The 230,686-nt window shown below is 39.4% G+C and carries 176 protein-coding genes and 34 pseudogenes (1 of these 210 running past the window's edge); 81 read left to right on the plus strand and 129 right to left on the minus strand.

The window, feature by feature from the left end; all coding sequences use genetic code 11:
• Positions 1 to 44, minus strand: the 5' end (the start) of a protein-coding gene (locus ACZ1G6_RS07690; protein WP_472618750.1) for a response regulator transcription factor. 592 nt of this gene lie to the left of the window's left edge; only the first 44 of its 636 coding nucleotides appear in the window; its start codon is at positions 42 to 44; its stop codon lies beyond the left edge, outside the window.
• Between the two features lie 128 nt (positions 45 to 172).
• Between ACZ1G6_RS07690 and ACZ1G6_RS07695 the strand changes: the two genes are divergently transcribed.
• The 7 genes and pseudogenes from ACZ1G6_RS07695 to ACZ1G6_RS07725 all read left to right on the plus strand — a co-directional run bounded on the left by ACZ1G6_RS07695 (position 173) and on the right by ACZ1G6_RS07725 (position 6,887).
• A complete protein-coding gene (locus tag ACZ1G6_RS07695; RefSeq protein ID WP_472618751.1) occupies positions 173 to 679 on the plus strand; it encodes a methyltransferase domain-containing protein in 507 nt (168 codons plus the stop codon).
• A gap of 264 nt (positions 680 to 943) precedes the next feature.
• Positions 944 to 1,916: pseudogene (gene cmoB, locus ACZ1G6_RS07700) on the plus strand (tRNA 5-methoxyuridine(34)/uridine 5-oxyacetic acid(34) synthase CmoB).
• A gap of 180 nt (positions 1,917 to 2,096) precedes the next feature.
• Positions 2,097 to 2,978 (plus strand): kinase, encoded by an 882-nt coding sequence (locus ACZ1G6_RS07705; protein ID WP_472618752.1) that lies wholly within the window; start codon positions 2,097 to 2,099, stop codon positions 2,976 to 2,978.
• The gene (locus tag ACZ1G6_RS07710; protein WP_472618753.1) at positions 2,968 to 3,333 is read left to right on the plus strand and encodes an HAD hydrolase family protein; all 366 of its coding nucleotides are present in this window, start codon (positions 2,968 to 2,970) and stop codon (positions 3,331 to 3,333) included. The genes ACZ1G6_RS07705 and ACZ1G6_RS07710 overlap by 11 nt, the downstream gene beginning before the upstream one ends.
• Positions 3,334 to 3,356: 23 nt before the next feature.
• Positions 3,357 to 3,854, plus strand: coding sequence for an HAD-IIB family hydrolase (locus tag ACZ1G6_RS07715; RefSeq protein ID WP_472618754.1), 498 nt, complete (start codon positions 3,357 to 3,359; stop codon positions 3,852 to 3,854).
• Positions 3,855 to 3,862: 8 nt separating this feature from the next.
• Positions 3,863 to 5,086: a glycosyltransferase family protein gene (locus ACZ1G6_RS07720; protein WP_472618755.1), complete on the plus strand. Its 1,224-nt coding sequence runs from the start codon at positions 3,863 to 3,865 to the stop codon at positions 5,084 to 5,086.
• Positions 5,087 to 5,100: 14 nt separating this feature from the next.
• Positions 5,101 to 6,887, plus strand: a pseudogene (locus ACZ1G6_RS07725) (sugar phosphorylase).
• A gap of 78 nt (positions 6,888 to 6,965) precedes the next feature.
• Here the strand turns inward: ACZ1G6_RS07725 and ACZ1G6_RS07730 are convergent.
• Complete coding sequence (locus ACZ1G6_RS07730; protein ID WP_472618756.1) at positions 6,966 to 7,763, minus strand: DUF2189 domain-containing protein; 798 nt, start codon at positions 7,761 to 7,763, stop codon at positions 6,966 to 6,968.
• A 135-nt stretch (positions 7,764 to 7,898) separates the two neighbouring features.
• Positions 7,899 to 8,420 carry a hypothetical protein gene (locus tag ACZ1G6_RS07735; protein ID WP_472618757.1) on the minus strand — a complete coding sequence of 174 codons (522 nt, stop codon included), beginning with the start codon at positions 8,418 to 8,420 and terminating at the stop codon, positions 7,899 to 7,901.
• 223 nt (positions 8,421 to 8,643) lie between these two features.
• Between ACZ1G6_RS07735 and ACZ1G6_RS07740 the strand changes: the two genes are divergently transcribed.
• The 9 genes and pseudogenes from ACZ1G6_RS07740 to ACZ1G6_RS07780 all read left to right on the plus strand — a co-directional run bounded on the left by ACZ1G6_RS07740 (position 8,644) and on the right by ACZ1G6_RS07780 (position 18,147).
• Positions 8,644 to 9,861 carry a pyridoxal phosphate-dependent aminotransferase gene (locus ACZ1G6_RS07740; protein WP_472618758.1) on the plus strand — a complete coding sequence of 406 codons (1,218 nt, stop codon included), beginning with the start codon at positions 8,644 to 8,646 and terminating at the stop codon, positions 9,859 to 9,861.
• A 147-nt stretch (positions 9,862 to 10,008) separates the two neighbouring features.
• A complete protein-coding gene (locus tag ACZ1G6_RS07745) occupies positions 10,009 to 11,937 on the plus strand; it encodes an ATP-binding response regulator (protein ID WP_472618759.1) in 1,929 nt (642 codons plus the stop codon).
• A gap of 77 nt (positions 11,938 to 12,014) precedes the next feature.
• Entirely contained in the window at positions 12,015 to 13,445 is a 1,431-nt protein-coding gene (locus tag ACZ1G6_RS07750) for a CheR family methyltransferase (protein WP_472618760.1), read from the plus strand.
• A 70-nt stretch (positions 13,446 to 13,515) separates the two neighbouring features.
• Complete coding sequence (locus ACZ1G6_RS07755; protein ID WP_472618761.1) at positions 13,516 to 14,547, plus strand: PAS domain-containing protein; 1,032 nt, start codon at positions 13,516 to 13,518, stop codon at positions 14,545 to 14,547.
• Positions 14,548 to 14,567: 20 nt separating this feature from the next.
• A complete protein-coding gene (locus ACZ1G6_RS07760) occupies positions 14,568 to 15,869 on the plus strand; it encodes an anti-phage deoxyguanosine triphosphatase (RefSeq protein ID WP_472618762.1) in 1,302 nt (433 codons plus the stop codon).
• 89 nt (positions 15,870 to 15,958) lie between these two features.
• Positions 15,959 to 16,961 (plus strand): annotated as a pseudogene (gene msrP / locus ACZ1G6_RS07765) (protein-methionine-sulfoxide reductase catalytic subunit MsrP).
• A gap of 193 nt (positions 16,962 to 17,154) precedes the next feature.
• Complete coding sequence (locus ACZ1G6_RS07770) at positions 17,155 to 17,586, plus strand: protein-methionine-sulfoxide reductase heme-binding subunit MsrQ (protein ID WP_472618951.1); 432 nt, start codon at positions 17,155 to 17,157, stop codon at positions 17,584 to 17,586.
• 97 nt (positions 17,587 to 17,683) lie between these two features.
• Positions 17,684 to 17,845, plus strand: a complete 162-nt coding sequence (locus ACZ1G6_RS07775; RefSeq protein ID WP_472618763.1) for a hypothetical protein — start codon at positions 17,684 to 17,686, stop codon at positions 17,843 to 17,845.
• Between the two features lie 104 nt (positions 17,846 to 17,949).
• The gene (locus ACZ1G6_RS07780; protein ID WP_472618764.1) at positions 17,950 to 18,147 is read left to right on the plus strand and encodes a hypothetical protein; all 198 of its coding nucleotides are present in this window, start codon (positions 17,950 to 17,952) and stop codon (positions 18,145 to 18,147) included.
• A gap of 20 nt (positions 18,148 to 18,167) precedes the next feature.
• On the opposite strand, the gene ACZ1G6_RS07785 is transcribed toward ACZ1G6_RS07780, so the two are convergent.
• The 14 genes and pseudogenes from ACZ1G6_RS07785 to yceD all read right to left on the minus strand — a co-directional run bounded on the left by ACZ1G6_RS07785 (position 18,168) and on the right by yceD (position 29,322).
• A complete protein-coding gene (locus tag ACZ1G6_RS07785) occupies positions 18,168 to 18,719 on the minus strand; it encodes a pyridoxamine 5'-phosphate oxidase (RefSeq protein ID WP_472618765.1) in 552 nt (183 codons plus the stop codon).
• 7 nt (positions 18,720 to 18,726) lie between these two features.
• Entirely contained in the window at positions 18,727 to 19,500 is a 774-nt protein-coding gene (locus ACZ1G6_RS07790; RefSeq protein ID WP_472618766.1) for a TatD family hydrolase, read from the minus strand.
• Between the two features lie 16 nt (positions 19,501 to 19,516).
• Positions 19,517 to 20,422, minus strand: coding sequence for a DNA polymerase III subunit delta' (gene holB / locus ACZ1G6_RS07795; protein ID WP_472618767.1), 906 nt, complete (start codon positions 20,420 to 20,422; stop codon positions 19,517 to 19,519).
• Complete coding sequence (tmk, locus tag ACZ1G6_RS07800; protein WP_472618768.1) at positions 20,410 to 21,069, minus strand: dTMP kinase; 660 nt, start codon at positions 21,067 to 21,069, stop codon at positions 20,410 to 20,412. Before tmk ends, holB begins: the two co-directional genes overlap by 13 nt.
• 14 nt (positions 21,070 to 21,083) lie before the next feature.
• The gene (gene mltG / locus ACZ1G6_RS07805; protein ID WP_472618769.1) at positions 21,084 to 22,118 is read right to left on the minus strand and encodes an endolytic transglycosylase MltG; all 1,035 of its coding nucleotides are present in this window, start codon (positions 22,116 to 22,118) and stop codon (positions 21,084 to 21,086) included.
• A complete protein-coding gene (gene pabC / locus ACZ1G6_RS07810) occupies positions 22,115 to 23,044 on the minus strand; it encodes an aminodeoxychorismate lyase (protein ID WP_472618770.1) in 930 nt (309 codons plus the stop codon). The genes mltG and pabC overlap by 4 nt, the downstream gene beginning before the upstream one ends.
• Positions 23,045 to 23,141: 97 nt before the next feature.
• Positions 23,142 to 24,385, minus strand: a pseudogene (gene fabF, locus ACZ1G6_RS07815) (beta-ketoacyl-ACP synthase II).
• Between the two features lie 85 nt (positions 24,386 to 24,470).
• Positions 24,471 to 24,710, minus strand: coding sequence for an acyl carrier protein (gene acpP / locus ACZ1G6_RS07820; RefSeq protein WP_472618771.1), 240 nt, complete (start codon positions 24,708 to 24,710; stop codon positions 24,471 to 24,473).
• A 210-nt stretch (positions 24,711 to 24,920) separates the two neighbouring features.
• Positions 24,921 to 25,657, minus strand: a pseudogene (fabG, locus tag ACZ1G6_RS07825) (3-oxoacyl-ACP reductase FabG).
• Positions 25,658 to 25,680: 23 nt separating this feature from the next.
• Positions 25,681 to 26,550, minus strand: coding sequence for an ACP S-malonyltransferase (gene fabD, locus ACZ1G6_RS07830; protein WP_472618772.1), 870 nt, complete (start codon positions 26,548 to 26,550; stop codon positions 25,681 to 25,683).
• A gap of 71 nt (positions 26,551 to 26,621) precedes the next feature.
• Positions 26,622 to 27,582, minus strand: a pseudogene (locus ACZ1G6_RS07835) (beta-ketoacyl-ACP synthase III).
• Between the two features lie 5 nt (positions 27,583 to 27,587).
• The gene (plsX, locus tag ACZ1G6_RS07840; RefSeq protein WP_472618773.1) at positions 27,588 to 28,607 is read right to left on the minus strand and encodes a phosphate acyltransferase PlsX; all 1,020 of its coding nucleotides are present in this window, start codon (positions 28,605 to 28,607) and stop codon (positions 27,588 to 27,590) included.
• 13 nt (positions 28,608 to 28,620) lie between these two features.
• Positions 28,621 to 28,791, minus strand: coding sequence for a 50S ribosomal protein L32 (rpmF, locus tag ACZ1G6_RS07845; RefSeq protein ID WP_472618774.1), 171 nt, complete (start codon positions 28,789 to 28,791; stop codon positions 28,621 to 28,623).
• Positions 28,792 to 28,800: 9 nt separating this feature from the next.
• On the minus strand, positions 28,801 to 29,322 hold the full coding sequence (yceD, locus tag ACZ1G6_RS07850; RefSeq protein ID WP_472618775.1) for a 23S rRNA accumulation protein YceD: 522 nt from the start codon (positions 29,320 to 29,322) through the stop codon (positions 28,801 to 28,803).
• Between the two features lie 221 nt (positions 29,323 to 29,543).
• Between yceD and ACZ1G6_RS07855 the strand changes: the two genes are divergently transcribed.
• A complete protein-coding gene (locus tag ACZ1G6_RS07855) occupies positions 29,544 to 30,152 on the plus strand; it encodes a Maf family protein (protein ID WP_472618776.1) in 609 nt (202 codons plus the stop codon).
• Positions 30,153 to 30,190: 38 nt separating this feature from the next.
• Here ACZ1G6_RS07855 and ACZ1G6_RS07860 read toward each other — a convergent pair whose 3' ends face one another.
• From ACZ1G6_RS07860 to ACZ1G6_RS07900, 9 genes and pseudogenes are all read right to left on the minus strand, one after another.
• Positions 30,191 to 31,420: a nucleoside recognition domain-containing protein gene (locus ACZ1G6_RS07860; RefSeq protein ID WP_472618777.1), complete on the minus strand. Its 1,230-nt coding sequence runs from the start codon at positions 31,418 to 31,420 to the stop codon at positions 30,191 to 30,193.
• 118 nt (positions 31,421 to 31,538) lie between these two features.
• Entirely contained in the window at positions 31,539 to 31,910 is a 372-nt protein-coding gene (locus ACZ1G6_RS07865) for a VOC family protein (protein WP_472618778.1), read from the minus strand.
• 108 nt (positions 31,911 to 32,018) lie between these two features.
• Positions 32,019 to 33,152, minus strand: coding sequence for a pyridoxal-phosphate-dependent aminotransferase family protein (locus tag ACZ1G6_RS07870; RefSeq protein ID WP_472618779.1), 1,134 nt, complete (start codon positions 33,150 to 33,152; stop codon positions 32,019 to 32,021).
• Between the two features lie 535 nt (positions 33,153 to 33,687).
• Positions 33,688 to 34,552, minus strand: a pseudogene (locus ACZ1G6_RS07875) (acyl-CoA thioesterase).
• Between the two features lie 59 nt (positions 34,553 to 34,611).
• The gene (locus tag ACZ1G6_RS07880) at positions 34,612 to 36,438 is read right to left on the minus strand and encodes a protein kinase domain-containing protein (RefSeq protein ID WP_472618780.1); all 1,827 of its coding nucleotides are present in this window, start codon (positions 36,436 to 36,438) and stop codon (positions 34,612 to 34,614) included.
• A 23-nt stretch (positions 36,439 to 36,461) separates the two neighbouring features.
• Positions 36,462 to 37,376: a 23S rRNA (adenine(2030)-N(6))-methyltransferase RlmJ gene (gene rlmJ / locus ACZ1G6_RS07885; protein ID WP_472618781.1), complete on the minus strand. Its 915-nt coding sequence runs from the start codon at positions 37,374 to 37,376 to the stop codon at positions 36,462 to 36,464.
• Between the two features lie 82 nt (positions 37,377 to 37,458).
• Positions 37,459 to 39,078, minus strand: a complete 1,620-nt coding sequence (locus ACZ1G6_RS07890; protein WP_472618782.1) for a dihydrolipoyllysine-residue acetyltransferase — start codon at positions 39,076 to 39,078, stop codon at positions 37,459 to 37,461.
• An 11-nt stretch (positions 39,079 to 39,089) separates the two neighbouring features.
• Positions 39,090 to 40,067 (minus strand): alpha-ketoacid dehydrogenase subunit beta, encoded by a 978-nt coding sequence (locus ACZ1G6_RS07895; RefSeq protein WP_472618783.1) that lies wholly within the window; start codon positions 40,065 to 40,067, stop codon positions 39,090 to 39,092.
• 3 nt (positions 40,068 to 40,070) lie between these two features.
• A complete protein-coding gene (locus tag ACZ1G6_RS07900; RefSeq protein WP_472618952.1) occupies positions 40,071 to 41,252 on the minus strand; it encodes a thiamine pyrophosphate-dependent dehydrogenase E1 component subunit alpha in 1,182 nt (393 codons plus the stop codon).
• A 415-nt stretch (positions 41,253 to 41,667) separates the two neighbouring features.
• On the opposite strand from ACZ1G6_RS07900, the gene ACZ1G6_RS07905 reads away from it, so the two are divergent.
• Entirely contained in the window at positions 41,668 to 43,041 is a 1,374-nt protein-coding gene (locus ACZ1G6_RS07905; protein WP_472618784.1) for a S8 family serine peptidase, read from the plus strand.
• Positions 43,011 to 46,028 (plus strand): S8 family serine peptidase, encoded by a 3,018-nt coding sequence (locus ACZ1G6_RS07910; RefSeq protein ID WP_472618785.1) that lies wholly within the window; start codon positions 43,011 to 43,013, stop codon positions 46,026 to 46,028. Before ACZ1G6_RS07905 ends, ACZ1G6_RS07910 begins: the two co-directional genes overlap by 31 nt.
• An 11-nt stretch (positions 46,029 to 46,039) precedes the next feature.
• Here ACZ1G6_RS07910 and ACZ1G6_RS07915 read toward each other — a convergent pair whose 3' ends face one another.
• On the minus strand, positions 46,040 to 47,395 hold the full coding sequence (locus tag ACZ1G6_RS07915; protein WP_472618786.1) for an MATE family efflux transporter: 1,356 nt from the start codon (positions 47,393 to 47,395) through the stop codon (positions 46,040 to 46,042).
• Positions 47,396 to 47,419: 24 nt separating this feature from the next.
• The gene (locus tag ACZ1G6_RS07920; RefSeq protein ID WP_472618953.1) at positions 47,420 to 48,160 is read right to left on the minus strand and encodes a pseudouridine synthase; all 741 of its coding nucleotides are present in this window, start codon (positions 48,158 to 48,160) and stop codon (positions 47,420 to 47,422) included.
• A gap of 84 nt (positions 48,161 to 48,244) precedes the next feature.
• Here ACZ1G6_RS07920 and ACZ1G6_RS07925 point away from each other — a divergent pair, with 84 nt between their 5' ends.
• Complete coding sequence (locus tag ACZ1G6_RS07925) at positions 48,245 to 48,886, plus strand: methyltransferase family protein (protein WP_472618787.1); 642 nt, start codon at positions 48,245 to 48,247, stop codon at positions 48,884 to 48,886.
• A 2-nt stretch (positions 48,887 to 48,888) separates the two neighbouring features.
• Here the strand turns inward: ACZ1G6_RS07925 and ACZ1G6_RS07930 are convergent, their stop codons facing one another.
• Both ACZ1G6_RS07930 and ACZ1G6_RS07935 read right to left on the minus strand, forming a co-directional pair.
• Positions 48,889 to 49,995 carry a vWA domain-containing protein gene (locus tag ACZ1G6_RS07930; RefSeq protein WP_472618954.1) on the minus strand — a complete coding sequence of 369 codons (1,107 nt, stop codon included), beginning with the start codon at positions 49,993 to 49,995 and terminating at the stop codon, positions 48,889 to 48,891.
• A gap of 60 nt (positions 49,996 to 50,055) precedes the next feature.
• A pseudogene (locus tag ACZ1G6_RS07935) lies at positions 50,056 to 50,901 on the minus strand (AAA family ATPase).
• Between the two features lie 201 nt (positions 50,902 to 51,102).
• Here ACZ1G6_RS07935 and cysK point away from each other — a divergent pair.
• The gene (gene cysK / locus ACZ1G6_RS07940) at positions 51,103 to 52,065 is read left to right on the plus strand and encodes a cysteine synthase A (RefSeq protein WP_472618788.1); all 963 of its coding nucleotides are present in this window, start codon (positions 51,103 to 51,105) and stop codon (positions 52,063 to 52,065) included.
• Positions 52,066 to 52,181: 116 nt separating this feature from the next.
• Complete coding sequence (locus ACZ1G6_RS07945; RefSeq protein ID WP_472618789.1) at positions 52,182 to 52,664, plus strand: hypothetical protein; 483 nt, start codon at positions 52,182 to 52,184, stop codon at positions 52,662 to 52,664.
• A gap of 2 nt (positions 52,665 to 52,666) precedes the next feature.
• Here ACZ1G6_RS07945 and ggt read toward each other — a convergent pair.
• Positions 52,667 to 54,457: pseudogene (gene ggt / locus ACZ1G6_RS07950) on the minus strand (gamma-glutamyltransferase).
• A 179-nt stretch (positions 54,458 to 54,636) separates the two neighbouring features.
• Here ggt and rrtA point away from each other — a divergent pair.
• Entirely contained in the window at positions 54,637 to 55,335 is a 699-nt protein-coding gene (rrtA, locus tag ACZ1G6_RS07955; protein WP_472618790.1) for a rhombosortase, read from the plus strand.
• Here the strand turns inward: rrtA and ACZ1G6_RS07960 are convergent.
• Positions 55,260 to 57,740 (minus strand): S9 family peptidase, encoded by a 2,481-nt coding sequence (locus ACZ1G6_RS07960; RefSeq protein WP_472618791.1) that lies wholly within the window; start codon positions 57,738 to 57,740, stop codon positions 55,260 to 55,262. The genes rrtA and ACZ1G6_RS07960 overlap by 76 nt on opposite strands.
• Positions 57,741 to 57,901: 161 nt before the next feature.
• Positions 57,902 to 58,288, minus strand: coding sequence for a hypothetical protein (locus ACZ1G6_RS07965; protein WP_472618792.1), 387 nt, complete (start codon positions 58,286 to 58,288; stop codon positions 57,902 to 57,904).
• 312 nt (positions 58,289 to 58,600) lie between these two features.
• Here ACZ1G6_RS07965 and ACZ1G6_RS07970 point away from each other — a divergent pair, with 312 nt between their 5' ends.
• Entirely contained in the window at positions 58,601 to 59,146 is a 546-nt protein-coding gene (locus ACZ1G6_RS07970) for a glutathione peroxidase (RefSeq protein WP_472618793.1), read from the plus strand.
• A gap of 119 nt (positions 59,147 to 59,265) precedes the next feature.
• Here ACZ1G6_RS07970 and ACZ1G6_RS07975 read toward each other — a convergent pair whose 3' ends face one another.
• Positions 59,266 to 59,850, minus strand: a complete 585-nt coding sequence (locus ACZ1G6_RS07975; protein ID WP_472618794.1) for an FMN-dependent NADH-azoreductase — start codon at positions 59,848 to 59,850, stop codon at positions 59,266 to 59,268.
• A gap of 107 nt (positions 59,851 to 59,957) precedes the next feature.
• Entirely contained in the window at positions 59,958 to 61,196 is a 1,239-nt protein-coding gene (locus tag ACZ1G6_RS07980; protein ID WP_472618795.1) for a cystathionine gamma-synthase family protein, read from the minus strand.
• Positions 61,197 to 61,365: 169 nt separating this feature from the next.
• Between ACZ1G6_RS07980 and ACZ1G6_RS07985 the strand changes: the two genes are divergently transcribed.
• Together ACZ1G6_RS07985 and ACZ1G6_RS07990 are read left to right on the plus strand one after the other, a co-directional pair.
• Positions 61,366 to 62,136, plus strand: coding sequence for an NRDE family protein (locus tag ACZ1G6_RS07985; RefSeq protein ID WP_472618796.1), 771 nt, complete (start codon positions 61,366 to 61,368; stop codon positions 62,134 to 62,136).
• A 100-nt stretch (positions 62,137 to 62,236) separates the two neighbouring features.
• Positions 62,237 to 63,427, plus strand: coding sequence for an amino acid aminotransferase (locus tag ACZ1G6_RS07990; protein WP_472618797.1), 1,191 nt, complete (start codon positions 62,237 to 62,239; stop codon positions 63,425 to 63,427).
• Between the two features lie 116 nt (positions 63,428 to 63,543).
• Here the strand turns inward: ACZ1G6_RS07990 and ACZ1G6_RS07995 are convergent, their stop codons facing one another.
• Genes ACZ1G6_RS07995 through ACZ1G6_RS08010 form a run of 4 tightly spaced genes read right to left on the minus strand, consistent with a single transcriptional unit; the run spans position 63,544 to position 67,934 of the window.
• Positions 63,544 to 64,305, minus strand: coding sequence for an SDR family oxidoreductase (locus tag ACZ1G6_RS07995; protein WP_472618798.1), 762 nt, complete (start codon positions 64,303 to 64,305; stop codon positions 63,544 to 63,546).
• A 33-nt stretch (positions 64,306 to 64,338) separates the two neighbouring features.
• Positions 64,339 to 65,106 carry an SDR family NAD(P)-dependent oxidoreductase gene (locus tag ACZ1G6_RS08000; RefSeq protein ID WP_472618799.1) on the minus strand — a complete coding sequence of 256 codons (768 nt, stop codon included), beginning with the start codon at positions 65,104 to 65,106 and terminating at the stop codon, positions 64,339 to 64,341.
• A gap of 3 nt (positions 65,107 to 65,109) precedes the next feature.
• Complete coding sequence (locus ACZ1G6_RS08005; protein WP_472618800.1) at positions 65,110 to 66,117, minus strand: NADP-dependent oxidoreductase; 1,008 nt, start codon at positions 66,115 to 66,117, stop codon at positions 65,110 to 65,112.
• A gap of 11 nt (positions 66,118 to 66,128) precedes the next feature.
• Complete coding sequence (locus tag ACZ1G6_RS08010) at positions 66,129 to 67,934, minus strand: acyl-CoA dehydrogenase (protein ID WP_472618801.1); 1,806 nt, start codon at positions 67,932 to 67,934, stop codon at positions 66,129 to 66,131.
• 183 nt (positions 67,935 to 68,117) lie between these two features.
• Here ACZ1G6_RS08010 and ACZ1G6_RS08015 point away from each other — a divergent pair, with 183 nt between their 5' ends.
• From ACZ1G6_RS08015 to ACZ1G6_RS08025, 3 genes and pseudogenes are all read left to right on the plus strand, one after another.
• Positions 68,118 to 69,110 (plus strand): GlxA family transcriptional regulator, encoded by a 993-nt coding sequence (locus ACZ1G6_RS08015; RefSeq protein ID WP_472618802.1) that lies wholly within the window; start codon positions 68,118 to 68,120, stop codon positions 69,108 to 69,110.
• A 125-nt stretch (positions 69,111 to 69,235) separates the two neighbouring features.
• Positions 69,236 to 71,497: pseudogene (locus tag ACZ1G6_RS08020) on the plus strand (TonB-dependent receptor).
• A 74-nt stretch (positions 71,498 to 71,571) separates the two neighbouring features.
• The gene (locus tag ACZ1G6_RS08025) at positions 71,572 to 72,489 is read left to right on the plus strand and encodes a DMT family transporter (RefSeq protein WP_472618803.1); all 918 of its coding nucleotides are present in this window, start codon (positions 71,572 to 71,574) and stop codon (positions 72,487 to 72,489) included.
• Between the two features lie 65 nt (positions 72,490 to 72,554).
• Here ACZ1G6_RS08025 and ACZ1G6_RS08030 read toward each other — a convergent pair.
• The 4 genes and pseudogenes from ACZ1G6_RS08030 to ACZ1G6_RS08045 form a co-directional block, all read right to left on the minus strand.
• Positions 72,555 to 75,727 (minus strand): annotated as a pseudogene (locus ACZ1G6_RS08030) (efflux RND transporter permease subunit).
• Entirely contained in the window at positions 75,724 to 76,923 is a 1,200-nt protein-coding gene (locus ACZ1G6_RS08035; RefSeq protein WP_472618804.1) for an efflux RND transporter periplasmic adaptor subunit, read from the minus strand. Before ACZ1G6_RS08035 ends, ACZ1G6_RS08030 begins: the two are co-directional and overlap by 4 nt.
• 133 nt (positions 76,924 to 77,056) lie before the next feature.
• On the minus strand, positions 77,057 to 77,383 hold the full coding sequence (locus ACZ1G6_RS08040) for a type 2 periplasmic-binding domain-containing protein (RefSeq protein WP_472618805.1): 327 nt from the start codon (positions 77,381 to 77,383) through the stop codon (positions 77,057 to 77,059).
• Positions 77,373 to 78,044 (minus strand): LysR family transcriptional regulator, encoded by a 672-nt coding sequence (locus tag ACZ1G6_RS08045; RefSeq protein WP_472618806.1) that lies wholly within the window; start codon positions 78,042 to 78,044, stop codon positions 77,373 to 77,375. The genes ACZ1G6_RS08040 and ACZ1G6_RS08045 overlap by 11 nt, the downstream gene beginning before the upstream one ends.
• A 136-nt stretch (positions 78,045 to 78,180) precedes the next feature.
• On the opposite strand from ACZ1G6_RS08045, the gene ACZ1G6_RS08050 reads away from it, so the two are divergent.
• The 5 genes and pseudogenes from ACZ1G6_RS08050 to ACZ1G6_RS08070 all read left to right on the plus strand — a co-directional run bounded on the left by ACZ1G6_RS08050 (position 78,181) and on the right by ACZ1G6_RS08070 (position 84,665).
• A complete protein-coding gene (locus tag ACZ1G6_RS08050) occupies positions 78,181 to 79,443 on the plus strand; it encodes an efflux RND transporter periplasmic adaptor subunit (protein ID WP_472618807.1) in 1,263 nt (420 codons plus the stop codon).
• A 20-nt stretch (positions 79,444 to 79,463) separates the two neighbouring features.
• Positions 79,464 to 82,596 (plus strand): annotated as a pseudogene (locus ACZ1G6_RS08055) (efflux RND transporter permease subunit).
• Between the two features lie 148 nt (positions 82,597 to 82,744).
• Entirely contained in the window at positions 82,745 to 83,491 is a 747-nt protein-coding gene (locus ACZ1G6_RS08060; protein ID WP_472618808.1) for a tryptophan 2,3-dioxygenase family protein, read from the plus strand.
• 12 nt (positions 83,492 to 83,503) lie between these two features.
• The gene (locus ACZ1G6_RS08065; protein ID WP_472618809.1) at positions 83,504 to 84,277 is read left to right on the plus strand and encodes an aminotransferase class V-fold PLP-dependent enzyme; all 774 of its coding nucleotides are present in this window, start codon (positions 83,504 to 83,506) and stop codon (positions 84,275 to 84,277) included.
• Complete coding sequence (locus ACZ1G6_RS08070) at positions 84,222 to 84,665, plus strand: aminotransferase class V-fold PLP-dependent enzyme (protein WP_472618810.1); 444 nt, start codon at positions 84,222 to 84,224, stop codon at positions 84,663 to 84,665. Before ACZ1G6_RS08065 ends, ACZ1G6_RS08070 begins: the two co-directional genes overlap by 56 nt.
• A gap of 115 nt (positions 84,666 to 84,780) precedes the next feature.
• Here ACZ1G6_RS08070 and ACZ1G6_RS08075 read toward each other — a convergent pair whose 3' ends face one another.
• Positions 84,781 to 85,707 (minus strand): electron transfer flavoprotein subunit alpha/FixB family protein, encoded by a 927-nt coding sequence (locus ACZ1G6_RS08075; protein WP_472618811.1) that lies wholly within the window; start codon positions 85,705 to 85,707, stop codon positions 84,781 to 84,783.
• Positions 85,704 to 86,456, minus strand: a complete 753-nt coding sequence (locus tag ACZ1G6_RS08080) for an electron transfer flavoprotein subunit beta/FixA family protein (protein WP_472618812.1) — start codon at positions 86,454 to 86,456, stop codon at positions 85,704 to 85,706. The genes ACZ1G6_RS08075 and ACZ1G6_RS08080 overlap by 4 nt, the downstream gene beginning before the upstream one ends.
• A gap of 278 nt (positions 86,457 to 86,734) precedes the next feature.
• Here ACZ1G6_RS08080 and ACZ1G6_RS08085 point away from each other — a divergent pair.
• From ACZ1G6_RS08085 to ACZ1G6_RS08110, 6 genes and pseudogenes are all read left to right on the plus strand, one after another.
• Positions 86,735 to 88,382 (plus strand): annotated as a pseudogene (locus ACZ1G6_RS08085) (electron transfer flavoprotein-ubiquinone oxidoreductase).
• Positions 88,383 to 88,440: 58 nt separating this feature from the next.
• A complete protein-coding gene (locus ACZ1G6_RS08090) occupies positions 88,441 to 89,223 on the plus strand; it encodes an alpha/beta fold hydrolase (RefSeq protein WP_472618813.1) in 783 nt (260 codons plus the stop codon).
• Between the two features lie 93 nt (positions 89,224 to 89,316).
• Positions 89,317 to 89,535 (plus strand): DUF2788 domain-containing protein, encoded by a 219-nt coding sequence (locus tag ACZ1G6_RS08095; RefSeq protein ID WP_472618814.1) that lies wholly within the window; start codon positions 89,317 to 89,319, stop codon positions 89,533 to 89,535.
• 38 nt (positions 89,536 to 89,573) lie between these two features.
• Positions 89,574 to 90,095 carry a flavodoxin FldA gene (gene fldA / locus ACZ1G6_RS08100; protein ID WP_472618815.1) on the plus strand — a complete coding sequence of 174 codons (522 nt, stop codon included), beginning with the start codon at positions 89,574 to 89,576 and terminating at the stop codon, positions 90,093 to 90,095.
• A 190-nt stretch (positions 90,096 to 90,285) separates the two neighbouring features.
• Positions 90,286 to 90,495 (plus strand): hypothetical protein, encoded by a 210-nt coding sequence (locus tag ACZ1G6_RS08105; RefSeq protein WP_472618816.1) that lies wholly within the window; start codon positions 90,286 to 90,288, stop codon positions 90,493 to 90,495.
• A 34-nt stretch (positions 90,496 to 90,529) separates the two neighbouring features.
• Positions 90,530 to 93,145 carry a M14 family metallopeptidase gene (locus tag ACZ1G6_RS08110; protein ID WP_472618817.1) on the plus strand — a complete coding sequence of 872 codons (2,616 nt, stop codon included), beginning with the start codon at positions 90,530 to 90,532 and terminating at the stop codon, positions 93,143 to 93,145.
• Positions 93,146 to 93,185: 40 nt separating this feature from the next.
• On the opposite strand, the gene ACZ1G6_RS08115 is transcribed toward ACZ1G6_RS08110, so the two are convergent.
• Together ACZ1G6_RS08115 and ACZ1G6_RS08120 are read right to left on the minus strand one after the other, a co-directional pair.
• The gene (locus tag ACZ1G6_RS08115) at positions 93,186 to 94,823 is read right to left on the minus strand and encodes a methyl-accepting chemotaxis protein (RefSeq protein WP_472618818.1); all 1,638 of its coding nucleotides are present in this window, start codon (positions 94,821 to 94,823) and stop codon (positions 93,186 to 93,188) included.
• A gap of 36 nt (positions 94,824 to 94,859) precedes the next feature.
• Complete coding sequence (locus ACZ1G6_RS08120) at positions 94,860 to 95,222, minus strand: MCP four helix bundle domain-containing protein (protein ID WP_472618819.1); 363 nt, start codon at positions 95,220 to 95,222, stop codon at positions 94,860 to 94,862.
• 133 nt (positions 95,223 to 95,355) lie between these two features.
• Here ACZ1G6_RS08120 and fur point away from each other — a divergent pair, with 133 nt between their 5' ends.
• Positions 95,356 to 95,790 carry a ferric iron uptake transcriptional regulator gene (gene fur, locus ACZ1G6_RS08125; protein ID WP_472618820.1) on the plus strand — a complete coding sequence of 145 codons (435 nt, stop codon included), beginning with the start codon at positions 95,356 to 95,358 and terminating at the stop codon, positions 95,788 to 95,790.
• Positions 95,791 to 95,861: 71 nt separating this feature from the next.
• Here fur and ACZ1G6_RS08130 read toward each other — a convergent pair whose 3' ends face one another.
• From ACZ1G6_RS08130 to ACZ1G6_RS08145, 4 genes are read right to left on the minus strand one after another with little or no spacing between them, the layout of a single operon-like run.
• Entirely contained in the window at positions 95,862 to 96,695 is an 834-nt protein-coding gene (locus ACZ1G6_RS08130; RefSeq protein ID WP_472618821.1) for an aminotransferase class IV, read from the minus strand.
• Between the two features lie 18 nt (positions 96,696 to 96,713).
• Positions 96,714 to 97,715 carry a 5-oxoprolinase subunit C family protein gene (locus ACZ1G6_RS08135; RefSeq protein WP_472618822.1) on the minus strand — a complete coding sequence of 334 codons (1,002 nt, stop codon included), beginning with the start codon at positions 97,713 to 97,715 and terminating at the stop codon, positions 96,714 to 96,716.
• Positions 97,716 to 97,717: 2 nt separating this feature from the next.
• A complete protein-coding gene (locus ACZ1G6_RS08140) occupies positions 97,718 to 98,455 on the minus strand; it encodes a 5-oxoprolinase subunit B family protein (protein ID WP_472618823.1) in 738 nt (245 codons plus the stop codon).
• A complete protein-coding gene (locus ACZ1G6_RS08145; protein ID WP_472618824.1) occupies positions 98,445 to 99,179 on the minus strand; it encodes a 5-oxoprolinase subunit PxpA in 735 nt (244 codons plus the stop codon). The genes ACZ1G6_RS08140 and ACZ1G6_RS08145 overlap by 11 nt, the downstream gene beginning before the upstream one ends.
• Before the next feature lie 65 nt (positions 99,180 to 99,244).
• Here ACZ1G6_RS08145 and ACZ1G6_RS08150 point away from each other — a divergent pair, with 65 nt between their 5' ends.
• Genes ACZ1G6_RS08150 through ACZ1G6_RS08160 form a run of 3 tightly spaced genes read left to right on the plus strand, consistent with a single transcriptional unit; the run spans position 99,245 to position 101,616 of the window.
• Positions 99,245 to 100,081 carry a CvfB family protein gene (locus ACZ1G6_RS08150; protein WP_472618825.1) on the plus strand — a complete coding sequence of 279 codons (837 nt, stop codon included), beginning with the start codon at positions 99,245 to 99,247 and terminating at the stop codon, positions 100,079 to 100,081.
• Positions 100,082 to 100,106: 25 nt separating this feature from the next.
• Complete coding sequence (locus ACZ1G6_RS08155) at positions 100,107 to 100,511, plus strand: OsmC family protein (protein ID WP_472618826.1); 405 nt, start codon at positions 100,107 to 100,109, stop codon at positions 100,509 to 100,511.
• A 28-nt stretch (positions 100,512 to 100,539) separates the two neighbouring features.
• Positions 100,540 to 101,616 (plus strand): hypothetical protein, encoded by a 1,077-nt coding sequence (locus tag ACZ1G6_RS08160; protein WP_472618827.1) that lies wholly within the window; start codon positions 100,540 to 100,542, stop codon positions 101,614 to 101,616.
• 5 nt (positions 101,617 to 101,621) lie between these two features.
• Here ACZ1G6_RS08160 and rmuC read toward each other — a convergent pair whose 3' ends face one another.
• Together rmuC and ACZ1G6_RS08170 are read right to left on the minus strand one after the other, a co-directional pair.
• A complete protein-coding gene (rmuC, locus tag ACZ1G6_RS08165) occupies positions 101,622 to 103,133 on the minus strand; it encodes a DNA recombination protein RmuC (RefSeq protein WP_472618828.1) in 1,512 nt (503 codons plus the stop codon).
• A gap of 156 nt (positions 103,134 to 103,289) precedes the next feature.
• A pseudogene (locus ACZ1G6_RS08170) lies at positions 103,290 to 104,819 on the minus strand (fumarate hydratase).
• Between the two features lie 192 nt (positions 104,820 to 105,011).
• On the opposite strand from ACZ1G6_RS08170, the pseudogene pabB reads away from it, so the two are divergent.
• The 3 genes and pseudogenes from pabB (at position 105,012) to ACZ1G6_RS08185 (ending at position 108,467) form a co-directional block, all read left to right on the plus strand.
• A pseudogene (gene pabB, locus ACZ1G6_RS08175) lies at positions 105,012 to 106,450 on the plus strand (aminodeoxychorismate synthase component I).
• The gene (locus ACZ1G6_RS08180) at positions 106,437 to 107,039 is read left to right on the plus strand and encodes a CoA pyrophosphatase (RefSeq protein ID WP_472618829.1); all 603 of its coding nucleotides are present in this window, start codon (positions 106,437 to 106,439) and stop codon (positions 107,037 to 107,039) included. Before pabB ends, ACZ1G6_RS08180 begins: the two are co-directional and overlap by 14 nt.
• 54 nt (positions 107,040 to 107,093) lie before the next feature.
• A complete protein-coding gene (locus ACZ1G6_RS08185; protein ID WP_472618830.1) occupies positions 107,094 to 108,467 on the plus strand; it encodes an L-serine ammonia-lyase in 1,374 nt (457 codons plus the stop codon).
• Positions 108,468 to 108,527: 60 nt separating this feature from the next.
• On the opposite strand, the pseudogene cysB reads toward ACZ1G6_RS08185, so the two are convergent.
• Positions 108,528 to 109,504, minus strand: a pseudogene (cysB, locus tag ACZ1G6_RS08190) (HTH-type transcriptional regulator CysB).
• A 104-nt stretch (positions 109,505 to 109,608) separates the two neighbouring features.
• On the opposite strand from cysB, the gene ACZ1G6_RS08195 reads away from it, so the two are divergent.
• On the plus strand, positions 109,609 to 110,400 hold the full coding sequence (locus ACZ1G6_RS08195; protein WP_472618831.1) for a sensor histidine kinase: 792 nt from the start codon (positions 109,609 to 109,611) through the stop codon (positions 110,398 to 110,400).
• Between the two features lie 12 nt (positions 110,401 to 110,412).
• Positions 110,413 to 111,177 carry a hypothetical protein gene (locus ACZ1G6_RS08200; protein ID WP_472618832.1) on the plus strand — a complete coding sequence of 255 codons (765 nt, stop codon included), beginning with the start codon at positions 110,413 to 110,415 and terminating at the stop codon, positions 111,175 to 111,177.
• Here ACZ1G6_RS08200 and ACZ1G6_RS08205 read toward each other — a convergent pair.
• Positions 111,161 to 112,057: a LysR family transcriptional regulator gene (locus ACZ1G6_RS08205; protein ID WP_472618833.1), complete on the minus strand. Its 897-nt coding sequence runs from the start codon at positions 112,055 to 112,057 to the stop codon at positions 111,161 to 111,163. The genes ACZ1G6_RS08200 and ACZ1G6_RS08205 overlap by 17 nt on opposite strands.
• A 147-nt stretch (positions 112,058 to 112,204) precedes the next feature.
• Between ACZ1G6_RS08205 and ACZ1G6_RS08210 the strand changes: the two genes are divergently transcribed.
• The 3 genes and pseudogenes from ACZ1G6_RS08210 (at position 112,205) to ACZ1G6_RS08220 (ending at position 114,978) form a co-directional block, all read left to right on the plus strand.
• On the plus strand, positions 112,205 to 112,912 hold the full coding sequence (locus tag ACZ1G6_RS08210; RefSeq protein WP_472618834.1) for a CoA transferase subunit A: 708 nt from the start codon (positions 112,205 to 112,207) through the stop codon (positions 112,910 to 112,912).
• 2 nt (positions 112,913 to 112,914) lie between these two features.
• A pseudogene (locus ACZ1G6_RS08215) lies at positions 112,915 to 113,572 on the plus strand (CoA transferase subunit B).
• 74 nt (positions 113,573 to 113,646) lie between these two features.
• Positions 113,647 to 114,978 carry a DEAD/DEAH box helicase gene (locus ACZ1G6_RS08220; RefSeq protein WP_472618835.1) on the plus strand — a complete coding sequence of 444 codons (1,332 nt, stop codon included), beginning with the start codon at positions 113,647 to 113,649 and terminating at the stop codon, positions 114,976 to 114,978.
• A gap of 58 nt (positions 114,979 to 115,036) precedes the next feature.
• Here ACZ1G6_RS08220 and ACZ1G6_RS08225 read toward each other — a convergent pair whose 3' ends face one another.
• The 6 genes from ACZ1G6_RS08225 to ACZ1G6_RS08250 all read right to left on the minus strand — a co-directional run bounded on the left by ACZ1G6_RS08225 (position 115,037) and on the right by ACZ1G6_RS08250 (position 120,776).
• Positions 115,037 to 116,146 (minus strand): energy transducer TonB, encoded by a 1,110-nt coding sequence (locus ACZ1G6_RS08225; protein WP_472618836.1) that lies wholly within the window; start codon positions 116,144 to 116,146, stop codon positions 115,037 to 115,039.
• Between the two features lie 55 nt (positions 116,147 to 116,201).
• Entirely contained in the window at positions 116,202 to 117,545 is a 1,344-nt protein-coding gene (locus ACZ1G6_RS08230) for an amidohydrolase (protein WP_472618837.1), read from the minus strand.
• A gap of 80 nt (positions 117,546 to 117,625) precedes the next feature.
• Complete coding sequence (locus tag ACZ1G6_RS08235) at positions 117,626 to 118,738, minus strand: cystathionine gamma-lyase (protein WP_472618838.1); 1,113 nt, start codon at positions 118,736 to 118,738, stop codon at positions 117,626 to 117,628.
• Positions 118,739 to 118,778: 40 nt separating this feature from the next.
• Positions 118,779 to 119,039 (minus strand): EF-hand domain-containing protein, encoded by a 261-nt coding sequence (locus tag ACZ1G6_RS08240; RefSeq protein WP_472618839.1) that lies wholly within the window; start codon positions 119,037 to 119,039, stop codon positions 118,779 to 118,781.
• 163 nt (positions 119,040 to 119,202) lie between these two features.
• Positions 119,203 to 120,198: an oxygen-dependent tRNA uridine(34) hydroxylase TrhO gene (gene trhO, locus ACZ1G6_RS08245; protein WP_472618840.1), complete on the minus strand. Its 996-nt coding sequence runs from the start codon at positions 120,196 to 120,198 to the stop codon at positions 119,203 to 119,205.
• A 95-nt stretch (positions 120,199 to 120,293) separates the two neighbouring features.
• Positions 120,294 to 120,776 (minus strand): VC2046/SO_2500 family protein, encoded by a 483-nt coding sequence (locus ACZ1G6_RS08250; protein ID WP_472618841.1) that lies wholly within the window; start codon positions 120,774 to 120,776, stop codon positions 120,294 to 120,296.
• 151 nt (positions 120,777 to 120,927) lie between these two features.
• Between ACZ1G6_RS08250 and ACZ1G6_RS08255 the strand changes: the two genes are divergently transcribed.
• The 3 genes from ACZ1G6_RS08255 to ACZ1G6_RS08265 all read left to right on the plus strand — a co-directional run bounded on the left by ACZ1G6_RS08255 (position 120,928) and on the right by ACZ1G6_RS08265 (position 124,731).
• Entirely contained in the window at positions 120,928 to 122,574 is a 1,647-nt protein-coding gene (locus ACZ1G6_RS08255) for a response regulator (RefSeq protein WP_472618842.1), read from the plus strand.
• Positions 122,575 to 123,001: 427 nt separating this feature from the next.
• Positions 123,002 to 123,364 (plus strand): hypothetical protein, encoded by a 363-nt coding sequence (locus ACZ1G6_RS08260; protein WP_472618843.1) that lies wholly within the window; start codon positions 123,002 to 123,004, stop codon positions 123,362 to 123,364.
• A gap of 101 nt (positions 123,365 to 123,465) precedes the next feature.
• Positions 123,466 to 124,731 (plus strand): S8 family serine peptidase, encoded by a 1,266-nt coding sequence (locus ACZ1G6_RS08265; RefSeq protein ID WP_472618844.1) that lies wholly within the window; start codon positions 123,466 to 123,468, stop codon positions 124,729 to 124,731.
• Positions 124,732 to 124,782: 51 nt separating this feature from the next.
• On the opposite strand, the gene ACZ1G6_RS08270 is transcribed toward ACZ1G6_RS08265, so the two are convergent.
• Positions 124,783 to 125,625 carry a DUF6279 family lipoprotein gene (locus ACZ1G6_RS08270; RefSeq protein WP_472618845.1) on the minus strand — a complete coding sequence of 281 codons (843 nt, stop codon included), beginning with the start codon at positions 125,623 to 125,625 and terminating at the stop codon, positions 124,783 to 124,785.
• A 64-nt stretch (positions 125,626 to 125,689) separates the two neighbouring features.
• Here ACZ1G6_RS08270 and ACZ1G6_RS08275 point away from each other — a divergent pair, with 64 nt between their 5' ends.
• Positions 125,690 to 126,685, plus strand: a complete 996-nt coding sequence (locus ACZ1G6_RS08275) for an ATP-dependent 6-phosphofructokinase (protein ID WP_472618846.1) — start codon at positions 125,690 to 125,692, stop codon at positions 126,683 to 126,685.
• A 55-nt stretch (positions 126,686 to 126,740) separates the two neighbouring features.
• Here the strand turns inward: ACZ1G6_RS08275 and ACZ1G6_RS08280 are convergent.
• Positions 126,741 to 127,210: pseudogene (locus ACZ1G6_RS08280) on the minus strand (Mpo1 family 2-hydroxy fatty acid dioxygenase).
• A 161-nt stretch (positions 127,211 to 127,371) separates the two neighbouring features.
• Between ACZ1G6_RS08280 and ACZ1G6_RS08285 the strand changes: the two are divergent.
• The gene (locus ACZ1G6_RS08285) at positions 127,372 to 129,180 is read left to right on the plus strand and encodes a M61 family metallopeptidase (protein ID WP_472618847.1); all 1,809 of its coding nucleotides are present in this window, start codon (positions 127,372 to 127,374) and stop codon (positions 129,178 to 129,180) included.
• A gap of 21 nt (positions 129,181 to 129,201) precedes the next feature.
• On the opposite strand, the gene ACZ1G6_RS08290 is transcribed toward ACZ1G6_RS08285, so the two are convergent.
• Positions 129,202 to 130,083 carry a 6-carboxytetrahydropterin synthase gene (locus ACZ1G6_RS08290; RefSeq protein ID WP_472618848.1) on the minus strand — a complete coding sequence of 294 codons (882 nt, stop codon included), beginning with the start codon at positions 130,081 to 130,083 and terminating at the stop codon, positions 129,202 to 129,204.
• Complete coding sequence (gene yejK, locus ACZ1G6_RS08295) at positions 130,080 to 131,108, minus strand: nucleoid-associated protein YejK (protein ID WP_472618849.1); 1,029 nt, start codon at positions 131,106 to 131,108, stop codon at positions 130,080 to 130,082. The genes ACZ1G6_RS08290 and yejK overlap by 4 nt, the downstream gene beginning before the upstream one ends.
• A gap of 183 nt (positions 131,109 to 131,291) precedes the next feature.
• On the opposite strand from yejK, the gene ACZ1G6_RS08300 reads away from it, so the two are divergent.
• The gene (locus tag ACZ1G6_RS08300) at positions 131,292 to 131,507 is read left to right on the plus strand and encodes a YejL family protein (RefSeq protein ID WP_472618850.1); all 216 of its coding nucleotides are present in this window, start codon (positions 131,292 to 131,294) and stop codon (positions 131,505 to 131,507) included.
• Positions 131,508 to 131,511: 4 nt separating this feature from the next.
• On the plus strand, positions 131,512 to 133,029 hold the full coding sequence (locus tag ACZ1G6_RS08305) for a DUF3413 domain-containing protein (protein ID WP_472618851.1): 1,518 nt from the start codon (positions 131,512 to 131,514) through the stop codon (positions 133,027 to 133,029).
• Positions 133,030 to 133,044: 15 nt separating this feature from the next.
• On the opposite strand, the gene ACZ1G6_RS08310 is transcribed toward ACZ1G6_RS08305, so the two are convergent.
• From ACZ1G6_RS08310 to ACZ1G6_RS08330, 5 genes and pseudogenes are all read right to left on the minus strand, one after another.
• Positions 133,045 to 134,079 carry a LacI family DNA-binding transcriptional regulator gene (locus tag ACZ1G6_RS08310; protein WP_472618852.1) on the minus strand — a complete coding sequence of 345 codons (1,035 nt, stop codon included), beginning with the start codon at positions 134,077 to 134,079 and terminating at the stop codon, positions 133,045 to 133,047.
• 54 nt (positions 134,080 to 134,133) lie between these two features.
• A complete protein-coding gene (mmsB, locus tag ACZ1G6_RS08315) occupies positions 134,134 to 135,015 on the minus strand; it encodes a 3-hydroxyisobutyrate dehydrogenase (RefSeq protein ID WP_472618853.1) in 882 nt (293 codons plus the stop codon).
• Positions 135,008 to 136,156, minus strand: coding sequence for an enoyl-CoA hydratase/isomerase family protein (locus tag ACZ1G6_RS08320; RefSeq protein WP_472618854.1), 1,149 nt, complete (start codon positions 136,154 to 136,156; stop codon positions 135,008 to 135,010). The genes mmsB and ACZ1G6_RS08320 overlap by 8 nt, the downstream gene beginning before the upstream one ends.
• A complete protein-coding gene (locus ACZ1G6_RS08325) occupies positions 136,156 to 137,310 on the minus strand; it encodes an acyl-CoA dehydrogenase family protein (RefSeq protein WP_472618855.1) in 1,155 nt (384 codons plus the stop codon). Before ACZ1G6_RS08325 ends, ACZ1G6_RS08320 begins: the two co-directional genes overlap by 1 nt.
• A gap of 57 nt (positions 137,311 to 137,367) precedes the next feature.
• Positions 137,368 to 138,876 (minus strand): annotated as a pseudogene (locus ACZ1G6_RS08330) (CoA-acylating methylmalonate-semialdehyde dehydrogenase).
• A 263-nt stretch (positions 138,877 to 139,139) separates the two neighbouring features.
• Between ACZ1G6_RS08330 and ACZ1G6_RS08335 the strand changes: the two are divergent.
• Positions 139,140 to 140,798, plus strand: coding sequence for a tetratricopeptide repeat protein (locus ACZ1G6_RS08335; RefSeq protein ID WP_472618856.1), 1,659 nt, complete (start codon positions 139,140 to 139,142; stop codon positions 140,796 to 140,798).
• A gap of 98 nt (positions 140,799 to 140,896) precedes the next feature.
• A pseudogene (locus ACZ1G6_RS08340) lies at positions 140,897 to 141,387 on the plus strand (glutathione peroxidase).
• Here ACZ1G6_RS08340 and ACZ1G6_RS08345 read toward each other — a convergent pair.
• Both ACZ1G6_RS08345 and ACZ1G6_RS08350 read right to left on the minus strand, forming a co-directional pair.
• Positions 141,384 to 142,136, minus strand: coding sequence for a methyltransferase (locus tag ACZ1G6_RS08345; protein WP_472618857.1), 753 nt, complete (start codon positions 142,134 to 142,136; stop codon positions 141,384 to 141,386). The pseudogene ACZ1G6_RS08340 and the gene ACZ1G6_RS08345 overlap by 4 nt on opposite strands.
• Positions 142,133 to 142,900, minus strand: a complete 768-nt coding sequence (locus ACZ1G6_RS08350; protein WP_472618858.1) for a Nif3-like dinuclear metal center hexameric protein — start codon at positions 142,898 to 142,900, stop codon at positions 142,133 to 142,135. The genes ACZ1G6_RS08345 and ACZ1G6_RS08350 overlap by 4 nt, the downstream gene beginning before the upstream one ends.
• Positions 142,901 to 142,999: 99 nt before the next feature.
• Between ACZ1G6_RS08350 and ACZ1G6_RS08355 the strand changes: the two genes are divergently transcribed.
• Positions 143,000 to 143,398 carry a hypothetical protein gene (locus ACZ1G6_RS08355; RefSeq protein WP_472618859.1) on the plus strand — a complete coding sequence of 133 codons (399 nt, stop codon included), beginning with the start codon at positions 143,000 to 143,002 and terminating at the stop codon, positions 143,396 to 143,398.
• A 39-nt stretch (positions 143,399 to 143,437) separates the two neighbouring features.
• Here the strand turns inward: ACZ1G6_RS08355 and sohB are convergent.
• A pseudogene (sohB, locus tag ACZ1G6_RS08360) lies at positions 143,438 to 144,464 on the minus strand (protease SohB).
• 123 nt (positions 144,465 to 144,587) lie between these two features.
• Complete coding sequence (locus ACZ1G6_RS08365; protein ID WP_472618860.1) at positions 144,588 to 147,221, minus strand: VolA/Pla-1 family phospholipase; 2,634 nt, start codon at positions 147,219 to 147,221, stop codon at positions 144,588 to 144,590.
• A gap of 275 nt (positions 147,222 to 147,496) precedes the next feature.
• Here ACZ1G6_RS08365 and ACZ1G6_RS08370 point away from each other — a divergent pair, with 275 nt between their 5' ends.
• Positions 147,497 to 148,258: a YciK family oxidoreductase gene (locus ACZ1G6_RS08370; protein ID WP_472618861.1), complete on the plus strand. Its 762-nt coding sequence runs from the start codon at positions 147,497 to 147,499 to the stop codon at positions 148,256 to 148,258.
• A 33-nt stretch (positions 148,259 to 148,291) separates the two neighbouring features.
• On the opposite strand, the gene glnS is transcribed toward ACZ1G6_RS08370, so the two are convergent.
• On the minus strand, positions 148,292 to 149,956 hold the full coding sequence (gene glnS, locus ACZ1G6_RS08375; RefSeq protein ID WP_472618862.1) for a glutamine--tRNA ligase: 1,665 nt from the start codon (positions 149,954 to 149,956) through the stop codon (positions 148,292 to 148,294).
• Positions 149,957 to 150,121: 165 nt separating this feature from the next.
• On the opposite strand from glnS, the gene ACZ1G6_RS08380 reads away from it, so the two are divergent.
• Together ACZ1G6_RS08380 and ACZ1G6_RS08385 are read left to right on the plus strand one after the other, a co-directional pair.
• On the plus strand, positions 150,122 to 151,180 hold the full coding sequence (locus ACZ1G6_RS08380; RefSeq protein ID WP_472618863.1) for a LacI family DNA-binding transcriptional regulator: 1,059 nt from the start codon (positions 150,122 to 150,124) through the stop codon (positions 151,178 to 151,180).
• A pseudogene (locus ACZ1G6_RS08385) lies at positions 151,177 to 152,681 on the plus strand (tryptophan halogenase family protein). The gene ACZ1G6_RS08380 and the pseudogene ACZ1G6_RS08385 overlap by 4 nt, the downstream one beginning before the upstream one ends.
• Positions 152,682 to 152,694: 13 nt before the next feature.
• Here the strand turns inward: ACZ1G6_RS08385 and ACZ1G6_RS08390 are convergent.
• The 7 genes from ACZ1G6_RS08390 to ACZ1G6_RS08420 all read right to left on the minus strand — a co-directional run bounded on the left by ACZ1G6_RS08390 (position 152,695) and on the right by ACZ1G6_RS08420 (position 162,435).
• Positions 152,695 to 155,139 (minus strand): glycoside hydrolase family 31 protein, encoded by a 2,445-nt coding sequence (locus ACZ1G6_RS08390; protein ID WP_472618864.1) that lies wholly within the window; start codon positions 155,137 to 155,139, stop codon positions 152,695 to 152,697.
• A gap of 73 nt (positions 155,140 to 155,212) precedes the next feature.
• Positions 155,213 to 157,177, minus strand: a complete 1,965-nt coding sequence (locus ACZ1G6_RS08395; protein WP_472618865.1) for an alpha-amylase family protein — start codon at positions 157,175 to 157,177, stop codon at positions 155,213 to 155,215.
• Between the two features lie 134 nt (positions 157,178 to 157,311).
• Positions 157,312 to 159,318 carry an ATP-dependent helicase C-terminal domain-containing protein gene (locus ACZ1G6_RS08400; protein ID WP_472618955.1) on the minus strand — a complete coding sequence of 669 codons (2,007 nt, stop codon included), beginning with the start codon at positions 159,316 to 159,318 and terminating at the stop codon, positions 157,312 to 157,314.
• Positions 159,293 to 159,904 (minus strand): DEAD/DEAH box helicase, encoded by a 612-nt coding sequence (locus ACZ1G6_RS08405; RefSeq protein WP_472618866.1) that lies wholly within the window; start codon positions 159,902 to 159,904, stop codon positions 159,293 to 159,295. The genes ACZ1G6_RS08400 and ACZ1G6_RS08405 overlap by 26 nt, the downstream gene beginning before the upstream one ends.
• Before the next feature lie 15 nt (positions 159,905 to 159,919).
• Complete coding sequence (locus ACZ1G6_RS08410) at positions 159,920 to 160,072, minus strand: DUF5989 family protein (RefSeq protein ID WP_472618867.1); 153 nt, start codon at positions 160,070 to 160,072, stop codon at positions 159,920 to 159,922.
• Positions 160,072 to 160,515, minus strand: coding sequence for an SxtJ family membrane protein (locus ACZ1G6_RS08415; RefSeq protein ID WP_472618868.1), 444 nt, complete (start codon positions 160,513 to 160,515; stop codon positions 160,072 to 160,074). The genes ACZ1G6_RS08410 and ACZ1G6_RS08415 overlap by 1 nt, the downstream gene beginning before the upstream one ends.
• 6 nt (positions 160,516 to 160,521) lie before the next feature.
• A complete protein-coding gene (locus tag ACZ1G6_RS08420) occupies positions 160,522 to 162,435 on the minus strand; it encodes a carbamoyltransferase family protein (RefSeq protein ID WP_472618869.1) in 1,914 nt (637 codons plus the stop codon).
• Between the two features lie 199 nt (positions 162,436 to 162,634).
• Between ACZ1G6_RS08420 and ACZ1G6_RS08425 the strand changes: the two genes are divergently transcribed.
• From ACZ1G6_RS08425 to ACZ1G6_RS08435, 3 genes are read left to right on the plus strand one after another with little or no spacing between them, the layout of a single operon-like run.
• Positions 162,635 to 164,482: an SGNH/GDSL hydrolase family protein gene (locus tag ACZ1G6_RS08425; RefSeq protein ID WP_472618870.1), complete on the plus strand. Its 1,848-nt coding sequence runs from the start codon at positions 162,635 to 162,637 to the stop codon at positions 164,480 to 164,482.
• 6 nt (positions 164,483 to 164,488) lie between these two features.
• Positions 164,489 to 165,652, plus strand: coding sequence for an SGNH/GDSL hydrolase family protein (locus ACZ1G6_RS08430; RefSeq protein ID WP_472618871.1), 1,164 nt, complete (start codon positions 164,489 to 164,491; stop codon positions 165,650 to 165,652).
• Complete coding sequence (locus ACZ1G6_RS08435) at positions 165,639 to 166,223, plus strand: hypothetical protein (protein WP_472618872.1); 585 nt, start codon at positions 165,639 to 165,641, stop codon at positions 166,221 to 166,223. Before ACZ1G6_RS08430 ends, ACZ1G6_RS08435 begins: the two co-directional genes overlap by 14 nt.
• 156 nt (positions 166,224 to 166,379) lie before the next feature.
• Here ACZ1G6_RS08435 and ACZ1G6_RS08440 read toward each other — a convergent pair.
• From ACZ1G6_RS08440 to sdhC, 10 genes and pseudogenes are all read right to left on the minus strand, one after another.
• Positions 166,380 to 170,751 (minus strand): annotated as a pseudogene (locus ACZ1G6_RS08440) (alpha-1,6-glucosidase domain-containing protein).
• Positions 170,752 to 170,822: 71 nt separating this feature from the next.
• Complete coding sequence (locus tag ACZ1G6_RS08445) at positions 170,823 to 173,837, minus strand: TonB-dependent receptor (protein ID WP_472618873.1); 3,015 nt, start codon at positions 173,835 to 173,837, stop codon at positions 170,823 to 170,825.
• 337 nt (positions 173,838 to 174,174) lie between these two features.
• Positions 174,175 to 175,049 (minus strand): annotated as a pseudogene (gene sucD, locus ACZ1G6_RS08450) (succinate--CoA ligase subunit alpha).
• Positions 175,046 to 176,215, minus strand: coding sequence for an ADP-forming succinate--CoA ligase subunit beta (gene sucC, locus ACZ1G6_RS08455; RefSeq protein ID WP_472618874.1), 1,170 nt, complete (start codon positions 176,213 to 176,215; stop codon positions 175,046 to 175,048). The pseudogene sucD and the gene sucC overlap by 4 nt, the downstream one beginning before the upstream one ends.
• Before the next feature lie 159 nt (positions 176,216 to 176,374).
• Positions 176,375 to 177,856 (minus strand): 2-oxoglutarate dehydrogenase complex dihydrolipoyllysine-residue succinyltransferase, encoded by a 1,482-nt coding sequence (odhB, locus tag ACZ1G6_RS08460; protein WP_472618875.1) that lies wholly within the window; start codon positions 177,854 to 177,856, stop codon positions 176,375 to 176,377.
• Between the two features lie 11 nt (positions 177,857 to 177,867).
• Positions 177,868 to 180,694 (minus strand): annotated as a pseudogene (locus ACZ1G6_RS08465) (2-oxoglutarate dehydrogenase E1 component).
• 176 nt (positions 180,695 to 180,870) lie between these two features.
• Positions 180,871 to 181,582 (minus strand): annotated as a pseudogene (locus ACZ1G6_RS08470) (succinate dehydrogenase iron-sulfur subunit).
• Positions 181,583 to 181,596: 14 nt separating this feature from the next.
• Positions 181,597 to 183,370 (minus strand): annotated as a pseudogene (sdhA, locus tag ACZ1G6_RS08475) (succinate dehydrogenase flavoprotein subunit).
• Between the two features lies 1 nt (position 183,371).
• A complete protein-coding gene (sdhD, locus tag ACZ1G6_RS08480) occupies positions 183,372 to 183,719 on the minus strand; it encodes a succinate dehydrogenase, hydrophobic membrane anchor protein (protein WP_472618876.1) in 348 nt (115 codons plus the stop codon).
• Positions 183,713 to 184,087, minus strand: a complete 375-nt coding sequence (gene sdhC, locus ACZ1G6_RS08485) for a succinate dehydrogenase, cytochrome b556 subunit (protein WP_472618877.1) — start codon at positions 184,085 to 184,087, stop codon at positions 183,713 to 183,715. The genes sdhD and sdhC overlap by 7 nt, the downstream gene beginning before the upstream one ends.
• Positions 184,088 to 184,583: 496 nt before the next feature.
• Here sdhC and ACZ1G6_RS08490 point away from each other — a divergent pair.
• A pseudogene (locus tag ACZ1G6_RS08490) lies at positions 184,584 to 185,865 on the plus strand (citrate synthase).
• Positions 185,866 to 185,966: 101 nt separating this feature from the next.
• Entirely contained in the window at positions 185,967 to 186,383 is a 417-nt protein-coding gene (locus ACZ1G6_RS08495) for a DUF3429 domain-containing protein (RefSeq protein WP_472618878.1), read from the plus strand.
• Positions 186,384 to 186,402: 19 nt separating this feature from the next.
• On the opposite strand, the gene ACZ1G6_RS08500 is transcribed toward ACZ1G6_RS08495, so the two are convergent.
• The 3 genes from ACZ1G6_RS08500 to ACZ1G6_RS08510 all read right to left on the minus strand — a co-directional run bounded on the left by ACZ1G6_RS08500 (position 186,403) and on the right by ACZ1G6_RS08510 (position 189,797).
• Entirely contained in the window at positions 186,403 to 187,869 is a 1,467-nt protein-coding gene (locus ACZ1G6_RS08500) for a phosphohexomutase domain-containing protein (RefSeq protein ID WP_472618879.1), read from the minus strand.
• Positions 187,870 to 187,986: 117 nt separating this feature from the next.
• A complete protein-coding gene (locus tag ACZ1G6_RS08505) occupies positions 187,987 to 188,820 on the minus strand; it encodes a pirin family protein (RefSeq protein ID WP_472618880.1) in 834 nt (277 codons plus the stop codon).
• A gap of 14 nt (positions 188,821 to 188,834) precedes the next feature.
• Positions 188,835 to 189,797 (minus strand): glutathione S-transferase family protein, encoded by a 963-nt coding sequence (locus tag ACZ1G6_RS08510; RefSeq protein WP_472618881.1) that lies wholly within the window; start codon positions 189,795 to 189,797, stop codon positions 188,835 to 188,837.
• 121 nt (positions 189,798 to 189,918) lie between these two features.
• On the opposite strand from ACZ1G6_RS08510, the gene tcdA reads away from it, so the two are divergent.
• Positions 189,919 to 190,689, plus strand: a complete 771-nt coding sequence (gene tcdA / locus ACZ1G6_RS08515) for a tRNA cyclic N6-threonylcarbamoyladenosine(37) synthase TcdA (protein ID WP_472618882.1) — start codon at positions 189,919 to 189,921, stop codon at positions 190,687 to 190,689.
• Here the strand turns inward: tcdA and ACZ1G6_RS08520 are convergent, their stop codons facing one another.
• Both ACZ1G6_RS08520 and ACZ1G6_RS08525 read right to left on the minus strand, forming a co-directional pair.
• Positions 190,690 to 191,169 (minus strand): hypothetical protein, encoded by a 480-nt coding sequence (locus ACZ1G6_RS08520; protein WP_472618883.1) that lies wholly within the window; start codon positions 191,167 to 191,169, stop codon positions 190,690 to 190,692.
• Positions 191,147 to 191,347 (minus strand): hypothetical protein, encoded by a 201-nt coding sequence (locus ACZ1G6_RS08525; RefSeq protein ID WP_472618884.1) that lies wholly within the window; start codon positions 191,345 to 191,347, stop codon positions 191,147 to 191,149. The genes ACZ1G6_RS08520 and ACZ1G6_RS08525 overlap by 23 nt, the downstream gene beginning before the upstream one ends.
• A 121-nt stretch (positions 191,348 to 191,468) precedes the next feature.
• On the opposite strand from ACZ1G6_RS08525, the gene ACZ1G6_RS08530 reads away from it, so the two are divergent.
• Together ACZ1G6_RS08530 and ACZ1G6_RS08535 are read left to right on the plus strand one after the other, a co-directional pair.
• On the plus strand, positions 191,469 to 192,401 hold the full coding sequence (locus tag ACZ1G6_RS08530; protein ID WP_472618885.1) for a LysR family transcriptional regulator: 933 nt from the start codon (positions 191,469 to 191,471) through the stop codon (positions 192,399 to 192,401).
• A complete protein-coding gene (locus ACZ1G6_RS08535; protein ID WP_472618886.1) occupies positions 192,394 to 192,801 on the plus strand; it encodes a hypothetical protein in 408 nt (135 codons plus the stop codon). The genes ACZ1G6_RS08530 and ACZ1G6_RS08535 overlap by 8 nt, the downstream gene beginning before the upstream one ends.
• Positions 192,802 to 192,814: 13 nt before the next feature.
• On the opposite strand, the gene ACZ1G6_RS08540 is transcribed toward ACZ1G6_RS08535, so the two are convergent.
• The 6 genes from ACZ1G6_RS08540 to proB all read right to left on the minus strand — a co-directional run bounded on the left by ACZ1G6_RS08540 (position 192,815) and on the right by proB (position 196,677).
• On the minus strand, positions 192,815 to 193,279 hold the full coding sequence (locus ACZ1G6_RS08540; protein ID WP_472618887.1) for a DUF2919 family protein: 465 nt from the start codon (positions 193,277 to 193,279) through the stop codon (positions 192,815 to 192,817).
• A 32-nt stretch (positions 193,280 to 193,311) separates the two neighbouring features.
• A complete protein-coding gene (locus tag ACZ1G6_RS08545; protein ID WP_472618888.1) occupies positions 193,312 to 193,485 on the minus strand; it encodes a hypothetical protein in 174 nt (57 codons plus the stop codon).
• A complete protein-coding gene (locus ACZ1G6_RS08550; protein ID WP_472618889.1) occupies positions 193,460 to 194,014 on the minus strand; it encodes a hypothetical protein in 555 nt (184 codons plus the stop codon). Before ACZ1G6_RS08550 ends, ACZ1G6_RS08545 begins: the two co-directional genes overlap by 26 nt.
• Positions 194,011 to 194,220, minus strand: a complete 210-nt coding sequence (locus tag ACZ1G6_RS08555) for a hypothetical protein (protein WP_472618890.1) — start codon at positions 194,218 to 194,220, stop codon at positions 194,011 to 194,013. Before ACZ1G6_RS08555 ends, ACZ1G6_RS08550 begins: the two co-directional genes overlap by 4 nt.
• A gap of 103 nt (positions 194,221 to 194,323) precedes the next feature.
• Positions 194,324 to 195,565 (minus strand): glutamate-5-semialdehyde dehydrogenase, encoded by a 1,242-nt coding sequence (locus ACZ1G6_RS08560; protein ID WP_472618956.1) that lies wholly within the window; start codon positions 195,563 to 195,565, stop codon positions 194,324 to 194,326.
• 8 nt (positions 195,566 to 195,573) lie between these two features.
• Positions 195,574 to 196,677 (minus strand): glutamate 5-kinase, encoded by a 1,104-nt coding sequence (gene proB / locus ACZ1G6_RS08565; protein WP_472618891.1) that lies wholly within the window; start codon positions 196,675 to 196,677, stop codon positions 195,574 to 195,576.
• 528 nt (positions 196,678 to 197,205) lie between these two features.
• On the opposite strand from proB, the gene ACZ1G6_RS08570 reads away from it, so the two are divergent.
• From ACZ1G6_RS08570 to ACZ1G6_RS08580, 3 genes are read left to right on the plus strand one after another with little or no spacing between them, the layout of a single operon-like run.
• The gene (locus tag ACZ1G6_RS08570; protein ID WP_472618892.1) at positions 197,206 to 197,931 is read left to right on the plus strand and encodes an NYN domain-containing protein; all 726 of its coding nucleotides are present in this window, start codon (positions 197,206 to 197,208) and stop codon (positions 197,929 to 197,931) included.
• A 31-nt stretch (positions 197,932 to 197,962) separates the two neighbouring features.
• Positions 197,963 to 198,730, plus strand: a complete 768-nt coding sequence (locus tag ACZ1G6_RS08575) for a hypothetical protein (protein WP_472618893.1) — start codon at positions 197,963 to 197,965, stop codon at positions 198,728 to 198,730.
• Positions 198,731 to 198,732: 2 nt separating this feature from the next.
• A complete protein-coding gene (locus tag ACZ1G6_RS08580) occupies positions 198,733 to 199,437 on the plus strand; it encodes a hypothetical protein (protein WP_472618894.1) in 705 nt (234 codons plus the stop codon).
• A gap of 14 nt (positions 199,438 to 199,451) precedes the next feature.
• Here ACZ1G6_RS08580 and ACZ1G6_RS08585 read toward each other — a convergent pair.
• Positions 199,452 to 199,622: pseudogene (locus ACZ1G6_RS08585) on the minus strand (JAB domain-containing protein); the annotation flags it as partial.
• 29 nt (positions 199,623 to 199,651) lie between these two features.
• Positions 199,652 to 200,809 (minus strand): annotated as a pseudogene (locus ACZ1G6_RS08590) (IS3 family transposase).
• A 457-nt stretch (positions 200,810 to 201,266) separates the two neighbouring features.
• On the opposite strand from ACZ1G6_RS08590, the pseudogene rimO reads away from it, so the two are divergent.
• Positions 201,267 to 202,719, plus strand: a pseudogene (gene rimO / locus ACZ1G6_RS08595) (30S ribosomal protein S12 methylthiotransferase RimO).
• A 13-nt stretch (positions 202,720 to 202,732) separates the two neighbouring features.
• Here the strand turns inward: rimO and kdsB are convergent.
• The 6 genes and pseudogenes from kdsB to ACZ1G6_RS08625 all read right to left on the minus strand — a co-directional run bounded on the left by kdsB (position 202,733) and on the right by ACZ1G6_RS08625 (position 208,969).
• A pseudogene (kdsB, locus tag ACZ1G6_RS08600) lies at positions 202,733 to 203,477 on the minus strand (3-deoxy-manno-octulosonate cytidylyltransferase).
• Positions 203,478 to 203,491: 14 nt separating this feature from the next.
• Positions 203,492 to 203,698: a Trm112 family protein gene (locus ACZ1G6_RS08605; protein ID WP_472618895.1), complete on the minus strand. Its 207-nt coding sequence runs from the start codon at positions 203,696 to 203,698 to the stop codon at positions 203,492 to 203,494.
• Positions 203,688 to 204,764, minus strand: a complete 1,077-nt coding sequence (gene lpxK, locus ACZ1G6_RS08610) for a tetraacyldisaccharide 4'-kinase (RefSeq protein ID WP_472618896.1) — start codon at positions 204,762 to 204,764, stop codon at positions 203,688 to 203,690. The genes ACZ1G6_RS08605 and lpxK overlap by 11 nt, the downstream gene beginning before the upstream one ends.
• A gap of 6 nt (positions 204,765 to 204,770) precedes the next feature.
• Positions 204,771 to 206,530, minus strand: a pseudogene (gene msbA, locus ACZ1G6_RS08615) (lipid A export permease/ATP-binding protein MsbA).
• Positions 206,531 to 206,604: 74 nt separating this feature from the next.
• Entirely contained in the window at positions 206,605 to 206,967 is a 363-nt protein-coding gene (locus ACZ1G6_RS08620) for a ComEC/Rec2 family competence protein (RefSeq protein ID WP_472618897.1), read from the minus strand.
• A complete protein-coding gene (locus tag ACZ1G6_RS08625) occupies positions 206,948 to 208,969 on the minus strand; it encodes a DNA internalization-related competence protein ComEC/Rec2 (protein ID WP_472618898.1) in 2,022 nt (673 codons plus the stop codon). Before ACZ1G6_RS08625 ends, ACZ1G6_RS08620 begins: the two co-directional genes overlap by 20 nt.
• Before the next feature lie 22 nt (positions 208,970 to 208,991).
• On the opposite strand from ACZ1G6_RS08625, the gene ACZ1G6_RS08630 reads away from it, so the two are divergent.
• Complete coding sequence (locus ACZ1G6_RS08630; protein ID WP_472618899.1) at positions 208,992 to 209,513, plus strand: DUF2062 domain-containing protein; 522 nt, start codon at positions 208,992 to 208,994, stop codon at positions 209,511 to 209,513.
• Positions 209,514 to 209,518: 5 nt separating this feature from the next.
• On the opposite strand, the gene ligA is transcribed toward ACZ1G6_RS08630, so the two are convergent.
• The 6 genes from ligA to smc all read right to left on the minus strand — a co-directional run bounded on the left by ligA (position 209,519) and on the right by smc (position 216,696).
• Entirely contained in the window at positions 209,519 to 211,543 is a 2,025-nt protein-coding gene (gene ligA, locus ACZ1G6_RS08635; protein WP_472618900.1) for an NAD-dependent DNA ligase LigA, read from the minus strand.
• Between the two features lie 28 nt (positions 211,544 to 211,571).
• Positions 211,572 to 211,757, minus strand: a complete 186-nt coding sequence (locus ACZ1G6_RS08640) for a cell division protein ZipA C-terminal FtsZ-binding domain-containing protein (protein WP_472618901.1) — start codon at positions 211,755 to 211,757, stop codon at positions 211,572 to 211,574.
• A gap of 46 nt (positions 211,758 to 211,803) precedes the next feature.
• Complete coding sequence (locus tag ACZ1G6_RS08645; protein ID WP_472618902.1) at positions 211,804 to 212,340, minus strand: cell division protein ZipA C-terminal FtsZ-binding domain-containing protein; 537 nt, start codon at positions 212,338 to 212,340, stop codon at positions 211,804 to 211,806.
• Positions 212,341 to 212,441: 101 nt separating this feature from the next.
• On the minus strand, positions 212,442 to 213,140 hold the full coding sequence (locus tag ACZ1G6_RS08650) for a hypothetical protein (protein WP_472618903.1): 699 nt from the start codon (positions 213,138 to 213,140) through the stop codon (positions 212,442 to 212,444).
• Between the two features lie 24 nt (positions 213,141 to 213,164).
• Entirely contained in the window at positions 213,165 to 213,470 is a 306-nt protein-coding gene (locus ACZ1G6_RS08655) for a hypothetical protein (RefSeq protein ID WP_472618957.1), read from the minus strand.
• Between the two features lie 16 nt (positions 213,471 to 213,486).
• Positions 213,487 to 216,696 carry a chromosome segregation protein SMC gene (gene smc / locus ACZ1G6_RS08660; RefSeq protein ID WP_472618904.1) on the minus strand — a complete coding sequence of 1,070 codons (3,210 nt, stop codon included), beginning with the start codon at positions 216,694 to 216,696 and terminating at the stop codon, positions 213,487 to 213,489.
• A 219-nt stretch (positions 216,697 to 216,915) separates the two neighbouring features.
• On the opposite strand from smc, the gene cysZ reads away from it, so the two are divergent.
• Positions 216,916 to 217,692: a sulfate transporter CysZ gene (gene cysZ / locus ACZ1G6_RS08665; RefSeq protein ID WP_472618905.1), complete on the plus strand. Its 777-nt coding sequence runs from the start codon at positions 216,916 to 216,918 to the stop codon at positions 217,690 to 217,692.
• Positions 217,693 to 217,709: 17 nt separating this feature from the next.
• Here the strand turns inward: cysZ and ACZ1G6_RS08670 are convergent, their stop codons facing one another.
• The 6 genes and pseudogenes from ACZ1G6_RS08670 to nhaR form a co-directional block, all read right to left on the minus strand.
• Complete coding sequence (locus ACZ1G6_RS08670; protein ID WP_472618906.1) at positions 217,710 to 219,176, minus strand: hypothetical protein; 1,467 nt, start codon at positions 219,174 to 219,176, stop codon at positions 217,710 to 217,712.
• Between the two features lie 7 nt (positions 219,177 to 219,183).
• Positions 219,184 to 219,396, minus strand: coding sequence for a hypothetical protein (locus tag ACZ1G6_RS08675; protein ID WP_472618907.1), 213 nt, complete (start codon positions 219,394 to 219,396; stop codon positions 219,184 to 219,186).
• A 213-nt stretch (positions 219,397 to 219,609) separates the two neighbouring features.
• On the minus strand, positions 219,610 to 220,080 hold the full coding sequence (locus tag ACZ1G6_RS08680; RefSeq protein WP_472618908.1) for a hypothetical protein: 471 nt from the start codon (positions 220,078 to 220,080) through the stop codon (positions 219,610 to 219,612).
• Between the two features lie 96 nt (positions 220,081 to 220,176).
• Positions 220,177 to 220,476: a DUF1244 domain-containing protein gene (locus tag ACZ1G6_RS08685; RefSeq protein ID WP_472618909.1), complete on the minus strand. Its 300-nt coding sequence runs from the start codon at positions 220,474 to 220,476 to the stop codon at positions 220,177 to 220,179.
• 90 nt (positions 220,477 to 220,566) lie between these two features.
• Positions 220,567 to 222,679: pseudogene (pnp, locus tag ACZ1G6_RS08690) on the minus strand (polyribonucleotide nucleotidyltransferase).
• A gap of 113 nt (positions 222,680 to 222,792) precedes the next feature.
• The gene (gene nhaR / locus ACZ1G6_RS08695; RefSeq protein ID WP_472618910.1) at positions 222,793 to 223,695 is read right to left on the minus strand and encodes a transcriptional activator NhaR; all 903 of its coding nucleotides are present in this window, start codon (positions 223,693 to 223,695) and stop codon (positions 222,793 to 222,795) included.
• A gap of 118 nt (positions 223,696 to 223,813) precedes the next feature.
• Here nhaR and ACZ1G6_RS08700 point away from each other — a divergent pair, with 118 nt between their 5' ends.
• Positions 223,814 to 224,161 carry a hypothetical protein gene (locus ACZ1G6_RS08700; protein WP_472618911.1) on the plus strand — a complete coding sequence of 116 codons (348 nt, stop codon included), beginning with the start codon at positions 223,814 to 223,816 and terminating at the stop codon, positions 224,159 to 224,161.
• A gap of 78 nt (positions 224,162 to 224,239) precedes the next feature.
• Here the strand turns inward: ACZ1G6_RS08700 and ACZ1G6_RS08705 are convergent, their stop codons facing one another.
• The 6 genes from ACZ1G6_RS08705 to ACZ1G6_RS08730 form a co-directional block, all read right to left on the minus strand.
• The gene (locus tag ACZ1G6_RS08705; protein ID WP_472615959.1) at positions 224,240 to 225,721 is read right to left on the minus strand and encodes an EAL domain-containing protein; all 1,482 of its coding nucleotides are present in this window, start codon (positions 225,719 to 225,721) and stop codon (positions 224,240 to 224,242) included.
• A gap of 138 nt (positions 225,722 to 225,859) precedes the next feature.
• Positions 225,860 to 227,059 carry a diguanylate cyclase domain-containing protein gene (locus ACZ1G6_RS08710; protein ID WP_472615960.1) on the minus strand — a complete coding sequence of 400 codons (1,200 nt, stop codon included), beginning with the start codon at positions 227,057 to 227,059 and terminating at the stop codon, positions 225,860 to 225,862.
• 5 nt (positions 227,060 to 227,064) lie between these two features.
• The gene (locus ACZ1G6_RS08715) at positions 227,065 to 227,928 is read right to left on the minus strand and encodes a hypothetical protein (RefSeq protein ID WP_472615961.1); all 864 of its coding nucleotides are present in this window, start codon (positions 227,926 to 227,928) and stop codon (positions 227,065 to 227,067) included.
• A 322-nt stretch (positions 227,929 to 228,250) separates the two neighbouring features.
• A complete protein-coding gene (locus ACZ1G6_RS08720) occupies positions 228,251 to 228,700 on the minus strand; it encodes a fatty acid desaturase (RefSeq protein ID WP_472615962.1) in 450 nt (149 codons plus the stop codon).
• On the minus strand, positions 228,658 to 229,086 hold the full coding sequence (locus tag ACZ1G6_RS08725) for a hypothetical protein (RefSeq protein ID WP_472615963.1): 429 nt from the start codon (positions 229,084 to 229,086) through the stop codon (positions 228,658 to 228,660). The genes ACZ1G6_RS08720 and ACZ1G6_RS08725 overlap by 43 nt, the downstream gene beginning before the upstream one ends.
• Positions 229,073 to 230,056: a hypothetical protein gene (locus tag ACZ1G6_RS08730; protein WP_472615964.1), complete on the minus strand. Its 984-nt coding sequence runs from the start codon at positions 230,054 to 230,056 to the stop codon at positions 229,073 to 229,075. The genes ACZ1G6_RS08725 and ACZ1G6_RS08730 overlap by 14 nt, the downstream gene beginning before the upstream one ends.
• Positions 230,057 to 230,134: 78 nt before the next feature.
• On the opposite strand from ACZ1G6_RS08730, the gene ACZ1G6_RS08735 reads away from it, so the two are divergent.
• Positions 230,135 to 230,452 (plus strand): metalloregulator ArsR/SmtB family transcription factor, encoded by a 318-nt coding sequence (locus ACZ1G6_RS08735; RefSeq protein WP_472615965.1) that lies wholly within the window; start codon positions 230,135 to 230,137, stop codon positions 230,450 to 230,452.
• Positions 230,453 to 230,686: the final 234 nt, after the last annotated feature.

Below are 230,686 nucleotides of genomic sequence, written 5' to 3' on the forward strand. Positions count from 1 at the left end.
TCTCTAAATAGAGGGTGATCATCGGCCAACAAAAATTTAATCACAGGTTTCTTCCCTAAGTAAACGACCTGAACCACTAAATGCTAATATGATACCTTAATTAACATACACAATGCCACTAACTTACTGTAAACTTTACCCTTTAAAGGTGCAATTAAAATCGTTCATTGTCATGACATCTAGTAATAAAAACGCGGAAGATAAAATTTACGCTCAGCCCTTGGAACAACTACAAGATTTTTCATTTAATCAGCAAGTAGTTGATGTATTCCCTGATATGATAAATCGTTCAGTGCCCGGCTACATGGAGATCATTAAAGGTATCGGTTTAATTGCAGGGCAAATAACATCTCACGCGCCTTGTATTTATGACATTGGGTGTTCATTGGGAAGTGCTAGTTTATCGATGGCTAAAGCCCTCGAAGGAAAAATGCCTAAAATTCACGCTTTAGATTATTCACCAGCAATGGTCAAACGATGCAAAGAACAAATAAGTGCGTTTGGCGTGGGCAAGTATATTGATGTGCATTACGCTGACGCAGTTACCTTTAGTCTTGAACCAGCTCAGATGATCGTTATGAACTTTACTTTGCAATTTATTGAGCCCTCATTTCGTCAAGCATTAGTTCAAAAGTTATATAGCGCATTAACGCCTTGGCGGTATTCTGATACTAAGTGAAAAAATAAAACATGACAGCAAGCCATTAGATGAAACACTTGTCACGCTTCATCATCAGTTTAAACGAGATAATGGCTATTCAGACCTTGAAATAAGCCAAAAACGCAGCGCATTAGAAGACGTTATGAAATTAGATACAGTGAATACGCATTACCGTAGACTTGAGGAAGCTGGCTTTTCACACTACAGTACTTGGTACCAACACTATAACTTTTTGTCATTTATTGCAGTCAAATAAATCATTTGAGAACAGGCATAACATCATTGAATAAGCTTACTTGGGATTCACTCTTATACCACGACTTAATTGGCACATCCTTGCAGCCTTTTATTGCTGATTTTATCCCCTTAATTGAACGGTGGCGCGCACAGCTTCCAGCAAAAGATGCTAAACGTTGGCAAAAGCAAAGCGACAACATGCCTGCAATAATTGACTCTGGAATATAGTTTTGGGGACATTGTCAGTTTGTCGAGTAAATCCAGTTTAAGCGAGGGTGAAAAAGCAAAACTTAGCGCAATATTGAAACAGTTTATGCCTTGGCGCAAAGGCCCTTATTCAATATTTGGTGTAGACATAGATACAGAGTGGCGCTCTGATTTAAAGTGGTCTAGAGTCTTACCTCATATAGCTAGCCTAAAGGGGAAGCGAGTACTTGATGTAGGATGTGGCAGTGGTTATCACCTTTTTAGAATGCACGAACAAGATGCTTGTCAAGTAATTGGTATCGACCCTACTACGCTTTTTTTCTATCAATTTCAGTGCATCAAACAATACTTACCCAAGTTAAATATCCATTTTATGCCCATTGGCATAGAACAAATGCCTAATACTCATTCATTTGACACTGTGTTTTCCATGGGTGTGTTGTATCATCGCCAAGACCCTATTTCATTTTTAAAAGAATTGAGAAATCAACTTAAACCTGGCGGTCAATTAGTACTTGAAACCCTTATTGTAGATGGTGACGAGAATACTGTTTTAATGCCTGAAGACCGTTATGCACAAATGCGTAATGTTTGGTTCTTACCCAGTGTTAAGGCGTTATGCCTATGGTTAAAACGAGTGGGCTTCAAGTCAGTTAAGTGTGTTGACATTGATATCACTAGCAATATTGAACAACGTAAAACACAATGGATAGAGTCTCATTCTCTAGAGGATTTCTTAGACCCATCAGATAATCGAAAGACCATTGAAGGCTACCCTGCCCCAACTCGTGCGGTGTTCTTAGCGCACTAGTCTCTTTTTGGCATTAAAATTGTAACGCTATTGAAAATAGTGTTTGATTTTATAACAACATTGCCTATCTATAGGCGATACAAATATTCGAAACAACAATAAATAACAAACACTATATTACTTAATGTGACGCTTAGCATAGGCTAGCGTATTTATAAAAGGTACTAATAGCATAACGTTATGGACTTTGAACAGTTTCTCAGTAAGCATTCACTTGATTCTTCATACCAAACTATTGCCCAAAAATGGTTCATACCACTAGCGCAAAGAATTATATTGCACCAAACCAGTGCTTCACGTTCAATTATAGTTGGCATTAATGGCTGCCAAGGCTCAGGAAAAAGTACTTTGAGTGACTTTTTAGTCAATTATATTGAACAAAATACATCATTGACGACATTAGCTATGTCAATAGACGATTTTTATCTATCTAAACGACATCGAAATATAATTGCCAAAGGTATTCACCCCTTACTAGAAACTAGAGGCGTACCCGGCACACATGACGTAACTCTGTTATCTCATTGTATCGATTCATTGCTTGCAGGTAGCCCTGTGCTTATCCCGCGATTTGATAAAAGCATGGATGATTTATATCCTAAACGTCTTTGGCATAGTATTGAAAAGCCGGTTGATATCATAATTCTTGAAGGATGGTGCGTTGGCAGTAAACCTCAAGATAAAGAGGTACTTGGCACACCCATTAATGCCTTAGAAAGCGAGTATGACCAACATGGCATTTGGCGTAACTATGTCAATAAAAGTCTAGCCGAAGAATACCAGCGTATTTTCAAACTATTTGATCAACTTATCATGTTAAAGCCACCAAGTTTTGATGCTGTATTTAAATGGCGCTGTGAACAAGAACATAAATTATTAAAGGCAAACCAACACAAACAAAGGCAACACACTAAGATCATGAGTGACGCTCAAATACGCCGTTTCATACAATATTTCGAGCGTATAACTCGTGAGGCATTAAATACGCTTCCTCAAATCGCTGATACAGTTTTTGTTTTGGATGAGCGTAGACAAATAAAAGAGAGTATTTATGCAAAGTAATGCCCCCCTAAGCAATCAGACGTCTAAGCATCATTCTCATACAGACCTTGTTCATCACAAATATATGATTTTTACCGATCTTGATGGGACATTACTTGATCATTTCACTTACAGCAGCAAAGCAGCAACAAATACGATTGCCGCTTTACAAGCATTAACAATTCCTATCATTGCCAATACAAGTAAAACTAAAAGTGAACTTGTCAGCCTTTACCAAACACTCAAGTTAAGTGGGCCATTTATAGTAGAAAATGGCGCGGCGGTTTACATACCAGAGGATTATTTCCCTGCTCCCCCTCAGATTGCTTTTATCAGGATACTTTTTATATCAAGCGCTTTTCTAAGCCAAAGATAGAGTATCAAGCACTTGTCGCCAGCTTGGCGCCCGATTTCCAACATGAGTTTGAAGCATTTTCAAAGATGTCAATAAACCGAATTATGGAAGTCACAGGGTTAGATGAAGCAAGCGCACAGTTAGCATCGCAAAGAGAGTATGCAGAGCCACTTTTATGGTTATCTTCGGATGAGCGCCGAGATGAATTTATGGCCATGGCTGCTAATCTAGGAGTCACTCCAGTTTTAGGTGGGCGCTTTTTGCATATCGGTGGAACAACAGATAAAGGCAAAGCCATGGTTTGGCTAAAGCAAGAATATACAAAACAGTATAGCTTACGCAACATCAGCAGCATTGCGTTAGGTGATGGCAATAATGATGTTGCTATGTTAAATCTTGCAGATATACCGGTATGTATTAAATCACCTGTTCACCCCTATCCAAGCGTATCTAGCACAAAACAGATTTATTATAGTGATGAATTTGGGCCTGCAGGTTGGGCTGAATCACTTAGAAATATTATTCCTGAACTTAATCAATAGGACCCTTTATGGCTGATTTTTATCAAAATGGTATCGTGACTACGCTTCATAATCTTGATGAGCGTCCAATAGAAGACTTAGAAAACGAATTGATTGGGTTTTCAAAACATCGCCCAATGGGTCTTATTTTACCCAGTTTATTCTCAGAGCTAGAAGGTAAAGCATTACCTGATACCATTGCGCATATCAAACAAGTTCCTTATCTTAGCGAAATAGTGATTGGCTTAGATAGAGCTGATCAGGCTCAATTTGAACATGCACTCTCTTTTTTCTCGGACCTTCCTCAACACCATAGAGTTCTATGGAATGATGGGCCTAGACTAAAAGCACTTGATGATGAATTACAACAACTCGGACTTGCACCAAAAGAAATGGGAAAGGGCCGAAATGTCTGGTACTGCATGGGATACATATTAGCAACCAACAAAGTGGAAAGTGTCGCACTGCATGATTGTGATATTCTGACATATGAACGTTCTTTGTTGGCTCGATTGATCTACCCTGTCGCCAATCCGATGTTTAATTATGAATTCTGCAAAGGCTTTTATGCGCGTGTGGCCGATGGAAAAATAAATGGTCGCGTTTCTCGGCTGCTAGTTACGCCTTTGTTACGTGCGTTAAAACAAACACTTGGGCATAACGAGTACCTTGAGTTTATGGATAGCTTTCGATACCCATTAGCGGGAGAGTTTTCGTTTAGGCGAGATGTCTTAAACGACATCAGAATACCTAGTGATTGGGGCCTAGAAGTTGGCGTTTTATCTGAGATGCATCGCAATTACTCGCATAATCGACTATGCCAAGCCGATATCGCGCGTGTCTATGACCATAAGCATCAAGATTTATCACTTAACAATGATCAAGGCGGGCTATCAAAAATGTCGATTGATATCACCAAGGCATTGTTCAGGAAATTGGCAACTCAAGGCGAAGTGTTTAACACCGAGACATTCAGAACAATCAAAGCAACGTATTTCCGGATAGCCTTGGACTTTGTCGAAACTTATCATAATGATGCTGTGATGAACGGCCTAAGTTTAGACATACATGCTGAAGAGAAAGCGATTGAATTATTTGCACAAAATATCATGAAAGCAGGTAAAAGCTTTTTAGATAACCCAATGGAAACGCCTTTTATACCAACCTGGAACCGGGTTGTCAGCGCAAAACCAGATGTATTAGAAAGACTTAAGAATGCAGTAGAAGAAGACTTTTTAGAATTTTCAAAATAAGCGAGAGTGTGAGAATGACACAAGTTGAATCACCAGCAGTTGCTTTACGACAAAGAATTGTTAGCCATCTGAGTAAGATTTATGACACGGTTAATACCGTTGATAATTACGACGAATTGGCGCAAGAGTTAATGGCGCGTATGCGATTAACGCAAGATACCATTCAAGAGGTACATGCTCACCAAAATCATTGGTCTGAACAAGACATCATGTTGATAACCTACGGTGACTCAATAGTAGAAACAACAGAAGATAACCATTTAGAAACGACAGAATACCCCCTGAAAACCCTTCATGCTTTTTTAAATCAATATTGCGCTGACACTATAAATAAAGTGCACATTTTACCTTTTTTCCTTACAGCTCGGATGATGGGTTTGCCGTTATTGATTATTCTACGGTGAATCAAGGATTAGGAAATTGGGAAAATATCACCGCTATATCACAAGACTTTGGACTGATGTCGGATATTGTTATCAATCATTGCAGCGCTAGAAGTATTTGGTTTGACAACTTCATAAAACAGCAAGAGCCTGGAAAGGACTTTTTCTTCACCGCCTCTCCTGATAGTAATTTAAGTGATGTGGTAAGGCCTAGAACGAGTCCTTTATTGCGCCCGACGCAAACAGAAAATGGCGTTGAGCATGTTTGGTGTACCTTCAGCCATGACCAAGTGGACTTTGACTTTACCAACCCTAAAGTCTTAAATGCCTTTGTAGATATTATACGCTTATATTTAGATAAAGGCGTTAGCATGTTTAGGCTCGATGCAATTGCTTTTCTTTGGAAGAAGATTGGGTCGCCTTGTATCAATCTTGAACAAACTCATGAAGTCGTTAGGTTGATTCGTACCTTAATTGAACACGCAGAATCTCAAGCAATCATCATCACTGAAACCAATATTCCTAACCGTGAAAACCTAACATATTTTGGCAACGCAAACGAAGCACATGCGATTTATAATTTCTCCTTGCCTCCTCTTCTAATCAATACACTTGTTAGTGGCGATTGCACTTATCTTAAGTCTTGGTTAACCAGTATGCCACCCGCTCAAAATGGCACATTTTATTTTAACTTTATCGCCTCTCATGATGGCATTGGTTTGCGCCCTGCTGAAGGTTTATTGAGTCAACAAGAACTCGGGGATTTAACAAGCCTTATGGAATCATTTGGTGGTCAAATCTCATACCGTAGCCAAGAAGATGGTTCATTGAAACCATATGAAATGAATATTGCACTAATTGATGCCTGTAAAGGTAATTTAAAAGGCGAGGATATATATCAAAAACAACGGTTTTTGTGTGCTCATGCAATAATGCTATCCTTAGAAGGCGTTCCCGGTTTGTATATACATTCACTTTTAGGCACCCAGAATGATTATGCTAAACTAGAAAATACTGGCCAAAAACGTGCCATAAATAGGCATCGTTGGGAATTATCTGCGCTAAATGAGGCGCTTAAAGATAGCACAAGTATGCAAGCATGGGCTTACCAGAACATATCTCGTTTATTAGCAATTAGGATAAAACAAAAAGCGTTTCATCCCAATGCGACACAATATACTTTGCAACTTGGCACTAGTTTATTTGGGTTTTGGAGGCAAAGCATGGATAGGAGCCAAAGTATTTTTTGTGTATCAAATGTGACTGACGAAGCGCAAATACTTAACCTGACGGATATCAACATGATAGATTTGGATGATTGGTATGACTTGTTAAAGCCGATCAATGTTTTACAACGAAACGATTCGCTGACACTAGCACCCTATCAAACATTATGGATAACGAACCGCGCTTATTAAGCAATAAATGAAGCATCACACACAAAAAAGGCGGTTAAATATCACCGCCTTTTTTAGCTAACTTTTCACTTGATATTACTAGACATATCCACGTTCGCGTTTTGTCTCGATTGTCTCAATGTAGCCATGCCACGTTGCGTAACCAAGGATTGGCATAATAACAACAAACGCCGCAAAGAAGGTCAAAAACCCTAATAATACACAAAGTACAATAACGCATGCCCATACAAACATCGGAAGTTTGTTTCGCCACACCGCATTCATGCTTGTTAACACCGCTGTTGCAAGATCAACTTTACGCTCTAAGAGAATGGGCTGAGTAAATGCACTGATAAAAAACACAAGCGCCGAAAATCCAGCACCAACAATCGTACCAAAAATTAAGAACGGCCACATTTCAGAAAACACAAACTCCCCAAAATAAGGTGGTGCCAAAGCATGAATTAAACTCGCTACCCTTAGCCAAAATATCATAAGAACCATTAACATTAGGCCGAATCCCCACTCGTTAACAGCGTTTCTGGACATTGCGCTTAGTGAATGTCTTAACGATGGCTTCTTTTTCTTTTCAAACTGCCAAGATACATCGTATAAGCCCGCCGCTAAATAAGGACCTAATAGCATAAAACACATCATGGCTGGGAAAATAACTAAATACCAACCACTAGCTTGCACTAAATAAGTAATACCTAGCGGCACAAGTGCAAATATAATCCCATAAAATAAGCTGATAGCTTTTGCGTTTTTAAAATCGTTTATACCTAACGCAATCCATTTGAAGCAATCAAATTTTTCGAGTTCTCTGGATGGAATGACGCGGGCAATGCCGCTGGAAGTAATGGCATTTTCTTCAGCGTTTTCAATTTTTTGAGACATGGAAATCTCCTTAGATGTGTGTTCATGAAAAATTATATGGGCCAGTTACAAAACCAAGCCCATACATCAATACTATGAAACTTAACAACTTAGGTCAAAACTTATACAGATCTAAATCAATTAATTAGCAAAAACTTACCATTTTGCAAAATTCCATCGAATGGACTTACCGAAAAATTCGTGTAGAAAGGTATTTAGGTCACTGAAACTTGTTACATCAACACTATGATTTGCTAATGTTTCAGCGACAAAGCGATGACAGTTTTGATCGAGTAAATGATAATCAAGCATAGAAAATAGCTGTTCTTTTGCTCTATCAGCGGTGTCGGTTCTATATAAGGCTTTATTACTATCATCACATGCAACAAAAATTTGGTCACCCGTGCGATCATCGATAAAACGTTCAGGACTGACACAGCGCACTAAGCCCTTCCCCGATAACTCATAGATATTTCCATCAACCCAAATGCCAGTATGGTCAAGTACGCCATATATACCACACGTGACCACAGAGCCATTGCGAGGAATACTCATATAAGCTGTTTCTCCGGGCATCGCATCAATGATTTCTTTGCGTTTTAAATATGCCGTATTTGCTTTATTTGTTGCATAAACACCTAGTGCGGCTGCGCCTAGCCATAATAGCGGTGCTGGCATAAATTACTCCTAGTACCAATAACATAGTGGTTTATTTCATTCATGTTAAGAACGAACATTTAAAATAAGATTTAATGTATAAAATACATAATTAATATATTAGACTTTGTGGAATAAGGCTACGATTGAAATGTTTCAAAACATTTTTTATGTGTAGATTTTTCTTTCAATTATACAAAAACTATTTGTAAGTATTAACCTGAATAGAGTAAGCACGAGGCCAATGGAATCAATTAAACAATCGCTCAAACTTGCCAATGTGTGTTATGACATTCGTGGCCCCATATTGGTAGAAGCCAATAAAATGGAAGAAGCTGGTGAGCGGATTTTGAAATTAAATATTGGTAACCCAGCTCCTTTTGGCTTTGAAACACCTGAAGATATTCTAAAGGATGTAATTAGACAATTGCCCACAGCACAAGGTTATTCGGAAGCTCAAGGGATATATAGTGCTCGTGTTGCAATTATGCAGTATTACCAACAAAAAGGGATTACAGACATTGAAGTTAGCGATGTCTTTATTGGAAACGGCGTGAGCGAGATGATAACCATGTCGATGCAAGCCTTACTTAATAATTCTGACGAAGTGCTAATTCCAGCGCCGGATTATCCTCTGTGGACAGCAGCTGTCAATTTGTCGTCAGGTAACGCCGTTCATTATCGATGTGATGAAGCATCAAACTGGTTCCCTGACATCAATGATATCGAGAGTAAAATAAACTCACACACACGCGCAATAGTGTTGATTAACCCTAACAATCCGACAGGTGCAGTTTATAGTGAAGCATTGCTACTTGATATTGTTAAATTGGCTAGAAAATACAATTTGATAATTTTTAGTGATGAAATTTACGACAAAGTGTTGTTTGATGGCGCTAAGCATCATTGCATCGCATCACTTGCACCCGATTTATTTTGTGTCACTTTTAGCGGCTTATCAAAAAATTACCGTGTCGCCGGTTTTCGTTCTGGTTGGCTATTAGTGAGCGGTAATAAAAAGTCGGCAAGTAGTTACATTGAAGGACTCAATATATTGTCGAGCATGCGCATGTGCGCCAATGTTCCTTGCCAATATGCCATACAAACTGCGCTTGGCGGCTATCAAAGCATTAATGATTTAATCACTGATGAAGGCCGTCTTATCCAACAGCGTAACATTGCCTATGAGCAACTCAATGCCATTGATGGTATTTCTTGCGTAAAACCAATGGGTGCAATGTATTGTTTTGCCAAAGTAGATAGTCGAAAAATCAAGGTGGCAAATGACGTTGAATTGATTTTAGATATTTTGCGGACCAAAAAGATACTACTCGTGCATGGTAGTGCGTTTAATTTACATGATGGTCTTTATTTTCGTTTAGTATTTTTACCACACAAAGACGTATTGCAACCAGCCCTTGCTCAGTTAAATGAGTACTTTTTGAGTCGCAGCACGATCTAATAAATATACCCTCACAAATTTATTATCTGCCCTGCGTTTAAGCACAATCAACATAAATAAATCTTAATGGTGGCTTCTGAATTTTAGACTACACTTTAATAACTGTAGTTTTATCCTCAAGCAAAATACCTAAAGGATTCGTTATGTATGCCTAATCAATATTTGGCCACGAATAGACAAAATGTTTTAATCGAAAAAGTCACAAATACTGGAACAATTCGATATGCGTATGCAAATAATACCATGACATGGTCTCCTAACTTGTATCAGCTTTTAAAACTTCCTCTAAATTGTGACATCCCAGCCAATGAATGGGATATTCCTTGCTTTTCAGAACATACTAGTAAGCTTATCGAAACTCACATTATTAAACATGAGCAAAGTGCAAAGAATTTTGAGATACAAGTGCCTGTCACCAACAGTTTCAGTACTGAACGTTGGGTTAGGATTCATGTTGAATTTATCGTTCTTCATGGTGAATTGAATGAAAGAATCACCGTAATTCAAGACGTTACCAATGCATTTGAAATTGCACAAAAATCACATTATTACAATGATCGAATGGCACTTGCCTTACAAGCTTCTAGTACAGGTACGTGGGACTATACAGTCAAAGATAATATTTTGTATTGGGATGAAGCCATGTACTTTTTATTTGAAAATGAAGGTACTAAAAAAGGAATGCGCTTTGAAGACTGGATAAAAATTGTACATCCAAACGATAAAGAAAAATTTATCAACACCTTTGATAACATTCGACGTGATGTCTCAATTGAAAAGCTGCTTGATTTTTCATTTAGAATATTAAGCCCTTTGGGCAATACAAAGCATATTAAACTTCAAGCAAAGTGCTACATTAATAAATATGGTAAGTTGTCTCGTATTGTAGGAACTTGCATCGACATTACCGAATTTGAATTAAGCAATCATGCATTGTTGGAACAAGCTACCATTGCACAAAAACATGCGCTTTATGCAAATGAAGTTGATGCGACTCGAAAGACTATCATTGCTAATTTGGGGCACGAGCTAAAAACACCAATGAACGCACTTATGGGGGCCTTGCAGATACTTAGTAATACTTGTTTTGACGAGCAGACTAATCGGCTTATTGCCATCGCAAATGAATCATCAAATGATTTGTTGGCCGTCGTTAATAACGTCCTTGATATGTCAAGATTAAATAACAATGTATCGACATTAGAATCGATAAATATCGATCTAGTACAACTGCTAAATAAGTCAATTGCCAAATATGAGAAAGAGCTATCAAAAGGGGTAAGACTTCATTGTGTTTTTGATGACTCACTAAATACCAAGCGCGTTGGTGACGCCAATAAACTTGCTCAAATTCTTGACAACTTAATATCTAATGCTGTCAAATTCACTCAACATGGTGAAATAAAAATATCTCTCAATGGTACAGTGGATGCTATCACTATTGGTGTTTATGATACGGGTATCGGCATTCCCAATAATCAAGTATCAGGTATATTTGAAGCGTTTAAACAAATCGATGATTCAAATACCCGCGCATACCGAGGAGCTGGACTTGGCTTAGCTATTACTCGACATTTAGTCGACCTACTTGGGGGCGCCCTCAGTGTTAATTCAATTTTAGGTAAGGGATCAATATTTACAGTTGAGCTACCCATGCCAAGCATACAACTATCACAGCACATTGCCACGCACCAGCTTGTCCCTGAATTAAATGGAAAACGCATTCTACTAGGCGAAGCAATTCGCTCATCTTGCGCCGTGATAAAACAACTACTGATGCCCAGTAATGCAGAATTAATTACTATGCAAGATGAAGCACAAGCACTGACTTATTATCGTAAAAATTCTGATATAGACCTACTTATATTAGATCTTGTATCATCTCCACTTGCCGCACAGGAAGTTTGCCGTAAAATAAGGCAAGAAAATACCCACTTGCCTATTATTGCTCTTAGCGCTAATGTAGGTGTTGAAGCAAAGAAGCATTTGCTGAATTTAGGATTTAATCATGTAATTGAAACTCCTATACAATATGACGTGCTGTACCAATTATTAACCCGTTTGTTAAGCAAATAGACGGTTCGAATCAATTTATGCAATTTATCGTGTTGATTTATAATGGACACGCAAGCTCTAAGGTGCTGGAAAAGTAAATGAGTAGTGAAAATAAAAATAATATTTCTTCCGTTGAAAATAACTCCGATAAACCAACACATGCTGTTGCCATAGGTGTCTCAGCGGGCGGGCTAGAGGCGCTAGAAAGCTTTTTTAACGCCGTTGATGATGAGTTAGGTTGTGCGTATATCGTAATACAGCATCTATCACCTGATTTCAAAAGTATGATGGATCAGCTTTTGTCTAAATACACCAATATGCCAGTGCTTCAAGCACAAGACAGTCAACAACTTGTTGCTAACACGGTGTATCTAGTGCCTGCTGGTACCTTACTTAGGATTGTTGACAACAAAGTCCAACTTTCTGACTTACCCAAAGAAAATCGAATCAATTTGCCCATTAACGCTATTTTCACCAACCTTGCGCATGATCTCGAAATAGGCATCGTAGGCATTATTTTGTCAGGCACTGGTTCAGATGGGTGTCGCGGAATAGTTGCACTTAAAGAAATGGGTGCATTAGTGATAGCTCAAGACCCGAATGAAGCGCAATTTAATGGTATGCCGCAAAATGCAATAGGCACAGGTGCAGTGGACTTTGTATTGAACACCGCTGAAATGCCTGAATATATTAAGAACTACATATCTCATCCTTTAGCTAGTGCAGAAAGTGAAACGTTTAAATATCATTTGTCACAAAATACTGATGTTTTGCGAAAGATTTTAATTCTTATTCAAGATTTGACCGGTTTAGACTTTAAGGCATATAAAGAGTCTACGGTATCAAGGCGCATTAAACACCGTATTAGCATTAATAATATGGTGTCGTTAAGCGAATATTGGGAATATCTGCAAAACAATAAAGAAGAAATTGAATTAGTAAAACAAGACTTATTAATCGGCGTGACTCGGTTTTTTCGCGATCGCGAAATGTGGGCAACACTAAAAACAGATGTCATTATTCCCTTAATTAATAAAGTGCCGCCCGGCCAAGCGATACGCATTTGGTGTGCAGGCTGTTCTACGGGTGAAGAGCCCTATTCCATTGCAATGCTATTTGACGCCGTTTGTAGAGAACTTGACGTTGAACGCACCATCAAAGTATTTGCAAGTGATATTGATGAAGTCGCCATTGGCTATGCAGGTAATGGTATATATCCCTCTAGTATTAGTGATGAATTACCACCAGAGTATTTGTCCCGTTACTTTAATCAGCTTAGCGATAGCGAATATCAAGTTAGTAAAGAGCTACGAAAAAATGTAGTGTTTGCGATACATAACATGATAGAAGATCCCCCTTTTTCAAATATGGATTTGGTAAGTTGCCGTAATTCACTTATTTATTTTCAGCAACCTGCTCAGCAAAAAGCCATGGCATTTTTCCACTTTTCTCTAGTTAAAGATGGATTTTTAGTGTTAGGTAGTTCTGAATCGCTAAGGCAAATTTGCGAGTTATTTTCCAACTATTGACCCATCAAATAGGATTTATCAAAAGAAAAGTGAAGCGCGTATTCCTATTGCTCAGATCTCATCAAATGGATTGAAACGCAGTGGCTATGAGCTAAAAAGTATTCCTCAATTTGTTGATCGAATTAATAAACAGCGCGCAAAAACAAAAACAAGATCAGTTGGTTTGGAACAATTACAAGACCAATATATTCCACCAACTTTTGTACTTAACCCTAAGCTACAAGTTGTTTATACCTACGGTGATACATCTACGTTTACCGAGAAACTCCGCCCTGGCGAAGTAACAAATGATATTTCAGAAATTGTTCGCTCGGATATTGTAAGTAGCGTGCTATCGGCCGCTCATGAAGTGCTCAGAGAAGGTCATAAAGTTATTATGAGCAATGTCGTAGAGCATGACGATATCAAATACTCGATATCATCATTTAGTTTTTTAGACGAATATGCGGCTGAACGCTACATTGCCTTGAGTTTTGTTAAAGATATCCAAGGTGATGATAAGGATACAGATATTGCAATCTATTCGCCCGATGAACAAACTCAACAACGAATTATTGAGCTAGAAACGGCGTATGTTGAATGCCAGCGGATGTATCGAGAAGCACTAGAGGACCTAGATTCAACTAGTGAAGAGCTACAAACGTCCAACGAAGAGTTAATGGCCGCCAATGAAGAGTTACAATCGACCAATGAAGAGTTGCAGTCGGTTAATGAAGAACTTTATACGGTTAACTCGGAGTACCAACAAAAAATAATTGAATTGACCGATACCAATAATGACTTAGAAAACCTATTAAATGCCACTGACCTAGCGGTACTCTTCTTAGACGGTGATTTAAATATTAGACGTTACACTAGGCCGATTCGCAATTACATCAACATTATGGACTTCGATTTGGATCGCCCATTTCACGACCTCTCTTTGAAATTTAAAATGGATGACGTTCATGAGATAGTCGATAGAGTGAATACCGATGGTAAGTCGTATTATACAACTGTTGAGTTTGAGGATACCAAAGGCATTGAAATGTCTATTAGCCCTTACTCAATCGGGAAAGATAATCAAGGCGTCGTTATATCTATGCGTGAGAAAATGTCTTAGTGTCGGTCTGGACGGCACGCTTGACACAACGAACTAGTCGAGATGACGGTGACCAAAGAAATGCATATCAGCGAGATAAAGCTCGTATTATGCATAGTCCGTCGTTTAGGCGCTTACAAGCGAAAACACAAATAGTTGGGGTGGGCGTTAGTGATTTTTTTAGGACACGCTTAACCCATAGCCTAGAAGCGGCCCAAATTGGCACGGGTATTGCCGCTCAACTTTGGCATACTCAGCGCGAATTATGCAGCAAACTAAGTATTGACCAACAGTTGATTGAAGCAATTTGCCTAGCACATGATATTGGTCACCCACCTTTTGGGCATGGTGGTGAAATTGCACTTCATTATATGATGCAAGATTATGGAGGATTTGAAGGCAATGGACAGACCTTCCGTATTTTGAGCCGACTTGAGGCATATTCAAAAGACCATGGGATGAACCTTGCTAGAAGGTCTTTATTGGGTGTTGTAAAATACCCTAATTATATGCCCATATTAAACAACCCCCTATGCACGCCTGAAAAAAGCGAACGTTTTTCACAAGTAAAATCGGATTTATGGCACCCACCAAAAGCATTGTTTGAGTCAGAAAGAGACGTATTTGATTGGGTGCTAGCACCATTAAGTGTTGACGACAAAACAAATTTCATGGTCTATGAAAGCCATGAAGATAAGCACGCCAAGACCATGCATAAGTCCATTGATTGCTCAATTATGGAGCTGGCGGATGATATCGCTTATGCGGTGCATGACCTAGAAGACGCTATTGTAATGAATCTAGTTACTGAATCAGCTTTTGAGCAAGAAGTGACTCATGTTATCAGGGAACTTCACATTAAAGGCCTTAGTGACCAAATAGATAACTTACAGTCGCAGCTATTTAACCAAACAGCCTACATTCGCAAAAATGCTATTGGTGCAATGGTCAATGCCTTTATTACAGCCATATTTATTGACAAAAAAGACATATTTGAAGAGCCTATTATAGATTATTATGCAAGGCTTCCCATTGAAGTGGAAACTGCTCTCAACACTTGCAAACTTTTTGTCTTCAAATACGTGATCAAAAAACCTGATATACAACTAATAAGGTATAAAGGTCAACAAATTGTGATGTCTCTATTTGATGCCTTTTCAAGTGAGCCTATTCGTTTATTGCCTATTAATACTGCTAGTCGGTGGCAACAAGCACAAAGCGAAGCACAACAGTTTAGAGTGATAAGCGACTATATATCGGGTATGACTGATGAATACGCAAATCGCATGTATGCAAATCTTTTCCTGCCCAAGACTCAACCGTTTAATAGTTTAGGGGTATAGTGCAAGATTTAGGCTCTTGTAACGGTCTAGTATCAATAGACTAGAAATAACGTTTTTCATGCGGTATTTCATCATTATCAGGACGCCTTATGATCATTAAAACGCCTAATAAACATCACGCCACCGAAAGTCAGGTTACTGACGAGAACGTATATAAAAATAGAAGGCAGTTACTCAAAAACATGGGGTTTGTTGGAGCCGCAGGCTTAATAGCAAGCTCACAAGCAAATGCTAACCCTTTTTCTTGGTTTTCCAATGACGACGAAGCGGTGTTTAAAACAAGAGATTTGGAATTTACCAAAGACACACTTAACGCTAAACAAACACCTGAGGCCATCGCCACTAGTTACAATAACTTTTATGAATTTGGCACTAGCAAATCTGATCCAAAAGAAAATTCTCAAGACTTTAAAGTGAACCCTTGGACTTTCACCATAGATGGCTTAGTCGAGAATCCAATTACGCTGTCGTATGACGATTTATTTAGTCAATTTAACCTTCAAGAACGAATTTATCGACTTCGGTGTGTAGAAGCTTGGTCGATGGTTATTCCTTGGATTGGATTTGAACTAGGTCAAATCATTGCCAAAGCTAGACCTCTAAGCAAAGCTAAATATGTTGCATTTTCCACGATTTATGACCCTCAGCAAATGCTAAGGTCAACGCAGTCGATTTGTAGGTGGAGGTGTTGATTATCCATATGTCGAAGGCTTGCGTCTAGACGAAGCAATGCATCCACTTAGTTTCTTAAGCGTCGGTATGTACGGTAAAACATTACCTCCTCAAAATGGCGCACCTATCAGGTTAGTTAGTCCATGGAAATACGGCTTTAAAAGTATCAAGTCTCTAGTCAACATTAAGTTAGTTGAGAAGCAGCCTCCCACCTCTTGGAATATCCTAATCCCAAGTGAATATGGCTTTTACGCAAATGTTAATCCGACGGTCGATCATCCAAGATGGTCACAGGCTCGTGAGCGACGTATTATGGGCAGTAGTGTATTTGACCAAGACCGAATCGCGACCCAAATGTTTAACGGTTACCCTGAGGTGGCTGATTTGTATAAAGGTATGAACCTAAAAGTCAATTACTAATGATAAGCCTTCGGCCAAAGCGCGTAATTAGAACGCCTACAAGCGTTATCACAAGCTTACGATACAGTATCCACGGCATCGCTTTAATGTATTTAATTTACGTTTTTTATGCCAGTGTTTATGGCTCATTATCATAGGTGATCCGGTTCAATATTTAATAGATTTCACCGGGATTGGTTCCTTTAATCTTTTGTTGCTGTGTCTAATAATAGCCCCACTAAGTCGCTGGTTTAAATTTGTGCAACTTATAGCACTACGCAAAACACTAGGTGTTTACTCAGCGATTTATGCCCTTTCACATTTAATGGTTTATATTGCTTTTGAATTGCAGTTTGAATGGTCTTTAATTGCAAGTGAAATAATCAAACGCCCCTATATTACTGTAGGCTTTGTAGCCTTAGTAATACTCTCAAGTTTGCTAATGACATCGTCACAAAGCGCAAAACGTAGAATGGGAAGCAATTGGCAAAATTTGCATAACTGGATATTTATAGCGCTAATATTAGCTTGTCTGCATTTTTTATGGTCAATAAAATCCAGTGAAATCGAACCATATATTTATATTGGCTTAAGTGCCCTATTACTAATGAGTAGAAAAGCTTTTATCAAAAAAATTTTTAAATAAGCCTTGCAAAACTTTATACACAGTATTACTGTATATCCATACACTGTATAAAATACTGTATAACTTATTTAAAATACGATTGAATAAAGAGCTAAATATGAATGTTAATGCAATTACATCGCTATTCCCGCAAACTACATCGGACAGTTTTACTAACAACAAGATATCAATGAAAGGGACATCCTTACATTTTGGTTTTTCTCAATCAAATGTCTTACCATTTAGTAAAGGGAAAAAAAGGGCTGGATATGTAACCTAAGTAGGAATTACCATTTTAGCACCACCAATTATCGCCATATAAAGATTGATTGTAAAAAATTAATAAATCCAAGCGCTCGTGATTCGCTAGACACACATGAAAAAATGTATGCTGATGCTCAGCTGAAAGTTATTCAAGCTTTATTAATAGCGGGGAACTGTGAATACATTTACTTTGATGCGCATTTTAGTGATGAACAAATGTCTCTAATTCGATTGCTACAAGCAAGAACAGATACAGAGTTATTAAATGCTAAGCAAGCATATATGTTTAATAACGAGCGATTAGCAGGGCAACTTTAAACACTACAATACTTCCTTCCTTAAGGATTAACTGAATGTTCAGACCAGATATTATTCTTAAGTTGACTAATTATTCGTGTTTGTGGGTTTGTTTTAAGGTGAAGGTAATCAACTTTTTTAGGGATAAATATAACTAAGCTAAAATATTCACTGATGCCGTTGGAGTTTATGGGTTCAGCTTGCGCTGTTTTATTTGCTTTTGGGGTGGGCCAGTAAAATTGAGCTTTTGCGCTATCTGAAAGTTTATTCCATGCGCTTTTAGCCTCTACTGTTTCGTACGAATGAACAACAATGTCACAATCAATTCTATATTGCTCTCTTGTTTTTACAAAGTACCAACAAATTTGCGCCTTAGCTTGAGAAGCCCAGTCACTGATTTTATCGCTTCTAACATCCGTAATCGCCGTTAAATTTAGTGAGTCTTCACAAAACCCTCGAAAAACCATCGTTCTATTTTGTGGCAAGCCGGTTAAAGATACACTAGCAACTTGGAAAAATTTTGACTCTGGCTTACTACGAGACAAGTGCAAACTTTTAACTAGAGCTTGACGCCACTGAGGAAAAGAAGTCACGTGTTCGTTATGCCTTATTCACTTGAGTAAACAATCGATAAAAATTTTCTCGAGTAGTTGACGCTATTTCTTCGATAGAAGTCCCTTTAAGTTCAGCAATAAACCTAGCAACATCTACCACATGTTTGGGTTGATTAATTTGCCCTCGATATGGAACAGGCGCTAACCATGGTGAATCAGTTTCTATCAGTAGTTTATCAAGTGGTATTTGCTTCACAGTCTCTTGAAGTTCTGATGCCGATTTAAATGTGACAATGCCTGAAATAGATATATAGATCCCCATTTCCATAGCAGCTTTTGCCATGTCAAGACTCTCTGTAAAGCAATGAAGTACAGCGCCAGTGCTCGGTTCATAATGTCGTTTAAGTAAGTCTAAAGTATCTGTTTGTGCCTGCCTAGTATGAATAATTAGTGGCTTGTTTACCTGATTGGCCGCTTTAATGTGATCAACAAACGATTGCAACTGTGTTTCTTTTGTCTGTGAGCTGTAATGATAATCAAGACCTGTTTCGCCAACCGCCACCACATCACGTTGAGAAACACATGCCATTAAACTTTCAAAGTCACAAGCATCTTCTTGATGCAAAGGATGCACACCACAAGACATAGACACATTTGGATATTTCGCTACTCGGCTTTTCATTTGTTCAAATTCACGCACTGAAACCGATACACACAACATATGCTCCACTTTATTGTCGTTTGCATTCTTGACTATTTCATCAAGGCTTAAGCCATCTATTTCAATTCTATCTAAGTGACAGTGTGAATCTATAAACACTGATATTCCTCTTAATCTATAATATCTTACTGTTATTGACTTTGTTTAAGGTAGTTTGTATTAACAATTGTTTATTTATGCCCGCTCTTTCTGCGCTCTTGCTGGCGTTAGACACTATTTTTAATACATAATCAGTGGTATTTACGACTGTAACATCCATTTGATCACTCATTGTTTGTGCAATAATTAATTGATATAGCCATTTCATGAAGTACTGGGTTTGAGATTGCCATTTTTTCGCCAAATCAATACTTGAGATCTTTGTTGCCTCAAATGATTTCATGTCGTTTACAAATACATCGTGACTAAGTTCTTTTATATTTAAAGCCGACAAGTAATCGATAGGAGAGTTACCGTAGGCAATTAAGCCTTTCTCAGTCACTTTCTCGTTAGTATGTTGACCAAGCCAATTTAAGCACACCTTAGCCGATGGTAAGTTAATGCGAATCTTCTCACACCGGCTAGTGATAGTCGGTAACAATGCTCTCATTTGTGTAGTCGACAAAATTAAGTAAGTGTTTTCTGAAGGCTCTTCTAATGTTTTTAATAAAGCATTGCTTGCAGACTCCGTCATCTTTTCAATGTCTTGGATCATTACTACTTTGTTTCCAAGTAGTTGAGATCTTGTGTTAACAAACTCGCTAGCCTTTCTAATCAAATCTACACCAATGCTTGGTTTCTCACTCTCAATCTGAACAAAATCTGGATGCGAATATGCATCAACCAACATACAAGACTTACAATGACCACATGCTGTTAGTGTTTTACACAGTAGGTTTTTTGCTAATGCCATCAACAATTCATCTTGTCCTACACCCTTATCACAAACCAAAAGAATAGCGTGATGTAGACTGTTATCTTGACTTCGTTTAGCCAAGCTATCGTAGTGTTCTTGTAACCAAACTCTATTTAGTATTTGCACGATTGATACCACTTATCGATTTGTGCATTAACTGCACAAGCAACCTCATGAATAGTTTGGCTAGCGTCAACTGAGCAAGCTAAGGGAAAACCAACGCTATTTTGTTGAGCAGATAACTTTTTAATTTCAGTTAAATAAGTCTGCCTTGCTCTATTAAAAAACGCTAAACCGGCACTTTCGATTCTATCGAGCTCTCCCCTGCCTTTAGCTCGTTGTAGACCTAACGTTGGCTCAATGTCCATATAAATTGTAAAATCTGGTACAAAATCCCCCAAAGACAATTGTTTTAGCGCATCTAGAGTCGTAAGACTTATTTGTCTGCCTCCTCCTTGATAAGCAATAGATGATAAATTATGTCTATCACCTATCACAAAAGTCCCCTTATTTAACGCAGGGGTAATAACGTTGTGGACAAGCTGCTTTCTTGCTGCATACATTAATAACAGTTCTGTTTCTTGTGCAACTTCTTCGCCCGTCCAATCTGCTTTGACGCATTCTCTGATTGCTTCAGCCATTGGCGTACCGTCAGGCTCTCTTGTACAAATTACGTCATGACCTTTTGATAACAAATAGGTTTTAATGACATCTATAACGCTAGTTTTCCCTGCTCCTTCAAGCCCTTCAACTACGATAAAAGCTGCTTTCAATTTATTCTCCTGCATTAAAAGCCTTGTTCTTTGCGTCTTTGCAAATAACGCTGTACTGCACGATTGTGCTCTTGTAACGAGTTTGAAAAATAGTGCCCGCCATCACCTGTTGCAACAAAATAAAGTGCGTCAGTAATATCCGGCTGTAGGCTTGCAATAATAGACGCTTGGCTTGGCATTGCAATAGGCGTTATAGGGAGCCCCTTTATGATATATGTGTTGTAAGGTGTACGAGTTCTCAGGTGAGCCCTTGTTATATCCCCATCATAGGCATCGCCTACGCCATAAATGACAGTAGGATCTGTTTGCAAACGCATGTTTTTCTCCAAACGATTCACAAATACGCCCGCTATTTCTCCTCTTTCTTCTTCAATAGCGGTCTCTTTTTCAATGATTGAAGCAAGTATCAAAGAATCATATTGACTCTGGATAGGAATATCCTCAAAACGAGTAGGCCATATGGACTCAACAGTGTCTTGCATCGCGATGAATGCTCTTTGAACAATGCTCATTGCTGAACTACCGAAGGTATAATTATATGTATTAGGCAATAAACAACCTTCGATACTTTGATAGTCATTGTAACAAAAGCTTTGTTGTGACCTGACTAAAGTAGCATATAAGTCTTTAATATCAGGAAGATCCTGTTTTAAATGTGTTTGATCACTTAATGTTTTATACCACTGTTTTATCGTTTGTCCTTCGACTAAGGTTATTTGAAACTGCTTTACTCTTCCTTGCGCCATCATGTTAAGCACTTCAGAAAATGACGCATGTTGTGGTATTTCATAATAACCAGCTTGAACACTGACAATTTCAGGATTAAACCTAAGCCAGACTTTAAAGCTAAAGGAATCTATTTGGGCATATTGACTGAGTTCTTGTTTGACACGGTATATGCTTTGTCCAGGTTTTACTACAATTTGAATCACATCTTTGTTTTGTAAGTTAAGTGAATCAATTTTTTCCACTTTTAAAAAAAGTAAAGCAATGCCAGCGCACACACAAAAAAATAGAAGTAAAAAACCAAATATCAGTAGTCTTTTCATAATGGTAAAAATTCCTTTTTAAGTGCGGCTTGAATTAATTTAAAAGTATCGTGTGTTTCGCTTACATTTAAGTTTCGCGATTCATCATCAGTAATCAAACATTTTATAGGTATAAACGAAAGTGCATTGCATAGAAACATAGCTGAAATTTCGTTAAATTGACTCAAATGAATAGTAGACACCTGAATTTCAATATTTTTTTCGGTTAAAACCCTCAGCGCAAAGTTACGCATAACGCCGTTAACGCCACATTGTTCTAGTACTGGTGTTTCCCAGCGATTATTTCGATATATAAAAACATTGGCAGCACTAGCTTCAATTAAATTGCCGATACCGTCTAATAATAAAACATCCTCAATATCATGACGTTGGTCAAGCTCATGTTTTGCGATCACTTGTTCTAGCCTATTGGCATGTTTAAGACCCGCTAGTAAAGGTTGGCTAGCAAGCCTAAGTGAGGATATTCCCACATCAATCGAACTTAATACACTACACTCTTGTTCCCAGTTTGGCTTACCATTGTGCATACTAATAATCATACTTGCTTGTGTGTTTTTAGGTATCGCATAGCCTCGATCGCCGATACCTCGACTCAAGAGAATTTTGAAAGTATACGCATTGTGACGTTTGGAATTTGCTAACTGTGAGTATAGTTGCTTGATTCCTTTAACAGCATGAGTGTATACATCACGTTTATCTAAATTGAAAAAAAGACGCTCACTATCATAATGAAGGCGTTCAATATGCTGTTCAAGTAAAAAGCATTGAGCTTTGTGTGTGTAAATCGTGGTGAAACAAGCATCACCATAATTTAAGGCGCGATCAGAAAAGGAAATGCTAGCATCAATGGTATCGCCAAGTAAAACAGATTGCTGGTTTGGTGTTGTACAGTTGTTTTGTAGAAAAACATAAGAAAGCGATGACATACAAGTCCTGATCACGTTAAACCCGCATATTAAGTGAAGCTAAATTAGCTTCACTTAATGTATCAAAAACCCACTGTATTAACTAGATTCTTGTGATTTATTTGGGGCTTGAGAAAAGCAATGAGCCATTTGTACCACCAAAACCAAAGGAGTTACACAGAGCATGTTTAGCGTTAAATGAACTGGCTTTATGAGCCACAAAATCCAAATCACAACCTTCACCATAGGCTCATCCAAATTAATGGTTGGAGGCGCCATTTGGTCCCGCAACGCTAAGATCGTAAATATAGCCTCAACTGAGCCAGCTGCCCCTAACAAATGACCAATCATAGACTTAGTTGAACTTACTTTAATATCACTGGCATGCTGACCAAAAATACTTTTAATTGCGGCGACTTCAGCAATATCACCAGCCGGTGTAGATGTCCCGTGCGCATTAATATAGCCTATTAAAGACTCTGGGACTTGCGCGTCATTGATTGCGTTGCGCATCGCCGCTGCAGCACCTTCACCATCGGCCGGAGGTGACGTCATATGAAACGCATCTCCACTCATACCAAAGCCAGACACTTCAGCATATATATGTGCGCCTCGAGCTTTCGCGAACTCATACTCCTCAAGCATAACGACACCCGCACCTTCTCCCATTACAAACCCGTCTCGGTTTGTATCCCAAGGACGACTTGCCGCTTGAGGATTCTCGTTAGCAGTGGACAATGCTCTTGCAGAGCCAAATCCTGCAAATGCTAAAGGAGTGATTGTTGCTTCTGCGCCACCAGCTAACATCGCGTCAGCATCTCCATAAGCAATCGTTCTAGCTGCGATACCGATATTATGAACACCTGTTGTACAAGCGGTAACCACGTTTAAATTAGGGCCTTTTAAACCTTCCATTATCGATAGAAAGCCCGAAATCATATTGGTAATTGTTGATGGAACAAAAAACGGAGAAACTCGCTTCGGACCACTATTAATTAATTTAGAGTGATTCTCTTCAATTAATGGCAAGCCCCCTATCCCAGATCCAATACTGATACCGATTCTAGAGGCATTGCTTTCATCTACAGTAATGTCTGCATCGCGTAGCGCTTGAATGCCCGCTGCAACACCCAATTGAATAAAACGGTCCATCTTTTTAGTTTCTTTTTTTGGAATGTAAGCTTGGGCGTCAAAGTCTTTTACTTCACCCGCAATTTTTGTTGCAAAGTTTTCAGTATCAAACATAGTGATATCAGCGATACCACTTTTACCCGCTAAGATATTTTCCCAGGTTGAGTCCACATCGTTTCCAAGGGGAGTAATCATTCCCAATCCAGTAACTACTACGCGACGTTTTGTCACTTATGCCTCCAAAAGACCTTAATAAAATGCAGTATAACAAAAACAAAAAAACGGCCCAAAAGAGCCGTTTTTCAATAAATCAAAATTACGCGTCGTTATTAGCGTTAATGTAATCTATTGCAGATTGAACAGTTGTGATCTTCTCTGCTTCTTCGTCAGGAATTTCCGTATCAAATTCTTCTTCAAGCGCCATTACCAACTCTACAGTGTCAAGCGAGTCAGCACCTAAATCATCCACAAATGAAGCTTCTGCTTTTACTTCTTCTTCTTTTACGCCTAATTGCTCAATGATGATTTTCTTTACGCGTTCTTCGATGTTACTCATATTACAGGTTTCCTTTAAATACCTAAAAAAAATAGCGGAGATAGTTTATTGACCTTATCTCCGGCATGCAAGTCAATCCAATCAATTTTTATGTGGTCAAACCACGTATTTTGCTTATTTGCCTATATTATTGGGCAAAACTTGATACATATCAACTTTAGATCTGCCCAGTGCTTCTTACTATCTGGTCAAATATAAATCAGTTATTGCTTATGCCATATGCATTCCACCATTCACATGAATGGTTTCACCCGTGATGTAAGCTGCCGCATCACTGCATAAAAATGCAACCGTAGCCGCTATTTCATTTGGGTCACCAAGCCTATTCGCAGGGATATCCTTAAAAATAGCTTCTTTTTGCTCATCTGTTAGCCCTCTAGTCATATCAGTATCGATAAATCCAGGAGCGACCACATTAACAGTTATCCCTCTAGACGCAATTTCTCTGGCCATAGATTTAGTAAATCCAATAACTCCAGCTTTAGCAGCGGCATAATTCGCTTGTCCACCATTGCCTGTAGCGCCAACGACCGAACCAATATTGACAATACGGCCATTCCTTTTTTCATCATACCACGCATAACGGCTTTTGAGAGCGTAAACACAGATGTTAGATTAGTATGAATAATATCATCCCATTCATCATCCTTCATGCGCATCAATAAGTTGTCGCGTGTAATACCGGCATTGTTAATTAGAATATCAGGTGCGCCAAACTCATCGCTGATGTTTTTTAAAACCGAATTAACTTCTTCTTTATCAGTAACATTCAACTTAAGGCCTTTGCCACTATCCGCCAAATAATCACTAATTGCTTGTGCTCCATTGTCGCTAGTAGCAGTGCCAATCACCGTTGCTCCAAGACTTACCAACTGTTGTGCGATTGCTTTACCAATCCCACGACTTGCACCAGTCACCAAGGCAACTTTTCCATTCAAATCAAACATATATTTGAGCCTTTTTATTTAAATTAGTCTTGTAAATCACTAGGGGAGCTGATGTTTTTAGTTACCAGTGAGCGGTCTATTCTTTTTATTAACCCACTTAGCACTTTGCCCGGTCCTACTTCTACGATTGTATCTACGCCTTGCGATGACAAAAACTCAACGCTCTTGGTCCATTGAACCGGCATATATAGTTGCCTCACTAGTGCATCTTTAACTTTTTCTTGATTTGCTTCAATAGTCACATCAACATTATTTACTATTGATGTTGAGGGACTAGTAAACTTCATCTCTTGCAACAATAAGGATAATTTATCACTAGCGCTTTTCATTAACGCACAATGAGAAGGCACACTGACTGCTAATGGCAGTGCTCTTTTTGCACCTGCTGCTTTAATCGCTACTGCAGCTGTGTCTACTGCACTTTTGTTGCCTGCAATCACTACCTGTCCAGGAGAATTAAAATTTACTGGAGCAACGACTTGATTAGTTTCGCTTTGTACTTGACTGCATATGTCGATGATTGTTTTATCATCTAAGCCAATAATGGCGTACATTGCACCTTCACCTAGCGACACAGCTTCTTGCATGTACTCACCGCGTGCTCTTACTAATTTAACACCTTCAGATAAGCTTAAAACATCAGCAGCAACCAAGGCACTATATTCACCTAAACTATGACCAGCTAAATAACTTGGCTTTAAATCAAGTTCTTGTTTAATCACGCGCAAACACGCAATACTTGCCGTCAACAATGCAGGTTGTGTGATCATTGTCTGATTGAGTTTGTCGGCATCATTTTGCACTATATCCCATAAATCATAAGATAACGCATCTGATGATTCTTCAAAGCATTGCCTAACAACTGAAAAGTCATTATGCAGTTGCGCTAACATTCCTTGAGACTGGCTTCCCTGTCCAGGAAAACGAATGCAAGTTTAGTCATTACATCTCCAACGTTTTAAAATTAATATCTTACTAATGCTGAGGCCCAAGCAAAACCGCCACCAAATGCTTCTAAGAGCAAATTTTGACCTCTTTTAATACGACCATCTCTAATCGCTGTATCAAGCGCAGTAGGAACGGTTGCCGCTGATGTATTACCATAATTCTCTAGCGTCATTACGACCTGATCTAACGACATATCAAGCTTGCGCGCAGTTGCTTTAATGATTCTGAAATTGGCTTGATGAGGAACTAACCAATCTAAATCGGATTTTTGCATATTATTAGCGCTAAGTGTTTGTTCAACGATTTCACTTAATTTAGTTACTGCTACTTTAAAGACTTCATTGCCTTTCATGCTGCCCCAGTTTGTATGAACAGAAGCTTCATCACCATGACTTGGGTTGCCTATTTTTAATAGTTCAGAATACGAGCCCGCTGCATTAATGTGAGTAGATAAAATACCTTGGTTCATCACTCGCTTCAATAATGGTCGCCCCTGCGGCATCGCCAAATAAAATAATCATACTTCTGTCAGCAGGGTCAATCATGCGACTCAAGCAATCTGAGCCTACGACCAAAATTCTTTTTGCCATGCCACTTTTTATATATTGATCAGCAACACTTAACGCATAACAAAAGCCTGCACAAGCAGCTGCTACATCAAACGCTGGAATATTATCTACGTCTAAAGCTTTTTGGATTTCGCATGCAGTGCTAGGCAATGCATGCCTACCGCTTGTGGTTGCGCAAACAATCATATCTAAGGACTTTGCGTCAATGTTTGCAGCTTCTAGCGCTTTTAAACTTGCTTGAGTGCCCATTGTCGCTGCGGTTTCATTTTCGCCAATAATACGGCGTTCTTTTATACCAGTTCGATCTGTGATCCACTCATCAGATGTATCCACCATCACTTCTAAATGTGCATTAGTGCGGATATCAGCTGGGTAATAGCTTCCCGTTCCTATAATTCTCGAATACATTAAGCTTAGTGCTCCAGTAACTCTTGCTCTATTTTTGTTTTTATTTTGTCAGGAACTTGATTGTTAACCTCAACAATGGCTTGTTTAATTGCATAAAAACAAGCTTCGCTAGAGGCATTTCCATGGCTCTTAACAACAATTGACCGCAATCCTACCAGACTAGCGCCATTATACTGGTCGGGGTTCATGCGTTGGTAGAGTCCTTTGAGTAAAGGTAAGCATAATTTGCTTAATATACGAGCAATCCATGTTTCTTTGGTAAATAAAGCGATTTCATTCATCAAAAATTTTGCTATTCCTTCGCTTGCTTTTAAAGCAACATTTCCAGTAAAACCATCAGTCACGACAACATCAGATTTACCAGCAAAAATGTCATCACCTTCAACATAACCGATATAGTGTATGGAAGGACACTCTTTAATTAACACATCTGCATGTTTCACCAAAGAGTTACCCTTTATATCTTCCTCACCTACATTTAAAAGTGCCACTTTAGGCCTTGGGATATCTTGGCACTCTTGCATGAAAATTGAGCCCATCAAAGCATATTGGAAAAGATTCTCTGCGTCGTAATTAATCGACGCACCTAAATCAAGCAGTAGGACTTTTTGTTGGTTCTGAGTAGGAAGTAGTGTCGCTAGCGCAGGTCGAGATATACCTGAAATTGTCTTAAGCACATAATAGGCTGTTGCCATCAGCGCGCCAGTATTACCTGCACTAACACAGCCTTGAGCGACTTGTTCTTTCGTTAGGTCCAGCGCCCTTCTCATGCTGGAATGCTTTTTCTGTCTGATTGCTAAAGCTGGTTTATCTGTCATCTCTACAACTTGTTCACATACCTCGTATCGAATACGCGTTGGATTTGTTGTATCTAATGCCAAAAAGGTAGACTGATTACTCGCGTCACCGCAAATAATGAAATGAACGGAAGGGAAACTAATTAATGCTTTTTTGACAGCGTCAATAAAAACATGGGGGCCTTTATCGCCCCCCATGATATCAATCGCTATTGTAGTGTAAGACACGTTTGTTTAACGCTTACTTATTGACTACTTTTTGTCCTTTGTAGAAACCATCCGCTGTCACGTGGTGACGACGATGTGTTTCGCCAGAGGTTGCATCAACAGACATTGTTGCGCCTGGTAATGAGTCATGAGAGCGACGCATTCCGCGTGTTGATCTCGTTCTACGACTTTTTTGGACCGCCATAAATTACTCCTAATCTCGCTTAAGCTCTTTTAAAACCGCAAATGGGTTTTCGCGCTTTTGTTCCGGTTCGATTTCACCAAATTGTAAATCTTCGTCACTGATATCGCAATCTTCATGTGAATGAAGTGCTACGATAGGCAGTGCTAAAATCAATTCGTCTTCCAAAAGCTGGAAGAAATCGACTTCTCCGTGGTCATTGACCTCTACCGGTTCATAAGCATCGGGTATCGTTGAGTCTTCTTCATTCCCCTGCACGGGAGTAAAACAGAATTCTGTGTTCACAGAATGCTTAAAGACCTTATTACACCGCTGACAAACTAGCTGAACGTGTGATTGCGCCTTTCCCGAAAAGTAAGTAAGACTCTGCGCGTCTTTTGAAAACTCAACAAATACAGGAATTTCAGCTTCTACCGCCGCTACCGCAGAACTAAATCTGCTCATATGTTTTGCCAAGTAGTAGCCATCATAGCTAGACCGCTTGTGCGCACATTTAACAGGATCGAATAGTCTTGGTAGTTTCACTTTTGCCATAGCGCGCGAATAATATAGATATACACCCCATTAGTCAAAGGTTTTCCTAAGTTTAAGCATGTGTTTGTGCAAAACACTTTAATTATAAGCTTTCTTATCCTGACTTAAGTTTTATCCATCATAGGATGATGCGTAAAAGGAATAAAACAACGCTACATTAGTACGCTATTTATTGCTACCCTAAAGCCTATTCAACAGACTCATATTTGCACTCTATGGCAATGCCTATATTACTCGCATCATCCTCTTTATATCGAGGACAATTACTTTCCAAATTAGGATTACAGTTTGAACAGTGCTCACCAGATATCGATGAGACGATTCTTGAAGGTGAAACTGCTTATTTAGCCGCAAAGCGTTTAAGTCGACTTAAGGCTCAGGCATTAGTAAAAAGTTACCCTAATCATATTATTATCGCTTCTGATCAAATAGCGGCAACTTCTTCTGGACAGATGTTTGGAAAGCCAACCAATATAAAAAACGCGGTCCAACAACTAACGACTCTATCTGGTCAACGAGTCGATTTTTTCACTGGCTTATGTGTGATAGCCCCTGCACATTTGTTGGGTCCTTTACATCAACACTTTGGCGAACAAATCTGTGTCGATACTTATAGTGTGTATTTTAAAGAATTACTTGAGTCTCAGATAAGAAATTATATAAACAAAGAGCGACCATTGGATTGCGCTGGTAGTTTTAAATCTGAGGGTTTAGGTATCGCATTATTTTCAAAGATCCATGGCGATGACCCAAACAGCCTTGTAGGGCTACCTCTCATCAAACTTGTGACGGCTTTAAAAAACATATCACTAGATGTTCTAGAATATTAAGCGGCTATTTTTACCCAAAAGACCTTATTCAAAAGACCTTATCCAAAAAACCAATAAGAAACGACAATAGCAGCAAATATTCCTGCAAAATCGGCAGCAAGACAACAACCAACAGCATATCGGCTATGCTTTACGCCAACGGCGCCTAAATAAACTGCCAAGACGTAAAATGTCGTTTCAGTAGAGCCTTGCATGACTGATGCGAGTCGTCCTGCAAATGAATCTGCGCCGTAAAACTGCATTGTTTCGATCATTAATGCTCGAGCACCAGAGCCACTCAATGGTTTCATTAGCGCGGTAGGCAATGCATCAACAAAGCGAGTGTCAAAACCCACTAGCGCGACTAGATAAGCAATGCCATCGGTAACAGTATCCATTACACCACTGGCTCTTAACATTGCAATAGCAAACAACATCGCTAATAAAAACGGGATAATCGATATCGCAACCTCAAACCCTTTTTTAGCGCCATCGACAAATTGCTCATAAGTATTTTGCCCTTTGCGCCAGCCAACAATTAGCACAAGTACAATAAATGTCATTAATGCAAAATTGGCAATGACGCTTGATTGCATTGCTAGTTCATCCGCCGCTAACTTTGAAAAATACAATATAACCGTTGCGAGCAAGCTAAAGGCACCTACTAAATACAGCAACACTACTTTATTAAATAAATTTACCTTTTGTATTGCACAGGTAACCAATAAACCAACTAATGTTGAAGCACTTGTCGCTAATAAAATAGGAATAAAAACATCGGTAGGCTGCACTGCCCCTTGTTCTGCACGGTACAAAAACACAGCGATAGGAAACAGAGTTACCGAAGAAGTATTGAGGACTAAAAACAGAATTTGAGAATTTGTAAGCGTGTCTTTAACTGGTGCGAGCGTTTGCATGTCTTGCATCGCCTTAATACCAAATGGCGTGGCAGCATTATCTAAACCTAGTATATTGGCAGACATGTTCATTGTGATGCTCCCTAATGCAGGGTGCTCCCTTGGAATATCAGGCATTATTCGACATAAAAAAGGTGACAATAAACGTGCAAACTTAGCGATTAACCCGGACTTTTCTGCGACATTAAAAATACCTAACCAAAATGCCAATAAACCTATCAAACCAATAGCGATATCGACACTTGTGCGAGCCATACTCATTACCGCAGTCATAACTTGTTCAAAATTACCTAAGTCACCACTGATGAACACATTAAAACATGTTGCAATAAAAGCGCTAACAATAAACGCCAGCCAGATTTTATGTAGCATTTTTTACTCTTATTATTTTTAGCAGATGATACAACAAATACATATGTCTACCGACAAAAACTACATTATTTGCAAGTGTATCGCAAACAGGTTCGCCTTTAACATTCAGTATGTGTCGTTACCCGAAGAAATTAAACGCTAGTTTATTCCCATCTAAATCTCTGAAGTATGCGCCATAAAAGACATCTGGGATGCGTTGACCAGGAGGGCCATCACAACTTGCACCAAGTGCAATGGCCGCATGGTAACATTCGTCAACCATTTCTTTAGACCCTAGCGCTATTGCGATCATATTTCCATTGCCACAGTGAGCTTCATCTTCGTTGTAGGGAATACAAATTGCTAACATCGGTGATCCTATTTTTTTCCCTAAAAACACTATTCGATCCATCTTGACCAATGTTTTTATGCCCAATGGAGCTAACAATGTTGAATAAAAATTCTCTGCACGTTCTAAATCACTGACACCAATTGTGACATAACTAATCATAAGCCGCCCTTTTAGTTTCGTTAGATTTATTACTTAACAACTTAGTAACAAATAATTACCTAAAGGATAGACTACAATTAAAAAATGGCGATGATTTTTATACCACCATTATAATGTTTGTTTAAGTGCATCAACACAGTAATCAACATGGGCCTTTGAACAACTTTCTCCCATCAGTCCAATTCGCCATACTTTTCCAGCAAATTTTCCAAGACCAGCACCAATTTCAAGGTTAAACCGATTAAGCAATTCTTTGCGTATTAGCGCATCATCAAGTCCTGAAGGAATATCAACTAAATTTAGCTGAGGAAGTCTATATGAATCATCTATTGTCATCGACAAGCCAATCGCTTCCAGTTTTTGCACCAAATACTCGTGGGTTTCACGATGTCGTTTGTGTGAGGCTTCAAGCTTTTCTTCGTGCAGCATCAAAAGACTTTCATGTAAAGCATAGACGCTATTTACTGGCGCGGTATGATGATAAGCTCGTTTAGTTCCCTTACCCCAATAACCCAAAATTAAGTTAATATCTAAAAACCAGCTTTGCACGGGGTGCTTTCTTGATTGAATCTTTTCTATTGCTTGTGAGCTAAATGACACGGGTGAGAGTCCCGGAACACAACTTAAGCATTTTTGGGTGCCAGAATATATAGCGTCTATTTGCCAGTGATCTGTTTTTAACTCAATACCTGCAAGGGATGTAACGGCATCAACAATGGTTAAACACCCATATTGTTTCGCTAACTTACATAAAGCATCGCATTCATTTCTGACGCCGGTCGATGTTTCAGCGTGAACAAAAGCGACAATTTTTGCATCTGGATGTTTTTCAAGCGCTTCGCGCAGTCCATCTATTGATGTTTGTTGACCCCATTCGTCCTCGACCAAGACTAACTTACCGCCTATTCGTCGCACATTTTCAGCCATTCTTGTTCCAAACACGCCATTTTGGCACACTATAACGGTATCGCCAGGTTCAACTAGGTTTGCAAAACAAGACTCCATACCAGCACTTACAGGCGCTGACAAAGGCATTGTCAGCTCATTTTTAGTATCAAATGCATATTGCAAGAGTAGCTTTGTCTCATCCATTAAATCGACAAAGGATGGGTCAAGATGGCCTATAGTTGGCCTTGATAATGCGTCAAGAACTCTTTGGCTAACGTCAGATGGACCCGGGCCCATCAACTTTCGCGAAGTGGGAATAAATGGTTGAAAAGTTTGCGGCGACAACTGCGTCATGTCTATTTCCTTAAAATTAATCTTGTCTACTATACCCCTTATGTGCAGATATGTGTTCAATGATTAACATAAGTAATATGAATATCACTTTGTGGATAAACTGTGGGTGAGTTGTGAAAAAGTTGGTTATGCACAAGGGATAAAGGCCATCACTGATAAAAATGCAAAATAAAGTTATAGATATTAAACGCTTATTTAACAATGAGATACTTAACAATAGGACGGTAAAAACTCAACTAAACACATATAAATGTAAAAATTTCACCAAAAACACTTTATTTTTGTTTAAAATTTAAGCTATAGTTAATATCCGGCTTCAAAAAACACCATATTGGTTTTTGATCGCCACCAAGTTTTACATGCGTCTCCCTCAATATGGAAGTTTTGCTGACGATACGATGTTCACAAATTGCTTTTGCTGTAGTATTCTTAAAGCATATTTGTCAGTATTTACAGTAATCAGTTAGCGCACGGCTCATCTATGAGCCAATCCCCTAAGCCTGGAACTTTTGTTCCGGGCCTTTTTTATTGAGATTTAGTTGCTTTTCATTTTCCTTAATAAGCCCTCTTGGACTGTCGTCGCAACAAGCACTCCTTCCTTATTGAATATTTTGCCTTGCACAAGTGCACGACCATTCCCGCTAAAGGGGCTTTCCATTTCGTATAGCAACCAATCATCAAATTGAACATCTTGGTGGAACCAAATTGCATGATCAATAGTGGCTAACAACATGCGTTTATCTTGTATGGCAAATCCATGCGCTTGTAGTGCTGTGCTTAGAAAGTGATAGTCACTTGCATATGCTAAGGATGCTTGGTTTAGCACCGTAGAGTCACCTGTAGCATCTCTTCCTTTTAGCCACAGCTGCCTTTTGGGTGCGCGTTTTACAGCATCAAATGAATTTTTTGCATCGATTGTACGGATGTCCACTGGACGATGAAAAGGCAAGGCTTCTTTCACGCGCGTTGATAACTTATCAAAATTTTCGTCATAGAATCGAATATCTTTAGCAAGCTTATCTGGCCCAGAGCACATCGGGCATATCAGCATACTGGTGATTGAGGCCTTTTTCAGGAAGTTGAAACGAAGCGGTCATATAGAAAATGGTTCTTCCGTGCTGTATCGCTTTAACTCGTCTTGTCGAAAAACTGCGTCCATCTCTTACTTTTTCAACTTGGTACACCACGGGCTGAGCTGCATCACCGGGTAACAAAAAATAACTGTGGAGTGAATGAATTACTCTTGAATCATCTACACTGTTGTAAGCCGCTTTGACAGATTGTCCAAGTACCTGCCCTCCATACAAAGCTCTAAAGCCAAGATCCCAACTTTTCCCTCGATATAAACCTTCTTCAAGGACTTCTAATTCAAATAATGACTCAAAACGCGCATCAGACAAGGTCCGTTTTCCTAAATATTAATGTCATAGCTTAATTATATTAGGATTGTCAGGTTTATCTACTTAGAATAAGGATTTCGAGGATAAAAATTTGTGTTTAACATATCGTGTTTAGTAAAGAATCGTGTGTCTTTATAGGGAAGTTTCATAAACCCTGAAATACCGATACCATTTATCTGTGGAATAAAATCAATAATTTGTTGAAGTAGATAGGTGAACTCTGCTTGTTTGGCGTGATCAAGTAAGGTGTAATAGCTATGAATTTTCAGGTGTTTTGGAAGCGACTCAAAAATAATACACCCTGTGTGATGGATATCATTAAGTTGCTTAATAATATTAAGCATCGACTCAGGCAATTTTAATAGCTCGTCGGGATCATCACCATCTTCAAAATATGAGTGCATTCTTGATAAATCTTCTTCAATCGATACTTTGCTCATTTCATAGGGAATTTGTAATTGTTCGTTCGCTATAAAAGGCGTATTAGTGTTTTTGCGTTCGATATGCAGTGTGTTTTTTGCATTGAACATACATGATTTAAATACGCCAGACCCATTAATTGCCCTTGCTAAATTAATCATATTATCGACACTTCTATCAAAGGAATATTGTTGAGCAGGATTATATAATTTCAGTGATGAGTCTACGTAAATACCTTCGTCTTGCCATTTAATCGCTAGTCCTCCTACAACCGGATATTTGCCAAGTCGACTAACTGCAGATAAAAATGCTTTTTCGGTTTCTCCCATGCCTTGCATGAAGTTTTTGTAGTAACGTTCAAATTGCGCATCATTAACATAATGAAGATTTTCATTATCAAAGCCTTGCTGATCTCGTAAAAAAGAGCGCCTAGAGCTATAAACTACCGTTTCAATATCTTTAATACTTTGACTGATCCAAGTCGGCAATAAGCACACTCTGTTATGGTCTTTTGCGTCGTTAATGACTATTTTATCAAGGTGTTGATAATTATTAAGTAAATAGTCTCCCGCGTTTTCTCGACGTTTTACATCGTCACTCATTAAGCCTTCTAGACATTCAGCTAGCATTTGTGGAAGGCCCAAAGACACGGGCCTAATCACTTTTCGACCAAATCGAGAGGATTGTCCAGAAGCCAACGCATAAATAGTACTAGCTAGGCCCTGCTCATCAAAACGTACATTCGACAACTTACCGTTTAATTGATCGTCCCCAATAAAATAGACGTCGCCTAAACGTGCATTTGTTTGGTGAAGATCACTAGACATTAAATCCATTATGTTATCGCCTATATACTGTCCTTGCTCATCAACTTGAGCAAATACACTAGACCCCCAATCTATTAGCATGATCTTTTGTTGTTGTTCATCCCAAACTAAATTTGATGGCTTGATATCGCCATGCACGATTGGCTTATGCTTGTGTTGAGATGTAAAGCTTCGTAATTTTAATAGAATATCGCAAAGTTGCGTAATTATCGTGATAAGCATTTTAGGGTTTAATGGCCCATAAAGCAGCGACACTTGCTCTAAATCAAAACCAGGTGCTCTTTGCATGGCCAGTATCGATTGACGTTTAATCTTTTGAAACGCGATAACATCTGGAATAAGATCGTGTTCAAGTAATCCTTGCATGTATGACTCTTCTTCAAGCCTATCTTGAATATGTTGAGGTAAAGTCACTTTTGAAAACTTAAATACCCTTTCCTCGCCTAAGGCAGATGTGCCGGCAAAGGCAAAACCAAACGCACCTTTACCGATTAGTTCCACTTTTTTATATCCAAGTTTATTAAGTTGTTTTTCGCACAATGCAAACCAGTCTTTTAACTTTTTAGCATCTTTGTGTGAGAGTAAATAAACCGATTGATCATCTGGTATATAAAAATGTTTTAGCGCTAATTCATTCATAATATCGATATTTAGTGCCTGAATTAGCTCGAATGAGCTCTTATTGACACATGAGAGAGTGCTTTAATACCATCAAGTTTTAGCAGGACCTCATCTAATAATTTTTGAGCTGCCCTATCAAATTGCCAAGGAGGATTAATCACCAAAACGCCCGAACCATACATGCCGACATCCTGTGATGGATATTGCAATGCAAGTTTAATATCTATCACGCCAGTACCCGAAGGTATTTGATTGATAATCGCATCACACATCTTTTCACTCATACCACTTTTGGGGTTACTAACGAGGTCACCAGAGGATCTATCGATTCGCGAGGGAGATAATAGTGGATACCACAATGCAAAAATTCCTTGTGGCCACTTTCGTTGTGCCTGAACAATATTCGACTCTACTTGTTGATACTCTGCTGCTTGCTCATATGGAGGATCAATTAATACAAGGCCTCTATTGGGCTTTGGTGGCAACGCACTAAGTAAAAGCTCAAAACCGTCGCGATTATGACATTCGATAGCGGTGTGCTTCGCGGTATTTTTTAACTGGGAGTAGACCTTAGGATGAAGCTCGCTACAAATCAATTTACAGTCATTAAGAGACGTGCTTGCATTTTCTAAACTAGTCGCAATATGCTGATGCGCCAACAAAATGGAGCCTGGATATTCATCTTCGCTAAGATAAGAATCAATCAGCATTTGATACGTCTGCAGATTATCATCATCACAGGTGTTAGCACACAATTTGTGCGCTAACACCTTATCAATATGATGTCGTTCATGGCCCTGTGAGCTTATCGGGTAGAGGCCGCTACCGCTATGTGTATCTAGGTAAAAAAGAGGCTTATCTTTATTTAATAATTTACTCAATAGACTTATTAAACAGGTATGCTTAATAATATCTGCATGGTTGCCAGCATGAAAATCGTGTTGGTAGCTTAACAAACTTACTAATTCCTGTTAAAAAGAGCTCGTTGTAATGCATAAGCATATATCAAATATATATGCTTAACAAAAAACGATGCGCTTAACGCAAATGAATAAGCATTTTTTCTGGATGTGTTAAATAATCACACCAAACATTATTAAACTTAACCATAGTAGCTCCATCAATCACTCTATGATCGCCTGACCAATTCACTTGCATTATGTTTGTTGCAAACACCTCTCCTTTATCATTAAAACGCGGTAACTTTTGCGTTTTACCCAATGCAACAATTGCAACATCTGGTTTATTTATCACAGGCGTTGCTGTAATCCCCCCAATCGCACCAATATTTGAAATACTGATAGTACCGCCACTGAGATCTTGATTGCTTAACTTTCCGTCTCTTGCCGCCGAAATTATCCGATTGAGTTCTTTTGTTATTTCAAATAATGATAAATTTTGTACATTTTTAATATTAGGGACTAGCAAACCAATTTTAGAATCAACCGCTAAACCAATATTATGCGAACTCAAATACCTTAGTTCACTTGCGTCATCGTTTAAGCGACTATTAATAATCGGAAATTCGTTAAGTGCAAGCGATAAAGCTTTTATAAAAAACGGCATGAAACTCAATTTCATGTCTTGTTTAACAAAGCTTTCTTTAAGGGATGATCGCAAGGCAATCAAATTATCCATACACAATTCATCACTGACTGTAAAATGAGGAATAGTAGAAACGCTAGCTAGCATTTGTTTCGCCATTGCCGCTTTTATGCCTTTAATTTTTTCCACTCTATCAGCTTGTGGTAGGCTATGCGTGTTTGACGAGCTGACACTGGTGTTACTTGAAACATCTGCAGATTCGCTCATTTGCGCTTGTGCTGTTTGCGGTTGCTTTGAAAGTGACATTACATCTTGTTTTAATACGCGTCCTTTTTTACCACTGCCAGTCACGCTATTTAACGCGACACCTAACTCACGGGCCAAGCGCCTGACTGCTGGACTTGCAAGCGCCCTGTCTACCTCTACAGGCGGGACATATAAGCCCCCTTGCTTGTCATTCTCTGTATTAGTGGAAGCTACCACCTTTTCAACTTTCGACGAATTTTGATTGCTTTTATTAGAAATAGCGACATTTTCGGCGACGTTAACCACATCACTAGATGTGATTTCTTGATCAAACAAGACAGTGTGGACCTTAGCAATATCACCTTTGGCATAATGCAATTTTAAAATTTTACCATCGTATTTCGCCGGAATCTCAACAACCGCTTTATCGGTCATGACTTCTACCACAACTTGGTCTTCTGTCACTACATCGCCGGCTTGTATGTGCCATTCCATGATCTCACATTCGACGATTCCTTCTCCAATATCAGGTAAAACAAACGCCTCTATTTTTGAAGCGGATGTTTCTACTTCAGTACCTGTTTGTGCTTCATCACTGACGCTCTGTTGTATTTCAGGAACGCTTGTTTTCGCGTCATCTTGCATGGCAAATAAAGGCGCGTGCACTTTGGCAATATCACCTTCTTGATAATATAGCTTTGCAACAATACCATCATGCATGGCGGGTATTTCTACTGTTGCCTTGTCAGTCATCACTTCAGCAACTGGCTGGTCTTCTTTAATTAAGTCGCCTTCAGCAACCAGCCATTTTAGCAATTCACATTCAACAATGCCTTCGCCAATATCGGGTAAAATAAAATCACTCATGTTTATTTGCCTCAGTAGTCTAGCGTACGCTTGATCGCTTCGTATGTTTTTAAATGATCCGGCATGTATTCTTTTTCATGTGCCAACGGGTATGGTGTATCTAGCCCACAGACTCTCGCAATAGGTGCTTCTAGATATAAAAAACACTCCTGCTGGACTGTTGCTGCAATCTCACTTGCAAAACCGCCTGTCTGAGGCGCTTCATGGTTGATTAACAGTCTCCCCGTTTTGTAAACAGATTCGCATACCGCTTCAACATCCCAAGGCAATATGCTTTGAAGATCGATTATTTCGCAGGAGATTCCGTCTTTTTCTGCCATTTTCGCAGCCATTTCAAGAACCTCTACTTGAGCACCCCAAGCTAGAAGAGTAATATCACTCCCTTCTTTGACAAGATCAGCTTTGCCTAACGCAAGCTCATAATCCTCTTCAGGCACTTCACCGACTGACGCACGGTATATTTTTTTAGGCTCCATGAACAAGACTGGATTATCATCTCTGATACTCGACAACAAAAGACCTTTCGCTTGATATGGATTGCGTGGAATGACAATTTTCATACCTGGAATATGAGCAAAAAATGCTTCTGGGGACTGCGAATGATAAAGACCGCCCGCAATACCACCGCCGTAAGGCGTTCTAATCGTTAAGGTTCCACACGTAAATTGGCCACCTGAGCGATACCTAAATTTTGCAGTTTCATTCACTATTTGGTCAAACGCTGGAAATATATAGTCTCCAAATTGAATTTCAGCCACTGGTATTGAACCCTGAGAAGCCAAACCATTCGCAAAACCGATAATACCTTGCTCTGTCAATGGCGTATTAAAACACCTTGCTTTACCAAATTGTTTTTGAAGATTTGAGGTCGCACGAAATACGCCGCCAAAATGCCCTACATCTTCTCCAAACACCATCACACGTTCATCTTGCTCCATAGAAGATATCAATGCGCTATTAATTGCTTGCAACAAATTCATCTTAGCCATTGCTTATCTCCCTGCCGTCTTTGGGTATTCTTGTGGGTATTTAGCCACGTGTTCTTCTAATTCTTTTAATTGTTTTTGCAAATGCCATGGTGGAGTGTCGTAAACATCTTCAACAATGTCGCTTAATGGGCACACTGGGACTTTTTCTGCTACTTTTAGTGCCGCTAGTATCTCATCGCGCATTTCATCCTTATATGACTCAATCGCTTTTTGGTCATACCAACCTTTACTGTCTAACCATCTTTGAAAGCGCAATATCGGATCTTTTAATTGCCATTTCGCTTCTTCTTCTTTACTACGATAGCCTGAAGGGTCATCCGACGTAGAGTGCGCCGATAAACGATAAGTCATAGCTTCTATCAATACCGGACAGTTTTCGCTAAGTGCAATTTCTCTGGCTAGCTGTGTTGCTCGATAAACAGCCAATACATCATTCCCATCTACTCTGATTGTTTTAACACCATACCCTATTCCACGAGAGGCAATACCATCACCAGCAAATTGCTCTTCAGCTGGAGTAGAAATGGCATAGCCATTGTTGCGGCAGAAGAAAATAACGGGGCAATTTAAGACTGCAGCCATATTGACTCCAGCATGAAAATCGCCCTCAGACGCAGCGCCTTCACCGAAGAAACATATGGTTATTGCATCGTGACCGGCCATTTTTTGGCCATATGAATACCCAGCAGCCTGCGGAATTTGTGTACCTAAAGGCGAGGATATGGTCATAAAATTAAGCGCCTTATCCCCGTAATGGATGGGCATTTGGCGCCCTTTATTGGGATCTTCTTGATTACTAAACATTTGATTCATGAACTGTTTAGTTTCGTAGCCTCGGTATACCAATGCACCCTGTTCTCGATACTGTGACATGATCATATCTTGGCTTTTAAGTGCCGCAGTGGAGGCAACAGTTGCCGCCTCTTCACCCCTTGATGCAAGATAAAAGCTGATTCGACCTTGCCGCTGTGAACCTATCATTCTGTCATCTAATAGGCGCGTATATTCCATCGCTTTTAGTATTTTTTCTGCTTCTTGAGTGTCTATATTTGGCGACATCTCAGGTGCCAGTTCGTTCCCTTCTTCATCGAGTAACTGAAGCATTGGAATGTCAATTAAGCCATTTGTGATAAGGGATACATCTTGTGTTGTATTTACGCCAGACAAATGATTTCTATCTTGGATAGATTTTTGCATAGTATCGTCACCAAGGTTTTTGCATTAAGTGCCTGTTGAAATATCAAGTTGACAATTTAACGCATACAAATTTTGAAATAGTAATACTAGACAAGGATTGCTTATATCGCTTTGCTAAATATCAAGCGTGGCATTAGGTTTGTAGGGTGATCCGATTAAATTCAATCTGTTTTGAGGATACATATCCTAAATGTAACGAATATGTGTTTTTACGCTTACATTTTGTTAATAAAACAGGGTTTAGCATTAAGTTGATGTCAAAACATGATAATTTTGTATACATAATGGTATTCACTTGTTAACGAGTGTTCTGAATTGTGACTAAATACAGTTATGTTTTTAACTGGCTAATATGCAACGACAAATATATAGAAAGAACGGTAATCAAATAAGGTTTTGCAGCATGCATAAAATATTCTCAATTGATAAAGCAATATCTGCTTGTCCTATACATAGACTATTGACGCTTATCATAGTAGCTGCCTCGTGCGTTTTCGTGCATTTACATGCTAATGCTCACACTGCGCATGATGATAAATCACATTATTATGACTCTACTAATAAACCATATGATGATGCTGATGTACCTGCTAAAAACAATCCTATAATAATGACTCAGTTTATTCATCCTGACAAGGCGTGGTATCTACCATTAGCGAGTTTTGATGATGTTGTGTCAAATCCATTTTACCGCCACATATATATTGTTGAACTATCAGAGCCTGCTATTGCAACAGACAAAAAACACACGCTCACACTTCGCGATATGCAGACAAAACCGCGAAAAAACCTGATGCAATTGCTCGACTCCCAAGGTTCTTCTTCAGAGGTATCTGCGTTATTTGCACCCTCTTTGAAAGACTCGATATCAGCGGTACTGACACAAAATAACAAAATAAAAGCGCAACAAAACAGATTTATACAAAGGGCAAGTGCAACTATTAATGATGTCGAGCCGCTTGCACAGTTAAGCCTTAGTTTAAATGCACTATTTATTAAAATGAACGCTATCGAGGCCAATGCTGTAGCTTCACTACCAGAAGTTATCTCGGTAACAAGGGACAAGACTTACTCGCTTGATACTGACCGAGGTCCAGAGTTAATTGGTGCAAATAACGTTTGGCAGGGTAATGCTTCGCCGCAAATTGGTGCGACACAAGGCGAAGGCATCATTATAGGTATTATAGATTCGGGTATAAACACAGATCATCCTTCATTTGCACAACGTTCTGGAGATGGTTACGTCCATGTTAACCCTTTTGGTAGTGATACATTTGTGGGTGATTGTGCTAACGGTTTTCCCGAATTATGTAATAACAAACTAATTGGCGTTCGCAGTTACTCTCAAATAACGTCAAGTTACTCTGATACCACAGTATTTCCACCAAATCTTGCAGAAAATGGTGAAGACTATGGCGGTCATGGTACTCATGTAGCCGCTACCGCAGCAGGCAACATTTTATTTGATGTAGCGGAAGTTAGACCTGATGTGGGCGAAATTAGAAGCTCTGGAGTGCCGACAGGACTTAATTTTGAACAAATATCTGGGGTTGCACCGCGCGCTAATATTATTGCATATCAAGTGTGCTATGGCGGTACTTCAGTTGCAGGTGATACATACGCAGACTGCAATGGTAGCGCGATATTAGCGGCAATTGAAGATGCAATAAGCGATGGAGTTGATGTCATTAATTTTTCAATTAGTGGAGGCGGAAACCCTGGAATTCTCAACGAGAACGGGCATTTTTGTCCGCCAGAAATGCTGGTATTTTTGTAGCCGCCTCAGCTGGAAATTCTGGTCCGAATCCACAAAGCTCTAGTAAAAATGCACCTTGGTATACTAGCGTTGCGGCGGCAGAACATGGTCGTCAAAATGTTTTTGCAAAGCAACTCAATAATTTTAGTGGCGGCACAACGTCTTTGGCAGGTATACCGGGACAAAGTAATACAGGTTCATATACTGGAACAATTGTCTATGCAGGTGATTTTAGTAATCCTAATGACCCCTCAAATCCTTCCGAACAGTGTTTACAAGGTTTTCCGGCCAGCACATTTAGTGGACAAATCGTAGTATGCGATAGAGGTACTATTGCACGAGTAGACAAAGCTCGAAATGTTGCTAATGGTGGTGCAGGAGGCTTTGTATTAGCTAATATTCAAGGCGGCGCTACATTTTTAGCCAATGATAATTATGTAGTTCCTGGCATACACATAAATGCAGACAACGGCGATAGACTTAAAACATGGTTATCATCAGGGAGTAATCACCGAGCTACTATTACGCAATCAAATAACACACAAGGTATAAACCTTGATCGTGTAGACGTATTAGCCTCTTTCTCTTCACGAGGGCCAAACGCAACGAACAGCACCTTAACCCCTACTTTGACTGGCCCTGGTGTAGATATATACGCAGCATATGCAGACGAGCAAATCGGTCATGACGGTCACACTCCAGCAGCAAGCGATTATGACTATTTGTCCGGCACATCGATGTCAAGCCCACACGTTGCAGGTGCTGCTGCATTAATAAAAGCAGCAAATCCTAATTGGGATGCTGATGAAATTAGATCCGCATTATCACTCACGGCTATCCAATCAGTTAAGATTGAGGACGCTAGCACACAGGCTGACTATTTTGCAATGGGGGCTGGCAGAGTACAAGTTGATAATGCCATCAAAGCGGGTCTAGTAATGAGTGATACAGGTACTAATTATACTAATGCTAACCCCGCCCGTGGAGGCGACCCAAGAACATTAAACATTCCTTCTATCACTGATGACAGTTGTTTAGGGATTTGTACTTGGCAGCGCACTTTTACCGCTACTCAAGATGCAACTTGGACTGTACAAACCGAAACAATATCACCTGGATTACGTGTTGATGCTAGCCCTGGTCAATTTACCTTGCGCGCTGGTCAAAGCCAAGAGGTTACATTTAGAATCGATACTAGTGACAGCGTGAAAAACGAATATGTTTTTGCAAGTGCCATTTTAAGTGCTCAAGGCAGAAGTGATATTCCCAATAGCCGGTTGCCAATTAGTGTTTTTGGTACTTTAGGAGATATCCCTTTAAGCGTGTCAATTAATGGTAAAAGAGACGCAGACTCACTTGTTCTAAGAAACCTTAATACAATCACGATTGAGAACTTTGCATTACAAGCCTATCGTCCAGTTAAGGCCACACAAGAGTCTTTAAGCATCGCTGAAGACTCAGACAATGACGCATTTTTAGATGATATTTTAGATGGCGTTAACATTACCAATATAAATGTGCCTCAAGGCAGTCTATTGCTTAATGTGCAAACACTTGATTCAAGTGCCCCAGATATGGATCTTTATTTACTGTATGATAGCGACCAAGATGGCTCACCAAGTGTTACAGAAATAGTTGCGCAAAGCACATCTTCAAATGCACTTGAGGAAATATCCATTAATTATCCTGCCAGTGGTAACTATTTCATTGCGGTTCATAATTTTTCTGGCTCCAGCAATGCTAACGATTCGGTTAGCTTACAATATGCGATTGTTAATTCAGTTAACGCACAAAACGAATTACAAGTTCAAGCGCCTACTAGCATATCTGGAAACAATCCAATCGATATGAAATTTATATATAACTTGCCTCAAGCTCAGACAGGAGACGTTTTTTATGCAGCAGTAGAGATGGGTGAGTCACAAGGTAGCAACGATATTGGTCTTATTTCGGTTGAAATAAAACGCCAAGACGATGATGTACAAATTATAGGTGATGGACTGCGCATTAGTGCTGGAAGCTCAGCGCCATTCCAACTAAGTATTGCGCCTAACACGAGCAACGAAGCTCGACAATACGAGATTATTTTACCTGTGCCAGTTGGGACACAAATTGTCGATTTTACTAGAGCGTTTGATGCTCAGCTTGAAAACAATCAGTTGCGCTGGCAAGTTGATACCTTACCCAATAGCAATACCACTACTTTATTAAACGTTGAAATAAGTGCACTTGATGGCGTACCGGCCGGACCAATTCAAATCGATGCCACCAGTGAATTAACAAGTGAATCATTCACTCAAGCCGAGAGTGTTGCCACTTTTACGGGAATTCAAATAGAAGGAGCACCGCAGGCAAGCTTTAATGGCAGCGACTCAATCACTTTGAGTGTTGTTGAAACAAGGGAATTAGCCATACCTTTGAGTGTTGTTGATGCAAATAATGACCCTATTAACGTCGTTTGGGAACAAAATGCTGGGCCAAATACGCGTATTACAGGAGAGCTTAATGATTTTTCATTAATCGCACCACGTATCGAACAAGATACAACATTAGAGTACACAGCGATTGTAAGCGATAATAATGGAAACAGCAGCTCAGCAAGCTTGCAAGTCCAAGTCTTAAACAACGCTTCGCCTGTTATCAACTCTATAGATGCTCCAAACGCAGTTAATGCAGGTGCTTTATTTACATTATCTGTTAATGCAAGTGATGCTGAACAAGATAATTTGAGTATCACGGTAGATGGCGTGGTTATCGCTGGAAATGCAGTACAATTGCGTGCCCCATCTTCAGGCTCTCAAGCTAATTATGAGATAAGTGTAAGTGACAACGTCAATACTGTGACTCAGTCAGTCTCCATTGACATTATCCAAAGCTCTAGCCCAAATCAACCCACTCAAACGCCAAACGATTCTGGCGGAGGTGGAATACCGTTGTGGATAATATTGTTAATACCTTTGATAATAATAAGACGCCGTCATTACGCGAACTATAATTATCTGCACTAACATAATTGCGGCTATTCAATATGAGCTTGTTGTTGAATATGCCGCACTCTTAGATACATAAAAACGGCCGCTGTACTAAGCCCTGCTATAAATCCTATCCAAAAACCAGTTGCTGCCATTTTAGGAACAATAAAATCGCTTAAGCCCAATATCAACCCTGTAGGAAAACCGACTAACCAATATGAGATAAAGCTAATGATAAGCATCGCTTTTGTATCTTTATAGCCCCTTAGGGCATTTGCAGACACTACTTGTATTGCATCAGAAAACTGATATATCGTGGATAATAATAAAAGGCTTGCCGCTAATTCTATTAAAGGTAATTCATGGCTGTACAAGCCAGCGATTTGTTGATTAAAAAGCAAAATAGTTGCAGCACTAAAAACAACCGTTAACACACCCAGCACAAGACCAGCGTGATAGGTTTGTTTAGTATGTGATGATCGTCCTTCTCCAATCAAAAAGCCAATTCGAATAGCAACTGCCAATCCAATACTAAGTGGCATCATAAAAATTAGCGAAGACACGTTAAGTGCTATTTGATGAGCTGCCACAGTTAAAGCGCCAAATGGTGCCAATAAAATGGATACAATCGCAAATAGGCTGACTTCAAACAATAAGGTAAATGCGATAGGCAATCCAAGTTTTAATAAAATCATTAGCTCTTTAAATGATGGTTTTTTCACGCAAGAGTATAGCTGGTAATGTTGCAAACGCTTTGCAAAATAAGTATACATAATAGTGGCAAGCATCATTGTGTAATACACCAACATCGTTGCAAAACCACAACCTGCTCCACCCATTTCAGGCATGCCGAACAGACCATTAATAAAGACATAGTTCACGGGGATATTCACAAGCAAGCCAAGCCCCATAATAACCATTGTTGGTCTAGTCAATGATAAACCTTCACAGTAATTTCTAAGCGTTTGATAAATGGCAAAGGCTGGCGCTGCCATCAGCACATAGAACAAGTAATCTAAGCTTTTGAAGGCCATATCTTGTTCCATATTTATCATACTGATAATACCGGGCATAAAATAAAACAAACAAATAGCTAAAAGCGCAAAAAGCATCGACAGATACAACATTTGATGAACATTATTGGCAACTTTGGCATCATCTTTGGCGCCATCAAGCCTTGAAACAATAGGGGTTAATGCTAGGCAAATACCTTGAATAAATATAAAAACGGGTAAGCTAATACTGACCCCAATCGCAACAGCGGCCATATCAACATAGTTATATCGTCCAGCCATAATAGTATCGGCAACACCCATTAAAATTTGGGTCAACTGAGCAATTAGCAATGGCCACGTCAAACTCGCTAATACGCTGAGCTCTTTGCGCAGGATTTTGAATTTCACATGTTTCATATAAGACTTATATGCTCAAATTTTTTGTGGAGGATTAAACGTTTTCGTCGAATCACTAAGGGCTTGGTTCATGACTATCATCTCCTGCTCGCTTAAGTGCCTATACTTGCCTGGTGCTAGCCCTTTCAAGTCAATATGCATGATACTTTTACGAATCAATCTCGTAACATCATAACCTAAGTATTCACACATTCTTCTAATTTGCCTGTTTAAACCTTGCTGGAGAGTAATGTCAAAACCAAATTTGCCAGCAGGCTTTACCTCGCATGGTAGCGTTACCGTATTTAAGATTGGCACTCCTGAAGACATTTTACGTATAAACTCAGCGTTAATCGGTTTATTGACGGTAACACGATATTTCTTATTGTGGGCGTTCTCAGCGCGCAGAATTTTATTCACAATATCACCATCGTTGGTCAATAAAATTAGTCCCTCTGATGGCTTATCTAACCTTCCAATAGGAAAAATTCGTTGGCGATAATTAATGGCATCAATAATGTTGCCTTTGACTTTTCGTTCAGTTGTGCACGTAATCCCTACGGGTTTATGGTAAGCAAGATAAATCCGGTCGCTTTTATTTTGAGCAACAGGCACAATCTTTTTACCGTTAACCATAACGGTATCCATCTCCCCGATTTTAGTGCCTAGCTCGGGCTTTTTTCCATTAACTAATACATGCCCCTTCTCAATTAAAGCATCTGCTTCTCTTCTAGAGCAATGTCCCGAATCACTGATATATTTGTTAAGTCTTTTCATGACAGTAATATCATTATTTTCCATTCTGGCAAAATATCTATTAAGCACTACACTTTAGCCATACATCATTGTTAGCCTAGCACTATGCAAAACGAATTTATTGATTATTTTTTAGCATTCTTTTATACCTTCGTCGCGGTGTTTTATACGCTCTTAATCACTAAACGTCAAACAACAAACACTGGAATAAAACTTGTCCATAATGGTGAAAAATACTCACTTCATTGGTTTAACCATCTTACGTTTCGCGTATTTAGGGCTAGCATCTGGGCAGTTTGCGTGTTTCGCCTTCCATTCCCAGCAATAGATTCTGCCTTAATACAGTTTTACCCACTTAATACACTAATAATTAATTATCTTGGTGCATTTATGATGATGCTGGGGTTTAGCCTTACTGCTTTGAGCAACTTTACTCTAAACCAAATGTGGCGTAGCGGAATAGAATATTCGCCACAACCGATTCACGAGCAAAGGCATAAATCACAGTCTGATGACAGCTTAATCACCGACGGACTTTATCAATTAAGCAGAAATCCAGCGTATATTGGCGTAGGCATTTCCCAAATTGGCTTTTTCCTCGCATTACCCTCTGGGTTTACCCTTTTATGTTTAGGAATTGGGATTAATGCACTACTAATCCAAGTAAAGCTTGAAGAACAACATTTAAAAAACACGCAAGGCCAGCTATATAAAACATACTGTCAAAATGTACCGCGCTGGATATAACATTACTTTTTAAGTAGTGTTTTTATCCCTTCTGTTAAGCCTTCTAATGTCAGTGGATACATTCGGTCTTTCATCAGCTCTTTTATGATTTGAATAGACGCATGATAGTGCCAATAGCCTTTTTCTTGAGGGTTTAGCCAAATGGCATAATCAAAATGATTGAGCAAACGCTGCATCCATGAGGCCCCGGGTTCTTCATTCCAATGTTCAACACTGCCACCAGGATAGGTTATCTCATACGGCCCCATAGTAGCATCCCCGACAAAAATGATTTTATAGTCGCTACCATATTTGTGAATAATTGAATAAATATCAGTCGCCGCGTCATGTCTTCTTGAATTGTCCTTCCAGACACCCTCATATATGCAATTGTGAAAGTAGAAAAACTCAATATGTTTGAATTCTGCATGAGCCGCACTAAATAATTCTTCACATTGTTTAATGTAAGGATCCATCGAACCGCCCACATCAAAAAATAGTAATAATTTTATAGCGTTATGACGCTCAGGTGCCATTTTTATATCCAAATAGCCAGCATTTCTAGCAGTAGAACTTATCGTATCGGATACATCAAGTTCTTCGCTTGCACCTGTTCTGGCAAATTTTCGTAAGCGTCTAAGGGCAACTTTAATATTTCGTGTGCCTATTTCTACATCGCTGGCAAGGTTTTTAAAATTTCGCTTGTCCCATACTTTGACTGCAGAAAAATTACGATTTTTCTCTTGCCCTATTCTAACGCCTTCAGGGTTAAATCCATTTGCACCAAATGGAGATGTTCCGCCCGTACCTATCCATTTATTGCCACCTTCATGACGTTTCTCTTGCTCATTTAGACGCTCTTGCAGTGTTTCCATCAGTTTATCAAGCCCGCCAAGCGCTTCAACTTTCGCTTTTTCTTCGTCACTTAGTAGTTTTTCAAGCGCGTTTTGCAGCCACTCATCTGGAATTGTTTTATCAAATAGATCCAGAGTTTGGATGCCTTTAAAATACTCAGCAAAAGACTTATCAAATTTATCAAATTGACTTTCATCCTTAATTAATACCGTTCTGCTGAGCAAATAAAAAGCGTCTATATCCGCATAAATTAAGTTAGCATCTAATACTGCCATCAAGTCTAAGAACTCAGTAATGCTTGTTTTTACCTTGTGCTTACGCAAGGTATAAAAAAATCAATTAGCATTTCGGCGCGCCATAAACATCAATTTTTCAAAAAGATGTATATCTTGTTCATTTTTAAGCAAAGCTCCGTATAGAGGTGGCAAGGCATTTTTTGTATCACTGTCCTGCAAGACGGATGCTGGTATATCGTCAGCAACTAACAATTTTAACCAATCGATAAGTTCAGACGTCGACGGCCTTTTTTCAAGCCTCCAACTTCTCTTATTTGGAAAAAATTAGCCAAAGCTTGGTCTAGAAGCTCTTTTTTAATATCTGGATAATGTACTTTTACAATCTGTTCCATCTGCTCTTTTTCAGGAAATTCAATATAATGAAAAAAGCAACGTCGTAAAAATGCATCTGGTAATTCTTTTTCATTATTGGATGTAATAATGACTATAGGTCTTTGCTTCGCCGTAATCGTCTCTTGTGTTTCATATACAAAGAACTCCATTTTATCGAGTTCTAAAAGTAAATCGTTTGGAAATTCGATGTCTGCTTTATCAATTTCATCGATCAGTAACACTGGTCTTTTGTTAGCGCTGAACGCTTCCCACAATTTTCCTTTCACAATGTAATTTCGAATATCTTTAACTTTTTCATCACCTAACTGAGAATCCCTTAGACGAGAAACTGCATCATATTCATATAATCCTTGCTGTGCCTTAGTTGTACTTTTGATGTGCCATTGCAATAAAGGAGTGTCTAGCGATTGTGCGAGTTGTTCGGCAAGCATTGTTTTCCCTGTGCCAAGGTTCACCTTTTATTAATAATGGTTTCTCTAACGTTATCGCAGCATTTACTGCTAATTGTAGTTGCTGACTTGCAATATATTGTGAGGTTCCAGTAAAGCGCATAGGTATCCTATTGAATAGTTCAAAAAAATTTCATTGTTGACCGACAAGTTATTTCTAAGATATAGCAAAAAAACAGTTTGTTTTTTTTAATTTCGGCATAATCTTATAACTGTACGAATATTACGTTAAACAAAACACTTAAGATTATTAATATCTCTAACTAAATATTAATGATATCTACTAAAATAAGGATCTTAAAACATGAACGTGTTTGCAGACAATTCACTCGCCATAGGTAATACTCCTTTGGTAAAACTCAACAGAGTCACCACAGGTAATGTATATGCAAAAATTGAAGCTCGCAATCCAAGCTTCAGTGTGAAATGCCGAATCGGTGCAAATATGATTTGGGATGCTGAAAAATCAGGCGCATTAACAAAAGACAAAGAGATCATCGAAGCGACCAGCGGCAATACTGGCATAGCGCTAGCATTTGTTGCCGCTTCTAGAGGTTACAAGATCACATTAACGATGCCTAGTAGTATGAGTCTAGAGCGCAGAAAGTTGCTTAAGGCTTTAGGTGCAACACTTGTACTAACCGAGCCGCCTAAAGGAATGAAAGGCGCGGTTGCCAAAGTTGAAGAATTGATGGCGGCTAACCCGGGTAAATATGTGGCTATGAATCAATTTGATAATCCTGCAAATCCTGCTATTCATGAGCAAACAACGGGTCCTGAGATTTTTACTGCCACTGAAGGTAAAGTTGATGCGTTTATTGCAGGTGTAGGAACAGGCGGTACAATTACTGGTACTTCCAAATACTTAAAAGCACAAAAAAGTACAGTAGAAGCAATCGCTGTTGAACCTGCTGAGTCTCCAGTGATTACTCAAGCAAGAGCTGGTGAAGAGCTCACGCCTGCCCCGCACAAAATTCAAGGGATTGGTGCTGGTTTTATACCAGGAAACTTAGATCTAGAAATTATTGATGATGTTGAACGAGTCAGTAATGAAGATTGTATGGAGATGGCACAACGCTTAATGAAAGAAGAAGGTATCCTAGCTGGTATTTCATCAGGTGCGGCAGTAGTTGCAGCACAGCGTTATGCTTCACGTCCTGAAAATAAAGATAAAGTTATTGTGGTATTGCTAGCCTCAGGTACTGAACGTTATCTTAGTAGTCCTCTTTTTGCGGGTGAATTTTCTGAATTAGAGGAAGTCCAATAACAATAATTGTTGGGCATATGAAAAGGCGCTTTCAAATAGATTAGCGCCTTTTTTTTACTTATTTCTTTTTGATTTCTGCCGATACTCATCTTAGATAAAAGATTTAAGGTTGCAGTATGAGTTTCTCAATAAAAGAGCGAAGCACATTTTCGTTTAAAACGCTTTCAACAGTAGTAATTTGTTTTATGCTATTAAGTGCATGTGCTGACGATGACAAAATAAGCGCTGGACGTTACGGCATGATGAGTGATGACACGCCACAATATACAGCACTTGTGTTTGTTAATGCCATATACAAAGACCCAAATTTAAGTGGTGCAATTGCCGTGAGTACAGAGCGCTTCGCGCGAATCATTCAAGGACATCACACGAATAAAAATGTACAACGCCAAGTATTTAACTTACGCCTTGAGAATATTCAAGCAGAGCCAGTCTCGGGTGGCGCCGTACTCTTTCCTGATAGACTTGATGAAGTAAACATCGAAATGAAAATTTTGGGTGAATTTGATCGACGAAAAATTACTGAATTAAAAACTTTGCATATGATCAAAGAAGGTGGAAAATGGCTCGTTAACGATGTCAGCGATACCGTAAAGTAAATCTATTGACCTACTGCAATTCCTTCTCTTCGAGGGTCGGCAGCTCCCCACAGCTTGCCGTCAACAATTTGTACACCATGTAAACCACTATTAAGGTCAACAACCCTCACTTCATGACCCAAAGACTCAAGTGCCGGTGAAAGTTCGACCATGTTGCTGCCTTTTTCAATAGCCGTATATCCATTTCGATTACTTATCCTCGGAAAGCTAATAGCTTGTTGAATATCCATCCCAAAGTCCAAGACATTAATTATTGTTTGTGCAACGTAATTTATGATTCGGCTTCCACCTGTAGGAGCCAAGGACCAAACTTAAATTATCGTCCTTATCAAAGACCATAGTAGGACTCATCGCACTTCTTGGGCGTTTTCCTAGCTCTACGCGATTTAGCACCAATTTTCCGTCTTTGCTCGGGGAGAGTGAAAAATCAGTTAATTGATTATTTAGTAAGAAACCATCTACCATTAGTCCAGAGCCAAACATAAACTCAATACTTGAGGTCATGGAAATTGCATTACCCTGCTTATCCACAATAGAAATATGACTTGTACTATCAAGTTCAAGCGCATTATCTTGACCAAATGAGGCCGTCACATAAGGGTTTCCAGCCGTCGCCTTCTCAAATTGGTTTTCGATAGAAATTTGACTTGCTCTTTGAGCAATATAATCATAATCAACTAAGGGTTGTGCTGACATGTTCATAAAGGACAAATCAGCAATATAGTGAGAACGGTCAGCAAAACCTAGAGCAGTCGACTGGGCAAAAATATGCACAAACTCCGCACTATCTGGCGCCATATCAGACAAATTAAATTGTTCTAAACTTTTAATTATTTGAAACACTGTGACGCCACCAGAGCTTGGTGGTGCCATGGAGCAAATTTTATGCTGACGATATGCATTACACATCGCGTCCCGCTCGACGACCTCATAATCATATAAGTCTTTTGCTGATAAAAGGCCGGGATTTATTGTCGCATTATTCACCGCTGTTGCTATATTCTTGGCAATATCACCTTTATAGAAAGCATCAGTTCCTTGATTTGCAATTTTTTCTAAACTCAGTGCAAGCGCTGGATTTTTCCGTAATTGACCCGACTTCAATACTTCGCCTTCAGGTTTGAAGTAGTTTTTGCTACTTTCAAACTCATTTAAACCCGGATGCAAATCTAACGCTAGCAAGCGTGCTAGCCGAGCTGACACAACAAACCCATCTTTTGATTGCTTTATAGTATCGGTAAATAGTTGTGACCATTTTAAGTTACCAAACTTTCTATGCGCTAACTCTAATGCCTTGAGCGAACCATAGGTGCACCAACAGATTTCCCACCTACAATGGCTTCGCGCCACGATAAAGCTTTACCATCCACGATGAAATTGTTTTGAGTGGCTTTTTGTGGGGCTGTTTCGCGACCATCAAACGTATATAAGCGTTGGTTTTCGTTATCCCAGTACATAATAAATGCACCACCGCCGATCCCACTGGATTGAGGTTCAACTAAGGTTAGCATTGCTTGGACAGCTACCGCCGCATCAATCGCATTGCCTCCGTTTTCTATAATACGCTTACCGGCATTCGCAGCGTATGGATTGGCAGCCGCTACCATGTATTCACTGGCAACTACTTTTTGTTTAGTAACAACACCAGTAGCCGCTTCAGGTTCTCTATCCTCTAAAACAACCTTACTATTTTGATTTTGTTGGTTCTGTGCATACGCCAGACTTTGCACACTAATACCTACTACACTTATTAAAATGGTACTAGATATAAGTAAACGCAAGGTTGGTATCATGTTGTTTTCCTAAGGTAATGAATACTTCTAGAGTAAAATTGAATTTGCTTTTCGAACACTTAACTTTGTGCTTAGTCTACTCATTAGCTACAGACAAATAAAGTAAGAATGATAGTATATGACAATATTCTTCAAAAGGGTTTACACTTTAAATAAACAACACATGAGCTTTGTATAACGTGCAAAAGAGACAACCATTATTAACTTATGAGGCCTTACCGTTTTTTTTATTGGCGATGGCCTGCGTATTTCTGCACACACTATCGCTGATACCCTCATTTGATTGGATTCATAATTTGGGAAGGTATGATGACAAACTTATTGTACAAGGGCAAATTTGGCGGGTACTTACCGGCCATTTACTGCATACAAATTCCTACCATTTATTAGTTAATTTGTTAGGACTTGGCTTACTTTATTTACTCCATGGTACTTATTATAACAACATTCGTTTTACTGCCATATTATCAGTAAGTAGTCTTTGTATAGCGCTTGGATTATTGATATTTGACCGCGATTTACATTGGTATGTCGGACTCTCAGGTGCTTTGCATGGCTTGTTCGCTTGGGGGGTTATTCATGATATAAAATTAGGTCGAAAATCAGGTTATCTGCTATTTATTGGTCTAATCCTCAAACTTTGCGAAGAACAGTTTTTTGGAAGCGGTGATCTAGTCAATGAATATATAGAAGCAAAAGTAGCCATAAATGCCCATTTGTTTGGGGCAATCTCAGGCACAATTCTTGGCTTTGTCGTTAAAAAAAGCCTTGAATCATTCAAGGCTTTAATCGTAATTGTTACTTATAAGTTTGTTTCAAAAAGTTTTAAAATTCGACGATATTCATCAAGCCAAGAACTAGGTTGTACAAAACCATGAGGCTCAACAGGGTAAATCGCGGTTTCAAAGTCTTCCTTTTCAAGCTCAATTAATCGTTGTGTCAACCTAACTACATCAACAAAAAACACATTGTTATCAACCATCGGCGCATTCATCAGCAAAGGACGTTGTAATCCTTCAGCAAAGTAAATAGGCGAGCTTCTTTCATAAGCGATAGGGTCAATATCAGGCGTATTTAATATATTCGATGTATACGGTGTATTGTAATGAGCCCAATCAGACACTGGCCTTAAAGCAGCGCCTGCTTGAAATAAGTCAGGTGCATTGAACATAGCCATAAACGTCAGGAACCCTCCGTAAGAGCCACCATAGGTACCAATGCGATAGCGCTCGACATTAGCGTTTTCCACAAGCCAATTTACGCCATCACGTAAGTCCTGTACTTCAGGTGTCCCCATTTGGCGATAAATTGCTGTTCGCCAATCCCTTCCATAGCCTGCTGACGCTCTAAAGTCCATATCAAGCACAACATACCCTTTTGATGCAAGTAAACTGTGGAACATAAACTCCCTGAAATATCCAGACCATCCTTTATGTGCATTTTGTAAGTAACCTGCACCATGATTGAATACCACCGCTCGATGCTTTGAGCCGTCAGGTGTCTGACCAGGTCGATAAACACGAGAGTAAATTGGTTTATCTGTATGAGAAGATGGTATCGCTTCAATTGTTGGTACGACCCAATCAATTGCTAAGAATTCATCACTTATGGTGTTGGTAAGCCTTAATGGACCTCGATCACTATTAAGTCGCAGCGTATATAATTCAGGCGGCCTATTTAGTGTCGAGTGAGTCAATAATACTGTATCTTCGTTAGGGCTTAACTCAAAGTCTGTCATTCCGTTTAAATCAGTTAAGGCTTCCGCTTGACCACCACCTGAAAACACGCGGTAAACTTCATATATGCCAAGGTGTTTTTTATTTGCCTGATAATAAAAATATCTGTCGTTTTTTGTTAGCACCACATTGTCGACAACAAATTGTCCCTGCGTAATTGCAACCGGCTCACCAACTAAGTCCTTGGTGTACAATTGTGCATATCCTGATTCTTCACTCAAATAGAACAAACTTAGCTTGTTATCAAACCAACCAAACTGATTAAATCGATAATTTACCCACGCTTTATCATGCATACGGTGTTGGGTTTGTAATTTAGGTGCTTTGGCATCAACCGTCACAATCCATCTATCTTTGTTGTCCCAAGCTTCAAGCATTAGCGCGACATGAGTGCTCGAATCATGCCACTTTATGGGCATCTCTGTCGCGTACCAGTCAAACAGCAAACCGATATTTCTTGGTAAACGATTAGGGGTGTACTCTTCACCTTTTGCAAGGGCATTTTCAGTTTTAACGTCAGCTAAAACATCTTCGTTATATCCTGGAAGGTCAACATAACTAAGCTCCTTTATCGTTCCTTGTTTGATATCGATAAAATGAACCACATGGGATACAGGTTTTGCATCAGCCACGCGTTGCCTAACTGAGTCATTGGCAATGCGACCATCCTCTTGAATGTAGTCAGGCATGATGTCTGTGTCACTGCGTGTCGGGAGATCTTCTCTGGTGACGATAATCGCATATTCACCGTTAGGTGAAAGACTCGCCAAAACATTAGTATGCGCCTTATCCAGATAGAACATCGACGACATGATGCTGTCATTTGCTTTATCAAGTGCTTGTTGGTGGTCAAAGCGGTCTTGTCTATTTTTACGCTGAACTTGTACGTATTGAATCAACTTTTGCTGCTCAGCGGCAATGTAATCAGCAGGCGGTTTAACTGGCATGGGTCTGTCACTAAAATCCCAGGCGAGAACTTGCTCTTGCTTGCCGGTAGTAATATCTACCGTATAAAATGAGTTACCATCTTGAAACGAAACACCATTTCGTCCGTAGTACTGCAGGTTTCTCATTGTTCGATTATTTTTCGTTAGCTGCGCAACACGCATATTCGTGCGTGTTTGAACAAAAACATTACCTTCGTATATCCAAGCGACAAAATTCAGATCGTCATCATCGATCAGTTCATCATATTCGTGCTCATGACGTTGCGCTAATGGGACTATTTCGCCATTACCTTGCCCTGGTTTAGTTCTATATAGATCATAAACAACTGAACCCTCACGTTTCCTGTAATATAGGATATTTTCACCTAGTGCAGAGTAAAATCCATCCTCAGGTTGTCGACCCAACCAATCCGGATCGGCCATGATTTGATTTAAATTTACGCCAAGATCATACGCATTCGAGCTAACGGGAGCATATGTAGGCTTTGCTATTACAGGCTGAACAATCGGCGCTGTGCTAACTTCCTCGGAAGTCAGGCCACAACCCATTAGAGTAGTGGCGCCAATTAAGATTGTTAAAAGCTGTTGTTTTTTTATCATGTTCGTCATTCTTTTATTAATTATTAGTCATTAACATGTGATTATTAATTACACGTTATTTCCCTTTCTAGTCGCCATAAACTAACAAAGCATCCTAAGATGCTTTGTTTGATTTCGTTTTTCTATCCATGCACATGTATCATGAAAATGTACCAGAGGTACTATTTATTGTCATCCTTAAAATATACTTTGGGCATGTCTGCTGCTTGCTCATTAAATCCGTAAATCGCTTCACCCTCTTTTACTTGTACGCTAAAGGAAGTAACCACTGCTTTTGACGGGTCCATTGTTTTTTGAGCACTAGGAATGTTAGCACCTTGATCGTTAAAGGTCGCTAAGGTTTCACCATCTTCAATATCCACTGTGTAGCTAGTTGGCGTTCTTTCGTATGCTAGATCTGGATTCTTAGAGACTGCTGCACTTGGCATATTAGCGCCTTGATCATTAAACTCTGCAAATGCAGTATCGCTTGAAGTAAGGTTTGTTGCATCACACGCAAATAAGGCGCTAACAACCGTCAATAAGACACCTATTTTAACAATTTTCATAAATATACCTACTGTATGTTAGTCGTTTTGACAGATAATCCTGTTCAAAACATGCTGTTTGTTCCGATAAGACCGTTTTATGAGCTAATTTGTTACATCACGTCTAATATCAACGACTCATTCAGAAGGTCTTGCACTACTTGTTGTTTGCTATTAACTGGAAAATTTGTCACCTTTTGATTACCCGCTCATAGCATGTAATTAAGCTATACGTAAAATATCTGTAGCTTGATCTAAACCATGTATAATAAATTAGTGTATCAGTATCATTCATTTTAATTCTACATGATAATAAACAATAAGGTTATGAACATGAAAACACTCGCCATTGTTGCTGGCTTGCTTATGACATCTGGCATTGCTTCGGCTGACTGCCCAGATTTGCTTAAGCATATGAAAAGAAAACTTAACTCACAAGAAGTCGTTAATATGTGTGAAGCATATGAAGGTAAGGCAGTTTTATTCGTCAACACTGCTAGCAAATGCGGTTTCACTCCACAATTTGAAGGACTTGAAGCACTGCATGACACGTTTAAAGATGAAGGCTTAGTGGTTGTAGGGTTTCCGTCAAACGATTTTAAACAAGAGTTCAGTGACGAGAGCAAAACCGCGGAGCTATGTGAATTAACTTACGGTGTGAGTTTTCCAATGTTTGAAACAACGCCAGTAAGAGGTGATGATGCAGACCCATTATTTGCGCAATTAGCACAAAGAACAGGTAAACAACCAAAATGGAATTTTAATAAGTATTTAATGAGTAAAGATGGCAAAACCGTGACACATTACGGTAGTCGTGTTAAACCACAAGATGAAGATTTTCTCAATGATATTGCTCAAGCATTAGGCAACGAAGAGTAATCTACTTAAAAAAAGCCCTTCCAAACGGAAGGGCTTTAACACACTCAACTAGGAACACACTGATGGCTATGATTTCCCACAACCATCATGTATATATAGACAACAAATCTTAATTTGGTTCACAATTTTTTACGAAATTCTTCCCATGCACTATTTGCTGACTCCTCGCCCATCGCAAGTCCTTCTATGAAATACATTTTCACATCGTTAATGCCTAAAAACGCAAAGAAATTTTGCAAGTAATGGCTTTGCGTATCTAGTGGTGTGCCTTGGTATTTTCCGCCTCGTGCTGCAAGCACCGTCACTGACTTGCCTGTTAGCAAACCTTGTGGACCGTTGGCGGTATATTGAAAAGTTATGCCAGCACGCGCGATTCTATCAAAAAATGCTTTTAATACACTAGGAATACCAAAATTATACATGGGAACACCCAATACAATTTCATCGGCATTTTGTATTAACTGAATATACTTATCAGAGTAATTTGCTAACGTTTGCTGTTCTGCGCTTCGTTCGCGATTGTCAATGGCCCACGCTTGCATCTCTTGTGCACTTAAGTGAGGAAGGTTTTCACTATCTAAATCCAACACCGTAAGCTTGATCTCTTGTGCTGCTTGTAATTTTTCTGTGTAAAGCGCACTAGCTTTTGTGCTATTGCCTTGTTCACCCTGCAAACTGCTGTTTATTACTAATACATTTTTCATTATCTGTCTCTCTATTGATTACATACTTGGTCATATTGAAAGTATATGCATCTAATTATGCGAACAAAAGAGACAAAAATAAGACTTTATATTCGATTTAATCGAAACTAAGCGCTGAAAGCCTGTTCAAAATCGCTAATTATATCGACACTGTTTTCAATGCCGACAGAAACACGTATCAAGCTATCGCTAATTCCCATTTGAGCTCTTTTATCAGGCCCATTTTCATAAAATATGGTACTGGCAACTGGTAACACTAAGGTTCTGGTATCACCCAAATGGGTCGCAACAATCACAGTATTTAGTGCATTCAAAAAACGTCTATAATCAATGCCCTCACGTAGTTCAAAACTAAGAATTGCACCGTATTGTTGTTCAAATAAATGCTTAGCTCTGTCATGCTGCGGATGATTGTCTAACCCAGGATAGTTAACGGTTGATACGTCTGTATGTTGTTGCAGATACTGAGCCAAAGCCATTGCATTATCACAAGACTTTTGCATTCTCATTGACAATGTTTCAAGGCCTACCGATATTAAATGGGCTGACGTTGGTGCAAGCGTCGCTCCCATGTCTCTTAAGCCTTTTTTCCTAATCTGAGTAATTCCCCAAAGCTTGCTGTCTTGATGTTTATAGTAAGGTAAGATATTTGCGTAATTGTCCCAATCGGCTGTTCCCATATCAACAATGACGCCGCCAAGTACATTACCATGGCCTCCTACATATTTTGTAAGGGACGTTGTAAGAAGATGCGCTGAAACTGATTTTGCATCAAGCATAACACTAGGTGTCATGGTGTTATCAAGGACGAATAACAGATTATGCTGTTGACAGATTTCCCCTATCCTTTTTAAATCGGCAACTTGAGTACCTGGATTTGCGATAGATTCACAAAACACCATTTTCGTTGCTTCTTTAATACTGCCCTTCACATTTAGTGCATCAGTCGTATCCACATACGATACCTGAATACCAAAATTCAATAGCGTGTCAAAAAAGCTTCGTGTATTACCAAATAAGTATCGACTAACAATGATGTGATCACCGCTTTGTAAAAGAGACAACATCAATGCACTAATTGCGGCCATTCCCGTTGCAAAATTAGCCGCTTGAAACCCGCCTTCCAAATCAGCCAATACATTTTGTAATGCATTGCTGCTGCTTGAAGAGCTTCTAGAGTATACATGCCCTGCTTTTTTGCCTTGAAACACTGCCTCTAAGTCAGCTACATCATTAAACGCAAACAAAACGGAATTATTTGTTGCCTCATGAACGGCCCCATGTTCGGGATTATTAAGCTTACGATCAGCGTGAACAAGGTGGGTTTCGGTTTGTGGTTTTTTCACGTTAACTTCCTTCTATTAACGTTGCTACAGGAAATCCTGAAGTAATAAACAAGTAATCTACGATAGTATCATAGAATTTTAAGATAAGTAGTTGATGTTAAGACAACAAAACTCTAAGGTATACGCCGTCTTTAGAAATATGATTTTGTGTAAGGTCCCCAATATTTTAATGTGTATTTTATTTATTGCTATTAATCAACACCCAAAGTATCCGCTCATCATTGCCGCGAATAGAGACGAATTCCATCAACGTCCTACAGCTGCATCAGATTTTTGGCAAGACAAGCAAAGCTTACTCGCGGGCAAGGACTTAAAAGCGGGTGGTACATGGATGGGAATGACAAGATCCGGAAAATTATCAGCCTTAACTAATATAAGAGCCCCTAAAAAAGAACGTGCTGATGCTAATACTCGAGGCGAGCTAGTCACTAACTTTTTAACGGAAACAGTCAGTACAGAGCAATACCTTTGTCGTTTGAAAGATGAACACGAGCAATATAATGGGTTTAACCTATTGTATGGAAGCCTTGAAAAATTATACGTTTACAATAGTTTTGAAGATAATGCCTACCGACTAAGGACGGGGGTATATGGTTTATCAAATGCAAGCCTCAATAGTCCATGGCCCAAACTTGATGCAGGCAAGAATGCGCTAGCTCAGTATTGTCAACAAAAAGATCCTATTGATAATGAACAGTTGTTTAGTTTGCTTAGGAGTGAACAAACACCTGACGATGAAGATTTACCTCAAACGGGTGTCCCGATTGAATGGGAACGCAAGCTATCTTCCATTTTTATCGTCTCACCTGAATATGGTACACGCTCTAGCACTATCCTATTAGTCGATAAAGAGCAAAATGTTTATTGGGAAGAGCGTTCATTTGACGCAAACGCACAGCTAAGCGAAACGAAGAAATACGAGTTTTCAATAGACGCTTAAGCTACAATAAATAACAAAGCGAGTAACAAGCAATTTATTGCTCGAAATTTTCAGTAAAACCCGCATAATGCATTTACATTCTTAACAAGGAACAATCGCTGTGTTTGAAACTCTATCTGCCCTCGCGCCCGACCCTATTCTTGGATTATCAGCTGCATTTAAACAAGATAAAAATCCAAATAAGATTGACCTTGGTGTGGGTGTATACAAGGACGAGCAAGGTAATACTCCTATCTTAACATCTGTTAAAGAAGCACAAAAAATCCTTCAAGCTACAGAAACCTCTAAGGTGTATATCACTCCACAGGGCAATCAAGGATATATTGATGGTATGTTGAGTTTATTGTTTGGTCAAAACTCTGCTGCATTAAATGCTAATAGGGTAGCAGCTGTTCAAGCGCCTGACGGTTGTGGAGCTCTAAGGATTTTGGCTGAACTATTAGCACGGGTAAATTCAAAAACAAAAGTATGGGTAAGCGATCCAACGTGGGCGAATCATATCCCTCTATTAGGAGATGCAGGACTAGAATTGCACACCTATCCTTATTTTGACAAAGAATCAGCCAGTATTAACTTTGACGCAATGATGGAATGCTTATCTAAAGTCAGTAGTGATGATGTCGTTTTATTTCACGGTTGCTGTCATAATCCAACTGGTGCAGACTTAAATCAACAGCAGTGGCAAGAAATTGCAAAGCTTGCTAGCAAAGTTGGCTTTTTGCCTTTTGTCGATACAGCGTACCAAGGATTTGGCGATAGCATTGAACAAGACGCCTATGGTTTAAGGCTATTGGCAGATTCTGTCGATGAAGTAATCATTGCTGCGTCGTGTTCAAAAAACTTCGGACTATACCGTGAACGAGTTGGACTTGCTGCAATTGTTTGCAAGGATCAAAGAACAAAAGATATAGCCCAGTCGCAAATTCAATCTGTTGCTCGCGGCATTTATTCTATGCCGCCTTCATATGGGGGTGCGCTGGTCGATATAATTCTAAATACGCCAAGCCTCAAGCAAATGTGGGAAGGTGAAGTAACTGAGATGCGTGAACGAATGACTTTATTGCGCGCCATGTTAGTTGATAATTTAAATGCTCAAGGGGTTGATAAAGATTTTAGTTTTATCAATACACAAAAAGGCATGTTTTCATTTTTATGTATCCCAGCCAGTCAAGTTCAGCAATTAAGAAATGAACATGCGGTTTATTTTGTAGACTCAAGCCGGGTCAATATTGCAGGTATTAATAAAAACAACGTTGATGCGCTTGCAAAGGCAATTGCGAGCACCTTATAGCGTATTATGTCTATGCTTAGTTTGTACGTTTTGCCAGTGTGTAGTACAAAGAGCGATTAATCATAATAAAAAAGCCACATATACGTGGCTTTTTTTACATACGCTTTTTTTCCAGATTAGGTCATCATGCCACCATCAACAACAACGCTTGCGCCCGTTGTATAGCTAGACGCGTCCGAGACTAAATACAAGACTGTCCCCGCCATTTCATCAGGGTCTGCAACTCGCCCAAGTGGGATAACCTTAAGTGCTGTTTTTAAGATATTGTCATTGGTCGTTAACGCAGATGCAAACTTAGTATCAGTCAAGCCTGGTAACAAGGCGTTTACTCTTATATTTAACTTACCACATTCTTTGGCAAATGACTGAGTCATGCTAATGACAGCAGCTTTAGTAATAGAATAAATACCTTGCATGTCGCCAGGCCTTATTCCATTGACTGAAGCTGTATTTAAAATAACGCCTCCACCTTGCTCCTTCATCATATTGCCTGCTGCAATAGACATGAAAAAATAACCACGAATGTTGACATCGACCGTTTTACTATAGGCGGCAACATCAGTATCTAATATATGTCCAAAATAAGGATTGGCAGCAGCATTATTCACTAGTATGTCAATACGACCAAATTCCGCCTTTATATGCTCAAATATCGCATCAATTTGAACCATTTCACCCACGTGACAAGCAAAAGCACTCGCCTTACCGCCACTTTCAACAATGCTATCAGCAACTGCTTGGCATGCTTCTATTTTACGGCTTGATACAATGACGTGAGCACCTTTTGATGCGAGCAGCCTAGCAATAGACTCCCCAATACCTCGGCTTGCTCCAGTGACTAAAGCTATTTTTCCAGTCAAATCAAATAAATCTTTCATTTTTATTCCTATCACTCGTTATTGCACATATGTTTATGCAAGCATTCCACCATCAAGTGTAAATGCATGACCATTCATAAAAGAGCTCTCTTCACTTGAAAGCCAAGCAATCGCTGTCGATATCTCTTCTACCTTACCTAAACGACGCATTGGACTAGCTTTAACAATCGCTTTTTGCGAGCGTTCATCTAAAACTGCAAGCGTATTTTGCACCATTGGCGTATCAATAAAACTTGGACAAACTGCATTAAAACGCAAGCCTGCCTTTGCATATTCAATTGCGGCTGATTTAGTCAAGCCCATTACGCCATGTTTGGATGCACTATATGCAGAAATAGCAGGGGATGAGCGCAAACCTGCAACAGAAGCAACGTTAATAACATGGCCTGAGCCTTGTCCTGCCATAGTAGCAATAGCTGCTCGCATACAATGCCAGACACCTTTAAGATTGACAGCAATATTACTATCAAAATCATCATCACTAAGTTCATGCATAGGTGCAGGTTTATGATCAATTCCCGCATTATTTATAACGACATCTAGACCACCGAGTTCTTTAGCTGCAAATGCAAACAATGCCCGCACCTGTTTGCCGTCGGTGACATCACACTCATGAAACAATATTTTATCACCAGCTTCACTACCAAGCCGAGCAACTGATTCACCTTGTTCTTTAGATAAATCAGATATCACTACATGTGCACCGCGACTTGCTAATAGTAGGCCACTTGCGGCGCCAATTCCTGATGCGCCCCCGGTAATTAAAATACGCTTACCTTTAACATCTGCTGCTGGATTCATAGCCTATTCCCCTACTTTTAACACAAGCTTGCCAAAATTTTCGCCTTTAAACAGCATCATTAGTGTCTCAGGGAAGGTTTCAATACCATCAACTATATGATCCTTTACTTTTAACTCGCCAGAGCCAATCCACCCAGCAATGTCTTTCATTGCAACTGGATATTCTTTGATGTTGTCAAATACAACAATCCCTTCCATTCGAGCTCGATTTACCAACAAAGAAAGATAGTTTGAAGGCCCTTTAATTGGTGTTGTATTATTGTATTGACTAATTGCCCCACAAATCACGATACGTGCACGCAAATTAATGCGAGTCAACACATCATCGAGAATTTCACCACCAACATTATCAAAAAACACATCAACACCTTTGGGACAAGTGTCTTTCAACGCTTTTTTAACATCTTCGTTTTTATAATCAATCGCAGCATCAAACCCTAATTCATCAATTAAAAACTGGCACTTTTCCTTACCACCAGCAATGCCTACTACACGGCAGCCTTTAATTCTAGCAATTTGCCCTACTAAACTCCCTACTGCGCCCGCGGCGCCAGATACAACTACCGTCTCTCCTTCTTTAGGCTCACCGCTTTTTAATAAACCGAAGTATCCTGTCATACCCGGCATACCTAATACGCCAAGATAATAAGACAGTGGCGCAAGTTTAGGGTTAACTTTGTGCATACCTGTGCCGTCACTCACTGCATAGTTTTGGACACCGTTGTAACCACATACAAAATCGCCAACGGCATAGTCTTCATGTTGGCTCTCAATTACTTCACCAACCGTTCCAGCACGCATTACATCACCGATTTGCACAGGCTCTATGTATGACTTGGCATCGTTTAACCATCCGCGCATTGCGGGATCTAATGAAACATATTCAACTTTGACCAAAAATTGTCCCGGTTGAATTGTTGGTTTCTCGGTTTGTGCAAATTCCCAAGTATCTTCGTTAGGTGCGCCAAAAGGTCGTGATTTAAGTAACCATTGTTTGTTTGTTGTTGTCATTATTATTCTCCTTAAAACCAATCGTTATGCATGTCTGTACAGACTGAATTATTCTCTTTTAAAATTTGTATATCTCGTTGAACCGTCGGTAATTCCCAATCAATAAAATATTTTGCGGCTTGCACTTTTCCTTTGTAAAAGCTTATTTTCTGTGCAGATGATTCATTTTCTAATAACTGCTCAGCCTTACTCGCTTGTTTTATCCATATCCAACTAACTACAACACTTGAAAATATATTCATCATGGCTTGTGCATTTGCACTAAGAGTCAACGCCTCTTGCGATTTCATTACGCCGCTTAGGTGGACTAAAACGTCATGTAAATGATTCATATAAGGTGCTAACTTTGCTGCTAGTTGTGCTGATTCACTTGTTCTTATTGCAGACAAATCTTGGGTAATTTCATTTTTTAAGATTTGAATCCCTATACCTTTGTGCTGCCATAATTTACGGAAACTTAAGTCCAAGGCTTGAATACCGTTTGTCCCTTCATGAATTGGGTTTAATCGATTGTCTCGCCAAAACTGTTCAGAATAGTATTCGCGTGTATAGCCTGAGCCACCTAGCACTTGAATACCCAAATCGTTTGCTTTAGGTCCAAATTCCGACGGCCACGCTTTTAAAACTGGCGTGAGCAAGTCTAGCATTTGAGATAATTCTTCCTTACGTGTTTGATCAGAGCAAGTGTTGATTCGGTCAATCAAATTTGACCCATATAAACACAAAGCCATTCCCCCTTCTGTGTATGCCTTTTGTGCTAACAGCATACGTTTTACATCACCATGATTAATGATGGCTGTGGCATCATCTTCGGGCTTATTATTTGGTGCTATGCGGCCTTGCGTTCTGTCTTTTGCATAGTCTAGGGAGTACTGGTAGCCTCGGTAACCAATCATAGCAGCACCAAACCCAACGCCAATTCGTGCTTCATTCATCATCATAAACATATAACTTAAGCCACGATGAGCTTCGCCAACTAAATAGCCATGACAATCATCATTTTCGCCAAACGTCAGTGCTGTACTTGTTGTGCCTCGATAGCCAAGTTTATGTAATAAACCCGCAAGTTGAACATCGTTTCTATCCCCTACTGATAAATCATCATTTAAGCGGTATTTTGGTACAACAAATAACGAGATCCCTTTAACGCCGGCCGGTCCACCTGGAATTTTTGCCAGTACAAGATGAACGATGTTATCTGATAGCTCATGCTCTCCACCAGAGATATAGATTTTGCTTCCCTTAAGACGATATGTGCCATCGCTTTGCAAAGTAGCACTTGTTTTAATATCAGCTAAAGAAGAACCTGCATGAGGCTCTGTTAGGGCCATAGTGCCTGTAAAATCTCCCGTTAGCATACGGGGCATAAATGCAGCTTTAATATCATCATTAGCAAAGTGTGATATTACATTGATCGCTGCTGCGGTTAAAAATGGATAGGCTGTTGTAGAAGGGTTGGCCGCCATAAAATAGCCAGAAACAGCTGTCATTACTGTTTCAGGCAATTGCATACCACCATCTTCAAAGCTATATCGGCCAGCAATAAACCCTGCTTCACGAAACGCATCAAAAGCGACTTTCACATCATCAATCATCGATACTTTGTGACCATCAAACTGCGGCTCATTTTTATCCGCGATATGATTGTGAGGCAGAAACAACTTTGCCGCCATTTTGTGAGCCGTATCGATTACAGCATCAAAGGTATCACGGTTGTGTTCAGCAAATTTATCATGCTCGCATAACGCTTGTGTATCTAGCACATCATATAGTTGAAAAGGTAGTTCAAAATCATGAATTAATGTATCAGCAGCCATAAGTTGTCCCTTAATGAAAGTCTATTGATTTATACTTTTACTGTTATGAATAAGTCTAATAAAAGTAAATAAAATGTAATATTGTCATTTATGACATAAAACAGGTTATTTGTGACACCTATAGATTTTAGTGATATTCTACTACGACTCAAATGAATATCGCTTTTAGCATGAGTAATAAAGATGCCCTATTTCAAACCATTCAGTGTAGTCATCATCGGCTTTGATGGTGTTTTAGGCAGCGCCTTAGCAGGTGCTTTAGATGTATTTTCGTTTACTGGCGTGAGCTGGCAGCGCTTTAACAACGAGTCTGTTTCACCACGATTTAGTGTACAAGTAGCGAGTGTTTCAGGTAGAAATTTTAAGTGCAGTAACCGACTCGTTATGCATGCACATATTGATATTAACGATATAAGTAATTGTGATTTAGTTATCATACCTACAATTGGCGGCAATATTGATGAAGTACTCGATGCCAACATGAATTTAAAACCACACCTTTTGCGTATTGCTAAACGCGGTGCCGACATCGCTAGTAATTGCAGCGGTGCATTTTTACTTGCCAAATTTGGTTTACTTGATGGACTTCAAGCGACAACACACTGGGGATATGCACAGAAATTCAAACAAGACTTCCAACACGTTGATTTACAAAACGATAAACTTGTAACCCAATCTGGAAACGTATTTTGTTCAGCAGGAGGTAGTGCATTTTATGATCTGAGCCTTTTGCTTATCGAGCGATACTGTGGCCGAGACGTGGCCAATCAAGTTGCCAAAACACAAGTGATTGAGTCGAGGCGAGGCAATCAGAGTATGTATACTAATATGAAACTATACAAACACCACTCAGATGAACTTATCAAAAAAGTCCAGGAGTATATTGAAGATAACTTTGACCAAACCTTACAGGTAGCGCAATTGGCTAATTTGTTTAATGTGACGGCTAGAACCCTTAATCGCCGATTCCAAACAAGTGTCAATTTAAAGCCAATTGAATATATTCAAGCGGTGAGAATAGAACAAGCTAAGCGATTACTTGAACATGGCAATATCAACTTGAAATCTTTACCTCAGGCTGTTGGCTATGACGATTATGTGTCTTTTAATCGATTATTTAAAAGAATCTGCGACCTAAGTCCTAAGGAATATCAAAACAAATTCTATCGAAACTAAGTTTACCTCTTCAATCGACATCACACTCTGGTATAATTACAGTGTCAATAATATGTTATTGGCAACACGCTAACTATTTCATTACGCGATACCCTTACTTACTATCATTTACGGATTCGAACACTATGATTCTTTTAAAGCAATCTTTGCTTTCTATTACTATCGCTGGGGCTTTGTCGGGTGCAGCCTATGCACAAGAAGAAGTTGAACAAGAAAACCAAACGGGCTTAGAAACTATTACTGTTACGGCTCAGAAACGCACACAGTCGATTCAAGAAGTCCCCATTTCAATCGCCACTCTTAATGGTGAACAATTTGAAAATATCTTTGCAGCAGGCGATGATATTTTAGCAATGGCTGTAAGAGTACCAAGGCCTATATGCTGAAACATCAAATGGCAGAGTTGCGCCACGTTTTTATATTCGTGGATTAGGAAATACTGATTTTGACTTAGCCGCTTCTCAACCTGTTCTCTATTATTATGGACGATGTAGTGATGGAAAACGTTGTCTTAAAAAGTTTCCCGCTTTTTGATGTACAACAAGTTGAAGTCATTCGCGGACCACAGGGCACGCTATTTGGTCGTAACACGACCGCTGGTATTATAAAGTTTGATTCCGTAAAGCCATCTGAAGATTTTGATGCTTATGTTAAATCGTCATTTGGTACTTTTGACACATTTAATGTTGAAGCGGCTGTTGGTGGCGGATTAAGCGATGACATTTCAGGTCGTTTATCAATCTTATCTCAAACGCGCGACGACTACATTGACAACCTCGCAGCACCTTGATACTGAAAATTTGGGTGGCTATGAAGAATTAGCCTTCAGAGGACAGTTGCTATTCACCCCAAGTGATGATTTAGATATATTGCTTCAAGTTCAAGGGCGAGACCTTAAGGGCACCGCGTCTGTATTTAGAGCAAACGTTTTTAGTCGCGGATCAAATGACTTAAATGAAAACTACGATAGACGAGCAGTGACCTATGATGCAAACCTCTTAGGTCAAGGCTTTGACAATAATCCTCAAGAATATGACGGCTTCGGGACAACACTAAAAGTAGATTATGACCTAGGTGATATGACATTCACATCTATTAGTTCGTTACAAACTGCAGAAGGCTTTAGCTTAGGTGACATAGATGGTGGGTTTGGCAGTGCAGCAGATTTCACGCCTCCCTCGCGCCCAGGATTTATTCCTTTTGATGCGGTCACACGAGACTCGGTTGACGATCTTGAGCAACTCACTCAAGAATTTAGACTCGCAAGTGATACCAATGACGCATTAAGCTGGCAAGTTGGTGCATTTTATTATGATGCTTCTTTTGATGTAACAAGTACGGATGGTTTTTTTGGTGCCACTACAGTGACGCATGAAAATACTACCTGGGCAGTTTTTGGCCAAGCAAGTTACGATATCAATGAAAAGCTTAGCGTAACTGGCGGCATTCGCTATACAGATGATGAAAAGTCTTTGTTAGTTGGTCAACAAAATGTTGATGGCTTTGCCTTGGTTATTGGTGCCGCTCAGATACAAGATTATGCACCTGTAAACGTTGATGATGGGCAAACAAGTTTTGAACTTAGCGCAAACTATCGCATGACATCAAACACGTCATTATTTACGCGCTTTGCTAACGGCTTTCGAGCTCAAAGTATACAAGGTCGAGATATTGCGTTTGAAGGAAATCCTTCTGTGGCAGATGCCGAAACCATCAATTCTATTGAATTTGGTGTCAAATCTGATTTGTTAGACAACTCCTTAAGACTTAACGCTGCTGTATTTGCCTATACGGTTGATGATTTACAACTATCGGCAATTGGCGGTGCTTCAAACGGAAATGCCTTATTAAATGCTGATAAGGGCGAAGCTTACGGCTTTGAAATTGATGCACAATATGCATTCAATGATAATTGGTTCTTCACCGCTGGTTATGCCTACAATCACACCGAGATAAAAGATGACAGTTTACTCGTTGCAGCCTGTGGTTCTCCCTGCAGTGTTTTAGATCCAGTTGCTGATAATGGCTTTGCTTTTGTGGACGGTAATCCCTTCCCTCAAGCACCAGAGTACACCTTAAGCTTCACTGCAAAGTATACAGTACCCGTCAGCGATGACGGTGAGCTTTTTGTCTATACTGATTGGGCATTCCAAGGCGATACAAACTTATTTTTGTATGAGTCATTTGAGTTTCAAACTGACAGACAGTACGAAGGCGGTTTGCGTGCGGGTTATGAAAACTTTGCTGATGGATATAGTGTTGCTTTATTCGGCAGAAATATAACAGATGAAAATAACGTTAAAGGCGCATTAGATTTCAATAATCTTACCGGTATCGTAAATGAACCTCGAGTTATTGGGATAGAAGTCAAAATGAATTTTTATTAAGTGATGACTTTCGAGTAACTTGGTAAAAGCCAGTCTTATGACTGGCTTTATTTTTATTAGAAGAACACAACAATATGACATTATTATCATCAAATTTTGTACTATTTAGCATTTGTACACTGGTTTGGGGCTCTACTTGGATAGCACTGACCTTTCAAGTGCATGAAGATATGCACATTATGCTAAGCGTTGGTTTACGATTTGCCATTGCCGCTATTTTAATTGGTATTTGGTGTAAGTTATCCGGTATTAAAATACTTATTCCATTTGTCCATCACAAATGGATTGCGATAGCTGGTGTATTTCTTTATTGCCTAGATTACTCTTTTTTGTATGCGGCCCAGCAACATATGATAAGTGCGCTGTTAGCCGTATTAAGCAGTAGCGTAATCTATTTCAATGTAGTGTTACGTCGTTATCTGATGGGAAAGCCAATCCGCATAGAAGTGGTGATTGGAGCTACAATTGGTCTATTAGGGATTATCTTAATTTTTTCACCTGAATTTCAGGCCTTTGGTTTGAAAGAAGGGATTGGCTTTGGATTACTCTTTGCAATCATCTCATTTTTTTGTGCTGCGGTGGGAAATGTGGTGTCTGAAAAAGTACTAAGCGGCGATGTCAAAATATTACAAATGAACTTTTGGGCCATGACATATGGCACAGCACTTACGCTTATAATTGCATTTTCAAGTGGCGCTTCTGTGACACTTCCAACACAAGAAAGTTATTATTATTCGCTAGCATATCTGAGCATTGTCGGCTCGGTGATCGCGTTTGGTGCTTACATGAAACTACTAAAACAGATTGGTGCTGACAAATCAGCGTACGTGGTTTTATTGTACCCGGTGGTTGCACTTATAATATCGACATTTTTTGAAGGTTATCAGTGGTCAATAGCCGCTATATGGGGTGTCATTGCCGTTCTCATAGGAAACGCAATTGCCATGGGTAAATGCAACACATTACTTGGTATAAAAACGATTGAAACGTAAATACCAAGGCATATTAAGGATAAATGCGACGCAAACAAGCCCGTCGCATCTAAGCCACAAGAGTATTAAGCACCATCAACTTTAATATCTGTCGACACTTCAACATTTTGCTCAGGAGCACCTTTACCTCTAAACAAAGACTTAATGTCGTCTAAAATGATATATAACGATGGTACCAACAACAATGTAATAACGGTTGCAAACAAAATACCAAAAGCCAGTGAAATTGCCATCGGGATCACAATCTGCGCCTGTAAGCTCTTTTCAAACATAATGGGTAAAAGGCCCATAAACGTTGTCAACGAAGTTAAAATTATCGCTCTAAATCGCTGAGTGCCAGCATTGAGCACAGATTCCATTAATGAAAATCCTTGCCGTCTGGCTCGGTTAACAAAATCCACCATAATTAACGAATCATTAACCACAACGCCCGATAGCGCAATAATACCCAAAATAGACAGTACGCTAACAGCATTAAACAACAATAAATGTCCAATGATCGCGCCAACTAAACCAAAAGGAATAACCGACATAATAATAATCGGTTGTGAGTATGATTTTAACGGAATTGCCATAAGGGCATAAATTAATACTAGCGCAAACACAAAGCCTTGCACCAAGGCAATAACAGCCTCTCCTTGCTCCCTTGCATTTCCTTGCAATCTAAAATCAACATTCGGGTATTTTTCTAAAATATCAGGAATGACATTAACAACAACATCTCTGCTAACCTCACCGGGGTCAACCAAGTCTTTATTCACTTTTGCTGTAACAGTAATAGTTCGCGCTCCATCAACGCGTCTTATACTTGAATAGCCTTGAGCTAATTTCACATCGGCAACTTGATTAAACGGCACATCATCGCCATTAGGCGCTCTTACACGCATGGTTTCAAGGTTACCCACCGAATTGCGCTCTTCTTTTGGATACCGAACCATGACCTTCACTTCTTCATCTTTACGTTGTATCCGCTGCGCTTCGGCTCCAAAAAAACCGTATCGGACTTGCTGCGCTAATTGAGAAAGGCTTATTCCAAGTGCTTCTGCCTGAGGTTTCACTTCAAGTTGAATTTCATCACTACCGCCACTAAACGAATCATTTACTTCTGTGACGCCCGTATATGTATCTAAATATCGTCTAAGATCAGCGGTAACAAGTTTTAATTGCTCAACATCGTCAGATCTAAATTCAAAATCTAAATCTGAACCGCCACCAGGACCACCTTCACTACCAATAGACAACGAGCGTACTCCGGGTATTTCTTGGACAAACCCACGCCATACATCTTGTATTTGTTTATCATCTAGCTCCCTTGTCTCGCCCTTAGTGAGCTCGATAAACACTTGGCCTGCTAATGGACCATTATCAAATGCAAGAAAGTGTTTGATAACAGGCGCGCCAGTATCATCAATAATTTGTTGATTCATTTTTTGCGCTGAGCGTGTTAACTCTTGAATTGCAAGATCACGTTGGCGAAGCGATGAACCAGCTTCCATTTCAACATTTGCAACCATAAAATCAGATGGGATATCAGGAAAAAAGACAAACCTAACAATTCCGCCAGAAAACAAGCCAATAGTGAGTATAAACATCGCTAAAAAGATGGATAAGGTGGTGTATCGATTGCGCACCGCTTTCATTAAAAACGGCCCGTATTTATTGTGAATAAATGATTTGATCTTTAGGTTTAAATCTTCTCGAAACCTCTGAAACGCGTTAGCCTTATTCGGATCATAAGGGGTCACCTTCATATTGGCTAAGTGAGCAGGCAATATAAGCTTAGATTCAATCAGCGAGAACACTAAACAAAGAATTACAACAAGACCAATAGTCTTCCAAATGACACCAAATGTACTCAGGTACCATCAACATTGGCGTAAACGCTGCAATAGTTGTTAATACCCCAAAGGTGGCCGGCATCGCAACACGCTTAACACCTCGTATCACGTTATCTAAACTATGCCCGCTTTTGTCTATTTCGGAATAGGCGGATTCCCCCATAATAATCGCGTCATCTACCACAATTCCTAGCACTAATATAAAGCCAAATAGGCTTAATAAATTTATCGATACATTGATGTATTCAACTGGCATAAGCATCAAAGTGCCTAAGAAACACACCGGTAGCCCAACCATTACCCAAAACGCTAATTTTAACTTCAAAAAGATAGCTAGTATCGCAAATACCAACACCGCACCTTGTAGCATATTCCAAAGCATCATGCTTAATCTATCTGCCAAATAAAATGAACTATCTCCCCAAGAATCCACATTGACATTAGCAGGCAATTCGGTTTTCTTTTTATCAAGATATTCATTCACTCGCTTTGATATTTGAAGTGCATTTTGGTCGCCCACTGCATTCACGCGAATACTAATCGCATTTTCTCCGTTAAATTTCGCGTAATTGTTATCTTCAACGAAGCCGTCATTAATAGAAGCAATGTCCCCTACCAACAAACGAGTACCATCTGTTCGGTTAATAAGAGGAATACTCGCAAAATCCCAAGCAGTGTAGGCTTGGCCTTTTGCGCGCAAAAGGATGTCGCCATTTTCCGATTTAATCGAACCACCTTAGCACATCAATTGAAGTGCGCCTAATCGCATTTACTACATCATCAAAGGTCAGACCATAGGCTTGCAATTGAATCTCTGATATTTCAACTGACACTTCATAGTCTCTTGCGCCTGCAACCGTTACATCAGATATACCAGGCAAATTCGCTATATCATCTCTTATCTCTTTGGTAAGTTCTTTTAACTCTCGTTCGTTTACATCACCATAAACCGATATCCAAAGAACACTTTGTTGCGCTTTAATACGATAGACAACTGGCTTTTCTGTGTTGTTTGGAAAGGTAGAAATCGCATCTACTTGTACTTTAATCTCATCAAGCAGGTCTTGTACATCATATCCATCTTCAACCTCGACAGTCACAGAGCCTAGCCCTTCTCTGGCAACTGAACTAAGCTGTTCGATACCTTCTAAATCTTTAATAGCCTCTTCGATTCTTCTAACAACCCCCTCTTCTACTTCTTGAGGGGCGGCGCCTAAATACGGAACTTGAATGCTAATGACATTGATACTAAATTGTGGAAACACTTGTTTTTGAACTTGAATAATTCCGAAAATACCGCCTAGAATGATCAAAACCATCAATAAATTTGCAGCCACACTGTTGCGTGCAAACCATGCAATTATGCCACTTTTAGTGTCTATTTCTTCTCTATCACTCATAAGTTTAACTCTGTAGAAGATTCTTCATCTTCGCTATTTAAAGAGGGTGTGGGAGTATCTTGGGTAAAACGTACCGGCATACCTTGATAAGGGGCAGAAACGGCGCTCATCACGACTTGTTGGTCTAAAGGTAGGCCACCGCTTATATACACATAATCTTCATCTGAACGCATAATATCAACGGCATTAATGTTTAGCGTATTGTTATCGTCAACACTCAAAATTGTGCCATCAAGCCTAACCACAAAGCGAGGAAGTTTGACTATATTATTAGCCGTTACTCCGGTTATTGCTGCACTAACAAAGCGACCATATTTTAACGGTGAATCATGTTTTTGTGAGCGTAAATTATAAGGGTCATCTATTTCCACTACACCATAAATAACTCGTCTAGCTTCGTCTAAAACGGCTTCATCCCTGACCAACTTTGCTTGCCAGAAATGCGTTTTACCAGCCACTTCAGCTTGCAATGTAACAAGGGGCTGTTCTTGGTTTAAATTCGCCAAAAACGCCACATCATTATCGGTTAACGGAAGTCTTACTTCTCCGGTTTGTGTAGAAAAAATTTCACCGACTTGACTACCCATTGGCACAAATTGACCGATATCGACCATTCGTGATTTTACAAGACCATCATAGGGTGCTCTAATTTTGGTTCGTTCAAGATTACGCTTTGCTCGCGCTAAATTAGCGTTTGCCGCTTTTACGTTTGCCTGTTCACGAGCTAACTGGGGCTTTCTTAAGCCAAGCTCTGGTGCCTGTGATGTATTAATAGAGCTCCATTCGGCTTGCGCTACTCTGCCGCGAGCTTGTTCTTCGTCAAGACTAGCTTGAGCTCTTGCCAATTCAGCTTCAGCTAAAAGCAAATCAGTTTCATAATCTGCACTTTCAAGCTCGATTAAGACATCCCCTTTTGAAAAAAATGCACCTTCATTAAAATTTTCGGCAATCTCAACAATACGGCCGCTTACCTGTGTGCTTAGCATGGTGCGCTGCTTTGGCTCAACCGGCCCTTGTGAGTAAACTAAAAACTCAATGTCTTGTGCGAATATAGGCTGCGCTTCAACAAGAAAATCTTTGGTTTCAACTTCCTTTTTTTCAGGCTTGGGCTTTAATTGAATAATCACGATCAATGCGACTATAGATGCTATTACAATGATGATTGGAAGCCCTACTTTACGAAAACTGCTGCTCATGCACTAACCTTTTTATCTAAATACAACACGTTATGTGCTTCAATTATACTCTGCATTATCGGCTAAGGACTACCGCAGAACATTAAAGATTTGTTATTCACCCTACTTAAAGTGTGTCTAAATGTTACAACCTTTACATTCTCTTTAATGTGGCACTTAACTTTTGACATAATTCTACGCTGTTTCCGCAAAGTTTAGGCATAGCGTAATCGATACTTTGTAGCTCTGAAGCCCTTATTAAACGAGTCACCAAATCGCGTAACCAAATTAGTCCTGGATCACGCTCTTGTCTGGTATGCCACAGTATATGAGCAGGTGGTGGATTTAACTCAATCGGCGGTAATGTGCCGGTAATACTTCCATCCATAATACTTTGCGTCACTGCACCAAGGGGCACCACGCAAATTAAGTCACTGTTAACTAATAAAGGCGCAACCATACTAAATTGATTAACGCTCATTGCAATGCGCCTTGGATAATCCTTGCTGCTCTAGCACTTCATCTGTTACACCCACTACATCACCAGACAATGACACTAACAAATGATCTGCAGCGGCAAACTCATCAATACTTAGCGTACTTTTTGCAAGGGGGTGCTGTGGCCGCATCGCACAAATATACTGGGGATGAAACAAGGCTTCACTGCGGATGGTGCTTGGCAACATGTTACCAGCACCAATTACCAAATCGACCGCGGCATTATCTAAAACTTCGCTTGCATTGATGATCGTATACGGCACCATATGCACATTAATTTTAGGCGCTTCGCGCTCTATTGTCTGTCGTAGCGCGACCATCATCATTTGCACAACAATATCTGCCGCGGCAATTCTAAAAGTACGAGTAGAAGTAGCAGGGTCAAATATGTTGGGTTTAATTACTGTTGATAATTCATTTATCGGCTGTTTAATCTGATCCCACATGTTTTGCGCTTTTAAAGTGGGTTTTATATTGCGACCTTGTTTCACAAACAAATCATCTTTCCACGCGACTCGCATTCGACTGACAGCATTTGAGACTGCTGGTTGAGTCATTGCTAAACGATCTGCAGCTCGACTAATGCTACCCTCGGTCATTATGGCGTCAAATATAATCAGTAAGTTTAATTCTTGTGGACGCATTAGCTCTCCTTAGATGTTTTTTTAAGCATAGATTAATACATCACAAATGCAAATGTATTATATATAATTATATAATTTTTTTTATATTTAATACGACTCTATTATTGGTCCATCAATTAAGGTTGAGGAACCAATAATGAACATACACAAAATCAAAACGATACTAACGGGGTTTATTGCAATTAGTGTGTTAAGCGCATGTGTTAATGCGGATAATGACGAACAGGCATTGTTTGTTCCCGAAATAGAAGTCGCCAATGTAGAAACATACGCTATTGCAGATTCGCAAGTGTTTACTGGCCATACTCAAGCGCCACAGCATGTTGACTTGCGCCCACGAATTTCAGGGTATGTATCGCAAGTACATTTTATTGAAGGTGCACAGGTAAGCAAAGGCGATATCTTATTCAGCATTGATGATGCACCTTTTCGTGCAAAAGTGAGTCGCCTACAAGCAGATTTAGAAATTGCCGCTAGTCAATATGAATTAGCGGTGAAAGAATTTTCGCGAGCCGAAACACTAAGCCTTAGCAATGCAGTCTCGAAAGAATTACTTGATACCCGTCAAGCTAATGTTCAACAAACTAATGCTCGGCAAGCATCAGTTCAAGCACAACTTAATATCGCACAATTAGAATTAAGCTATACCCGCATACTTGCGCCTATTTCTGGGAAAGTGTCAAATGCTTATATTACGCAAGGAAATCTAGTAAACGCGGGGCAATCATTACTAACAACTATTGTTTCAACTGAGCAAGTACATGCTTATTTTAATGCCAATCAAGATGCATATATCGAGTTTGTTCAAAGCAAAGAAGACAGCCAAGCATTGCCTGTCATTGTTAGTTTTGGTGAACAAGGAAATGCAGAACGCGTCGGGTTTATCGACTTTGTCGACAATCAAATCAACGAACAAACAGGGACAATAAGAGCGCGAGCTGTAATCAATAATGAAGACGGATTGATTGTGCCGGGATTATTCACGCGTCTGAATGTTTATTCTCAACGTGCTACCGACACTATTCTTATTCAAGATACTGCCATTGGCACAGATTTAAATAATAAATTTGTGCTTGTGGTAAATGAAAATAACATTGTTGAATATCGAAAAGTGACATTGGGTGAAAAAATTGAAGGATTACGGGTTATTTCTAAAGGCCTTGCGGCAAGTGAAAGGATTGTTGTTAATGGACTACAAAAAGTACGTCCAAACACCCAAATTTTACCGATTTCGGTTGAAATGGCTGATAGCGAAATATTAGCAAATATTCACGATTACCAGACAAACATAAAACGTATGCATGCCCAATTGAAACATCAAAGCTCAAATTCCGATAATCAGGTGGTAATGCTGCTAGGCTCTGATAAAGGCAAAACACTTGCCTTTGCTTCTCACTAGACCCATACGAGAATAACACGATGAATTTTTCACAATTTTTTATCCGCCGTCCGATATTTGCAGCCGTCTTATCTATTTTGATTTTTATTGCAGGCGCGCTATCACTTCAACAATTACCCATTACCGAATACCCAGAAGTTGTGCCGCCAACTGTAGTGGTTAGTACTACTTACCCTGGTGCTAACCCAAAGATTATTGCCCAAACCGTTGCATCTGTAATAGAAGAAGAGCTTCAAGGGACTGAAAATATGCTTTATATGTCATCACAATCTACAAGTGATGGACGAATGACCTTAACAGCCACTTTTGCAATTGGTACCGATATTGATTTAGCTGAATCACATATAAAATCCAGAGTTGATAGAGCGCTTGCAAGGTTACCTCAAGAGGTGCAACGCATGGGAGTAACGACCCAAAAGTCATCACCAGATTTAACAATGGTGGTACACCTTACATCACCCGATGATCGTTTCGATATGCTTTACCTGTCAAACTTTGCTCACATTAATGTTAAAAATGAACTTGCACGAATAGAAGGTGTTGGCGACGTGCAGTTATTTGGCGCCGGTGAGTACAGTATGCGAATATGGCTAGATCCTTCAAAAGTAGCTAGTTTAGAGCTAACAGCCATGGATGTGGCCGATGCAATTAACGAACAAAACAAACAAGCCGCCGCTGGAAGTTTAGGCGCTCAGCCTAGTGGCAGTAACGCATTTCAGTTACTTGTAAATGTTAAAGGGCGACTAGAAACGCCTGAAGAGTTTGAAAACATCATTATAAAAGTAGGACAACAAGGCGAAATAGTTAGGTTAAAAGATGTTGCTCGAGTTGAATTAGGCGCAGACTTTTATGCTTTGCGCTCCTTATTAGATAATCAAGCTGCCGTTGCTTTGCCAATTTTTCAGGCTGCGGGATCAAATGCGATTCAAATCTCAGATGATGTGCGCAAAACCATGGCTTCTCTAAAGCAAGCATTTCCTGATGGTATCGACTACAAAATAGTCTATGATCCTACGGTTTTTGTGAGAGATTCCATAGAAGCGGTGGTAAAAACACTTTTTGAAGCGTTAATCTTAGTTGTGCTTGTTGTAATTTTATTCTTGCAAACATGGCGGGCTTCTATCATTCCCCTAGTCGCGGTGCCAGTATCTTTGGTGGGTACGTTTGCCGTAATGCACCTATTAGGTTTCTCACTAAATGCCTTATCATTGTTTGGCCTAGTCCTGGCGATTGGCATTGTCGTAGATGATGCGATAGTAGTCGTTGAAAATGTAGAAAGAAACATATCGGAAGGTTTATCCCCTGTAAAAGCTACTCAAAAAGCGATGAAAGAATTTACTGGGCCAATTATTGCGACCACCTTGGTGTTAGCGGCTGTGTTCATCCCCACAGCATTTATGTCAGGTTTGACGGGACAGTTTTATAAACAGTTCGCATTGACCATTACAATATCTACTTTTATTTCAATGTTTAATTCATTGACACTTAGTCCTGCGCTTGCCGCTTTATTACTCAAGGACAAACATGCTCCTAAGGATGCCTTAAGCCGATTAATGGACCGCTTGTTTAGTCACTATGTATTTACACCATTTAATCAATTGTTTGAAAAAGGACAAAGTGTGTATGGCAAAGCGGTCAAAAAGATCCTTCGAACTGGAGTACTCGTTGGTATCTTTTACGTGACGTTAGTGGGAGTAGCTGGGCTTCAAATTACAAATACACCAACAGCTTATATTCCGACTCAAGATAAGCAATACTTGGTAAGCTTTGCGCAACTACCTGATGCAGCATCTTTAGATCGCACTGATGAAGTGATACAACAAATGTCTGCAATAGCACTGGCTCACCCTGGTGTTGAGTCTACTGTCGCTTTTCCTGGACTTAGTATCAATGGTTTCACAAACAGTACTAATGCTGGCGTCGTTTTTGTCACGCTAAAAGATTTTTCAAAGCGCAAAGGTGAAGCGCTTTCAGCTAATGCGATTGCTCAGTCTCTTGGTGGACAATTTAGCACCATCCAAGAAGCATTTATTGCTATATTCCCACCTCCTCCTGTACAAGGTTTAGGTACAATTGGTGGCTTTAAACTACAACTATTAGATAAAGCAAATCTTGGTTATTTAGCATTGTATGATGCTACTCAAACCATATTACAACAAGCCTTAGCAAACCCCGGAATTAGCGGGCGTGTTTTCAAGTTATCAAGTAAATGTGCCGCAACTAGAAGTAGACATTGACCGCCAGAAAGCAAAAAGTTTGGGCGTATCTATCAGTGATATCTTTTCAACTATGCAAATTTATTTAGGCTCATTATATATAAATGACTTTAATCAGTTTGGGCGTACCTACCAAGTTAACTTGCAAGCCAAAGAATCGTTTAGACAAGAGCCAAAGCAAATTGCCAAATTAGAAGTTCGAAATGCGCAAGGCGACATGGTGCCACTGGGCTCATTTGTGACAATAAAAAATGTCGCAGGCCCAGACCGCGTAATGCGCTATAACGGATTTATCACCGCAGATTTAAATGCAGGACCGGCTGAAGGATTTAGCTCAGGTGAAGCTCAGCTTGCTATGACTAAAATTTTAGATGCAAATTTGCCTAATGGGATTGAGTATGAATGGACCGACCTAGCCTATCAACAAAAGCTAGCAGGCAATACCGCGCTTTTGGTGTTTCCACTTATAGTGTTATTAGTGTTTTTAGTACTTGCTGCTCAGTATGAAAGTCTGAGTTTACCGCTGGCGATTATTTTGATTATACCTATGACTTTATTGTCGGCGATGACAGGGGTGATTGTTTATGGAGGTGATAATAATATATTCACCCAAATAGGCTTAATTGTGCTGGTGGGTTTGGCCACTAAAAATGCGATTTTAATCGTAGAATTTGCCAAAGAATTGCAACACAAAGGCTTAAGTGGATTTAATGCAATAATGAAAGCTTCAACCCTTCGTTTACGCCCTATCTTAATGACCTCTATTGCATTTATTATGGGGGTATTACCACTTGTATTGTCAACGGGCGCAGGCGCTGAAATGAGACAAGCAATGGGTGTGACAGTATTTGCGGGAATGATTGGTGTAACTATTTTTGGTCTTTTACTTACGCCTTTGTTTTATCATTGGCTTGCACCTAAAAACAAATCTGAATAATCCTTTTTTAAATGAACAAGCTCGCAATTTAAACGTTGTTTCCTCAATCATTCGAGCTTGTTCATTTATTCTTTGTGGCATATTAATATTTTAAATCTAAATTTTTCAACTACAATACGGGCAAATTACTCAGCTACTGAGATTGAAAATGGATAAACAAAAATATTACCAGATGATCGAGTCACCAGAAATGCTTGATTATGGTGTTTACTTGCAGTGCGACAAACTTCTTGATTGCCAAAAGCCACTTAATGAATTAGCGACAGCTGACGAATTACAATTTCAAATCGTACATCAAGTTGAAGAGCTTTGGATGAAGCTAATTTGTTTCTCATTAGTTGAAATTATTGACTACATGGAGACTGAACATTATCACCGTGTGATTACTCTTTTTTCAAGGGTACATCAGTTGCAACGATTAATGATTACTCAATTAGATGTGTTAGAAACAATGTCGCCTAAAGAATACCAGCAAATTAGACTGCAGCTTGGTAATGGGAGTGGTCAAGAATCACCTGGTTTTAGAATGTTACTTAAGATGCCATCAGATCTGTGGAAAATGTTTGAGTATAGCTGCTTAGATCAAGGAAAAATCAGTATAGAAAGCATCTATGACGAAGACTACACACATGACTTTAGATATGCAATTGCAGAAGCCATGGTCGAATTTGATGAATTGCTACAACGTTTCAGGTGGCGGCATTTATTTTTGATTCACCGTTCAATTGGCCTAGGTTCAGCTTCATTGAAAGGGCGTCCAGTTGATTTGTTGCAAAAAGGAGCAAACAAACGGTTCTTTCCTGCTCTTTGGGATATTAGAAGTACAATGACAGATAAATGGGGAGGTGAATATGGCAAAGTTCGCCCTTCTATTTCTGGTAAATCATCATCATAAGGTAACTGCTTAATGTCTGACGACTCAACTCACAGTGCACTTATATCGCCTAAGCTTATTGAACAAATGTTTAATCAACCTAAAGGCATATATGCCCTATCACATTCAGTCGGCCCACTTATAAATAGTGCTGCTCAAGCACTACAAACCCAATATCTTGATACTTGGTCTGAAAATGGTTCAGATTCATGGCCTTATTGGTTGTCTCTATGCGACGATTTCTGCCAACAAATAGCCAACATTATTGGCGCTAATCAACAAGATATTTGTCCACAAACTCATTTAGCGTCGGGTTTTCACGCATTTTTAACAGCTATTGCAAAGATGCCCAAGCATAAGCATCAACGCACTGTCGTTATGCACTGTGAAGCTTTTGCTTCAATGGGATTTGTCGTAAAAGCGCTCGCCGATACCTATAACTTATCACTTGTAATATTAGACGGAGATCCTAACGATATTGAGATATGGTTAGATGCCTTAGAATCACATAATGTGCTTGCTTGTCTGGTCACCCATGTTCACTCTAATACATCTATAAAGAGCCAGGTCAGTGAAATTTGTTCATTGATTAATCAATTTGAAGCATTCTCAATGGTAGATGTTGCGCAATCTATTGGCATCTGTCCGATTAACGTAAAACAATGGAAGTGTGATGCAATATTTGGGTCCTGTGTAAAATGGCTTTGTGGAGGGCCTTGGCGCTGGTTTTATATATGTAAAGCCGACACTTGTGCAGTATTTGCAACCCGATCCTGTGGGTTGGTTTTCTCACGAGAATCCTTTTGAATTTAACATCGAGAACTATTTACCCGCTACAGGTGTTAAACGTTTTTGGGGTGGTACACCTTCGATTGCGCCCTATGTTATTGCATCGGCATCGATTAAAGCGCTAAGCGGTATAGGTTTCGATAAAATCAATGCACATAACCATGCACTCAAACAGTATATAATTGACAATATTGATTACAAGGCATTGAAAGTATCACCACACCATGATGCAAATATTTATGGTGGAAGCTTGTGTCTTGTTCCCAAAAACCTTGAACTAACGAAAACGAATTTATCAAAGTGCGAAGTTAAATTTGATGTCAGAGGTGAGGCTATTAGGATTTCTTTGCACATCATCAACACAATCGAACATGCAAAGGTCATATGTACTAGCTTTACAGATTAAATCAATCTAATTAATTTGATTTATAGTAAAGCAAACATAAAAGACTGCTTTTACCTGCATAAAAAAACCGAGCTAAGAAAACTTAGCTCGGTTTTAACACGAGATTGTAATGCAATTACAATGCAGATTCTAATTTAGGAAGTTCGTCAAATAAATCTCCCACAAGGCCATAATCAGCTACTTGGAAGATTGGCGCTTCTTCATCTTTGTTAATGGCAACAATGACTTTAGAATCTTTCATACCTGCTAAATGCTGTATTGCGCCAGAAATACCAACTGCAATATATAACTGAGGTGCGACGATTTTACCCGTTTGACCTACCTGCATATCATTCGGCACAAAACCCGCATCTACCGCGGCTCTTGATGCACCAATGGCTGCGCCTAGTTTGTCAGCAATACCATTTAATAATGAGAAATTTTCACCATTTTGCATGCCACGACCACCAGAGATAATTACCTCAGCAGCGGTTAGCTCTGGACGTTCTGACTCAGTCAGCTCAGCCGACACAAAGCTTGATTTGTCACTAGCATTTGCATTATCTAATGCTTCGATTGGCGCATTAGCGTCGTTTGCCGCTGCATCAAAAGCTGCAGCACGGACAGTAATCACTTTTTTCTCATCTGCGCTTTGAACAGTGGCGATTGCATTGCCTGCATATATAGGTCGAACAAATGTATCGGCACTTTCTACCGCGATAATGTCTGAAATCTGGGCAACATCTAAGAAAGCGGCAACGCGAGGCATAAAGTTTTTGCCCGTTGTTGTTGCAGCAGCAAAAATATGCTCATAACTACCCGCAAGCTCAACAACTAAATCGGCGACATTTTCTGGTAACTGATGCTCGTAATGTGCTGAGTCTGCAACAAGCACTTTGTCCACGCCAGTGATTTTTGCACCACTTGCCGCAACGCCTTCACAATTGCTGCCAACAACCAATAGCGTAATGTCACCACCCACTTTGCTAGCTGCATGTACTAATTTATTGGTCTCTGACTTTAAGCTGACATTGTCGTGTTCTGCATATACTAAAATACTCATGATATCACCTTCGCTTCGTTTTTCAGTTTTTCTACCAGTTCGTCAACACTTGCCACTTTAACCCCGCCTTGACGTTGTTCAGGTGGTGTTACTTTAACTAAGGTGACTTTAGATTCAAGATTTACACCTAAGTCACTCGCTTGCTTAACATCGATTGGTTTGCGCTTAGCTTTCATAATATTTGGCAATGAAGCGTAACGAGGTTCATTTAAGCGCAAATCGGTGGTCACTACTGCTGGCAATGATAAAGCGACCGTTTGCAAGCCTCCATCTACTTCCCTTGTTACATTAATAGTATTACCGTCAACATCTACCTTACTTGCAAACGTTCCTTGCGGCATTCCCGTCAATGCTGCTAGCATTTGGCCGGTTTGATTATTATCTGAATCAATAGCTTGCTTGCCCAAAATGACGATATCTGGTGACTCATCATCTACTACTGTTTTGAGTAATTTAGCAATTTGTAAGGAATCTAGAGACGCTTCTGTCTCGATATGCACGCCCCTGTCCGCACCTAAGGCAAGGCCTGTACGAATTTGCTCTTGGCAAGCTTTAGGGCCAATAGACACAACAACGATTTCAGTCGCCACGCCTTTTTCTTTTAGCCTTATTGCTTCTTCAACTGCGATTTCACAAAAAGGGTTAATCGCCATTTTTACATTGGTTAAATCGACATTTGAATTGTCAGGTTTGACTCTAACTTTTACGTTATAATCGATAGCACGTTTGACCGGTACTAAGATTTTCATACTTTCCCCTAATATTGATGTCTTTTGCTGGTAAAATATTACCTACACTTAATCGTATTTATGTACGTTTAGTGTAGTGTTTTAGCTTAAATCCTTTATGGCTAAAACTTATGTTGCAATATTGACAGATAAAATAGACGAGCAATCTATAATTAGTTGACGCAAACGTCAACCTAGATTACTTTTCTATGATAATTTATTTTACACCGTTTTAGCGCGCTGTAATATTCAATTGACGAATACTGAACTATAAATTCGTCCTTGCTACGGAGTCCATGATGGAAAGAGAAGTAATGGAGTTTGACGTTATTGTTGTTGGTGGTGGTCCTTCAGGTCTATCAACCGCCATAAAACTAAAACAACTGGCCAATGAGAATAACCAAGAACTTAATATTTTAGTACTTGAAAAAGGCTCAGAAATTGGAGCCCACATTCTATCAGGTGCGGTTTTTGAACCAAGAGCCCTAAATGAATTAATTCCTAATTGGCAAGACTTAGGCGCGCCGCTAAACACAAAGGTAAGTGGCGATCATATCTACTTATTAAATAATGAAACCAAGGCGACAAAGCTACCCAACATGATGACGCCTAAAACCATGCACAACGATGGTAATTATATTGTTAGTATGGCAAACATGTGTAGATGGTTGGCAGAACAAGCCGAAGGCCTTGGTATCGAAATCTATCCTGGCTTTGCAGCAGCGCAAGTTCATTATAACGATGCAGGTCAAGTCGCTGGGGTAATTACTGGTGATATGGGCGTATCAATAAACGGCGAACAAAAAGACGCGTATATGCCTTGGAATGTTGCTAACAGCAAAATACACCGTGTTTGCTGAGGGTTGCCGAGGTCATCTTGGTAAAAGCTTAATTGAGAAGTTTGAACTCGACAAAGACGTTAGTCCGCAACATTATGCCATTGGTTTCAAAGAGATTTGGGATGTACCTGCTGAGCAACATCAAGAGGGATTAGTCGTTCATACGGCAGGGTGGCCCTTGAATGATGCCACAGGCGGTAGCTATTTATATCATGCTGAAAATAATCAAGTGTTTGTAGGGCTTATTGTTGACCTAAACTATGAAAATCCTCATTTAAGCCCTTTTGATGAGTTTCAAAAGCTAAAGCATCATCCGGTGATCGCAAATACGCTTAAAAATGCAACGCGTGTTAGCTATGGTGCAAGGGCAATTGCAAAAGGTGGTCTTCAATCTCTACCGAAAATGACATTCCCAGGCGGCATGATGGTTGGGTGCAACGCAGGTACGCTCAACTTTGCTAAAATCAAAGGAAATCATACCGCAATGAAATCAGGAATGATTGCGGCAGAAACACTTTTTGATTTACTTGATGAAACCAAAGACGTTATCGACCCCATTGATTATGCGGAAAATTTCAAACGTTCATGGGTATATGACGAATTATATCGTTCACGGAATTTTGGCCCTGCTATACATAAGTTTGGTAACTTCTGGGGAGGTGCTTATAATACCTTGGATCAAAACTTTTTTGGAGGTAAATTACCTTTATCCATAAGCGATACAACACCTGACCATGTCACACTTAAACCAGCAGCAAGTATGCCAAAATTTGACTACCCAAAACCTGATGGCGTACTAAGTTTTGACAAGCTATCTTCAGTATTTTTATCAAATACGAACCATGAAGAAGACCAGCCTTGTCATCTTCAATTAAAAGACCCTGCTCTTCCCATTAGTTTTACTTTGGAGAAGTTTGATGAGCCTGCTCAACGATATTGCCCAGCTGGAGTATACGAAGTGGTAGACGAAGCAGATGGCAGCAAACGTTTTCAAATTAATGCACAAAACTGCGTACACTGTAAAACCTGTGACATTAAAGAGCCCAGTCAAAATATTCAATGGGTAGTACCAGAGGGCGCTGGCGGTCCTAACTATCCAAATATGTAGAGCACAATGATGTTAATCATCCAAACAACACATATTAACTCTAAGGACTAGCGTAATTATGGTCTGCCCTTTGCACTATCAGCTATTTGCGCAGCGTGATCCTAATGCACCAAAGGTGGTGCTCATTCACGGTCTTTTTGGTAGTGGTGATAATTTAAGTATTATTAGGCGAGCACTTGAGTCCGACTACACAGTTATTAACATTGACTTGCCTGACCATGGGAAAAGCCCTAGAACGACTTCTTTTTCATTTGAGTTATACGCAAGGTTAATTAAAGAAACGCTTAATAGCCTTGGAATCGATAAAGCAAGTTTTGTAGGACATTCTTTAGGTGGTAAAGTCGCTATGTTCTTAACATCGATGTATCCAAATATCGTCGAAAAGCTTGTTATACTGGATATTGCACCTGTCGCTTATAATGCCCGACATGAAAACGTTATCAATGGCTTAAATGCGGTTGACTTGAACCAGATAAAAACAAGAAAAGACGCTCAAGATGCAATGGCAAAACATATTAATGACGCGGGGACAATCGCTTTTTTATTAAAAAGTTTGTTTGAAGACGAATCTGGTTGGCAATGGCGCTTTAACCTATCACTGTTAATCGAACAATACGACAAACTTTCTGATTGGCCTTTAGCGGGCAAGTTGGTGTTTAATAAAATCGTGCTTTTTATTGTCGGTCAAAATTCTGATTATGTTACTAGCGAACATCAAGACACTATAATGACGCAGTTCCCGCAAGCAAAAGCAAAATTTGTACAAGCAGGACATTGGCTTCACGCAGAAAAGCCACAAATTGTTAACAGCTTAATTACAAAGCATTTACGTGGTGAGTAAAGTTAACACCTTAGTATAGGTTTTAAGCCAAAACTTGCTGATTTTTGCGGGTTTTATGTTAGACTCTGCGCAAATTTTTTATTGGTTTTGCTTATGTCACCAGAAACATTTCAACAAGTCGAATCGATCGTATTAAATATCACGCTAGTCGGACTTTTTGGACTTATGACGTATGCGGTGCATGACGTCATGAAAAAAAATGATGTACCAAAAATAGGCCGTTTTGTTGCTTATGGTGTTTTAGGCTTAGGAGCCTTGGGCTTTGTAGCAAAAGGCATAATACAAATATTTTATCTATCCTCTGGTGTATAAATTTAGTTTCTGTAGCTAGAAACAATTGGAGTATTGTAATGGCAAGTGTTGGTTTGTTTTTTGGCAGTGATACAGGTAATACCGAACATATAGCCAAAATGATTCAAAAAGAATTGGGCAAAGACCTAATTGATGTTAAAGATATCGCTAAAAGTACCAAAGAAGAGATTGCTGAATTTGATTTGCTCATGTTTGGTATCCCAACATGGTATTATGGAGAAGCACAGTGCGACTGGGATGACTTTTTCCCCGAATTAGAAGAAATCGATTTTGAAGATAAACTAGTTGCGATTTTTGGATGCGGCGACCAAGAGGATTATGCTGAATATTTCTTGGATGCAATGGGTATGGTTAGGGATATTGTCGAGCCCAAAGGTGCAATATTAATTGGTGCATGGCCGACCGAAGGGTATGATTTTGAAGCATCCAAAGGGATGTCTGATGATGATCATTTCGTGGGTCTGGGAATCGATGAAGATAGACAGCCTGAGCTGACTGATGAGCGTGTCAAAGCGTGGTGTAAACAAATTCAAGAAGAAATGTGCCTTAGCGAATTATAAACTTAATCGGCGCTTAATTTTAAAAGCTAGCAAAAATGCTAGCTTTTTTTATGGGTCTTGTAATATCAAATATGACAAGATCGTATGCCATAAGTTAGTCCCAAGCACTTGCCTTATATTTGTACATAGTGCTATGTTTACCTTTAAATAATAACAATAACACCATGGAGTGCTTCATATGCACATGCCTTTGAGTAAAATTTTATGTGTTGTCGCTATCAGCATTGGGCTTGTCCCAATCGCGCAATCAAGTCTAGTAATGAAACCTACCTATTCGAAAGACCTTGATTACCAAATCGAGATGCTAAATGGTGACTATGACACCAGCGTCACTCGCCCGGAAGACATACTAGGCTTTCCAGTTGGTCAGCGTGTTGCCTCACCCACTTTAATCAACTAAGGCAATCAACACATGGGCAAATGAAACAAATAAAATGAAAGTTGTTGAGTATGCTAAAAGTCATGAGGGACGCCCGCTATTTGCTCTATTTATTACCAGCCCTAGCAATTTAGCTAAACTTGATAATATCCAAAGTAACTTAGCACAATTAGCAGACCCTCGTGACACGTCCGATGCACAAGCTCAAGAAATTATTCAAAGTCTTCCTGCAATAGCATGGATGGCGTATTCGATTCACGGAAATGAGACTTCAGGCGCGGATGCCGCCATAGCAGCGATTTATCATCTCATTGCTGATAAGAGTGAACAAAATGCAAGTATGCTCGAAGATATGGTTATTGTTATCGACCCACTAATGAACCCTGATGGCAGAGACCGTTTTGCAAAGTCGTTAGAACAATATAGAGGGACTGCGCCCAATGTAGACGACCAATCCTTGCTACACAGAGGAGACTGGCCTTATGGAAGAACCAACCACTATTTGTTCGATTTAAATAGAGATTTTTTCTACTTAACACAACCCGAAACAGTCGGTCGTGTTGAGTTGATCAATAAATGGCGTCCTCAGTTAATGATTGATGGTCATGAAATGGGGCCGCAAGACACCTATCTAATGGGTCCCCCTAGAGAGCCACTAAATAAGAACATTTCACCAAGCGTTCAAGACTGGGCAAAAGTATTTGCAAATGACCAAGCAGCCGCTTTTGACCAAGAAGGTTGGAGATACTACACCGGAGAATGGTTCGAGAACTGGTATCCTGGTTATTCAAACTATGCGGAGTATCGTGGCAGTGTGCATATTCTATATGAACAATCACGTATGGCTGAAGATGGTGTTAGACGTCCAGAAGGAACCGTACAGACTTATTTAGAATCTGTTCATCATCAATATGTGAGTACTTTGGCAAATCTAAGAACATTGCAAGTGAACTCTAAAGCAATGTTTGAAGACTATTTTGAAGATCGGAAAATGTTAGTTTCGAAAAAATCTCCCTTTGCCGACAAGACTTTTATTATCCCTAAAACGGATAATCATACTCGCCTGCACACACTTGCCGAAAAGCTCTTAGCGCAAGATATTGAAGTTAAGGTGACCACAAAAAGCAAGAAAATCAGCAACGCTATCAATCATTTTGGTTTGGATACAACAATTAACTTGCCCAAGGGCAGCTTAGTCATTGTTAATCGACAGCCAGAAGCAAGATTATTGTCTGCTATTATGGAGTTTGACTCTGCGCTTCTGCCTGAGGTGATTGAAAAAGAAAGACAACAAGTCCTGCGAGAAGGACGTTCAATCATGTATGACACATCTGCATGGAACCTTACCATGATGTATGGCTTAACTGCCTATACCCTTAATAATGAATTAACAAAAGATACCGAGCCGTACAAAGCGCCAACATCAGTTGATAATAGTATCAACAAGGATGCAATTGCTTGGTTGGTAGATGGAGAAGATGATAAGTCAGTCGCTTTTGCAGCGCGGTTGATGGAAAGAGGTGTCTATGTCCGAGTTATTGATAAGGCATCTGAGTTTAATAACATTACATTTAACCGCGGCACGGTTGCTGTCACTATTACAGATAACCTAAATAACGAAGAGCTCATATCGTTAATTAGTCTCAGTGCACAGGAGCTAAATCTACAATTACATTCTATCACTCAAGGATTAGGGCAAGGAGAGCTTCCAGATTGGGGCGGCGACCATTTTGTACTGCTAACAAAGCCTCAAATTGCTATTGCAACTCAAGATGGCACCAGTGGTCTTGATGCAGGAAGAACATGGTGGAGCATTGATACTAATCTTGGTATTCGACATAGTCATTTAGATGCTTCAGCTCTTGGTTTTGCAGACTTAAGACGCTACAACACAATCATCATGCCATCTAGGCGTCAACTTAGCGATAGCGCGCTGAAACAATTAATGACTTGGGTTGAGCAAGGCGGCACCTTAATTACCCACGACCGCTCAAGCGCTTTAGTGGCAAAACACAGAGAGTCAGGTAATGTACAAATCGTAGATGATATGCTTACCGATGCAGACAAATATAATATCGCACTGCAGCGAAGATTATTGTCACGCAAGCCGGTGTCTTCAGATAAAGCATTATTTGATTCGCGTTTAAGTACCGATGTAACTTATCCATGGGATGACCTTGGAAAACCATTAAGCAAGGAAGACCTTAAAAAGCGTAATGATTGGCAAAGACTGTTTATGCCAGCAGGCGCTATGGTCGCAGGAGATGTTGATACCAAACATTGGCTAAGCTTTGGCACGCCGAGTGTTTTGCCATTGTTATATCGTAACCAAAGTGTACTAATTGCTAATCAAAATGCTGAGTCTGTAGTGTCGGTCGGAGTATATAAATCAATTGATGAAGAAATCGAACTAGAGAATTATGTCAGTTGGTATGCACTTCCTAAAGATCAACAAATTCATGTACGCATGAGTGGGCTGTTATGGCCAGAAGCCGCCCAACGCATTGCAAACTCTTCTTATCTTACAAGAGAGCGCGTTGGTATGGGACAAATTATTATGTTCTCGGGTCAACCTAACTTTAGAGGTGCAAGCATTGGCACAAATCGCCTTTTATTAAATGCGATGATCTATGGACCCGGATTTGGGACACGTTACAATATCGATTTATAAGTCATTTTCATTAACGAAAAAGGTCCTTATGGGCCTTTTTTTATGAGTTTAACTTAAACTTTCCGACTGCGTCGCGCAGACCTTGCATGTGTATCCCTATCTCATGAGTCGCATCATTAGACGCTTGGGTACTTAATGCACTTTCCTGACTTAACGAAACAATAGTATTTAATCGTGTGACCACGTTATCAAGCAATGCATCTTGATTTTGAGTATCACACACGATATTAGAATTCACCTGCGCTAGACTTTCAATAATAGTTTTTATTTCTGTGACCTGTGTAGTGACTTCATTGGTGATTTCAACGCCACGCTGCACTTGCTCTGACCCTTTTGTCATTGCATCTACAGCTTTACTGGAATCTTGCTGCAAACTAATGATCATTTTTTCAATTTCTTCAGTCGAGTTATGAGTTCTGTTTGCTAAGGTCCTTACTTCGTCTGCTACTACCGCAAATCCTCTTCCCTGCTCTCCTGCTCTTGCCGCTTCGATTGCAGCATTTAGGGCTAATAAATTAGTTTGCTCGGCAATGGTTTTAATCACATCCAAGATACCGCCAATCTTATTACTATTTTCACCTAAGCGGTTCACAATTGTAACGCTTTGTTGAGCTTGCATCGATTGCTCATTTACTTGTTCCAAACTTTGTTTGACCAAATTTACTACCCGTTCACTTTGTCCAATCGCAAGCTCTATTTTACTGTCTGCTTCTTGGATTTGACGCATGTTCGACTTACTTGTCTCTTGCACTTGTTGGGTGTTATCAGACGTTGCTCTAATTTCGTTTTGTTGCTCGTCAACTTGTGCCAAAGATTTGTCCCCTTGCTCAATGCTGCGCATAGTGACAACTGATAAGTTTTCTTCTTTCTCGTTGATACTCCCGATTAAGGTTTGTAGGGATTGAATCAGCTTATTAATGTTTTTAGATAATTCAGAAAATTCGTCATTTCCTTGTTCACTTAATTGGCGAGTCAAATCACCTTGAGATAAAACCTTCAACCGTCGATTTACTCTGTTTAGTGGCTTAGCAATGCTTCTGGTGGCGATAAACGCAAGCGTGCCAGTGGCAATTAATCCAATGAAAGAGATTACAACGCTTTTGATAACATTGCTTTGCACTGACGCCAGAATATTTTCTTGACCGTCTAATGCGTCCTTGTTTACCGACTCAGACAGTGAATCTAATGCGATAAGGCTATTGTTAATTGCGTCATTACTTTGTATCCGAAGCGAAGACATGGTGGACTGAAGGTCTAACATTTGGTTTTTAAGAGCAAAGACCCCTCTTTCACCTTGAAGCGTTTTTTGTAGTGCCTCAAACTCGCTCGCAAAGCTATCTAAAATGCCATCATCGTTTATTCCATCTGCTAATCGTTTGGCAAAATCATAATCCACTTTGATATTACTTAAAACGTAACCAATATTTTCTATGATAAGCTCGACGCTTTCCCGATCATCAGTAATACTTAGCTCTTTGAGGTTTGACATCATATTGCCTAACTTATTATCGATGTTCGTTGACATACCAATTAAGCCTTCTAGATCTCTTTCGTCTCCCTCTAAAAAGGTTAAATCCAACATCAATGCGCTAGCTTCATCAGCTTGATCTAAACTTAAGGCTAAGGCCTTTTGCAACTCGATTTCGTCTGTTATATACAAGCTTTTGTTTTCAAACATCTGACGACTAGCACTGAAATAGGATAAAGAGTTTTGTTATGCCTTATCCAAAGGTGTTTTGTTTTGACCACTAACAAGCGCTCTGAGTTTATCGACGCCAATATCAAAATTCTCACTGAGTATTTCAAACTCATTTTGACTGTTGCTTAATCGTTGTTGTTCTTTTTCAAAATAAGCATTGGTCGTGATCCTAGCCATATTAAGGACAATTTGATTAATACTAGAGGCTTCGCGTTGCACAGGCATTTTTTCAAATGCTACTTGCTGGGCGGATGATTTTATTTCATCTAAGCCCACATAGGACAATATACTGGTGATCACTAACAAAAATGCCAATGATGAAAACCCTATGACCATTTTATTGACCACAGTAAATCGAAAAGAAGAATTGTGTTTCATGTTAGCGTTTAATACCCAGAGCAATGTTTAAGCAATTGCGAAATAAAATTTATATTATTATTACGGCTAATACTGTTAAATCTTTAAACATGTCTTATAATAATTGCAATTGCTATAACAAAGACTTGAGCGCATGGACCAAAATAAAGAATTAAAAAAAGCCGGCCTAAAAGTAACGCTTCCTAGAATCAAAATCTTAGAGATTTTACAAGATCCGAAAAACCAACATATCAGCGCTGAAGATGTCTATAAAATTTTAATTGATATGGATGAAGAAATAGGCCTTGCGACCGTATATCGAGTACTTAATCAATTTGATGATGCGGGGATCCTTAACCGCCATCACTTTGAAGGCGGCAAGTCTGTGTTTGAGATTAGTCACAAAGACCATCACGATCATTTAGTGTGTTTAAAATGTGGTAAAGTCGTCGAATTTGAAGATGATACTATTGAACAAAGGCAAGAAGCTGTCGCAGAAGCCCATGATATGAAACTGGTTAATCACAGTTTGTACCTTTATGGTGAATGCAACAAACAAGACTGCGAAGATTATGCTGATGACGAATAACGCTTCAATAACATAAATGATATTCACAGCCTCAACTTTTGAGGCTTTTTTATTGCGAAAACTTATGTTTGTTATAAGCAGCCTGCGCATTTTTGTACATAGCGCTCAGGTTGTCCGAGGCCAACACGCTGTTTATCAATTTGTACTACAGGGCCGACTTCTTTACTCGATGATGTAATCCATATTTCATCTGCCATTTTTAGCGTATCAATGTCGAAGTATTCTTGTTTTAATTCAGCAATATGCTCTTGTTCAATAGCTTCAATAAGAATATGGCGTGTGATACCCGGTAGAATATGATTGTCTAAAGGTGGTGTATAAATGACATCGTCTTTTACCATAAATACATTACATGCCGCCGCTTCTGTCACTATGCCTTTTTCGTTATATAAAATGACTTCATCGGTACCTCTTTCGACGCCTTGCTGATAATGCAACACATTACCTAAAAGGGAGGTGGATTTAATATGACAGCGCTGCCAACGAAGATCTAATTCAGTCGACACGGTATAAGTCTTAATGCTACTGGACGATAAATCTTGTGAGTATGGGATTGTAAATGCGTATGCAAAAACTGTCGGTTCAATATTACTGGGCATTGCATGATGACGTGTTTTATCAGCTCCCCTACTGACATGAATGTATACTGCATTTGATTTGGAATCATCTTGACTAATCAGCTTCGCAACTATTTTTGACCACTGATTTATATCAACTTCAAAAGGTAAATTAATCTGTTTTAAACCATTTTCCATACGTTGCAAATGTTGTCTCAAACCAACAGGCTTTTTGTCATAACACGGAATTACTTCATAAATACCGTCGCCAAAAAGGAAACCTCTGTCCATAGGTGAAATTGAGGCTTTGTGTTGTTCAATAAACTCACCATTTAGATAAACTAGCATTGTCTTTCATCCTTTTTGTTAAGCAAATAGCATCGTGTTTTCTTTTGCCAACCTGAGCAAGGCCTGCTTTGCCAATTCATAATTGACCATATTATTTTGCATAGCTGTCGGCGTAAATCTGACAAATTGCCCCGGTTTTGTTTGCGCTAAACTTGCCAACGCCATTTTACTTATCGCACCAATAATGGGGTATCCACCAATAGTTTGGCGATCATTTCTCATGATGATTGCTTGTCCATCCCCTGAAATTTGAACACTACCATTGCTAATACCTTGCGAATAAAGCTGATTGACCGAACAACTTATCGGTAAACCAGATAAACGCACACCCATTCGGTCACTATATTGACTAATTTGATACTCTTGCGCAATAAAACGCGCTCGTTGTGTGTGACTAAACAAATGAGTTTGATATGCGCTGCTTATTTCTAAGTCAATACAATCACTATCAAGTGATGCAATATGAGACAACAAAACTGGGGCAATACTAATTTGATTTACGGCGCTTGCTAAATGCGTTTTATTATTTTTATGTCTACAACTGTCTTGTGTCACTTTTGTATTGATCGTGTCGCCGTTTTGTAAACTCTCACCTTTATACTTTAATCCACCTTTTTGTTCACGCAACACGCCACATACACTATTGGCAAATAAAGGTAAGTCTAGTGGACAAGAAAACGCTATATAGTTACCAATACCTAGAGTAGTCTCAATAATTGATATACTCTGCCCTTGCTCGATATAATAGGGCCTGTTTAGCTTAATGGGTTTATCATCAAGGTATATTGAAGCATGTGCACCTGTTATACAAAAGACGCAACTTTGCTGAACAACACAAGCAAAATTTCCATGTAACACTTCAATACAAGGCGCATTTAAAGTATTAGCACAAAGCGCATTTGCCAAATAAAATGATATCCAATCAAGCGCGCCAGACTGACTATATCCTTGACTTTGAATGTGTGTTCTACCTTCATCTACACAGCTTGCAAACAATCCTGCTTTAGTGATTGTTATCATCTTTAATCCAATGCACTTTGTTCAATTAACGTAAAAAACTCAAATGAACTTATTTCTTGAAAACGAAGCTTCGCACCCGCTTCAATTGATTTCACCTTTCCAAGCTCAACCGGAGTATATGCAATGATATTCCAGCCGTCAGGCGACACTTTCGGGTAAATCGCGGTTTGACGATCAGCAATTGCCACCGCCCCTGCCGGTACCTTGGTGCGCGGCGATGCTAACCTTGGCATCGATAAACTAGCATCAAGCTCGCCCAAATACGCAAAATCGGGCATAAACCCAATTGCAAACACGTGATATTCAGGTTGACTATGGCGTTTGACAACCTCTGATTTAGATAAATTTGTGTGCGCAATAATCTTCGCCAAATCGTTTGGATAGTCTTGATTGCTTAATTCATAACAAATGGGGATCTCAATCGCTTCTTGGACGCAACTAGCGTTTGAATGTTTTGTTTGTTCAAAAAGGAACATCAATTGCTCAAGTATTTTGGTTTGATTATGCTGCTCAATCCGACACTCAAGTAATAAGCTCTGGTAGGCAGGCACAGCATCTATTAACCAATTCGGCTTAACACTAATAAGCTGTTTATATACTTGACTGATCACTGCATTTTTTTGATAGATATCTGCAAATAACGGACTTTCTTCTACACTCACGATATAAGCACTTTCACTTACTTGCGTAAGTTGAGCATATGAGCCCAGTGAGATACCTTTTACCGGATTAAGCTGCATCTATTTTGCTACGAAGCGCCTTGCATAAGCTAAGCGCAGTATGGTTATCTGAATGCACACAAAGCGTAGTTGCATGCAATGGTATAGGCTGTCCAGTATTACTTAGCACCTGTTGATGATTTATTATGCTATGAGCTTGCTCAATTGCATCCTCATTTGTTAATACTGCGTGTTTGTTTCCACGAGGCATTAACAAGCCGTTTTCTAAATAAGCTCTATCCGCAAAAGCTTCAAATTCTAGCGTGACGTCATATTGGCTAGCGAGCTTTCTGTGCTTATCATTGCTGGGCAAAGCTTGAATACAAACTGCTATATCTTTTTTGAATTGGGATGCAGCAATTAGCACTTGTTCGTAAAGTTTGTCGTCTTTCATCATGTCATTGTACAAAGCCCCATGAGGCTTGATAAAGCTAACTGCTTGCCCATAAAGCCCTGCTAAACCGTCTAGTGTAGCTACTTGAGCTTGAATAATGGCGACAAGTTCATCCTTAGCAAGTTGCATAGACCGGCGCCCGAACCCTTGCAAATCTGGGTAGGAAACATGTGCTCCAATAACTACACCATTGGCTGCCGCTAATGCAATCGCGTTTTTCATCGTCATTGCATCACCTGCATGATAACCACAAGCAATATTTGCTTGGTCAATTAATGGCATCACTTTTTCATCATTGCCCATTTGCCAAATTCCGTAGCTTTCACCCAAGTCTGCATTTAAGCTTATCATTTAACTCTCACTGTGTGGTTAGGACTTTGTTATACTAGAGTTTTAGTACTATTAATGATACCAAGATGCTTAAATTAGGCCAACGAAATCAACTCATTGTTAACGATATTTATCCCATGGGATACGAGCTTGCTATAGTAGGTGACGAGCAAGCTCATAACATTTTGCTAAAAGAGTTAGATGTAATATACCAGATTGGTGAAACGCTAGAGGCCTTTGTTTATACACAAGCTGATGGACAGTTGCTTGCCACACAGCAAACGCCATTAGTAAAAGATCAAGAGTTTGCAGCACTTTTAGTTACTGGTGCGAGCGAGCATGGCTATTTTTTTGATTGGGGAATCAAACCCGATTTATATTGTCCTGTAACTCAAGCTCACAGCCCGCTCAATGAATCCGAATCTTACGTCGTAAAACTCATTACTGACAGAAACAACAAACTTATCGCAACAACCAAAATAGAACGCTTTTTAACAGACGCGATAAATAGTGACACCCTGAAAACAAATCAAGCGGTCAAATTACTAATATATGCACAGACACCGCTTGGTTATAAAGCTATTGTCGATAATAAATACAGTGGTTTACTCTACAAAAATGAACTCATCGCCTCTGTTAGAATTGGACAGCAGATAGATGGCTTTGTCAAAACTATCCGCGAAGATGGTAAGCTTGATTTATCCTTACAAGCTACTAACCGAAACGCTCGAAAAACATTAGAGCAAACCATTATCGAAGATTTAGAATCACATGATGGTATTTCCTCGCTAACAGACAAAAGTCATCCACAAGAGATATTTGCACGGTTTAAAGTTAGCAAGGGCGCTTATAAAAAAGCCCTAGGCACGCTATATAAACAACAAAAAATTAGAATTTCTAAAGAAGGTATTTTTCTACTTTAGACAATATGACAACAAAGAGGTTTACATGAAAGCAACCGTAAATTGGATTCCTAGTAACGATGGCTTAGCGTTTGATGGCGAGATGGACGACGGTAAGCGTCTTCATTTAGATGGCTCAGGAAATGCGTTATCTCCCATGCAAGCAGTTTTAATAAGCGTCGGTGCATGTTCAAGTGTTGATGTTGTTGAAATCATGAGAAAAGCCCGTCAAACACTTGATTCGTGTGTATGTGAACTTGAAGCAAAAAGAGCGGACGAGGCGCCTCGGGTTTTTGAGAAAATACACGCTCATTATTTGGTTAAGGGAAGTAATATTAAATTGAAACATCTGGAAAGAGCGGTACAACTTTCAACACAAAAATATTGTTCAGTCATGCTAATGTTGCATAAGCAAGTCGAAATAACCACCAGTTTTGAGGTGCTCGACTAGTTAAAATATAAGGCATTGATTAACAATCATGATTAATTTAAAGCGACTCCTAGGGCTATCTGTAACTGGATTAATGATTTTCGTATCTGGTATCTATATCGGTATGCATTATGAGAAGTCCGTTGTTTCACAAGTCATTATTAATCCACAAACCAGTCTACTTTCACAAGAAAATGACTCATTCGAGAAACCCTCTTCAGGTGCTCAGGCACAGCTCGGTTCGCCTCAATTGCTTTCATACACCTCGAAAACGAACCCTGCTGATGAGGAATTATTTGCCGAACAAAACACACAAACAACGCCAGCACACCCATTAACGGGTTCGCAAGATACACTTGCTTTATTGAGTTTTTTATTGGAATTAACGTCGTCTGAAGATGAGTCTTCACTGCATTATTACGGCGAAACAATTGATATGATTAAAAAGTCGATTGTTGATAACCCTGAAAACTTAAGCTTAATGATTGAGCAATTCATGTTGGCAGATGGTGACTCAAGTGCTCCTTTTTTTATCGTCAATATTCTTCAGCATAGTAACATTCCAAACAAGCAACAAGTTATGACAGACTTAGCCGACAGGCTTATTGCGCAAGGTAGTACTGCTGCTAACGTAAAACTACTTAACCTTGCTTCTAACACATCAATAGGGCAACAAAACCCTAGAGTAACTCAAGCGATTGTTGATATTGCTATGTATGACCAATCCGATAGGCATAACCGCCTTTATGCACTAGATTTATTAAAACCCTACCAACTAGACCCACAACAAAAAGATGCCGTGCTAAATCAATTATCGCTCGACCTTTCTAATGCCAATGATGAAACAAGAGCAACTTACATTGAAAGTATCATGCGATTTAGTGATGCACAAAGTCAGCAAGAATATGCGACGCGTTATTTACAAAACAATTATGATCTGCAATCTAGACTGGCGGTTATTGGCTCTATTCATTCTGGTGACTTAAAGACCAATAGTGAGCTTAAAGCGCAGTTGATCACCATAGCACAAAATGAGAATGATGCACTACAACCACATGCGAAGCATGTATTGCTATCGAGTTTTAACGTTTCAAATGAAGAGTATCAGTCACTTAGTCTAGACTAATAGCATTACTCATCTTCGTTTTGCTTATCTATAAGCGCTTTATCAAGTTGCTTATTGGGTGTAACGCCTAGCTTTTTAAAGCTTTCTGCTTGTGATAGCAAGTTACCTCGCCCTTGCGAAAGCTTATTCATTGCTAGTGTGTAATTTTTATCAACCTGCTCAATTGAGCGACCTATTTTTTGCATGTCATCAACAAACCCAGCAAACTTGTCATACATACCTTTTGCTTTATCTGCGATTTTTTTAGCATTTTGATTTTGATATTCGTATTGCCAAATATTATTAATGGTTCTAAGTGCAACTAGCAGATTAGTAGGGCTCACCAGCATTATTTGATTATCCATTGCAAGCTTGATCAAGCTCTGGTCGCTTTCTACCGCATTTAAAAACGCTGACTCAATAGGAATGAACATCAATACATAATCCAAGGTTCGCAGTCCTTCTAAGTCTTGATAATCTTTTTTGCTTAAGCCTTTGATGTGACCTTTAATTGATGCAACATGTTCTTTTAATGCAAGTTGACGTTCATTCTCATCTTCTGCATTCATAGCCTTATCGTGTGCCACTAATGAAACCTTTGAATCAATAACAATATCTTTGTCGTTTGGTAAATGCACAATAACATCTGGTCGATAAGCTTTTCCTTGTGCATCGCTTAATTGCTTTTCCATCTCGTATTCGTGGTCTTTACGAAGACCTGACTGTTCAAGGATTCGTGCAAGTACTACCTCACCCCAATTTCCTTGCTGTTTATTATCCCCTTTTAAGGCATTGGTTAATGCTGCCGCTTCTTGGGTGATTTGCTGATTTAGGGTCTTAAGGCCAAGTATTTCATTTTTTAACGCTGCTCTTTCTTGACCTTCTTTTACATATTGGTCATTGATTTGCTTTTTAAAATCATCAATTTGATTCTTTAAAGGAGATAGCAGTTGATTAAGGCCAAGTTCGCTATTTTTAACGAATTTCTCTGATTTTTGCTCGAAGATTTTATTGGCTAAAACTTCAAATTGATCGTTAAGTTTTTTCTCAGCATTGTTTAACATAGAAAGTTTTTCATCAAATGAGACCCTTTCTTGTTTCATACCAGCTTGTTGTGATTCGTAGCTCGCCTTCAAATCTGTATATTGAACTTGTAATTCGTCTAAACGAGTTTGCAACTCAAGCTTAAGTGTTTTGATTTCCGCTAATTGTTTCGATTGTTCACCAAATGCCCCCAAACTTCGCTCAAGTTCGGTTATTTTAGCTTGCTTATGTTGTAGCTCACTGTTGAGCTTCTCAAGACTAGCGTCACTTGTTAGCTTAATTTGTTCGACTTGTGTCATCTGTTGCGCTAACTGTTGCTCCAACAGCACTATTTGGTTTTCTAAGCTTTGAGTATGCTTTGCATTTTCAAACTCTGTTGATTGCTTTTGAGCAAGCATAGATTGTTCAACAGTCTTTAATTTAGCCCTAAACACTACAAGTCCCATAATCACAAGAAACATAAGTACAATGGCAGTTGCTATAGTATGAGGCATACTCAACCACGATAAAAAATATGTTACATCAAAGAATGGGGATTCGGACATGGGGCTTTACTACTCTTTTATTATTGTTATCAATTAAATGGGTGGCTCTTTTTACATTAGCCACCCTGTTAGCACCTACCTTTTAGCACCTATAAATGCACAGCCTTATTTACTTAGGGCTGAATCAAGATCCTCAATTTTTGCCTTCCAAATAGCAGGGCCTGTTTCATGCGCATTCGCTCCTGTGCTGTCAACCGCGACTGTCACAGGCATATCTTCTACTTCAAATTCGTAGATTGCTTCCATCCCTAAATCTTCAAACGCTACTACACGTGATTTCTTAATCGCTTTTGATACTAAATAGGCGGCTCCGCCTACTGCCATCAAGTACACCGCTTGATGCTTAGCGATACTCTTGACGGTGGCAGGTCCGCGTTCAGCTTTACCAATCATGCCTATCAAGCCTGTCTCTTCTAACATTAGGTCGGTAAATTTATCCATTCTAGTCGCTGTAGTCGGTCCCGCTGGGCCCACAACTTCACTGCCAACAGCATCGACAGGTCCAACGTAGTATATAAACCTATTTGTTAAATCGACCCCTTCTGGTAAGCCTTCGTTATTTTGCATCATGGTTTGAATACGTTTATGGGCGGCATCTCTACCGGTAAGCATCTTGCCACTAAGCAGCACTGTTTCGCCTACTTTCCAATCTTTAATATCGTCTTTTGTTACTTCATCTAGATTCACTCTACGCACATCTTCTCCCACTTCTCAGGTGACTTTTGGCCAATCTTCTAGCTTAGGAGGTGTTAAATCTGCAGGACCCGAGCCATCTAGATAAAAATGTGCATGGCGTGTTGCTGCACAATTTGGGATCATGGCAATTGGTTTAGAGGCCGCGTGTGTAGGCACCGATTTAATTTTTACATCGACCACCGTTGTTAGACCACCAAGGCCTTGTGCGCCGATGCCTAAGGCGTTGACTTTGTTATATATATCAACTCTTAATTTCTCTTCAGTTGTTTCTGGACCGCGAGCAATTAACTCTTGGATGTCAACTGGATCCATCAAGCTTTCTTTAGCAAGAACAGCAGCTTTTTCAGCCGTACCGCCAATGCCCAAGCCTAACATTCCAGGCGGACACCAACCAGCGCCCATTGTGGGCAAGGTTTTAACAACCCATTCGGCAATGTCATCGCTAGGGTTTAGCATTACCATTTTAGACTTATTTTCTGAACCGCCCCCTTTAGCGGCAATCATGACTTCTACTTTGTCGCCTGCCACCATATCTAAGTGGACAACCGCAGGAGTATTGTCTTTTGTATTGATACGTTTGCCAGCAGGGTCGCTTACAATCGACGCTCTAAGCGGATTATCTGGATCTAAATAAGCACGTCTTGTACCCTCGTCAACCATCTGTTGAACGGTCATATCTGTTTTGTCCCATGTGACCCCCATACCCACTTTTACAAAACAGGTAACAATACCAGTGTCTTGGCATAGAGGACGTTTTCCTTCGGCAGACATTCTAGAATTAATGAGGATTTGAGCCATTGCATCTTTTGCCGCTTTACTTTCTTCCTTCTCATATGCAGCTTCTACGGCTTTAACATAGTCTAGTGGGTGATAATAAGAAATAAATTGCAATGCATCTTGGATACTGTCAATTAGGTCTTGTTGACGAATTACGGTCATATGATCCTCGTAAAATGAAATGTGGTGAAAGCTTTGTGAGATAAGTATACTACTCTCAAAATTTGTTTCTACCAAACAATCCAATCAGGACTTTAGTAGGTAAACAAAATTGTGATTGATTAGATAAGTAGTTAACTAGTGACTTTTAAACTGAATATTCAGATTATAGAACAAACAAATTATGAGACACTGATGCAGGTTGTGTCTCAACACCAGCATAAACCTTGGACACTACTATTAGATAGTTGCCAGCAAGTCCATTTGGGCGCTAGATTTGACATATTCGTGGCAGACCCTTCCCTTTGTTATGAGTTTAATCACAAAGCACACCATATCACGATAAATGACAGTAAATTTTCTGCCATAGACAAGGAATTTCCCCCCAAGCAAAGTCCATATGCTGTTATTAGTGAAATTCAACAAGCCTTTTCTGACTATATCGATATATCACAAGCCTACGACTACCCTGAGTTACCGTTTGTATTAGGTAGCATTGGTGCTTTTGCATACGATACTAATATATATACCGACAACATTATCGATGGTAATCCTCAACAGTATGAATTACCCGACATTAGCATTGGTTTTTATCGAAATGCGCTCATTTTTGATAATGAATCTCAGCATGCGTACATTTGTTACACCGACGAGCAATGGTTAAGCAATATAAAAAATGAAATAACTGCCAAAAATAATATCCTTGAAGTTGAAGATAGCGCCATCGCTACGAATACTGAATTTATGATTGGCAGTGACTGGCGTTCAAATATTCAAAAAACTGACTATTTAAACAAAATGGAGAAAATCGATCGTTATTTGCGCAATGGTGATTGTTACCAAGTCAACTTTGCTCAACGTTTTAGTAGTCAATTTTCAGGATGCGAATGGTCATTGTACCAATACCTTAGCACAAAGAACAAAGCGCCATTTTCTAGTTTCATGCGTTTGCCAAATGCTTGTATTTTAAGCGTGTCACCCGAACGTTTTTTACATGTTAAAGATAAGGTGGTTGAAACAAAACCAATTAAAGGCACTCGCAAGCGCTCAAGTGATCCAATTTTAGACAAACAACTCGCGAATGATTTGCTAAACGCAGAAAAAGATAAAGCGGAAAACTTAATGATTGTCGATTTATTGCGTAATGATTTGTCCAAGCACTGCTTGCCTGGGACAGTTGAAGTGCCTAAGTTGTTCGCATTAGAATCTTACCCAGCAGTACATCACTTAGTCAGTACAGTCACCGGTATATTGAAACCAAGTTCTTCATTGTTTGACTTACTTGGTGGCGCTTTTCCAGGGGGTCGATTACTGGGGCGCCAAAAGTACGCGCCATGCAAATAATTCAAGAATTAGAAAAAGACAAACGCGCGATTTACTGCGGCAGTATTGGATATTTTGGCTTAAAAGGTGATATGGATACTAATATTTGTATCAGAACTGTTTTAGTAGAAAACAAGACGCTCTATTGTTGGGCTGGTGGCGGCATCGTGCTTGATTCTCAGGCAGAAGATGAATATGAAGAAAGTTTTCATAAGGTATCTAAGATAATCCCTGCCTTATCAAAAGGTCGCTACGTTACCCAAAACGGGAGTACACAAAACAAGGATGTAAGTACTCATGAAAGTGAATGAGTTTATCAGCGCATTTAATCAACATTGGCGCGTACCTGAAAATAAGTCTGAGCCCTTTGCTGATGCTACGCGTCGTGCAGCAGTATTGATTTGCTTACACGAGGTCGAGGATAAGACTCGCGTAATTCTTACCACGCGCGCAAGTCATCTAAAGCATCATGCAGGGCAAATCAGTTTCCCAGGTGGAAAAGCAGAAAGAATGGATAATGACATTATCCAAACGGCTTATCGCGAAGCCCATGAAGAGATAGGCCTTAACACCGATAATTTATTGCTCTTAGGGACATTGCCCGATTACAAAACAATTAGCGGCTTTGCAGTGACTCCGGTTGTCAGTTTCTATAAACAAACACTAGATTTAGACAATGATTTAATTAAAGACCCTAACGAAGTGGCTGTTATTTTTGACGTCCCATTAGAATATTTAATGGAACGCAACAATTATCATCGTGAAATAATTCGTCGTGAAAATAAAGAATTTCCCGTATACTTTATTCCATATAAAGACAAAATGATTTGGGGTGCGACGGCTGGCATGCTATCGATACTTCAATCACACATAAAAACAGGTAGTGAAAATATAGGCTAAGTTTGCTTATTGTTTCTTGCTTCATCGCCTGTATATAACAATAAAAGGTGATGTATGATCAGCGTTTTTGACATGTTTAAAGTTGGCGTTGGCCCCTCAAGCTCTCATACCGTTGGCCCCATGCGAGCGGCGTTGGAGTTTAGTAATTTACTTGCCAAGCAAAGTCTTATCGAGCAGGTAAGTCATGTTACCACAGAACTATTCGGCTCTTTAGGCCAAACTGGAAAAGGCCATGGTACTGGCAAAGCCGTTATTCTTGGTTTAATGGGTTATTCACCAGAAAACGTGCCCGTTTTGCAAGTCGATGCGATGCTCAAAGCGGTGGAACATGATCAAGAGTTGGCGTTATTAAATGCACATAAAATAGCCTTCCCTTCTACTGGCGCCATTGTATTTCATAGGCGAAAAACCCTGCCAAAACATGCTAACGGAATGACGCTTTTTGCATACAATAATAATGAACTAGTGTTATCCGTTACATATTACTCAATTGGCGGTGGGTTTATCGTTGAAGATAGTCAATTTGAGGCACAGAAAAATGAAGCTTTTGCACAAGCGCAAATGGATGCCCCTTATCCTTTTTCAACCGCGAACGAACTGATTCAGATGTGTAAAGAGGATAGTATTCGTGTTAGCAGTTTGATGTTACAAAACGAAAAAATGTTAGTGTCTGAAGCCGAAGTCAGGGCAAAACTTGTCAATATATGGGCTGTGATGCAAGAGTGTATTGATAATGGCATTAATACTGAAGGCATCTTACCAGGAGGTTTAAAGGTGCATCGACGAGCTCCAGCTCTTTTTGCTCGATTACAAAATGAACAAAGTAACGACCCTATGCTTGTGATGGATTGGGTTAATCTTTATGCACTTGCCGTTAATGAGGAAAATGCGGCTGGTGGGCGCGTGGTGACGGCTCCTACCAATGGGGCGGCAGGCATCATACCCGCAGTCATGAGCTATTATCATAAATTTATTAGACCAATGACAGATGACACCGCATGCAGATTTTTATTAACTGCTGCCGCAATTGGTATCCTTTACAAAAAGAATGCATCTATCTCTGGAGCTGAAGTTGGTTGTCAAGGCGAAGTGGGTGTTGCTTGTTCGATGGCCGCAGGAGCCCTTACTGAAGTATTAGGCGGTTCGGTTGACTCGGTTGAAAATGCAGCTGAGATTGGAATGGAACACAATTTAGGACTAACGTGTGACCCAGTCGGCGGACTAGTTCAAGTTCCTTGTATCGAGCGCAACGCCATGGGGGCAATTAAAGCGATTAATGCCTCGAGACTGGCCTTAAGGGGCACTGGCAATCACAAAGTTTCATTAGATAAAGTAATCAAAACTATGTGGGATACTGGTAACGATATGAAAACAAAATATAAAGAAACCGCAAGAGGTGGTCTTGCTGTCAATATTATAGAATGTTAAATACGACCCAGGCTATCATTAAGCTTTTGAAGGGATATATCGATGATAGCCTGAGGTTTGCTATTTAACGGGTAAGGTTAGATCCTTAAACATCGTTTCAAGGTCTTTATTATTTTTTTGCATCATTGCTCGCTCTACCACATCCTTAGTCAGGTGTGGCGCAAAGCGCTCAATAAATTCATACATATAATTCCGTAGGAATGAGCCTTTTCGAAACCCTATTTTCGTTGTGCTGTAATCAAACAAATGACTCGCATCTATTTTAACTAAATCACTATCAAGCTCATCATCAACGGCCATCGAAGCAATAACGCCTACTCCTACGCCCAAACGAACATAGGTTTTAATCACATCCGCATCCGTCGCAGTGAAGACAATTTTAGGCTCTAGACCTGCTGCATTAAACGCACGATCTAATTCTGAACGACCTGTAAAGCCAAACACGTATGTCACTAATGAATATTTCGCAAGGTCTTGAATACTAAGGTTGGCTTTTTTGGCTAAAGGATGATCTTTATTGACGATAATCGACCTATTCCAGTGATAACAGGGCAACATGACTAAATCGTTATATAAGTGCAATGATTCTGTTGCAATAGCAAAGTCGGCCTCCCCTTTTGCAGCTAAATCGCTGATTTGAGAAGGTGTACCTTGATGCATGTGCAGCGAAACCTTGGGGTATTTATTCATAAAGCCATTTATCACGTCAGGCAGCGCATAGCGTGCTTGTGTGTGGGTAGTCGCTATATTAAGTTTACCTTGGTCTGGCAAAGTATGTTCGCGAGCGACTGCTTTAATACTTTCGACTTTAGCTAATATCTCCCGCGAGATGTTAATAACTTCTTTGCCTGCCTCTGTCACATGTGTCAAATGCTTACCACTTCGACCAAAAATTTGAATCCCTAATTCATCTTCAAGCATCCTAACTTGCTTACTAATGCCTGTAGTTGAGACGTATATAAGTTTTCAGCCGTAGCAGAAACGTTCAAATTATTGTTTAAAACCTCAACAATGTAGCGTAGTTGTTGTAATTTCATTTAATCCCTTAGGTAATTGTTTGCCGGCATTAGGTATAAATATCAAAAACCAATATTTTTTTAAGCTCATCTGATGAACTGCCGATATGGTATATATACTAATTATGATGAATTTTTCAGGCATTCCAAACTTTTTTTATAAAAGTTACAATTTAGATGCAAACAACAAGGCATTAGGCAGCATGAACGAGCAATTAGAACAGAGCGTTGACACTGAAGATATATTTGATTTCTCGTCAGTAATGGCTGTTGCAATCCATGATATGAAAAACTCACTTAGTCTTTTGATGCAATCGATTGAAAAAGTGAGCGAGCTTATTCCTAAAGACAGTGAAGATGCAATAACGGGCATTAATAGTGTTTACTACGAAGCTAACCGCATGAACACGACCTTAGTGCAGGTTCTATCTTTATATAGAGCTGAATTAAGTGCCCTGCCCATCAATATAGACGAGTGCTTTTTAAGCGACTTAATTGAAGAGATTGTCGAAACAAAGCATGGATATTCCCAAGAAAATAACCTTAAGGTCAATGTGAATGTCGATGATGATTTGTCTTGGTACTTAGATAGAGAATTAGTTCATCTTTTGATTCACGACGTACTAATAAATTCCATTCGCTATGGCGCGACTAATATAGATATAAGTGCTGAGGTTGTTAACGAACAACTTGTGTTGGAAGTAAAAGACAACGGGCCAGGTTATCCACAAGAAATGTTAGATATGTCTCAAGTGAAACTGAGTAATATTTGTATATCTGAGGGTCGAACAGGCCTAGGATTGTTCTTTGCTAGAATGATTGCAAACACGCATAAAAATAATGGGCTAATTGGCTCTATTCATTTATCTAATGACCACGTCAATGGCGGCAGTGTGTTTAACTTAACACTGCCATAAGCTGCTTATTTTATGACTTATACTATCATTATTATCTTGATTGCATTTTTAATCGTTTGTGGCATCGCTGCAACCGCTGTGCAACAACATAATGAAAGAAAGGCTGCCGAAAAACGCGAAGAAATTACTCGCCAAAAAACAGTATTTGAAGACACTGAGGATGCTCTATCTGCTGCAAAACATATGCCCGTTTCCAAAGCATTAATGAGCATCTTACGAAAACGCTCCCATTATGCGCTAAACAAAATATACGAACATAACCCAAATGCTGATATAAAAAATAAACTCGATGAAATTAAAGTATCGATAACAGACATAGACCCAGCTGAAGAAATGCCAAATCATGAAGTATTTAAGCTGCCTAAGACTGATAAAATTATCATCAAATATATTCAGGCTGTCAAAAAACTTCGCATGATGTTGAAGTCAGAACATATAAAAAATAACATTAGTCGCGAACAGTACTTCAAAGAAGACAAAGCACTTGAAACCTTGCAGCTTAGAGTTAATGTAGAGACATTACATAAACGTGCAAGCGACGCTATATCAAGTAATATGCAAGGTTCTGCTAGGCAGTATGTAGAAAAAGCGCTTACGGCAATTAGTAAGCACAAACCTCAATCAGACTATACAAAACGTAGAAAAGCAGAATTAGAGGAAATGGGAAAGAGTCTTGTTAGCTCTGTCAAAGACAGCAACTTGGCAAGAATCGCGGCAGAAAAAGCGCAAGAAAGAGAAGACATTGATTCTTTATTTGCCCCTAAGAAAAAGTGGTAGTGTTTGCTTTGAGCTGAACATGCTCAAGAAATACTTTGGCTGAACTTGAAAGCTCATCAATTTTAGTTAACACAATACCGACTTCCTTCGACAATTTGAGATCTGATATTTTCATACACTTTAAGCCCTTCGCTTCCATCTGATCAGTACAGATTTGAGGCACTATGGCTATTCCCAAATTACGCGCAACAAGTTGACCAATGGTAGCTAATTGACTGGCTTCAGTAATTATATTAACCCTTACACCTGCTTGTAAAAACGCATCATCAAGCCATTGGCGTATACTCGACTCTCTGTTCATCGCTATCATTGGATAGTCTTTAATGTCATCTAGTTTGACATGCTCCTTATAAAATAACGGGTGTTGTGACGAAAGCACCAAGCAAAACTCGTCATTAAATAGTTTGATAAAATTAAGTCCGTGCAAATTTTCTGGTGCAAATACAAAACCGAGTTCAGCGCGTTGAGCCTTTACATTTTCAATCACTTTTTCCATGATGACATCTAAAACACGTAAGGAAATATTCGGATAGTGTTGATGAAACCCTTCAAGTAACTGGGGTAAGTGTCCCTCAGCAAATGCCGGCATCGCAGATACAATTAAATTACCTTGCTGCGCACTAAACTGCGCTTTTACATCACTAATCACATTTTCGTATTCTGCAATTAGGCGTTTAGCGTGTGGCAAAAAAACCCGTCCTTCTGGTGTTAAATCAACACGACGGGTGCTGCGACTAAATAGCTTCCCACCTAATTGGGCCTCAAGTGTTTTAATTGCAGAAGACAGAGCAGGTTGAGACACGAATAATTTACCTGCTGCATCGGCAAAAGTGGCAGAGTCAGCCACTTCAATGAATGCTTTTAAGTTCTTAAATGTCACCAAAATGATATTCCTAAGCGTAAAAAAACGCTTTCATTATTAGATTTTATTTATTAATTGCAACATAAAATTGATTTTACATATTAAAAAGGATGTTCAATAATTAAGCTATATTCAAGGTTCTGATTAATGCTAAAGGAGCAAATAATGGCTGGTTTTAATAAAGTCGTCACAAGCTACGAAGACGCTTTGCAAGGTCTAGAAGATAATATGACTGTGATTGCGGGTGGTTTTGGACTATGTGGTATACCCGAAGGCTTAATTGCACAAATAAAAAAAATGGGGTCTAAAGGGCTCACAATAGTGTCTAACAATTGTGGTGTAGATGGTTTTGGCTTAGGAATTTTGTTAGAAGACCAACAGGTAAAGAAAATGGTCTCATCATATGTTGGTGAAAACGCGTTGTTTGAAGAGCAACTGCTAAACGGACTATTAGAAGTAGAATTAACGCCTCAAGGTACATTAGCTGAAAAGATGCGGGCTGGTGGTGCAGGCATACCTGCATTTTATACTGCAACGGGTTACGGTACCCCCGTTGGTGAGGGCAAGGATGTTAAAGAGTTTAATGGCCGACCTTATATTTTAGAGCCTAGTATCACAGGTGAGTTTGCCATAGTAAAAGCTTGGAAAGCAGATCGTTTTGGTAACTGTGTTTATAGGCATACTGCTATGAATTTTAATCCAATGGCTGCAACTGCTGGCACCATTACTGTTGTTGAAGCCGAAGAAATTGTTGAACCAGGTGAATTGGAACCTAGTCAAATTCATACCCCAGGTATATATGTTGATCGAGTCATTAAAGGTAGCTTTGAAAAACGAATCGAACGTAAAGTATTGGCAAAGGAGGCACAGTAGTCATGGCGTTAACAAGAGATCAAATCGCAATGAGAGTAGCCCAAGAATTTCAAGATGGGAACTATGTAAATTTGGGTATTGGGATTCCCACTTTAGCTGCTAATTATGTACCAGATGACATTGAGGTAATGTTGCAATCTGAGAATGGATTACTTGGTATGGGGGCTTACCCCACTGAAGAACAAGTTGATGCAGATATGATTAATGCAGGCAAAGAGACCGTAACCGCTATTCAAGGAGCATCCATTTTCAATTCTGCTGAGAGCTTTGCGATGATTAGAGGCGGACATGTGGACTTTACCGTATTAGGTGCATTTGAGGTGGATGTTAACGGTAATATAGCCTCATGGATGATTCCTAGTAAGTTGATTAAAGGTATGGGAGGCGCAATGGATTTAGTTGCCGGCGCTAAGAATATTATAGTTACTATGACGCATGCTGATAAATATGGTAAATCAAAACTATTATCCGCTTGCACCTTGCCTCTTACGGGGGTTAATTGTATTACGCGGATTATTACAGACTTAGCGGTATTAGAAGTCGCTGATGGTGCATTTCATTTAAAAGAAAGAGCACCTTGGCGTGAGTATTGAAGAGATACAATCTAAAACGGCAGGCAAACTGCTTGTATCAGGTGATATTCCCGAAATGCAGTTTTAATAAATGAACTGACTCTAGGTAATTAGCTCAACTACCGTTATAATGCGCCCTTAACTAAATAAGGGCGCATATTCTTGAAATTTACCGATCTTGCACTTGATAGCCGCATTGTTAAAAACCTAAATAACAAGCAGCTTGATTCATTAACAGAAGTTCAAAAGCACGCCATCCCGTATGCCATGCTAGGCAAAGATATATTAGCCGCTTCTAAAACAGGTTCAGGTAAAACACTCGCATTTGTCGTTCCTGCTGTTAATCGTTTATTAACGCAAAAATCATTTTCTAAATCAGACCCAAGAGCTTTGATCTTGGCTCCAACACGTGAATTAGCAAAACAAGTCTTTGGCGTAGTCAAAGATACAATTGTTCAAACTCATCTTAAAGCTTCTTTAGTGGTAGGTGGTGAAAACTATAATGACCAAGCAAAATCATTGCGTAACCGTCCGCATATCATTGTGGCAACAGCAGGACGAATAGATGATCATTTACGCGATAGACACTTGTTTTTAAATGGTCTTGAATTTTTAATTTTAGATGAAGCAGACCGTATGCTTGAACTTGGCTTTAGTGAGCAGCTTTCTCGTATTCATGCTCAAGCCAATCATCGTAAACGTCAAACAATGATGTTTTCAGCAACAATCGAGCAAGCACAAATTAAGCGTGTTACCAGTGAATTACTAAACTCTCCTCAAGTAATAAAAATAGACGCAGCTGAAGTACCTCATCAAGACATTAGCCAACAATTTTTCTTCAGTGATGGTGTTTCACAAAAAGACCAACAACTTTTATCTTTAATTGATATCAAAGAGCGTCAACAAGCAATAGTATTTGTGGCAACGCGCGAAGATACTGTGCGAGTTAAGGATTTTTTGTATGAACGACAATTTGATGCAGCCGCACTTCACGGCGATTTGTTACAAAATCAACGAAACCAAGTACTACAAGATTTTAGTAAAGGTAAATTTGGCGTGCTGGTGACAACTGATTTGGCCGCTAGAGGACTTGATATTCGTAACGTTGCACTTGTGATCAATTATGACCTACCCAAATTTGCTGAGGAATATATTCATCGAATTGGGAGAACGGGTAGAGCCGGCGAAAAAGGCCGCGCTTTGTCGTTAATAGGAACAAAAGACTGGGCAAGCTATATAGCAATTAAAGACAATTACTTACAATCGCATTCACTTGAAGTTGTAGGTGGTTTTGAAACAAAATTTAAAGGCCTACACAAGAAACCCACTAAAAAACCAAGTAATAAAGGGACAAAACATTCATCAAGAACCTCGGCAAAATCCAATAATATTCAAAAAACGAAACGTATAAATACGATGGACGCGATTGAAATGGAAAACATCCCAATCAAACGAAAAAAGCGTCAGATTGACCTTGATGATGACAATGAATAAATAGTAGCAAAATGTATTGAGTACTTTTAAATATTACTCAAAGTACTCAATATATTGTTTAGACTTCGCTAAGCTCTACAAGATTAAATGTAGCATTTTCATCGCCTTTCACTATGATTTGACAGCTTCCCCAATTTTTTGGAATGTGCCAAACATTATCTTCAGCTATGGTATAAATCTGGCGGCGCGCATCACACCTAACTTCGACTGTTTCAAGCTCCCCTTTCACATCAGCAAAACTAAATTTATTTCTGATTAAATGATGAAAATAATAACCAGAAGAAGTGATTTTACTATCAATATATAGGGGCTTGTCTGATGACATGTATTCATTTAAATACGTGATGGCTTTTTCTAAGCCTGTTGTCACTTTTTCAGGAGTGTCAAGTGAGTTGATTTCGTCTAAATTTCGATAAGCCTCGCCAATTTTACCTTGCTGAAGCTGCAGCACAAAACTTCGTTGATAAAGGTAATGAATATACTGATCATCAAAGGTTTTGTTTTGCTCTTCATGAAACTTTGCACTAGCAATTGTTTTTCGTATGCTTGAAAGCTCCCTTACTGGATCATTTGTTTTTTTAGCGTAATCAGCATCTAAACTCCATAACCATGCATTTTGATAACGGTTTCCATAATCTAAGCGATGAATCTCATCTAGCATATCGCTAGCTTCTTCTAACTTGTCCTCACGTAGCAGGTTGAAGGCTTCTTTATATTTCGATACGAATTTACGTGAAGCACCTCTTTGGCCATCTAAATTGAAGTCAAACCTTACTGCTGCCTTGCACTGCTGGACTGGTTTACCGTCCATTTGTGCAGGTGAAAATTTCCATTTTCTAATTGATCGTAACGCCGCCTGCTTAAATTTACGATTACCTGCAAAGTCTTCAACAATTGGATCTTCTACCCTTCCTTCCTCATTAACTACATAACTCATTGTAACCCAACCTTCCTGTCCTGCACGTGCCGCTTGGATTGGATATTTGGGATTTTCTCTAGAAATTGGCTTGGCTGACTCAAAAGTGGTCAGCAATTCAACCTCAGAAGGCGCAGAATTTTGAGCAAGTTCTTCGGCTTTTTCACAAGGAGATTCGAAAGGTTCTTGCGCATGAACTGCGCAAGACAACAACAAACTAGTACTTAAAAGACTTAATTTCCTTATAAACATATTTTTCCTCTATCCTTGATTAGTAACTGTAAATATACCTTGTTTTAATCTTATTTCAAGCTTCGCCCATGAGTGCTAGTAATGCGTGAATAGTTGACTCAGTACCTAGTTTTACACTATCAGGCGACACCTTAAATAGCGGGCTATGGTGAGATGGAATGACAATTTCACCCGCTTCTGCTTTTTTCATATCATCAAGCGAAGTGCCGCCTACTGCCCAATATACTGATGGAATATATGGATCACTGGTAAATTGAGGAAAATCTTCAGCGCCCATATGATCAGGAGCAAAAGCATTAACTGCATCCTCTCCTAACTTATCTTGCCAAACTGCACGCAAACTATTAACTAATTCATCATTATTAACTGTCGGAGGCGTGCTTTGCGTTACTTCAAACTCAGGAAGTTTGTCTTCAGGTAAACCAGCTACACGTCCCATATTCTCTGATATTCTCTTTATACCATCTAACAGAAGTTTGCGGGTTTTTTGATTGGTGTTTCTAACGGTAAGTTGCAACACTGCTCTGTCCGATATTATGTTTCCTTTTGTCCCACTATGGAATGAACCTACTGTTACCACTCCTGCCTGACGGGGACTAAGTTCACGTGAGACCAAAGTTTGCAAAGCCAATACAATTTGCGAGCCTAAAACAATAGGGTCTTTACCAGAATGTGGACTTGCACCATGTGCTCCAACACCATGAATCGTTAAATTACCACTATCTGAACCAGCATAAGGCGCGCCATTTACCACATTGATAGTGCCGACAGGTAAGCCTGCCCCAACGTGAAAGGCAAGCGCATAATCGGGTAAACCAAACGTTTCCCAAATATTAGCATCCATCATTAATTTTGCGCCCATAATACGTTCTTCTGCTGGCTGCCCGATTAACATTAATGTACCTGACCATTTATCTTTATTGGCCGACATGTAGCGTGCAGTACCTACTAAACTTGTGATATGAACATCATGTCCGCAAGCATGCATCACCGATACTTCTTTTCCAGTAATCGGTGAGATCTGCTTTGCTTTTGAAGCGTAAGCTAAGCCAGATTTTTCATTAACTGGCAAGCCATCCATATCCGCCCTCATCATAACCGTTGGCCCCTCTCCATTTTTCATGATGGCAACGATACCAGTTGGCGCAAACCCATCCACTTCAAGCCCTACATTTTGCGTGACCTCAAAACCTGCATCATTGAGCTCTTTGGCTAGCCTAGCGGCGGTTTTTGTCTCAACAAGTGATAGCTCTGGATGTTGATGAAAATGAATAAATAAGTCTTTTAAGTGAAGCTCATAATCAGCATTTACAGATGATGTAATATCTTGTTCTTGTGCCATTGTCGCATTTTGCAAAAAGACAATTGCCAATACAGCTAATAAGAATATATTTTTCATCGAGAATCCTTCATTTAATTATGGTGGGCTTGTCACACAAAATCATTTTGCGTTTATAATCATTATTTAAACAAGCTAAGTTAAATCAGCGATAACGCATCTTCAACATCATTTATTATATCTTCAATTCGTTCACAACCAACACTAAAGCGAACCACGCCTTGGGGAATATCATCAGTACCCCACCTTGCTCTGCGCTCAGCCATACTGTGCACACCACCAAAACTTGTCGCCTCGTATACCAGTGAACAATTGGCTAAAAACGCTTGTGCTTTATCCTTATCTTCTAGTTCAAAACTAATGATAAAACCAAAATTTGATTGTTGTTTTTTTGCTACTTCATGACTTGGATCTGACACTAAGCCTGGAAAACGAATTGAATAGACCTTTGGGTGGTCCTTGAACCTTTCTGCGAGAGTTTGGGCGTTTTTACACATGCGCTCTAAGCGAACATCTAAAGTCGAAAGACTTCTATGCACTAACCACGTTTCCATTGGGTAAGGAATGTTGCCTGAAAATTTTCGCCAATGTCGTATTTTTTCACTTATCGCACTATCACGACATGAAGTATGCCCAAATAAGACATCACTGTGTCCATTGACCGCTTTTGTATCTGCGCTCATTGAAATATCTGCACCCAGACTAAGTGGTTGTTGCCCTAAGAATGTTAGAGTCGTATTGTCAATAGCAAGCAGCCCACCATTTTTGTGTAGTTTATTTGCCGCCAATGCAATATCAAACGTTTCTAACATAGGATTACTAGGCGTTTCTAAAAGCGCTAGGTTTATGTTTTTAAAATCAAAGCTATCTATTTGAGAACTTGCGATAGTTTGTAAATGAACACCAAATTTGACTAAATATTCTTGCGCATAGGTTCTGACTGGCGCATATCCATCGCTTGGCAAAAGTAAGGTATCGCCTGGCGAAAGTAGCGCAGTAAGGATTGCTGCTGCGGCCGACATGCCTGAAGGGAAAACAACACTATCGCCACCTTCTAATTCACGCAAAGCAGTTTCAAGGTAGGTCCATGAACGCTGACCAAACCGTCCATATTGATTCGCTTGAGGGTCGACATCACCAACTAAATGGTAGGTGCTAGCGAACTCTGGGCCCGCTCTAAATGCTTGACCTTGGCTTGGAGACGGTGCACCAGCGTTAACGCTTAATGTCGCTAAAGAGGGCTTGCGTTTCATTTGGCGTTATTTGAAATTGAATAAAAAAACACGAAAGCGTCTAATATTCCCACCAAGCTTCTTGCCACCACTCTAGAAACTCTTCAAAATCAATAAAACCGTCGCCATTATCGTCGATTAAATTAAAACCATCTTGAACACGACTAGCTTTCGTCTTGGGTGACAGTATAGTTAGCATTTCAATAAACTCAGCTAAGTCTATTTGCCCATTATTGTCTTTATCAAAATAATCAAATTCTTTGCGAATTTCAGCGATTTTTTCTTGACTTAACTCTGTAGTTTTTGAATTAGATTCACTCATGATTCGTCCTAAGTCGGATTAGCGACACTGCTAAAGCGTAAGCTAAAGTTTACTACCCAAGCTTGAATGATGTCTAGTTAAATGCGCTGTTTTTATCATGACAGACACGTTTTAATCACAAAAAAATCAAACATTTACTGATAAGTTATACTTTGGTCAAATTTTACGAGTGTTTTGAATTCTTTGCCAAAGCTCGTGCACTTTGTGCATTTGCTTTTTGAGCGCGTTTTTCTAACATAATATCCCTAGCTTGTGTACCGACATGCTCTTGAGACCGCAATTTCGCTAAACTAACCTGTTTCTCTCGCTCTCTAAATCGTGATAGTTGTTCATCTGAATGCTTCCCAAAACAATGAGGACATGTAACGCCGGCTTCATACTTGTCACTTTGTTTGTCTTCTTGCGTAATAGGCAAACGGCAACCATAACATTGATCGTAGATGCTTTTTTCTAAGTCATGATTAACAGCAACCCTATTATCAAATACAAAACAATCCCCCTCCCAAAGAGACTCTTCTTGAGGCACCTCTTCTAGATATTTTAATATCCCTCCTTCAAGATGATAAACCTCATCAAAGCCCTGCTCTTTTAAATACGCAGTAGATTTTTCGCAGCGAATACCTCCTGTGCAAAACATAGCGACTTTTTTATGTTTGTTTTTATCTAGATTGTCAGCAACATATTGCGGAAATTCACTGAAAGATTCAGTATTTGGATTAATTGCGTTTTTAAAGGTGCCTATTTCTATCTCGTAATCGTTTCTGGTATCAATTACGGTGACCTGAGGGTCAGAAATCAAATCATTCCAATTTTCAGCAGATACATAAGTGCCGACTGTTTGGGTAGGGTCGATACCATCAACTCCCATTGTAACGATCTCTTTTTTTAACTTCACTTTAGTGCGATAAAATGGTTGTTCGTCATGCCATGACAATTTAAAAGAGATTGGGCTGATTCTATCGTCTTGATTAAGATAGTTTAGTAATGCGTTAATACTACTTTCACTGCCTGAAACAGTTCCATTTAGTCCTTCTTGCGCCAATAAAATAGTACCTTTTATCTTTTTGGCTTCCATGAACGAGCGAAGCGACTCGCGTTTGTCTTGATAGTCACTAAGCGTGACAAACTTATACAGTGCACATACTAAAAACTGACTCATTGAATTTCCTTTGCTAAGTTGGAACGTAAAACCAATGCAAAATTGCGCCGCGCAGACTATCATAAATTGTTGATTATCTACACCAAGACTTTAGCTTATATAAGAAAATTTCTTGCGGCTTCAACCGTATCGTAAAAATCCATATTTTCTTGTGTATCCATCTTAAGCATATCAATGTCGCTTTGCCTGCAGGTTTGTTGGGCATGATAAGCCATATTATCGAGCACTTCGTCGTTTATATTGATAGGATGTGACGCATGGAATAAAGGGCTTGGGTAGGCGGAATTCACCCACATTAGAAACTGTTGAACATTGTCACTCTTTGAGATTCCATTTGATATTCTGTTGATATTCACATAATCATGATTTCTAGCGTACAAAGCAGCACATGGAGCTTTTGGCAACGCTGGTGTGTCAATGCTTTGTTGATCTGTTAATTCATTATTCTCGACAGTAGGTAAAAGTTGATCATTAAACAGCGATAGAATGAGATGAAAATCAGCTCTGCTTTCAGAACCTTGTTCAATACTGGTGTTAATATCTTTGTTAATATTTATGCAATGAGCGGCCGATAACATTTATTGAATAACTTTTGTTCACTTAGGTTTATATTTTGATATCGACCGATACAAACAAATACTCAATCATTGTTCGAAAACGACATAATCAATGCTCAAAAATAGGAGCCATTTTGTCTAATTGCCGTAAACAACCAAACGTTGGTCTTAAATGAAATCTATCGATTACACCAATAAGAAGTGCTTAATAGTAGAAGATAGACGACCATTTTTAATGCTTTTGAAAGGGCTGCTAACTAGCCTTGGGGCAACAAAAATAACAACTGAGCTATCAGCTGAGTCAGCTTTAAAAGCTTGTAAGGCAGCAAAATATGACATTATCGTTTGCGACCTTCATCTTGGTAGTAAACGCAAAAATGGCTTTGAATTCCTCGAAGAAATCAGAAAATTGCATCTTGTTAGGCCATCTACTGTTTTTATAATGATAAGTGGCGATAGTGCACGCTCAATGGTTCTGGGATCGATTGAAAAGCAGCCTGATGATTATTTAGTAAAACCCTTCTCACAAGCTCAACTGAACTCCCGTATTACAAAAGCAAGCCTCAGACGCTCAACCTTGTCGGCTTTATACAGTCAAATAGATCATGATAAATATTCGCTGAGCATCGAGACATGTAAACATTTTATAGAAACTGAGCCCCGATACACTAATCATCTTATGCAACTTTTAGTCGAGCTATATTGGAAAATAGAGGACTATGAGGCAGCCCAAGATTTACTGGAAAAGGTCTTAAAGAAAAGAGAGCTATTATGGGCATTGTGCTCAATGGCTCAGACCAAAATTTACCTAGCGCAATATGAACAGGCAATTGAGCTAGCCAAAAAAGCAATAGACAACTCTGTAAATAATGTTGTTGCATATGACATAATTGCGCAGGCCTACCTTAATTTTAACAAGAAACCTGAAGCACTCAAATATATCCAAGAAGCTTTACAGCTGTCGCCGCTATCGATTGAACGCCATTTTAAAGTCTGTGAAATCGCGCGAGAAAATAAAGACTATGAGCTTGCAATGACCAGCGCAAAATCAATTTACGATTTGTCACAACGCTCTGTACATAAAAATATAAACCATATGTGCGGTTATATAAGAAGTGTATTAGATGCTGCGCAACATAGTGATACATCTTCACGGCGAAACAAATTTCTCCAAGAGTCTGCCATTGTTATGCAACGAGTGAAGGTAGACGAAATATCCAAGATACAACCTGACGATTTTGACTTTGACATCTTTGAAAATATTGTCAACGCACGGATGCTCCAGATTGAAGGCAAAACCAATGAATCAAAAAAAGCACTGGAGGAAAGCCAAATAGAAATCGAACGCACATTTAGCGAATATCCAGTTGCTTTGGCGGCCGATAGTATGAAGCTAATGTTAGATCTTGGCGATTTTGAAGAGGCAAGTAAACTGAGCAAGGTTATAAAAGAAAACCCCGAAAAAGTTGACCCTTCTATTTTGTATTTAATCGAAAACGAAGGTGATCATATTAAACACACAAGACGCAACTTTATTAGAAAAAATAAAGAAGGCATCGAACTGTATAGCTCTGGTAATTTTTCAAAGGCCTATGAAGCATTTGTTGAAGCGAAACAGGTTTGCCCGCTTAATATTGGGGTGTGCCTTAATTTGTTGCAATGTTTAGCAAAACTAATTAGCCAAGTGGACAAGCCCGAGGGCAAGCATATCATTGAAGCCCGAGACTTATACCGTTTTATTAAAAGTATGCCGTTAAAGCAAGTCCACAAAGCTAAATTCGGCAAAATGAGAGAAGATATTGAAGCGGCAATCAATTAAATAATACAGTTGAAAACAAAATGTAAATTTACAACACTATTATTTTGAGCACCGAAATCAACTCATCAACCAGTTAAAATATACCTAAAAATTAAACCTAAGTATTAACAGGTACTTAGAGTTGAAAAAATGACATTCTGGTGGACCAGTTCAACTAAAAAATAATTGTACGCATTAATCTACAGAACTGTAAACTTATATTTACAAAAATAAAAGTTATATCTATTTGTATTTATTGGTTTTTTCCAGAAGTAAACACTAGCAACATCACTGAAAGTAATTTTGTATCATTTCACAAATGTATATCCTTCTCTAAAAACACTTTTACGTATTATTTTACATAAGTTATGGTAGCGAAGTTCGATTGTATTTTTTTCGAACAAATTATCCTAAAAAAACTTATATAAAATAAATAGGAATTCACAACATGAAAACAAAACAAAATAAGCTAAGCACTAGCTTAAGCTTACTCACGCTTTCTATTGCAATGAGTACAGCATCTGCTGCATCCATTAATTCAATGGCAAGTCCAAAAGCAAAAGGTCTTGGCCTAGCACTTGAGGCCCCTACGACTAGTGATCCATTAGCACCGGTAGAGGTGGTATCAACAGACCGAGGAAGTGAAAGACTTACGTATAGCTTTTCTCGTTTTGAACGTAATAAGCGCAAACGTTATATAGTTACTTTTAAAGAAACAAAAGAAAGTGATGTTAGCGATACAGAGATGTTTGGCTCTTCATCAAACTCGTTTGCTGCACCTGTAGTAGCAATAGAAATGAGCGAGCCATAGTCAATGGCAAGCTAAATGAAAATGCAGCTGCTCGTATTATTACAAACGCTGGTGGTCAACGCATAAAATCGATGAATAAACACCGCATGATGGTGGTGAATATGAATCAAAATACCGCCCTTAAATTAGAACGAGATCCTAACGTAGAAAGTATTTCGATTGATGAACGCAGAACCTTATTGGCTGAATCAACGCCTTACGGCATTAGTATGGTTCAGGCCCCATTGTTGGGTCAAAGCAACGAATCTGCTCGTAAAGTGTGCGTAATCGACACTGGATATAATTTAGGACACCCTGATCTACCTGATCAAAACGATGGTGTTACCGGTCAAGGAAACAGCAGCCAAACGTCTAATTGGTTTTCAGATGGTAATGGTCATGGAACACATGTTGCCGGCACGATTGCAGCACTTGATAATACTATTGGTGTAATTGGCGTTTATCCTGATGTTGATTTACACATAGTAAAAATTTTTGATGATAACGGCCAGTGGACCTTTTCTTCTGACATTATCACTGCAATTGGTCAGTGCCAAAGCGCTGGGGCTAATGTTGTTAACATGAGTTTGGGCGGCGGCGGTTCATCTACTGCTGAGCGCAATGCAATGCAAAGCTTTGTCGATGACGGTATGATGTTAATCGCAGCGGCGGGTAATTCAGGAAACAGTAGCAAATCTTACCCTGCATCATATCCTGCAGTTGTCTCGGTAGCGGCAGTAGATTCAGCTGAGCGACGTGCTTCATATTCACAATACAACGACCAAGTTGAAATTGCAGGACCTGGTTCAGCAGTTAGCTCTACATGGCCGGTAAACACGTATAATTCAATTAGTGGTACATCGATGGCAACTCCACACGTTGCTGGCGTTGCGGCATTAGTATGGAGTTTCTTCCCGCAATGTTCAAATGAAGAAATCAGAACTGTATTAAATGAAACAGCTAAAGACAAAGGTTCTGCTGGTCGTGATAATTTATACGGACACGGCATTGTTCAAGCTCGCGATGCATATGATTATATTGATTCATTTGGCTGTGATGGCAACTCAAACCCAGGTGGTGGTGTTACTCCTGTTGATGGCCAAATCAACAATATTGCCGAAAGTCGTGGTGACTGGAGACGTTACACTTGGAATGTGCCTGCAGGTGTTTCGACACTTACGGTAAGAATTTCAGGTGGTCGTGGTGATGCTGATTTATATATGAAATTGGGTTCTGAACCACAAACTAATAGTTATGACTGTCGTCCATATAGAAACGGTAATAGCGAAGTATGTACGTTTAACAACCCACAAAGTGGTGAGTGGAATATTGGTATCCGTGCTTACTCTACGTTTAGTGGCGTAACAATGAACTACAGCTACGAGTAAATAGCTGCAAAAAGTCATGCGAGTTGAGTAAGCTTTGCTCAACTCGCATTTTTATTGTTGTAAACTCACCACATCATCACGTAATTCACTAATTTCACCTTTTAATTTATCAAGCTGTTTATCACTGGCCATGGACAGTAAGCCCAACATATAGTCAGTGCTAGCCTGAACATTTTCATCAGATGCGGCTAAAAATGCATCACTTCTATAGGCTTCAGGGTTAACAATTAACGCCAGCATCTCTTGTTCAAATTGTGCATCTTTTACTTCGCGATACGCAACGTCTTTAAGTGCTGCTTGATAATTTTCTTTGTACTCAATCCAATATGTGCGTGTTGATCTGAATCGCTCATTAAACCCACTAATGAAGACTTTTTGATCATTACTCAAACGTCCCATCCAACGCCGTATATTCTTTTCATTTCTTTTTATCCAATTTTTAAGGCGTTTTTGAGTAGTTTGTTCGGCACGCTCTGCCATTTCTTCTTTATCTTTCTCATTTTCTTTCGCTAGGGCCGCAAAAAAATAATCATATTGCTCATCGGACAAGGTTTTTGCCAGCTTGACGATATCGTTGGCAACATGTGCCCTTACCCTTTCATAATGCCCTCTGGCTTTTTCTCGATGGTAGTCAATTCGAGCTTCATCCATTTGCTTTGCTTCAATTTCACTGATAATTTCATTTAACTGTAGCTCATATTTAGGTAATTCTTCGGCTTTGTGCCATGCCAACCATCTAGTTAGCATCTCGTCGAACAATTCTTCTTGCTCGTCATTAAGCTCTACATAATCATCTAAATACCAGTAAACAAGCCAATTTGCATTATTATAAGCAAAACGAGTTGAGCACCCTGTTAACAAAAGCACAGCAAGCACAATTATAATTTTTTTCATGCAATTGTTTTCCTTATAAAACGATATAATATACATACGACAACAACGAGCATAAAGGTTTCAAATGTCCATAAAGAAAATTGGTGTTATTACCTCTGGTGGAGATGCAGCCGGCATGAATGCGTGTATTCGAGCCTTATGTATTAGCGCTCAATCACAGCAGATTGAAGTACTAGGCTTTCGTTCTGGTTTTATTGGCGTACTCAACAAAGACTACATTCAATTAAATACGGATATTGTCCATAATTTAATTCAACGTGGCGGTACGATTTTACATAGTGCTAGGTGTATGAAATTTCATGAAGTCGAGCAACAATCTATTGCACGGGACAACTTGGATTCTCTAGATGTGCATGCATTAGTGGTGATTGGCGGAAACGGCTCACTAAAAGGCGCACTTGCACTACAAAAAATATGGAACAAACCAGTGATTGGGATTCCAGGTACTATCGATAACGATATTGCAGGAACGGACTATACTATTGGTTATCATACTGCTATTCAAACTGCTGTTGAATCATTAGACAAAATTCGTGATACCGCGGAAGCATTCGAACGTATTTTTATTGTAGATGTGATGGGTCGAGAAGCTGGTTTTATTGCGCTAAACTCAGCCATATCTAGTGGCGCTGACCATGTATTGCTGCCTGAAACATTTACCAGTGCCGCCGAGGAGCTCGTTAAAATTTTAGATAAACTCGATGAAAGAAGAAAGCACAAAGCCAACACAAGCCATATTATTGTCATGACCGAAAACTTATGGCCAGGCGGAATACATGTATTGCAAGATTCTTTACAAAGTGAAACAGGTATAGATGTTAGGGTACTTACACTTGGCCATGTTCAACGCGGAGGCTCACCGGTGTGGCAAGATAGGCTCTTAGCAACAAAACTAGGTAACTATGCCATAAGAGCGCTAATTGAAGGTAATAAAGGTGTTATGGTGGGGGTTAAAGCGGCATTACCTTGTATGATAAAACTAGAAGAAATTGAGCTTGATGATAAACGATTAAACCCCTATTCTATGAAAATGCTGGATACCTTAACGCCATTGGGGTAACACATAAAGATAAAGCCAATAAAAAAGGGCCATTAAACGGCCCCTTAGTCAATAATTAGTATTGTATATTCATTCGTTTTAACCAATGAACCCACCACCAAGCAGGGCCTACCAATAAATAGCGTAAATCTTCAAAAAATGATGGCTTTTTACCTTCAATTTTATGACCTACAAATTGTAGAACCCACATGACGACAAACAGAATAATTGAAAAAAGTAGCACTGATATTTCAAGTACAGTCAAAAAATGAATACCTGCAAAAACCGCAATAGTCAGTAAAGTCATCGCCGCTCCGATTGGGCCTGAAAGCTTGAAATAATACATTAAAGTAGGAATAGCAAGAATATGCGCCCATGAGTCACATCAAATTTTGCAATAAAATCTGGCACGGGTATCGACCATATTAATCCGATCGTTACAAAGTAAATGCTAGGCACCGCAATTGCATGAATTAAAATATTAAGCTTGTTTTGATGGCTTTGACCATAATGATTAATCAGTCTTTCTATTTCACGTTCTCTCACTGCTTTATCCTTTGTTATTTTTGTATGCACGTTCGTTTACTTAACGCAAAGTTTACAAGCTCATGTAAATTTACTCAACAAAGATTGCGTGCCAACTGTATTAGCTTTGACATCATGCTATATTAAATGTCAACTAAGCCTTTCATTTTTATCTTTATTCTATGTCAAACTACTGTGTTAACTATTCAGTTTGCGTCGCAAGCTTAAGCGAGCATTTGCTCGATGTCACAATGAAGGTGACGCTTCCTACCCAAAACAAATATCGATTATGCCTACCCGCATGGATACCAGGTAGCTATATGATCAGGGATTTCAGCCGAAACTTACATAATTTGGTGTGTGTCACACCCAATGTGAGTATCAAACAAATTGATAAACAAACGTGGGATGTAAGTATTGATAGTACGCAAAATCTTGACGAGCTTGAACTTGTATTCACTTATCAAATATATGCCAATGATTTGTCAGTGCGCAGCGCATTTATTAATGATGAATACGTTTTCTTTAATGGAACAAGTATCTTTATTTACGTTGAATCATATCAAGATATTATTCATACCGTGACAATAGATCATTCAATTTTAGGGGCGCAGTCGCAAATTGCGACTGCAATGCCTTTTAACAAAACAACAAAGCATTATCAAAGCCACGATTATTATGAACTTATCGAACACCCATTCATATTGGGTCATTTCGATAAACATAGCTTTGCTATGGATGGACATATATTTCATTTGATATTTACTGGTCATCTTGCTATCGATTTTGACCTTTTAGAGATTGACTTGCGAAAAATTATTGCCCATCATATTGCTTTATTTGGTGAATTTATGTGTCCAGAATATTGGTTTATGACCTTAGTCTGCGACAACGGTTTTGGTGGACTTGAACATAATGCTAGCACCGTTTTGCAATTCAACAGATTTGACTTGCCTTTAAAACAAGTATCATCAAAAAACACCCTCTGTGTGAATGCTAAAAACAATAAAGGATATCAACAATTTTTATCTCTTTGCAGCCATGAGCTTTTTCATACATGGCATGTAAAACGAACCAAACCAGCTTGTTTTGTGAAGCCGGATTTAAGTCAAGAGGTATATACGCCACAACTTTGGATCTATGAAGGGTTTACGTCTTTATATGATGACTTAAGTCTACTTAGAAGCGGCATTATCGACAAACAATCGTATTTACAAATATTATCAGAATCGCTTACGCGCTTACTGCGAAACCTAAGCAGACATAAGCAAAGTGTCGCCACCTCCAGTTTTGAAGCCTGTAATAAATTCTATAAGCAAGATGCAGGCTCAATCAATCATATCGTTAGTTATTATAATAAGGGCGCCATAGTAGCGCTTTGTCTAGATATTACGATTCGTCAACAGACACAAAATAACGCGAATTTAAATGACGTAATGAGATTACTTTGGGATCACTACGGCAGTCAAAACATAGGCACCCCTGATGATGTGATAAATATGCTGTGTCAGCGTTATTTACAAATTGATGTGTCTGGTTTTTTGCATATCGCTGTTAACTCACCCATGGATTTACCCTTACCTAGTTTACTGGAAAGCATTGGCCTTAATATGAATATGAGGCCCACAGACTCCATGCAAGATAAAGGCGGAAATGTAAAAACATACAGTGCCTTTGATATAGGTGCACAATTTAACATGGTCGATAAACAACTAAAGGTTGTCTCTGTTCAAAGTGCAAGAGCAGCTTCACGGGCTGGTATGCAAGTTGGCGACACTATTATTGCCCTAGATAAATTAGCCTGTGACGATAAAACATTTATGCGTCTTTTAAACACAAAAAAAGTGGGAGATAAACTTGATTTACATCTGATTAGAGATGGCAGGTTAATACAGTCTTTCTTTGAAGTGCATCCTGCCATTTGCGATACGGTGTCACTATCAATACACAGCGATGAACGTTTCAATAATTGGATTGGGGTAGAAGTGTAAGGCCCAGCTATTTTAAATTAATTAATTTGAAATAATTGCGCCTTTTCCTACGCCCTCAAACGCTCTGACCGTTAGCTTATTGTTAGATTGTTCACTGGTTTGCTCTAGTACATATTGTGCTAGGCATTCTACCGTCGAGTCATAGGCAATTACCTCACAAACTGACCTATCAATTGCCATTTCAAAGCAGCCTTGCGACGATTCGTACTGAAAACAAAGTGCATTTGCTGCATCAATTAAGCTAAAACTTAAATTTTGTGCAGCTACAATATCATCTTCACTGCCAATATAAATATCTTGCCACCTTTTGGCCCAATAAGACTCCCAGTGCGTCGACTCTTGTCCATCTTCCAAAATAATAATTTTACTACGATGTCCATGCGCAATGCGTTGGCAGTTACCATCATGCTTCTTCAAACCGTGGGTATAATGATAAAAAGGGGAATTAATGATTTCTTCTCTGAGCACAATCTCAACATCGTGAACATTTTCAGGCAAGTGTGTTGCTATGACATCTTTGACATAGGCATTAACGCTATCTTTTGTAATAGTGTCACTGTAAACAAAGGCATATGCTTCTGGGGGACAGTTCAATTGAATAGACTTAGCATGAGTTGAAGCGTTTTGTAGAAAGGTAAAGTCTACTTGCACACGACCATCAGCAGTAGCTGCATGTATTCTACTATGCTTACTATCCGCCGGTACCACTAGTTTATGGTCTATGTACTCGTCTATTAAATGTTTTAGTTGCTTTTTAACAATACCAAAATCCTGCACCATGCTTTCGTCGTTTAAACCACCATCTAATATTACATCGACGATCCAACTTTCTCCCACCATGCCTCTTTCATCGCATAGATATGAAAAGTCCATTACGGTAAGATCATTTACAAATAACTTCATTCGTCGTGTTCGCCTTTGTTACCTTTGCTAAGTTGGTCTTTTAAATTAGGCGGTAAGCCTACAATTGTCAGCGTATCTGTATGAATATCATAGTGCACCCTTTGGCCTAGAAGCTTTCGCTCAAAACTAAGACTAATTCCAGCTCCTGATCCACTATATTTATTCATCACATTTACCATCGCCTTATCGGCTTGAAACCTTGGTTCTAGTGGGATGTCTTGGTCAGCGCTATAGGCTGCAAAACTATAATCAGTCTCAGGCATTTTAGGTAAAATTTCAGCGACCTCTTTGACTCTGACATCTTCGCCTGCGCTGGCTTTATCTTTAAAGTAAGAAGCAACTGATTCTCTATGCTGATGCTTTTCGCTCGCATCAAGAGTTTGGCTTGATAAATAAGCGTCTAAATGGTGCACAAACTGTTTGTTTTGCGCTTTTATATCGACTTTTTCTTCACATCCGACAAAGTTCATAAAGAAATCAGATATCTTTCTGCCCATCCGACCTTTGATAAAACTTATGTACCTTGCGTCCTGCGGACTCACTTCCATTTGCGTCAAATCAATTCTGATTGCGATTTGCATCTTATTTGGCTCAAGAAACTCTCTTTGAGACAGCTCTAGTTGGTTATCTACTGTCACTAGCTCTTTTGAATCTAACATCGCTATCATCAAATAGTCAGTTGCCAAGTACTCATAAAGATTAAAGACAACGTAGCCTGTTTCAAGCATTTCTTCGCTTTCGATACTAGTGAGTAGTTTCTGTGCTGCGCTAACACTAAAGGCATAAAACTCATCACTATTTAAATCAACACTGTTAAGTAGATCTTTAAACTCTGGGTCGGCAGCTTCACTGAATTCTCCCACCCCTTTACTTGGCTTCGCATTGAAACTAGCGTGAAGTTGACTTGCTAGATCTTCAATAGGCTTAGATAGTTCAAATACACCTTCTTTAGGTACAAATACTAATTTGCCCTCATTCGATAGACTTATTTGATGTACGACAAACTGTTTTACGTTAGCACTCATATATGGTGTGATAGCCTTTGTTAAAAATATTGGGTAAAAAAAGAAGCATTATTGCTCGATAAATGGCCTAAACAATTCATTTTATTACAAACATTGGTAAAAAACGCCCTAGGCTTTATACTGCATATAAAATGATTTGAGTAATTGTAACTAGTTTTGTTGCAAAAATCACAGGACAAATTGATGCCTATACAATCACGCTACAGCAATGATGAATTTGAAGCGCTTATGCAGGACGTTTTCATGGTACTTGAGCGCAATAAAGCTAGTCGAGATTTATCGATAATGGTGTTAGGTAACGTCATTGGAAACATATTCAACAATCAGATTGATAGCACGCAACGCGAACAAATGGTTGACCAGTTTTGCGCAGCACTAAAGAAAAGCACGGTAAAATAGTGACATGATTTATTCGGAATCACCTCGTCGTCAACAAATCACAAAACAAGTTGCATGGGGCCATTGGTTTGCCCTTGCAAATATTTTCATGGCGATTGTTATTTCATCTGTATATTTGTTTTCGACACCGATAGCTGATACTCCAATTAGCTTTGTCTATTTGCTGACTACTTGGGTTGGTCATACTAGTTTTATTACCTTTATTGGGTTTGTAATACTTGTTTTACCATTGTGTTACAAACTTACTAATATTAAAGCCTTACGCGCAACCAGCTCAATTATCGCAGCAATTGGTTTAGCCTTGTTGGCGTTTGACGCGCTTTTATATAATAACACGGGCTTTCATTTAACGTTTAGTTCAGCAGAGTTGCTACGCAGTGAAGCCAAAGGCCAAATGGGCGCCTTTACATGGTTACAATGGTTTTACCTAAGCTTATTGTTTGTGATTTGGTTAATGTTTCAATTAATCATCGCAAACGCGATTTTTAAACGACTTGAGCGCTTAGAAAAATTAAGTGTTGGCCCTTATATAATTGTTAGCTTTGTTGTGTGCTTTATTAGTAGTCATGCGATTCACGTTTGGGCAGATGCTCGGCTTTACACGCCAGTACTCAAGCAAGACAATATGTTTCCTTTATCCTATCCTGCAACCGCAAAGACACTAATGGCAAGATACGGCTTACTAGATCTTGAAAGTCGCCAGCAACGAGAAGAGCTTCAATACAATAGTGATACCAATCGCTTTAACTATCCTCCCCAAGCGGTTTATTGTAGCGTTGATGCTGCCAAAAAAGTGATTGTTCTAGTTAATAATGGTACCAGCAAACAAGCTTCCTTTGCCGGGCTATACGCTAATCAGTATCATTTAAATTTACACAACGACCCGGAACAATTATTGCGTCAACTTGAATATGGCATCCCAAGTAATCTAGTCAATATGACTAATTCACCATCAGTATTAAAAGAGCTCTTAGCAGCATTTGATGTCGATACAGTTACTTATATTCATCAACCAACACAAGAAGACGAACTAGCGATTTCGAGTCTTTTTGAAGTATTTATTGATCAAGCTAGCAATGCATCAACTGGCTTGTTTATGGCTAGTTTAAGTGAGCAAGAATTTGCCCTTTTAGACACACAAACACTCGCAAGTTCGGCAAAGGTCATGCTCATTAATCAATTTGAACAAGATGAACATCCCAAGCTACATATGAATGTAGTCAGCAATATTAATGTGTCAACAAACGAAGATATTGCACCAACCATCTTGCACGAATTTGCCTGCAATGCTGATGTTAAGCGTTACTCCACTGGACAAGCACTACAAGTGGGCAAGCGTGATTGGCTTGTCACCACACAAGCAAACAATATAGTTGTATTTAAGTATCCCTTACTTACAGTTGTTGCAAAAGACGGAAGCCATGAAGTAATAGACGTAAGTAATAATGCAAAAATATTGATGGATATTGATACAAACTTACTAAGCCGTTCAATTAAACACTTACAAGATTTTAGCCAATAGACTCTGGGCGCGCTATCAAACAGTGCCGCCTAGTTTAATTTCAAACGGTAACACCACACTGTTGTTACTTCCAGCTAGAAGCAAGTCAGCAGCCTGCTTTCCCTTTTCTACACTAGATTGGCAAATAGTAGATAAACAAGGAGTGACTCTGTCCACTTCCTCTATGCCGTCAAAGCCAGTAATTTTTAAATCATTAGGTACTGACATACCTAATGATTGAGCATAGTGAAGTACTTCAATCGCTATTAAATCACTCATACACAATATGACATTAGGCTTAATATCTGAAGATAAGATATCGACCGCGGCTTTTTTAGCATATTTGTGTTTGTTTTCAGGCGCGTGCCATAACAAATCTCCGTTCATGGGCAGGCCAGCTTCTTTGAGTGCTTTATTATATCCCTCAAGTCTTCTATGCGTGATGCTTTGTTGTTCGTTTAAAGATACTGGCGAATATACTTTGCATACTTCAGAGGCATCAATTAAACGCAGTCCAATTATGGCAACTCTATCGTGGGCAGTTACCGCAAGTTTTGCGATTTGATATGCAGCTTGCATATTGTCGATATTAACCGAAGGATAATCGCTCAAATTAAAGTCGACCGTCACCACTGGCTTAGCTTGAGATGAAATTTGGTCAATTAATTTGTGGTTACTTGGCGCACCATAACATATAAAACCATCAACAAAATCGACGATATCTCTAATAGAATCTGAATCACCTGAATAAAGCAGAAGCTGTTTCTTTTGAGGCTTAAGCACATTTGCCACACCTTGAATAAAACTACTTGCCACAGGGTCTGTCACGACATATTCAATGCTATCGGCCAAAATTAAGGCAATAATACCGGACGTCCCCTTGCGTAGGATTTGTGCAGCTTTATTGGGCCCATCATAACCAAGGTCTAAACAGGCTTTTAAAATTGTGTCGCGTTTGTGACTTGATAGTTGATCGGGTCGATTAAACGCATTAGAAATTGTCGCAGTTGATGTACCAAGTTGTTTTGCTACGTCTTTGAGGGTTAAGTTCTTTTTTTTATCTCGCGACATCTAAGTGACGTTCCTAAATACAAGTGAACCGATAGTGTACCTAAAAACTTGCGTTTATTCTTTGCTTAAATAAGACTCAAATATTGAAGAAAAGTCTTTTGCGCCATTACCGTTTAAGCCATGTAATTGATAAAGCGATTTCGCCAAAGCCCCCATTGGGGTAACAGAGCGAGTGTTGGCGGCGGTATCCATTGCAAGCCCCAAATCTTTATTCATTAAATCCACCATAAAACCACCTGAATAATTATTGGAAGAAGGCACGCCCTCCATAACGCCGGGTACTGGGTTATATTTTTCTAGGGTCCAGTTATTACCTGAGCTTTGTTGCATTATTTGTGACATAGTCTTTGGATCTAGACCATTATCTATCGCCATTTTTAATGCCTCTGACGTACCTGCCATTAATACGGCCAATAACATGTTATTACAAATTTTAGCGACTTGCCCTGCGCCTACATCGCCAGCATGAAAACAGTGTTGTCCCATTTGCTTAAGTACAACTGATGCCTCTTGAACATCTTCTGAATCTCCACCGATAATAAACGTAAGTGTACCTGCACTCGCCCCTGCCACACCGCCAGAAACTGGCGCATCGATAAAACGGTGACCATACTGATTAGCTTGTGCACTTAATTCTTTGGCTTTACTTGATTCAATAGTGCTGCAATCAATCAACAAAGTGTTACTAGCAACACTAGGGAGTATTTCCTGATAAAGACTCTCGACATGCTTTCCTGCGGGTAGCATAGTGATAACGATTTGGGCATCTTTTACCGCTGCTGTAGCGTTAGAGGCTGATCTTGCTCCTTGTTGGACCAAGGCATTTACATTATCGGGTAGCAAGTCAAACACACAAACTTTATTGCCAGCTTTAAGCAAATTAGCAGCCATACCCGCGCCCATATTTCCTAAACCAAAAAATGCAATGTTATACATGATGTTCTCCAAATTCTTCGACTAGATCTTGCAAGGGATTATGACTATTATCCAAACGCGTAAAATGTTTATCTATAATGTCCTGTGGCACATTATGAACGTTATCAAACATCCACTTTGGCGAATTATCTTTGTCAATCAAAAGCGCTCTTACACCCTCTTGAAACTCACCCAATACACTGCACTGATATGCCATACTTAATTCCATAGCAAAGCATTGTGACAAACTTTTTGACTTTGCGCTGCGTAACTGTGTCATTACTAAATTGGCGGTAATTGGACTACCATGTTTAAATGCAGAACAAGCTTTGACTACTATTTTATTCTCACTGTACTTAGCTAATAAGCTTTCAAACCAAGCACTAATTTGCTCAAGTGACTCTAAGGAATCCAAGCTTGCAATATCATCGCTTAGCACAGCAAGATTGCCCTGTTGTTCCGAACTTATTTGTAAATTTTTAGTCGCAAATGTCTGGCTTGTTTGTTTGATTATTTGATGATTTATTTCGGGTAAAGCAGCTAACATAGCAATATAAGATGTTTTTTTCTCATGATCGATTTTTACATCTGCCAAACCAATATCGATACAATCCTGCGCATTAATGCTTGCTGCACTTAAGCCTAAAAATTTTCCAACGCCCGGTGGCATTTGATTTAAAAAATAACTTGCACCAACATCAGGGAACAAGCCAATAGTGATTTCTGGCATCGCTACACGGGCAGTTTGTGTTACCACTTTTGTGCTAGCGCCAGCAAACACGCCCAAGCCTCCGCCCATAATAATACCATGGCCCCAACATACAATTGGTTTTGGATAAACGTGGATAGCGTAGTCTAATCGATATTCTTGCTCAAAAAATTCTGCCAAAAAAGGAGGAAGTGTTTGCTCTTTTTCACTTTCCATCGCTTTGTACATTGACACAATATCACCACCTGCGCAAAACGCTTTATCACCTGATGCATCCATAAATACAGCCAGAATGCTATCGTCATTGCGCCAATCATTAAGTTGTCGTTGAATGATTTTCACCATATCTAAATCTAAAGCATTGAGTGCTTTAGGTTTGTTAAGACTAATATGGCCAATAGACTTACCCGATATATGCTCAATCAGGCCTGTGATAACCTTTTGTTCAGACATTATAAAACCTCAGTCATATCCGATAAAAGACGTCGAGCGATAATAACGCGCATTATCTCGTTAGTGCCTTCTAGGATTTGATGAACACGAACATCCCTAACATGTCGCTCTAGTGGATACTCTTTAATATATCCATAACCACCATGGATTTGTAATGCCTCGTTACAGACTTGAAAGCCTACATCAGTGGCAAAGCGCTTAGCCATTGCGCAATAGGTAGTGCGGTCGGGATGCTTGTTATCGACCTTACTTGCGGCGAGTCTTACAAGATGCCTAGCTGCAACAAGCTCCGTTGCCATATCAGCTAATTTAAATTGCAGTGCCTGAAAACTCGCAAGTGGCTTTCCAAATTGTGCACGCTCTTGCATATAAGCGTTTGCCGTATTTAAAGCTTGCTGTGCGGTTCCAATTGAACATGTTGCAATGTTAATGCGGCCACCATCTAAGCCTTGCATTGCGAATTTAAAACCTTGCCCAAGTTCCCCTAATAGGTGATCCTTCGGCACCTTCACATTATCAAAGGTCACCATTCGGGTTGGTTGAGCATTCCAGCCCATTTTTTCTTCGGCTTTACCGTAAATGATACCTTGAGCATCTGCGGGCACGACAAAGGCTGATATACCATTTGGGCCCTGCTCACCAGTTCGCGCCATCACTACCAATACTTGAGTTGAACCTGCTCCAGAAATAAAGACCTTTGATCCGTTTAATACAAAATCATCACCATCTTGTCTTGCAGACGTTTTCAGACTTCCCGCATCCGAACCATTACCTGGCTCAGTTAAGCAATAACTAGCAATACTTTGACCACTCATTAAATCAGTCATGTAGCGATCTTTTGCTGATGATGTACCCCAAGTGGCAATCATCCATGAAGCCATATTGTGAATCGTCAGCATGGCAGTAGTTGTTGTACAACCCATCGATAATTGTTCAAAAATGATTGAAGAATCCAATCGAGAAAGACCAAGCCCACCTTCCTCTTCAGGCGTGTACAAACCACAAAAACCGAGTTCGCCTGCTTTTGCAATCGTTTGACTTGGAAATATGTGTTCTTGATCCCATTTTGCAGCATGTGGAGCGAGCTCTTGTTGTGCAAACTGCCTTGCTAAATCAGTAAATGCTTGTTGATCTTCGTTTAGTTCAAAATTCATATTATCACTCTACTAAATTGGTTTGTTACTCGTGAACGCTTATGGTTTATGCTTTTATTATCTTAATTCAATAGTCATATTTGGACCGGTAACAGCTTCATCGTCAAACCATCTTGCAGTAATTGTTTTTGTTTCCGAATAAAAACGAATAGCTTGTTTACCATAAGCATGCAAATCACCATAAAAAGAATTTTTCCAACCTGTGAATGAGAAAAATGGTAATGGAACAGGAATTGGTACGTTTATCCCAACTTGACCAACTTCAACATTACTTTGATATGTTCTTGCTGCTGCACCACTTGCGGTGAAAATAGATGTCCCATTACCAAATGGGTTAGCATTGACTAATTCAATTGCTTCAGCCAAGGTGTCGACACGCATGCAACACAGGACAGGACCAAAGATTTCTTCCTTATAGATAGCCATATCAGCGGTCACATTGTTAAATACGGTTGGTCCTACCCAATTCCCTGACTCACTTCCGGCCACTGTATAGTCACTGCCATCTACTAGGCATGTCGCACCTTCTTTCTTGCCTTGCTCGATTAGTGATAAAACACGAGCTTTTGCTTGCGGTGATATAAGTGGTCCAAAACCAGCGTCTTGGTCATCCCACAAGCTAAGGTTTTACTGCTGCAATTTTCCCAGCAAGTTCTTCAACCCACTCTCCTGCTTCCCCCACAAATACTGCTACAGATATTGCCATACAACGCTGACCTGCTGCACCGACGCTTGCACCCACAAGATTATTAAGCACTTGTTCTTTATTAGCGTCAGGCATAATAACTGAGTGATTTTTAGCACCAGCAAAGCACTGAGCTCGTTTCATATTATGTGTTGCTGTGCGGTAAATGTGTTGGCCAACCGGCACGCTGCCAACAAAAGACACGGCTTTTATGTCATCATGTTCTAACAGGTAATTAACTTCGTCTTTACCGCCATGCACCACGTTCAAAACGCCTTTAGGTGCGCCTGCTTCAATAAATAGTTCAGCTAAACGCATTGGTGTATTAGGGTCTTGTTCAGATGGCTTTAACACGAATGTATTGCCACAAGCAATTGCCATTGGAAACATCCATAGCGGAATCATTGCAGGAAAGTTAAACGGCGTTATACCCAAGCAAACCCCAAGCGGTTGAATCATAGAATAAGTATCAATGTTAGTGGCAACGTTCTCAACCGTCTCACCCATCATAAGAGAAGCAACATTAGCCGCTTGCTCAACCACTTCAATACCTCTCCAAACATCGCCCTTTGCATCATCAAAGGTTTTACCTGTTTCTTTTGCAAGTATTGTCGCGATTTCATCATGATGCGTTTTTAGCAAGTGCTGATAGTTCAACATTACGCGTGCTCTTTGAGAGACTGGCACTTTACGCCATAGGTTTCAAACGCAGCTTTGGCACTAGCGATCGCACTTTCTAGTTCTTGAGTGGTAGAGATTGGTAATTTAGAAATCTGCTGGTTGTTGGCAGGATTAGTTACACTAATAAATGCATCAGAGCTAGATATTTGAAACTCACCATTGATTAGTTGGGCCACTGTATTAATAGAATTTTGGGTCATCATTGCACTCGCTTAGATTAAAGTTGATTTACCTTTACGTTAACGTCAACTATAAATCTTATCAGAGAGTTTGTAAATCAACTGTTATTAACTCTAGCGCTTAGTTAACAATATTTGCTTTCGTTTATTTATTGATTATCAAAATTTTTGGTACGTTCATTGCTGTAAACGTAAAATATTCAATATAAATTAAAGTTTAGTGCGACTCGATGGGATAAATATACTCATTAGCGCGCAGAATAAAATATAGATTAAGGCAGGCAATGACCGCTTTCCCTACAATTCATACAAACAAGGCTACTCGCATAGCAATTGTTGAGGATAACGCAACCGCAAGAACAAATTTGCGGGGCCATTTATTGTCAATTGAGAATTTCGAAATCGCTAGTTATAGCAATGGTTTAGAGCTTAAAAACGCACTTCGATTGCAGGATTTTGATTTGCTACTAATGGATTTTAATCTTGGTCAAAGCAAAAACGGTGTTGAATGGATCATTCAGTTTCAAGAACAAGGTTTGTTAAAAGCCTCGACAGGTCTTATGTTTATCACCTCTGATAGCCTGACACAAACCATTGGTCAAATTCTTGACTTACACCCTGATGCAATTTTAATCAAACCATATACGATGAAAAGCCTTCGTATAAATATTGAACATTATTGCAAATTTAGAAAGCAGATAATTTCAGTTTTACAGTACATGGGCCAAAAAGATAATCACCAAGCACTTAACATCATTAGTAAAATGATTGATAACGGGGTTGATAAACGATTTAAAAATGATCACATTAAACTTAAGGGTCGATTATTATTAGCTGAAAAACAATATACCGAAGCCATTAGCCTATATTCGTCAGTCCTCAATAACTCAGCGGGTGTACTATGGGCACATTGGGGATTGATCAAAGCGGAATTTTTTATCGGCCGATGGGAAAAATGTCAAAAACTACTCAATGATCTCATCGCCCAGAGCCTTACAAAAGATAAAGCATACGAATGGCTAGCAAGTGTGGCAATTGGTAGTCACAACTATTACGAAGCTGAAGTAATGCTTGATAATATCTCAACAAGCGATTTAACTGTCCAAGCAACTCGATTAAAAGTCATGTCATATAAGCTACAAGGGAAAGCTGATAAGGCCCAAGATTTGTTAGAAAAGAAAGTGCAAAGCAACCTTACTATAAAAGATAGGATGAGCGATTATGCACTTGAATTAGCAAGGTTCCATATCAACATTGCTGAATCGAATCTTGAAGAGGATTCACAGGCCGATAATACAGAGGATGTTGAAGGTACTGATAACTTACTTGAAGCCCGAAAATTAATCGGAAAAGCTACACGAAACACAAATGACAAACAAAGTAGTTTGCAAAAAGACTACATGCTAGCAATGAGTTATTTACTTGATGGCAATACCGCAAAAGCCGAAAGTACAATCTTGCAAACACAGCATGCAGGCGCACTAAGCAATGCACCGATGACAACATTAATTGATGGTATCAAAATATGGTTTGGAGTTGGGCAAGAAGAAAAAGCAAAAGAGTTAATGTTAGAGTGCGATAACTTGTTGCTTGAAAATGGCAATCATATTGATCAGATAATTTCCAATGAACTTATTTACGAAATAGAGAAAAAGCACAAGCTAGAAAAAGAACGCGCTTTACAAAATAACGACAAAGGCATGAAGCTATACACAGCGAAGGAGTACGCTGACGCATTAGTGTGTTTTTACAAAGCATATAAAACCTTTCCCGGCGTTCCAGCCTTTTCGTTAAACTTGCTGCAATGCATGGCAGAAATAGGACAGGATCAATATCAGTCAATTAGCGCTGAGTACTTGTATATCGAGTTAAAAGAGCTCGCATTATCACAAAAGAATCAATCTCGCTTGGCCTCAATTGCAATCAAGCTAGGCATAAAATAACCAAGCTTTAGCGTTTTGAATGCCTGCCTTGTCATAACCTTGCAAAATCAAGGATAAACCGTCACAATTTAATGCTTGATAACACGTTAAGAGCATTTATGAGCAATACAATATTTAGCCTAGGCTTTACCAATAACAAAGGACAAAACATCGGCTTTGACGAGTACAAAGGGAGTGTACTTTTAATTGTAAATACCGCCAGCAAATGTGGTTTCACACCGCAGTATGAAGGTCTTGAAGCTTTATACCAAAAATATAAGGATCAAGGTTTAGTGATTATTGGCTTCCCTTGCGATCAATTTGGAGGCTAAGAACTATAGGTGATGACGTTCAAATTGAAGAGTTTTGCCAATTAAATTTTGGCGTGAGTTTTCCTCTTTCTCAAAAGATCGAAGTCAATGGTGACAACACTCACCCTATTTACACCTTTTTAAAACATAAAGCACCTTACTTGCTAGGCAGTAAGCGGATAAAGTGGAATTTTACTAAATTCTTAGTCAATAAAGATGGTACGGATGTTAAACGTTACGCGACAGCAACCAAACCAAGTGCAATTGAAGACGACATAAAAAAAGCACTGGCGGTTTAAATACGTGCCTTTATTAACATGTGGAAGTATTTACCCAGCCATTTGTAGGGTTCTTGACTTCCATATTTAATTTCCATCTCGACAAGTTGTGTGTACAAGTCACGTTGTTTTTGAGGATCATTCATATAATCGTGTATGCATCTAAGTCCCCTAGTAGAAACAATGTCACAATCACCGCGCTGGGACATGTATTTTATGATCGTCTTTGGCTCTTGCGCATTATGTGGATTTAATCGCACTGTATTTTTTGACGGCATACCCTGCTCTACATAATCAAAATTACCATACACCATGTTATTAAATAATTTTGCATATCGATTAAAAAACGACAAAGACAAGTGTCCTGCTGGGTTTAAGCAGCTCATCATTTTATCAATTGCATGAATAGGTTCTGGCATCCACTCAAGCACTGAATGACATAAAATAAGATCGTAGTTATTTTCGTGCAGCTCGTCGATGGATGATTGCACAATGGTGACATTAGTATAATCGGACAATCTATCTCGGGCGATAGATAATACATCACTGGAAATATCACATAAGGTTACATGATGTCCACGTTTAGCAAACTCCCTGCTCATCATGCCAGTACCGCCACCTGCATCCAATACCTTAAGACTTGCGCCATCCAAAAAACGCTTCAATACATAAAGTAATAGTTGATGCCTAAGACGACCTTTTGAGGTGCCATATATGTTCTCGTCAAACTTATTCGCAATACCGTCAAAACTACTTTTATCAGTGATCATGCCGGATTATCAATATCTATGAAGTGCACATCTACCTCGTACAATTTACCGATATGTTCTCCTAAAGCCTTTATGCCATATCGTTCAGTTGCATGGTGTCCTGCGGCAAAAAAATCGATGTCTTGCTCAATGGCACTATGGGTAGTTTGTTCTGAAATTTCGCCACTAATGAACGCATCTATTTGAACACCACTTTCGTTTTGCTTTGCAACTTGATCAATAAACCCCTGACCACCTCCGGTGCACCAAGCAATCGTTTTTATTGAAGACTTTTTACCGACGCTCACTACGGTTCGACCCAAGCTGTCTTCGAGCAAAGCTTTACATTGTTCGTGCATCATCGAGCGCTCAAAGTCTCCTAGCATCACAATACCTTCTGGTTTGATATCTTTTACAATTGTGATATTTCTTAAGCCTAACACATGACCAAGCTGAGCGTTGTTACCAACACAGTTATGAATATCTAAAGGGAGGTGATATGCAAGCAAGCTGATATCATTACATAGCAGCGATTTAATTCTCTTGTGTTTCATGCCTGTGATTGTATTAGGTTCACCTTTCCAAAAATAACCATGATGGACCAATATTGCATCGGCTTCATACTCGATTGCCTTTTCAATTAAAGCAAGACTTGCAGTAACGCCAGTGACTATTTTTTTGATTTGCTGTTTACCTTCAACTTGCAGACCATTTGGGCAATAGTCGCTAATTGCGCTTACATTTAGATATTCATCAAGATACTTTTTTAAATCACTAAGTAACAATTTACTGTCCTTTTAATAAGAAATTAGACTTTTTCACTAAAGTATGTATAAACTATTCAATAATAACATTATTTAAACATATACAGGTGCATTTTATTAATGAGTAAATTAGACAAAGATACTGTGTTAGAGGATTTTTCAAAGGCCTACACAAAAGCAAATGGAAAAGCTCCAACTGTTGAAGCAAAAGGCGGTTGGTACAGTGTTGACGGCGGTAAAAACGTCCGTCTGGCTCAATTAGCAGAAATGACAGTAGAATTAGCAGGAAGTAAGGCTGCGCCTAAAGCAGCAAAGGCTGAACCTAAAAAAGCAGCCCCAAAAGCAAAAGCTGAACCCAAAGCACCTAAAGCCAAGGCTGAGAAGCCAAAAACGGCCGCTAAAAAACCTGCCAAGAAAAAAGCAAGTAAATCTTCATTTTCTGTTAAGGATTTTTACACAAAACAAATTCAAGAAGCTAACCCAGGTGCTAGAGCGCCCAGAGTAGTTTGTGTTAGATAAAAAAAAGCGTCCAATGGGACGCTTTTTTTATGTAAAATTTTAGTGTGACCACCATTTTGCATTATACATAAATTTCGTGACCCCAGATTCAAGACCATCAGACACTGCGAACCCCAACTTTTGAGCTAGGGTCTTTTTACTTGCATATTGAAGTCTGAACATAGAGAAAGTCTCATTGGCTTGCATAAGAAAGTCATCAGAGGTTTGAATCTCATCAACTAATTGTAGCTCTTTTGCTTTTGTACCATACCAATACTCGCCTGTGGCCACTTTTTCTATATCTAAGTTTGGTCTATTTTCTGATACGAACGATTTAAACATTACATGTACTTCTTCAAGTTCTGATCTAAACTTCTCACGTCCCTCATCACTGTTTTCACCAAAAACAGTCAACGTTCTTTTAAAATCGCCAGCTGTATGCATCTCAAAATCAATATCATTCTTTTTAAGCAGCTTATGAAAGTTAGGTAACTGAGCGATAACACCTATTGAGCCAACGATTGCAAAGGGAGCACTAATGACTTTATCTGCTACGCAAGCCATCATATACCCACCACTAGCAGCCACTTTATCAATACTTACCGTCAGGTTTAGGCCTTTGTCTTTAATTCTTTTAAGTTGAGAAGCTGCTAGACCATAGCCGTGCACTACACCTCCACCACTTTCAACTTTTACAAGTACTTCATCGCCCTTTTCTGCTATGCATAATATGGCTGTTATTTCTTTGCGTAAGCGCTCTACCTCTTTTGCCATAGGCGAACCATCGAAGTCGATTACAAATAAGTTATGTGACTTTTCTTTTTCAGCCTTTGGCTTCTTTTTATTTTTCTTTTGTTCTTTTTGTAGCTTTTTCAAATCATCTTTGGATAGTAAAGCTTCTCGTCCCATTTTTTGTAGGTCATCATAAGACTCAGACAAAGAATCTAATTCCAGACTACCTTGACTCACCACCTGCTGACTTTTGTTTCGAGGCAGCGCCCAAAATAATAATAACAATTGCTGCAAAGGCAATGACGATGGTTAACGCTTTTGCCAAAAACAATCCAAATTCAAATAAAAATTCCAAAAAACCACACTCCAATATTTCTAATACATTCTATTATAAGGGCGAAAACAAAAACCAAAAGACTTGTTTTCAGAATAAATAAAAAACCCGCCATAGAGGCGGGTTTTTAGTGGGTTTATTAACTTAGTTTTGAACAACTGCTGTGTTATTTACTTGAATAACACGAGCATCACTTGCTAAGTAAGTGGCGATTTGCGTCTGCATTTCTAAGGTTACCGCAGGGTCTGGCACTGGATTCAAACTACTTGCATGCGCACCCGACGTGTATAACACAATACCACTTTGGGGGTCGGCACTAGCAGTTGTTGACGCCACCGTAGGCAACTCCATCAAAGCAGCTAATGGTAATTGCCCAGAAGTAGGTAGACTAGTTGATACAGGAATGACTTGGTCAGGCAGATTTTCACCACCATCACCAACCACTGTTAACATGTGTACATTTGTATTCTCACCTAAGGTGTCAAAGAAATTAATAGGGTCAGAGGAGTCAGTAACTGTTTGTGCAGCAAATGCAAACTGGGCAAAAATAGCATTGATCGCTGCAGTTTGTTCAGCATCCAAGGCACCTAGAAATGCACTTGCAAAACCAACCAACTCTGGCTCAGAAAGATTAGCAGGATTCGCCCCCTGTGAAGCAACAAATTGAGCAAACTCTGGCGAAGCTCCTAATAACAGTGAACCTTTGATAAGTGTACCAAACGCTTGTGACTCTAATAAGAATGTTGCTAACCCGCCTCCAGGTGATTCCAAAGACGCCGCCTGAATTTCAAACAACCTGGATAGTTGTGCAAGCGGTCCTTCAATCGGCGTATTGGCCACTGACGTAAACATACCACCAGTAATTGCTCCTAAAGACACGCCCATTACTGAAACATCAGTACCATTGATATTTGCCATTGGCATGCCGGTAGTACCATCAATAACCGCGTTTAAGCCCAATCGTGTACCTAACAAATCCGCAACAGCTTGTCTTGAGTTATCACGTGCCGTTGGCAAGCTAGCTAAATTCAAGAAACTAGTTGCAGAAACTGTTGTTGCATTGATTTCATCTCCAGGATTTGTTGGGTCAATATCAAATCCACGACTACCATGTACAGGTAAGTCGATTGCAACTGTTGCAAATCCAGCCAAAGATAAACTGCCTGTAATTGACAACATTGCTTCTTTTTGTGAAGTGATGCCATGAACTAACATTACTACAGGCCAACCATTTGCTGGCATAGTGATCGGATTACCTAATGCAGCCGCTACCGTTGGATTTGGTAGTGTGATTTGAACATCTAAATCTTCCTTGCCCGCATTACGTCCAGTCATTTGAGGAACAGGAGAAAATTTGGTTAGATTACGCGCGGCATCTAGTTTTTGACCACCAACTCTTAAATCAGCAAGTCCCGCGGCTGAACATGCAGCAGCATTGGGGTCAGGCTCTGCAGCAGCAAGCACTTCTGCCGGCGCTGTCGCCAGCACAATGCCTGAGTCACAAGCAGAGGTCCAAAATTCATTGGCCGGTGCAAGTGGATTGTCTTCGCGCGGAACGCCAGAATAATACGGTAGTGAAATGTTACCTGCGTATAAGTCAGCAGCACAAAAAGCACCTACTTGAGGTAATGTTAACTGGCTAACACCTTGTGCAAGCGCATTCAAGCCGCCATCAACTTGTGGTACACCTGTTGATTGACCGGTAAATCCTACAAAATTATTGCCTGCTGCTTGTAATAGACCATTACACGTGGTTAACGCCGAAAAGTCTGTTGCATCAACAAAGTTTTGAATTGCTTGCAGCTCTGGACTTGCCATTACAGCGCCAGCAATGCCTGCATTAATTGCAGTTTCGCTAACCAAGCCAAGGGCTTCCATTGCGTTAGGAACTGGCGCTTGGCCACTAACAATGATGGCAGGTAAAGCCTGACCGGCGGTTGGGTCTCCAGCGGCTGTGCGTGCGCCAAACTCAGCAACACTTAACTGCTTAATTGTCGATAGTACATTTGGAATAGATTGTGTCGTAAACGCTTGTACCGAAACAATTTCCTCTCGTGATAAGTTGACTTGTTCTAGCGCGTCAATATAAGAGTTAACCAAACCCTGAAGCTGCAATTGCGAAGCAGAAGATAATGGAAAGGTGTTTATATCTTGACGAACTAAGTCCCAAGTAGTAGAGCCTTGAACTGATTTACCTGAAGAATCTCTCAGATCTGAAGTCACCACCAACATGTGTCCTTGAGCTGCTTTCAAAGGCTTAAGAGGTACAACATTGATTGTATTAGCACCTGATAGAGACAATACATAGTCAACACCAAATTGTAGCTCGTCACCCATCTTACAACCTGCGCTCGGTGTTGTTACTGTCGAGCATAACTCGTCACTTTGATCAAGGCCGAGTATTGCTTCGAAAAGTCTTACGCCAGATGAAAGTGTTGATGCGTCGATGCTTACGCCTGGTGGGGTATCGATATTAATCTGCATTGGATAGTTAGTAGACCAGCCATCTAACACATTTAAGGCATTTTGAGGGTCAGAAAAATCACTAGGGTCTGCAACCGGAATGTTGAGCGTGAAGTCAAATACCTCACCTTCCCCCGGTAACATTAGCAAGTCGTTGGGAATATTCAAATCACCATTTGCAGGATCAAACACAATTCTTGAAACAGGGGTTTGTACTTGCGCTTCAGCTTGAAGGTCTTCTATAGTCTCTCCGCCACCGCACCCTGTAAGCCCTAAGGCCATCACGATACTTGTGCTCAACAACAATTTTTTCATTCTATCTCCCTACTTCGTGTAGATATGCTTTGTAAGTGTTAAGTTCATACGAAATTTGTCTGGTTTTGATTGTTTTTCACTCGTATGACCAGTTAGTTATTCCCCTATATTATTGACTTTATCGTCACTTTGCAAAGTGTTTGTAAATGTAATGTAATAAAAGTCATATTTTCTTAGCTAGATTAGACAAATTTGCTTATGAGGCCCCTGTTCACCTTTTGCTCTTGCTTAATCTCAGGTAACATTCATTTAATTTTCCCAAGATCAAATACGCTATGTCACATATTGCTAGCCATATAGATTTTCAAATAGAACAAAACTCTTTAGAAAACAAAACGATTTTAGTCACCGGAGCCGGTGATGGTATAGGTAAACAAGCAGCCATTACTTATGCTACTGCAGGGGCTGTCGTTATATTGTTAGGTAGAACAGTATCCAAATTAGAAAAAACCTACGACGAAATAATTGCACTAGGCGGGCAGCAACCAAGTATTGTTCCGCTTGATTTAGCAGGCGCAAGTCAATCAGATTATGAGGGCCTAGCCGCGACAATAGAAGATCAATATAAAAAACTAGACGGCATTTTACTTAACGCAAGTGTTCTTGGGAACCTATGCCCGTTCGAGCAAATCAAGCCAAAAGAGTATCAGGAGGTCATGCAAATCAACGTAAATAGTCAATTTACGCTGTTGCAAGCATTCCTGCCTTTGTTGAAACAAAATGATAGGGCCTCAGTTATATTTACTACCTCATCAGTTGGTCGCACGGGAAGAGCTTTCTGGGGAACTTACAGCATTTCTAAGTTTGCCACCGAAGGAATGATGCAAATACTAGCAGATGAATACAAACACAGTGGGCTGCGTTTCAATTGTATTAATCCAGGCGCCACTAGAACGCAAATGCGAGCAAAAGCATACCCTGCAGAGAAAGCTGAGTCTTTAAAAACACCCAAGCAAATAATGCCTACTTATGTTTACTTTATGGCTGATGCCAGTACTGCTGTCACTGGGCAAAGCGTAGACTGCCAAGTCAAATAATAGTAAACATTTGTCAATCACTAAGGTCAGACCTTAGTGATTGATTTTTGCCCATGTATCTCTTAATTCCACCGTCCTATTAAAGACTAACTCATCTTTAGTTGACAATGTATCGACACAAAAATAGCCTGTTCTTTCAAATTGAAATGCTTGACCTGCCTGTGTATTCGCTAAGTCTTTTTCAACAATCGCGTTTTTAGTCACCAGAGATTTAGGATTAATAGTACCCGCGAAGTCTTCTTCGGCCGCAGGGTTAGGCACCGTAAATAAACGATCATATAGCCTGACTTTTGCATTTATACCCGCTGCAGCACTGACCCAATGAATAACGCCTTTGGCTTTTCGGCCATCAGCAGGATCTTTACCTAATGTTTCAGGGTCATAGCTACAATATACACATGTCACATTGCCACTTTCATCCGTGTCAAAGCGTTCTGCTTTGATGAAATAGGCATTGCGTAGCCTGACTTCTTTACCTATCACCAAACGTTTGAATTTTTTATTTGCAGACTCTCTAAAATCTTCAGATTCAATATAAAGCTCTTTGCTAAACACGACCTCCCGGCTACCTAATTCCGGTCTATTTGGATGATTTGGTGCATGTATAACTTCTGTCTTGTCTGAAGGATAATTTTCAATTACCACCTTGATCGGATCTAACACTGCCATTCTGCGAGGTGCGTCAACATTAAGCTCCTCACGAATACATGCCTCTAGCATCCCCATCTCAACCATATTATCCATCTTAGTGACGCCAATACGTTTGCAAAACTCCCTCACTGACGACGCTGTATATCCTCGACGTCTAATACCCGCAATAGTTGGCATACGCGGATCGTCCCAACCCTCAACGTGTTTATCGTCAACTAGTTGAATGAGCTTACGTTTGCTTAACACCGTGTATTCTAAATTTAATCGACTAAATTCATATTGTCTTGGACGGCTGTCAATGGTGATATTATCAATTACCCAATCATAAAGGCGTCTATTATCCTGAAACTCTAATGTACAAAGTGAATGAGTAATGCCTTCTAGCGCATCGGAAATACAGTGCGTAAAATCATACATTGGATAAATGCACCATTTGTCACCCGTTTGATGATGATGAGCAAATTTTACTCGATAAATCACCGGGTCTCGCATACACATAAAATCAGAAGACATATCGATTTTTGCTCGAAGGCTACAGTGTCCTTCGGGATATTCACCTGATCGCATCTTTTCAAAATGCTCAAGATTTTCATCTACCGATGTATCTCGATAAGGACTATTTTGGCCAGCTTGAGTCAGCGTCCCACGCATCAGCCGAACTTCTTCTTGTGTACTAAAATCCACATATGCCAGAGACTTTTTAATTAGCTCAACTGCAAAACCATGTAATTGATCAAAATAAAGAGAAGAATATTTAATATTCTCGTGCCATGTAAAACCCAACCAACTGACATCGTTTTGAATTGATTTCACATAATCAATGCTTTCTTTTTCTGGATTAGTATCATCAAATCGTAAATTACATGTGCCACTATAATCACCTGCAAGACCAAAATTTAAGCAGATTGATTTAGCGTGCCCCATGTGCAAATAACCATTAGGCTCAGGTGGGAAGCGAGTTGTAACAGTGCTATGCAATCCCGAAGCAATATCTTTATCAATAATTTGACGAATAAAATTGGTCGGACGAAAGTCGGTCTCGGCCATAATATATGAGTTCCTTAAAAATGCAGCTCGTTATTGCTGGAGTATATCATTACAGGTTTATATGGTTAAAAGGTTATTTTTCAATATCGGCTCTTCACTAGCATTTGCTTGATAAGTATAAGACTTTTGGTGTATAAAACCTTAAGCATTTTTTTTAAGTATACAATGAAAAGTAAAGCGACCTCTTTTGATATTGCACACATGGCTGGGGTATCTCAATCTACCGTATCACGGGCCTTGAGCGACAGTCCTTTGGTCAACCCAGAAACACGAGAACGTGTTAAAAAAATCGCAACTGAACTTAATTACAAAGTTGACAAAAACGCAAGTAATTTGCGTAAGCAACAAAGCAAAACAATTGCACTATTATTATTTGAAGACCCAACATCTGATAATTCTTCTATCAATCCATTTTTTATTAGCATGCTAGATAGCATTACCAAAGCAACCTCTATAGCAGGATATGACTTACTCGTTTCTTTTCAAGATTTAAACGATGATTGGCATGCCGTTTATGCAGATAGTAATAAGGCAGACGGACTTATCTTACTTGGTTATGGAAGTTATACTGATTATGAGCATAAAGTCAGTCAACTAGAAGAGCAAGGAACTAGATTTTTACGCTGGGGAGCGGCTGACAAGAATCATCCAGGTATATCGGTTGGCTCTGATAACTATCACGGCGGCTTAATCATGACCGAACATCTGTTGAGTTTTGCTTATAAGAATTTTGCTTTTATTGGGGAATGTGGTGTAGGTGCACCAGAGTTCAAAGCAAGATATGACGGTTTTATAGATGCATTAACGCGTCACAATATTGATGTAAACACGGTTCAACAAGTGGACGCAATATCAACAGAAGAAGCTGGTTATGAAGCGGCATTAAGGATTTTAGAACATAAGCAGCCTGAAGCTGTCTTTTGTGCATCAGATCTTATGGCCATTGGCGCCATGCGTGCCATAAGAGCAAAAGGTTTGGACGTTCCCAATGATATTGCTGTGGTTGGTTATGATAATATCCAAGTAAGCGCGTTCTGCACGCCTGCTCTATCAACTGTTCAACAAAACACACAGTTAGCGGGTAAATTGCTCGTGACCAATCTGTTGGCGATCATTAACAATGAAGTAGTTGACGATATATTAATGCAACCTGAGCTCATTGTTAGGCAGTCCTGCGGGCACAAGAGTGCCTCTAAACATCCGAGTAATACTCAGTTTTTATGAAGAAAATTGTCATCCTTGGCGGTGGTAGCGCAGGCTGGATAACCGCAAATCTACTTAGGCATAGTTTAGACATTAACGAATTTGATATTACCTTAGTAGAAAGCCCGCAAATAGGCACTATTGGCGTTGGAGAAGGATCAACCCCGCATCTAAAGCTTTTTTTGACAGTATTAATATCGATGAAAAAGAGTGGATGGCCTATTGCCAAGCATCGTATAAAAATGGAATTACTTTTTGCGATTGGACTATTGGCAAGCATAAGAATAGCTATTTTCACCCCTTCCCTTCAATTGTTGATAGACAAACCGTTGGTGCCTTCTTGCAAAACGCTATTTTGCGAAGCAAAGGCAACAATACCAATGCACATCCTGATGATTACTTTTTAGCCTCCCTTTTAACGGAACAAGGTAAGGGCCCAAAACCACTTGATACTTCACTCAATATTCCAATTAACTATGCCTATCACTTTGACTCAAATCTATTGGGCGAGTTTTTATCTATAAAAGCCATCGCCAAAGGTGTAAAGCATGTTCAAGGCACATTTCAGCGCGCAAGTATTAATTGTGACGGTGACATCGATGCTATTTATCTAGACAATGATAGTAAAATCGATGGAACATTTTTTATCGATGCTAGTGGATTTAAGAGTTTATTATTGCAACAAGCACTTAAGGTCAATTTCAATTCGTTTGGTAATATGCTGTTTAATGATAGCGCTATTGCTATTGCTTCGACTACTTCACAACCTTTGTTAGCCCAAACAAAAGCAACTGCGTTGTCAGCAGGTTGGGCGTGGCATATTCCCTTGAGGTCCCGAACCGGAAATGGTTATGTTTTTAGTAGCCAACATATTAGCTTTGATGAGGCCGAAAACGAATTAAGAAAGCATCTATTGCTTTGTGATAATGAAGGAATTACCCGAAAAATAAAAATGAAAGTTGGCGTAGTTGAGCAAGCGTGGAAATCAAATGTTGTCGCAATTGGTTTGTCTCAAGGGTTTATTGAACCACTTGAAGCAACAGCGATACATATCGTAATTGATTCGGTCAATCAATTCGTGAAGTATTTTAAAAACGATCATTACAATACTGAAGACCGTGAAGACTACAATATAAACATCCAAAAGCGCTATGAAGGGATCCGAGACTATATCGTGTGTCATTACTTAGTTAACAATCGTTATCAGTCTAGTGAGCATGATCCCCATGGTTATTGGAAGGCATGTGCTAATCTTAGTGTCATTTCTGACAACCTCAAGAGTATTATGTCAACTTGGGAACAAGGAAAAGACATAACTCCTGAACTCAATAAACGAAACATGCAACAGCATTACCCTGCCATATCATGGTATTGCCTACTGGCTGGTTACCACCATTTTAAACAGCAAGCGCATGGCAAAGAACTTAACGCAATTAATCACCAAAAAATGAAAGCTTATATTGAACAAAACTTACGTTTTTTTGCTAATCATCAAGACAGCCTTAATGCGCTCGATGATTAAAGGCAAAAATTCTTTAAGGCATTACAACTCTAAGCGCTAAGCCCTCGTTAGTTAATGGTATTGTACTTAGATTTAAAGTTTGTTTAGCGCTGTCATAAACAATGTCTTTTTCAGCAAGTGCAACATCATTCACGAAAACACTTGCAGGAGCACTATTAATGCCATGTAGGGTGAAGGAAAGCTCTCGCTGATCTGGCACCCCCGTATAAGAACCAGTTGTTTGCGCATTAATAGACAGTTCATTTGATAGTTGATTGTCTTGTCCAACTTCAGTGTAGCTAGCCTTGAATATCAATTGCTGTACTTGGTCTTTTTCAATGCTATTAGGATCGATGCCATCGTCTTCATACATAATGTAGGATGCTTCGTTTATAGACGAGTGATGATAATAATGAATAGACAGGAATTCAGGCGCATATTGTTTAGTATTTTGCATATCATTAGCATATGGCACAAATGCACCTGCTTTTACCAAAACAGGCAATTGTTCAAGCCCAGATAGAAACATTATTCTGCGTCGGTTTTGATACACTTCATTTGTCCAATAGTTGAACCATACTCCTTTTGGCAAATTGATGCGTTTTGTATAACTTTTTTCATCCACTATTGGCGCGACTAAAAACGCATCCCCCCACATATAAGCGTCTGTCCTTTCAATTGACTCTTGCGCAAACGCCATGGCAAGTGGTCTCATTAATGGAAGACCGGTCTTTGCATTTTCAATGCTTAAGGAGTAATTGTAGGGTAATAAACGATACCGCAGTTTGATGTAGTCACGTACGATACTCTGCGTCCGTTTATCATGAAACACAGGCTCGGGCGCTATATGGTCTTGAGCATGAGGCCGATATACTGGTTGAAAAACACCATATTGCATCCACCTAATATATAGTTCAGGATCAAATTCTTCACCGCCGGCAAACCCACCCAAATCAGAATGAATGTATGCCAAACCAAACATACTCATTTGCAAAGCTAATTCAACTTGAGGCTTTAAGCCTGCCCAACTTCGATCAACATCCCCTGTCCATGGAATCATGCCAAAACGCTGAGATCCGATAAAACCAGAACGCATCATGACAAATGGACGGCTATTTGGGCTAAGTGCGCGCTGTTTCTTGTAGACCATTTTTGCCCACTGGTGACCGTATGCATTATGAATTTCATTTGCCGTCACTGACTCATCATCTAGCAGATGTAAAGTATCATATGGATGCACCTCTGGCTCTCCCAAATCACCCCACCAACCGCTGACGCCCTGTGATGCAAGCTTTTCATAAAACTGCCAAAACCATTGCTGACCTGAATCACTAAAAACATCAACCAAACCAGTGTTTCCAAAATAAAAATCGAATGTCTTAGGTTTACCACTAATTCCAAGTGCTAGTGCATTATTTTCAACAGCATCAGGCCATTTACTTGCATTAGTTAAGATGAAAGGTTCTGTAATCACAATCGTATTAACGCCCTGTTCATCTAAAGAGCTAATCATTCCTGTGGGATCAGGCCAATTAGGTTCATACCAATCAAGATTACCCATGTGCCCTTTTATATCAGGACCAAACCAGTATAAGTCAAGCACAATAGCGTCTAGAGGAAAGTCCAACGCTAGGAATTTATCAACCGTTTCGACAGCTTCTTGTTGGGTACGATAGCCAAAACGAGAAGCAAAGTTACCTAATGCCCAACGTGGTGGTAAGGGCTGAGTGCCAGTTGCTGTAACGAAACGCTGAACGACACTTTTGTAATCTTTACCCGCCGTTACTATATAAGAGGTCCTGCCAGCTTCAGCTTCAAATTGAAGAACGTTTTTATCAGTGTGCGCGATATCTAAATGACCATTAGCAGTATTGTCAAATGCTATTGCATAGCCTTTATCCGACATCACCGCCGGCAGACTGTAGTACATTTGATTTGATTCGCTGTTGTAGCCATAGTGTGCACGATTGTATAAAGGCATTTTGTGGCCACGTCTATCCATTCCTAATATCCGCTGACCACCTCCAATTATTTTTTCAGTATCATCTATCGTAAACCGGAATCCTCGAATAGTGTCATATTGGAATAGTCCCTTTTCTTCTTTGAATAGCAATTTTTCTGCGTGATAAAAAGAGAGTTGAAAAGGCGATTTTGTTATTCTGATTTCAATTTCAGGCAAGGTAAATAAAATTGATTCATTCGTTTCACTAAGAAATTTATTACTATAAACGGGGGCATCGCTTGGCAATGCGAAAGAAGGTAGCAACTTGGTCCCCTCTTTTTGATAAAAAACTTCTACCGTCCCTTCATTGATTGGTGTGAGCGTTAATTGTCCTTTTTCAAAATTAATCACCAGTTTGTTTTCAACAGTTTCACTGTCTACAAACGTTCCTAGTACATCATGAGAAAAAGCAAGCTTAGGCACAAGGAAGCTAACAAACAGTAGCGTGAAGAAAATAGTCTTTATCCGTAAAGTCATTGGCTTCATCTTTTTTCTCTTATTATTATGTTCAATGATTAATGTATCTATTGATCCTATTTATTCATATATTTCATTTAATATCAAACTCATATATTTTTACGTCCCAATTATCTAGGCTCACTCTGATAAACAAACCGTCATCGTCGAATTTGATACTATTGGTGTGGTCACTCATCAGCTCTCTAACATGAATAGTATCTTTGCCCAAGCCCAGATTTTGAGCTACCTCATTGGGTAAACGTACAACAAACTCCTCTTGGATGTCAGAAAAATTAGCCACCACCAACATAGCTTGCGTGCTTGTATGGCGAATAAATGAAAATTGTTGCTCACTGTAAGTTTCATTTCTATCAACATTGTGTGCATGAATACCTACATATTCACCTCTCATGGACGGATGAAATGCCGAAATATTCATAATATCAATATACGCTTCTCGCAAACGACGCTCTTGCTCACTTAATAATTTACCATCAAACGCACCGTGATTCATCCAGCGTTGATGTGCTGGCACGCCAGCATAATCAAATATAGTTGTGCGTGATGGGTCACCAAACCCAGGATCTTCACTCCCATCCTCTGCGACATCTTGACCAAAATACAACATACTTGGCGATCGACTAATTAGAGCAGAGACAGCCATTGCAGGAATCCCCTTACACGCATCACCAGCGAATTGAGGACTTGCAATACGTTGTTCATCGTGATTTTCCAAAAAGTGCAACATATGTTGTTCAATATCTTGTAGGTTGTATTGAATGTCTTCAAGCGCTTGAGTTTCGCCTTTACCTTGCATTACTAATTTCAACGAATCGTAAAACTCAACTTTGTCATATAGGTAATCCATTTTACCTAGTTGAATATAGTCACGATAAAGATGCGGTTGATACACCTCAGCTAATAGCAATGCATCAGGGTGTTTCATCTTGATTGAAGAATTTAAATAGGACCAAAACTCGACAGGTACCATTTCTGCCATGTCATAGCGAAATCCATCAACGCCTTTGTCTAGCCAAAAATGAACAATTGCTTCAAATTTCAACCATGAATTAGGCAAATCGCTTTGTTTTTGCCAAAACTTATAATGATCTTGATAAGGTAAATCACGATATTCTTGAGGGAGCGCAGGGAAATCATATGAACCATCAGGTTTAACGCCATAATTCACTTTGACTGTCTCATACCAATCATTGGCGTTTGGCTTTGCTGCGCGTGAGCCATTTCCGGTCCATTTTGCAGGGTTTTCATCAAAGTTTCCATCTGCCATAGGGTGAGAATCTCCTCCTAGCGTTTGATAAGCTGCATCAAGATCCGGAACCTCAAAGGACTCGTCAATAATATAATAAAAGTTATTATGCTTTGCATACTCAACTGACGTATCGTCATTGCTACCAAAATTACTTTGTCCCTGTGGCAACTCAATCGATTCATACTGTCTGGCAACATGGTTGGGCACAATATCAACAATGACTTTCATATTGTGTTTATGCGTACGTTCAATTAAGGCCTCGAATTCTGCTAGTCGATTATTTACGTCTATCGCTAAATCAGGATTCACGTTGTAGTAGTCTTTGACAGCATATGGTGAGCCTGCTCGACCTTTTACCACATCAGGGTCGTCTTGCGTAATGCCATAAGCTGAATAATCGTTAATTACCGCGTGATGCATGACACCCGTGTACCAAATATATGAGGTGCCTAGTTCCTTAATGCCAACTAGCGCATCATCTGTAAAATCGTTGAACTTTCCTACTCCATTTTCTTCAAGCGTTCCCCAAGGTTTATTGGTTTGATTAGTATTTCCGAACAATCGAGTAAACACCTGATAAATAACGGGCTTACCTTCGCCTAATGCATGATGTTTAGATGCCTTAATCAATGGGTCATGCTCCTGTGTTACTGTAGCATTTGTTTTGCTGGGCTTGTGATCACTGCATGCGTTAAGAACGAGTAAACTCGCACTTAATCCGCTTAATAATAAAACCACTTTAAAAATGGATTTCCTTGAAATACCCTCAATACTGTAAGCACTCATGACTCAACTATGACCTTGAAACATAACCAATTGTTTTTCTAGCATACTCTTTTATACATAACGAAAGAAGAAACATACGTATTCATTAACTTTATATGGTCGTTTAGAAAGCTAGAGGGGTATCCGATTTAACGCTATTTAAATTTATTCATTCTCTTTTTTGTATAACTTGTTGGCTGTGCGTTTGCAGGATCATCTGGCCAGAAGTGTTTAGGATATTTTCCTTTCATCTCCTTTTTGACATCCTCGTAACTTCCTTGCCAAAAACTTAAGATATCTTGAGTCTTATGAATTTCTCTGTTAGCAGGCGACAATAGCGAAAGCGTAATTGGGTGGCAGCTTAGACCAACACTTAATGTGTGTTTAAGACCATATAACTCTTGAAGTTTAATGGCTAGTATTGCTTGATCTTTGTTGTAGAGTATTTTGTGACGATTATTGCATGCTGAGACATAGTGGCTTGGGAAGTTATTTTCAATATACTGCAGTTGGTCCCAAGTAAAACGAGACTTAATAACATTTAGCCAATCAATTTCACGTAGCCCTTTTGCATCAGTTATGCCTGAAAGATACGGCATTAAATAATCATGCATATCACTAACCAGCGCTTTAGTTGATACATCTGGCAGTTCTATTTTATCATCACATGTTCTTGCAAAAGCTACTCGCCCAATAAAGGCCTCGCATCCTTTTAAATACTCATCCAAGCCCTTTTGCAACAAATGATTTACGATACACAGCTTAACTTTCTCTTGGCTATCATGGTCAGTCCCCAATGCAACTTGGCGCTGGTTAAATTGTAATTCACCATAATAGTGTCTTTGATGACAACTAACTTTTTGTCGTTTACTGTCCCATACGTACTTTGTTGATACTTGACTACGCTCATGGATGAACTCTTCGGTAACACTTAGCGCAAGTGGAAAATATGCAAGTATTGAGTTATTTAACTGTTGGTGATTTGCTCTGATCACGTGATGAGTCACTATTAGCCACTCATGTTTTACATCATTAACGTAGTTATCAAACTCAAGCCCTAGCCCCAATGCACTCTTATAGACTTGTCCCGAACCTTGCGTACCTGCATTATCAGATGCTCTATTCAAAGCTAGATTCAGCGGAAAGGCACGAATTAAAAGCATCGATAAAAAATGATGATCATTGCACGCTTGTTTTATATTTGAAACGCTAAGGTTTGTGTTAACAGTTTTTACACTTGCATTGGTCACTCGAAAAAGCTTTTGCTTAAGATTATTAGCATCTTGTCTAAGTTGACCGGGACATTGTTGTGATAGGCGCAAGCACTTATCTATAACATTATAAGGCGTCTGTGAATTTGCTTCATAAGCTAAAGGCAATGCGAGAATACATGCCAGTATTACGGCAAAATCAATGTATTGAGGTGATGTGCTATTACAGTACAGTAAAAGATATGCAATGTTTGGTTCGATGTTAAGTAAGGCTGCTTGTCTGCCAAAACTTGTAATACGTTTATTTTCATCAATGAAATCAAGTGACTGCAGGTTGGCAATAGCATAATCTAGTTGAGCTATATTAGGCTTATCGATAAACGCTAAATTATCAAAATGGCTTCCCCATTCTACCAAGCCTAAATAATACTGGCTTAAGTCAATTGAGAATATTTGCGCAACATCATCTTCTATTAAATATTGCTGTTGTTCCCTTGACCATAGGCGATAACATGCACCCGCCCTTTGCCTTCCAGCTCTGCCGGCTCGTTGCGTCGCAGACGCTTTACTTATCATTACACTTTTCAGCAAGCTAGCTTGTTTATTTGGATAAAATACAGACTGTTTCTCAAGCCCAGTATCAATCACTACGCTAACGCCATCAATCGTGACACTTGTTTGAGCAATATTTGTCGACAACACTACTTTTCGCTCGTCAAAATGACTTTTCGTAAAGACTGCTTTTTGTTGAGTTGAATCCATAGCACCGAATAGACGTAAGGCTTTTACCTTTGGAAGCGCTAACTGCTGAACATCATCAAAGACTTGTTGTATTTCCTTGGCGCCTGACAAGAATACAAGAACATGTCCCGAATACTGATTAAGCGCCTCGATTATGGTTTGAACAGTATGATTACGTAAAGCCTTAGCTCCATCCTGATTTATGTCTATGCTTTGCGCTCGATTGAGTTAGTAGTGGACGGTAATGGTATTCAATTTCAAACTGTTTCCCTTCAGACACATGTACTTTTGCATTTGGCATTAGCGCTTGAATTGAAGGCATTGAGAGAGTCGCTGACATGACTAGTAAACGTAAATCACTGCGATAACCGGTTTGTGAGTCAATGGCAAGTGCCAAGGCCATATCTGAGTGTATGCTTCGCTCGTGAAACTCATCAAATATTATTAAGCCGACATCTTCTAATAGAGGATCATTTTGTATTTTTGCCGTCAGTAGCCCTTCGGTAATAACAAGTAAGCGAGTTTGTTCACTGAAAGCTCCTTCACCACGGACTTGATAACCAACTGTATGACCCACTGCTTCTTTTAATTGACTTGCCAGGTAAAGCGCAATGTTGCGAGCAGCAACGCGTCTGGGCTGCAAAATAATGATTTTTTGGCCATCAAAACATGTCAATGATAACAATTTTAAGGGTAGATAAGTCGATTTACCTGCACCTGGTGGTGCCATGACAATGCAATCATGATTGGCTATATCGGCACAAACACTATCACTAATTGCTGCTACTGGAAGCATCGTAGTCAAGGCGAATTAAAATAGTGTATAAATAAAGGTAGCAAGGGATGATTGCTGTGTAGCAACTACAATAGCGCCTAACAAGGCCAACACAACGATGATGGGCAAAAGCCAAATTTTCTTTCTGACTTTTAAAAACGCCCATAAATCTTGAATAAACTCTAGCATTAAAAAGGATCCTTTAGAGTATCTTTGTTAGGTGTGTCATCACGTGAGACCCACGAACTTGTCTGTGTCATATTTGTTTTATATTGCAATTTATCGCGTAGACGCATAAATACACCGGTTGGCACAATTAATAAATAGTATGCTAATGCCAATACAATACGTGTATTTATCCATCCTAATATCGAGGCAATTATCATCCAAACAAAATAAGGATAATACAAAACCTTTGGCATAAATATGTACATGAGTGAAAGCCCCATGGCAACAATAATAGGCCATGTAGGAATTGCCGTGCTAAACACGAAAGGTAACACCACCATAAAGATTACTATAAATGCCAATGCCATTGTAATAGCAAAACTTTGCAGTGCATCTACGTCATGTTTATTGGCCAAAGGTAACATGACCGTTTGAGTAAACCATCGAACAAACGCTTTTATCATTGTAGTTTAATCCTTCTCAAAACTTATAGCCTTCGCTTTTTCAATAGCCTGCAACGACTGTTTATCTTTATATAGCACGGTGTTTTGCATAACTAAAACGTCCATTTCAGTCGCTAAAAAGCTACGAATTGCATCTGTGATGTCACGAACTGGAGGTTCTCCCCTAACATTAAAAGATGTGTTAATTACCATACCCACCTCAGTGAGCTTCTTAAATTCAGATATTAATCTATGAAACTTCGGATTTGTCTTTTTACTAACCGTTTGTACCCTTGCCGAATAGTCAACGTGGGTGATTGCTGGCACCGGTGACCTAATTTGAGCTAACTTATCGAGCCCACTTGCAGGCTCAAGCTTATTACATTTGTCATCATTTAATTTAGTCGTGATCAACATATAAGGACTAGGACATGTTTGTTCAAACCATTGTTGCGTGTCCTCTTCTAATACTGCGGGCGCAAATGGTCTAAATGACTCACGTTGTTTAATTTTTAAATTCATTTGACGTTGCATTAAAGGACTTCTAGGGTCTCCCAAGATACTTCTATTACCCAGCGCACGTGGACCAAACTCCATTGCATCTTGAAACCAACCAACCACTTTGTTGTCACTTAAATGCTTAGCAATTAATGGGTAAAGCACATCATCTTCATAACTTTCAAAAACAACATCATTGTTTTGACAGTACTCGATGATTTGTTTTTGCGAAAACGAATCCCCTAAATAAGCGCCTTTCATAGCATCATTGATATCATCACTTTGTTTTGGTTTATCAAAATATGAATGCCATACCTGTAAAGCGGCCCCTAACGCACTTCCTGCATCACCTGCAGCCGGTTGTATCCAAATCTCATCAAATTTACTCTCTCGTTGTATACGTCCATTTGCCACACAATTAAGGGCAACTCCACCCGCCAGACAAAGCTTAGATGAACCTGTGATTGCATGGGCGACATCAACAATTTTTAAGACAATATCTTCTGTCACTACTTGGATAGACTTTGCCAAGTCCATTTGTTTTTGCGTCATCAATGCATCAAATGGGTGTGGTGGGCCACCAAACAGCGCATGAAATGCTTTATTGGTCATCGTACTACCTGTCGCAAAATCAAAATATTCCATGTTTAATAAAAAGCTACCGTCGGCTTTTACATCAATTAACTTTTCATAGATTTGTTCAACATACTTTGCTTCGCCATAAGGCGCTAAACCCATTAGTTTATACTCGCCAGAGTTGACTTTAAAACCGCAATACTGCGTAAAGGCTGAATATAATAGACCAAGAGAATGAGGGAATTGAATTTCTCTTAAAGGCCTTAACTTGGCCTGTTTACCATGCCAAATACTTGAAGTCGCCCATTCGCCCACGCCATCTAAACAAACTACCGCGGCATCTTGAAACGGGCTTGGAAAATACGCTGCTGCCGCATGGGATTGGTGGTGCTCACAGAAAAGCAAGGCCGGCAATTTTAATAACTTTTTACGAGCTGACTTAGCCTGCGTCACTGTAACAGCATGCTCACTTGCATAGCGTTCGAACTCAAGATGTGCCAGCTCATCTTTAAGTACTTTTTTTAGATACAATTTTTCTTTTAACCAAATTGGCATTGCGCGCACAAATGAGCGATATCCCAAAGGTGCATTTGCAAGATAGGTTTCAAGTAAGCGTTCAAATTTTAGCAATGGTTTGTCATAAAAAACAATTGCGTCGACATCATCTATATTTAACTGTACTTGACGCAAACAATAGTTAATTGCATCTTTAGGAAAGCGAGCATCATGCTTAAGGCGGCTGTAACGTTCTTGCTGACACGCCGCCACTATATCACCGTTTTTGATCAGCGCCGCTGCACTATCATGATAATAGGCTGAGATGCCCAAAACGAAAATATCTTTTTGCTTTTTATCAACGCTGCTCATATAAACTGTGTACCGCTTGCTTTTTATTATTATTCGCACGCTTGTTGCTCGTTATAGCGACAACATCACGCTGTATTTAGTGCATTTTTATTGCACTTCATTTATCCGATATTAGCAATATTTTTCATAAATAATGACTGATAGTTCAATAAAAATTGAGATTTACTGATGAATAGGTATGCATAAGCACAAAAGGCCTATGAAATGGCTGAAATTTGTCTTTATTACCGATACACTTAAAATAAAAGATGCTATGAAAAAATTCAGTTTTTACCTAATTGCTTTTTTACTGCCTTTTATAATTCTGCTGTTTGCTGAGGGCATTTTGCGTGCAAGTGGCTATGGACAAGCTTATCCCCTGTTTATTCAATCATCTCAATTTGAAGACTACATACAGCCTAACCCTGATTTAATAAAACGTTATTTTTCAAATAAAAACGCCGCACCTAGCGTAAGTCCCGATACCTTTTTGTTTAAGCGTAACAAACCAGCGAACACAATCCGCATAGTTACTATGGGCGGCTCTACAATGGCTGGATTTCCATATGGCAGATTTGCCTCGCCTGCAGGCATGTTACAAAGCAGATTAAAACACACTAACCCAGAAAGTAGTATCGAAGTGATTTCAGTCGCCATGTCTAGTATTAATACCTATACAATCCTAGATACCATAGACGAAGTAATTGAAATACAGCCTGATGCAGTTTTGATTTATGCTGGGCACAATGAGTTTTTAGGCGTTATGGGCGTTGGGTCAGCTTTTGCTGGTAGCCAGAGTTATGCTAGCAATTTAGCCTATTTAGCGGTAAAAGACTGGCGCATTTATCAGCTTATGCAAAGCATTTATCAGTCTGCGCTTACCTTATTTGTGTCGAATCAAAATAGTCATGCTCAAACTGAGCAAACAGAACAAGATCAACGGACACTTATGGCAAAAGTGGCTCAAAACAAAAACATTGTATATGGAGACGAAATATACCAAGCAGGCGTAGAACAATTTGAGCGTAACCTATCTTTGATTCTCGAAAAACTCAATCAAGCAGGTGTCCCTAGCTACATTAGCGATCTGGTCGCCAATGAACAAGATCAGCCGCCTTTTGCATCTGTGCGCAACAACGTTCTCAATAATTTACCTGCCATAAGCACTCAAAATAGTGCCCTAGCACATGACATTAAGCATGCTAATTATTTTTATCGACTAGCTCAACAATACGCCAATGCAAAACAGTATAAAACCGCGCTTCGCTTTTATACGCTGGCTAAAGACTTTGATTTATTACGATTTAGAGCTCCCTCAGCATTTAGAACTATCATTTTTGATACTGCTAATAAATACAATGCGCACTATGTTGCAAGTTATGAACTTATGCATCAACAAGCGAATAATGGGATTATTGGTAACGATTTGATGCTTGAACATCTTCACCCTAATATTACTGGCTACTTTTGGTTAGCCGAGAGTTTTTACCAAGCCTTGATAAGCAGTCAATTTATTGTGCCACAGTATGAAATTAGTACTAAGGCCGCATTTGATAATATTCCTGTTAATGATGTAGATAAACAATATGGCGCCTTTAAAGTGGCCCAACTAATATCGGATTACCCCTTCAGTGAAACCCCAAAAGAAGTGCCATTGCCTGCAGTATTTGATGAGATAAGTCATCAAACATTACAACGGATAAAAGGACAAAGCTGGATAGCAACACAACAAAACTTACTTCGCTATTATCAGCAAATCGGTGACTTGAGCACCGCAGCGGGAGTTGCAGGTACACTATATGACGCATTACCTGAGCAAGCCGAAATAGCCCGTGTTGCTGCTTTGCTTTATATGCAAAGTGAACAATTCTTGCTGGCAAAATACTATGCTTTAAACGCGGTTAAACACTCACCCAAAAACGTTAACTTCCGGCTAACGCTTGCACAAGTGCACTTTGCACTTGGTGATGTATCTCGCGCTATAGAAGAGCTGGACAATGTTTTGCAAATAGCACCTAACAATCAACGTGCAATTGCGATAAAAAGAACCTTAAATGACAATAGGTGATGATAAATGACCGCTTCTCACACTAACAATACAATTAACTGTGAACATAAAAAACGTACTTTCTACGCCATTTCAATGGCAATTCCATTTGTATTTTTCTTGCTCATCGAAGGTGCTCTGCGTTTAAGCGGGTTTGGTGTTTCTACGCCCTTATTTATTCAAAATCCAGCTCATCCTGATTATCTCTTACCCAGACCTGACGTGATGTCACGTTATTTTCCTTTTGCGGACAACCCACCTGCGGTAACGATGGAAACTGATTTTTTTCTAGCTGAAAAACCTCAACAAGGTATTCGAGTTTTTGTGCAAGGCGGCAGCACAGCGGCTGGCTTCCCTTATGGTTTAGGAGCGTCAGTTTCTGGTCTTTTAGAATTTCGTTTGCGTCAAAGCTTACCGAATAATCATGTTGAGGTGGTTAACACTGCGATGTCAGCGGTAAACTCACACACACTATTGGATTTTGTCGATGAAATTATCGAGCAAAAGCCGGATGCTGTGCTAATTTACGCAGGGCACAATGAGTTTTTAGGAGTATTAGGTGCAAACGCTAATTATTCTATAAGCTCAAGCTATTACTTAACTAGAATGCAACTTGCGTTAAAAGACATTCGCGTATTCCAAGCAATGCAAATGCTGGTTTCTAGATGGTCCTCTCAAAACTCTTTGGCTGATCAAGGTGTTCAAGACCCATCCCAGCAAACGCGAGCAACCATGATGAGTAAAGTCGCTAAAGGGCAATCTATCGTCTATAACAGCCCTAAATATGAAGCCGGGATATATCAATTCACACAAAATATTGAAGCACTTTTGTTAGCATATAAACAAGCGGGCATACCAGTATTTATTTCATCTTTGGCGAGCAACCAAAAGCACCAAGCCCCTTTTTCATCCATAGAAATCAGTCAACAAGAGCGACAGTTTTTAAAGACGGTTGAACAAATCAACACCATAGATCTAAATGACTTGTTAAGAGCTTCAACAAAATTTGAGCAAAGTCTAAGTGCGGATTTTCACTATATTTTTGCGAAGCTGATACTTCAAAAACAAGGAGCAGTTAGTGAGGCACTAAACATTGCTCAAAAACACTTTAAGCTTGCCGTCCAGCATGATTTATTAAAGTTTAGAGCACCAGAAGATATCAATAAGATTATTGCCAGTGCTTGCCAGTAAACATGGTGCTACGCATGTTGACGCCAATGCACTAATGCAGCAAAGAAGTCGCTATAACATTGTCGGCGATGAAGTAATGCTGGAACACCTTCACCCCAATTTACAAGGCTATTTTGTATTAGCAAATACATTTTATGAGTCCATCACGCAAGCCAAAATATTTGATGATTTGAAACCTATTAGTGCCAATCAAGCTTGGAATGAAAGATTAGTGTTACCAAGTGAAGAATACTTCGCCTATGCCACCGCTGAAGCTCTAAAGGCAGATTTTCCATTTGTAGATACTCAGCAGACAATTTCTTTGGCAAAGCCAACAGATACTCCACAAACGCTTGGTCTAGCATATTTTAATAAGCAAATAGACTGGCTAACAATGATAAAGCAAAATCTTCTATATTATCGTCAACAAAATAATAAAAAAATGGAATTAAAATGCTTGCTAATATTGGCTGATGCAATGCCGCACATGGGCTTATATAGTATTCAAGCAGCAGAACTATTGGCACAAAATGGACAAATGACAATGGCTCAATTCTATCGACAAAAAGCTGAACTAGCCGGTATGCAATAAGGCTGAAAATAATCTACCTTTAATGAGGGCCTGTCTGGCAAACGTGGCGTTGGCGGCACAATCAGAATTTATTACTCAAGCATTTTTCGTTAACAAGCACAAATAAAAAAGCCGCGCCATTTTCATGGTGCGGCTTTTATCGTTCATGCTAACTCGCTATTCAATTGGCGTAACGGTTAGGGTTGGTTGCGAAGCATCTGGACCTTCAATCTTAAATTCATACAGGCCTGCTTCAGCACCTCTAATATTTAGGTTTGTTGGATTGCCCGCTTGGAATACTTGACGAGGTTCACCAATGGTAAGTTCAGTATCGTTTTCATCAACGCCACCTAAGTTGACTGTCGACCAATCACCTGTAGCGACTTTAAACTCAATATCGCTGCCATCTAAAGTGATATCAACCGAGTACACACCAGCACCTTGATATTCTAAAGCATCAACTTCGCCCCATCCATTCATACCACCTCGGATATAAACGATTTCTGCTCCGAAGAAAGCTTCATTAAATACACGTACTTTTGGTGCGGCTAAATCTACCGTATCAAAGATAAAGGCATAATTACCTGCTTCTGTGATATTTAGTTTTAGGTTTTCACCGCCTTCTAGTAGTGGCATATCAGTACCTAATTCAACAACCGTGTCAGCATCGTCTGCACTAAAGCCACCTAAGTTTGGACTTGCCCATCCATCATTAGCTACTTTAAATTGATATTCCTCAACGCCAAGGCTAATTGTAGTGGTGTAGATTCGACCACCTTGATACTCAAGTTCGTCACTAGTACCCCAATCGTTCATTCCACCGCGGATAAATATTGGATTACCGACGTATGGCTCTTCGTTGATGATGGTTAATACTGGCGACATATTATCTGACGCATCTAAGCTGAAGATAAATGTTGCATCAACACTTGGAGTAAAGGTCATGTTGTCATCACCAGACACTAAGGTTTTAGCAATATCTTCTTCAACGACAGGGTCACTTGAGTCACCAAAGTTAACAGTTGACCAGTCTTCTGATGCAACCTTAAAGGTAATAGTGTCACCCATTGTCAGTTCAAGTTTGCCTTCATAAACGCCATCACCTTTATAATCCATAGCGTTGCCTGTGCCCCAATCATTCATGCTTCCACGAAGGTACACAATAGTATCACCATAAGGAACTACGTCTGGAGCACCTGCTGTTGCTATGGCTGACAAACCATAACCACGTTCCATGCCTTGTGGCTTAACAAACACTGCAATGCTTAAAGCTGGTACAGTGAAGTTTCCTAAAACTTGCTCTTCTTCAGAAGCATCAGAGAAGTTTGCACCTCGAACCATCGGGTCAATTGAATTCATTAGTGTTGGATGAAGTTCAAATCCTGCGGCCGTTAAGACATCAATAGATTTTTCTTCATAACCTGTATTAATGACTACCGCGATTGCATCATAGTTAGGATCTAAGTCAGCAAGTTCAACTGAACCCTCTTGGTTTATACCATCATCAATACTCATGACGATTAGACCTTGTTGCTGTCTTGCACCTAAGTTATGGAAACCAACACGGTTCTTGATGTCATCCCCTGTTGTAAGTCTAAACAAAGGACTGCTTGAACGAATACTCAACAACTCTTGGAATACTTCTGAAGCAAACTCAATCTCTGTCATTGACGCAGCACGTTCAGGCAAGTTCATAAATTGAGATATTTCTGACCAACGACCTTGATTATCTTGCGCTAGCGGTAAACCAACGTTCCAGTTATTGGTGTTCATTGTGAAATCAACATAGTTAAACCAATCGCCGGCATCAAATGTATTGCGGTCCATCGATTTTGATCTCAGCAAATCACCACCCATTTGTAAAAACGGGATCCCCTGAGACATCAACGGTATGCCTATACCTATGTTTTGCGCTCGAACACGCTCATCTAGCGTTAAATCGCTTGGTAGAACATAGTTAAATTGATCCCATAGGCTTTCGTTATCATGTTTTGATACATAATTGATTATATCAGCAGGATCTTGAGCATACCCGCCAAGTACAGATGTTTCAGAATCACTTCCGCCAGAGGTATTCAAAATAAAGTCACTTAATGTACCCGCTAAACTCATTTTAACTCTATCTTGTGCATTTAGAGCATCATCACTTGATTCTCTTGCAAAAATATCGCCTTGTCTTACCGCTTCTCTAATACGGTCGTTAAACGTACCAATTTCGGTACCGGCCATATTAAACTGGCTTGCGATTTCAAAATCGCCATAAGGTGCTGTATTTTTACCCCAACCTTCTCCGTAGAAATAAACGTCTGGGTCAACTGTTTTAACGGTTTCAAATAATTCAACCATTGTTGTTTTAGAAGCTTGGCTCATGATGTCAAAACGAAATGCGTCAAATTTGTACTGTTCTGACCACATTAAAAGTGAATCTTCCATGAACTTTTCCATCATTCGATTACGCGGCTCTGTATCATCACAACACGTTTCACGAATAATCGCGCCACTTTCTAAATCATATCGATGGTAATATCCAGGGACAACTTTATCGAAAACAGAGTTAGCAAATAGACCAGAAGCGTTTGTATGGTTGTAAACAACATCAAGTGCAACACGAAGACCAATTTCATGAAGAGACTGGTTCATTGCTCGCATCTCTTTTATACGAACAACACTATCAGGATCTGATGAATAGCTACCTTCTGGTGCATTGAAGTGTTTAGGATCATAACCCCAATTAAATAAATCAAAGTTACGAATCTGTTCGGTAAACTCTTGGGCCGCATCAGGCTCAGTCAATACGTTAAAGCCTTGATACACTTCAGCAATAGTTAATTCACGTGGTGTATTATCATTACATACCGCAGCAGCAGGTGATAAAGCACAAAACTCTTGAAGTGTACTTGTCCAATCGATAGTACGAGCAGTATCTTCATTAATTGTCGCAATATCGTTGGCAGGCAACATGTGGAAATGCGTTAAGCCTTTTTCTTGTAACGTTTGTAAGTGTTGCATTGGAGCAGAATCCTGCTCTGTGAATGCAAGGTACTTACCTCTATTAGCAGCTGATGTTGACTCATCTCTAATACTGAAGTTACGGATATGACCTTCGTAAATAACAATATCTTCAAAATTTTCAACCGTAGGAATATCGTGCGTTTCCCAACCATCTGGTTTCAAATCTTCATCATTCAAGTTGACAAACTGAGAAAAACGACCATTTACCGACAAGCTAACCGAATATGGGTCAGTCACATCTAAGACTTCAATTGCATCATTAACTGGTGAAAACACTGTCACTTCATAACGATATAATTGTCTGTCCATATCCATCGAACCATCAAATGACCAAACACCTGATGAAGCGTCAAGATTCATTTGATTAGTCGTCGCAAGCGTTTTATCTGCATTGTAAAGCTTAAGCATCACATTTTGTGCAGTGGGTGCCCATACAGCAGCAGTAATTCCATTATCGGTGTAGATACCACCTAGCATGGCTTCATCAGCGTCACTTTCCCCTTTAGTGTATAGTTCATCCAACACATTAGGGATTTGCAAACGCGTTGCCGCAACTAATTTGCCGTCACTATTATAAGCACCTGCAATTACTTGGTTTTTCAATACCGCTTTGGCGTCATCATCACTCCAATCACCGGCAAATGCAGTGATATCAGCAAGATGAGGCGCAATCGCAGCTTGTTCATCTGTTAAGTCAACTTCAGTTAACTCAATTATTTCACTGTTTAAAACACCATCTTCTAATGTGATTTCGATATTCGCTTCAGCTGAATGATGCAATTTGACCGTATCAACCAGAGCATCATCTACGTTCCATAAAATAGTTTGTGCATCTAACCAATGCGCTTGTGAACCCTCGATAGAAACCGGCTGTTCGCCTAAACTGTCGATAGGAAACTCAAAAATCGTAGCCACTCCCGATAATGTAAAATTCATGCGAGTGAATCGTTCATCGTCTTGAGTTAAGCTTCCTTGGAAATCGCCACCACCCATTTCTTTACCAGCATCATCGGTGCCGATATGAATGATGAAATTATGACAAGCACCATCGGTATCCGCATACCCTGGTTTTAGATCTAAAATCCAATACGCGCCATAAGTTGGGTCAATACCATCATGAATTCTGCCATCTGCCCATGCGGTATCAGGATCTGCATATGCATCACAAGCATCATTGCTCCAGGTATGCAAACGCCAGCCTTCATATGCAGGGTCGTTTGCGTCATTAGTGGCGTCAACATCAGCACGGTTGTAATACAATACCGCTTGGTCTTCATCAGGAAAGAAAACTGGATCATCCAATTCAGCATTGAATCCCACCACACAAGCGTCATTTGTTTCATTAGGCACTGTTGGTGCTGGACATTGTATCGGTGGCGGTGGCACACATTGCCCACTACCATCAGGTATATTTGGCACATTACAGGTGAGCAGTTCTGCACTCTGGCGCGACGTCATCTGACCCACCACAAGCACTAAGTAGTAGCACACCGACCACTAAAAATAATGCTCTAAGCGATTGTCTTATATTAACCATAGTTGAAAGCTCCACTCTTCTATTGGCCGATTGCGATGTATTCTTGGTTTGAATATTGCGATTAAATAAACTCATAATGAATATGTGACCCCAAGAAAGTACTGCGTTCCAAAGTACTGAATGGTGCCGGTTCTAGACTCAGCGCCAAAATAACTTTTAGTTGGTTCGTCAGTAATATTATTTGCTTGGAATAAAATTCCAAGATTTTCGTTTACTTCATACGAAGCTTGGAAGTCTACTACCAGCTCTGAATCAAAGTTAACAACTTGTGCGTTTACCGCGACTTGCTGTGACACAAATGGGTCTCGGTATCTTGCATTAATACGTGTTTCAAATCCTTCATATTCATAAAACAAGGTCCCTGAAATAACTGTGGGTGACAGCTCAGGTAAATCTGATGAATAAATACCTTGATTAGGATCTGAAATTCTCGTTATTTCGGTTTGTGTATACGAATAGCTGAAATTAGTACCTAAACCTGACCACATGTCAGGTAAGAAACTAAATATTTGTGTATAAGTAAATTCAAGACCACGAATGTAGCCACCTTCACCATTGTTGACTGCTGAGGTATAAGCACCATTTACTACAGGAACATTAGTGGTTAATGGTAATCCGTCCGCATCTAAAACGGGAACAAGGTTGCCATTGCCATCATCTTCTTGCACGATCAAATCAATCGTATCAGGCACATTGAATCCGTTAGCGACAAAGTCATAAGGGTCTATCGTACTTCTATCAACAAACGACTGAATATCTTTATAAAACAGGGCTAATGACATTGCACCGTCGGTTTCTGTAAAGTAATGCTCGAACGAAATATCATATTGATTAGCATAAAACGGGCGTAAATAAGGAGAGTTATCGGCTTGACCACTAACCGTTGCTTCACCCGTTACGGTAATTTGACCGGTATCGATGTCTCGTTCAGCCAATGGCTCATTTATACGCACTCCTGAGTTTGCAAACATCTCATTGATAGGCGCACGCCCCATCACTTTTGCCATCGCAAAGCGCACATAAGAATTATCAGCCACTTGGAAATTTAGGTTCAAAGAAGGTAAATAATCGGTATATGTATCCTCAAGCACAACTGAGCGGAATTGATCAGATACTAGCCCAACATCGTCTCTTATTAGTTCTGCACCGGCATTTATATCGCCACCCACATTTTGTAAAAATGTTGACGCTTGCTTAGAATCGACCATGCGAACACCTAAGTTACCGGTCACCGGCATGCCCGCGAGCTCAAAGTCAAGATTTGCCATCACGTATGCAGAGGTGACTTCTTCATATACTTCACCCGATTGCAATACCGACCAAGAAGTGTCACCACCTAGAAGCACACCCTCTGGCGCGTTTACAACACCATCAAAACCACCCCAAGTTTGCTGAGGTTGTGGCACACCTTGCGGGAACCAAGCATTTAACGCCGCATCTAAATCGATAGATAAGTAGCTAGGGAAATTACCAAAATTACCTTCCCAATTCACGATTTCAACCATGTCTTGGGTTAAGCGAAGTGGCGGTTGAGTGCTTGAAAAGCTTGAGTCACTGCCATATTCAAATACCGAACGATCATTGGTGTATGTTCTATCAGAATAACGCGCGCCAAATTCGATTGAGCGAACATAGTCATTTTCAAGTCTATACTCAAAATCTAAACGATAAGCATCTAGTTTATCGGAGTTTTGGAATGGGTAGATGCCATATTTTGATACCAACACTTTGTTAATATCTGAAAATGCTGCATCTTGGTTGAAACCAACATCAGGTAAATCTAAACCGTTTAACAAATAGCTAATTGAAATATTTTCATCTAATTGAGGGTCAGCAACCGTTGCATCTTCTGCAACAAGTGACCACAACAAACCATTTCTAAAATCACTTTCAGCTGAGCTGCTAGCAATATCAAAATTCATTGTCCAATTATCGGTTATTTCCCAATTACCATTGAGTCCTAAATTTTTGATTTCATCAAAATCTTGATTGTCATCGTTAACAAGTTCGACGCGGGTGAAACCGCTCCCAGAGCGATTAAAGGTGCCACCTATCACATGGTTATCAACAATTGTTGGATTGCCAATTTGTACATTAGGCGCTTCAAGTTTAACCCTAAATCCGCGAGCAAAGGCTTCTGAATCAAATTGAGAATAAAACGCGTCGGCTTTAAGTGTAAAGTTATCTACTGGGGCCCACTCAATTGTTGCGACATAGCCGTTACGCGTTTCAGCACCACCTTTGTGTTGCATTTCAAAGCCTTCACCAACAAGCTCACACTCAACACATTGCCCTTCAATTGGCGTATTTGGGTTTAGATTATCGGTATCACCAACAACGCCGTCTACATCAACTTCACGGTTATAAGCAAGTCCAATAAACTGAGTCGAAACACTTGGTTGGAACAAACGGGCATAACCTAATGCCACACCTAAGGTGTCGTCTAGATATTTACCCTGATATGAGAAACTTAGTCTATGGCCATATTCATCGGCATCGGGGACTTCGCCTGCTCTATCGTTATACATACCACGAACATTTAAGTTAAATGAATGATCTTGTTCGTTGCTTAGTGGACTTGCAGTAGTTAATTCAACGGTACCTGCAACACCACCTTCAATCAACGATGCTTTTGGCGATTTATAAACAGCACCAGCAACGATTAATTCAGAAGGGTATTGGTCGAATTCTATAGACCTACTGCCACTAGTAGAAACCTGTTCCCTACCGTTAAGGGTTGAAAACACAAAATCACCTGAAAGACCACGGATATTAATTTCAGCTGCTTGACCACCTGTTCTTACCGCAGAAATCCCTGGTAGGCGAGTCAACGCGTCAGCAATTGACACATCAGGTAGACCGCCTAAATCATCAGCTGATAACTGTTCGGTAACTGTATCGCTGAATCGTTTTTGATTAAGGGATTTTATTAGACTCGTACTGAAACCTCTTACTTCAATTACTTCTATTGAGTTTTCTTCGGCATCAGTATCACTTGAATCTTGCGCGTATAACGTCGTGCTCCCGAGCAACATACCACTAGCGATTAGCGCGCTAGTAATAAGATTGGGTTTAAATTTGTTCATACGTGTGTCTCATTTAGTTGATTGTGGTGTTAACAAAAAAGTCGATGACTATTATTTTTTATTATCAATTACATTTTATTAACATTTCGTTGTAACAGTCCTATTACAACAGCATCAATGTTACATTTTTAAGCGCTCGTTAACACCAGCATGCATACGTATTCATAGATTTTGCATACATTTTGTTTACATTTAGAGTAACAAATACCATACAAAAACATCTTAAAAATGTCTAAAAGGAAGGTTTTTCTAGCACGATACAAAAGGACAAACGGGGTTTTTAGAGGAATTAAAAAAGCCGAAGTAAATACTTCGGCTTTTTAATTTACGATATTTATTACCAGCCTGTGATTTCTCTCAAGCCTTTACCAATATCTGCCAACGAACGGACTGTTTTGACGCCTGCGGCTTCAAGTGCTTTGAATTTTTCATCAGCTGTACCTTTACCACCTGCGATAATCGCACCGGCATGCCCCATTCTTTTACCTGCAGGAGCGGTAACACCCGCAATGTAAGAAACAACAGGTTTAGTGACGTTTTCTTTGATATAGGCGGCAGCTTCTTCTTCTGCATTACCACCAATTTCTCCGATCATCACAATTGCTTCAGTTGCTGGGTCTTTTTCAAACAATTCAAGTACGTCGATGAAGTTAGAACCTGGAATAGGATCACCACCAATACCAACACACGTAGATTGACCAAAGCCTTCATCGGTTGTTTGCTTAACCGCTTCGTAAGTCAATGTACCTGAACGAGATACAATCCCTACTTTACCAGCTTTATGAATGTGACTAAGGCATGATACCAATTTTACATTCATCAGGCGTAATAACGCCGGGGCAATTAGGGCCAATCATCGTCACACCTTTATTAGAGATGTACTCTTTGACATACAACATGTCGATAGTTGGAATGCCTTCGGTGATACAAACAATAATTTGAATGCCAGCATCTGCCGCTTCAATGATTGAATCTTTACAAAAAGGTGCTGGTACATAAATAACCGATGCAGTAGCACCCGTCGCTTCAACCGCGTCTTTAACAGTATTAAAAACAGGTAAACCTAAGTGAGTTGTACCACCTTTACTAAGGCGTAACACCACCGACCATTTGAGTACCGTAGTCAATCGCTTGTTCAGAATGGAAAGTTCCTTGACCACCAGTAAAACCTTGGCAAATTACTTTTGTGTCTTTATTAATTAAGATACTCATGCCGCACCTCCTGCTGCATCCACAACTTTTTGAGCTGCATCACTCAAACTGGCCGCTGCAATAATATTTAACTCACATTCTTCTAGCTTTTGTCTGCCTAGCTCAGCATTATTTCCTTCTAATCGAACAACTACAGGAACCGAAACGCCAACTTCTTCAACCGCGCCAATAATACCTTCAGCAATCATGTCACAACGTACAATACCACCAAAAATATTAACCAAAACAGCTTTAACATTACTGTCAGATAAAATGATCTTAAATGCTTCAGTCACACGCTCTTTGGTCGCGCCGCCACCGACATCTAGGAAGTTTGCAGGATTACCACCGTGTAATTTCACGATATCCATAGTGCCCATCGCTAGCCCTGCACCATTAACCATACAACCGATGTTGCCATCTAGTGCTACATAATTCAGTTCCCACTGAGCAGCTTGCGCTTCACGTGCATCTTCTTGTGACGGATCGTGCATTTCGCGCAACTTAGGTTGGCGATACATCGCATTGCTATCAATTGCTACTTTAGCATCTAGACAATGAAGGTCGCCGTCTGATTTAACGACTAAAGGGTTCACCTCAATAAGCGCTACGTCAAGCTCTTCAAACATTTTAGCAAGACCCAAAAAGATCTGAGTAAACTGTCTGATTTGAACGCCTTTAAGCCCTAATGCAAAAGCGATTTCGCGAGCTTGAAATGGCTGAGCGCCCACTAAAGGATCAACTTCAGCTTTAAGAATTTTCTCTGGAGTTTCTTCCGCAACTTTTTCTATTTCTACGCCGCCTTCAGTAGACGCCATAAACACAATTTTGCGAGAAGAACGGTCAACGACTGCGCCAAGATATAATTCTTGGTCAATATCAGTACATGACTCAACTAAAATACGGCTGACAGGCTGGCCGATTTCATCAGTTTGGTAAGTTACCAAGTTTTTGCCAAGCCAGTTTTCGGCAAATGCGCGAATCTCAGCTTTATCTTTGACTAGCTTAACGCCGCCTGCTTTACCGCGGCCACCCGCGTGCACTTGACATTTAACTACCCATTCAGTTCCGCCAATGCGGTCTGCAGCTTCAACGGCTGCTTGAGGTGTATCAGCAGCATATCCATCAGATACAGGCAAGCCGTATCCTTTAAATAACTGTTTACCCTGATATTCATGCAAATTCATGGTTTATTATCCGATTGTGTTGATTGAGGACACGTCAACTAAATGTTTACATATCCGGTTAAAACTGCGCCGAATTCTATCATGAAATCGGCGATTGATCAGATGATAACGAAACTATCATCTTAAGTGCTGAAATTTCGACCAAAGTATCAGCCGAATCTACACATCTAGCAACAAACGTGTAGGATCTTCTAACATTTCTTTTACTGTGACTAAGAATCCAACCGATTCTTTGCCATCAATAATTCGATGATCATACGACAAGGCAAGGTACATCATTGGTAATATTTCGACTTTACCGTTAACCGCCATTGGACGGTCTTGAATTTTATGCATACCTAAAATTGCACTTTGTGGTGGATTAATAATCGGTGTCGACATAAGAGAACCAAATACTCCACCATTTGTGATAGTGAAGTTCCCACCTTGTAACTCGTCAAGCGATAGTTTTCCGTCTCTGCCTTTTAAGGCCAATGACTTAATTCCTTTTTCAACACCTGCCATGCCCAACATATCAGTATCTTTTAATACTGGCGTGACCAATCCTCGTGGTGTAGAAACGGCAATAGAAATATCAAAATAGTTATGATAAACCACATCATCCCCATCTATTGACGCATTCACTTCAGGGAAGCGCTTAAGTGCTTCTGTTACCGCTTTGACGTAAAATGACATGAAACCTAAACGTATACCATGACGCTTTTCAAAGCTGTCTTGATATTGTTTACGTAAATCCATAATAGGCTTCATATTAACTTCATTGAAGGTTGTTAACATCGCGGTAGAATTTTTTGCTTCTAACAGGCGATTTGCGATTGTTTTACGCAAGCGTGTCATTGGAACACGTTTTTCAGTTCTATTACCAGCCGCCATTGCAGGCACCTCTTGAATATCCGCAGCTGCAGCCTTAGGTGCTGGTTTGTTACCTGATTTCAAGTGTTGTTCAACATCTTCTTTGGTAATACGACCATTTTTGCCAGTACCTTTGATTTGGCTTGGCGATAAGTCTTTTTCAGCTAATAAACGTCTTACAGATGGGCTCAATGCATCGTCATCGCTGCCCTCATCATCGCTACCTTGCTGTGCAACAGGTGCAGCAGCAACCGCTCCGGCAACAAATTTAGCAATGATTTCTTCAGCTGTTACTGTTGCGCCTTCTTCGGCAATAATTTCACTTAGTGAACCATCTGCTGGTGCAACTACTTCTAATACGACTTTATCAGTCTCGATATCAACTAAGTTTTGGTCTCGAGCAACAGCCTCTCCAACTTGTACATGCCAAGTTGCAATGGTAGCGTCTGCGACTGATTCAGGTAGCACAGGTACATTAATGTCGGTACTTGGCGCATCAGATGCTGGTGCTGCTGGAGTCGACTCTTCAGTTTTGTTTGATTTACTCACAACGCCCTCTTCTACTTTTCCAATGACTTGTTCGCCCAAGACAGTATCACCTTCGACTGATATTATTTCACTTAATACGCCGTCAGCAGGAGCAACGACTTCTAATACTACTTTATCGGTTTCTATATCTACTAAATTTTGATCGCGTGTAACAGAATCACCTGCTTTTACATGCCAAGTAGATACGGTAGCGTCTGCGACTGATTCTGGTAATACGGGAACTTTAATCTCGTGTGCCATTCTGTGATTCCTTATTTAATTGTGAGTGCAGCTTCAACCAACGCTTTTTGCTGTTGGTTGTGAACAGAAACATAACCTACTGCAGGAGAAGCAGATGCTTCACGTCCCGCATAACTCAATTTCGCGCCCTTTGGTATTGCTTGCCAGAAATGATGTTGACTACAATACCATGCGCCTTGGTTTTGCGGCTCCTCTTGGCACCATACCCAGTCTTTCACGTGAGAGTACTGTGCCAATTTTTCATTTATTTCATCATGTGGGAATGGATACAACTGCTCTATCCTAACGATTGCTACATTGTTTAATTCGTTTTTACGACGTTGGTCCAGTAATTCATAATACACCTTACCCGAACACATCACGACTCGTTTCACTTTACTTGCATCGATTTCATCAATTTCATCAATGACGTTCTGGAATACACCTGATGCTAATTCATCGATAGAAGACACAGCAAGCGGATGCCGCAATAATGATTTAGGTGACATAACAATAAGAGGCCTTCTCATCGGCCTAACGGCTTGACGACGAAGCATATTGTATACTTGCGCTGGTGTTGAAGGCACACATACCTGCCAATTATGGTCAGCACAAGCCTGCAAGAAACGCTCTAATCTCGCGGAGCTATGCTCTGGACCTTGCCCTTCATAACCATGAGGAAGTAATACGGTCAATCCGCACAACCGACCCCATTTCGCCTCACCTGAACTCAAGAATTGATCAAAGACCACTTGGGCGCCGTTGGCAAAGTCACCAAACTGCGCTTCCCATATAGTTAAGGTACCAGGCTCTGCGGTAGCAAATCCGTATTCAAAAGCCATTACGGCTTCTTCTGATAATACCGAGTCATATATTTCTATATCGCCTTGCTTAGCATGTAAGTGTTGAAGTGGCATATACACACTAGCATCTGCTTGATTATGCAACACTGCATGACGATGGAAAAAAGTACCACGTCCTGAGTCTTGCCCAGTAATGCGAATATCTGTCCCTTTATCAAGTATCGTTGCATAAGCTAAATTTTCAGCCATACCCCAATCAATCATCTTCTCGCCATTCATCATTGCGATACGGTCGTTATAAAGTTTATTTACACGTGATTGAAGCTTGTGCCCTTCAGGAATAGTTGTTATAGCTTGGCCCAATTTGACCAAATGTTTGTTGTCAATACTAGCATCATATTTAGCATCCCAATCGTGCCCAAGATAAGGACTCCAATCAACAGAGTGTTCTGTCATTGGACGCCATTCTTCAACCACACACGCGCCGTGATCTAACGCATTGCGATACTCTTCAACTAACTTATCGACTTCATGTTTTTCTATGATGCCTTCAGCCTGCAACTGATCAGCATAAATCTGTTTAGGTACTGCGTGTTTTTTAATTTTTTGATACATCAATGGCTGTGTTGCATTGGGCTCGTCAGCTTCATTGTGACCATGCCTGCGGTAACACACCAAATCAATAACAACATCGCGTTTAAATTTGTTTCTATAATCTAGAGCCAATTTAGTCACAAAAGACACCGCTTCGGGGTCATCTGCATTTACATGAAAAATTGGCGCTTGGACCATTTTAGCAATATCAGTACAATATTGAGTGGAACGCGTATCTTCGGTCTTAGAAGTGGTAAAGCCGACTTGGTTATTAATTACAATCCTAACTGTTCCACCAACCGAGAAGCCGCGTGTTTGAGACATATTAAACGTCTCTTGCACTACGCCTTGACCCGCGATTGCAGAATCACCATGAATCGTGATTGGCAACACGCTTGAACCATCTAGGCTACCACGGCGAGCAAGTCTAGCCCGCACAGAACCCATTACAACGGGATTTACAATTTCTAAATGAGAAGGGTTAAATGCTAACGCTAAGTGAACATTACCACTATGGCGTAGCAAAATCAGACGAATAACCTGCGTGATATTTAACATCACCAGCGCCCAAGGAATCATCATGCTTGCCCGCAAATTCATCAAATAATACGGACGGATTTTTACCTAAAACATTGACCAAAACGTTTAGCCTACCTCGATGAGCCATGCCTAAAACGACTTCTTTAGCACCCGCTTCACCAGCGTCATTGATCAAACCTTTTAGCATCGGTATTAGTGCGTCTCCACCTTCTAAGCTAAATCGTTTTGCGCCAGTAAATTTACTACCCAGGTATTTTTCCATACCGTCAGCCGCTATGAGGCCTTTTAAAATTTTTATTTTAGCGTCACGATCAATAGTAGGTTTCGCTTCAACTGATTCCAAACGTTGTTGTATCCAACGCTTCTGTTCAGTATCGGTAATATGCATATACTCAGAACCTATTGAACCGCAATACGTTCTTTCTAAGGACTTAACTAATTCTTTTAATGCGAGCTTCTCTGCACCAACCGCATAAGACCCTAAGCTAAATAATGTATCAAAATCACTTTCACTTAAATTATGATGTGACAGCTCTAAGTCTCTCACACGTTCTTGTTTCCAAAGTTCCAGAGGATCTAAATTAGCGTGTTGATGCCCCCTAAACCGGTAAGCATTAATCAATTGCAAGACTTTGATTTGTTTTTCATCGCCTACTGCGCCAGCACTAGCGGCAGGCGCAGCACCCATTCTGGCCACAGGGCCCATAGATGCAGCTTTTCGAAACTCTTCTTTGATTAATGTATGATTTTGTTCAACGGAAACACCTTCAACCTTTGGTAAATCATCAAAGATAGTTTTCCAGTTTTCTGGGACATTAAGTGAATTTTCTAGATATGCTTCGTACAATTCTTCAACATACGCAGCATTTGAACCTGCCATATGGGAAGAATCCCACCATGCTTTCATCACGCTATTTTGCATTGTTTAGCCTTGACTTGTGTTATTAACTGTATTGTATTCTAAGTAGTTTTTAATTTAAATCTTATATAACTATTGTCTTACAAAAATTTGCAATATTTTTGCTTTAGACGAAAAAAAAGCCGCTCTTTTCAGAGCAGCTTTTGTTTAATACTTCAAAAATGAACAAATATGTTCAATTAAACGGCTCTTTGCAACAGCATCGATTTAATTTGTCCAATGGCCTTAGTTGGATTTAAGCCTTTAGGGCAAACGCTAACGCAATTCATAATGCCGTGGCATCTAAACACGCTAAACGCATCATCCAAATCATTAAGCCTTTCGTCAGTAGCAGTATCACGACTGTCAATTAAGAAGCGATATGCATGCAATAAACCTGCTGGTCCAATGAATTTATCCGGATTCCACCAAAACGATGGGCATGATGTAGAACAACATGCACAAAGAATACATTCATATAAACCATCAAGTTTTGCTCTGTCTTCTGGACTTTGCAAATGTTCTCGAGCTGGTGGTTGTGTATCGTCATTTATCAAGAAAGGCTTAATTTTTTCGTATTGTGTGTAGAACTGTGTCATATCGACAACAAGGTCACGCACAACAGGCAAACCTTAGTAAAGGTCTAACTACCACTTTCTTTTTACCTAATGCCGATAGAGGCGTTATGCAAGCTAAGCCGTTTTTACCGTTCATGTTCATTCCATCTGAACCGCACACACCTTCTCGGCATGAACGTCTGAATGATAAAGTCGGATCTTGTTCTTTTAATGCGATTAAGGCATCAAGAACCATCATGTCTTGGCCTTCTTCAACCTCTAATTGATACTCCTGCATGCGCGGGGCATCATCAACATCGGGGTTATAGCGATAAATTGAAAACTCTAATTTCATAGTAGACACTCCTATTAGTAGGTACGAGCTTTAGGAGGAAACGCCTCTCTAATTTTCGGAGCCATGTTAACATCACGTTTAAGCATAGTTTCGCCCTCAGGCACATACACCGAGTGACACAACCAATTGTCATCGTCACGCTCAGGAAAATCGAATCGGCTGTGAGCACCGCGGCTTTCCGTCCTGAAGTTTGCAGCAACAGCTGTGCTATATGCGGTCTCCATCAGGTTGTCGAGTTCCAAACATTCGATTCTTTGTGTATTGAAATCACTGCTCTTGTCATCTAAACGTGCATTTTGAAGGCGTTCACGAATCTCAGAGAGTTCTTTGAGGCCTTCAGCCATTGCTTCGCCTTCTCTAAATACTGAGAAGTTAAGCTGCATGCACTGCTGCATGTCTTTTTTGATTTGAACAGGATCTTCGCCTTTTCCTGAATCCGAGTTCTCCCAACGATTAAAGCGCGCCATCGCCGCGTCAACGTCGTCATTAGATGCGTCGGATTTGACGTCGATCTCATCAATACTTTTACCTAAATGAAGACCGGTTGCGCGACCAAACACAACTAAATCTAATAGTGAGTTACCACCAAGACGGTTAGCTCCATGCACAGACACACAGGCAATTTCACCGCAAGCAAACAGGCCATCAAGTGGCTTTTCGTTGCCATCTTTGTCTATCTGTATGACTTGTCCATCAACATTTGTTGGAATCCCACCCATCATGTAATGACAAGTTGGAATAACCGGAATAGGCTCCTTAACTGGGTCAACATGCGCAAATGTTCTTGAGAGCTCTAAGATGCCCGGAAGGCGAGACTCAAGTACATCTTTACCAAGGTGGTCAAGCTTAAGCTTTATGTGCGTACCCCAAGGTCCCTCACAACCACGCCCTTCACGAATCTCAGTCATCATTGAACGAGCGACGACGTCTCGCCCGGCAAGATCCTTAGCATTTGGTGCATAACGTTCCATAAAACGCTCACCATCTTTGTTTAACAAGTATCCGCCTTCACCACGGCAACCTTCGGTAACTAACGTACCAGCGCCTGCAATACCTGTAGGGTGGAATTGCCACATTTCCATGTCCTGCAATGGTGCACCAGCTCGAAGTGCCATACCAACACCATCACCAGTATTAATGTGCGCATTGGTGGTTGATGCGTATATTCTACCTGCTCCGCCGGTTGCTAACACAACCGCTTTAGATTTAAAGTAAACAACTTCACCTGTTTCAATATCAATTGCAGTACAACCGACTACCTTAGCCATGTTGGTTTTTGACCAAATCAAGCGCATACCATTCGGAAAATACTTTTGTCTTGTTTTTGACATTTTGCTGATACAGCAAATGCAGCAAGGCGTGGCCTGTTCTATCTGCCGCTGCAGCAGTTCGAGCAGCTTGCTCCCCGCCAAAATTCTTTGATTGTCCGCCAAACGGACGTTGATACACTTTTCCTTCGTCTGTTCGAGAAAAAGGAAGTCCCATATTTTCCATCTCAATAATGGCTTCAGGGCCTGTCTTGCACATATATTCAATGGCTTCTTGGTCACCAATATAATCTGACCCTTTAACCGTATCGTACATGTGCCATTCCCAGTTATCTTCATGGGAATTACCTAGCGCAACCGTGATACCGCCTTGAGCCGATACAGTGTGCGAACGCGTAGGAAAGACTTTTGAAAGCAATGCACATGATCTGCCTGATTCAGATATTTGCAAAGCAGCGCGCATACCAGCACCACCTGCTCCGATAACAACGGCATCAAATTCATGAATAGGTAACGTCATCTTAAACTCCCCACAATACGAATAAACCAACCGCCACGTAAGCAACGGCAATGATATTTACGACAAATTGAATGGCGGTTCTTAGTCGATAAGCTTTGACATAATCTGTCAATACTTGCCACAAGCCAATTTTAACATGCATCATGATGGCAATGAGTGCCAACAAGGTAAATGCTTTCATATATATCGACGCAAATAAACCTTTCCATACTTCATAAGTGACTTCTGGAGTGGAAATAAAGAAATACACCATGAACAAAGAAAACGCACTGATCACAAAAGCGCTTGCTCTGATGGTGACATAATCTTGAATACCGTTACGTTTTATTGCAGCTTGATTAGTTACCATAATACCACTCCTACTACGATGGTCAGGATAATCCACAAACCAATAGCCACATTGGCGCTTGTGTTACCTGATTCTAACTCTTCCCAAAAACCCATATCCATAACAAGATGGCGTACACCGCCTATGAAGTGATAAAGGAGCAAAGAAGCGATGCCCAAAGTAAAAATATATCCAACAATTCCTTGCATAAGTTCGCTGACATACACAAAGCCTTGTTCAGAAGATAGTGACGTTGCCCACGCCCATACTACGAATAAAAGCCCAATAAACATTCCAACACCGGTAACACGATGCAGAATGGATGCTCTCCCTGCGGCGGGCAGTGTGATTGTGGTCAAATCTAAATTGACTGGTCTTTGTTTTTTCACAATAAAACGCCTGTTAGTAAAATGTGTGTTAAAAACTACATGAATTAGCTGCCTATTAACAGCTAAACGCCGAATGCTTATCCTCAAGAAGCTAAAAAATATCCCAACAAATCGAAATATTTGTTAACTAAATGTGAAAAAAATATTAATAAAAACATCATAATATCCCTTATTTTTCAGCGGGTTCGAATATATCAATCAAACATATTAATAGCAATTATTAGTTGGCACTAGGGACTTTAGTCGTAAACTTATGTTTATACCTACATTTCAATCTGACTTATGCCTATCATTGCTTATAAGAAATGCCGATTATCATATTCAGTGATATAGAATATATATTGACCAAAATTGCATTTAAATTGACTTAACCATGCAATAAGTTGAGAATGACGGCACTTTTCCCCCAAAGGTGTGCTTTATTTGCGACACAATAGTGAACAATTTGCGCACTTTTTCCGTTTAATCGGATACTCAATTTTAGGAGAGTAATTTAATGTCAAATAAAACCGCTTCACTCAAAGTAGGTGATGTAGAAGTAGATCTTCCCGTTTTAGAAGGGACAGAGGGTCACCCGGTTATCGATGTTCGTTCCCTTGGAGGACAAGGGTACTTTACGTTTGATCCTGGTTTCATGGCAACAGGCTCTTGTGAGTCCGCGATTACCTTTATAGATGGTGCAAAAGGCATATTGTTACATAGAGGGTACGGAATCGAAGACCTAGCGCGCGATTCAGACTATCTTGAAGTATGTCATATGTTACTTCACGGAACAGCCCCTTCCACGGAAGAGTATTTAGACTTTAAACAAACAATCACAAGACATACCATGGTGCATGAGCAAGTTAACATGTTCTTCCATGGCTTTAGAAACGATGCTCACCCAATGGCCATGCTTTGTGGCACCGTTGGCGCGCTGTCTTCTTTTTATCATAGTGATTTAGATGTTGCAGACCCAGAGCAACGCAAACGTTCTGCGCATCGCTTGATCGCAAAAATGCCAACACTTGTCGCGATGTGTTACAAGTATAACGTTGGACAACCGTTCGTATATCCACGCAACGATTTGAGTTATGCCGCTAATTTTCTAAACATGATGTTCTCTGTCCCAGCTGAAGAATACAAAATCAGCAAAGCGGTTGAACGCGCCATGGATAGAATATTTATTCTACATGCAGACCATGAACAAAACGCCTCTACCTCTACGGTACGCCTAGCTGGTTCATCAGGCGCTAATCCATATGCATGTATCGCAGCAGGTGTCGCATCATTGTGGGGACCTGCTCATGGCGGTGCAAACGAAGCATGCTTAAGAATGTTAGAAGAAATTGGTACGGTTGACCGTATTCCTGAATTCATCGCAAGAGCAAAAGATAGAAATGACCCGTTTAGACTCATGGGCTTCGGTCATCGGGTCTATAAAAATCATGACCCTCGTGCAACAGTTATGCGTGAAAGCTGTCATGAAGTCTTATCAGAGCTTAATGTTGATAACCCATTATTAGACGTTGCTATGGAACTAGAGCGAATTGCTCTAAGTGACCCTTATTTTGCTGAGAAAAAACTCTTCCCTAATGTCGATTTTTACTCTGGTATCGTATTAAGTGCAATTGGTATCCCAACTAATATGTTTACATGTATTTTTGCACTAGCAAGAACGGTTGGATGGATTTCTCATTGGCACGAAATGATGAGCCAACCTTAGTCAAAAAATCGGACGCCCGCGCCAGTTATATACTGGTGAGAGCAAACGTGATTACGTTCCAATTAAAAAATAATCACAAGCTATCAGTAAATGGCGCTTTTGTAGCGCCATTTTTTTTGCTTATCTATTATTGGGCACTATATAATATCAACACTACGTTGGAGTAAATATCACATGAAAAATGCAGCAAAAGTGTTAGCTTATCTTGGACTACTGCCTTTTATTGGAATGCCTTTACTTATTTTGGTTGGCGCCATACCTTACTATCAAGGGTACACTGCGTTTGTGCAATATTCGGCGATTATTTTATCTTTTTTTGGTGGTATTCATTGGCTTGATGCCCTTCAAAATAGACGTCACAACCATCAACTCTATGTAGCGATGTTACCCAGCATCATTGCATGGTTTGCTCTTATATTTCTTAATAGTAATTTACTACTAAGCGTTTTATCAATCGCATACATTGGGATTTTAATGTATGACAAATATGTACTCGCCTTAGAGCGAGACATTCTTATCCCGTATACTAAACTAAGGGTGATTTTAACAAGTGTCGTGGTGATAACACATTTGGTAATGGCGTATTTATAATCTATAGAAAGCCTGTATTTTATTGCTGATTACTTTCATGAATCTTTGCTTCAATTTCCGACAGCTTTTGCTCCACTAAACCAATATCGTTTTTGCTTTCGATATTCAATCGTATTACAGGCTCCGTATTAGACTTTCGGAGGTTAAAACGCCATTGCTCAAATTCCATCCCTATGCCATCGGTTCTGTCAATTCCAAGTGCTTTAGGCTCGTATTCATCGATAATACTTTTAATTGTGAGGCTCGCATTTGTTACCGTGTAGTTAATTTCTCCAGATGATGGGAACTTTGCAATACGTTCTTTCACCATATCGGACAAAGGAGTACCAGTAGTACAAATCAATTCAGCGACTAACAGCCAAGGTATCATTCCTGAATCGCAAAAAGCAAAATCTCTAAAATAATGATGAGCGCTCATTTCACCACCATAAATGGCATTTTCTTTACGCATTCTTTCTTTGATAAATGCGTGGCCTGTTTTAGATTTTACTGGTTTACCCCCAGATTCACGTACCATATCTTCGGTGTTCCAGTACACTCGTGGGTCATAAATTATTTTTTCCCCTTTATGCTTGTCTAAAAATGCCTTAGCTAACAAACCGACAATATAATAACCTTCTATAAATTGACCATTTTCGTCAAATAAAAAGCAACGATCAAAATCACCATCCCACGCAATACCCATATCAGCTTTATGTTCAATTACTGCTGCTTGCGTATGGTGTCTATTTTCAGGCAACAAAGGATTAGGTATACCATTAGGAAATTGGCCGTTAGGTTCATGATGAATTTTGATAAATTCAATTGGGACGTTTTGATGTCTAAAATATAGCTCAATCGCGTCAATGATGTGCCCTGCACTTCCATTTCCTGCATTTACGACTAACTTTAAAGGCCTTATGTTTCGGATATCGATATATTCACTAATGTGCAAAACATAGTCGTTTACACAAGTGATACGCTCATATGAATGAGTAGACAACAAGGTAATATCCTTCACAGAACATTCGCCATTTACAAATTGTTTGTCTGTTACGCGCTCGCCTGATGAATAAAAAGCAAGTCTTTGCGTAACAGTATCATCGCTGTATGTTTCGGCTAATGTTTGAATCGCTTTTAAACCAGTATCACCACTAATCGGCACTGATCCCGCTTTAACCATCTTTATACCGTTATAGTTAATAGGATTATGGCTTGCAGTCACTTCAATCCCACCATCAACGCCTAAATGCTTTGTGGCAAAATAGATCTCTTCAGTACCACTATTTCCTAAATCTTTAACAGACGCTCCTGCGTCGATTAGCCCAGCGGCTAACGCCAATTTTAAAGGAATCGATGTTAAACGAGCATCTGCGCCTATCACTACTTGCTTAGCGCCTAGATGCTCAGCAAATGCTCTACCAATTCTGTAGGCAACGTCTTCAGTTAGTTGGCTAAGAAGCTCACCACGTATATCGTAGGCTTTAAAACAAGTTATAGGGGTCATATGATTAAACGTAAAGAAAAGAATGTGCGCAAATGTTAGGGAAGAAAACCGCTAGATGCAACGAATAATTGTGAAAGACGTCGCCTCTAGCAAGCTGTGTTATAGCAAATAGATGCGTTAAGCGGTCAATCTGTTAGCCTGATAGTCCGCGATTGCTTGGTTTATTTCATCCATTGAATTCATTACAAATGGACCATATTGCTCTACTGGCTCATTTATGGGCTCACCACTAACAAATATAAACTTAGCAGAATCATGACTTTCGACTATTAGTTGTTGACCAAAATTTAGTACCGCTAATAGCCCTTGTTCAAGCGTTTTTCCATCGATTGTTATAGTGCCTTCATAAACATACACAAAACCATTATGAGAGCTTTGGGTAGCAATGCTAATTGTATCTTTTGTACTAATGTGGACATCATAAAACTGTGGTTTAACCGTTTGTGTGCTCACCGCACCGGCTACTCCATTCAACTCTCCGGCTAATACCCTTGCCTTTGAGGAATCTCCAACAGACGTTTCATTTATGAGTGCACTTGGAATATCTTCATACCCTGGAGCTGACATCTTCTCAGACGCAGGCAGGTTTACCCATAATTGAAAACCTCTCATTTTACCCGAGGTTTGCTGTGGCATTTCCTCATGAATTATCCCCTTGCCTGCATTCATCCATTGAAGACCACCATCTTCAATAATGCCCTCATTACCCACTGAGTCTTTATGGCCCATTTTACCGTTGAGCATATAGGTTACCGTTTGGAACCCTCGGTGAGGATGCGCTGGAAATCCTGCAATGTAATCTTGTGCATCATCTGAACCAAACTCATCTAGCATTAGAAATGGATCAAGGCGTTTTAACAACGGCTGCCCTAAGACACGTTTTAGTTTTACACCCGCGCCATCTGAAGCAGGCATTCCTTTCACAACTTGTTTTATCGATGATGTTTTCATTCTTCTATCTCCCGTTAAGACAGCAAAGCCCTTTTATGTGCTTTGGTATAATCAACAATAGGCCCTTTTGGCACTATCTGAGTTGGGTTTATCATAGTATGGCTGTAATAATAGTGACGTTTGATATGATCAAAATTAGTCGTTTCTGCGACACCTTTATATTGATACAACTCTGATACATAACCTGATAACGCAGGGTAATCAGCTATGCGTTTTAAATTGCACTTGAAATGCCCAACATACACAGGGTCAAACCGTATTAAAGTAGTAAATAATCGCCAATCTGCTTCAGTTAAGGTATCACCCACTAAATAACGATTTTTCGTCAATATGTCCTCAATATGGTCCAAGGCATCAAACAGCTCTTCAACAGCTTCTTCATATGCCTGTGGTGTGGTTGCAAAACCAGAACGATAGACACCGTTATTAATCTTGGGATAGACAAAGTCATTAATCTCATCGATTTTACTTTGTAGATCTGCTGGATAATAATCATCAACGTTTCCAGTTAATTCATTAAATGCAGAATTAAGAATACGTATAATATCGGATGATTCATTATTCACAATCCGATTTGTTTTCTTATCCCACAGTACAGGCACAGTAACTCTAGTAGTAATATCTGGATTGTCTTTCGTGTAGACCTGATGCATGTAATCAAAGCCAAACAAGTGATCTTGCGTTGCGCCAGAGTAACCATCAAACTCCCAACCATTTTCTAACATATCAGGACTAACCACAGATACGCTAATATGCTCTTCTAAGCCTTTTATCGATCTAAAAATAAGCGTCCGGTGTGCCCATGGGCACGCCAATGATACATATAAATGATATCTACCCGATTCAGGTGTAAAAACTGCACCTTCGCTAGTTGAAATTTGATGACGGTACATAGAGTCTTGACGTACAAACTTGCCGCCTGACTTTTTTGTGTCATACCATTGGTCTTTCCATTGTCCTTCTAGCAATAAACCCATAAACTTAGCCTCTTGAATGTCGTGTTAATTTTCAATAAACGTATTAAAGCATTAATTTAAAAGAATGAATAACGCTAAAAATAACTAGTTTTATTCTATTTTATAGAAAGGTATAAGAGTAATGTCATATCAACAGCGCTTCTCGGGTGTCGCTCGCTTGTATTCTGCATCCGGATTACAAAAGCTTTCACAAGCAAATGTGTGTATTGCTGGTATTGGTGGTGTAGGTTCGTGGGTAGCAGAAGGCTTTGCAAGAAGTGGCATAAACCAAATGACCTTAATTGATTTAGACGACGTGTCACAAAGCAATATCAATAGGCAACTACATGCACTAGACTCAAGCGTTAATCAAAGTAAAATTGAGGTCATGCGCATACGCATAAAAGATATAAACCCAGATTGCACAGTAGATTGTATAGAGGATTTCGTGACGCCTGATAATACGATGAGTTTATTAGACAAGGGCTTTGATGTAGTTATTGATGCAACCGACAGTGTTAAGGCAAAAAGTGCGATTGCTGCATATTGCAAACGAAACAAAATAAAACTTATTTGTATTGGAGGAGCTGGCGGACAGCATGATCCCCTTTTAATTACAAAAGGTGACCTTGCAAAGACTAAACAAGACCCACTTTTAGCCAAAGTAAGAAGTGAACTAAGACGTTTTTACAATTTCAGCAAAAACCCAAAACGTAGCTTTGGAATTCAGTGCATCTATTCAACAGAGCAACTTAAATACCCAACCGCAAGTGGCGGTATCAGCGAACAAAAACAAAATAGCCAAGGCAGCGCTAAAATGGATTGCAGCACCGGCTTTGGTTCAGCGGTAAGTGTAACGGCAAGCTTTGGTTTTGCTGCTGTTAGCTTAGCGATTAAACACATTATTAAATAATTACTGGATAAGTCGGGAAGCCTTGTACTTTTTGACATCAAGGGTTAAGGCAATAATTAACCAAATACTAATCACACCAAGCAACATGTAGGCATTTTCAGCCATTGCCATAACTTGCTCACTTAGCACTGCTGTGCCTGCAATTAATAACAAGTAATATGGTAAATTGAGCAAGCCAGCTAGGCCGATGACCCTCATAGACTTATTATTTGCACCTTGAGAAAACATAAAAAATGCGAGTGAATTAATATGTATCATCGCTAATAGCAACTGCGATAGTTTTGTCCTTTCTTGCGGTTCTTTATTTCTACCATCAAATGATTGAGAAGAGGCTTTTCCTAAGGCGTAGTTGATTGCAGAACCGATAGTTGCCGCTAGCACCATCGCAATGGTTAAGTATAGGATATCTTTAGCAGAAGGATTTGCACCAACAACTAAAATGACGGCAAAAAACTGACTAAGGAAAATAAAATCCAACATACACAATTGATTCAAGCAGAATAATCAGAAAAATCACCCAATAAAAGCCGTTTTCAAATACATTCTTTATCGCTTCTAATAACTCAGCACCAGGAGGAATAACATTATATTGAACAAGCACACTTAGCATGCCAAGGGCGATTAAGGCACTTAGGGGTAAAAACGAAGCATATTTCATATTGAGACTATAAATTCCTAATTAATAATACAGATACCGCGTAAAAAGCATAAAAGTTTATTGTTTATACGTTACCATAATTTAATACTAGTACATCTTGAATAAAACGTTGGAGCAAACTTTGTACCGTCCAAAAACCACGCTAGAGCAATGGCGAATCATACAAGCAGTAGTTGACCATGGTGGTTATGCACAAGCCGCACAAGCGATGAATAAAAGTCAATCCAGTCTGAATCACGCTGTAGCCAAACTGCAAAGCATGCTGGGCGTGCAATTATTAGAAGTGATTGGACGTAAGGCTCAACTAACGCCTGCTGGCGAGGTTATGCTTAGACGTTCACGAGACCTTACATCTAACGTAGAATCCTTAGAGCAGTTGGCCGTCAATATCAATCAAGATTGGGAACCTGAAATCACTCTTGCCGTTGATTTGGCTTATCCACGTGAAGCGCTCATACCTATATTGCAAGCATTTTTGCCGCAAAGTCGAGGAAGTCGCTTGCGTATAATCGATACGGTATTAACTGGCAGCGTTGAATGCGTAACTGAAAAAACGGCTGATTTAGTAATATTATCTGAAACTCCCAAAGGTTATCTTGCAGAACCCTTATTACATATTGAATTTGTCCTTGTGTGTCACCCTGAACATGAATTAACTAAGCTTGTTCAACCTATTGATCCTAACGCCTTGGCTCAGCAACTTCAGATTGTGATAAAAGACTCCGCCACAACGCCTAACGAAAAAACGGGCTGGTTAAAATCAGAAAATCGATGGACGGTAAGCCAATTTGATACTGCGGTAGATATTCTCAATAGAAATATTGGTTTTTGCTGGATACCCAAGCATAAAGTAGATAACTTATTGAACGAAAAAAGACTAGTATCTTTAGCGGTAGAAGGCAGTTCATTTAAACAACTTACCGCTTTTTTAGTGTGTCCAGCACCTGAACAAAAAGGACTAAGGTACGCGTTTATTGAGCGATCTTATTTTACAACATCGTCAAATTACTCTACCTTCATAAGCAACGAATATAAGAGCAGCACATATGAATAATGATGAATTACAAAGATTAATGAATGATAGTGCCAATGATGCTATTGAAGTAAGTAAAGAAGAGTTTAACGTCGATTTAGACTATAGCCACGAAAGTATTCAAGAGATTGACCGCTTATTCAGCTCCTTTAAAGAGACATTTAAAGAACAAGTGTTGGAAGATAAAGCAATTTTTACACTTTGTAATATATATGGCGCTTATATTGGCGAGGTATTTAAAAAACTGGCAGACGGTTATTGGATATACGACGAAAGTGAACAAGATGCCCCCACTATTTTTCTTAAAGTCGATGAGCATACTTATGCATTTGCTGGCATTTGCTATGAAAATTTAGTCAATGATAACGAAATGTCAGTGAAATCCTATTTTGACACTGCATTAGCGGCTAATCAAAAATAGCTACGCTATATAACTAAGGTGTCCGCCAGTCTTTGCACATAGTTGACACATATCGACTAGATAAGACATATAGCAGTCCACAAACAATGATACTAAGTGATACTGCATGTGATAATGAAAACACGAACTTAATATGATTTAGCATGTAGATTTGAGAGCTTAAATCTATTAGCAATGCTATAACGACAAATGGCTTGAGCAAAGTAAATAAGCGTAAAAATTGTTTTGAAAATAATGAATTTCGATAACTTAATAGCCCTAATGCACATATAGCAGGCAGTATAGGCAATAAGCCAATGTAAAAATGATAGGGTAAAGGGTAAAACAAACGCAACAACAATTCGCTATCTTCCCTAAAGGATAACGATACAATTAATACCAATAGGCTGCGGCAAGTAAACAGAATAAACAAGTACAAATAAAAAGGCGGCTTTAATCGACCGCCTTCATCGTAACAACTTAATGGATATTGAAGCATAGAAAGTTCTGTCTACTAGCTAATGTATCCCGCTAAAGATTAAGCATCTTTTTCTTCGATACTTTCTTTTTGAATAATAAGGTCATTCGATCACTCTCGCCAATTTGACGCATTGCTTCACGTTTTTGCTCATCATCACCGGCCCCATTAAAACTTGGCGGTAGACGCCATACAATATCATCAATACTCAGGTTTGTCATTTTCATTAGCATTCATTTCGCTGCTCGATACTAATTCAAAACCGGCCTGTTCAAAAACGGCGATCACTTGGGATTGTTTTAAATAGCCCTTGCTGCCGTCAGCCCATTCATCGGGCATTGATTCTGGAGCTCTGTGTTGCACAACGCCAACAAGGCCATCATCCTTCAATAGTGAAGACGCTACGTCCAATGCTTGAGTAAGAGTTTGAGCTTGATCTTCAAAACGGTTCAGATTGTGAAGTGCGCGAACAAATAAGACACGATCTAGGGTCCCAAACGCTTCTTGTGGAGCCGTTTCAAACGTAAAACCAGCACTTTCAATACCGTTGTCCGTAAATGTCGCCACTAATTCTGGAAATTTCGCGGTGCGGGCGGACATTTGTTCGATACGTTCAGGGGTAAAGAAACCAAACAATGGCCACATTGAATCGTTATAGTTTATTCCATGCAATGCGCCAGTCTCCCCCAAGTACGGGGCAAGAATTTTAGAGTACCAACCACCACTACAGGTAATGCCTCTGCTACTTTCATTCATGGTTTTACTTGGAAAAATGACAGTGTTTCAACAGGCCGACGATATATATCTCGAGCTTTATCTTCTGCATCCCTAGCTTGGACTGCTTCGTTAAGTGCTGGCATATGATCATCTGCGTGCGCGTTAAATGAACAAAGAATGCTAAATGCGAATGAGGCAGCTACAAATGAAGCGATTGGAAGCGACTGTTTATTTTTTAAGAACATGGTGGTCTCTAGTAAAGGATTGTCGAGCACTTATCATAGTAAACAAGTGCTCAACTAACAACATCCTTAATACCTTTTTATCGCTCAATAGCGTGATGAGAGTTTAAGGTCTTACTTGACCTACACCTTCAACTAAAAACTTTTCAGTAGTCAAACTCTCAAGGCCCATGGGCCCATATGCGTGTAATTTACTTGTCGCAATTCCTATTTCTGCGCCAAGACCGAGCTGACTGCCATCTGAGAAGCGCGACGAAGCATTCACCATTACTACCGAGGCATCTACACACTGTTGAAACAATTGAGCATGTTTTTTGTCTTCAGTGCAAATGACTTCTGTGTGATGACTTCCAAAAAGGTCTATATGCTCTAGTGCTTCTTCAAGTGAAGCAACTGATTTTATAGCAATTTCTAAGGCCAGATACTCTTCACCGAATTGGTCGTGTTCGATAATAGTAGCGGCATTAAAATATGAAGCATTATCGATCTCACAGTTAATCTTTACCTTAAATGTCTCAAGCGTCTGAGCTACCATGGGTAAAAATGTATCTTTTATCGCATCATGCACGATGAGTCCCTCTAGAGCATTACAAACGCCTGTTCGCTGGGTTTTCCCATTAACCAGTATTTTCAGCGCTTTATCTAAATCTGCATGTTCATCTACATATAAATGACAAACACCTTTAAAGTGTTGAATTACCGGTACTTTACTATTGTCAGAAACAAAGTTGATTAAACCTTCACCGCCTCGAGGAATAATGACGTCTATGTAATCCTTCATGTTCATTAACTCCTGCATTAAAGAACGGTCAGGGTCAGGTACAACAGAAATCACCGCTGGGGGAATGTTATGCTTTTCTAGTACTGTATGTAGCACCTTGGCAATCGCTTTAGATGAATGCAGAGCTTCTTTGCCCCCTCTTAAAATCACGCCATTACCAGATTTAAAACACAAAGCAGAAGCATCAGCAGTAACATTAGGCCGTGCTTCATAAATCATACAAATGACACCCAAAGGAATATTCATCTTGCTAATTGATAAGCCGTTAGGACGAGTAAGCGTATTTGATATTTTACCAACGGGGTCTTCAAGCGAGACTATTTCTTCAATGCCCGCCGCCATATCTTCTATTCTTTGTTGCGTCAGCAATAATCTATCTTGCATTGCATCCGCTAAGTTATCTTGTCTTGCTTGCGCCATATCAAGTTCATTTGAAGACAATATATCGCTTACGTTTTCTCGTAAGGCACTTGCCATATCACTTAACACTTCGTTTTTTTTGTCTTCAGATAATCTTACTAATACTTTTGCCGCTGATGCAGCTTCTTTACATAATGCTTCAATCATTGAGTCTTTCATGAGTTCTCCAATACGGCAACGTGTTCAGGGGAAATAATAGAACGAGTTAAAAAGTGTGAATCTTTATCGAGTCTTTTTCTGACATTTTCATCGGCTAAATAGCTCAATAAACAACTGCTATATTTAGCTTTTGCTTTGGCTAATTTTTTACCATCATCATTGCGTAATAATATGGTATCACCAATTGCAAACTCACCATTTACCTCAAGTAAATTTTGACTCGTCACTTTTTCTTCTATTTCACTTATTGCCAGTTGTTGTTCAGATAACACTACCTCTCCACGTGCCTTCACCGTATGTTTCATCCAATGTTCTGTGGATTTCATCGGTTTTTTACAAGCATTAAATAGCGTGCCCGGATTCTCACCAGTAATGAACAAATCAAAATTACTCGTTTCAAAACCATTGATAATGTATGTATCGATGCCATGACTTGTTGCTTTTTCAGCCGCTTCAATCTTTGTGCGCATCCCGCCAGTGCCTACTGAACTTGTAGCACCGCCAGCCATATCGTATATTTCTGGAGAAATCACACCAACTTCTTTTAACAACATTGCGTCTTGATTTGTATGAGGGTTTTTGTCATACAAACCATCAACATCAGTGCACAAAACAAGTGAATCTGCATCAATAGAACTAGCGATGACGGCAGCCAAGTTATCATTGTCGCCTACTTTTTGAGAATCTGACGTGACCGTATCGTTTTCGTTGATGATGGGCAATACATTTTGTGCAAGTAACACTTCAATAGTGTCTTTGATACTGACAAAGCGTTTGCGGTGGCTTAAGTCATCGTTTGTCAGCAAAAGCTGTGCACTGGGGAAGTCAAAAAGCTTATCCCAAAGCTCCATCATGGCGGTTTGTCCGGTTGCTGCCATCGCTTTTTTCAACGCGGGTGTCATGGTATTACTATCAAACCATTTGCGTCCAGCAGCGACCGACCCTGAAGAAACCAGTACAATTTGCTTGCCTTGTTGGCGACATTTTACAATAAATTGAGCAATGGCTAGAAGGTTATGAGAACTGCAACCATTGTTGTTTGGCGCGATAAGCGCACTACCTACTTTAACTACTATTCTGTGATTGTCTCTAAAAGACATAAAGCCTCATTGTGGATTAATGTAGCGTGTAGTATATCAAAATTGAGTTTTTCTTTCAAAATTACTAAACTTTAGTCTAGTAAAAATGGAAAGAAATCCGTACCTATAGTCCATTTAAAAAAACGAAAAAGCATGACACTTTGTGTTTAAGTGTCTAATGATTTGTTAACGCTCTTGCGCTATACTGCGCGCCATAAACATCTTGTATCACTATATTATTGGGCCATCTTATAATGACTGTAAAGCAGTTTACACCTAATCAAACCACCACTTTAGATATTCCTGTCAAAGTCATGAGTGAAAATGTAAATAACACTTCAAGTTCGAATGGGTCACGTATTGGTTTTATTTCATTAGGCTGCCGAAAGTGCGCTTAGCGGTGCTTTGTAGTGCGAAGCGTCAAAAACTTAGCTCCTAAAATTACTTCTACAACTCATATTTTATATCAACAATTCTTTCGTTAAGCTCTTCTAATCCATACAAATAAAAACTAAACTGGTTTTATAATTAAGGACAAAGAAGTAACTTATGGAAAATAAAAAAATAGCTGTGTTAATTGATTCAGATAACACGCCGCACTCTAAACTTCCGCTAATTATTGAAGAACTATCTGGCTTTGGTCAAATTGTCGTAAAGCGTGCCTACGGCGATTTTTCAAGTGACTGTCTTAAAAACTGGAAGAATCCATTAAATGAATTGGCTATTCAACCAAGACAGCAGTTTGCATATACAACAGGTAAAAACTCTACAGACTCAATAATGATTATTGATGCTATGGACTTGCTATATAAAGATAGGTTTGATGCGTTTGCGTTAGTATCAAGTGACAGTGATTTTACAAGTCTTGCAACTAGGTTAAGAGAGTCGGAATTACAAGTAATCGGAGTAGGTAAAACAACAACACCCATATCATTTAAGAATGCTTGTGACGACTTTGTCGCTATTGAAAATCTTGGAAAATCTGATGACGAACCAGAAGTGGAATTTACGCAGTCGCAAATAGTAGAACGCGAACTTTGGCAATTAATGCATCAAGCTTGGCAACAATACCGTGATGATTCAGGGTGGGCTAAATTAGGTGAAATTGGCAAATACCTTAAACGTATTAAATCTGATTTTGATACAAGAAATTACGGACTAAAAAAACTTTCTGACTTTTTCGATAGGCATTCAGATAGGTACAAAACAAGAGCTGCCAAAGGTAACGGCTTAGAAGTTAAGTTAATAACTAAAGCAAGTGTCGACAAGAAGTAATTAAATATACAAACAGACTTAAGGGATAATGATGCCAGAAAGCAAGGACACTAAAGAAATTACTATATTTCCAACAATAACTTCATTTCTAAAGCCGACTACTGACTACTTAGCAGAAGAACTAAAAGAAGCTGTTAAAGCTAAAGTTGAAAGTAAGAAAAAACAAATAGAAGATGAGAACCTATTAAGTCATATTAGCTCGGTAAATGACAAGATTAAGTCTTCAGGTAAAGATCAAATATCGTATGAGCAACTTGACTTGTTTTCTGAATGGGTTGATAACGTTTCAAAAGTAGACCCTACTAATAAGGAGCTTAGTCAGTTATGGCAAAACTTACTAGTGAATGCTTCAACTGAAAAATCATCTGAAATATTAATAACCAAAGTGAAGGCTACGTCTTCTGGGCAGGCTAAGGCGTTGGTAGCATTTGCAGATAATTCCATAAAAACATTATCCGAAGAAGACCGTTATCACTTGAAAGCCCTTGAAGATAATGAGTTGATTCAGCCGAACAATACCTTTTTATCTCTTATGCAATTAGCTTTAGGTGGGAGTTTTATAGCCTTTGCTTTATTCATTTTACAGTTCGCTATTTTAGATGGGGTTATTGGTGCTGTATTGACAGACAATAAAGTAGACTTTGCAAAACTGTTTGTCTATTTACTGCCTTTAGTTGTTTACTTTATCGGGTTTATTGCAACAGTAAAATCACTACAAAAAAATGGAAAGTGGGCTAAAAAGATAAAAAGGCTAACATGGATAGGTAAAAAGTTAGTCTCATTGAGTAGGGCTAACTAATAGTGGATAAAGATAAGTTACCATCAGAAGAGTTTCGAACACCTGAAAATGTGTTACAGCCAGATGTACGTACAGAAATGATGGGCGTGCAGTCTATTGAGCAATTTCATGACAATATTAAAGATTATCAGTTGGGTCAGCATGTTGACGAAAAGATAAGAATTCAATTCGATACAATTAAAAACTTATATCTTCATGCATACTATGTATATCGCTTTTTTCCAATAGTAAAACATCAATTGTATGTCACTTTAGAGCATGCGTTGAGAGAGTGTATCGGTGAAAAAACACTTGATGTTTTTCGCAAAAATAAGAACAATCAATTACCACGAAAAGCACCTAAATTTTCTAGGGGCTTAAAGCTGTGTATGACTTATGCAGTCGAACATGACCTAATTAAAAACAAAGATTTTAGTGTTTGGCAACGTGGTAAAGAACGACAAGCAGAAGAAGAATATCAAAGCAAAGTCCTCGATATTATGACATCAGAAAACCTTGAGTCTTATGAATGGAATGAAGAAGAAATTGACTACGAAAATGTTGAATTTGATTACGATTACGTGGACGCAATCACTAAAACTACAGCTGGACTTAGAAACTCCTTGGCACATGGCTCAACGATGCTATCGCCGACACCGCTAATTACATTTGAGATAGTTTCTACGGTTATCAACAAGATTTATGAAAGACATAACAGTAAATGCTAGCTGAGTAGAACACACTAAAGTAGTGATTTTTGCTTCATGATATAAAACTCACTCTCGCCAATAATGACATGGTCAAGTACTTTGATATTTAGTATCTCAGCGGCATTAACTATTTGCTCAGTAAAGTTAATGTCAGCAATACTAGGTTTACTGATTCCTGATGGGTGATTATGAATAAGAACAACAGCAGGGCTATTGGTAAAGACCTAATTTACTAGACACTTTCTAGCTCGTTAAAATATCGTTGTTCGTATTCATTAGGCGACAATCCGTCATTAGTACCATGATTTCGTTTCGGATTGCAGAAGCATTCGATGTAATCAAATATCTCAGCCCGTGCTTCATTACGGTTTTTATAGATTTTACGCTTAACCCTATCTTTCTTCAGCAATGAGAAGAAGCTTGTAGCTACTGCATTGTCGTGGCAGTTACTTTTTCTACTCATACTGGCCTCTAAATTGTGTTCAGTTAGGAAACTCCGCCAGTCTGAAGATGTATATTGTACTCCTTGACCCGAGTGTACAAGCACTTTATGTGTAGGTCGTCTGCCAAACGGCCATTAATAGCGCGTCAATCACCAAGTCTGCTTTAGGACTACTTTTCATTGTCCAGCCAATTACTTTACGAGAAAATAAATTAATGACTACCGTGACGTATAGCCAACCTTCATATGTTAGAATGAAAGTGAAGTCTGTGACCCACGATTGATCAGGTTTACTGACTTTGAACTCTCGGTTAAGCGTATTGGGCGCTGCGAGGTGTTGATGACCCGAGCGAAAACCAGGATGACCCTTGTAACCGCGAATAGCCTTAAGTTTGTTTCGACGCATGATTTTCATCACTCGATTTTTACCGCAGTGCTCACCATCGCTCTTCAGGTCAATCGTGATATTGCGATATCCATATGTGCAACCACTTTCCAGCCAAAACTGTTTAATCTTTCCTAGTAACCTTGAGTCTTCAATTGCGCGTTTGCTTTTCGGTGCTTTGAGCCATGCATAAAAACCACTTCGGTTAATTCGCAGGAGTTTGCACATCATCCTAACTGGAAAATGTTTGCGCCGTGATTTTATGAACGTGTACTTTTCTTCGACTCGCCCGCAAAGTATACGGTTGCCTCCAATAAGATGTCGCGTTCCATCGTAACGCGCCTTAATTCAGCTTTTAACTGTTTGATCTCATCATGATGTTGGTCGTCTAATTCTCTTTTCTTAGGCGATTTAGCATATCGTTTTGCCCAATCATGCATACTTTTGTAGCTCAAGCCTAAACGTTTAGCTACCTCAGCAATGGAATGCCCTTCTTGGTTAACCTGATTAACTGCTTGGATTTTAAACTCTTCTGTATAGCGTTGACCGCTCGTAAAAAACACCTCTTAGTTTTTACATAGTATTAAGCTAAGTTGTGTCTAGTAAATTAGGTCCTTAAAAATACTGCTTGGATTTTCAATACAAAAAAGGGAGGATACAACTTGTCTAAAGCTTTTTAGAAGGCTTGCATCCGATTTGTATAAAACCCAATCAACAAGAGCTAGCAGCCAGAATCCTGTTGAAATCTCTCTATTATTAAAAATATCCAAAGTATCTTAAATCCATTTATTATTTTAATGTGAGAACAATCAACTCAAATTCTAATCAATTTATTAAACAATAAAAGTTAAATAGTATCTTAAAACTAGCTATTCATCCTTTACCTACATTCCTGTATAATTCCGCGCAATCAACTACAGCCTTAGCAACGACATTGACTTTGCAATATAGGCATTAAAACCACCACTTATGACGCTTTAACCTAATGGTTTTAAGCCAATTAAAGCCACAGAGCGCATTATGACCGTAGAACAATTCGACCCAAACATAACTAAAAAAAGCAGCAATTCAAACGAAAGCCAAACCACCACTTTAGATATTCCTGTCAAAGTCATGAGTGAAAATGTAAATAACACTTCAAGTTCGAATGGGTCACGTATTGGTTTTATTTCATTAGGCTGCCCCAAAAATTTAGTCGACTCTGAACGCATATTGACACAGCTACGCACTGAAGGTTACGACGTTGTGCCTAATTACGACAATGCAGATCTGGTGATTGTAAACACATGCGGTTTTATTGATTCAGCAGTGCAAGAATCGTTAGATACGATAGGCGAGGCCCTTGCTGAAAATGGTAAAGTAATCGTCACCGGTTGTTTAGGCATCAAAGAAGACGAAATACGAGAAATACATCCAAATGTACTAGCAGTGACAGGTCCTCATGCGTACGAGAGCGTAGTTGAACAAGTACATGAATTTTTACCTAAACCGAAACACAACCCGTTTTTACATTTGGTTCCTGATCATGGTATCAAACTAACGCCAAGACACTTTGCCTATCTCAAGATATCTGAAGGATGTAACCATCGTTGTACTTTTTGCATTATTCCGTCAATGCGTGGCGACCTTGTTAGCCGCCCAGTTGGAGATGTGTTAGGCGAAGCCAATAGGCTTAAAGCAGCTGGTGTTAAAGAGGTATTAGTCATTTCGCAAGATACCAGTGCGTATGGTGTTGACGTAAAGTACAAAACAGATTTCTGGGAAGGAATGCCGGTGAAAACGCACATGCAACAACTGTGTGAACAACTCGGTAAGTTAGGTATTTGGGTAAGGTTACATTATGTTTACCCATACCCCCATGTGGATGAACTGATTCCTTTGATGGCACAAGGTAGCATATTACCGTATCTTGACATTCCATTTCAGCATGCTAACAAACGCATTTTACGTTTAATGAAACGACCTGGTAGTGCCGAGCGCACAGTGGAGCGCATAAAAAAATGGCGAGAACAATGCCCTGATCTTGTTATCCGTTCAACGTTTATAGTGGGTTTTCCAGGTGAGACTGAAGAAGAATTTGAAGAGCTTCTTGAGTTTCTGCATGAAGCACAGCTAGACCGTGTAGGGTGTTTTAAATATTCACCAGTTGAAGGCGCGACGGCAAATCAATTAGATGGACATATCAGCGAAGAAGTAAAAGAGTCTCGTTTAAAACGATTTATGGATGTGCAATCTCAAATAAGTGCGCAACGTCTTCAAAATAGAATTGGCAAAGAGTATTTTGTTGTTGTTGACGAAGTAAGCAGTGAAGGAGCCGTTGCTAGGAGTTTTGCAGAAGCGCCTGAGATAGATGGTTTAATTCATATTAACGATGTTCATGACCTTGAACCTTAGTCAACGCTTATGGGTAGAAATTATCCATGCCGACGAACACGATTTATGGGCAACTCCCAGCGAAGAACAAGACGACTAAGCCTAAAATAATACTATGTGTTAGTAAATTGTGCTAAATCCTCAGGTGTGTCTACGCCATGAGGTGGTGCTTTTACCGCTTGCTGAACATGTATATCGTAACCATGATACAGCACCCGTAACTGCTCTAAAGACTCTATAGATTCATAGGCACTTGGACTTAATGATAAATAAGTATTAATAAACTGAGCAGTATATGCATAAATACCAATATGCCTAAAGTAAGCATCTTTTTGCATTTTTTGCGTATTGTGAACCCAAGTTCTATCAAATGGGATGGGCGATCTAGAAAAATAGAGCGCTTTACCATTTTTAGCAAAAACTACTTTCACTATGTTTTTATTATCTAACTCTTCTTTGTGCAAGATTGGATAACAAAGCGTTGCCATTTGCATGTCACTAGCATTTTTAAGGTTAGTAGCAACCTGTTTGATGTTATCAGCAGGTATAAAAGGTTCGTCACCTTGTACATTTACAATTATTTCATTACTTGGAATGGAAGCTTTTTCAATTACCTCTGAGAATACGTTGAGTACCCGATTCATGATGGCTACTAGTAATAACAACCTGTGCATTAAATGATTCAGCAACCTTACTTATTCGCTCATCATCAGTTGCAATAATGACCTGTTCAGCGCCAGCCTCCAAAGCTCGTTCGTGAACATGCTGGATCATGGGTTTACCATGAATATCGGCCAAAGGCTTACCAGGGAAGCGAGTTGAACCATATCGTGCGGGGATAACCACTGTGAATGACATTCGAATACCTTACTCTATCGTTTTATTGCTTCTAACTCTTCAAACCCTAAACTACGCGCTTCACTTTCTAATAAGACTGGTATGTTATCTTTGATAGCAAATGCTAATTTATCAAATCGGCATATGAGCTCTTGTTCACCATTGTCTGTAGTATGCAAGACTAAAGGCCCCTTGCAACATGGGCAAGCCACTATATCAAGTAATTTTTTATCAAAGGCCATCAGGCTTCTTCCTATTTTTTTCTATCTTTAATTGGTCAAGTCGTTCATCAAGTGTGCGCCAAAACTCTATTGATAAACTTGCATCTATTTTTAAATACCAAGCACCTTCATTAACGATATCTGCACATTTTACTGCGTCCTTTTCCGTCATTAGCACAAAATCAGCGTGGGGAATATCCGCTTGAGTATAGTGATGATGATCGTTAAACGAAAGGCTTTCATCTACATCGATTTTCATTTGTTCAAGGCTTGAAAAAAATCGACTTGGATCACCGATACCAGCTAATGCCTTAATTGTCAGCTTTGTATTAGATTTTTTTTCAAGGCTAAGTTTATCTCTAAACTCCTCTATTGATGTTGATTCCGATGTCTTTATATTTATCCACCTTGCGGGTTCAAGTGCCATATTATATGCGCTTTTCTCATCTATCACGTTAACAAGAGTTTTGTCTCTATTAAATAGGCCTTTGGCACCTTGATTGAACACAACAAAATCTAACTTACTAAGTCGCTTTGGTTTTTCACGCAAAGGACCTGCTGGCAATAAAAATCCATTACCACACAAACGCTTATCCATCACACAACACTCTATGTTTCTATGTAGAGCATAGTGTTGCATACCATCATCACAAATAATGATATCTGCATCCGTGTATTGCTCTATATATTGTGCCCCGCGAGTTCGACTAGGATCAATCACAGTGATGCACCCTAGTCGTTTGTAAATCAAACTTGGTTCATCGCCAACGCTTTGCGCTGTGCTGCGTTCATTTAAGTGATGAGGAAATTCTGTATTGTCACCACCATAACCTCTAGAGAGCACGGCAGGTCGATAACCTTGTTGATTCAAATGTTCAACAAGCGCAATGACTAATGGCGTTTTACCATTGCCTCCTACGCTTATATTACCAACGATAATAACGGGTAAGGTGCTTGTATAAGAGGATAAAATACCGGCACGATATAAGCTTCGTCTAAGCGCACTTAACATGCCAAAAACCCAAGATAATGGCAATAAACACCATATCCATTTTGAATTAGAATACCAAGCTTGTTGTAAACGCATAATGACCTATGGCGACGTAAATTGCATGGCATGCAATTGCGAATACATACCACCTTTAGCTAGCAGTGTTTTATGATCGCCTGTCTCTAAAATTTTACCTTGATCAATGACTACAATAAGATCCGCATTTTCAATCGTCGATAAGCGATGTGCAACAACAATACTGGTACGTGTTTTTTGTAGCTCTTCCAAAGCTTGTTGAATAAACTTTTCTGACTCGGTATCTAGGGCGGATGTCGCTTCATCTAAAATGAGCACTGGCGCATCAGCTAATATGGCTCGGGCGATTGCAATCCGTTGACGCTGTCCTCCCGACAGCATCAGGCCATTTTCACCCACCAAGGTATCAAAGCCACTTTCTTGCTGATTAACAAACTCTGTTACATGAGCAATGTCTGCCGCTCTAATAATCTCATCACGCGACACTTCGCCTTCTTTGCCATAAGCGATGTTGTTAGCAATAGTGTCATTAAATAAAACTACTTGCTGAGAAACTAAAGCAAACTGTCTTCGTAAACTTCGCAGAGTCAACTCAGTGGTATCTATATCATCAAGCAATATGCGGCCAGATTGCGGAGCGTAAAAACGTGTCAATAAGTTTGATAAGGTTGATTTTCCACTGCCCGAACGTCCAACTAAGGCAATCATTTGGCTCATGGTTCGACAAGTAAATTGATATTATCTAAAGCGGGCTCTTGTTTAGAAGGATAGGTAAATGTCAGCGCCTCTATTGCAATTTTACCATTTGCTCGTCCAATTTCTTGCTTACCTTCGTCAACTTCATTTAAATTATCAAGCACTTCAAACACACTTGCGCAGGCCGCCATACCCTTTTGAAATTCGGTATTCACCGTAGTAAGTGCTTTTATTGGTTTTAATAATACAACCATACAGAAAACGACTTTGATGAAAATCCCAGCGGTCAACTCTTCGACCATGGTTGGTAAACTAGACGCAAACAAAACTGAAGCAAGTGCCACTGACGCTATTATTTGCACTGTCGATACACTTAAAATTTGTGTCGTTACCAACTTCATATGCTGCTGGCGATTCTGGTTGTTACGCGTCTCAAATTTGTCAGATTCTAGTTTTTGACCATCGTGCATTAATACGACTTTGTGTCCTTTTACAGCTTGCTCAACACTTGTAGTAAGCGTACCCATAGCCGTTTGTATGGCTTTACTTACTTTACGAAAACGTTTACTGACAAAGGTAACAATGATTCCCACAACTGGACCAATCAATAAAAATATGAGGGATAATTTCCAAGAAGCCAAAAACATAACAATTAACAAACCAATCACAAACATACCATCTCGCACTAGCGTTAAAAGCGCCTTACCAGCTGCTGCACGGACTTGTTCTGTGTCATAAATGATTTTTGAAATAAGCATACCGGATGAGTTGTGATCGTGAAATTCGACGGGCAAATGGATAAATTTTTCAAACAACTCTTGTCGCATCTTCATCACTACTTTTGTGCCAATGTACTCTAGGGTGTAGGTGCCCATAAAATTAAAGATGCCTCGCAGAATGAACAGCGGCACAATAAAGTAAGACGCAAAACGCAGGTAATCATATTTACCCGTTGCAAGACTATCGTCTATCAAAGGCTCTATTTGAGATAAAACAAATGTATCGACTAATGCATACCCTATCATCCCTAATACAGATACCAAGAAAAGCATCTTGAAGGGCTTGATATAGCGTAAAAATCGCTTAACGACTTTTCCAGATGGAGCTTGTGTATTTACTATCGTAGTCATCTAAACTTAAATTTGATCATGTTAATGTGTATTCTAGCGTGTTTTTAAGGTACAAGGCTAACTTGAGTTAATTTTTAATCAGGCGCCTCAAAATACCATCGCTTGTTTTCGTCTTTTCGATAACGTGAAGTAAAAATATGCTCATCTTCAAATCGAAACAATACTCTACCATCTTTTGCAGTATTAAACGCCTTTACATTCATCTGAGCGTACCGTTTTTCTACTATCGATGAAGGGTGATTAAAACGATTATTATTTCCTGTGCTAAAAACAACATATTGTGGCTCAACTGCTTCTAAGAAAGCATTGGAAGACGAGGTTTTACTGCCATGGTGTGGCGCAAGCAATACCGTACTTCGTAATTTTTTATTATGTTTGTATTTTCTAACTAATACTGATTCCGCCTCATATTCAATATCACCAAGGTAGCAACACACTATGATGTTCATTTTTAATTTTGATCACGCAGCTATGATTATTTTCATTGCCACTTTTAATAGCATCTGGCCATAGTGAGGAAACGTCAAGCCCCTGCCATTTAAATTGATAACCACCTTTACATTTTGAACTTGGCCTGACTACTTGGTCAATTTCTAGTTTTTTATTAAGTACTTCATATCCTCCCGCATGGTCATTATCGTTATGACTAATAAACAAATAATCGATTTTATCAATACCTAAAGTCGCTAATAATGGGATAAGGCTGGATTGAGCTATTGCAAAACCATTAGGATAGCTTGCACCAGTATCATATATAATTGCGTGTTTGTTTTTATGTATTAGCACAGCCGTTCCTTGCCCTACATCAACAAACTCGACATACCATGCTCTGTCTTTTCGTAAGTTGTTAGCTGCATCAACAAATATACAGATAACTAGCATTAACCACAGCCCACAAATAAGATATTTTTGTTTCCAGCTAGGTAATAAAAATAAAAGACTTATTATCATCAAACAGACAAACTGCCCTGTGCTAATTTCGATATTATATGAAGTAACTTCGCTGAATATCACCTGTAATTTGCGTAAAAATGTAATTAAACAAGCCATTAAAAAATCGATTGTTAATAATAGAAAAGCAACAACGCCATCCCCCATATGCAAAGTGCTTGTTAACACCATACTCATCACTAACAATAAACTTAGTGGGAGCACTAATAGGGTAATAAAAGGAATCGCAATTACATTAGCAAGCAAAGCACTTAACGCAAGCGTATTAAAAACATAGAGGATAATCGGTAACATACAAATCCATATCCAAAGTTGGATCTTTGTTATGTCGATAATTTTACTTGATAAATACTGACATAACTTACCTGCACTAGAACTCGCCTCTATGATTCGCTTGTTAGAGTATGTTTGCCATGACATTAAGCACAACATAGTCACTGCACTAAAACTTAGCCAAAAGCTAGCGCCTAACATGGCAAAAGGGTGCCAACACAAATACACCAAAACGATAAACAAAAACATCTGACTAATTTGCCAGTTTCGCTTAACGCTAATAATCAGTGATGCTATAGACACGGCCAGCAAAGCCCTTTTGACCGGTAATTCCATCCCCGCGTTGAGCGCATAAAACCCACAGAATATACAAGAGATAAAATATATAAATACCTGTAGGTTTATTTGTTTTAATCCTTTGATAGGAACTATCCTAAACAAAACACGAATAACATTTAAACTAAATAGAAAGACGATTGCCAAGTGCATCCCTGACACTACAAATAAGTGCGCGGTGCCTGTAGATTGAACAATTGTCCAATCATCCTTAGTTAGATAGCTTTTGTCTCCTAAAGCCAAAGCTTGAATCCAAGCTAAATACTCAAGATTTAATGTGCTGTGATAAGTGTGTAGTTGATTCAATAGTTGCTGGCGTATAGAAATATTTTGAGCCAGTCTTTTGTTACTTGGGCTTGCAATTACAATTGCACTAGCCGCTATATTTTGACTTAACAAGTAAGCTTGTAAATTAAAGCCATTCGGATTCGCCAAACTATTGGGGGCTTTTAATTTCACTAATATTTGCCATTTTTCACCTTGTTGCAACTTAAGCTTGTCGTTAAACCAAGAAAGCGATACTAAGGGCCTAATTAATAATGGCTTTTTTCCTATTTTACTGACTTTAATTCTAATATTTTGTTGGCTTAGTACTTCTGAAGAATTGTGTACGCTATCAATCTCCCCTTGCAGCAGAACAGGCTGGCCATAAACTTGATAAGGTATTTGAGCGTATAAATAATAGTACCCATTGATAGTCGACCATAAAATGCCTATGCAAAAAGCGCTGTAAACTAGTGATAATTTGAAAATAAATGTAAGAATTAAGACTAAAAGTACGCATGTTAGCAGTGCTATTTGAGGCAGATTAGGCCATAATGCCGCACTGAGTAAGGTTATGACAAACACAATACATGCTGTTTTATTGAGTCGAATCAAAATTTAACCATATGAGCTAATCATGCCTAAGAAGTTTATCCGTCGGTTTTTGCCTGACCACAACACAGTTAAGACGCACAAGTCTTTGAAGCTGTTTGGCAGTCTCTTGCATGATCCTAACTTATGGCATTTAAATCGTCGTTCAGCCAAAGGCGCTTTTGGAATTGGTCTATTTTTCGCCTTTTGGCCTGTACCATTTCAAATGGTGCTTTCTGCTGCGGTGGCTATTCCTGCCAGAGTAAACCTTCCACTTTCAATCGCTACAGTTTGGATTACGAATCCTCTGACCATGCCTCCGATATTTTATACTGCATATTTGGTAGGTAGTACTGTACTTGGGACTGAAATGTCGAGCTTTGAATTTGAACTTAGTTGGGCTTGGTTATTCGAATCGATTTCAACAATTGGACCGGCATTCATATTAGGCTGTGCAATCTGCTCTATTATTTCAGGTTGTATCGGTTATTTTGGGCTCGACTGGGTCTGGCGATGGTCAGTAGTAAAAGCTTGGCAAGAACGAAGAGACAAAAAGCGAAGAATCTAAATCGATTATTGCGTTTCAAGAAAATTGATAAATGCCTGTTCGTCCCAGGTTTCCACTCCTAAACTCTCAGCTTTTGCTAATTTTGAGCCCGCTTTCTCGCCCGCAATCAATAAATCAGTTTTAGCCGATATACTGCCAGACACCTTAGCGCCAAGTTCTTGTAACTTTGCTTTAGCTTCAGCACGCCCCATTTGATTGAGGGTTCCAGTTAGTACAATTGTTTTGCCCGCTAATGGCTGTGAATCTGCCGAAGGCGCCTCAATTACTGGCCATGATACTCCTGCATCTATCAATTTTTGAATAATTTCGATGTTTTTCGTCTCTTTAAAAAACTCAAAAATATGATTTGCTACGATTAAGCCAACATCTTGCACTTCTTGCAAACTTTCAATATCAGCTTGAGCTATGGCATCTAGTTCCATGTAGTGTAATGCTAAGTTTCTGGCGGTAGACTCACCTACTTCTCGTATTCCAAGTGAATATAAAAATTTTGCTAGCGTTGTGTGTTTACTTTGTTCAATTGCCCGCAACAAGTTTACAGCAGACTTCTCCGCAAAACGTTCCAAAGATAGCAAGTTCGGTAATTCCAATGAGAATATATCGGCAGGGTTGTTGATTAAATCCTCTGAAACTAGCTGCTCTACAATTTTGTCACCTAAGCCTTCAATATCAAAGGCCTTGCGTGATGCAAAGTGTTTAATTGCTTCTTTGCGCTGTGCGCCGCAAACTAAACCGCCTGTACATCTCATGACAGCTTCGTTATCCATTCTCTCTACATGTGATTCACACACAGGACATTGCGCAGGAAACACGATTTCACCAGCGCTAACGGGGCGTTTATCAATCACGACAGACACAACTTGGGGGATGACGTCCCCTGCTCTTCTAATAATAACCGTATCACCCACTTTCACACCAAGCCTTGCAACCTCGTCTTGATTATGTAGCGTTGCATTTGATACTGTGACGCCTCCGACAAAGACCGGTTCTAATCTGGCAACAGGTGTAATGGCGCCTGTTCTACCGACTTGAAATTCAACATCAATCAATCGAGTCATTTCTTCTTGGGCTGGAAACTTTTGCGCCATTGCCCATCTAGGTGCTTTAGAAACAAACCCTAACCTGGATTGAAGAGACAGCTCATCAACTTTAAATACTACACCATCAATGTCGTACGACAATTCATCACGTATTTCACCAATTTTATTAAAATATTTAAGACACTCATCGGCACCCGTGACTGTTTGGGATTCCTTGCACAAAGGCAGACCTAATTCACCAAGCGCAAATAAACGCTCACTATGAGTAGTTAACTCACTAATTGCTCCACCTTCCAAAATACCAACAGAGTATGCATAAAGCCTCAATGGTCTTGATGCGGTAATTTGGGGGTTGAGTTGTCGTAGACTTCCGGCTGCAGCATTTCTGGGGTTAGCAAAGATCTTCGCATTTTTGGCTTTTTGTTGTTGATTGAGTGCATCAAACCCTGACTTTGGCATGAATACTTCGCCTCTGACCTCTAGACGTTTTGGAATATCTGTACCACGCAGTTTTAACGGCACATTGGCAATGGTTTTCACATTTTGAGTGATATTTTCCCCAATACTTCCATCGCCCCGTGTCGCAGCTTGCACTAACATGCCATTTTCATAAAGAATTGATACCGCTAGGCCATCAAGTTTGGGTTCACATGCAAAAACAACATCATTATTGGTATTTAAGCGATCTTTTATTCGTTTTTCAAATAAGGCCAGATCCTCATCTTCAAACCCGTTGTCTAAAGATAACATTGAGATTTCATGAGTGACCTGTTCAAATTTAGTAAGCGCTTTACCGCCTACTTTTTGACTAGGCGATTGCATTGACTGTAAATCGGGGTAAGAACGCTCTAAATCAATCAGCTCTCTCATCAAACGATCATATTCGATGTCTGGAACACTGGGGTCGTCTAGGACGTAATATTGATAATTATAGGTTTCTAGTATGTCAGAAATACTAGCAATGCGTGATTTAGCTTCGTCTTTATTCATTTTAACAACTATAGGATAACTTAAGGACTTATCTGTTTATTCTTTTACGTTCAAATTCTCTAATTCTTTCAACATATTGTTGAAGGCTTTGCTTACTAATAGGAACTCGGTTACCGTCTAAAATCTTACAGTTAAATTCTTCACTCAATTTTCTGGCCGCATTGTGCATCATATTAAAAACTTGTTGTGGGTCTCCCTCAATGGGCAACATCATAAACAAAGATAGTCCTTGAGTACTGAAATTTTCTAAATTATCAATGTCAAATACGCTCTGGTTTAAATAAGTTCGTCAAACTAAATAGTATAGGTCCCTTTCCATTAGTATTAACATGTCTATGAAAAATATCATGCTCTCCAAATTTGAACCCAAGCGTTAGCAACATCGGTAATAGTGCTGCGCCTTCTATTGGTTGCTCGCTAGTGGCCCGGACATTTAAAACAAGCACATCACTAGCTTGCTTGTTGCTGTTATTGGGCTGTTTAGCAGATGCTTTATTTGATGAGCTTGTCTCATTAGCTTGGCTTATATCAGCACTAGTTCTGTGCGCCGTGGGTTTAGCACTATCATCAAAATCAATTCTCATTTGATCGTCGCTAGCTTTGCCTTTTAACACCGGTTCTTTTCTAATTTTTTCAGCAACCGTTTTTTTGCGTCTGCTGACAAAACGCTTGGCATGTTCGGTAAAGCTGAGTTCTTTATCCACGTCTTTGACGCGCTCTTGGTTACTTGAGCTTGTTGATCTTGTTGGCGTAATTGGTTTGTCGATATCTTGCATATTTAAGCTAAACTCAGGCACCTCTTTTTCAACTTGAGGGGCTGTGACTGATTCTGTTGCATCCTTTTTATCTAAAGACGGCGCATTATCTAACAGACTGTCTTTATCTTCTTTTTCGACACCTATAGGCGAGTAAGCTCAGGGGCAGGCCCTTCATCTTTTTTAAGTAAGAACCCTAGTGGCTCGCCAAAACCATCGAGCTCTTTTGAATTATCTTTGTTGGATGAGAAGCGATTAAAGTCTGGCTTTGGTTGTGTCACTACATTTGAATATACAGGGCTATCTGATGGTTCAGGTTCATTCGATTCGTTAGATTTGCCTCCATCAATCCCGACTAATTTATCACTACCCGTTATCGGTTTAGCGGACTCATCAAGCTCATTAATTGATTCATGAACCACTTCAGGGTTTTCGTTGGTAACACTATCATGCTTGGAATCTTCGTCTTTGCTAGTCGCAGGTGTAATAAGCTCATCATGCTCAGCTATTAACTGGTCAATTGTATCGTGCGTATCTTGTTCATGATTAGGTTCACTAATGATAGGCTGTTCAATCACTTCTTCGTCAACAAATGTATCTTGCGACATCGGTGTAGATGTTTGACTATGGATTACTCTTGCTTTACCAACTCCTACATCATCATAAATTTCGTCATCATCATTTTCTTCATGTTCTAATGATTGAGGCCAATCTTTTGTTTTAAACTGCGGCCGAGCGCGAGACTTCCCATTTTTACGGATTGTCCACAAACCATGCAATAACACACCACCAATAACGGCGAGACCAATTATAATTAAGGTAACTTGTAAATCTTGCTGCATGGTGGCCCTTTATTTTAATTATGTTTATTCAGCTATTTCTAAGGCTTTTTCCATATCCACAGATACTGGACGCGAAACGCCTGGTTCAGCCATAGTAACACCTGTTAAGTGAGTTGCCATTTCCATTGCCACTTTGTTGTGAGTAATGTAAATAAACTGCACTGTATTAGACATTTCTGAAACCAGCCGACAAAACCTGCCCACATTAGCGTCATCAAGTGGAGCATCCACTTCATCAAGCAAACAAAATGGCGCAGGGTTGAGTCTAAATATCGCAAATACTAATGATAATGCGGTTAGCGCTTTTTCTCCACCAGATAATAGGTGAATTGTTGTATTTTTCTTGCTATGGAGGTCTTGCCATAATTGTGACGCCTGTTTCTAACAGGTCTTCGTCGGTTAAATCTAGGTAAGCTGACCCTCCACCGAATACTTTGGGAAACAAGGCTTTGAGGTCACCATTGACTTGATCAAACGTGCTTTTAAACCGAGACCGTGTTTCTTTATCTATTTTACGCATAGCCGCTTCAAGCACGTCAAGAGACTGACTTAAATCTTCATTTTGTTCATCAAGATTAGCTTTTCGTTTTGATTGTTCTTGAAACTCATCAACAGCCGCTAAATTCACAGCGCCAAGCCTTGAAATACTTGCCACAACTGAGTCCAACTCTTTTTGCATAAGCGACTCATCTGCGCCTTCATCAATCACTTCAAGCATCTGTTTAAGCGGTTGTTTTAAGGCCGTAAGCTGCTCAATAAATGTTTGGGCTTTTACATTTGCACTTTCTTGTTGGATTCGCAGTGTTTCAATAGTTGACTTAATCTTATCCATCTTAAGCACGACACCTTGTTTACCTTGCTCGAGTAAGGTCATTTCGTCTTCAACTTCACTTAGCTCGCCCTGTTTTACCTGTTGGACTTCTCGCAATCTTGTTTGTTCTTCTAACATACTCTGTAAGCGTTTAGATTGCTCATCCTGAGGCATTAAAAGGTCTTCTCGTTCATCTTGTAATAGCTCTAATTTATGACGATTGTCAGCAAGTACCGCTTGTTTATTCTTTGTTTGTTCTTTACACAGGTTTACTGTATTTTGCTGTTGTTGAATATTCATGGCCAGTGAGTGACGTTTGGACTGCACATCGTTAAATTTCTGCTGTAATGACTGTTGTAGGCGCGACAAAGCATCGTTTTGAGTCATGTAGTCAGCATTTGTCTCTTCTAATGACGCCAAATCAATACTGATATCTTCAATTTCTTCATTGAGCAAAGTAAGGCTGTACTGTTCTTGCTCTAAGGTCTCTTTCAGGCTTTTAACTTCTATTGATGCCTTTTGAGCTTGTTGTTCAAATTGTTCCATTTGAAACATTAAGGTGTTTACGGTTAACAAACCTTTAGATTCAATTTGTTTGAGTGATTGTTCATTTTGCACTAGCAAGTCAAGTTGTTCTGCTTGCTGTTTAACTTTATCTTCAACTTGAGAACATTGCTCTTTTATCTTTTCAAGCGTTTGTGTTTCAAATGAAATTGCTTGCTTAATCTCAGCAATTTGTTTATCCCTGAGCCATTTATTATCACTTTTCACTTCACCCAATATTGTATCGAAACTTAGCACTAGTCCTTGCTTGGTGACAATAATATCAAATTCACGATTGGCTTTTTGTAGATGCAATTTATGAAAGGTTTTTGCTTGTTTAAGATCATCCGCTAGCAATGTACGAGTAAACAATTGAGGAATATGCTCAGAATCTATAACTCCCGATAAACTCCCTGCCACTTTATTTGAAACAAAATCAGCCGTAAAGCTCAAACTTGACATGTCGCTTGCTTGAATGTCACTTGGTAAGTCAGACACATTGCCATGAAATGCTTCTGGAGACGCATTGCCACCCACCATATAGTTTATCGTTGCCTGAAGTGCATTTTCCCAACCTGTTTGCACTGTAAAACACTTCCATAGTGGCAAAATCTTATCTTTTGCCAACTCAACAACATTAGCATCTTCATTATTGTTGTCAGTTTGAAGGCCTTGTAATGATGTTAAGCTCGACTGCAAGCCAAGTACTTTGGCATTGGATTTGTTCAGCCTTTCTTGCTCATTGTTAAGCTGATGATCAAGTTGAGAATAAACATCTTTCGCCTCGATTATTTGTTTGTCTATTTGCGTTATTTCATCACGCGTTTCTTCTAGCGCAATATTTGCAGCATGCAAGTCGTCTTGCACAAATTGCGTATTGGCGGTTTTAATTTCTGACTCTAACTGGCTTATTCTGGCACTCACTGATTGCTGATTACTCAGATTTTGCTGAACTTGGCTGTGTTTTTGTTGCAAGACTAACTTTTGCTCATTTAGCTTTAAGTCTTTGGTCTTGTGCTGTCTTATCAAATCTTGCAATGATTCAGTGGTGCTTTGTAATTGTTGTTCTATTTCAAATAATGATTCATCTAGTATTTCTTTTTCCGGCTCTATCGCAAGCAAGCTTTCTTGAGCTTGCTGTAGCTCGATTTCAGCCTTGCTTAGATCAGATTGCAGATTGAGTTCTGAACGTGTTATGTGTTCAACTTCAGATTGAATTTGTGCCAAACGTTTTTTAGCGAATAACTGCGATTGTTCTAATGTGGTAATCTGCGTGCCTAGTTCAAAAATAGCCTGCTGATTATCAGTTAAATTTTGTTTAAGCACTGTTTGTTGATTTTTCAAAACTTGTAAGCCTGAATCTTGACTTTGTTGGCCTTGAAGCACGCTTTCTAACTCTGCTTGTTTTTCTTTAATTTGAGTTTGTAAGTCACTAAGCAGTGTACTTTGCACTAACCATCGCAAGGTGACTAATTCAGCTTTTAATGTTCGTTCTCGTTGTTTTAGCTGAGTGTATTTTTCAGCAGCATTAGCTTGACGTTTTAGTTTTGAGATCTGTTCACCTAACTCTGCCCGAACATCATCTAATCGTTCAAGATTTTCTTTTGTATGAGAAATTCTAGATTGGGTTTCTTTTCGTCTTTCTTTGTATTTTGATACGCCGGCTGCTTCTTCAATAAACACCCGCAAGTCTTGAGGCTTTGATTCGATGAGTTTCGATATCATGCCTTGTTCAATTATGGCATAGCTTCTTGGGCCTAAACCTGTGCCTAAAAACAAATCCGTTATATCTTTTCGACGACATTTTGCATTGTTTAATAAATACGTAGAGACTGCATCTTTTGTCACTACCCGTTTAACGGAAATTTCGTTAAACGCAGCAAACTCGCCCTGCATTCGGCCTGAACTATTGTCAAACACTAATTCAACCGAACACTGAGACACAGGCTTGCGTGCACTAGAACCATTAAAAATAACATCTATCATTGAGTCACCACGCAAATTCTTCGCTGATGACTCGCCTAGCACCCACCTTACGGCATCTATTACATTAGATTTACCACATCCATTTGGCCCAACGATAGCGGTCATATCCCCGGGAAATGGAATATTGGTAGGATCAACAAATGATTTAAAGCCCGCTAAGCGGATTTTTTTAGTCGCATAGTTTCTTAGACGCCGCCAACATCGCTTATTGCTCAAGCAACTTTATTATTTTTGTTTAGTCTACTATATAAGAATCAGTCAACAAAGACTATCGTCATTCACCCAGTAAACCTGTTCGCGCTGTGCATCATAAATATGCAAGGCATTTACACAATACACAAATTGATACGTTTAAAACATGGCATAGCAAACTGTGCTTTAGGTATACTAGGATTTAGTGTTGTCTAGACTAACTTTATATATTGCAGGAATGATATGCGTCCACACACAAACCCATCAACAACAAGCCATTCATCTAGAGGCGGAATAAGCTATTTTTTTCAAGGCTTCGAACTTATTCGTACAAAAGGCCTGAAACGTTTCGTACTAATACCTTTGTTTATCAACGTTGTATTATTTTGCAGTGCGTTTTATTTTTTACTTGATTACATTGCTCTAGGGGTAAATTATCTTGTTGATATGATACCCAATTGGTTAGGCTGGCTAAAAGACGCCCTTCTTTATCTATTATGGCCAATTGCCATTATTTCTGTTTTGCTAGTCTTTGCTTTAGTATTTGGTACCTTAGCTAATTGGATAGCCGCCCCATTTAATGGGCTTTTAAGCGAAAAGGTAGAGCGGTTTTTAACCAATGAAGACATGGGTGATGAAGGATTGCTTGATATCATCAAAGATACGCCGCGCAATTTAGCAAGAGAAGTGTCGAAGCTTGGTTACTTTATACCCAGAGCAATTGGATTTTTACTTTTATTTTTTATCTTGCCATTAATTGGGCAAGTTCTGTGGTTTTTATTCAGTGCGTGGATGCAATCGGTGCAATATATTGACTATCCATTTGATAATCGCAAACTTACCTTTAAATCAACGCGGGATACCTTGCGTCAAGATAAATCTAGGGCCTTTGGTTTTGGTATAATGGTGAACATCTTTGCCTTCATTCCAATTGTAAACTTTATCGTTATGCCAGTTTCGATATGCGGGGCAACCGCGATGTATGTCGACCAATATCGACAGTCATATCCTCGTAAATAAGTTATCAAGAAGCTTACTTATTCAATTGACGACTTAAAGGCTTGAAACCAAAATGGCCCAGTAGAAAAGTTATTGTGCATAGCCAACAAATAAAAGTGTTCCGCAATAGCTAGGTTTTTATTGCGTTTTTCTAGCTCTTTTGCCCACAGCGACAGGTAATTTGCAGGGATATACTCAATATCGTGGTACTCCATAAACGTTATATTGTCGCTAGGTTTATATGCATTTAAGCCTATCGAAGCGCAAGTAAGGGACGCATAATACTCAACCTGCTGGTATAACTTACTAAAGCGCAAGTTAGGCGCTTCTTTTTTACAATGCTCACGTGCAAAATTGGCGGATAACCGATATTCATCAACAAAACCTACAAAATGTGCTAATTCGTGTACAAATACTGAATAAGCATCATGTTTATCTAAGTACATTTGTCCATGTTGGACGTATGCTTTGCCTTTGTGCAAAAAGTTGACCATATGAGTGTAAGCGGGCTGAAATTGCTGTTGTGCCAATATTGAATAATCGCACTGCATCCTTGCGGACATCATTTTACATTCACGTTCATCTTTGCTTAATTCAATAATGGGTAAAATACAAATCGCCAAGTCTTGAAAACGCTCATCATTTTCAAAGCTTTGCTTAAATCGTGTTGCTTGCAATGATGTATCAAAATCAATCGTAATAAACTGAAGCTTCTGCTTACAGTTTTGTGCGTTGACTAAACTAGTCTGATTGTGCCCAGTCGATTCACTGACTAACCAACTTAAAGGTTGTTTCTGTACCGTATTAAAAGTCGTAAAATACGCATGATAATCATCCGCCGCTTGGCCATAATATTCAAGTACTCGTAACGCCTGTCTTACTTCATCGATGTCCCATAAATATTGCGCATACAACAATGCGATTTGAGCATCAATAATGGCGGCTTTTTTTAAATAATCGACTAAATCAGCGATGTGAATCGTTTTATCTTGCTGGTACTTTTCATAAAGATACTTTTCATAAAGATACTTAGCGTAGTCTATGACAGCGGCTTCGAACCCAGAGGAGGCAGATACCATCAAAAACGCTTTATCCTCTGGTAGATTACTTAGCTGTGACAAAATATATTGACTCTTAGCATGGCCGTCATTTGCTAAGAGTCGTAAATAATAAATCTGTTGCTCTCGACCAAGGGCCTTTTCAACTAAAAATAGCATACTTATCCGATCGCCTAATTCTGCGCCTTTATTTGCCCAATACAAAGATGAATTGCGACGAGCAAAGCTTGATAATGCTTCTAACGATAGTTGTGAACCTGACAAAGCAGCATTAAATAAAATAATAGGTTGTTGGCTTAGCAATGACGATGTTAGATGAAATATTCGGTATTCATAAGCTCGAACATTGTGATTTTGACTCGAACTAAGAAGAAGTGTTAGCACAAAAAAACTTAACAGGCGCGCATGTTTTTTTACGGGCAATGCCTCTATTTGTGTATCAAACATTGCCTTTTTATTGGCTACCTTTGGCAGATAACCTAGTTTGTCGAAGAGTATCGAGCTCTATTCTAGCCATCTTATGCTCAATAAACTCATATACATTTGTGCTAAGGGCTAGCTTAAAATAGTTTTCCGCTTTAATTGAATTGCCGTTAATCGCATGGTACTTGCCAAGATAAAAGTATGCTTCGCATAAGCGATTATTGAGTTGAGATGGATTGTTCACCCCTTCTATTAAGCTTGCGATGATACCAGACTCGCTTTGCTGTCCTAGATAGAAATCTATAAGTGATACTGTCCAAGCACTTTCTGATAACTCCTTACGCGCATCTTGAAGTGCTAACTCTGCAGATTGAGGATCAGTTTTATGACGGGTAAGAAAGTACCATAACGCTCTTAGCGGATCGCTTTGATCTTTTTGTAAAAATAATTTTGTGTCCTAGCTCGCTAATTCTGCACGGCCTCCGTAATATAATGCAATACCTCGTTTTAAAATTGCATTTTCATCTTCAGGTTTTATCTCCAACGAGGAATCAAAGGATTCATACGCTCGGGTAAACAAACCTGCTTGGATATAGTAAACGCCAATTTCACTGTAGGCTTGAGATAATAGAGGGTCTAGCTTTAATGCTTCAAGGTAATCAACTCGAGCCAAGCCAAATAAGCCTATAGAATCATACGCTAAGCCCCTCTCAAATAGGTATTCAGCTCTTTCTTGGTCGCTCATTTGTGCGCGATACAAAAAATCGGTATAGCGCGCAATCAATATTTGAGAACGTTGACTGATTGGTTCAGGCTCTACTAATAGCAAGCCGCTCATTAAAGAGTTAGATTGCTTAGGTGTGCTTGTACATGCACCAAGCGATGCTAAAAAACAAACTGCGCATGCCAGACGTGAAAATCGTTTCATGACAACCATAATTGAATACCAATAATGCCTTAACTATAACGCGTTAATCCCTTATATGCCAAATCAGGCAAGCGATAAAACACATTTTATGCTTTATTATATCTTTGTTTTTTGCTGACTTATTTTTTCAAATGCAGCAAGTTGCTCTGGTGTTGCCGGCAATTGATGATTTTCTTTCCACTGTGAATATGGCATTTTATAAATGTACTCCCTAGCTTGGGCATCATTCATATCGATATTACGAGCCTGTGCTTCTTGCAAATACCATTTTGATAAACAATTCCTACAAAAATCAGCCGTTATCATCAAGTCTATGTTTTGTACTTGCTTATTAGCATCTAAATGTGCCAATAAGCGCCTAAATGCAGCTGCTTCTAGCTCTGTTTGTGTTGACATGACTCATCCTTTTGTTTAGTAAATAATCATTGGCAATAAAAAAGCCGCTTAAGTTTACCTTAAGCGGCTTTTAGTCGAAATTAAAAAATCTTAACTTTCAGTTTCTTCTGGCGCTGCTGGTTTTTCTAGCAATTCTTTCATACTCAAGCGAACACGATTTTGACGGTCAATCTCCATGACTTTCACATCAACTTCTTGACCTTCTTTCAAATAATCCGTCACTTTATTTACACGTTCATGAGCAATTTGTGAAATGTGAACAAGACCTTCTTTGCCTTAGCAATACTTCAACAAATGCACCAAAATCAACAATACGCATCACTTTACCGTGGTAAGTTTTACCCACTTCAAGTTCAGCTGTCACTTCTTCGATTCTTGCAATGGCCACATCTGCTTTTGTCTTTTCAGTCGCAAATATTTTTATTGTACCATCATCTTCAATTTCAATATTCGTATCTGACGCTTCGGTAATTGAACGGATAGTAGCGCCGCCTTTACCAATAACGTCACGAATTTTGTCTGAATTGATTTTCAATGTATAAATACGTGGGGCATATTCAGACATTTCTTCGCGGTGACCGCCAATTGCCTCATCCATTACACTCAATATATGCAAACGGGCTTCTTTTGCTTGTTTAAGCGCCTTTTGCATAATTTCTTGTGTAATACCTTCAATCTTAATGTCCATCTGTAAGGCGGTTATACCTTCAGTTGTTCCTGCTACTTTAAAGTCCATATCACCTAGGTGATCTTCATCGCCTAAAATGTCCGATAAAACAACAAAGTTGTCATCAGATTTTACCAAGCCCATTGCGATACCGGCAACAGATGCTTTAATAGGCACACCTGCATCCATAAGCGCCAAAGAAGTACCACATACAGAAGCCATCGATGATGAACCGTTTGATTCAGTAATCTCAGAAACAACACGCACTACGTACGGAAATTCTTCTTCACTTGGCATGACTGCTTGAATACCACGTTTAGCTAAACGACCATGACCAATCTCGCGACGCTTCGGAGAACCAATCATGCCTGTCTCACCAACACAATATGGAGGGAAGTTATAATGAAGCATGAAACGACTATTAGTTAAACCAGACAACTCATCAATCATCTGTGCGTCACGCTCAGTTCCCATTGTTGCAACTACTAAGGCTTGAGTTTCACCACGCGTAAATACAGCTGAACCATGCGTTCTTGGTAATAGACCAGTAGCGACATGCAATGCTCTGATAGTATCTGGATCGCGTCCATCAATACGTTTTTCACCTGCTAGAATACGTGAACGAACAACGTCGCTTTCTAATTCATGCAGTAAATCCGATACTTCTTTTTGATCAAGTGTTTCATCAGCTTCAAGCAATTGAGCAAGCGCATCAGCACTGACTTTTTCAACCGCATCTTTTCTGACCATTTTGTCAGAAATTTGATACGCTTGCGTCATGCCTTCCTCTGCAATTGCTTTTATTTTATCTTTTAAATCAGTATTTGCTTCAGGTGCTTGCCAATCCCAAGATTGGGTACCTACTTCAGCCGCAAATTCAGTCACAGCATTTACAACTGTTTGTGATTGTTCGTGACCAAACATTACAGCACCTAACATCACCTCTTCTGACAGTACGCTAGCTTCAGACTCAACCATAAGCACAGCACTTTGTGTACCTGCTACAACTAAGTCAAGTTGACTACTTTCGCTCTCTGAACTGCGCGTATTTAATACAAATTCGTCATTAATATAGCCAACACGAGCAGCACCAACAGGTCCATTAAATGGCATACCTGATATCGCTAAAGCGGCTGAAGTACCGATAAGAGAGATGATATCAGTAGGAATTTCTGGATTTGCCGAAATCACCGTAATAACCACTTGAACTTCGTTTTTGAAACCTTCTGGGAAAAGAGGACGAATTGGTCTGTCGATTAATCGAGCAGTTAGAGTTTCGCTTTCTGAAGGTCGGCCTTCACGCTTGAAAAACCCACTAGGGATTTTACCCGCAGCGTACGTTTTTTCTTGATAATTTACCGTCAATGGAAAAAAGCTTTGGTCTGGCTTTGCTTCTTTTTTACCAACCACAGTCACCATGACTGTCGTATCATCCATGCTTGCCATAACAGCAGCGGTTGCTTGTCTTGCGATTACCCCAGTCTCTAGGGTGACAGTATGCTGACCATACTGAAAAGTTTTAGTAATAGGAGTCACACTCTATCCTTTATTTTGTCAATTTATTTATGCTTTTAAATGCGCGCGTAGTATAAGCCTTATCGCGCATTAATACCAATGTATAATTTAACAAAAGCAAGGGTTTGCCACTCTTACTTAAAGATTACGTCTCTAGCAGTGTTGCAAATAGCAGCTACGGCAGGATGCGTCACTTTGCGCTCTGCCGATATTGCGTAAAATTTTTGTTGAAGCGTTTGACTTCTACCGATGACTTGCAAGCCAAAACCTTTTTGGACTTCATCTTCGATGATACTTGGCATAAAAAATATACCAAAGCCTGATTTACCAAACGATTTCATGAGTGCGCTATCATCATATTGCCCCTTAATAACAGGAAAAATATTGTGATCAGCACACCATTTATCAAACAGTTGTCGAATCGCATACTGTTTGGTTGGTACCAACATCGGTGCATCTTGCAAACAAGCGGGGAATTCACCTTTTAACTGACTAGCAAGCTCTGGGGCTGCAAAAAATGACAAGGTAGATTGCCCAAGATAATGATTATACGCCTTGATACTAAAGGCTGAACTCAAAGGCGTATCGGTGAGTACCATATCTACTTCGTGTACAGCAAGCTCCCCTAAAATGGTTTCGACAGGGCCCTCTTTGCAAGTAAGGCTAATATCTTGAGAAATCGATAAGGCAGGTTCAACGACTTTGTACACGATGGTTTTTGGTAATGCACTTGCTGCACTTACAATAAACTCAGATGTACCTACTAATGGGGCTCCGCGTAAAACATCTGATAACTCCCGACCCAAGTCAAATATATCATCTGCATAACGTAACACTAATCTACCGGTTTCAGTTAATCGTAAACGTCGACCTACGCGATCAAATAATGGCTGTCCAATACGTTCTTCTAACATGCTGAGTTGGCCACTAATAGTTTGTGGCGTGATAAAAAGTTTATCTGCCGCACGGGCGATACTACCTTCAGTTGCAACCACCCAAAAATAATGTAAGTGCTTGTAGTTTAGATTATCTGACATGTAACCTTTTCCATACAGGTAATAGACAAGTTTTTCCGAATGGTCTTTATACATATTATCGAATTTATTTGTTCACTTTTAATTGATAGTTTGTAAGTAATTAAAATTAGATGTAAATATGATGCAATATAAAATCGAGAGTAAAGGGATTGATTTAACCGAAGATGAGCTGGCAATGATCGAGGCAAAAGTTGGGCTGTCACTCTCACGGTTTAATAATATCATCCATAAAACAGCCTTTAAATTTGAGGCTCTTGTTACTCAAAATAAGGTTGGGCTTGTGCAATGTGATGTTGTAATTACCTTGCACAACACCACAAAAATTGAATTGAGTGACCATGGTACTTCCGTTAGTGAAGCCTTTGGTAATGTATTGGGTCGGAGTAAGCGGTCTATCGAACGCCAATTAAAAAGACAAAAAAATGTGCGAATAAGCCCCGCAACACCGGAAGGTCCCAGTAACTAAAATCGCCTTTTTCTTACGCTGGAATATCTACATCAATGTTAGTTTGACTTCTTAAGCCTTTTACTAGTTCTTTAATGTTTAAAGGTTCACTAAAAAAATACCCTTGAATGTATCTGCATTTCTTTTTTCGAAATAATAATATTGCTCAAGCGTTTCTATACCACTTACCGATATATCTAAATCGAGGGCTCTAGCCATTGATACAATGGCATCGGTAAGCGTAGTTACGCTATCTCGCTGATCTTCTATTTGTGAAACGAATATTCGATCTAATTTAAGTTTACTAATCGGTAAGGTTACAAACTGGCTAAACGTTGTCCCACCCTTACCAAAATCATCAAGTGTTATGCTGACACCATGCTCTTTGAGTTCGTGCAGACCTTGTGTAATGGTGTCATTCCCATTGGCCATCGCAGTTTCATTTATCTCCAGTTCAATATTTGCTGGAGAGATATCAAATGTTTTTAAAGTATCTTTTATTGTTTGAGCGAATGACTCATCATTAAAGTCGATTGTCGAAATGTTAATGCAAAATTTTAGTCCTAACTTCTCAAACACTTCTTTATGTTTGGCTATCGTTTCACAGGTTTTAACAAATACCCAATGGTCAATTTTACTGACGAGTCCAAGTTCGTTAGCATTTTTAATAATTTCTGCGATTGACACGCCTTGTGCATCAGGATTGTTGACTCTTAGTAGTACCTCTACCAAGCTTACTTTTTTTGTATAAACATCGTAAATAGGCATGAAATTAAGATCAAAAAGATCATTGTCTAAACTTTCAGTAATCAAACGTTCAAATTTAGCGATTTGTGCTTGCTCAACAAGGGCCGAATCGTCATATTTACAGACGTTCACTCCTTTGCTAGCGCACTGGAGCGAGGCGTGTTTCGAAAACGAAATCAACTGCGCTAAATTATCTTCATCATGTGTGACAAGGTTAGAAGAGCTCTCGTAAAAACCAATTTGGCATTGCAATGTAATAGGCTTATTCTCGATAGTAATTTCTACGTTACATATCTTCTCAAGCTCTTGAACAAAATTTTCACTATCGTTGAGCTCATTGCCGACATAAACAATAACTAAACTTTCCGCGTCTATCCTAGCACAATTAAAGCCGGCACTAGTTGAGGCTTCCATTTTTTGAATATGAACTCGAATCCTTTGGCAAAGCTCCTTGGTAGCAAAAAACACGGTTTGATGACCTTGCGAAATTAATAATGATTGCCAATTACTTAAGTGGACATACATCAGCACTTTATTACTTTGATCTTCGCTTAATTTAGCTTGCCACCACTTAGCTAGACTTTCAAAGTTTAAAAAACCGCTTAAACTATCTACCTCTAACGCCTGCTTCTTATCTACTGCATGTTGATTTAAAATGCTGTTAAAGGCAAAACCCCACAAACCAATACATAATATTAAGGCACTAAACAGATAAGTTAGGCTAGTCGAAAACCAAACATTCGCGATGGCTATTGCGACTAGTACCAACAATGATAAAACCATCAGGTAAAAAGCTTGATTGTATTCTTTGTATAAATGAGATATCACAAACATAAATTTTATTCTTAAAACCCATTAAGTTAGGGCCATTGTCATTTCACTACTTATATTAATAAGTATCGGCTAGATGGGCATGAGGTTAAATATATTGTTTGTCGCTGAGGTATTTATTTTCATAAATTTGCACAATGATTACTTGGGATCGGGGATAAGGTTAATGATATCACTCAGTTGCGCCGTGCTTTCGTACACATTGCCACTAAAATAGTCGATTTCTAACTCTAATATCAATTCTATGGCTTGGGTCGATTCGATGCCCTGTTCAACAATGATGTGTATGCACATAGCTTGTAGGAGTTTTATAGACAAACGCAAGTATTGCGCATGATCATCATCATGAACAGCGTCATTGATCACACCAGCACTGATAAAAACAGACTTAACATTGAGTGTTTTCAAAATATTTAAGGAAGTAGCCCCCTCAAAGTAATCATGAATAGCGATGCGCACGCCTTGTCCCTTTAAAAACAAGCTATTTTCAAAAATCGAACAAAACTCAACATGATTAATTGAGTCAGGCAAAGAATAAACGATTAAGTCATTTCCATGAGGAAGCGATTGAAATTTATTGACAAACCTTCCCAGTGCCTTCGCTTGAATAGACAAGGCCAAAGGTACTTTTACAATGATAGTTACCTTCTTCGAATAAAGGCTATCCATAAAAGGCAAAAGGCTTTGTGTAAACCTATCACTATATACATCAAAAATCTCAGCAAGGTCTTTATTCTTAACCGAGTCTTGGCCTCGTTTTATTAGCAAACTGTCCAACTCATCTATCAAGAAATGACAAGGCTCAATGTATAGTTTGTCTATTTTATGTTTTGAGATACTTAATAGAGGATGGGCAGTGAATATATATTTATCATCTTGAAGATTTCTCAGCAGGCTTCTTATGATTTCTTGTTCTTCTTTTTGTTCTTCCTGTAAGGAGTCATCATACATTAGCCAATTATTTTTCCCTTGCCTTTTGGCTATGTACATAGCCTGATCGGCTTGTTGTAAAATAGTAGCAAATGGCTCTTTAACATAGCTGCTAAGTGAGCACCCTATGCTAGTCCTAATATAAAAATCACCCATACTAGATTGAATCGCCTGATTAAAATAATCGCATATGTCATTTGCTAACTTACCAATAGAGACTTGGTTAGTATTAAATAAAACGATGGCAAACTCATCACCAGATAACCTAACTGCTTGGCCTTTCATTCCCTCTTCAAGATGAACTTGAACAAGGTGCTTTAAACAGTTTGCAAAGCTTACTAAAATTTCATCACCAAACTCGTGCCCATAGGTATCATTTACTTTTTTAAAATCATCAATATCTAAAAACAAAACTCCTATATTTCCAGATTTTTTTGAGATATTCGCTTTTGCTTACCTAAATATTTATCAAGACCATTGCGGTTAAATAAACCTGTAAGATTGTCAAATTCAACCTGAATCTTAATCGTTTTATGGTGGCCATAAGCCAAAACTAACACCAACAATAAAAGAACAATGAGTAAAAATATAATCGCCACACTGCGAGCAATAAGGTTTTTAGATGCCACTATTTTCTTTACATGAATGGTATACTCCCCAACTTCAGAAAGACCATTATGAATTAAAATAATGCCAACCGACTTATCTAACTCTGGATGTGAATATTCTCTGGGGATTTGATATTTATAGAGCCACCAACTTTCAACTTCAAACTCGTTTACACTAATTTGATAGACATTTGGTTTGTCTTGCGTATTAAGTGTCACCCCATGTATTTTTCGAGAATCCTTATCACTTAGGGTAGAGTATTTTTCATTAAAACTGGTAAGCTGAAACCGTATACTGGCCTCACTAAGAGGAGTACGCCCTGAAAATTGTATAGTAATATCATCGTAATCACCAACGTTGATGGGCTTATAAACGCTATCGACAATATCAAAGCTCACGCCACAAACATTAACATTGTTTACCATCTCAACATTACAAGATGAAACCAGTTCGCTTTGGGGTTCAAATGTGAGAGTTGAACGTAGGGTACCCACTTCAATCGACTTAATGGATTTAACTTCTGCGAACAAGTCCTTTTCGATAATGAAAAGTTCACTTACTCGTAATAATAATGGCGTGAAACCGATCAATATGAGTAAAAAAAGAAAAACAGGCCTTATATAAAAATTTTTGGCATTCCTTTGCGATATTGGTCGGTCACGTAACGCCATACACACCTTAACTGCCAAGACAAGTCGCCATAAAGACCAACGCTTGCCAATAGTTTTAGAACATATACTAAAGAATAATTTGGTGTTGGAGGATAAATGAACAATTACCTATGTGCAATTAAAAATTATATTAACGATAGGATTAATTACTGGAGCCCCTAGAGACTTTTATCAATTGATAGGTTTTGTCATTATTTTCCGATTTTTTTAAAATACCTGTTTGGTTGTTATAACAGTTTGTTTGACTATTACACATAATCCAGTGGTGTTAGAGCTTTGTTAGCTCTTCTCGTATAGGAAGGTGTTGTGGTAACACTAAATTTCAAACAAGACCAACTGAAGCTAGCCCTTGTAAAACATACCAACCTATATCAATCTGCCCCTTTTCCAGCGCAAGATTTGCAGAGCCTGGGAATGCATGATGATTGTTGTGATAGCTTTCACCCATGGTAAGCAAAGCAGCAAATGGAACATTGTGACCTTGCACACGCGCTTTTTCGATATGCCAATCGCGAGGTCCATGGTTATGCGCAAAATAACCTATTAACCAATGCCCTACTACAGAAACCGATACCCTTACGCATATTCCCCAAATAAGCCAATCAACTCCACCTAAGACAAATAGTATCAGCGCTAAAGGCAATTGCTGAAGCATCCAAGATGTTTCCATCAACTTGTAGATTTTGTCTTTGCTAACGGATTGTTCAATATTAAAAGAAGGTGGGTGGTTCAGTTTGATATCGCAAAATACCTGCCAAAAAAGTCTTTCCACATAGCTTGTTTGTGTCCAAAATAGTCGTGACAATCTTCTTGTCGCTGCGCCCAATCTCGCATGTCGTGAGTTTTGATCATACCGATAGGGCCTGCTAAACCAACTATAACACCCAAGTGCACGAATAAATATTCAAGCCATATTGGACATTGATAGCTTTTGTGAATGAGTCTTCGATGCATACCTAAAGAATGTCCTAAACACAGAGATATCGCCGTTGTTATTACAAACACAAAAAATGATGTAATTGAGAAAGTATACCAACCGCCAATAATAGCGATAATAAACATACTTCCCATCCATAGTGTTTTAGGTACAGATACAAGGACTTGCCCATGCACAGCATTGCTATTTTGATTAGTGACTATACGTTCATTTGAATACATGATTGTCTCCTGACCTCCCTAATACCTCAATTGGAATAAACAGCTCATTTAAAAGCAAATTAGCTGTTTGCGTAATTGCATATTCCTGAAGCGGTCCAAAGTACCAAGCAGGATCGAGAAAACGATGATAGTGAATAGTAAGCGTTACCTTTGTGCCGCCTTTTGCTGGAGTAAATCTGATTTCTGTGCCTTTCAAACGCAAATAATTGCCAATATAACTAGTATCCTCTAAGAAAGCCGTCCTTATATATGCTGGTTTTACCTCTGATATTTCTAAAGTCATATTTCCTTTATGAGTATTAGTTACGAACCAGCGGTGGTAGACAAAGTCTATTGTATGCTTGTCACCCTCAGCAAGAGTTTCTGCATCAATACGCGTAGGCATAGGAAACAGACTTAGCAACCAATTACGCTCAACATTTAATTTAATGGGTTGAGTGAGTTGGTGTTTTATTTCTTCAACAGAAGACTCAAGCACTATTTCTTGTGTAACAGAATACTCTCTATTAAAACTAGCACTTGGGATAACTCCTTCAAACGCGCTCATAACTATCAACACCGGTATTACATGGGCATAATGCTTACTCTTATCTACATGATTGAGATAATGTGCTAATAGTTGAAACAGATACATCATTAGAATAATGGCAAAATAGATAGGCATAAACATCAATACACATATAAAGCCTTCAAATAAAACGATAGAAGTACCCAACATGACAATGAGAGACCACATTACTATGTGCCCATAATAACGATGTAAGCTGGGTTTTTCGGGCTTCTCTACAACAAATAACAACGCCAAGGCAACTAAAAACGGAATGCCCACATATAGTAACGCTGTTCGGTCAAATTCATACGACATGAGCAACCTAATGAGTAGAGACGCTGTGCCTATAACAAGTAAAATTAGAATATTGCGACGACGCTTTGTGGTATTTAAAGCTCCTTTAGAGCCTGATTGAGCCATGGTGTTTTCCATAAATATTGTTTACTATCACACTACGATAAATTAAATTAATTAACTATTTAGTTAAATATATAACCAATGAGTAATGTTTTTCAAGCTTTATCTTCACCTGTTCGCCGAAAAATCTTAGCTTTTTTGTCTGAAGCCAGCCTGACTGCTGGCGAAATAGCAGAAAAATTTGAGATGAGTAAGCCGGCTTTATCCAAGCACTTAGGTATTTTATCTAATGCTGGTCTTATTGATTCTGAGAAAAAAGGTCAGTTCGTACATTATTATCTAGTTAAAGAAAACCTGTTTGCCAGCATGAATGATTTCTTGGTAGATTTTTGTCCTGAAGGCAAGCCATTGAAGGTTGAGAGCCAAGCTATTGCTAAAAATAAGAATAAAGGCAGATAATAAATTTGAAAGCAAGATTAGAAGCCAGAAAGTGTGTAAATGAAAGTAAAACCATCTAAAAAATTAAAGCTTCAAATGGCTATCCGAATTGCGTTACTGATATGGATATTTAGTTCAATAGTTTACATCTTAAGAATATCTGACTATACCTGCATCAATATCTTGGTATGGGAGTTCTGCGGTGCTTACGGACATGCTGATTTAATATACATATTAGTAGGTTTTGATTTACTA

The sequence above is a fragment of the Glaciecola sp. HA4-3 genome, from assembly GCF_055693685.1.

Excerpts from the sequence above, each read along its gene's own strand:
- ACZ1G6_RS07695 (WP_472618751.1), top strand. The coding sequence starts at position 173 with ATGACATCTAGTAATAAAAACGCGGAAGATAAAATTTACGCTCAGCCC.
- ACZ1G6_RS07705 (WP_472618752.1), top strand. The coding sequence starts at position 2,097 with ATGGACTTTGAACAGTTTCTCAGTAAGCATTCACTTGATTCTTCATAC.
- ACZ1G6_RS07710 (WP_472618753.1), top strand. The coding sequence starts at position 2,968 with ATGCAAAGTAATGCCCCCCTAAGCAATCAGACGTCTAAGCATCATTCT.
- ACZ1G6_RS07720 (WP_472618755.1), top strand. The coding sequence starts at position 3,863 with ATGGCTGATTTTTATCAAAATGGTATCGTGACTACGCTTCATAATCTT.
- ACZ1G6_RS07730 (WP_472618756.1), bottom strand. The coding sequence starts at position 7,763 with ATGTCTCAAAAAATTGAAAACGCTGAAGAAAATGCCATTACTTCCAGC.
- ACZ1G6_RS07735 (WP_472618757.1), bottom strand. The coding sequence starts at position 8,420 with ATGCCAGCACCGCTATTATGGCTAGGCGCAGCCGCACTAGGTGTTTAT.
- ACZ1G6_RS07740 (WP_472618758.1), top strand. The coding sequence starts at position 8,644 with ATGGAATCAATTAAACAATCGCTCAAACTTGCCAATGTGTGTTATGAC.
- ACZ1G6_RS07745 (WP_472618759.1), top strand. The coding sequence starts at position 10,009 with ATGCCTAATCAATATTTGGCCACGAATAGACAAAATGTTTTAATCGAA.
- ACZ1G6_RS07750 (WP_472618760.1), top strand. The coding sequence starts at position 12,015 with ATGAGTAGTGAAAATAAAAATAATATTTCTTCCGTTGAAAATAACTCC.
- ACZ1G6_RS07775 (WP_472618763.1), top strand. The coding sequence starts at position 17,684 with ATGAATGTTAATGCAATTACATCGCTATTCCCGCAAACTACATCGGAC.
- ACZ1G6_RS07780 (WP_472618764.1), top strand. The coding sequence starts at position 17,950 with ATGTATGCTGATGCTCAGCTGAAAGTTATTCAAGCTTTATTAATAGCG.
- mltG (WP_472618769.1), bottom strand. The coding sequence starts at position 22,118 with ATGAAAAGACTACTGATATTTGGTTTTTTACTTCTATTTTTTTGTGTG.
- pabC (WP_472618770.1), bottom strand. The coding sequence starts at position 23,044 with ATGTCATCGCTTTCTTATGTTTTTCTACAAAACAACTGTACAACACCA.
- acpP (WP_472618771.1), bottom strand. The coding sequence starts at position 24,710 with ATGAGTAACATCGAAGAACGCGTAAAGAAAATCATCATTGAGCAATTA.
- fabD (WP_472618772.1), bottom strand. The coding sequence starts at position 26,550 with ATGTTAGCGCAACTGCATAATGACTTTTCAGTTGTTAGGCAATGCTTT.
- rpmF (WP_472618774.1), bottom strand. The coding sequence starts at position 28,791 with ATGGCGGTCCAAAAAAGTCGTAGAACGAGATCAACACGCGGAATGCGT.
- yceD (WP_472618775.1), bottom strand. The coding sequence starts at position 29,322 with ATGGCAAAAGTGAAACTACCAAGACTATTCGATCCTGTTAAATGTGCG.
- ACZ1G6_RS07855 (WP_472618776.1), top strand. The coding sequence starts at position 29,544 with ATGCCTATATTACTCGCATCATCCTCTTTATATCGAGGACAATTACTT.
- ACZ1G6_RS07860 (WP_472618777.1), bottom strand. The coding sequence starts at position 31,420 with ATGCTACATAAAATCTGGCTGGCGTTTATTGTTAGCGCTTTTATTGCA.
- ACZ1G6_RS07865 (WP_472618778.1), bottom strand. The coding sequence starts at position 31,910 with ATGATTAGTTATGTCACAATTGGTGTCAGTGATTTAGAACGTGCAGAG.
- ACZ1G6_RS07870 (WP_472618779.1), bottom strand. The coding sequence starts at position 33,152 with ATGACGCAGTTGTCGCCGCAAACTTTTCAACCATTTATTCCCACTTCG.
- ACZ1G6_RS07880 (WP_472618780.1), bottom strand. The coding sequence starts at position 36,438 with ATGAATGAATTAGCGCTAAAACATTTTTATATACCAGATGATCAATCG.
- ACZ1G6_RS07890 (WP_472618782.1), bottom strand. The coding sequence starts at position 39,078 with ATGAGTGATTTTATTTTACCCGATATTGGCGAAGGCATTGTTGAATGT.
- ACZ1G6_RS07895 (WP_472618783.1), bottom strand. The coding sequence starts at position 40,067 with ATGGCTAAGATGAATTTGTTGCAAGCAATTAATAGCGCATTGATATCT.
- ACZ1G6_RS07905 (WP_472618784.1), top strand. The coding sequence starts at position 41,668 with ATGCATAAAATATTCTCAATTGATAAAGCAATATCTGCTTGTCCTATA.
- ACZ1G6_RS07920 (WP_472618953.1), bottom strand. The coding sequence starts at position 48,160 with ATGAAAAGACTTAACAAATATATCAGTGATTCGGGACATTGCTCTAGA.
- ACZ1G6_RS07925 (WP_472618787.1), top strand. The coding sequence starts at position 48,245 with ATGCAAAACGAATTTATTGATTATTTTTTAGCATTCTTTTATACCTTC.
- ACZ1G6_RS07930 (WP_472618954.1), bottom strand. The coding sequence starts at position 49,995 with ATGGCAGTATTAGATGCTAACTTAATTTATGCGGATATAGACGCTTTT.
- cysK (WP_472618788.1), top strand. The coding sequence starts at position 51,103 with ATGAACGTGTTTGCAGACAATTCACTCGCCATAGGTAATACTCCTTTG.
- ACZ1G6_RS07945 (WP_472618789.1), top strand. The coding sequence starts at position 52,182 with ATGAGTTTCTCAATAAAAGAGCGAAGCACATTTTCGTTTAAAACGCTT.
- ACZ1G6_RS07960 (WP_472618791.1), bottom strand. The coding sequence starts at position 57,740 with ATGATAAAAAAACAACAGCTTTTAACAATCTTAATTGGCGCCACTACT.
- ACZ1G6_RS07965 (WP_472618792.1), bottom strand. The coding sequence starts at position 58,288 with ATGAAAATTGTTAAAATAGGTGTCTTATTGACGGTTGTTAGCGCCTTA.
- ACZ1G6_RS07970 (WP_472618793.1), top strand. The coding sequence starts at position 58,601 with ATGAAAACACTCGCCATTGTTGCTGGCTTGCTTATGACATCTGGCATT.
- ACZ1G6_RS07975 (WP_472618794.1), bottom strand. The coding sequence starts at position 59,850 with ATGAAAAATGTATTAGTAATAAACAGCAGTTTGCAGGGTGAACAAGGC.
- ACZ1G6_RS07985 (WP_472618796.1), top strand. The coding sequence starts at position 61,366 with ATGTGTATTTTATTTATTGCTATTAATCAACACCCAAAGTATCCGCTC.
- ACZ1G6_RS07995 (WP_472618798.1), bottom strand. The coding sequence starts at position 64,305 with ATGAAAGATTTATTTGATTTGACTGGAAAAATAGCTTTAGTCACTGGA.
- ACZ1G6_RS08000 (WP_472618799.1), bottom strand. The coding sequence starts at position 65,106 with ATGAATCCAGCAGCAGATGTTAAAGGTAAGCGTATTTTAATTACCGGG.
- ACZ1G6_RS08005 (WP_472618800.1), bottom strand. The coding sequence starts at position 66,117 with ATGACAACAACAAACAAACAATGGTTACTTAAATCACGACCTTTTGGC.
- ACZ1G6_RS08010 (WP_472618801.1), bottom strand. The coding sequence starts at position 67,934 with ATGGCTGCTGATACATTAATTCATGATTTTGAACTACCTTTTCAACTA.
- ACZ1G6_RS08015 (WP_472618802.1), top strand. The coding sequence starts at position 68,118 with ATGCCCTATTTCAAACCATTCAGTGTAGTCATCATCGGCTTTGATGGT.
- ACZ1G6_RS08025 (WP_472618803.1), top strand. The coding sequence starts at position 71,572 with ATGACATTATTATCATCAAATTTTGTACTATTTAGCATTTGTACACTG.
- ACZ1G6_RS08035 (WP_472618804.1), bottom strand. The coding sequence starts at position 76,923 with ATGAGCAGCAGTTTTCGTAAAGTAGGGCTTCCAATCATCATTGTAATA.
- ACZ1G6_RS08040 (WP_472618805.1), bottom strand. The coding sequence starts at position 77,383 with ATGAGCGTTAATCAATTTAGTATGGTTGCGCCTTTATTAGTTAACAGT.
- ACZ1G6_RS08045 (WP_472618806.1), bottom strand. The coding sequence starts at position 78,044 with ATGCGTCCACAAGAATTAAACTTACTGATTATATTTGACGCCATAATG.
- ACZ1G6_RS08050 (WP_472618807.1), top strand. The coding sequence starts at position 78,181 with ATGAACATACACAAAATCAAAACGATACTAACGGGGTTTATTGCAATT.
- ACZ1G6_RS08060 (WP_472618808.1), top strand. The coding sequence starts at position 82,745 with ATGGATAAACAAAAATATTACCAGATGATCGAGTCACCAGAAATGCTT.
- ACZ1G6_RS08065 (WP_472618809.1), top strand. The coding sequence starts at position 83,504 with ATGTCTGACGACTCAACTCACAGTGCACTTATATCGCCTAAGCTTATT.
- ACZ1G6_RS08075 (WP_472618811.1), bottom strand. The coding sequence starts at position 85,707 with ATGAGTATTTTAGTATATGCAGAACACGACAATGTCAGCTTAAAGTCA.
- ACZ1G6_RS08080 (WP_472618812.1), bottom strand. The coding sequence starts at position 86,456 with ATGAAAATCTTAGTACCGGTCAAACGTGCTATCGATTATAACGTAAAA.
- ACZ1G6_RS08090 (WP_472618813.1), top strand. The coding sequence starts at position 88,441 with ATGGTCTGCCCTTTGCACTATCAGCTATTTGCGCAGCGTGATCCTAAT.
- ACZ1G6_RS08095 (WP_472618814.1), top strand. The coding sequence starts at position 89,317 with ATGTCACCAGAAACATTTCAACAAGTCGAATCGATCGTATTAAATATC.
- fldA (WP_472618815.1), top strand. The coding sequence starts at position 89,574 with ATGGCAAGTGTTGGTTTGTTTTTTGGCAGTGATACAGGTAATACCGAA.
- ACZ1G6_RS08110 (WP_472618817.1), top strand. The coding sequence starts at position 90,530 with ATGAAAGTTGTTGAGTATGCTAAAAGTCATGAGGGACGCCCGCTATTT.
- ACZ1G6_RS08115 (WP_472618818.1), bottom strand. The coding sequence starts at position 94,823 with ATGTTTGAAAACAAAAGCTTGTATATAACAGACGAAATCGAGTTGCAA.
- ACZ1G6_RS08120 (WP_472618819.1), bottom strand. The coding sequence starts at position 95,222 with ATGAAACACAATTCTTCTTTTCGATTTACTGTGGTCAATAAAATGGTC.
- fur (WP_472618820.1), top strand. The coding sequence starts at position 95,356 with ATGGACCAAAATAAAGAATTAAAAAAAGCCGGCCTAAAAGTAACGCTT.
- ACZ1G6_RS08130 (WP_472618821.1), bottom strand. The coding sequence starts at position 96,695 with ATGCTAGTTTATCTAAATGGTGAGTTTATTGAACAACACAAAGCCTCA.
- ACZ1G6_RS08135 (WP_472618822.1), bottom strand. The coding sequence starts at position 97,715 with ATGATAACAATCACTAAAGCAGGATTGTTTGCAAGCTGTGTAGATGAA.
- ACZ1G6_RS08140 (WP_472618823.1), bottom strand. The coding sequence starts at position 98,455 with ATGCAGCTTAATCCGGTAAAAGGTATCTCACTGGGCTCATATGCTCAA.
- ACZ1G6_RS08145 (WP_472618824.1), bottom strand. The coding sequence starts at position 99,179 with ATGATAAGCTTAAATGCAGACTTGGGTGAAAGCTACGGAATTTGGCAA.
- ACZ1G6_RS08150 (WP_472618825.1), top strand. The coding sequence starts at position 99,245 with ATGCTTAAATTAGGCCAACGAAATCAACTCATTGTTAACGATATTTAT.
- ACZ1G6_RS08155 (WP_472618826.1), top strand. The coding sequence starts at position 100,107 with ATGAAAGCAACCGTAAATTGGATTCCTAGTAACGATGGCTTAGCGTTT.
- ACZ1G6_RS08160 (WP_472618827.1), top strand. The coding sequence starts at position 100,540 with ATGATTAATTTAAAGCGACTCCTAGGGCTATCTGTAACTGGATTAATG.
- rmuC (WP_472618828.1), bottom strand. The coding sequence starts at position 103,133 with ATGCCTCATACTATAGCAACTGCCATTGTACTTATGTTTCTTGTGATT.
- ACZ1G6_RS08180 (WP_472618829.1), top strand. The coding sequence starts at position 106,437 with ATGAAAGTGAATGAGTTTATCAGCGCATTTAATCAACATTGGCGCGTA.
- ACZ1G6_RS08185 (WP_472618830.1), top strand. The coding sequence starts at position 107,094 with ATGATCAGCGTTTTTGACATGTTTAAAGTTGGCGTTGGCCCCTCAAGC.
- ACZ1G6_RS08195 (WP_472618831.1), top strand. The coding sequence starts at position 109,609 with ATGATGAATTTTTCAGGCATTCCAAACTTTTTTTATAAAAGTTACAAT.
- ACZ1G6_RS08200 (WP_472618832.1), top strand. The coding sequence starts at position 110,413 with ATGACTTATACTATCATTATTATCTTGATTGCATTTTTAATCGTTTGT.
- ACZ1G6_RS08210 (WP_472618834.1), top strand. The coding sequence starts at position 112,205 with ATGGCTGGTTTTAATAAAGTCGTCACAAGCTACGAAGACGCTTTGCAA.
- ACZ1G6_RS08225 (WP_472618836.1), bottom strand. The coding sequence starts at position 116,146 with ATGTTTATAAGGAAATTAAGTCTTTTAAGTACTAGTTTGTTGTTGTCT.
- ACZ1G6_RS08230 (WP_472618837.1), bottom strand. The coding sequence starts at position 117,545 with ATGAAAAATATATTCTTATTAGCTGTATTGGCAATTGTCTTTTTGCAA.
- ACZ1G6_RS08235 (WP_472618838.1), bottom strand. The coding sequence starts at position 118,738 with ATGAAACGCAAGCCCTCTTTAGCGACATTAAGCGTTAACGCTGGTGCA.
- ACZ1G6_RS08240 (WP_472618839.1), bottom strand. The coding sequence starts at position 119,039 with ATGAGTGAATCTAATTCAAAAACTACAGAGTTAAGTCAAGAAAAAATC.
- trhO (WP_472618840.1), bottom strand. The coding sequence starts at position 120,198 with ATGAGTCAGTTTTTAGTATGTGCACTGTATAAGTTTGTCACGCTTAGT.
- ACZ1G6_RS08250 (WP_472618841.1), bottom strand. The coding sequence starts at position 120,776 with ATGTTATCGGCCGCTCATTGCATAAATATTAACAAAGATATTAACACC.
- ACZ1G6_RS08255 (WP_472618842.1), top strand. The coding sequence starts at position 120,928 with ATGAAATCTATCGATTACACCAATAAGAAGTGCTTAATAGTAGAAGAT.
- ACZ1G6_RS08260 (WP_472618843.1), top strand. The coding sequence starts at position 123,002 with ATGAAAACAAAACAAAATAAGCTAAGCACTAGCTTAAGCTTACTCACG.
- ACZ1G6_RS08265 (WP_472618844.1), top strand. The coding sequence starts at position 123,466 with ATGAATCAAAATACCGCCCTTAAATTAGAACGAGATCCTAACGTAGAA.
- ACZ1G6_RS08270 (WP_472618845.1), bottom strand. The coding sequence starts at position 125,625 with ATGAAAAAAATTATAATTGTGCTTGCTGTGCTTTTGTTAACAGGGTGC.
- ACZ1G6_RS08275 (WP_472618846.1), top strand. The coding sequence starts at position 125,690 with ATGTCCATAAAGAAAATTGGTGTTATTACCTCTGGTGGAGATGCAGCC.
- ACZ1G6_RS08285 (WP_472618847.1), top strand. The coding sequence starts at position 127,372 with ATGTCAAACTACTGTGTTAACTATTCAGTTTGCGTCGCAAGCTTAAGC.
- ACZ1G6_RS08290 (WP_472618848.1), bottom strand. The coding sequence starts at position 130,083 with ATGAAGTTATTTGTAAATGATCTTACCGTAATGGACTTTTCATATCTA.
- yejK (WP_472618849.1), bottom strand. The coding sequence starts at position 131,108 with ATGAGTGCTAACGTAAAACAGTTTGTCGTACATCAAATAAGTCTATCG.
- ACZ1G6_RS08300 (WP_472618850.1), top strand. The coding sequence starts at position 131,292 with ATGCCTATACAATCACGCTACAGCAATGATGAATTTGAAGCGCTTATG.
- ACZ1G6_RS08305 (WP_472618851.1), top strand. The coding sequence starts at position 131,512 with ATGATTTATTCGGAATCACCTCGTCGTCAACAAATCACAAAACAAGTT.
- ACZ1G6_RS08310 (WP_472618852.1), bottom strand. The coding sequence starts at position 134,079 with ATGTCGCGAGATAAAAAAAAGAACTTAACCCTCAAAGACGTAGCAAAA.
- mmsB (WP_472618853.1), bottom strand. The coding sequence starts at position 135,015 with ATGTATAACATTGCATTTTTTGGTTTAGGAAATATGGGCGCGGGTATG.
- ACZ1G6_RS08320 (WP_472618854.1), bottom strand. The coding sequence starts at position 136,156 with ATGTCTGAACAAAAGGTTATCACAGGCCTGATTGAGCATATATCGGGT.
- ACZ1G6_RS08325 (WP_472618855.1), bottom strand. The coding sequence starts at position 137,310 with ATGAATTTTGAACTAAACGAAGATCAACAAGCATTTACTGATTTAGCA.
- ACZ1G6_RS08335 (WP_472618856.1), top strand. The coding sequence starts at position 139,140 with ATGACCGCTTTCCCTACAATTCATACAAACAAGGCTACTCGCATAGCA.
- ACZ1G6_RS08345 (WP_472618857.1), bottom strand. The coding sequence starts at position 142,136 with ATGATCACTGATAAAAGTAGTTTTGACGGTATTGCGAATAAGTTTGAC.
- ACZ1G6_RS08355 (WP_472618859.1), top strand. The coding sequence starts at position 143,000 with ATGAGTAAATTAGACAAAGATACTGTGTTAGAGGATTTTTCAAAGGCC.
- ACZ1G6_RS08365 (WP_472618860.1), bottom strand. The coding sequence starts at position 147,221 with ATGAAAAAATTGTTGTTGAGCACAAGTATCGTGATGGCCTTAGGGCTT.
- ACZ1G6_RS08370 (WP_472618861.1), top strand. The coding sequence starts at position 147,497 with ATGTCACATATTGCTAGCCATATAGATTTTCAAATAGAACAAAACTCT.
- glnS (WP_472618862.1), bottom strand. The coding sequence starts at position 149,956 with ATGGCCGAGACCGACTTTCGTCCGACCAATTTTATTCGTCAAATTATT.
- ACZ1G6_RS08380 (WP_472618863.1), top strand. The coding sequence starts at position 150,122 with ATGAAAAGTAAAGCGACCTCTTTTGATATTGCACACATGGCTGGGGTA.
- ACZ1G6_RS08390 (WP_472618864.1), bottom strand. The coding sequence starts at position 155,139 with ATGACTTTACGGATAAAGACTATTTTCTTCACGCTACTGTTTGTTAGC.
- ACZ1G6_RS08395 (WP_472618865.1), bottom strand. The coding sequence starts at position 157,177 with ATGAGTGCTTACAGTATTGAGGGTATTTCAAGGAAATCCATTTTTAAA.
- ACZ1G6_RS08405 (WP_472618866.1), bottom strand. The coding sequence starts at position 159,904 with ATGCTTCCAGTAGCAGCAATTAGTGATAGTGTTTGTGCCGATATAGCC.
- ACZ1G6_RS08410 (WP_472618867.1), bottom strand. The coding sequence starts at position 160,072 with ATGCTAGAGTTTATTCAAGATTTATGGGCGTTTTTAAAAGTCAGAAAG.
- ACZ1G6_RS08415 (WP_472618868.1), bottom strand. The coding sequence starts at position 160,515 with ATGATAAAAGCGTTTGTTCGATGGTTTACTCAAACGGTCATGTTACCT.
- ACZ1G6_RS08420 (WP_472618869.1), bottom strand. The coding sequence starts at position 162,435 with ATGAGCAGCGTTGATAAAAAGCAAAAAGATATTTTCGTTTTGGGCATC.
- ACZ1G6_RS08425 (WP_472618870.1), top strand. The coding sequence starts at position 162,635 with ATGAAATGGCTGAAATTTGTCTTTATTACCGATACACTTAAAATAAAA.
- ACZ1G6_RS08430 (WP_472618871.1), top strand. The coding sequence starts at position 164,489 with ATGACCGCTTCTCACACTAACAATACAATTAACTGTGAACATAAAAAA.
- ACZ1G6_RS08445 (WP_472618873.1), bottom strand. The coding sequence starts at position 173,837 with ATGAACAAATTTAAACCCAATCTTATTACTAGCGCGCTAATCGCTAGT.
- sucC (WP_472618874.1), bottom strand. The coding sequence starts at position 176,215 with ATGAATTTGCATGAATATCAGGGTAAACAGTTATTTAAAGGATACGGC.
- odhB (WP_472618875.1), bottom strand. The coding sequence starts at position 177,856 with ATGGCACACGAGATTAAAGTTCCCGTATTACCAGAATCAGTCGCAGAC.
- sdhD (WP_472618876.1), bottom strand. The coding sequence starts at position 183,719 with ATGGTAACTAATCAAGCTGCAATAAAACGTAACGGTATTCAAGATTAT.
- ACZ1G6_RS08495 (WP_472618878.1), top strand. The coding sequence starts at position 185,967 with ATGAAAAATGCAGCAAAAGTGTTAGCTTATCTTGGACTACTGCCTTTT.
- ACZ1G6_RS08500 (WP_472618879.1), bottom strand. The coding sequence starts at position 187,869 with ATGACCCCTATAACTTGTTTTAAAGCCTACGATATACGTGGTGAGCTT.
- ACZ1G6_RS08505 (WP_472618880.1), bottom strand. The coding sequence starts at position 188,820 with ATGAAAACATCATCGATAAAACAAGTTGTGAAAGGAATGCCTGCTTCA.
- ACZ1G6_RS08510 (WP_472618881.1), bottom strand. The coding sequence starts at position 189,797 with ATGGGTTTATTGCTAGAAGGACAATGGAAAGACCAATGGTATGACACA.
- tcdA (WP_472618882.1), top strand. The coding sequence starts at position 189,919 with ATGTCATATCAACAGCGCTTCTCGGGTGTCGCTCGCTTGTATTCTGCA.
- ACZ1G6_RS08520 (WP_472618883.1), bottom strand. The coding sequence starts at position 191,169 with ATGTTGGATTTTATTTTCCTTAGTCAGTTTTTTGCCGTCATTTTAGTT.
- ACZ1G6_RS08525 (WP_472618884.1), bottom strand. The coding sequence starts at position 191,347 with ATGAAATATGCTTCGTTTTTACCCCTAAGTGCCTTAATCGCCCTTGGC.
- ACZ1G6_RS08535 (WP_472618886.1), top strand. The coding sequence starts at position 192,394 with ATGAATAATGATGAATTACAAAGATTAATGAATGATAGTGCCAATGAT.
- ACZ1G6_RS08540 (WP_472618887.1), bottom strand. The coding sequence starts at position 193,279 with ATGCTTCAATATCCATTAAGTTGTTACGATGAAGGCGGTCGATTAAAG.
- ACZ1G6_RS08545 (WP_472618888.1), bottom strand. The coding sequence starts at position 193,485 with ATGAAAATGACAAACCTGAGTATTGATGATATTGTATGGCGTCTACCG.
- ACZ1G6_RS08550 (WP_472618889.1), bottom strand. The coding sequence starts at position 194,014 with ATGAATGAAAGTAGCAGAGGCATTACCTGTAGTGGTGGTTGGTACTCT.
- ACZ1G6_RS08555 (WP_472618890.1), bottom strand. The coding sequence starts at position 194,220 with ATGTTCTTAAAAAATAAACAGTCGCTTCCAATCGCTTCATTTGTAGCT.
- ACZ1G6_RS08560 (WP_472618956.1), bottom strand. The coding sequence starts at position 195,565 with ATGATTGAAGCATTATGTAAAGAAGCTGCATCAGCGGCAAAAGTATTA.
- proB (WP_472618891.1), bottom strand. The coding sequence starts at position 196,677 with ATGTCTTTTAGAGACAATCACAGAATAGTAGTTAAAGTAGGTAGTGCG.
- ACZ1G6_RS08570 (WP_472618892.1), top strand. The coding sequence starts at position 197,206 with ATGGAAAATAAAAAAATAGCTGTGTTAATTGATTCAGATAACACGCCG.
- ACZ1G6_RS08575 (WP_472618893.1), top strand. The coding sequence starts at position 197,963 with ATGCCAGAAAGCAAGGACACTAAAGAAATTACTATATTTCCAACAATA.
- ACZ1G6_RS08605 (WP_472618895.1), bottom strand. The coding sequence starts at position 203,698 with ATGGCCTTTGATAAAAAATTACTTGATATAGTGGCTTGCCCATGTTGC.
- lpxK (WP_472618896.1), bottom strand. The coding sequence starts at position 204,764 with ATGCGTTTACAACAAGCTTGGTATTCTAATTCAAAATGGATATGGTGT.
- ACZ1G6_RS08630 (WP_472618899.1), top strand. The coding sequence starts at position 208,992 with ATGCCTAAGAAGTTTATCCGTCGGTTTTTGCCTGACCACAACACAGTT.
- ligA (WP_472618900.1), bottom strand. The coding sequence starts at position 211,543 with ATGAATAAAGACGAAGCTAAATCACGCATTGCTAGTATTTCTGACATA.
- ACZ1G6_RS08640 (WP_472618901.1), bottom strand. The coding sequence starts at position 211,757 with ATGATGTTGCCCATTGAGGGAGACCCACAACAAGTTTTTAATATGATG.
- ACZ1G6_RS08650 (WP_472618903.1), bottom strand. The coding sequence starts at position 213,140 with ATGCAGCAAGATTTACAAGTTACCTTAATTATAATTGGTCTCGCCGTT.
- cysZ (WP_472618905.1), top strand. The coding sequence starts at position 216,916 with ATGCGTCCACACACAAACCCATCAACAACAAGCCATTCATCTAGAGGC.
- ACZ1G6_RS08670 (WP_472618906.1), bottom strand. The coding sequence starts at position 219,176 with ATGTTTGATACACAAATAGAGGCATTGCCCGTAAAAAAACATGCGCGC.
- ACZ1G6_RS08680 (WP_472618908.1), bottom strand. The coding sequence starts at position 220,080 with ATGAAACGATTTTCACGTCTGGCATGCGCAGTTTGTTTTTTAGCATCG.
- ACZ1G6_RS08685 (WP_472618909.1), bottom strand. The coding sequence starts at position 220,476 with ATGTCAACACAAACAGAGCTAGAAGCAGCTGCATTTAGGCGCTTATTG.
- nhaR (WP_472618910.1), bottom strand. The coding sequence starts at position 223,695 with ATGTCAGATAATCTAAACTACAAGCACTTACATTATTTTTGGGTGGTT.
- ACZ1G6_RS08700 (WP_472618911.1), top strand. The coding sequence starts at position 223,814 with ATGATGCAATATAAAATCGAGAGTAAAGGGATTGATTTAACCGAAGAT.
- ACZ1G6_RS08705 (WP_472615959.1), bottom strand. The coding sequence starts at position 225,721 with ATGTTTGTGATATCTCATTTATACAAAGAATACAATCAAGCTTTTTAC.
- ACZ1G6_RS08715 (WP_472615961.1), bottom strand. The coding sequence starts at position 227,928 with ATGGCGTTACGTGACCGACCAATATCGCAAAGGAATGCCAAAAATTTT.
- ACZ1G6_RS08725 (WP_472615963.1), bottom strand. The coding sequence starts at position 229,086 with ATGTATTCAAATGAACGTATAGTCACTAATCAAAATAGCAATGCTGTG.
- ACZ1G6_RS08730 (WP_472615964.1), bottom strand. The coding sequence starts at position 230,056 with ATGGCTCAATCAGGCTCTAAAGGAGCTTTAAATACCACAAAGCGTCGT.
- ACZ1G6_RS08735 (WP_472615965.1), top strand. The coding sequence starts at position 230,135 with ATGAGTAATGTTTTTCAAGCTTTATCTTCACCTGTTCGCCGAAAAATC.